Here is a 224,818-nt window from a genome sequence, read left to right as displayed (position 1 = left end):
CGGTGCCGGGCATCTGCCGCGTCGGCTTGGGCTTCTTGTCGAGGAACATCTGCGTGGCCGAGAAGCCGACGAAGAGCGCGAAGAAGATCGCCAGCGCCGTGCCCTTGAGCAGGGCGAAGACGCCGAGGCTGCCGATCAGGCTGCCGATGACGATGCCGGGCGACAGCCGCTTGACGATGTCCCAGCGAACGGCGCCGCGCTTGTGGTGCGCGCGCACGCTGGAGATCGACGTGAAGATGATGGTGGCCATCGAGGTCGCGATCGCCATCTTCACGGCCAGGTCGGCCGGCACGCCGCGGTGGCCCATGATGATGGTGATGAACGGCACCATCAGCATGCCGCCGCCGATGCCCAGCAGGCCGGCCAGGAAGCCGGTGCCGATGCCCAGTGCGGCGAGTTCGAGGATGAGCATCGGTTCGAGCGACATGCGAGAGACAACTTCCGTCAGAAAAAACGACGGCCCCGATGAGGGGCCGTCGCGGGCTGAAAAGGTGTCTGCAGTGGGGTGTGCCGGACCCGCATCCTGAACCAGGGTTCAGGTGGGCGAGGGCAGCAAGACTTCGGGTTCATCTGACGCGAGATGATCACGCCCGTCTAGCGATGTACCAAGCCCGGCTCCGGAGAGCATTGGAACAAGGAAATATTAAGCCCGACACGCACTGCAGACCCGCTCGATTTTACGCATGCATCGCGTTGGACGTGTAGGCCAACGGGCCACGCGATTTGCGGAATTCGCGTTGACAAGAACGCGTCGGCGCGTCAGAGAAGCAGGCCGTCGCCCGCGAGCGCCTGGTCCAGGCGCTGGATCAGCTGGGCCGCGCGCGCATCGTCGGGTGTCGTGCCGTTCGGCGCCGTGGCCACCGGCTCGGCCGGCGCAGCCGGGGAGGGCGCGGCGGCGGGCTGCTGGCCCAGGTCGAAGGCGAGGTTGAGTGCGGCCAGCACCGCGATGCGGTCGCGCGCCTTCACCTTGTTGGCGTCGCGGATCTTGCACATGGCCACGTCGACGCGTTCGACCGCCTCGCGCAACTGCGCTTCGCCGCCTTCGGGGCAGCCGAGCAGATAGCTCTGGCCCATGATCTGGACTTCGATCTGTTTCATGAGGCGCTGGAATCCTGGGACGGTTCAATCGGCAGCCGCTCGAGCACGGCGTCGATGCGGGTGCGGGCCGCCGCGAGGCGCGACTTCAGCGCGTCGCGTTCGCGCGTGAGCGCTTCGACCTGTTCCAGCAACAGCGCGTTGGTGCGCCGGATTTCTTCATGGCGCACGAGCAAGCGTTCGACACGCTCGGCGATCTGATCGAGGGGGCTCGGTGCGGGCATGGCTGGAGATTGTAGAGGGCCGCCTGCCGATTGCCATCGCGCTTCATCCCGCCACCCAGGCGCCGCGCCGCAATCCATCGTTCTCGCGCCGGTCGATGCGCAGCATGTCTTCCATGGGGTCATGCTTGGCGCGGTGTGGGGCAAGGGTGAAACCGATGACGGTACAGCTCGCATCGGAGCGGGCCGAGGTTCGCCCGCCATGCATGCGGGCGACCGCGGCGACGATGGCCAGACCCAGGCCGCAATGCATGCCGTCACTGGATCGGGCAATGTCGGCGCGGTAGAACCGATCAAACAACCGGGGTACGTCTGCGGGCGCGATCGGCGCCCCTTCGTTGCGCACACCGAGTTGCGGTATGCCCGCCTCGGTATCGAGCACGACCGTCACCGCCGTCCCGGGCGTCGCGTGGCGTGTGGCGTTGTCCAGCAGGTTGGACAGCGCGCGCAGGAACAGGGGTTCGTCCACCGCCAGCACCAGGTCGCCCTGCACCGAGAGTGCCACGCCGCGTTCGCTGGCGGCGGGTTCGTGGTAGTCCATCATGTCCTGCATCAGGGCGCGCAGGCTGCCCACCGGGCCAAGGCGTGCGGTATCGCCGCCGTCGGCGCGCGCCAGAAAAAGCATGTCGTTGACCAGCGCACCGATGCGCCGGAGCGCTTCGAGGTTCGACACCAGCGTGGCGGCGAGCTCGTCCATGCCTCGCGGCCGGGAGAGGGCGAGCTCCGTTTTGCCGATCAGGGTCGTCAAGGGCGTTCGCAGTTCGTGCGCCACATCGGCATTGAAGGCTTCCAGTTGGTCGCGGCTCGCGCGCAGCCGCGTCATCAGCTGGTTGAAATGCACGACCAGGGGCGCGAGTTCTCGGCTGCTGCGGGGTGCCAATGCCAGATGGCCGGGCGTGGCGCTCCTGCTCATGGCTTCCGTCTCGGCAGCGAATCGGCCCAACGGCCGGAGGCCCTGTCGAACGACCAGAAAGGACAGCAGGCCGGCCACGAGGGTGCCGATGAGCGTCGCCAGGGCCAGCACGTTCTGCAGTGTCTGGGCCAGCTGGACGTCCGATGCCACGTCGATGGTGAAACTGCCTTGCAGCACCGGCGCTGCTTCACCCGACGCAGCGTGCAGGGTGAAGTGGCGGGTGCGCTGGTGGCGGGAGAGTTGATGCGGCTCGGTGAACGGGTCGGCATAGAACAGGCGACCATCGGCATCGAAGATCTCCAGCCGTGTGCCTGGCCGCCTGGCGGCGTTGTTCTGCAGGAGTGCCGCGAAGCGGTGGTCGTCCGCGCGCAGCAGGATCTGGGACGTTTCGGTGAGCTTGTTTACCTTCAGCGTGAGCAGGCGTTCCTGCGCCTTCACCTGCAGCGCGGCCACCGCCAGATAGACGCAGATCGCCATGAGGCCCAGCAATGCCGCCGCCAGCCATGCCAGCCGCAGCGACAGGCTCAAGACGATGGACGACGACTCAACTGCGGTCTTCGAGCGCATAGCCAACGCCTCTGACGGTGTGGACGAGCTTCAAGGAGAAGTCGTCGTCCATCTTCGCACGAAGGCGACGCACCGTGACTTCCACCATGTTCGACTCGGTGTCGAAGTGGACATTCCAGACCCGCTCGGCCAAGGTCGTGCGCGTGACGACCTGGCCCTTGCGTCGGATCAGCAGCGACAGCAGCTGGAATTCCTTGGGGCTCAATTCGATGCGCCGGCCCTCGCGGCGCACCGTGTGCGCGGCAAAGTCCACCTCCAGGTCGGCCACGCTGAGCAGCGTTTGTTCGGTGAAGGCGGAATTGCCGCGCCGGATCAGCGCCACCACGCGTGCCTGCAGCTCCGAAAACGCGAAGGGCTTGACCAGGTAGTCGTCGGCGCCCGCACTCAGCCCCTTGACGCGGTCGTCCACGCGGTCGCGGGCCGTGAGCATCAGCACCGGCGTGTGGCCGTGCTCGCGAATACCCTTGAGCACCTCGAAGCCATCCATGCCGGGCAGCATGAGGTCGAGCAGCACCACGGCATAACTGCCCGCCATCGCGATGGCGCGGCCTTCCGGGCCGGTCCTGGCCACATCGACGGCATAGCCGCTTTCGGTCAGGCCCTGGTGCAGATAGTCGGCCACGCCGGGGTCGTCTTCAATGACTAGCAGTCTGTGCATGGTCCGTTTTCGTCGTGGTGTCCATTGTCCGATGCGGCCGGATGCCCTGGATTACGAATCTGTAATCAGCCCGCGATGCATTGGTTATCTGCGTCTGAAAGATGAAGACCGGTTCGAGCCGACGCGCGTGTCAACGCCAACGCGCGGCGGCCCCTCTTTCTTTCCAGCACCAGGAGCATCCACCATGCAAGATCCATTTCATCGTGCCCTTCATGCCCGATCCGGCAGGCGGGGCTTCCTGCGCCAGGGTGCGGGCATCGGTGCTGCGGCCGCAGCCCTGTCCTGGGACCTGGTCCACGCCCAGACGGCGGCAGGCGCCACGACGGCGCCACGCTTCGCCACCGCCGCACCCGGCATCCTCACCAAGCGCGTCGAGCGCACGGGGGACGTGCTGCCGGCGTTGGGGCTGGGCACTTTCCTGACTTTCGACCTCCTTCCCGGCGCGCCGCGCAGCCACCTGGCGGAGGTCGCAAAGCGCTACTGGGACGCCGGCGTCCGCGTCCTCGACACGTCGCCGCTGTACGGCAGCGCCGAGGTGACCATCGGCGATCTCGCAAGCAGCACGGGCCACAACGAACAGCTCTTCATCGCCAACAAGCTGTGGGTGACGGGCGAGTTCCTGGCGGACGAGGGCCATGCGCTCAAAAGCCTGCGCGAATCGCAGTTGCGGCTGTGGCGAAGCCGGTTCGACGTGATGCAGTGTCACAGCCTCGTCAATGTCGATGTCGCGGTTCCGCTCATGGAGATCTGGAAGAAGGAAGGCTTCACCCGGCTGGTGGGCGTGACGCACCACGAGAACGACTACCACGACGTGTTGACGAAGTGGGTACAACGCGGCGCGGTCGATGTCGTGCAGGTCAACTATTCGATTGCCAACCGCCAGGCCGAGCGCACGGTGTTCGCTGCGGCCCAGCAGCGCGGCGTGTCGGTGCTGGTGAACATGTCGATGGAGAAGGGGCGGCTGCACAAGGCGATCGGCCAGGCGCCCTTGCCGGATTTCGCGCGTGAGCTGGGGATCGAGAGCTGGGCGCAATACTTCCTGAAGTTCGTCATGTCGCATCCGGCCGTCACCTGCTGCCTGAGTTCCACGGCGAATCCGGCCCATGCGCAGGACAACCTCGGCGCGCTGCGTGGCCCGCTGCCGGATGCGGCGATGCGCGAGCGCATGGCGCGCCACGTCGAAGCGTTGCCGGGCTTCAGCCAGGTCGCGTCGCTCCCCTGGTACCCCGACAAGCAGCAGCAATACCAGGGCCTGATCCGGCGCGCGCAGGCGGCGCAACGGGCACGCACCTGAACGCGGGCCGGTCGGCCTCACCCCCCTGTTTCATCAAAGGAAAAAACCATGCAACGCAGAGATTTTCTGGTCGCCGGCGGCAGTGCCGCGGCCTCCCTGGCCGCGGTCCGTCTGGCCCAGGCCCAGCCCGGCCCGACGGCCGTGCCCGCAGCCCTGACCGCGCGCGGCAGCGTCATGCCCACGCGCGGCAACATCGTCCGCGGCACCCTGCCGCGCAACGACGGCGCGGGCGGCCTGCGCTATCGCACGCCTTTTCGCTTCGGCATGGGCGGCACGCAGATGGGCAACATCTTCGAGGGCATCAGCGACGCGCAGGCGCAGTCCGTGCTGCAGGCGGCGTGGGATTCCGGGGTGCGCTACTTCGACACTTCCCCGTTCTATGGCTACGGCCTGAGCGAGTACCGGCTCGGCCAGTTCCTGCGCGGCAAACCTGTCGACAGCTACGTGGTCTCCACCAAGGTCGGCCGCGTGCTCAAGGCATCGCGTGCAACGCTGCCCAATGCGGCCCTGTGGGCCTCGCCGGCGCCGTTCTCGTACACCTACGACTTCAGCGCCGCGGGTGCGCGCCGCTCGGTGGAGGACAGCCTGCAGCGCCTGGGCCTCCCGAAGATCGACGTCGTGTTCATCCACGACCTTTCGCCGGACAACGCTGAACTCGACCGCCCCTGGCAGGCGTACTTCGAGATCGCCGCCAAAGGCGCGATGGCCGAACTGGCCCGCATGCGCGAAGAGGGCCTGATCCGCGCCTGGGGCTTCGGCATCAACACGCCCAATGCGGCCGTCCTGGCCGCCGAGTCCGATGTACCGACGCCGGACATCGTGCTGCTGGCCTGCCAGTATTCGATCCTCGACCACCAGGACACGCTGGACCGCACCTTCCCCGCCTTGCAGAGGAAGGGCATTTCGGTCGTGGTGGGCACGCCGCTGAACGATGGCTTCCTGGGCGGACGCAGCCGCTATCACTTCAGCGACCAGATCCCGGCCGGTGCGGTGGAGAAGCGGGCGCGCATCATGGCCGTGGCCGATCGTTTCGGCATCGACGTGCGCACCGCAGCGCTCCAGTTCGCGGCGGCGCCGTCCATCGTCTCGGCCGTGATCCCGGGCGCACGCGCACCCGGCCAGGTGCGCGCCAATGCCGACTCGATGAAGGTCGGGATCGCCCCGGACTTCTGGACCGCGCTCCAGCGTGAGGGACTCATTGCGCGGAACGCGCCACTGCCGGTCTGATCGGTGCGACGGCGGCTAGACTCCCGCGATCGCCCTTGCAATCCATGCGGCGCTCACCCGCCGGCGCCGCTCAGCCCGCGAGGTCATACACAGGAGTTGCCAAGAGCCATGGATATCCGTCAGCTGCGCTATTTCGTGAAGGTGGTGGAGCTCCGGAACATCACCGCCGCGGCCGAGGCTCTTTTCATCGCGCAGCCCTCGTTGAGTCAACACATGACCAACCTGGAGGCAGAGCTGGAAACGCATCTGCTCGACCGCACGCCCCAGGGGACGCGCGCGACGGCGGTCGGGGAACTGCTGTATCGCCATGCCAAGACGATTCTTCGCCAGGTCGACGAGGCGCATCTCGCGGTGCGCAAGGGCAGCGACGCCCCGTCGGGACGCGTTGCCGTCGGCTTCCCAACGAGCACCTCGCGCGTCGTGGCCGTGCCGCTTCTGGAGCGGCTGCGGCAGCACTATCCGCTGATCGAGCTGGAAATGGTCGAAGCGTCGAGTGGCGATCTGGTGGGCCAGGTCCAGGCCGACCGCCTGGCGCTGGCGATCACCATGGATGCCCGGGCGGATGCGAGGCTGCGTATCGAGCCCATCTTGATGGAGGAGCTCTACGCCGTCGTCGCGGCGGCAGATCCGCTGCCGGCCGTCATATCGCTTGGCGAATTCGCCGCGCTGCCCCTTCTGCTTCCCACCCATCCGAACTCCGTGCGGGTGGCGACCGAACGGCTGTTGAACGAACACCAGCTGCGCTTCAAGCTGGTCGCCGAGACGAGCGCCGTCGAAATCCTCATCCTTTCGGTGGAGCGGGGCGTCGGCGCAACGGTCTTGCCATTTTCGGCGTTCGCGTTGGCGCAGAAGCATGGACGGGTGCGGGGCGTTCGGTTGGCCGACCGCCCCTTGGTGCGGGAACTGTCGCTCAGCGTTTCCGTGTCGGCCTCTCGCAGCCCCGCCGTGCAGTGCGTCCGCGAGGTCCTGCTGCGGGTCATCGAGGAAGAGGTCGCGCAGAAGCGCTGGCAGGGCGTCAACCTTTTCAGCGACGCGAGCCCCGTTCCAGAAAGGCCGGCACGCAAAGCTGCGCGCAGGTCTGCACCCATGTGAGGTCGGCCCCCGCGTAGTGGCCTTCGGCGTGCATGAGGTTGACGGTCCCAAGCACGCGGCGGCCCCAGTGGACCGGCATGTTGATGATGCTTTCCCATCCATTGGCCAGAAGCTTCTGGTGGTCCGGGAAGTTGTCGATGATGTCCTGGCGCGAATGCCCCACGAACGGCCGGCCCGATGCAAGCACCTTCTGCATTCGAGGCGCGTCGGTCAAGGTCTTGCGCCCGCCCACCGGGTTGGCGCCGGGGTGGCTGCTGTAGACGCGCACGGACTCGCTGCGTTCGGGGACGAACATCAGCACGGTCAGCAGGCGATGTCCCGGGCTCGCCGCGAGACTGGCATCGACAGCGGCGAACACTGCGGCGGCGGGATCTTCCTGCCGATGGCCCTCGAGGATGGCCTGTAGCGCGTTCTCGGTGGGCGTGCGGTCCGTCATGGTCAGTCGACCTTCACGCCGGAGCGTTCGACCACGACCTTCCATCGCGCGATGTCCTTTCGGATGACGGCCCTGAACTCGTCCGGGGTGTTGCCGATGACGTTGCCGCCTTGAGAGAGCAGCAACGTTGCCATCTTGTCCGAGTGGATGACCGCCCGGAAGTCGGCGCCCAGCCGTTCCAGCACGGGGGCCGCCGTCCCGGCGGGCGCGAACAGCCCGAACCACCCCAGCGCTTCGAACCCCGGATAGCCTTGCTCGGCCACCGTCGGGACATCCGGCAGCAGGGGCGAGCGCTTCAGGCTGGTGATGCCGAAGGCCTTCAGGCGGCCGGCCTTGATCTGCGGCAAGGAGGTCAGGACCACGTCCAGCATCAGGTCGACGTGCCCCGCCGCGACGTCGTTGAGCGCGGGCCCGGACCCCTTGTAGGGGATGTGCGTGATGAAAACGTTCGCAGCGGACTTGAAGGCTTCCGTGGCCAGGTGGTTCGAGCTTCCCGATCCGCTGGAACCATAGGTCACTTTGCCGGGCTGTGCCTTGGCGATGGCGACGACGTCGGCCAGCGTTTTCGCGGACCCCAGCCAGTCGTCCTTCGGGCTGGTGACGATCAGATTGGGAATCTCCGTGATCTGCGTGATGGGCACGAAATCCTTGAGCGGGTCGTAGGGCAGCTTCGGGTAGACGCTGACCGCGGTGGCATGCGAACTGTTCGTGCCCAGCAGCAGCGTGTAGCCGTCCGCCGGTGCCTTCGCGACATACGCCGCGCCGATCGTGCTGCCGGCGCCAGGTCGGTTGTCGACAACGAAGGGCTGCCCGGTACGGGTGGTCATCTCCTGCGCGATCTGTCGGGCCACCAGGTCGGTCGAGCCACCCGCAGCGAAGGGAACGACCAGCTTCACGGGGCGCGACGGATAGGCGTCTTCTGCAAAGCTTGCGCTGGTGAACGAGAGCGCGGCCAGAACCGTGCAGAGCAACGCTGGTTTTTTCATGATCGTCATCACTCGACCACGATGCCGTTCTTGCGGATGAACGTACCCCAGTAGGCGAGATCCGTCGCCGCGCGTTGGCGCATTTCTGCATCGCCGCCGCTCATGGGGGGCAGGGAAAGCTCCGCCAGTTTGGCTTTGACCGCGGGTTCCGCCATGACCGTTGCGATCGCCTTGTTCAGGGTCGCGACGATCTGACGGTCGAGCCCCGCCGGCGCGACGATGGAGTACCAGCCCGGCATCGGTGGTACGTCCAGGCCCGCCTCCCGCACGGTCGGCAGGGTCGGCCACTGAGGAACGCGGGTGTCGCCCAACACGGCGACCGCATTCACCTTGCCGGCCTGCACTTGCGGCAGCGCCGTGCCGACCACGCTCACCATGGCATCGACCTCGCCCGACAGCACCGCGGTCAAGGCGGCGCCCGACCCCTTGTACGGCACATGCAGCAGCTTGACGCCGGCATTCGACGCGATCAGCTCCATCGCGATGTGCGTCGAATTGCCGATGCCGGCGCTGCCGAAGGTCAGTTCTCCGTTCTTGGCTTTGGCCGCCTCCAGGAACTGCTTGAAGGTCTTGATGCCGCTCTTGAGGCTGGTGACCAGGACGAAGGGCGTGTTCGCGATGGGCGCGATGTATGTGAAGTCCTTGGCTGGGTCGTACGGCAGGCTCTTGTAGAGGGCCGGATTGAACGCCATTTGCGACACGCCGGTGAGCACCAGCATGTAGCCATCGGCGGGTGCTTTCGCCAAGGTGCCCAGCGCCACCAGGCCGTTGGCGGCCGGGTTGTTCTCGACCACCACGGCCTGTCCGAGGACGGGCGCCAACCGGTCGCTCAGCAGGCGAGCGATGACATCCGAGCCCGAGCCGGGGCCCTGTGGCGCCACCAGGCGGATCGCGCGATGGGGCCAGGCGCCGGGCTGGGCATGGGCCACGCCGGGGAGCGCCACCGATGCACCCATGGCCGCCAGGGTGGGAATGAAGGAGCGACGAGAGAGCTTGTTCATGAAGGGATCCACGAGGGTTGGAAGGATGGCGCTGTGCGCAGGTCAGTTGGACAGGGTGCGCAGAGGCAATTCGAAGCAGGTGGCGTCCGGGCCGCGCAGCACCTCCAGCCGTGGAGGGCGACCGTGGGGGACCTGGGGCCCATGGCCTTCGTCGCTGCCGGAGATGGAGATGCGGATGCGGCTGCCTGCCGCGAACGTCCAGGAGACCGGCATCAGCGCGAAGGTGAGCCGGGCCGGCTCGCCAGGCACGAGGGGCTTGGCGGACGCGCGGTCGAAGGTGTTGACCGGCCATGTCGCCACGTAGTCCGGCGAGTCGGAGAACCCTTCGCGATGCAGCGCGCGCAGGACGCCTTCGGTGACATAGCGGCAGCTGCCGTCGGCGAGCACTTCGCTGACGTACACATACACCGCGGCGTCGGGCTGGCTGGCCGTGAGGACGATGCTGGCGGTGACGTGGCCGGTCAACTCGGTGCTCGCAGTCAGGGGCGCCGTCGTGTAGTTCAGGAACTGGCCTTGCCGTTCGGACCAGTCGGGGTAGTAGTTCTCGATGGCCACGGCCCCGAGGCGCTCCAGCCGGGTCTGGTCGCCCGAGGAGGCCGAGAAGTCGACCTGGTACGTGTCACGGCCCTGGTCCGTCGAGGGGCGTCGGCTCAGGGTGTTGTCCGCGCCGGGGTAGAAGCAGGTCTTCCGCGCCGCCGGCGGCCAGGTGTCCGTGGCCTGCCACTTCTCGTCGTGGATGGTGAAGTAATGAACCTTCGCTTCCTCGTCCAGCCCGGTGGGCATTCCGCGCAGGTGATGGTCGAAGAAGCGCAGCAGCTCGGCCAGCATCGGAAAGTCCGAACCCACGTGATCCCGCCAGGGAGACATGTTCGTCCGCGCCCCATGGTCCCACGGGCCGAGCAGGAGCCGGTGCTGGTGATCCGGCAGGGTGAGAAAGCGCGTGATGGCGGAGTTGCTGTAGCCCATGCCGTCGTACCAACCGGAGATGGAGTAGATGGCGACGTCGGCCGGGATCTCGCGGCCGTAGAAGCCCGGGCTGCAGACGTCCAGCGTCAGCGACGGGTCGTACGAGACCGCGTCATGCTGATAGGGCAGCTCGCGGGCCATGTCGTTGAGCCGGCAGTTGTTCCTGTGCGCCTTCAGCGCCGCCGCGAGAAGCTGGCCGTCGGTGTCTTCATCGACCGGCTTCGGCCCCGCGTACAACGGGTTGCCGTAGTAGGCGAACTTCGACAGTGCAGCCCGGTCGTCGTGGTCCATGGCCACCATGAGCTCGTCGTAGCGGCCGGTCCAGATGGTCGAGAGCACGCCCCCGACGTACATCTGGTCGGTGTAGATGTCGGTGACGGCGAACAGCGGTGCGATGGCCTTGACCGCAGGGTGCCCGGTGCTCGCCAGAAAGACCGCCGCAGCGCCCAGGTAGGAGATGCCGGTGGAGCCGATGACGCCGTTGCTCCATGGCTGGTTGACGATCCACTCGGCCGTCTCGCCGTAGTCCCGCCGTTCCGTCGGCGAACGCAGTGCATCGCGAATGCCGAAGCTCGCGCCGGTGCCCCGAACATCGACCACGACGACGGCGTAGCCCTGCGGCACGAAGGCGTCCCGATAGCGGCCGCAGTTCGGACTGCATTCGAGGGTGGCGTCCTGGGTCACGAAGCGGCGGTAGTAGGGCGTGAAGACCACGATCGTCGGCCAGGGGCCCTCGGCGACCTGGCCCGACGCGTCATGGGGCAGATACACGTCCACGGCCAGCTTGCAGCCATCGCTCATGGGCACGTATTGGGAGACAGGCTTCTTGGAGACCAGGTACCGGTTCGGATGGGCGGCCAGGTAGCGGCTGGCGGGCGTCTTCCACGCGTCTGAGGTGTCGTAGTCCGACATGAGGTCCTTTGAGAATCGACGACCGAACGTCGTCGTTGCGTCATTCTCGAAAGGACCCGCCTTGAACAGAAATGCGAAATGTCGATTCGGACATAGGCCTGACCTATGGCACGGCGGCCCTTAGAATCCGCGGCGTTGGTGCTCGCCCCGCGGTTCACGCGGTGCAGTTCAACGGGAAGCAGGAACCAGAGCCCTTCGGGCCGCGGTCAGCCTGCGCTGCCCCCGCAACGGTCAAACAGACGGAACCCTCACCGCTTCCGCTTTCATCATCAGCCACTGGGCGCCCTGAAACAGGTGCCTGGGAAGGCGATGAAGGTCGCTCTGTCAGCCCGGATACCGGCCAACGAGGAGACCGTGCGTGCGCCCCTGGCGGGCATGCGGTCGTGACGCCCACACGTCCGGCGGGGAAGCCGGACAGGGTTTTGTTTTCGAGTTCGTTCCCATGATTCATCGCTTTTCTTCCGCGGGCGCCTTCCTGCCTGTGCGTTCGCGCGCGCGCTTCGGCCTCGCCACGCTGCCCTGGGCCGTTGCCGCGGCCTTTCCGATCGCCACGCTGGCGCAAACATCGCCCACTGCGCCCGCCTTGCGCGAGACCGTGGTCACCGCCACGCGCGTCGAGCAGCCGCTGTCGGACCTGGTGGCCGACGTGTCCATCGTCGACCGCGACACGATTGAGCGCAGCGGCGCCACGGGCGTGGCCGATGTGCTCGCGCGCCTGCCGGGCATCGAGATCGGCCGCAGCGGCGGCATCGGCAATGCGACCAGCGTGTTCATCCGCGGCGCCGAGTCGCGCTTCACCGCGGTCTACATCGACGGCGTGCGCATCGATTCGCAATCGACCGGCGGCGCCGCCTGGGAAGGCATCCCGCTCGGGCAGATCGATCGCATCGAAGTGCTGCGCGGCCCGGCCGCGGCGGTGTACGGCTCGGACGCCATCGGCGGTGTGATCCAGCTCTTCACCAAGCGCGGCGAAGGCCCCGCGAGGCCTTTCGTCGGCGTGGGCATCGGCAGCCACAACCTGCGCAAGACCGAGGCCGGCCTGAGCGGCTCGGCCGGCGAGGGCGGTGCCTTCGACTACTCGCTGGGCGTGTCCCACGAGGAGAGCGACGGCTTCAACATCCAGCCGCTCGACAAGCGCAACCCGGTGCGCACCGCGCAGTACAGCGCCGACGGCTGGACCAGCCCCGACCGTGACGGCTACCGCAACACGGCGGCCAATGCGCGACTGGGTTTCCAGATCAACCCGGCGCACCGGCTCGAAGGCACCTTCCTCTACAGCGACACCGAGGCGCAGTACGACGCGTCGCGCACGGGTGCACGGCCGCCCGCCGTGTTCGCCGACGACACCGGCACCAACACCCTGCGCACCGCCGGCCTGGCCTGGGCGGCCAAGTGGAACGAGATCTACAGCACCCGCCTGCAGCTGACCGACGGCAAGACCACTTACCAGACCGATCCCTCGTTCTACCGGACTGAGACCGAGACCCGCGGCTATCTGTTCCAGAACGATTTCAAGTTCGGGGCGCACCGCCTGTCGGCCACGCTGGAGCGCCGGGAAGACGATTTGAAGAATGCGCCGTCTGTGCTCGCGCGCGACCGTTCGCAGAGCGCGCTGTCGCTCGGCTACGGCTTCGTGCAGGGCCCCCATTCGCTGCAGCTGCAGGCGCGGCACGACGACGACAGCGAATTCGGCGGCAAAACCACCGGCAGCGCCGCCTACGGCTTCGCGATCACGCCGCAGTGGCGCGCGACGGCTTCGGCCGGTACCGCCTTCCGCGCGCCGACGCTGTACCAGCGCTTCAGTCAATACGGTGTCGCGAGCCTGAAGCCTGAAGAAGGCCGCAACGTCGAACTGGGCCTGCGCTGGAGCGAAGGTGCGAGCAACGCGGGCGTGGTCGTGTACCGCAACCGCGTGAGCAACCTGATCTCCTTTGATGGCAGTTCGTTCGCGTGCTCCGCCGCCGTGGGGTCAACCTTCGGTGGGTGCTACGCCAACACGGCGCGTGCCGAGTACCAGGGCCTCACGTTGAGTGCGGGTCACCGCATCGGCGACGTGACGCTGCGCGCCTCCGCCGACTTCCAAGACCCGCGCGACCTCACGACCGACAAGCAGTTGGCACGCCGCGCACGCCGACATGGCGTGTTGGGCGCCGACTGGGCGGTGGCCGGCTGGACGCTGGGCGCCGAGGTGCAGACTTCGAGCATGCGCTACGACGATGCTGCCAACACCCGCCGGCTCGGCGGCTACACGCTGCTCAATCTGGTGGCGAGCACCAAGCTCACGCCGTCGCTGACGCTGATCGCGCGGCTGGACAACGCGGGCGACAAGGACTACGCGCTGGCCCGCATCTACGCCACCGGCGGTCGCACCGCCTACCTCGGGCTGAAGTGGTCGCCGCTGTAAGGTCACGCGCGAGCTGCGCGGCCATCCTCGTGGCAGCCCCGGCCTCCGGCCAGGGCAAGACCACGGTGGCGGCTGCGCTCGCTCGCCTGCACGCGCGGCAGGGCCGGCGCGTGCGCGCCTTCAAGTGCGGGCCGGACTTCCTCGACCCGCACTGGCTGGCGCTCGCCACCGGCGCGCCGGTGCATTCGATGGACCTTTGGATGACGGGTGAGGCCGACTGCCGCGCGCGGCTGCACCAAGCCGCGGCGACCTGCGACCTGGTGATCGTCGAAGGCGTGATGGGCCTCTTCGACGGCACGCCGAGCGCGGCCGATCTGGCCGAGCGCTTCGGTCTCGCGGTCGTCGCCGTGATCGATGCGCGGGCCATGGCCGGCACCTTCGGGGCGCTGGCCTTCGGCCTGCAGAACTTCCGCCCGGGCCTGCCCTGGGCCGGCGTGCTGGCCAACCGCGTGGCCGGCGAACGCCATGCCGGCATGCTCAAAGACGCGCTGCGCGACCCGGCGCAATGGCTCGGCGGCCTGCCCAAGGGCGAAGCCTTCAGCCTGCCCGAACGCCACCTGGGCCTGGTCGGTGCCGGCGAGATCGGCGATGCGATGGCGCGCCTCGACGCCGCCGCCGCCGCCCTGGCCGAGACGCCGCTGGGCCAGCGGGCGCTCGACGCGCTGCCGCAGCTGTGCTTCGACGATGCGTCGTCGCCGGCCGACGCACCGACGCCACCGTGGCTCGCCGGCCGCACCGTCGCCGTCGCCCGCGATGCCGCTTTCTCCTTCATCTACCCGGCCAATCTCGACCAGCTGGCCGCGCTGGGGGCGCGCGTCGCGTTCTTCTCGCCGTTGGCCGGCGACGCGCTGCCAGCCTGCGACGCGGTATGGCTGCCGGGTGGCTATCCCGAACTGCATGCCGAGGCGCTGTCGCGCTGCACCGTCTTGCGCGACGCGCTGGCCGTACACGCCGCTGCAGGGCGCGCGATCTGGGCCGAATGCGGCGGCATGATGTCGCTGTTCGACACGCTGGTCACCGCCGATGGCACGGCGCATCGGATGTGGGGCCTGCTGCCGGGCCGCGTGACGATGCAAAAGCGCCTGTCCGGCCTGGGGCCGCAGCAGCTGGACATCGGTGCGCTGTCCTTGCGCGGTCACACCTTCCACTACTCGTCCTGCGAGACGCCACACCCCGTCGCGCTGCGCACCGCCAAGCCCGGTGCCGTGCAGGCGGTGGGCATCGGCGAGGCGGTCTATGAGCAGTGCGCCTTGCGCGCGAGCTACTTCCACGCGTGGTTCCCGTCGAACCCCGAGGCCGCGGCGCGGCTCTTTCTTCCTGAACCCTTGAAGGGGGCGCATGCGCTTTGAACGCGAATTGATCCTTGGCGGCCAGAAGAGCGGCAAGTCGCGCCGTGCCGAGATGGCCGCCGCCGCCTGGCTCGCGGCCGACGCCGCACGCGACGCCGTCCTGATCGCCACCGCGCAGCCGCACGATGCCGAGATGCACGAGCGCATCGCGCGCCACCGGGTGGACCGCGCGGCGCGCGTGCCCGGCCTGCGCACGGTGGAAGAGCCGCTGGCGTTGCCGGGCACGATCGCGGCGCTGTCCGCACCCGGCACGCTGGTGGTGGTCGATTGCCTCACGCTGTGGCTCACGAACCTGACGATGCCGCTGCACGGCGCGCCCGCCGATGCCGACGATGCCGCGGCGTCGCTGGTTGCCGCGCTGCACGATGCGCGCGGCCCGGTCGTGCTGGTCGGCAACGAGATCGGCCTGGGCGTGATTCCGCTGGGCCGCGAGGTGCGTGCCTTCGTCGATGCGCTGGGCCAGCTCAACCAGGCCGTGGCCGCGGCCTGCGACCGCGTCACGCTGATGGCGGCCGGCCTGCCGCTGACCTTGAAGGAACCTGCATGACGTCGTTCTTGCGCGCCTTGCTTGCCTGCGGCGCCTGGATGGCCTTCTGCGCCGCAGCCCACGCGGTCCAGGTGACCGACGAGCGCGGTGTCGTGGTCGACCTGCCGCAGCCGCCGCAGCGCATCGTCACATTGCTGCCCTCGTTGACCGAAGGCGTCTGCGAGATGGGCGCCTGCGCACAACTGGTCGGCGTGGACCGCTACTCCAATTCGCCCGCGCCGGTGCGTGCGCTGCCGCAGGTCGGCGGCGGGCTCGACCCGAACGTCGAGGCCATCGTCGCGCTCCGGCCCGACGTGGTGCTGCTCGCGAAATCGTCGCGCGTCACGCAGCGGCTCGAAGCCCTCGGCCTGAAGGTGCTGGTGCTCGAGCCCAAGAATCATGCCGACGTCCAGCGCGTGCTTGCCAAGCTCGACGAGGTGCTGGGCACGCAAGAGGCGCCGCGCGTCTGGCGCGTGATTGACGCCAGCGTGTCGGCCGCGGCGCAGTCGGTGCCGCCGTCGGCGCGAACGATGCGCGTCTACTTCGAGGTGAACAATGGGCCCTATGCCGCAGGCGAGAGTTCCTTCATCGGCGAGACGATGACCCGCCTGGGCGTGCGCAACATCGTGCCGGCGTCGCTCGGGCCGTTCCCCAAGATCAACCCCGAATACGTGGTGCGCGCGAATCCCGACGTGATCATGGTGGGCGAGCGCAGCGCCACCGGGCTGGAGCAGCGGCCGGGCTGGGCGGGCATCCGCGCAGTGCGCGAGGGGCGCGTCTGCCGTTTCACGGCGGCCGAGTCCGACGTGCTGGTGCGGCCCGGCCCGCGCATGGGCGAAGCCGCACGGTTGATGGCGAAGTGCCTCGCCGACAAAGCATCATGAAGCAACAAAGACGTCGCGCGCCGCTGCTGGCCCTCGCCTTGCTGCTGCTGTCGGGCGGCGCCTTGCTGTTCGGCCTGGGCATCGGTAGCACCGGTTTCCAGAGCGTGCTGGCGGCGCGGCACGACCCCATCGCGCTGCAGATCGTCTGGGACATCCGGCTGCCGCGTACCCTCGGCGCCTGGCTGGCCGGCGGGCTGCTCGGGCTGGCGGGTGCGGTGGCGCAGGGGTTGTTCCGAAACCCGCTGGCCGACCCGTACCTGCTGGGCAGCGCCTCGGGCGCGGCGCTCGGCGTCGCCGTGGCGCTGCTGCTCTTCGGCGCCTCGCCGAGCACCACGCAGTGGGTGGTGCGGCTGGGCCTGACCGGTGCCGCTTTCGTGGGTGCCGTGGTCGCGGTGCTGCTCACGCTGGCGCTCGCGCGCGGCGTGCAGCAGACGCTGCGCCTGCTGTTGGCCGGCGTGATCGTCGGCGTGGTGCTGGGCGCGGTGAAGGACCTCATCACAATCCAGTCGGCCGACATCCTGGTCGCGCTCACCGGCTTCATGTTGGGCAGCACCGGCCTGGTCGGCTGGAGCGCCTGCGCACTGATGGCCATCTTCGGCGCCGGCTGCCTGCTGCTGGGCTGGGCGCTGGCGCCGGTGCTCGACGGCCTGGCGCTGGGCGAGTCGACCGCGGCCAGCCTCGGCCTCCCGCTGGGCGCGATGCGCGCGGCCTTGGTCGCGGTGCTGGCACTGGCCACCGGCGCAGCCGTGGCGCAGACCGGCCTCATCGCCTTCGTCGGCCTGGCCGCGCCGCACCTGGTGCGCTCGGTCGTCAAGACCACGCATGCCTGGCTGCTGGTGCTGTCGACGCTGATGGGCGGGCTGCTGCTGATGACCGCCGACCTCGGTGCGCGCTGGCTGATCGCACCGCAGGAGCTCCCGGTCGGCGTGCTGACCGCGGTGCTCGGCGGCAGCTACTTGCTGTGGCTGATGCACCGCCGCAGCCTGCGAGGTGGCCGATGACGACCCGCACTACGCCCGCCCTGCAGGCCGAAGGCGTGCGCGCCACGCTCGGCCAGACGGTGGTGCTGCACGGCATCGACCTGGCGCTGCCCGCGGGCCGCTGGAGCGCGATCGTCGGCCCGAACGGCGCCGGCAAGTCGACGCTGCTGCGCGTGATGGCCGGCCTGTTGCCGCACGAGGGTGCGGTGCGGCTCTTCGGCCAATCGCTGCAGCGCCTGCCCGGCCGCGCCCGTGCGCAGCGGCTGGCCTGGCTGGGGCAGGGCGGGGCGGGCGAGGGCAGCGCCGACGACCTGCTGGTCTACGACGTCGCGATGCTCGGCCGGCTGCCGCACCAGCGCTGGCTGGCGGCGCCGAGCCCGGCCGACCATGCCGCGGTCGAGCGCGCACTGCGCAGCACGCAGGCCTGGGACTGGCGCGAACGGCCGCTCGGCCAGCTCTCGGGCGGCGAGCGCCAGCGCGTGTTGCTGGCGCGCGCGCTGGCGGTCGAGGCCGAGGTGCTGCTGATGGACGAGCCCCTGGCCAACCTCGATCCGCCGCACCAGGCCGACTGGATGCACACGGTGCGGGCTTTGGTGGCCGACGGCCGCACGGTGGTCAGCGTGCTGCATGAACTCTCGATGGCGCTGGCCGCCGACACCGTGGCGGTGATGGCCGAAGGCCGCTTGCTGCACCACGGCGAGGCCGCCGATGCATCGACCCACCGGGCGCTGGAGCACGTCTTCGACGACCGCGTCGCGATCCACCGCGTTGCCGACCAATGGATCGCGCTGCCCCGCTAGACAACCAAGGAAACGCCATGCAGATCGAAACCCCACCCAGCGCCAAGCCCTACGAGAAGCCCGAAGGCGAACGCCGCGGCATCGTCATCGTCAACACCGGCGACGGCAAGGGCAAGAGCACCGCAGCCTTCGGCCTCGCGCTGCGCGCCCATGGCCGCGGCAAGGCCGTGAAAATCTGGCAATTCATGAAGGTGCCGACCGCGCGTTTCGGCGAGCACCGCATGTTCGAGCAGATTGGTATTCCCATCGAAGGCTTGGGCGATGGCTTCAGCTGGAAGAGCCAGGACCTCGAACATTCGGGCCAGCTGGCGCGCGACGGCTGGCTGCGCGCCAAGGCGTCGATCCTGTCGGGCGAGTACTTCCTCGTGGTGCTCGACGAGATCACCTACCCGCTCATCTACGGCTGGCTGCCGCTGGACGACGTTCTGGCCACGCTGCGCGAGCGGCCCACCCATGTGCACGTCGCGCTCACCGGCCGCCGCTGCCCGCCCGAGATCATCGAGCTGGCCGACACGGTGACCGAGATGACGATGGTCAAGCATGCGTTCAAGGCCGGCATCCCGGCGCAGCGCGGCATCGAGGACTGACGACGATGCGCGCGCAGGACTTCTCTGCGGCCGAGACACAGGCCGTGTACCGCGCCATCCACGAGCGCCGCGACATGCGGCACTTCGCGGGCGGCGCGGTGGCGCCCGACCTGCTGCGCCGGCTGCTGGACGCTGCGCACCACGCGCCGAGCGTCGGCTTCATGCAGCCATGGCGCTTCATCCGCATCCGCGATGCGGCGCTGCGCCAGCGGCTGCACGCCACGGTCGAGCAGGAGCGGGTGCGGACCGCGCGTGCTCTCGGCGAGCGCGAAGACGAATTCATGCGCCTGAAGGTCGAAGGCCTGATCGACGCGGCCGAACTCATCGCCGTGGCGCTGGCCGACGGGCGCGAGCCCCATGTGTTCGGCCGCCGCACGCTGCCGCAGATGGACCTGGCCTCGGCCGCCTGCGCCATCCAGAACCTGTGGCTCGCCGCGCGCGCCGAGGGGTTGGGCATGGGCTGGGTGTCGCTGTTCGATCCGGCCGAGGTGGCCGCGTTGCTCGGCCTGCCGGCGGGCGCCGAGCCGATCGCCTTGCTGTGCCTCGGGCCGGTTCACGAGTTCTACGAAGAACCGATGCTCCAGCAGGAACGCTGGGCGCGGCGCGAACCCCTGTCGTCAATGGTGTTCGACGACCGGTGGGGCGCGGCGTCGGCCCTGTTCGATGCGACGCAGGACAGGGAGATCGGTTGATGGCTTTCGACACCGTGCTCTTCGAACTCGCCCGGCTGTTCCTGTGGCCGGTCACGCTGGGCGTGCTGCTGTCCTTCGTCTACGCGGTCTGGAGCCTGGGCGCCTTCGGCCTCGAAGCGTTGCAACGCCGCCGCGATCCGGCGCGCGTGCTGGTGCTGCAGCGCGTGGCCGGGCAGGGGCAGGAGCAGATGGAGCTGGCCGTGCTCAAGTCGCTCGAAGGCGTGCGCCTGTGCAGCCGCGTCGCACCGATGCTCGGGCTGATCGCGACCATGATCCCGATGGGGCCGGCGCTGGTCGCGGTGGCCTCCGGCCGGTCACAGGGCGTGGCGCAGAGCCTGGCGCCGGCTTTCGCGGCGGTGATCGTCGCGCTGGCCTCGGCCTCGATCACCTTCGTGGTCTACACGGTGCGGCGACGCTGGCTGATGCGCGAGCTGGTGACGGTGCTCGACGCGCGGGACGCACGATGACGCGGCGCCGGTTCAGCATCCTGAACAGCCTCGACGCCGAGGACGACGACCCGGTGCTGTCGACCATCAACCTGATCGACGTGTTCATGGTGGTCATCGGCATGCTGATGATCGCGGTCATCGACAACCCGGTGAACCCGTTCGCACAGGACACGCTGACGATCATCCGCAACGAAGGTCGGCCCGACATGGAAATCATCACCAAGGACGGTCAGAAACTCACGCGCTTCAAGGCCAGCGGCGCGACGGGGCAGGGCAACGGCGAGAAGGCGGGCACCGCCTGGCGGCTGAAGGATGGGACCATGGTCTATGTGCCGGCCGATGCGACGCCCGAGCCCGTGGCGGCGGCCCCAGGCGGCCGGTGACGCGCATGGGGCGTGTCGGTCTCGGCTCGCTGGGCCTCTGGCTGTGTCTGGCGCTGTGGGGGCTCGGCCTGCCCCCCGCGTTCGCCCAGACGGCGGCTGCGTCGTCTCGCATCGTGCTGCTCAGCACGCGGCTGGTGCCGCCCACGCGATTGGCGCACCAGCAGGCCGCGGCGAGCGACGCGGGGCTGCCGCTGCAGGTGGTGTCCGCCACCGACGCCACGCCCGAAGCGCTGGAAAAAGCACTCGACGGCTCCCGCCTGCTGGTCATCGACGCACCGCACCTGAGCCTGACGCAAGCCGCGGCGGAACGCTTCGGCGAGGTGATCGCGCGCAGCACGACGCCTTACGTGGTGGTCGGCGAATTCGGCCTGGTCGCCAAGGGCCAGTTGTCGGCCGCGCCGCCCATCGCTGCTGAGCGTGGCATCGACGCGGCCTGGGCACAACGCTTGCGCGAGTACTGGCGCTTCTCCGGTGATGAGAATCTGCGCGCCGCGATGACGGCGCTGGGCCGCATCGGCGACATGGCGGGGCTGCCCGCGCCGGTCGTGCTGCCGCTGGCCGGCTTCTACCACCCGGACTGGCCGCGCGTTCAAGCCGACATCGCATCGCTCGACCGCCTGCCCGGCGCGCCGGATGCAGCCACCGCCGCCATCGCCGTCAACGTCGCGACGCTGACCAGCGACGACACCGGCTGGCTCGACCGCATGATCCGCAGCCTGGAACAACGCGGCCTGCGTGCCTATGCCTTCTACGGTCCGCGCCAGCAGAAGGACCTGTTCTTCCGCATGACGCATGCGACCGGCGCCGACGGCAGCGCGCGCCGCAAGGTCGACGTGATCGTCAATGCCGCGCTGGTGTTCAACCCGAACGACCGCAAGGCCGAGCTGGAACGCATCGGCGTGCCGGTGCTGCAGACCCTGCCCGCCGGTGCGATGGATGCCGACCAGTGGGCGCGCAGCACCGAGGGGCTGGCGACCACCGACATCGCCTACTACTACAGCCCGAGCGAGCTGGCCGGCATGACCGACGCGATGCTGGTCAGCGCGCGCGATGCAGCCACGGGTTCGCTGCAACCCTTGCCCGCGCAGATCGACGCCGTGGCCGACAAGGCCGCCGCGCTGGTGCGCCTGCAGCGCACGCCGCCGGCCGAGCGACGCGTCGCGATGCTGGTCTACAACTACCCGCCCGGCGAGGCGAACTTCGGTGCGTCCTTCCTCAACGTGCCGCGCAGCGTGGACGGCATGTTGAATGCGATGCAGCGCGCCGGCTACCGCACCGATGCGCCCGGTAGCGAGGCGTTGATCGCCAAGGTACAGGCCACCATGCAGGCCTATTACCCCGTGCCCGGCAGCGACGCGTTGCAGCCCTTGCTTGCGCAAGATCTGGCCGATGCGTTGCCGCTGGCGCGCTACCTCGACTGGTTCCGCGCACTGCCGGCCGCCACGCAGCAGCGCATCGAGGCGTACTGGGGACCGCCTGAAAGCTCGACGATGCTCCGGCCGGTGAATGGCGAGGCGGCCTTCGTGGTCCCGCGCGTGCGCTTCGGCCAGGTCGTGGTGCTGCGCCAGCCCCCGCGCTTCGAGCCCGGCACCGCCGTGCGCGACAAGGCGGGGCAGGTGTACCACCGCTCGGCCGTGCCGCTGAGCCATGGCTACCTCGCGACCTACCTCTGGCTGCGCACGCAGTTCGGCGCCAGCGCCGTGGTGCATGTCGGCACGCACGGCACCGTCGAATGGTCGGCCGGCAAGGAGCGCGGCCTGTCGGTGCAGGACGACCCGATGCTCGCGCTGGGCGACCTGCCCAACGTGTACCCGTATGTGATGGACAACCTCGGCGAAGCGACCACCGCCAAGCGCCGCGGCCGCGCGACGATGGTGAGCCACTCGACGCCGATGTTCTCGCCGGCCGGCTTCCGCCCCGGCGTGCAGGCGATGCACGAGCGCATGCACGACTGGGAAACGCTGTCGCCCGGCCCAGTGAAGACCGCGATGGAAGCCGGGCTCGCCAAGGAATTCATCGCACAGCATTACGACCGCGACCTGCAATGGACGCCGGCCCGCATCCGCGCCGACTTCGCCGACTTCATCGCCGTGCTGCACCCCTACCTCGACGAACTGGCGCAGACAGCGCAGCCGCTCGGCCTCGCGACCTTCGGCGAGGTGCCGGACGCCACGCGCCGCCGCCTGACGGTGCTGCAGATCCTGCGCAAGCCGCTGGCCGGCGCATTGCGGCTGGACGTCGACGAGGCCTTCCTGCTCGAGCCGAAGAACCTCGCTGCGTCGCCGCTGGCCCAGTGGCTGGAGCGCGCTTTGCGGCACGAAGAAGCGGCCGGCTCGGACGCCTTGCGCGCGCTCGCCGAACGCGCGCGTCAGCTCGACGCCGTGCTCGCGCACAACGAGGAAATCGACGGCCTGCTCACCGCGCTCGACGGCCGCTACCTGAAGGCGAGCTATGGCGGCGACCCGGTGCGCAACCCCGACAGCCTGCCCACCGGCCGCAACCTCTACGGCTTCGACCCCAGCCGCGTGCCGACGCGTGCGGCCTGGGATGTCGGCACGGCCGCGCTGGATGCGTGGATCGCCGAGCATGCGAAGACGCACGGGGGCAGGGCGCCCGAGAAAATCGCCTTCACCCTGTGGGCCGGCGAAACGCTCCGCCACCAGGGCGTGATGGAGAGCCAGGCCTTCTACGCGATGGGCGTGCAGCCGCGCTGGGACGACGCGGGCCGCATGACCGGCATCGAGGTCATCCCCGACGCGCTGCTGCGCCGGCCGCGCATCGACGTGCTGGTGAGCGTCACCGGTTCGTACCGCGACCAGTTCCCGGTGGTGATGCGCTGGCTCGACGAGGCGGTGCGCCAGGTCGCGGCCTTGCCGGCCAAGGACAACTTCGTGGCGCGCCACAGCGAAGCGCTTGCGCGGCGCATGGCGGCCGGCGGCACCGCACCCGCCGACGCGCAGCGCTGGTCGACCGCCCGCGTGTTCTCGAACGAATCCGGCAGTTACGGCGCCGGCCTGGAGGAGGCGGCGCTGGCCAGCGAGCTCTGGCGCACGCAGCGTCGTGGCGGCGGCGACGCGCAGATGGCGCAGCTCTTCACGGACCGCATGGGCCACGCCTATGGTGACGGCCTCGACGACGCCGCCCCGCCGGGCGTTTTTGCCGGCAACCTCGCGCAGGTCGACGCGGCGCTGATGTCGCGCACGTCGAACCTCTACGGCGTGCTGACCAACGACGACCCGTTCCAGTACCTCGGCGGCATTGCACTGGCGGTGCGCCAGCTCACCGGCAAGGACCCGGCACTCTACGTGCAGAACCTGCGCGAAGGCACGGCGGTGCGCACCGACACCGCCGCTGGCGCCATCGCCCGCGAGATGCAGACGCGCTACCTGCACCCGCAGTGGATAGCGGCGCAGAAGGCCGAGGGCTACAGCGGCGCCCTGCAGGTGCTCAAGACCGCGCAGTTCCTCTGGGGCTGGCAGGTGACCGCACCCGCCGCGGTGCGGCAGGACCAGTGGCAGTCGCTGCACGACGTCTACGTGCGCGACCGCTACCAGCTCGGCACGCGCGCATGGCTGGAAGGGGCCAACCGCGCCGCCTTCGCGCAGACGCTCGAGCGCCTGCTCGACGCGGTGCGGCTGGACTACTGGCGGCCCGATGCGGCGACGCGGCGCGAGCTGGCGCAAGCCTATGCCGAAGCCGTGGCGGCGATCGGACTGCGGGAGCGTCATGCCGAGGTGGCGCGTTTCGCGCAGGCGGAACTGCAGCCTGCGCTGCGCGAGGCGGTCGCGGCGCCACGGCCGATCGAGGTGGCGACGGTGCGCGATGCGCCTGTCCCGGTCGAGGTCGCGCCTTCTCCTTCCTCCAGCGACGCCGAATCGGCATCTGATCGCGTCCAGGGCCTCAAGCTCGAACCCGTGCCCGAGCCAACACGTGCCGCGCCGCCGGTCGTACAAGGCCTGTGGGCCGCTTTCGGTGTGGCGGTGCTGATGGCGCTGGGCGCATGGAGCCAATGGCGGCGGGGCCGCCGCGCGGTGCCGGCATGACGATGACCGCCGCCACCTTCGACGCGCTGCGCACGGCCGGCACGATGAGCGCCGCGCTCTGGATCGCGCTCCTGATCGATCACCTCCTCGGCGAGCCACCGGCGCGTTGGCATCCCGTGGTGTGGATCGGCCACTACCTGGGGTGGATCGGCCGGCGCATCGCGCCGCTCGGCCTGTCGACGGCGCGCGCAGTGCCTTTCGTTGCCGGGGCGCTCGCCTGGTGCATCGGCGCGGCCACCGTGGCCGGCGTGGCCTTCGCCGTGCAGCGCGCCTTGTGGATGCTGCCGTTCTGGGCCACGGCGATCGGGCTCGGGCTCGCCCTCAAGCCACTGCTCGCGTGGCGCATGCTGCGCACCGAGGTGCTCGCGGTGGAAGCCGCGTTGGACGTGTCGCTCGATGCGGGCCGCACGCAACTGGCCCGATTGGTGAGCCGCGACGTCGGGCAGCTCAGCGAGGCTGAGGTCCGCGAAAGCGCCATCGAATCGCTGGCCGAGAACCTCAACGATTCGGTGGTCGCGCCGATCTTCTGGGTCCTGCTGCTCGGCCTGCCGGGCGCGGCGGTCTATCGCTTCGCGAACACGGCCGATGCGATGTGGGGCTACCTCGGCCTGCGCCATGGCCGCGACTGGACCTGGGCCGGGAAGTGGACGGCGCGGGCGGACGACGTGCTGTCGTGGGCACCGGCGCGCATCACGGCGCTGCTGCTGCATGGACTGGTGCGGAGACCCGGCTGGCGCGTGCTGCCGCGCGAGGCCCGGCGCACGCCGTCCCCGAACAGCGGCTGGCCGATGGCCGCGATGGCGCTGCGGCTGGGTGTGCGGCTGGGCAAGCCGAGTGTCTACGTGCTGAATGCCCAGGGTCGGCGGCCACGCTCCGGCGACCTGCTGCAGGCGGCGCGTTTCGGTGGCCATGCGGTGCGTGCGGCGGTGGCCCTGGCGACGTTGGCCTTCTTCCTGGGCGCCTGGGCCGCGTGCGGCTGACGGGTCGCCCTGCGCACTGCGTATCCTCCGTTCGCCATGTCTTCTCCTTTTCCCTCGTCGACGAGCGCGGTTGTCGTGCACGGCGGCCCCGACGCGCTGGGCGTGCCGGCGCACGATTTCTCGACCAACGGCAATGCCTGCGGCCCGTGCCCGGTCACGCTCGCGGCGCTTCACGCCGTCGACGCGGCGCACTATCCCGACCCGCACTACACCGCGCTTCGCGAAACGCTGGCGCGCTTCCATGGCGTCGATGTGCAGCGCATCGTGGTCGCAGCCAGCGCCAGCGAATTCATCTTCCGCCTCACCGCGGCGGTCGCGTCGCGTGGCGGGCGTCATGTCGCACTGCCGCCGCACAGCTATGGCGACTACCGGCGCGCGGCGCGGGCCTGGGGGCTGACGGCGGTGACCTGGGCCGACGGCGAACGTGCGGGCGGCCCTGCGCGGTCGCTGCACTGGGCTTGCGATCCTTCGAGTCCGCTGGGCCAGGCAGAGCCAGGGCTCGGCGCGCGCATCGACCGGTTGCCGGACGGCGCGACCTGCGTGCTCGACCTGGCCTACGAGCCGCTGCGCCTGGACGGTGCCCTGGCGCTGACGGCGGCGCAGCGCGATCGGGTCTGGCAACTCGTCACGCCCAACAAGGCACTGGGCCTCACCGGCATCCGCGCGGCCTATGCCATCGCGCCACGCGCAGACCGCGACATGCCCGAGGCCGTCGCCCGCCTTGCGCCCTCGTGGCCCGTTGGCAGCCATGGCGTCGCGCTGCTCGGCGCCTGGACGTCGCCCCAAGCGCAGGCGCATCTGCAGCGCACGCGCGCGACGCTGGCCGAGTGGAAGCGACAGCAGATCGCGATGTGTGCATCGCTGGGCTGGGAATGCCTGCCGAGCGTGGCCAACTTCTTCTGCGTGCGGCCCGATGCAGAGAATCTTCCGGCCCTGGCGGCCGGCCTGCGCGGCCGTGGCATCAAGGTGCGCGAGGCTGCATCCTTCGGCCTGCCGGAGGCGCTGCGGCTGGCCGTGCTGCCGCCGGCATCGCAGGCGGCCCTGCACGCCGCGGTGCAGTCGCTGGGCGCCCGCTGAGCGTCAGTCCTCCGACTTCTCCTCGCCGGGCTGCTCCTCGAGCTTCTTGTTGCGCACCTGCTTCATCATGGCCTCGCCCTCGACGTCCGTGCCGTCGGTGGGCACGGCTTCTTCCTGGGTGATCTCGGGCTCGTCCTGGGGGGCGGTCGGGGTGGGCTTGGGGGGCGTGGTCATGCGCGTCTCCGTTGGTGATGCACGACCATCGCCCGCCGCTGCGCCCCGGTGGGGCAGGGCAACCCGCCCTTGCGTGTCGGCGAATGCCGACAGACCCGCCGACTGGCGTCGGCATGCCCTCAGCGCGCCAAGGTGTTGCCCTTCAATTCGAGTTGCGTGATCAGGCGCTGCAGCTTGCCTTCGACGTTGCCCGGCAGCGTCAGGAAACGGAAGCCCAGCAGATGGCGCTGTCCGCCGTTGGGCAGGACGGTGGGGCGGCGCGAGACCAGTTCCAGGTCGATCGAGAGCCGGCCGAAGGTGCCGAGCGAGAGTTCGCAGTTCCGCAGGGAGGCGCCGGTCGACCAATCGGCCACGCGCTTGTCCGTGGTGCGGATGGCGACACCGCCGAGCGACAGGTCGTGCACTTCGAAGCTGAACGCCCCGCCGCTGGGCAAGGACCCTGTGCAGGTGTAGGCGTTCTGCACCGGCGTGCCGACGCGGAAATGCTCCCGGCGCTGCAGGTAGTACAGCACCTCGGGAAAGTCGAGCTCGAAGGCGGGCAGCCCTTCGAAGCGGGTTTCGCGTGGTGCGGCGGTGGCGAATTCGACCCGCACACCTTCCGGCTGTGCGCTGAACTGGCAACGTTGCGCGGCCAGCAGGCCCTCGTTCTGCCGGGTCGACGCGCCCCAGTCGACAGTGAAGGTGCGCGCGCGTGTGTCCACATCGAGCAGCTGCGTCACCAGCTGTCCGCTCGCGAACTGGATGGTGAGGAAATCGCCGCCATTGACGAGGTTGCGCAGCCGCGCACCGACCACGATCGGATCGCGGTGGCCGAATTCGTCGTCGCTCTCGCCGGGTGAGGTGTGCGTCTGGCTGGGCGCGTCGGCCAGGTCGCTTGACTTGTTTTCCATGATTTGCGGGGAGATAGACCCACTCCACTATCAATAGCGGCATCTTCCGCCCGAAGTTGAGGGTGCAGCGCTGAAATATTTGCTGCAGGGCCGTGCGCCTCAGCTTTTTTGCAGATGTGGATGCTTGGTGAAGAGCTCCGCCGCCCAGTCGACGAAGGCCCGCACCTTGGCGCTCAGGTGCCGGTTGGGCGGGTACACCACATAGATCGGCAGCGGCTCGCGGGTCCAGTCCGGCATGATCTGAACCAGCTCACCGCGGTCCAGGTAGGGCTGGGCGATGAACGTCACCATCTGCGAGGCCCCCAGCCCGGCCAGCACCGCCGTGGTGTGCGAGTTGCTCTCGTTGACCGCCAGGCGGTAGGGCGCATCGGGCTCGATGTGCTCGCCGTCCTTGTTGAATTCCAGCGGGTACATGCGCCGCGTGTTGCCCGAGAAGTGGTTCACCACGCGGTGGCTCTTCTCCAGGTCGTGCGGATGCTTGGGCACGCCGTGGCGGCGCAGGTAGCCGGGCGACGCGACGTTGACGAAGGGCAGGTGGCCGATGCGGCGGGCCACCAGCGACTGGTCGCTGATCTCGCCGACCCGGATCACGCAGTCGACGTTGTCGGCGATCAGGTCGACGATGCGGTCGGACACGCCCATGTCGAGCTGGATGTCGGGAAAGCGCTCGTAGAAGCTCTCGATGGCCGGGATCAGCAGCAGGTTGGCCATCGACGAGCCGACGTCGATGCGCAATCGCCCGGACGGGTTGGCCTGGGCGTTGGTCATGCTGGCGTCCAGGTCGTCCAGCTCGGTGAGCAGGCGCGAGGCGCGTTCGTAGTAGGCCGCGCCGTCGGGTGTCACGGTCACGCGGCGGGTGGTGCGGTTGAGCAGCTTCACGCGCACGCGCGCCTCCAGTGCCTGGATCTGCTTGGTGACCGTGCCCTTGGGCAGGGCCAGCGAGTCGGCCGCGCGCGTGAAGCTGCCGGTTTCCACCACACGGGCGAAGACCCTCATTGCCTGGATCTGATCCATCCGGTTGTTCCTGCTCTTTTGTCGGCTTGTGGCCGCTGGCTGCCGCAGCTCCCTGCTGCGTGGGCGGATTCTCACATGCACGCGCGGCGTCGATTGTTCGTCGTGGAGAAACGGTGAGATGGCAAAGTACCTCTTTCGGCGCTTGCTGGCGCCCGTACATTTCATCCATCGTTCATCCACCGACCGCCCACAGGTTCATCATGTCCACCCGTCCCGTGCCTCCCGCCATCGAGCCGTCCCGCGCTGCCGCGTTGCCGGCCGGGGCCGAGAACGACATCACGATCCTGCTGCCCAAGCGGGAGCCGGTGGCCGCCCGCACCTACGGCGTGCGCACGGGCCGGGGCGTGCCGACCGATCGGCCGCTGGTGCTGCACTTCCACGGCGGCAACTTCTCCAATGGCGACCTCGACGACGGCCGTGCCGTGGCGCGCATGCTGGTGGAGGCGGGCGCCACGGTGGTGTCGATGGCCTATCCGCTGGCGCCGCTGCACCCGTTTCCGGACGCGATCGAGGTCGGCTACGAGGCGCTCGAGTGGCTCTACAAGCAACGGACCAAGCTGGGCGGCAAGGGCGCACGCATCTACCTGGCGGGCGAAGAGGCCGGTGGCAACCTGGCCGCATCGCTGGCCTTGATTGCCCGCGACCGCGCCCATCCGCCGCTGGCCGGCCAGGTCCTGCTGTCGCCGATGCTCGACCCGTGCGCCGGTACCGCGTCCCTGCGCCGGGCGACCGGCGACGCCACCGACTGCAAGTACAGCGAAGGCTGGCAGAAGTACCTGCGTTGCCCGCGTGACGCGGAGCACCCGTACGCGGTGCCGGGCTCGTCCCGCCGGTTGGCCGATCTGGCGCCGACGCTGGTCTTGACCGGGCAGAACGATCCCATGCGCGACGAGGCCGTGCGTTACGCCCAACGGCTCGAGGAAGCCGGCATTCCGGTGCGCAGCGAAGTGCTCGACGCCGCCCGGGGCTGGCCCGAAGCCCTGGCCGATCCGGCCACCTGCATCGACTGTCCGTGCGCACCCGTGGTGACGCAGCGTTTCCGCGAGTTCTTCGAGAGCACGCGTACGCCACCGCCTCACTAGGCGGCCGGCCGGCGGCCTCGGAGACAGGGACGCCGGCATCTTCTCTTCCTGAATTTCGGCAACCGGACGCCCGGGGCCGGCCCTTTTTGTCGCTCGGCATCGCGTGCCGGAGGGACGTTTGCTTTCGAAAAACCAACTTGAGGACGGAAACCATCATGAACAAGCAGCCTGCCAACCCGCTCGTCGCCACCGCCCGCCGCGGTCTGTGGCCCACCGTGACCGCGCTCACGGCCGTTGCCGCCATCGTGTCGGCGATCTTCGGCCTGCGCCCGCTCGAGGCCGAGGCCAACACGCCCGCGGCCGCCGCACCGCGCGCCACCCCGGTGTCGGTCGCCACCGTCGCGCAGACCGAGATCACCGCCTGGGACGAGTTCTCGGGCCGGCTCGAAGCGGTCGAGCGCGTCGACGTCCGCTCCCGGGTCGCCGGCGCGGTGCAGTCGGTGCATTTCCGCGAAGGCTCGCTGGTGAAGAAAGGCGACCTGCTGATCACCATCGACCCGGCGCCGTACGCGGCCGAGGTCGACCGCGCCGAAGCGCAGGTGGCGTCGGCCCAGGCCCGCGCCGCATTCAGTCGCAGCGAGCAGGAACGCGCCAAGCGCCTGTGGGACGAGCGCGCCATCGCCCAGCGTGAACTCGACGAACGCAGCAACGCCGGCCGCGAGGCCGAAGCCAGCCTGCGCGCCGCCCAGGCGTCGCTGCAGAGCGCACGCCTGAACCTGGGCTACACGCAGGTGAAGGCGCCGGTGGCGGGCCGCATCGGCCGGATCGAGGTCACGGTCGGCAACCTGGTGGCCGCCGGCCCCGGCGCGCCGGTGCTGACCACGCTGGTGTCGGTCAGCCCGATCTACGCGAGCTTCGATGCCGACGAGCAGATCGTGGGCAAGGCGCTCAAGGACATGGCGGGCAACGGCGCGAGCACGCGCACGCCGCTCGAACAGATCCCGGTGCAGATGGGCACGGCCGCCACCGAGGGCACGCCCTTCGCGGGCAAGCTGCAGCTGATCGACAACCAGGTCGATGCCCGCAGCGGCACGGTGCGCGTGCGCGCCGCCTTCGACAACAAGGACGGCTCGCTCATTCCCGGCCAGTTCGCCCGCATCCGCATGGGCCAGGCCCACACCAGCCGCGTGGTGCTGGTGAACGAACGCGCCGTCGGCACCGACCAGAACAAGAAGTTCGTGATGGTCGTGAACGGCGAGAACAAGACCGAGTACCGCGAAGTGACGCTGGGTGCGCCGGCCAACGGCCTGCGCGTGGTCACCCAGGGCCTGAAGCCGGGCGAACGCGTGGTCGTCAACGGCCTGCAGCACGTGCGCCCCGGCGCGCTGGTCGAGCCGACGGTGGTGCCGATGGACACAGCGCAGGCCAAGGCCCAGGCCGCTGCCACCAAGGTCGCCGCGACCAACTGAGCCCAGGCCTCGATGCCGCTCTGAAAGAACACCATGAATCTCTCCAAATTCTTCATCGACAGGCCGATCTTTGCCGGCGTGCTGTCGGTGCTGATCCTCATCGCCGGCCTGATCGCCATGCGGGCGCTGCCGATCTCCGAATACCCCGAAGTCGCACCGCCCTCGGTGGTGGTGCGTGCCCAGTACCCGGGCGCCAACCCGAAAGTGATCGCCGAGACGGTGGCGACGCCGATCGAGGAGCAGATCAACGGGGTCGAAGGCATGCTCTACATGGGCAGCCAGGCGACCACCGACGGCGTGATGACGCTGACCGTGACCTTCAAGCTGGGCACCGACCCGGACAAGGCGCAGCAGCTGGTGCAGAACCGCGTCTCGCAGGCCGAGCCGCGCCTGCCTGAGGAAGTGCGCCGCCTGGGCATCACGACCATCAAGAGCGCGCCCGACCTGACGATGGTCGTGCACATGGTCTCGCCCAACAACCGCTACGACATCAACTACCTGCGCAACTACGCGGTGCTGAACGTCAAGGACCGGCTCGCGCGCATCCAGGGCGTGGGCCAGGTGCAGATCTTCGGCGGCGGCGACTACGCGATGCGCGTCTGGCTCGACCCGCAGAAGGTGGCGCAGCGCGGCCTGTCGGCCAGCGACGTGGTGGCCGCCATCCGCGGCCAGAACATCCAGGCGGCGGCCGGCGTGGTCGGCGCATCGCCAGGCCTGCCCGGCGTGGACATGCAGCTGTCGATCAATGCGCAGGGTCGCCTGCAGAGCGAGGAAGAGTTCGGCGACATCATCGTCAAGACCAGCACCGACGGCGCCGTGACCCGCCTGCGCGACATCGGCCGCCTCGAGATGGGCGCCGCCGACTACTCGCTGCGCTCGCTGCTGAACAACGACCCGGCCGTCGGCATGGGCGTGTTCCAGTCGCCCGGCTCCAACGCGCTCGACATTTCGAGCAACGTGCGCGCCACGATGGAAGAACTGTCGAAGAACATGCCCGAGGGCGTGGAATACCGCATCGCCTACGACCCGACGCAGTTCGTGCGCGCCTCCATCGAATCGGTGGTGCACACGCTGCTCGAAGCCATCCTGCTGGTGGTGCTGGTGGTGATCCTGTTCCTGCAGACCTGGCGCGCGTCCATCATCCCGCTGCTGGCCGTGCCGGTGTCGGTCATCGGGACCTTCGCGGTGCTGCACATCCTGGGCTTCTCGATCAACGCACTGAGCCTGTTCGGGCTGGTGCTGGCGATCGGCATCGTGGTGGACGACGCCATCGTGGTGGTGGAGAACGTCGAGCGCAACATCGAGGCGGGCCTGAGTCCGCGCGACGCCACCTACCGCGCCATGCGCGAGGTGTCGGGGCCCATCATCGCCATCGCGCTGGTGCTGGTGGCCGTGTTCGTGCCGCTGGCCTTCATCAGCGGACTGACCGGTCAGTTCTACCGCCAGTTCGCGGTGACCATCGCGATCTCGACGGTGATCTCGGCGATCAACTCGCTCACGCTGTCGCCCGCGCTCGCCGCCTTGCTGTTGCGTGGCCACGACCAACCCAAGGATGCGCTGACGCGCTTCATGGACCGCTACCTCGGCTGGCTGTTCCGCGGCTTCAATAAGCTGTTCCACCGCGGCTCCGAAGCCTACAGCGGCGGCGTCAAGGGCGTGATCGGACGCAAGACGCTGATGATGGTGATCTACCTCGCGCTGATCGGCGTGACCTTCGGCCTGTTCAAGGCGGTGCCGAGCGGCTTCGTGCCGGCCCAGGACAAGCAGTACCTGATCGGCTTCGCACAGCTGCCCGACGGCGCCACGCTCGACCGCACGGAAGACGTGATCCATCGCATGGGCGAGATCATGAAGAAGAACCCGAACATCGAGGACGCCATCGCCTTCCCGGGCCTGTCGATCAACGGCTTCACCAACAGCTCGAACTCGGGCATCGTGTTCGCCACGCTCAAGCCCTTCGACGAGCGCAAGCGCAAGGACCAGAGCGGCGGCGCGGTCGCGGGCCAGCTCAACGGCGCCTTCGCCAGCATCCAGGACGCCTTCATCGTGATGTTCCCGCCGCCGCCGGTGGCGGGGCTGGGCACCACGGGCGGCTTCAAGCTGCAGGTGGAAGACCGCGCCTCGCTGGGCTACGACCAGATGGACGCGGCGGTGAAGGCCTTCATCGGCAAGGCACGGCAGGCGCCTGAACTGGCCGGCATGTTCACGAGCTGGCAGGTCAACGTGCCGCAGCTGTACGCCGACATCGACCGCACCAAGGCGCGCCAGCTCGGCGTGCCGGTGACGGACATCTTCGACACGATGCAGATCTACCTGGGCAGCCTGTACGCGAACGACTTCAACAAGTTCGGCCGCACGTACTCGGTGCGGGTCCAGGCCGACGCGCCGTACCGCGCCCGTGCCGAAGACGTGGGCCTGCTGAAGGTGCGCTCGACCACCGGCGAGATGGTGCCGCTGTCGGCGCTGATGAAGGTCAATTCGAGCTTCGGCCCGGAACGCGCGATGCGCTACAACGGCTACCTCACGGCCGACATCAACGGCGGCCCGGCACCCGGCTATTCGTCGGGCCAGGCGCAGGACGCGATCAAGCGCATTGCCGCCGAGACGCTGCCGCAGGGCATCAGCTTCGAGTGGACCGAACTGACCTACCAGGAGATCCTGGCCGGCAATTCCGCCTTCCTCGTCTTCCCGCTGGCGCTGCTGCTGGTGTTCCTGGTGCTCGCCGCGCAGTACGAGAGTCTGACGCTGCCGATCGCGATCATCCTGATCGTGCCGATGGGCCTGCTCGCCGCCATGACCGGTGTCTGGATCTCGGGGGGTGACAACAACGTCTTCACGCAGATCGGGCTGATCGTGCTGGTGGGGCTGAGTGCGAAGAACGCGATCCTGATCGTGGAGTTCGCCCGGGAGCTCGAATTCGCCGGGCGAACGCCGATCCAGGCCGCCATCGAGGCCAGCCGCCTGCGGCTGCGCCCGATCCTGATGACCTCGCTGGCCTTCGTGATGGGTGTGTTGCCCCTGGTGCTCTCGACCGGTGCCGGTTCCGAGATGCGCAAGGCGATGGGCGTGGCGGTGTTCGCCGGGATGATCGGGGTGACGGCCTTCGGCCTGTTCCTGACGCCGGTGTTCTACGTGCTGCTGCGCCGCCTGACGGGCAACCGGCCGCTCAAGCAGCACGGCGACGTGCCGCACGACGTCGAGGCCTTCGCGCCGGCGGGCGACCTGTCCGTGGCGCACGGGGCCGGCGGTGGTGCGCCGTTGCACCCGCACCCGGCAGCCCCGCGCCATCCGAACGAATAAGAAGGCGCATGCCGCCGAACGAGGAGTCTTCAACATGACCAACTTTTCAACTTTGGGGGGCCGGCCGCAGCGCCTGCTGCCCCTGATCGCCGCGCTGGTGCTGGCCGGTTGCGCCTCCGTGGCGGAACTGCCGGCCACGCCGGCGGCCCCCGCGCAGTTCAAGGAAGCTGCTGTGGCGCCCGCCGGGGCGACTGCGCCGGTGCGGACAGCGGGCGACTGGTGGCGCGCCTTCAACGACCCGGTCCTCGATGACCTGGTGACGCGCGCTGCCGCCAACAACACCAGCATCCAGCAGGCCGCGGCGCGGCTGGCGGAAGCCCGCGCGCTGGCGCGCAGCGTCGACTCGGACCGCTCGGTGCAGGTCGGCCTGAACGGCGGCGCCAGCCGTGCACAGGGGCTGGACCGCAACCAGAGCAACCGTCCGTCGACCCTGCTGAATGCCGGGGCTGGCGTGTCGTATGAGCTCGACCTGTTCGGCCGCCTGTCGGGCGCCAGCAATGCGGCCACGCTCGATGCGCAGGGCAGTGCGGCCCTGCTGCAGAGTGCTCAGCTGCTGGTGCAGGCCGAGGTGGCGCAGAACTACCTTACGCTGCGCGCGCTGGACGACGAGCGGGCGTTGATGCGCGACACGGTCGAGGCGTACCGCGACACGCTGCGCCTGACGGAGCGGCGCGAGCGGGCGGGTGATCTGGCCGAACTCGACGTGGTGCGGGTCCAGACCGAGGTCGCATCGACCGAATCCGACGCCCTGGCGCTGGATCGCCAACGCGCGCTGGTCGAGCATGCCCTGGCCGTGCTGACCGGCGAGGCGGCCTCGCAGTTCAGCCTGCCGAGCGGCGAGTGGCGTACCGCGTTGCCGCAGATTCCGGCCGGACTTCCCTCGACGGTGCTGCAACGCCGGCCCGACGTCGCCGCGGCGCAGAAGACGGTGATGGCCGCGCAGGCCCGCGTCGGCGTCGCGCAGACGGCCTGGTTCCCCAGCATCTCGCTGACCGGCGGCGGCGGCTACGCGTCACCGGAACTGGGCGATCTGTTCAAGTGGTCGGCCCGCTCCTGGGGCATCGGCGCGCTGCTGTCGCTGCCGATCCTCGATGGCGGCCGGCGCGAGGCGGGGGTTCAAAGTGCGTCCGCGCAGCTCGATGGCGCGCTGGCGAGCTACCGCTCGCAGGTGCTGGTGGCCTTCCGCGAGGTCGAAGACCAGCTCGCATCGCTGCGGCTGCTCGACGAGCAGTCGGTGGTGCAGGCGCGCGCCGTGAGTTCGTCGGCGCGGGCGACCTCGCTGTCGGACACGCGCTACCGCAACGGCTACATCAGCCAGCTCGATCTGCTGGATGCCCGCCGCAGCGAGCTGCGCAACCGCCGCCAGGCGCTGCAGGTGCGCTCGGCGCAGTACCAGGCCACGGTGGGCCTGATCCGCGCCTTGGGCGGTGGCTGGGGTGAGGTTCAGGCGACGGCGGGGGCGGAGCCGGCCGCGGCCACCCGCGTCAGCTCGGCGATGCCGACCGCCAAGGCGCTGGAGTAGCTGGGCTGCGCCGCCGCCGCGGTGCAGGCGGGGCGGTAGTACAGGGCATCGGAACCGGCGACCGGTTCGGTGGCGGCCATCATCATCCAGATGTACTGGCCGTCGGCACGTTGCTGGACAGTGAGAGCGAGGTCGTGGGTGGCTTGCATGTAGTCTATTGTATTAATTTTCATGGGGCACACGGCCTGCCTCCTGATGTCGACGACTGGGGCACACCACCGTGGCATGCTTCGGCGCACGGCCCGTCCTTCTCACTCCCTCCGGAACGACCATGTCATTTGGAGAATCGGCATCGATCTACAACGCAACACGACTGTCCTATGCCGATGAAGTCGTCGACCGCGTCGCCGAGGTTCTCGGCGCGACGCGCGGTCGTTCGATCCTCGACATCGGCTGTGGAACCGGCATCGCGACGCGGCAACTGGCTGCGCGCGGCTTCCGGACGGTCGGCACCGACGTGGACGCGGACATGATCGAGGAGGCCCGCGCCGTGGGTGAGGCAGGCCGCTATCAGGTCGCAGACGCCAGCCGTCTCGATTTCGCGGATGCGGAATTCGACGGGGCCACAGCGTTCGGCGCATTCCATTGGTTCTCCGACGAAGCGTCCGTTCGGAGCATCCAGCGCGTGCTGCGTCGCGGGGCGGCCTTTGTTGTCGTCAACAAGAACGACGTCGGGGATTTTCGCGAATCCATCGTCGAGATCGTCAGCGGCCATGTCGCACTCGGCAACGCCCGCCCGAAGCTCGACTACCAACCTGCGAAGACGCTCGGTGCGTTCGGTTTCGAGGCGGTCGAAGAGGCTGCCATCCCGGTGATTGAGCATCTTCCGCCAACGCAGGCCCTTGCACACGTCCGGTCCATGCGCTTGTGGGAAGAAGTACCGCCGTCGCTCCACGACACGGTCGAAGCGGAGTTGCGTTCCTACCTCGCCAGCCAACTCGACGCGTGCGGAAACTTTCAACGCCGGCTTTCTGTCGCTGTGGTGTGGGGACGCAAGCCGTAGGGCGTGCATGCGCCAACCACGTTGCAGACCCTCCGCAAGACGTCGATGCGGTACGACTGCATTGGCAGCTTCGAAGGGATGCAGAAAGCTACGCGTCCCGCGCCGCGCTGACCAATCCCAGTCCGGGCCGCGTAGCCGGGTGACGTGTCGCCTCCCGCCAGCACCAGCGGGAAACGTGACAGGTCGTGAAGGGTGAAGTCTGCGGAATCCACGGTCATGGTTTTCTCCTGTGGCAATGTGGGTTGGATCGGGGGGGACTTCAAGCCGGCGGCCCCAGGCGCAACGAGACCAGCCCGCACAGCAGCGACAGACCGGCGGCCGCGAAGAACGCCGCATGGCTGCCGGCCAGCAAGGCACCTTGTGCGTCGATGCCTGCGGGCTGCGCGTGCGCGACGGCAGCTGCCAGGGTCGCCAGCGTGGCCATCCCCAGCGCGCCGCCCAGTTGGCGTGCGGTGTTGGCCAACCCGGAAGCCAAGCCGGCGTCCTGCACCGGCACGCCCGAGGTCACCACATGCGTGGCCGCCAGGATGAGCATGCCCAGGCCGGAGCCGACCAGCAGCGTCGGCCCGAGCACGTCTTGCACGAACGCCGCCCGGGCAGGCAAGAGGCCCAGCCAAGCCAGCCCCGCAGCCGCCAGCAGGGCGCCCCACAGCGGCAGGTGCCGGGCCGTGCCCGCGCCCATGGCTTTGGTGAACAGCAACCGCACCGCTGCCAGCATCAGGCCCATCGGCAGCATCGCCAGCCCCGTCTCGCGTGCGCCGTAGCCCGCCACTTGCTGCAGGCTCGTGGAGATCAAGTAGATCGACGCGGCCAGCAATGCACCCAGTCCCAGCATCAGCAGGTTGCCCGCGGCCAGCCCCGGCAATTGGAAGATCGACAGGCGCACCAGCGGGCTGGCGCTGCGCCGCTCGATGGCGATGAACAGCAAGAACAGGCCCAACGCAAGCGCCAGAGCGCCCAGCACGACTGGCGAGTTCCAGCCCAGCGCGGTCGATTGCGTGATCCCATACACAAGCAGGGCGCTGCCCAGCATGGACGCCACCGCGCCCGGAGCGTCGAGCCTGGGTCGTGCCGTTTGCGCCGGTGGCGCCAGCAGGCTGGAGGCGATGCCCGCCATCAGCAGCAGTCCAACCGGCACATTGACGAACATCACCCAGCGCCAGCCCGCGCCTTCGGTCAGCAGGCCGCCGATGACCACGCCCAGCGCAAAGCCGGCCGAGTTCAGCGCGGCCCACAGCGACAGCGCGCTGGCGCGTGCCTGCTTGTCGTGGTGCGTTGCGGCCATCACCAGCGTCATGGACGACGTCGCCAGCACGGCGGCACCGATCCCCTGCACGGCGCGGGCCGCCAGCAGCAGCGTGGCGCCGGAGGCCAGGCCGCCGGCCAGGCTGGCGAGCGTGAAAAGGAACAGGCCGGCCAGCAGCACCGGGCGCCGCCCGTAGAGGTCGCCCGCGCGCGCTGCCAGCAGCATGCAGCCGCCGAAGCTCAGCAGGTATGCATCGATCACCCACTGCTGGGCCTCATGGGAGAGTTGCAGGTCGCGCTGCATCGCGGGCAGGGCGACGTTCACGATGGAGCCGTCCATCACCACCATGAAGGAGGCGAGGCAGGCCATCGCGATGACGAGCCACAGGGGCAGATCGGGGCGCAGCAGGGGCGCGGGGGCGGGCAGTGCGGCGGTGCGCATAGGGAGGACTCCGGTCGTTCGTGATGGCCCAGTGTCCGGTCGACGGGGTAAACCTGATAACGTTGTCTGGACGTAAAACAATGGAATCCGGCCATGCCCGAATCTCTCGCGCTTCCCGCGGCTCAAGGGCCGGCCGTTTCGCCGAACACGGCGCTGTTCGAGCTCAGCGAACGTGCCGACGGCCCGCCGCTGATCGCCGTCTGGGGCAGCGAGAAGACGGACAGCGAATTCCAGCTCGGCACGCGCGAGACCGGCTGGCACCAGCACCTGCGCGGACAGATCTTCTGCATCGAGAACGGACTGGTCCATGTGCGCACCCGGCAGGGTTCGTGGCTGCTACCGCCGCACCGCGCCGGCTGGGTGCCCCCGGGCATGCCGCACATGGCCAGCATCAGCGGCGTGATGAGCGGCTGGAACGTGCTGGTGACGCCCGAGGCTGCGCGGGCCTTGCCCGCGGACCCTTGCGTCGTGGGCGTGAGCGAGTTGCTGCGCGCGCTGGTGCGCCGCGCGGTGGGCTGGAGCGGGCAGGACCAGCTCACCGCTGCGCAGCGCCGGGTGACGGCGGTGCTGCTGGACGAACTGCGGCTTGCCCCGCGTGAGCCCCTGCATCTGCCCATGCCCACCGACCGGAGGCTGCTGCGCATCGCCCAGGCCGTGCTGCAGGCGCCGGGCGATGCACGCACGCTCGATGCATGGGCCGTGTGGGCGGGGCTGTCGCCGCGCAGCCTGACACGGCTGTGTCAGGCCGAACTGGGCATGGGCTTTGCCCAGTGGCGCCAGCAGGCGGGGCTGGTTCACGCGCTCGAAGGCCTGGCCCGGGGCGAGTCTGTCGCCGCCGTGTCCGATGCGCTGGGCTATGCCACGCCGAGCAACTTCATCGCGATGTTCCGACGGGCCTTCGGGGAGTCCCCGGCGCGGTACTTCGCGAAGCGCAACGGTCCGTGGTAAGGACGACTCGGGCCTCCCGCCCTCAATCGGCCTTCAGGTCGGCATCACCGCGTTCATCACCAGCACCATCCCCAGGCCCACCAGGGCGACGATCGACTGCACCACCGTGATGGTCCGCGTCGCTTCGCCCATGGACATGCTGAACGACTCCTTCACCAGCCAGAAGCCCGCGTGGTTGGCGTAGTTGAAGAACAGCGAGCCGCTGCCGATCGACAGCGCCAGCAGCGGCAGGTTGAGCGCCGGGTCGGCGCCGGCCAGCGGCGCCAGCAGGCCGGCGGCGCCCACGATGCCGACCGTGGCCGAGCCGGTGGACACCGACAGCAGCATCGCGATGAGCCAGCCGAGGACGAGTGGCGGGAAGGCGAACTGCTGCGTGAGATGCACGATCGCGTCGCCGACCTTCGCGCTGGTGAGGATCTGCTGGAAGGCGCCGCCGCCCGCGATGATCAGCATGATCCCGGCGATGGGCTTGAGGCTGGCGCCCATGGCATCGCGCAAGTGCTCGGTGTTGCCGCCGCGCGCGTACACCAGCGCCACGGCGGCGAAGAGCACGCCGAGCAGCATCGCGATGATCGGGTTGCCGACGAACGCCGCGGCACCCGCCAAGGCCGAGCCCTTGGCCAGGAAGGTTTCGCTCAGCGCGTGTACCAGCATCAGCAGCGCGGGCAGCAAGGCCGCGAAGGTGCCCAGGGCGACGCCGGGCGGGTTGGCGGCGCTGGCCGCATGCTTTTGCGTGAGCGTGAACTGGTCCAGCAAGGCCTGGTCGGGGCGGGTCGTCATGCGCGGCGCGATGAAGGCACCGTACAGCGGCCCGGCCAGCACCATGGCCGGCAGCGCCGCGATGAAGCCGTAGAGCATCGTCGGGCCGACGCTGGTCTTGAGCGCGGCGATGGCAGTCAAGGGGCCCGGGTGCGGCGGCACCATGCCGTGCATCGCGGCCAGCGCGGCAATGACCGGCACACCGACGTAGACATAGGCCGAGCCCTTGAAGCGCTCGCGGCCCTCGAGCTTGCGTGCCACGCTGAAGACCAGCGGCAGCATCACCACCAGGCCCACCTCGAAGAACATCGGAATGCCGACGATGAACGCGACCAGGGTCATGGCCCACGGAATCATGCGGTCCGACGCGTGGCGCAGCAGGGCGTTGGCGATCTGCTCGGTGATGCCCGCGTCGGCGAGGATCTTTCCCAGCATCGCGCCCAGCGCGATCACCACGCCGACCGCACCGAGCGTTTTGCCGGCGCCGTTGGTGATGTTCTTGGCGATCTCGCCGAGCTCCATGCCGGTGGCCAACCCGACGCCGACGCACACGATCAGCAGGGCGACCAGCGGGTGCATGCGCACGCGCGAGACGATGAGGGCGACCAGCAGCAGGACGCTGGCCAGGGCGGTGAGCAGGAGATGGATGTCGGTGGAAGTCATAGGATGGTTTGAAGGGGTGGTCCGCCATCGGATGCCGCCCGTCGTTGTCGATCGATTCTATGAATCCGGCATGTCGCCGCCGCCGACGACAATCGCCGCATGACAGCGAAATGCGTGATGGTCCTGGGAACGACGAGCGGCGCCGGCAAGAGCTGGCTGGCCACCGCGCTGTGCCGCCACTACGCCCGACAAGGCTTGCGCGTGGCGCCGTTCAAGGCGCAGAACATGAGCAACAACGCACGGGTGGTGGAGGGCGGCGAGATCGGCAGCGCCCAGTACTTCCAGGCGCTGGCCGCCCGTGCCGTGCCCGAGGTGCGCATGAACCCGCTGCTGCTCAAGCCCGAGCGCGACACGCACAGCCAGGTCGTGCTGCTGGGGCAGGTGAGCGCCGAACTCACGGGGTTGCCGTGGCGCGGCCGCAGCGAACGCGTGTGGCCGCAGATCGCCGCGTCGCTCGACGCCTTGCGCGCCGAGAACGACGTGGTCGTGATCGAAGGCGCCGGCTCGCCGGCCGAGATCAACCTGATGGCCAGCGACATCGTCAACCTGCGCGTCGCGCGCCACGCCGATGCGCGCTGCCTGCTGGTGACCGACATCGACCGCGGCGGGGCCTTCGCCCATCTTTACGGCACCTGGGCGCTGATGCCCGAGGCCGACCGCGCGCTGCTGCGCGGCTTCGTGCTCAACAAGTTCCGCGGCGACGCGGCGCTGCTCGCGCCCGCGCCGCAGATGCTGCAGGACATGACCGGCGTGCCCACGGTCGCGACGCTGCCCATGTGGTGGGAGCACGGCCTGGCGGAGGAAGACGGTGTCTTCGACGACCGCAGCACCGCGACGGGTGAGGTGACCTGCACCATCGCCGTGATCGCCTATCCGCGCATCAGCAACCTCGACGAATTCCAGCCGCTGAAGAACATGCCCGGCGTGCGCCTGCGCTGGGTGCGCAGCCCGGCCGAGTTGTCCGATGCCGACTGGGTCGTGCTACCGGGCTCCAAACACACCAGCGGCGACCTGGCCTGGCTGCGTGCGCAGGGGCTGGACCGCGCGGTGGCCACGCATGCCGCGCGCGGCGGGCGGGTGCTGGGCGTGTGCGGCGGGCTGCAGATGCTGGGCGAGGCGCTGATCGACCCGCACGGCATCGACGGCAACGCGCCGGGCCTGGGGCTGCTGCCACTGGTCACGCTGTTCGCGCCCGACAAGACGGTGCGCCAGCGCGCGGCCAGCTTCGCAACGCTCGCGGGCGCATGGGCCGCGCTGTCGAACGTCGGCGTGCATGGCTACGAGATCCACCATGGCCAGACCGCCGAACACAGCGCGATGGCCGCGGCCGGCGACCGCGTGCATGCCGCCATGCCCGACGGCCTGGCCTGGCAGAACGCGACGGGCAACGTGCTGGGCGTGTACCTGCACGGCCTGTTCGAAGACCCGGCCGTGCTGCACGCGCTGTTCGGCGCTACCGCGCCGACGCTCGACGCGGTGTTCGACGGCCTCGCCGATTTCATCGACGCGCATTTCGCGCCCGGTGTGTTGTCTTCCCTGATCAATTGAGCCCATGGCCACTTTCACGCTTCCTCCCGTCGCCGACCTGCATGACGCTGCCCTGGCCGGCCGCCTGCAGCACGCGATCGACAACAAGACCAAGCCGCTCGGCGCGCTGGGCCGGCTCGAGGCGCTTGCATTGCGGATCGGCGCCATCCTCGGCAGCGAGACGCCGGTGCTGCGGCAGCCCCAGATGCTGGTCTGTGCGGCCGACCACGGCCTGGCGGCGCGCGGCGTCTCGGCCTATCCGAGCGACGTGACCTGGCAGATGGTCGAGAACTTCCTGGCCGGCGGTGCCGCCGTGAGCGTGCTGGCGCGCCAGCACGGGCTGGCGCTGACGGTGGTCGACTGCGGTGTGCGCCGCGACTTCGCGCCGCGCGACGGGCTGCTGGTGCGCAAGATCGCCGTCGGCACGGCCGATGCCTCCCTCGGTCCGGCCATGAGTGCCGCGCAATGCGCCGAGGCCATCGCCAACGGCATGGCGATCGTGCGCGACCTGCCCGGCAACGCGCTGCTGCTCGGCGAGATGGGCATCGGCAACAGCTCGGTCGCCGCGATGCTGCTGGCGCGCCTGGTGGGCCACGACATCGAGGCCTGCACCGGCGCGGGCACCGGGCTCGATGCCGAGGGCCGGGCCCGCAAGGCGCGCGTGCTGCGCGACGTGCTGGCGCTGCACGCCGGCGCCACGTCGCCACTCGACGCCCTCGCAGCCTTCGGTGGTTTCGAGGTCGCGACGCTGGTGGGCGCCGCGCTGCAGGCGGCCGAGGAGCGCCGCGTGATCGTGGTCGATGGGTTCATCGCCAGCGCTGCAGTGCTGGTGGCGCAGGCGCTGCGGCCGCAGGTTGTTCAGCGCTGCATTGCTGCGCATGTGTCGGCCGAACCGGGCCATGCGTTGCTGCTGGCGCACCTGGGACTCGACCCGCTGCTGCACCTGGACCTGCGGCTGGGCGAAGGCTCCGGCGCCGCGCTGGCGTGGCCGCTGCTCGAGTCGGCGTGTGTCGTGCTGCGCGACATGGCCAGCTTCGAAGCCGCTGGCGTGTCGAGACAATGAACGGCGTTCGGCATTTCCTGCTGGCGCTGCAGTTCTTCACCCGCATCCCCGTCACCGGCCGGCTCGCACAGTGGGTCGGCTACAGCCCGGCGATGTTGCGTGCGAGCGCCGCGCACTTCCCGGCGGTCGGCTGGGTCGTCGGCGCCATCGGTGCACTGGCACTGGCAGGTGCGCTCTCGCTGTGGCCACCGTTGGTCGCCGCCGTGCTCTGTACCGTGGTGACCGTGCTTGTCACCGGCGCCTTCCATGAAGACGGCCTGGCCGACGTGGCCGACGGCCTGGGCGGTGCATCGACCCGCGAGCGCGCCCTGGAGATCATGAAGGACTCGCGCATCGGCGCCTTCGGCGCCATCGCCGTGGTGCTGGCGCTGGGGCTCAAGGTCGCGTTGTTGGCGGCGCTGGCCGGGCAGGGCGCCTTCGTCGCCTGCGCGGCGCTGCTGGCGGCGCATGTGCTGTCCCGGCTCGCACCGCTGGCCGTGATGCGCGCGTCGCCCTATGTCGGCGGCGAGGGCGGCAAGTCCAAGCCGATGGCCGATGCGGTGAGCGGTACCGCCGTCGTCGTGGCCGTGCTGTGGTCGCTACCGGCCGCGGCGCTCCTGGTGGTCGCGGGCGGCATCGTGAACGGCGCGGCGGCCGTGGTCGCGGGCGCGCTGGTCGCGCTCTTCATGGTGCGCCTGCTGCGCCGCCGGCTCGGTGGCTTCACCGGCGACGGGCTCGGCGCCACGCAGCAGTTGAGCGAGTTGGCGATCTACCTCGCGCTGGCGGCCCGGTTGTGAGCACGCTCTGGCTGCTGCGGCATGCGCCGGTCGATGCGCCTGCGGGTCTTTGCTACGGCCGCACCGATCTAAGCTGCGTGGCCGAGGCCACACAAGCCGTGGCTGCGACCATCGCGCCGCTGCTGCCGGTGGACATCGTCTTGTACAGCTCGCCGTTGCAGCGTTGTGCGACGCTGGCCCGCGCCATTGCCGACCAGCGACCGACACTGTCGCAAGCCACGATCGACCCACGCCTAGCCGAGATGGACTTCGGCGCCTGGGAAGGCCAGCCCTGGGACCGCATCGCCCGCGCCGACTTCGACGCCTGGATGAGCGACTTTGCCGAGGCGCGCGCCGGCACGCACGGCGAAAGCACGCGCCTCTTCATGGGGCGGGTCGGCGAGGCCTGGGACGCCTGGCGCGCGTCGCGCCGCGATGCGCTGTGGGTCACCCACGCGGGGGTGATGCGCGCGGTGACGCTGTTGCAGCAGGGCGTGCGCTGCCCCGCGGATGCCGGTGCATGGCCGCGCCGGCCGATCGGCTTCGGCGAGTGGGTGACGGTCGAGGTCTGAGCGATCAGCTTTTTGGCGCCGGCGTCTTCGGCCTGTAGTCGCAGTACGGCGCCACTGCGCATTCCCAGCACTTCGGCTTGCGCGCCACGCAGATGTAGCGGCCGTGCAGGATGAGCCAGTGGTGGGCGTGCAGCCGGTATTCGGGCGGCACGCGCTTCTCGAGCTTCAGCTCCACGTCGAGCGGCGTCTTGCCCGGCGCCAGCCCGGTGCGATTGCCGACGCGGAAGATGTGCGTGTCGACCGCCATGGTCGGTTCGCCGAAGGCGACGTTGAGCACCACGTTGGCCGTCTTGCGGCCCACGCCCGGCAGCGCCTCCAGCTCGGCCCGCGTGCGCGGCACCTCGCCGCCGTGCAGTTCGACGAGCATGCGGCAGGCCTCGATCAGGTGCTTGGCCTTGCTGCGGTAGAGGCCGATGGTCTTGATGTAGCCCTCGAGCCCTTCCACCCCCAGGTCGAGGATGGCCTGCGGCGTGTTGGCGACCGGGTAGAGCTTGCGCGTTGCCTTGTTGACGCCGACATCGGTGGCCTGCGCCGACAGCAGCACCGCGGCCAGCAGCTCGAAGGGCGTGGTGTATTCGAGTTCGGTCTCGGGCGTGGGGTTGGCCGCCTGCAGCGTGGCGAAGAAGGCGGCGATGTTCTCTTTTTTCATGGGGTCGTTCGCTGGGTCATTCGCCGGTGAATGCGAGGCGCTTGGCCGTGTGTGACATGCCTTCGAAGATGGCGCCGGCCAGCGCCGGTGGGAAGTCGGCCGGCAGTTGTGCCTGCACGCTGCGCAGCACCTCGGGCACTTGCCCGGCGAGCTCTTCGCACAGTGCGCGCGCATCGCCCAGGCCCGCCAGCTTCGCCACGCCGTCCCAGTGCCGCGCCTGGATATCGGCCAGGCCCCAGTGCGCGCTCTTGCTGCGCAATGCCATCGCGAGCCTGGCTTTCTGCGGCGCGATGAGCGCGGCGCCGTGGCCGATCACGGGCCAGGCCGACAGCACGTCGTAGAAGGGGGTGAGCCGGTAGCCGCCGCCGCGCTCCAGGAAGATCGAGAAGTTCTTGGCGTGGCCGTCGGTCGCGGCGAGCAGCCAGAACACCATCTGCGCCTTGACGAAAGCGAGCTTGTCGGCCGCCGCGTGGCTGCTCGCATCGAGCACGCGCAGGATCTCGCGCATGCCCGGGCCGCCATCGGTCTCGTACTTCTGTGAACCCGCCACCCCGAGCGCCTGGCAGAAATCTTCCTGCGGCAGGCGGGCGATCCATTCGGTGTCGGTGCCCGCGTTCTGCAGCGCGCGATCGAAGCGCTCGACCACCAGCACCTTGCGTTCGCCGAAAGTGGTGATGTCGCAGCGCGCGGTCGGCAGGCCGAAGGCCGACAAGATACGCGAGCACAGCCATTCGTTCTCGACCGACGAATGCATGTCGGCCTGCATGTTGCCGACCAGGCCGAGCGGCAATTTGAAGATGTGGGTGGTGGGCGTGGCGCCCTGCGGGCGGAACCATCGGGCATCGCGTTGCAGCAGCGCGGTCTTTTCCTGCGCGCCGGCGATCGAGATGCGGAAGTCTCCGTCGTCTCGCTGGCCGAGCACACGGCCGGTCGAGAGCGACGCGTTGATCGCGCGCTCCACGCCTGCGTCGTCCAGCGCCTCCGCCTCGATGCGGTCGAAGCCGGTCGGCAGCATGCCTGGCTGCAGCAGTTGCACGGCACCGACGCATTCGCGGCCGATAGCGCCGAGCAGGTCGAAGGCGTCGGCGCTCTGCGTCGCGAACTTGCCCTGCAGGCGCTTGCGGATCGGATCGCTGTCGGGCAGCAGATTGTCGAAATAGTTCTGCACCACCGCGCCGCGCAAGGGCGCATTGCCGGGCGTGATCGGCAGCGACAGCGAGAGCCGGCGCACGGCCGGCGAGGCGGTCCATTCATCGCTGTACTGGAAGCGGTGCTCGCCCTCGCGAACGCTCCATTCCCCCACCGTCTGGCCATTGATCCAGACCACCAGCGGATGTGGGTGCCGCGGGCCGCGACCGCGTTTGGAGCGGCTCACCATGATGTGGTGTCCTTGGCGGCGGTCGGCGCGTCGCCGGAGGGCAGGGCTTCGAGCACGAGACGATAGCCCATGAGAGCGACCAGACGCGAAATCTGGTCGAAGCTGGTGACACCAGGCGCCGCCTCGATGCGCGCGACGCGCTTTTGGTTCACGCCCAGCTGTTCACCGAGTTCGGCCTGCGTCATCTGGCGAGATCGCCGCAGCGCTTTCAGTACAGCGCTGAGCTGCTGGCTCGTTTCAAGCGGGTATCGCATGCGATTTACTACCTTGGAGTGGTTGTGAGAATTTACTATCGAAAAATAGTAAAGTCAATCGACTATCCGGAAGTAGTAAACCTGCCAGCGCGCGCTCGCACTTCGCTGGACAATGGCAGCCTAGAAAGAGAAAGACCTCCATGCAATTCGCTTCCCGCCTCGACAACGTCGAAACCTCCGCCATCCGCGAACTCTTCAAACTGCTTGGCACGCCCGGCATCATCAGCTTTGCCGGGGGCTTCCCGGACAGCGCGATGTTCGACGTCGAGGGCCTGAAGGAAGCCAGCGCCAAGGCACTGAACGAGGAGCCCGGCGGCGCCTTGCAGTACGGCGCGACCGAAGGCTACGAGCCGCTGCGCACGCAACTGTCGGCCTTCATGAAGACCAAGGGCGTGGACGTCGCGCCGAATGGGCTGATCGTCACCACCGGCAGCCAGCAGGCGCTCGACCTGCTCGGCAAGACCATGATCTCGCCCGGCGACAAGGTCATCGTCGAAGGCCCGACCTTCCTCGCGACCATCCAGTGCTTCCGCCTGTACGGTGCCGAACTCATCAGCGCGCCGGTCGACGCCGACGGCGTGAAGACCGACGAACTGGAAAAGCTCATCGCCGAGCACCAGCCCAAGTTCGTCTACCTCATCCCCACCTTCGGCAACCCGAGCGGCGCGATGCTCAGCCTCGAGCGCCGCAAGAAGGTGCTGGCGATGGCGGTGAAGTACCAGACGCTGATCGTGGAAGACGACCCCTACGGCGACCTGTACTTTGGCGAGGCGCCCCCGCCATCGATCCTGTCGCTGAGCCAGGCCGTGCCCGGCAGCCGCGAGCTCATCGCGCACTGCGGCAGCCTGAGCAAGGTGCTTAGCCCCGGCCTGCGCATCGGCTGGATGATCGCGCCGGCCGAGCTGCTGGCCAAGGCGACGATGTGCAAGCAGTTCAGCGACGCCCACACCAGCACCTTCGCGCAGGCGACCGCGGCGCAGTACCTCAAGAGTGGCCGCATGCCCGCGACGCTGGCCAACGTGCGCAAGGTCTACGGCGAACGCGCGAAGGCGATGGGCGCGGCCCTGAAGCGCGAACTGGGCGATGCCATCGAGTTCACGCAGCCCAACGGCGGCCTGTTCTTCTGGGCGCGCCTCACCGGTGCGAACGGCAAGATCGCCGATGCCAACGTGCTGGCCAAGAAGGCGATCGAGCAGCTCGTGGCCTTCGTGCCGGGTGCGCCGTTCTTCGCCAGCAACCCGGATGTCTCGACGCTGCGCCTGAGCTTCGCGACGGCGAACGTCGAGAAGATCGAGGAGGGCATCGCCCGCCTCGGCAAGGCGCTCTGACGTTCAGGGCGAGCGGTGCAGCCGGGGCGCGGACAACAGCGCCAGGTTCTCCGCGATCGCCGCATCGACCTGGCGGTACTTCCCGCTGAGGCGCGACAGGGTCATGATGGTCTGAAGGGCCTTCAGGTCCTTCACGCTTGGCGCCACCTTGATCTGCGCGATGGCGGCTGCCGTGTTGCCGCCATTCACCAGCGCCATTACCTTGCCTGCCCAGTCGTTCGCTCGCGCCATTGTGTTCACCCGTTGTCCGTCGAAGCGTCGACTGTACACACGCAGTTAGGATCACCCATGAGAAAAACATTTCAGCTGCGGCCCGAGGGCAAGCACCCGGACCGCCACCTCGAAGCGGTCAAGCACGAGATCCGCAAGTACATCCAGCGCGAGAAGCGCCGCGACCTGCCCAAGGACATGGACTACTGGGCCTTCGACTGCCGCTTCGGCGCAGACGCGGATTCGGCCCAGGCCATTCATGTCGCGGAGATCACCGCGTCGATCGACGCGGTGGTGAAGGCGGAGGGCACCCAGTTCTACATCGAGATCCTCGCCAGGGCCGCCAAACGCGGGCCGCGCGGGGAGCGCAAGGTGGTCGACCCGTCCTCCGACGGCCCGGCCGACGGCGAAGCGGACGCCGAGGACTGACCCGCCTCGATCAGCGAAGCGCCTGCGTCAACTGCAGGCCGTAGCGCGCCTCTGCCGTCGCGAGCGAGGCGGCGATCGACGGGTGCAGCCGTACGCCGTCCTTCTCCTGCGCCGTGCGGCGCTTCAACCCGCCTTCACCGGGCAACCGCACGGGCTTGCCGGCATCGACGGGCTGGTTGTCGCGGCAGCGTTCAGCCACGTGGTCCATCTGGCGCATGAAGGCGTCCTTGCCGCCGAAGGCCTGCAGGTCGTGCAGCGTGATGTGCACCGTCGCGCCCCAGCCCTCTGGCGGATCGGCCCGGCCGTGTCCGGCCAGCCCGGCGGTCAAGGTCTCGACCAGCAGCGCCATCCCGTAGCCCTTGTGGCCGTGGCTCAGTCCGCCGACGGGCAGCAGCGTGCCGGGTGGCTGGTCGAACAGGGTTTGCGGGTCGTTCGTCGGCCGGCCTTGCGCATCGATCAACCAGTCCTGCGCGAAGCGCTCGCCGGCCGCGCGCTTGCGGTTGCTCATGCCGTTGGTGGTGATCGAGGCCGAGATGTCGACCATCACGCCGCCGCCGGTCAGAGGAAAACCCATCGCCAGCGGGTTGGGCGTGAAGACCGCCTGCGTGCCGCCGAAGGGCGCGACGCTCGCGGTGTTGGGGTCGGAGCAGGCCAGCAGCATCAGCAGGTCTTCGTCGAGCGCGCGCAGCATGTACGCGGCCAGGCAGGCGATGTGGTGGCTGCGCCGGATGACCAGCGAGGCGGTGCCGAGTTCGCGCGCACGCGGAATCATCAGATCGAGGCCCTGGTGCACCAGCCAGGGCCCCGGCAGGCGACGGCCGTCCCACAGCACGGCGGCGGGCCGGTCGGACAGCACCTCGGGTGCCCCCTCGCGCGCCATCCCGCCCGACTCGAGCTCCTTCACATAGCCCGCGAGCAGGGCCAGGCCGTGGGTGTCGTGGCCGAGCAGGTCGCCGTCGACCAGCGTGTCGGCCACGCAGGCGGCCATCGGCGCGGCGAGGCCGGCGCGCTGCAGCAGATCGGCGGCGAAGCGACGCAGCGCGTCGGCGTCGTAGAGGGAAGCGGAGTCGTCGGAAGCGGTCATGCGGGGACGGGATCGGTGATCGGGCGCAGCTTGCGGCGGCGCCAGGCCAGCCAGCCCGAGCCGCCCCACAGCAGCAGGGTGAAGATGGCCAGGCCGGCGGCGATCGGCCGCTCGACGAAGGCGAGCCAGCTGCCGTCGGACTTGATCATCGAGGTGATGAAATTCTCCTCGAGCATCTTGCCCAGCAGCATGCCGAGGATGGCCGGCGCGACCGGGAACCCGTTCTCTTCGAGCACCCAGGCGGCCACGCCGAAGCCCAGCAGGATCCACAGGTCGAACAAAGCGTTGTTGATGGCGAAGGCGCCCACCAGGCAGAACACCAGGATGATCGGCATCAGCACGTTGCGCGGCATGCGCAGGATGCGCGCCGACGCCTTGATGCAGGCCCAGCCCAGCGGCAGCATCAGCAGGTTGGCCAGGATGAACACGATGAACACCGCGTAGACGTTCTGCGGGTTGTTCATGAAGATCATCGGGCCGGGGTTCATGTTCTTCATGTAGAGCACGCCGATCACGATGGCGGTGATCGAGTCGCCCGGAATGCCGAACACCAGCGCCGGCACCCAGGCACCGGCCAGCGCGCTGTTGTTGGCGGCGCCGGCCTCCACCAGGCCTTCGGGGTGGCCGGTGCCGAATTTCTCGGGCTCCTTCGACAGCTTCTTGCTCATCGCGAAGGACATCCAGGCCGCGATGTCGGCGCCCGCGCCGGGCAGGATGCCGACCGCCGTGCCCAGCACGCTGCCGCGCAACGTCTGCTTCGGGTACTTGCGCATCAGCCCGCCCATGCCCTTGAACACCGAGCCGATCTGCGCCTTGAACTCGGCCACCTTCGACGTGTCGAGCGTGAAGCGGATCAGTTCGGAGATGGCGAACATGCCGATCATCGCGGGGATGAGGCTCAGGCCGCTCAGCAGGTCGGGGCTGTTGAAGGTGAAGCGCGGATGGCCCGCCGGGTTCTCCAGCCCGACGCTGCCGAGCAGCAGGCCCAGGCACAGCGTGATCAGCCCCTTGAGCGGCGTGTCGCTGGTGATGAACACCGCGCAACTCAGGCCCAGCAGCACGAGCCAGAAGTACTCGAAGGAGCTGAACTTGATCGCGACCTCGGCCAGGGCCGGCGCGGCGACGATCAGGACCACCGTGCCGAACAGCCCACCGATGCACGAGAACACCAGGCCGATGCCCAGCGCGGTCTCGCCCTGGCCCTTGCGCGTCATCGCGTACGACTCGTCGGTGTAGGCGGCCGAGGCCGGGGTGCCCGGAATGCGCAGCAGCGCGCCCGGGATGTCGCCCGCGAAGATCGCCATGGCCGTGGCCGTGACGATCGCCGCGACGGCGGGCACGGGCGGCAGGAAGAAGGTGATCGGCACCAGCAGCGCGGTCGCCATGGTGGCCGTGAGGCCGGGCACGGCGCCCACGAACATGCCGAAGATGCCCGAGAGCAGCATGACGACGAGCACGGTCGGCGTGGCGACCATCTGCAGGGCGAGGAGGACGGCGTCCATCAGGAATCTTTCACCAGGCGAAGCGTTGCAGCAGGCCCCAGGGCAGCGGCACCTTCAGGAGCTTGTAGAAACAGGTGTGGATCACCAGCGTGGCGGCGATGGCCACGGCCACGGCGAGCAGCGGCCGCACCCCGCAGGCCCACTGCAGTGCCACCAGCACCACCAGGCTGCACACGATGAAGCCCAGCGTCTCGGACAGCAGGATGTAGAACACCATGCTGCCGACGGTGATGGCGAAGGCCGCCAGGTGTCGCGGCGAGCGCAGGCCCTCGCTCAGAACGAGCCAGGGCTGCTTCGTGCGCAGCCCCTGCCAGGCCAGCACGGCCGATGCCGCGCCGAGGCCGATGGCGATCAGCCCCGGGAACAACGCCGGCCCGTACTGCTGGCCGGCCGCGGGTGGAAAACCCTGGATGTGCCAGAGCACGGCCAGGGACAGCAGCAGCAGAACGCCGCCGATCAGGCTGTCGTGGATGCGCATCGGGGCGACGCGCTCACTTGGCGATGCCGACGGCCTTCATGGCCGCGGCGGACGCGGCGTCCTTCTCGGCCATGAACTTGCCGAAGTCGCCGCGGTCGGCGTAGAGTGCACCGAAGCCGCGCTGCGCGAGAAAGTCCTGGTAGCCCTTGCCGTCGTAGATCTTCTTGAGGGCCGCCGCCAGCTTGTCGGTCATGTCCTTGGGCAGGCCCTTGGGCGCGGCGATGCCGCGCCAGGCGCCGATGTTCCACAGCGAGCCGTCCGCCGCCTTGTAGAGCGGGACCTTCGGGAAGATGCCGTCAGGCTTGGAGCCCATCAGCACCAGCGCGTTGACCTTGCCGGCCTCGATCAGCGCGCGCGCCTCGGGCAGCGAGCACGACACCACGTCGACCCCGCCCGCCAGCAGGTCCTGCAGCCCGGGCGCGGCGCCCTGGCTCGGGACCCACGCGATCGCGTTGCCCGGCAGCTTGTTGTCGACCAGCCATTGCGCCAAGCCCAGGTGCCAGATGCCGCCCTGGCCGGTACCGCTGGCCTTGAGCTTGCCGGGGTTCGCCTTGGCGGCCGCGAGCAGGTCCTGCGCCGACTTGATGGGCGAATCGGCCCGCACCATCACGGCGTTGGCATCGAAGTTCATCAAGGCCAGCGGCGTGTAGTCCTCGCCGAAGAGCTTGGTTAGGCCCGCGTGCCGCATCATGCCGATCTCCACCGTCAGGATGCCGATGGTGTAGCCGTCGGGCGGGGCCGAAGCGATGGCCTGGTGGCCGACCACGCCGCTGCCGCCGGTTCGGTTCACCACGTTGATCGGCTGCTTGAGTTCCTGCTCGAGTTCGGCCGCGATGATGCGCGCCACCGCGTCGGTGCCCCCGCCCGCGCCCCAGGGCACGATCAGCGTGATGGGGCGCTCGGGGTAGGCCGCGAAGGCCAGGCCGGGGAGGGTGGCTGCGACCGCGGCCGCAGCCAGGACGCTCAGGGATTGACGGCGCTTCATGGTGTCTCCTGCTCGGTGGATCGAAATGTCCTGCCGCATTCTTCGATGCGGCAAGGCATTCCAACATCCGGGAGAGCTGACCGGCACCTGAACAACCCTAGGTGCGGTGCGCGCCGTTTTCCCTTAGGAGGAAACCGGTTTCGTCGCGGCGCTCAGCGAAGCACCTCGAGCAGGCGGTCGAGGCCGCCGTCGTTGATCGCCACCATGGCCTGTTCGCGCACCGTGGGCTTGGCGTGAAATGCGACGGACAGGCCGACCTCGCCCATCATCGGCAGATCGTTGGCGCCGTCGCCGACGGCGATGCATTCCTGCGGCGACACGCCCAGCAGCGAGGCCACCTCCAGCAGCGTGCGGCGCTTCTCGGCGCCGTCGCAGATGTCGCCCCAGCTCTGCTGCACCACGCGGCCGGTGAGTTGGCCATCGGCCTCGTCGAGCAGGTTCGAGCGCGCGAAGTCGATGCCCAGCCGGTCCTTCACACGGTTCGCGAAGAAGGTGAAGCCACCGGACACCAGCAGCACCTTGAGGCCGGCCGCCTTGCACGTCGCGACCAGTTCGCTCGCGCCCGGGTTGAGCTGCAGCCGCTCGTCGTAGACCTGCTGCAGCGCCGACACCGGCACGCCCTGAAGCAGCGCCACGCGGCGGCGCAGGCTTTCCTTGAAGTCCTTGATCTCGCCGCGCATCGTCGCTTCGGTGATGGCCGCGACCTCGGCCTTCTTGCCGACGGCGTCGGCGATCTCGTCGATGCACTCGATGTTGATCAGCGTCGAATCCATGTCGAAGGCGATCAGCTTGAAGTCGGCGAGCGCGAGCGGCGGCGTGAAGCGCTGCACCACGAGGCCGGGCGCGAATTCGGTGGAGCTCATACGGGGGCGGGTTCCTGGTGGGTCTTGGGTTGGCCGAGGCTGCGCAGCACGTCGCGCACCATCTGGGCGCGGTCCTTCGGCTCTTTCAGTTCGCGCTCGATGCGCAGCTTCTCGTTGCCGGCCAGCTTGATGTGCTTGTTCTTCTGGATCAGCTGGATGATCGCCATCGAATCGACCGGCGGATCCTTCTTGAAGGTGATGTTGATCACGCCCGGCGCCGCATCGACCTTCACCACGCCGTAGGGCCGGGCCAGCACGCGCAGGCGGTGCACGTCGATCAGCGTCTGCGCCTGGGGCGGCAGCTTGCCGAAGCGGTCGACGATCTCTTCGAGCAGCGTGTCGATCTGGTCCGGCGTCTTGGCCGTCGCGAGCTTCTTGTAGAACGACAGGCGCAGGTGCACGTCGCCACAGTAGTCGTCGGGCAGCAGGGCGGGCGCGTGCAGGTTGATCTCGGTCGTGACCGACAGCGGCGCCAGCAGGTCGGGCTCGTGGCCGGCCTTGAGCGCGCGCACGGCCTCGCCCAGCATCTCGTTGTAGAGCTGGAAGCCGATCTCCATCATGTTGCCGCTCTGGTTCTCGCCGAGCACCTCGCCGGTGCCGCGGATCTCCAGGTCATGCATCGCGAGGTAGAAGCCGGAGCCCAGTTCCTCCATCTGCTGGATCGCCTCCAGCCGCTGCGAGGCATGCTTGGTCAGGCCCTCGATGTCCGGCACCATGAGGTAGGCATAGGCCTGGTGGTGCGAGCGCCCGACGCGGCCGCGCAGCTGGTGCAGCTGCGCCAGGCCGAACTTGTCGGCGCGGCTCATCACGATGGTGTTGGCGGTCGGCACGTCGATGCCGGTCTCGATGATGGTCGAGCACAGGAGGATGTTGTAGCGCTGCGCCACGAAGTCGCGCATCACGCGCTCCAGCTCGCGTTCCGGCATCTGGCCGTGGGCTACGGCGATGCGCGCCTCGGGCAGGATCTCTTCCAGCTTCTGGCGCCGGTTCTCGATGGTCTCGACCTCGTTGTGCAGGAAGTAGACCTGCCCGCCGCGCTTCAATTCGCGCAGCACGGCTTCGCGGATCACGCCGTTGCCCTCGGTGCGCACGAAGGTCTTGATGGCGAGGCGCCGCTGCGGCGCGGTGGCGATCACGCTCAGGTCGCGCAGGCCTTCGAGCGCCATGCCCAGCGTGCGCGGAATCGGCGTGGCTGTCAGCGTGAGCACGTCGACCTCGGCGCGCATCGCCTTCATCGCCTCCTTGTGGCGCACGCCGAAGCGGTGTTCCTCGTCGATGATGAGCAGGCCGAGGTTCTTGAACTTCACCGATTCGGAGAGCAGCTTGTGCGTGCCGACGACGATGTCGACGCTGCCGTCGGCCAGGCCCTTGGCCGCGGCGGTGATCTCCTTCGCGGAGCGGAAGCGGCTCATCTCCGCCACCTTCACCGGCCACTTGCTGAAGCGGTCGACCAGCGTCTGGTAGTGCTGCTCGGCCAGCAGCGTGGTCGGCGCCAGGAAGGCGACCTGCTTGCCGCCGGTGATGGCGATGAAGGCGGCGCGCAGCGCGACCTCGGTCTTGCCGAAGCCGACGTCGCCGCAGACCAGGCGGTCCATCGGCTGCGGCGAGATCATGTCCTGGATTACCGCGTGGATGGCGGCCTTCTGGTCGGCCGTTTCCTGGAAGCCGAAGTCGTTGGCGAACACCTCGTAGTCGGCCGCCGAATAGCGGAAGGCGTGGCCCTCGCGCGCGGCGCGGCGGGCGTAGATGTTGAGCAGCTCGGCGGCGGAATCGCGGATCTGTTCGGCGGCCTTGCGCTTGGCCTTGTCCCACTGGCCGGAGCCCAGCTTGTGCAGCGGCGCCTCGTCGGCGCTCACGCCGGTGTAGCGGCTGATCATGTGCAGCTGGCTCACCGGCACGTAGAGCGTCGCCTTGTCGGCGTATTCCAGGTGCAGCATCTCCTGCAGCAGCGGGTTGCCGTCGGCGTCCTTGCCCTGGCCGAGGTCCATGTTGATCAGCCCGCGGTAGCGGCCGATGCCGTGCGCCGTGTGCACCACCGGGTCGCCGACGTTGAGCTCGGACAGGTCCTTGATCAGCGCCTCGACGTCGCTGACCTGTTCCTGGCGCTTGTTGCGGCGGCGCGTGGTCGGCGCGGCCGCGAACAGCTCGGTCTCGGTGACGAAGTCGATGTTGCGTTCGCGCCAGGCGAAGCCCGAGGCCAGCGCCGCGGTCGCGATGCCGATCTTCTCGGCGTCGTCGGCCTCGAACTCCGCCAGCGATTCGAAGGCGGGCGGGCTGATGCCGCTGGCACGCAGGAAGTCGAGCAGGCTCTCGCGCCGGCCGTCGCTCTCGGCGATCAGCAGCAGGCGGCTGGGCGTCGCGCGGATGTAGTCCTTGAGCCTGGTGAGCGGGTCTTCGGCGCCCCGCACGACGGCGAAGGGCGGCAGCGTGTCGAACTCGGCATACGGCGCCTCGGTGGCCGCGCCGCGGATCGCGAGCTGCGCGTAGGGCTTGGCGCGGGTGTAGAACTGCTCGCCGTTGAGGAACAGCGATTCGGGTGGCAACGCCGGCCGCTCTGGATCGCCGCGCACCAGGCGGTAGCGCTCGGCGGCGTCCTGCCAGAAATGCTGGAAGGCGGGTTCGAGGTCGCCGTGCAGCACCACGGTCGCGTCGGCGCCCAGGTAGTCGAACACCGTCGCCGTCTCTTCGAAGAACAGCGGCAGGTAGTACTCGATGCCGGCGGTGGCCACGCCGTTGCCCATGTCCTTGTAGATGCGGCTCTTGGTCGGGTCGCCTTCGAGCAGCTCGCGCCAGCGGCTGCGAAAGCGCGCGCGGGCGTCGTCGTCCATCGGGAACTCGCGCCCGGGCAGCAGGCGTACCTCGGGCACGGGGTACAGGCTGCGCTGCGTGTCGGGGTCGAAGGTGCGGATGGTGTCGATCTCGTCGTCGAACAGGTCGACGCGGAAGGGCACCAGCGAGCCCATCGGGAACAGGTCGATCAGCCCGCCGCGCACCGCGTATTCGCCCGGACTCACCACCTGCGTCACATGGCTGTAGCCGGCCAGCGTGAGCTGCGCCTTGAGTTTCGACTCCTCCAGCTTCTGCTTGGTCTTGAAGTGGAAGGTGTAGCCCGCCAGGAAGGCCGGCGGCGCCACGCGATAGAGCGCGGTGGTGGCCGGCACCAGCACCACGTCGGCTTCCTTCTGGCTGATGCGCCAGAGCGTCGCGAGCCGTTCGCTGATCAGGTCCTGGTGCGGTGAGAAGCTGTCGTAGGGCAGCGTCTCCCAGTCGGGGAACAGGGCGCAGCGCAACTCGGGTGCGAAGAAGGCGATCTCGTCGATGAGCCGCTGCGCGTCATTGGCGTCGGCCGTGAAGATGGCGGTAGCGCGGCCGGCCTTCTTCTCGCGTTCGGCCAGCTGGGCGAGCAGCAGCGCGTCGGCCGACAGGGGAGGGCGCGGCAGCGTGAATCGCTTGCCGGCAGTGAGAGCGGGGAGATCCATGAAGTGCTTCGAGAAATGCAGAACACCCCGCGTCGGGTGACGAGGGGTGTTGAGAGACGCCGCAATTCTAGAATGGCAGCCCCTTTCCTGCCTGCCGCGCGCCGCGCGACCTTTCGATGCACGCCTCCCGCTTCTTCGTCCTCATCCCCAGCGCCGGCTCGGGCAGCCGCGCCGGGGGCGACGCGCCCAAGCAGTACCGGCGCATCGCTGGCCAGCCGATGGTCGCGCACACGCTGGAGGCGTTCCGGGCGCTGCCGGGTCGCTTCGCCACCGTGGCCCTGGTGGTGGCGCCGGACGACCGGGCCGTCGAGGCCGCGCTGCCGCGCTTTCCTGGCGCAGGCGAGGCGCTGTTGCGGGTCGGCGGCGCCAGCCGGGCCGCCTCGGTACGCAACGGGCTGGTCGCGCTGCGCGACGCTGGCGCCTCGCCGCACGACTGGGTGCTGGTGCACGACGCTGCGCGCTGTCTGATCACGCCGACGCAGATCGAGTCGCTGCTGGCCGCGTGCGAGCACGACGCCGTCGGTGGCCTGCTGGCGCACCGGCTGGCCGACACGCTGAAGTCGGCATCGCCGGACGGCCGCGTGGCCGTCACCCTGGCACGCGCCGACAAGTGGCTGGCGCAGACGCCGCAGATGTTCCGCATCGGCATCCTGCTCGACGCGCTGGAGAAAATGGGTGATGCCGTCACCGACGAGGCCAGCGCCATCGAATCGCGCGGCCTGGCGCCGCTGCTGGTCGAGGGCAGCGCCCAGAACTTCAAAGTCACCTACGCCGAGGACTTCGCACTGGCCGAGGCCGTGCTGCTCGCGCGTCGCAACCAGGGCACTGCATGACCTCTTTCGATATCCGCGTGGGCGAGGGCTGGGACATCCACCAGCTGGTCGCCGGGCGCAAGCTCGTCCTTGGCGGCATCGAGGTGCCGCACAGCACCGGCCTGCTGGGCCATTCCGATGCCGACGTGCTGCTGCATGCGATCACGGATGCGCTGCTGGGCGCGGCGGGGCTGGGCGACATCGGGCGGCATTTCCCGGACACCGATGCGCAGTTCCGCGGGGCCGACTCCGCCGTGCTGCTGGCCGAGGCGGCGCGGCGCGTGCGCGCGGCCGGCTGGCAGATCGGCAATGTGGACAGCACCGTGATCGCGCAGGCGCCGAAGCTGGCGCCGCACATCCCGGCCATGGTCGCGCGCATCGCCCAGACGCTGGACGTCGCGCTCGACCGGGTCAACGTGAAGGCCAAGACCGCCGAGAAGCTGGGCCCGGTGGGCGAGGGCCGTGCGATGGAAGCGCGCGCCGCGGTGCTGCTGCACCGCTGAAATGAAGCCCACCCCCGATGCGTCTGCGGCGCCTCCCCCTCAAGGGCGCGATACCAGAGGCCCGGCGAAGCCGGTTCCTCGGCATCCCTGGCCTTGGCCGCGCCGGTCGTTCAGCCCTTTTTGCCGGGTGCCGCAGCGGGCTTGGGCGGCATCGCGCGCGGCATCCGGATGTGCGCCGCGAAGCCGCGCCCCGGTGTGCTGGTGAGCGCGAAGGTGCCGCCCATGCGTTCGATGTTTTTCGCCACGATCGACAGGCCGAGCCCGGCGCCTGCCGCGGAGGTGCGTGCCGCATCACCCCGGAAGAACGGCTTGGTCAGCTGCGACAGCGTGGCCGCCGCGACGCCCGCGCCGTGGTCGCGCACCTTGATGAGCACCGCCTCGTCGTGCGCCTGGGCCTGGATCGTCACATCGGCCACGCCGGTCGCGGGGGTCTTGCCGTAGCGACGGGCGTTCTCGACCAGGTTCGAGATCACGCGCTGCAGCTCGACCTCGTCAGCCATCACGCGCAGGTCGTAGGGCACGTCGACCTTGATCTTCATGTCGTCGTACTCCTGCACGGCATAGGTGCAGGCATCGACCACGTCGCGCAGGAGCACGGGCTTGAAGTCCACATGGTCGGGACGTGCGTAGTCGAGGAACTTGTCGATGATCGCGTCGAGTTGCGCGATATCGGCCGCCATGTGGTTGCGGGCGTCTTCGTCGGCCACGCTCATCTCGGTCTCGAGGCGCAGGCGCGCGAGCGGCGTGCGCAGGTCGTGCGAGATGCCGGCCAGCATGATGGCGCGGTCCTGCTCGATCTTCGCCAGCTGGTCGGCCATGCGGTTGAAGCCGATGTTGACCGCGCGGATCTCGTTGGTGCGGGCCCGTTCGTCGAGCCGGTGCGCCTCGTATTCGCCTTCGCGCACCTGCCGGGTGGCGCGCGAGAGCTGCTTGAGCGGCCGGTTGATGAAGCGCGTGATGAGCGCGGCGCCGGCCAGCGACAGCACCATCGCCGTGATCAGCCACACCAGCCAGGTACGCCCCCCCACGCGGCTGAAACGGGTCGGGTCGAGCAGCAGCCAGTAGGTGTCGCTCTCGATCGTGAAGCCGATCCACAGACCGGGCTCGTCGTTGACCCGGCTGGCCACGGTCGTGCCCTCGCCCAGCTGGTCGATGAGCTCCTCGGTCACGCGCTGGTCGAGCGCGCCGCTGGTGTAGGGCGCGAAGCGGTCGTTCGGCTCGCGCGGCAGGATGCGCACGCCCTCCTGGTCGGCCAGGGTCTTGATCAGCGAGACGCGGGTGATCGCGTCGGAGTAGACGAGCGCGGCGCGCGTCAGGTTCACCAGCGAGGCGATCTGGTGCGCCGTCTGGATGGCGCGCGGCTCGTACTCCAGCGCGCGGAAGGTCTGCAGCCAGGCGACCGTGCAGCCGAAGAGCAGCAGCGCCAGCAGGAAGAAGGTGCGCCAGAAAAGGCTGAAGCCGAGCTTCAGCCCGACGCGCCGCTTGGTCTGAGGCGTGCCCTCGAGGGGGCTCGGCATCGTGACCTGCGGGCCATCGTCGGAAAAGGGGGCCGGCTGGGTCGTCCGGGGGCCGGCGGCCTCCGCATGCATGCGGAGCGCTTCAGGCCGTGCCGTCCGGCACGAACACGTAGCCCACGCCCCAGACCGTCTGGATGTAGCGCGGCGCGGCCGCATCGGACTCCACCAGCTTGCGCAGGCGCGAGATCTGCACGTCCAGGCTGCGGTCGAAGGGCTCGAATTCGCGGCCGCGGGCCAGCTGCGCGAGCTTTTCGCGCGACAGCGGCTGGCGCGGGTGGCGCACCAGGGCCTTGAGCATGGCGAACTCACCAGTGGTCAGCGAGAGCTCCTCGCCGTCCTTCTTGAGGGTGCGCGAGCCCAGGTCGAAGGTGAAGGGGCCGAAGCTCACCGTCTCGTTGTCGGTCGACGGCGCCCCGGGTGCCTCGAGCGGCGGACGGCGACGCAGCACCGCGTGGACGCGAGCCAGCAGTTCGCGCGGGTTGAAGGGCTTGCCCAGGTAGTCGTCGGCGCCGACTTCGAGGCCGACGATGCGGTCGACGTCCTCGCCCTTGGCGGTGAGCATGATGATCGGGGTGCGGTCATTGGCAGCGCGCAGGCGCCGGCAGACCGACAGGCCGTCTTCGCCGGGCATCATGAGGTCGAGCACGATCAGGTCGACCGTGTCGCGCAGCAGGATGCGGTTGAGCGCCTTGCCGTCCTCGGCCACGATGACCTCGAAACCTTCCTGGGTCAGGTAGCGGCGGAGCAGGTCGCGGATGCGCGCGTCGTCGTCGACGATGACGACCTTGTCAGTACGTGCGGGAGTCTGATTCATTTCTGCAACGGATATTTGTAACAGGCGCGATTCTGAAGGCGTTGCGTCGCCATTCTTTGGCTTTGCGTGTTTGTCTGACACTAAGTTACACAACTTGCCTGCGTTGGCGGAGCGTTGATTCCGGCTTCAAACGTTGATGGCACAGTGAGGCTGTCACCGCTCCTGGTCCTCCATGAAATCGCCCATTCCCGTCCGTTCGCTGCCCGTTGCGCTGGTGTTTTCCGCCTGTTCGGTGTCGTGGGCTGCGACGGGCTTGGTGCAGGTTGGCGGCGCGACGCGCCACGAAGTGCGCCAGGCGGTGCAGGCGCACCGTGCCGCGCAGCGCGAAGAGGTGCAGCGCGAGGAGGCGTCCGCCGGGCGTCGGCTCACCCCGGCCGAGTTGGCCGAACTGCGCAGCCAGGTCCGGCAGCAGTGGTCGCCGCGCTACGATGCACCGCATGTCAACACGCCATCCCCGGCGGCGGAGGCTTCGCCGCCCGCGGAACCCCAGCCGCCGACACCGATGCGCGCGTTGACGTTGCCGCGCAGTCAGCGGCAGTGACGCCACCCGCCGGCCTGTTCTGGGCCGGCTTTTCACCATCGAAGGGAATGTCTTGAGAACAATGATGAAGTCGATCGCCGCGTGCGCGGCCCTGGTCTGTGCCGGTGTGGCCCTGGCCGACACGCCGCCACCGCAGAACGTGCTGCAGCTGTCGGCCAGCGGCACGGTCGAGGTCCAGCAGGATCTGTTGAGCATGACGCTCAGCACCACCCGCGACGCCCCCGAGGCCGCCACCGTCCAGAGCCAGCTCAAGGCCGCGCTGGACGCCGCATTGGCCGAGGCACGCAAGAGTGCACAGCCGGGGCAGCTCGACGTGCGCACCGGCAACTTCACGCTGTCGCCGCGCTACACCCGCGAAGGCAAGATCAATGGCTGGCAGGGCTCGACCGAGCTCGTGCTGGAAGGGCGCGACTTCCCGCGCATCACGCAGACCGCCAACCGCATCACGACGTTGACGGTCGGCGGCGTCGGCTTCGGGCTGAGCCGCGAGCAGCGCGCACAGGTCGAGACCGAGGCGCAGTCGATCGCCATCGAGAACTTCAAGCAGAAGGCCGGCGAGCTGGCCAAGGGCTTCGGCTTCGCCGGCTACACCCTGCGGGAGGTGTCGGTGAACGCGAACGAGGGCGGCCCGATCCGCCCGCGGATGATGGCGGCGCAGGCCAAGTCCTTCTCCGCCGACGCGCCGGTGCCGGTCGAGGCGGGCAAGACGAGCGTCGTCGTGAACGTGTCGGGCGCGGTGCAGCTCAAGTAGGCTGCGGCGTCGGTTGCGCTCATTGCGCGGTCCAGCCGCCGTCGACCTGCCACGCCACGCCGCGGACCTGATCCGCGGCGGGCGAGCACAGAAAAACAGCCAGCCCGCCCAATTGGTCGACCGTCGTGAACTGCAGCGACGGTTGCTTCTCGCCCAGCAGGTCGGTCTGTGCCTGGGCCAGCGAAATGCCTTCGCGAGCGGCACGGTCATCGATCTGCTTTTGCACCAGCGGTGTCAGGACCCATCCCGGGCAGATGGCGTTGCAGGTGACCCCGGTGGTCGCGAGTTCGAGCGCTGCCGACTTCGTGAAGCCGACGATGCCGTGCTTGGCCGCCACGTAGGCCGACTTCTGCGCCGACGCGACCAGGCCGTGCGCCGACGCGATGTTCACGATGCGGCCCCAGTTCGCCGCGCGCATCGCCGGGATCGCGAGCCGCGTCGTGTGGAAGGCGCTGGTGAGGTTGATGGCGATGATGGCGTCCCAGCGCTCGACTGGAAAATCCTCGACCTTGGCCACATGCTGAATGCCGGCGTTGTTCACCAGGACATCGACGCGCCCGAAACGCGACGCCGCGAACTTCATCATGTCCTCGATCTGCGTTGGCTGGCTCATGTCGGCACCGTGGTACGCCACCTCCACGCCAAGTGCAGCGATCTCCTGTTGCGGCGCCTCGGCGTCGCCGAAGCCGTTGAGCACGACGTTGGCGCCTTGCTGGGCCAGCGCCCTGGCGATGGCCAGGCCGATGCCACTGGTGGACCCCGTCACGAGGGCGGTCTTGCCTTTGAGCATGATGTCAATCTCCGGATGAATTAGGATGCAGCGAGACCATTATCCGCAGCCATCAGTCCCTGTTTCTGTCCCGTTCATGACCGAGCCCACTCTCTTCTTCGTCGATTGCGCGGATGCGCAAGGAGGGCATCGAATGGGCTGCTGGCAGTGGGGCAATGCGCACAGCGCGAACCTCGTGCTGTGCGTGCACGGGCTCACGCGGCAGGGCCGCGATTTCGATGTGCTCGCGCAGGCGATCGTCGCGCGTGCGGGCGGGGACGTGCGCGTCGTCTGCCCCGATGTCGTCGGCCGTGGCGAGAGCGACTGGCTGGTCGACCCGCAGGGTTACCAGGTGCCGCTCTACGCCGCCGACATGCTGGCCCTGCTCGCGCAGCTGCAGGCCGATCGCGCCATCGCGCAGTTCGACTATGTCGGTACCAGCATGGGCGGGCTCATCGGGCTGGTGCTCGCGGGCAACGCGACGCTCGCCTTGCCGGCACCGATCCGTCGCCTGGTGATCAACGACGTCGGTCCGACGATCGATGCGGCCGCCTTGCAGCGCATCGGCCTGTACCTCGGCAATGTCGGGCGCTTCGCCACGCTGCAGGAGGCCGCCGACGCCATGTGGACGATCTCGCAGAGCTTCGGTCCGCACACGCCGGACGAATGGCTGGCGCTGTCGCGCGCCATGGTCGTTCCGGCGAGCCGGCGGACGGCCGACGGCGCGGCCAAGCGAGCGGGCGATGCCACCGACGCGCCGTTCGTCCTTCATTACGACCCTGCGATCGCCGTACCCTTCCAAGCCATCACGCCGGAGGCCGCAGCGCAGGGCGAAGCGGCGCTGTGGTCGCTCTACGATGCGATCCAGGCCGAGACGCTGCTGACGCGCGGCGCGCAATCCGATCTGCTGTCGCACGACACCGCACTGGCCATGACGCAGCGCGGCCCGAAGGCCCGGCTGGTCGAGTTCGCCGGCGTCGGCCATGCGCCCACCTTCGTGAAGCCCGACCAGGTCGCGGCCGTCACCTCTTTTCTGTTCGACTGAGTGAAACGCGATTCCTCCAATCTCCCGGCACGCATCGCGGCCGATGCCGTGGTCGACTACCCCCTGTCGGCCGCGACGGCGGAGCGCAGCCCGATCATGGAGAACATGCTGGCGCGCGCGCGGGCCTTCGCCGAGCCGCTGATCGCGGACGAAACGCTCGACACCGGCGAGAACACCCTGGCGCATGCCGATGCCGTGGCCGCCATCGTGGCCCACATGGGCGGCTCCGAAGCCATGCAGGCGGCCAGCTACCTGGTCTATTCCTGCCAGCACCTGAACCGTCCGCAGGAAGTCATCGCCAAGGTCTTCGGCGACAACTTCGCGGCGTTGGCGGTGGAGACCACCAAGCTCGTGCAGGTGCAGGCGCAGGCGCGTGGCGCCGCGTTGGGCGCCCATGGCGCCGACGGCAGCGGCGCGCAGACCGAGAACGTGCGCAAGATGCTGCTCGCGTTCTCGCGCGACCTGCGCGTGGTGATGCTCCGGCTGGCCTCACGGCTGCAGACCTTGCGCCATGCGGCCGCCATCAAGAAGCCGGTGCCCGAGAGCGTCGCGCGCGAATCGCTGCAGGTCTTCGCGCCCCTAGCCAACCGGCTGGGCATCTGGCAGGTCAAGTGGGAGATCGAGGACCTGTCCTTTCGCTTCCTCGAGCCCGAGACGTACAAGCTCATCGCCCAGCTGCTCGACGAGAAGCGCGTGGAGCGCGAAGGCTACATCGAGCAGTTGCGCACGCAGCTCGAAGAAGAGCTGAAAGGGCAGGGCATCGCGGCCACCGTGCAGGGCCGGCCGAAGAACATCTACAGCATCGTGAAGAAGATGCGGGGCAAGTCGCTCGACTTCGCGCAGGTCTTCGACATCCTGGCGCTGCGCGTCGTCGTGCCGGACGTGAAGGACTGCTACGCCGCGCTGGCCTGGGTGCATTCGCACTTCGAGCCGATCGACGAGGAGTTCGACGACTACATCGCGCGGCCTAAGCCCAACGGCTACCAGTCGCTGCACACGGTGGTGCGCAAGGTGGTGGATGGCAAGGCCGGCAAGCCCATCGAGATCCAGATCCGTACGGAGGAGATGCACGACCACGCCGAGCATGGCGTGGCCGCGCACTGGGCCTACAAGGAGGCCGGGCCGAAGGGCTATGCCGGCGTGTGGTCCAGCGGCGAGTACGACGCGAAGATCGCGGTGCTGCGCCAGCTGCTCGCCTGGGAACGCGACCTGTCGGATGGCCAGCAGGGCCAGGGCCTGTTCGACGACCGCATCTATGTGCTGACGCCGGACGCTGCGATCGTCGAGTTGCCGCAGGGCGCGACCGCGGTCGACTTCGCCTACACCGTGCACACCAGCCTGGGCCATCGCTGCCGGGGCGCGCGCATCGACGGCACCATGGTGCCGCTGAACACGCCGCTGCAGAACGGCCAGACGGTCGAGATCATCGCGGCGAAGGAGGGCGGGCCGTCGCGCGACTGGCTCAACGCCGAACTGGGCTACCTCGCCAGCCATCGCGCGCGTGCCAAGGTGCGCGCGTGGTTCAACGCGCAGATCACGCACGAGACCATCGCCAAGGGGCGCGAGGCCGTCGAGAAGCTGCTGCAGCGCGAAGGCAAGACCTCGACGCGGCTGGAGGATCTCGCATCGCAGCTCGGTTTCAAATCGGCCGACCATCTGTTCGAAGTCGTTGGCAAGGACGAGTTCTCGCTGCGCAACATCGAGACCTTGCTACGCCCACCCGAGCCTGCGCCAGGACCCGACGACGGCGTGCTGTTGAAGAAGTCGCGCGCCAGCGACAAGGCCGGCAAGGGCGGCGTGCTGGTTGTGGGCGTGTCGTCGTTGATGACGCAGTTGGCCAAGTGCTGCCGACCGGCGCCACCGGACGCCATCGGCGGCTTCGTCACGCGCGGCCACGGCGTGAGCGTGCACCGCAGCGATTGCAGCAACTTCCGCACGATGGCCGGGCACAACCCCGAGCGCGTGATCGACGTCGAGTGGGGCCGGCCGAAAGTGGAGGAAGGCTCGCTCTACGCGGTCGACGTGGCTGTGGAAGCGGCTGACCGGCAGGGCCTGCTGCGCGATATCTCGGACGTGTTCGCGCGCGAGAAGATGAACGTCATCGGCGTGCAGACGCAGTCGATCAAGGGCACGGCGTGGATGACATTCACCGTCGAGATCCCCAACACCGCGCGGCTCTCGCAGGTGTTGAAGGTGGTGTCTGCGGTGCCTGGTGTGAGATCTTCACGTCGCCGTTGAAAAAGCGCGTTTTTGGGTGCTATACTCGTAGGCTTCTCGGACACATCCTTAGGCGCGTAGCTCAGCTGGTTAGAGCACCACCTTGACATGGTGGGGGTCGTTGGTTCGAGTCCAATCGCGCCTACCAATTTTCGATCCATGACCCGGCCAACCACCGGGCTCACATCGAACCGAGACCTCGGGTTTTGCTTGAGGTCTATCCCCTTCGAATGAATGGCATGAACCGTACCGAATGTGGTACCTTGAACGCCATTCCCGACCTCCACGTGTTCCGATGAGTTCCGCCCCCGTGACCGATCCCGCGCAAGAAGAACTGCGTGTGGCTGCTTTGTTGCGGCATGCGCCGCTCGAGTTCGCACGGGTCGTCTACGGACTCAACGATCAGGCCAATGGCCGCGCCGCGACGATGGCGGCCGAGGATGTCGCACGCACCGTGCGCCAGGGCACGCCGGTGACGCGCGAACGCGCGGAGCAGCGGGCGCGAGCCTACCTGCCCAGCGCCGGGCACGAGCACTGCCCGCGGTGCTGGGTCTTCAACGGCATCAAGAGCCCGCTGCACTACCGCGAACAAAGCGAGGAACGCCCCGAGTCCGCGCTCTGCAAGGTGTGCGGCGCGGAGTACGTCACCGCACTTTGAGGCAGGCACGCCGGTCAGGGTTAACCTTGGCGCGGTGCAGCAAAAGCGCTCCCTAGAATCGTTCGCGCGCCATCGGCGTGAACACGTGAAGGAGTCCTCAGTGCAGAGCAAGAAGTCCGGTACCAAGCCGGTGCAGCGCGTGATCAAGAAGTACCCGAACCGACGGCTCTACGACACGGACACTTCCACCTACATCACGCTCGCCGAGGTCAAGAAACTCGTGATGCAGAGTGCGCCCTTCGTGGTGCGCGACGCCAAGACCGGCGACGACCTGACCCGCAGCATCCTGCTGCAGATCATTCTGGAAGAAGAGGCGGGCGGCGCCCCGATGTTCACCGAGCCGGTGCTCGCCAGCATCATTCGCTTCTATGGCCAGGCCATGCAGGGCTACATGGGGCCGTACCTGGAAAAGAACATCCAGGCGATGACCGAGGTGCAGGCCCAGTTGGCCGAGAAGGCCGAGGAGCTGACGCCCGAGATGTGGGCGCGCTTCATGACCGTCCAATCGCCGATGCTGCACGGGCTGATGGGCAACTACGTCGAGCAGTCCAAGAGCATGTTCGTGCAGATGCAGGAGCAGATGCAGAAGAACACCGAGCAGGTCTTGGGCGCTTTTGGCATCAAGCGCCCCTGAAAAGCCGAAATGCAACGCTGCTTGGCCCCGTGGGAGGCCTCGCAGCCGATGGACATTGGTTTAACTGGGACAATAGGGCAATGAGCGAAGTTGCCTCCCCCGAACGAACCGTCACACCGGCCGCCCCCAAAGTCGGCTTCGTGAGCCTGGGCTGCCCCAAGGCACTGACGGATTCCGAATTGATCCTCACGCAGCTGAGCGCCGAGGGCTACCAGACATCCAAGACTTTCGAAGGCGCCGACCTCGTCATCGTCAACACCTGCGGCTTCATCGATGATGCGGTCAGGGAAAGCCTCGACACCATCGGCGAAGCGCTGGCCGGCAACGGCCGGGTGATCGTCACGGGCTGCCTGGGCGCCAAGACCGGTGATGACGGCGGGAACATGGTTCGCCAGATGCACCCCAGCGTGCTCGCCGTGACCGGGCCGCATGCCACGCAGGAGGTGATGGACGCGGTCCATGCGAACCTGCCCAAGCCGCACGACCCGTTCATCGATCTCGTGCCGAACGCTTTCGGTGTGGCCGGGATCAAGCTGACGCCGCGGCACTATGCCTATCTGAAGATCAGTGAGGGCTGCAACCACCGTTGCACCTTCTGCATCATTCCGTCGATGCGCGGTGACTTGGTGTCGCGGCCGGTTGGCGATGTGCTGAGCGAAGCGAAAGCCTTGTTCGAGGGTGGCGTGCGTGAGCTGCTGGTGATCAGCCAGGACACCTCGGCCTATGGCGTCGACGTCAAGTACCGCACCGGCTTCTGGAACGGCAAGCCCGTGAAAACGCGCATGCTGGAGCTGGTGCGCACGCTGGGCGAGATTGCCGAGCCTTACGGTGCGTGGGTCCGCCTTCACTACGTGTATCCGTACCCGAGCGTCGACGAGGTGATCCCGTTGATGGCGAGCGGCCAGGTGCTGCCCTACCTCGATGTCCCGCTGCAGCACAGCCATCCGGATGTGCTGCGCCGCATGAAGCGACCGGCGAGTGGCGAGAAGAACCTGGAGCGCATCGCGCGCTGGCGCGAGATGAGCCCGGAACTGGTCATCCGCAGCACCTTCATCGCCGGCTTCCCTGGCGAGACCGAGGCGGAATTCGAGCATCTGCTGGACTTCATCCGCGAGGCGGAAATCGACCGCGCCGGATGCTTCGCCTACAGCCCGGTGGAGGGCGCTGCGGCGAACGCGATCCCGGGCATGCTGCCGCTGGAAGTGCGCGAGGCGCGTCGGGCCCGCTTCATGGAGGTGGCCGAGGCGGTATCGACGGCCAAGCTGCGTCGGCGCATCGGCGCGACGATGCAGGTGCTGGTCGACTCGGCGCCGGGCATGGGCCGCAAGGGAGGCGTGGGCCGGACTTACGCCGACGCACCCGAGATCGACGGCACGGTGCGGCTGCTGCCCCCGGAGAAGATCAGCAAGACGTTGAAGGTCGGGGAGTTCACGCGCGCCCGTATCGTCGGCGTCGAGGGGCACGACCTGGTGGCGTTGCCCATCTGATGTCGACGTCGGTGGAGAGGCCCAAGAAAAAAGCCACCGGAGACCGGTGGCTTGATTCGGCTGACCTGGCGGTGGTCAGCGTTGACTTGGTGCCCAGAAGAGGACTCGAACCTCCACGATGTTACTCGCTAGTACCTGAAACTAGTGCGTCTACCAATTCCGCCATCTGGGCTTCATACCTGCCGAAGCAGCTATGGTTCGCTTTTCAGCGAAGCCTCGAATTATATGCTGCGTTTTTGATCGGACCGATCGCGGCGCACCATTTTTTCTGCGGAAATGGCGGCAGTCACGCACCTGTGGTCGGCGAGTCGTGGCCGCAACCCGCGCGAGCCATGCGCTTGACGCAGCGAGCGGGCATGAAAAAAGCCACCGGAGACCGGTGGCTTGAATCGAATGACCTGGTAAGGGTCTGTTTAAACTTGGTGCCCAGAAGAGGACTCGAACCTCCACGATGTTACTCGCTAGTACCTGAAACTAGTGCGTCTACCAATTCCGCCATCTGGGCTTCACGACTGCAAGAAGCAGTCATGTTTTGAATTTCAGGAAAGAAGGAGATCATATCAAAAATAACGGCACTTCCAGCAGCCTGCTGGATGAACTCGAAGGCACTGTTCAAGGGCATCGCGACGGGCACGGCTTCGTGCAACGCGACGACGGCGAAGCAGACATTTATTTGCCCCCCAACGAGATGCGCGCGGTGCTGCACAAGGACCGCGTCAAAGCACGCGTGGTCCGACAGGACCGGCGCGGCCGCCCCGAAGGACGCGTGGTCGAGATCATCGAGCGCTCCGAGCAGCCGATCATCGGCCGGTTGCTGCACGAAGGCGGCGTCTGGCTCGTCGCCCCCGAGGACAAGCGCTACGGTCAGGATGTCCTGATCCCCAAGGGCGCCACCGGCACGGCCAAGGTCGGGCAGGTGGTGGTGGTGCAACTGACCGAACCACCGGCACTCTTCGGGCAGCCCGTGGGCCGCGTGAAGGAAGTGCTGGGCGAGATCGACGACCCCGGCATGGAGATCGAGATCGCGGTGCGCAAGTACGGCGTGCCGCACGAGTTCTCCGAAGCGGGGCTCGCCGAGGCGAAGGCGCTGCCCGACAAGGTGCGGCCGGCCGACAAGAAGGGCCGTGTCGACCTGACCGACGTGCCGCTCGTCACCATCGACGGCGAAGACGCACGCGACTTCGACGATGCGGTCTACTGCGAACCGGCCAAGGTTGGTCGTGGCAAAGGCTGGCGGCTGCTGGTCGCCATCGCCGACGTCAGTGCCTATGTGCAGACCGGCTCGCCGATCGACATCGATGCCTACGATCGCGCGACCAGCGTGTACTTCCCGCGCCGGGTCATTCCGATGCTGCCCGAGAAGCTGTCGAACGGCCTTTGCTCGCTGAACCCCGAGGTCGAGCGGCTGTGCATGGTGTGCGACATGCTGGTCGCAGCCGACGGCGAGGTCTACGCCTACCAGTTCTATCCGGCGGTGATGTTCAGCCACGCCCGCTTCACCTACACCGAGGTGGCGGCGATCCTCGGCAACACGCGCGGCCCCGAGGCGGCCAAGCGCAAGGAGCGCGTGAAGGACCTGCTGAACCTGTCCGATGTCTACAAGGCCCTGCTCAAGCAGCGCGCCAAGCGTGGCGCGGTCGACTTCGAAACCACCGAGACGCAGATCATCTGCGACGACGCGGGCCGCATCGAGAAGATCGTGCCGCGCACCCGCAACGAGGCCCACAAGATCATCGAAGAAGCGATGCTCGCTGCCAACGTGTGCAGCGCGGACTTCATCGACGGCAGCAAGCACCCGGGCCTGTTCCGGGTGCACGAAGGCCCGACCACCGAGAAGAAGGAAGTCCTGCGCGGCTACCTCAAGGCGATGGGCGTGGGCCTGTCGATCACCGACGACCCGAAGCCGGGCGAGTTCCAGGCGATTGCCGAAGCGACCAAGGAGCGCCCCGACGCCCAGCAGATCCACACGATGCTGCTGCGTTCGATGAGCCAGGCGATCTACACGCCGATCAACAGCGGCCACTTCGGCTTGGCCTATGAGGCCTACACGCACTTCACCAGCCCGATCCGGCGCTACCCGGATTTGCTGGTGCACCGTGTGATCAAGGCGATCCTCAGCAAGCAGAAATACACGCTGCCGATGCTGCCGACGCCGGGCGAGGCGCATGCCAAGCTGGCCAAGCGGCTGGCCTCGCGCGTGAAGGTGCCGACGAACAAGCCGCAGAAGGCGGTCGTCGCCCCGACCAAGGAGGTACAGGCCTGGGAAGCAGCCGGCCTGCATTGCAGCGCCAACGAGCGCCGCGCCGACGAGGCCAGCCGCGACGTCGAGGCATGGCTCAAGTGCAAGTACATGCGCGAGCACCTGGGCGAGGAATACGGCGGGGTGGTGAGTTCGGCCACGACCTTCGGCATCTTCGTGACACTCGACGCGATGTACGTCGAAGGTCTGGTGCACATCACCGAGCTTGGCGGCGAGTACTTCAAGTTCGACGAAATGCGCCAGGAGCTGCGCGGCGAGCGCACGGGCATCCGCTACGCCATCGGCACGCGGGTGCGGGTGCAGGTCAGCCGCGTCGACCTGGATGGCCGCAAGATCGACTTCCGCCTGGTGCGCGAAGGCGAGGAGCTGACCGCGCGGGCCATGAAGGACAAGGGTGTCGGCGCCGGTGTGCCGGTCAAGGCCTCGGCCAAGCGCAGCGCCCGCGGCGGCGGCAAGAGCGCCGAGGCCGTGTCCCTGCCGGTCGAGCGGGCCGAAGGTGCGCAGTCGGCCATGCAGGCCTTCAAATCGGCCGTCAAGAAGGCCGCCAACAAGATGAAGGGGCGCAAGCCCCGCCGTGGATGAACGAAGGAGACAGAAAGACATGACACAGAACACCTCACCTCGAACCGCGATCGTCACCGGTGCCGGCACCGGCATCGGCCGTGCCGCTGCGCTGGCGCTGCTGGCCGACGGCTGGAACGTCACCCTGGCGGGCCGCCGGGTCGAGCCGCTCGAACAGGTCGCCGAAGAATCAGGCGCCGCCGCGCGCGCTCTCGCCGTGCCGACGGACGTCGCCAATGCCGCCTCGGTCGAGGCCTTGTTCGCGGCCACGGTGGCGCGCTTCGGCCGGGTCGACCTGCTGTTCAACAACGCCGGCGTGGGCAATCCACCGGGCCCGTTCGAGGACTGGACGCCGGCCCAATGGCAGGGCGTGGTCGACATCAACCTGACCGGCATGTTCTTTTGCATCCAGCAGGCGTTCCGCGTGATGAAGGCGCAGACGCCGCGCGGTGGCCGCATCATCAACAACGGGTCCATCTCGGCGACCACGCCGCGGCCGAATTCGATCGCCTACACGGCCACCAAGCACGCGGTGAAGGGGCTGACCAAGACCGCATCGCTCGACGGCCGCAAGTACGACATCGCGGTCGGCCAGGTGGATGTGGGCAATGCCATGACCGAACTGGCCGCACGCATGGCCAAGGGCGTGCCGCAAGCCAATGGCGAACTGGCGATCGAGCCGCTGATCGACGTGAAGATCGTCGGCCAGTCGGTGCTCTACATGGCCAACCTGCCGCTGGAAGCCAATGTGCTGTTCCATACGATCATGGCGACGAAGATGCCCTTCGTCGGGCGCGGCTGAGGCCCTGAGGCTTCAGCGCACCGGCGTGCCGCGGGCCAGCGCCCCGGCCGTCAGGGCCTGGTCCGCCGGCCATCGGTCGGCGCGATCGCCATGCCGCCACACGGCTGCGCGCGCGGCGGCATGTGCGGTCGACCCAGCCGCCAGCCCCGCGCCCACCATGCCGGCCAGTACGTCGCCGGTGCCGGCCGTCGCCAAGCGGGCGTTGCTGCCGAAGTTGATGCGCGGCGTCTCGCCCGGCGATGCAATGACGGTGCCCGATCCCTTGAGCACCACCGTGCACGCGAAGCGGTCGGCCAGCGCTGCCGCGGCCTGCAGCCGATCGGCCTGAACCTGCGTGGTGTCGACGCCGAGCAGCCGCGCCGCTTCGAGTGGATGCGGCGTGAGGACGGTGCGTCGCCCGCGCGCCGCGCGCTGGCGGAGCAAGGTCTGCAGCGACGCGTCGCGTGCGATGGCGTTGAGGGCGTCCGCGTCGAGCACCAGCGCGCCCGCCGTCGACAGCACGCGCGGCAGCACCGCCCGTACGGCGTCATCGCCACCGCAACCGCAGACGACGCTCAGCTGCGCCATCTCCAGCGCGTCCGGACGGCGGAACATCAGTTCGGGATGCCGCATGTCGAGCATCACGGCCGTTTCGTCCAACGGGGCCACGTAGACGCGGCCGGCGCCCGCATGCAGCGCGGCCGACGCGGCGAGCAGGGCCGCCCCCGCCATGCCCGGCGCGCCGCCGACAACCGCCACGTCGCCGTAACTGCCTTTGTGGCTGGCGTGCGCCCGAGAACGATCTTCGGGGCGCTCGTTCAGGCGTGCTGCCGGTGCTTCATCGCCGGCGGTGCAGCCCAGATCGTCGAACCACACCTCGCCCGCGGCATCCCGACCCTGCGCCGTGAACAGGCCCGGCTTGCGGGTCAGCAGCGTGAGACAGAAACGCCGGTCCGTCGGTGCGGCGAGGGAAGGGCCACCCCATGTGCCCGTGTCCGCATTCAGGCCCGATGGCAGGTCCACGCTCAGCAGCGGTGCCGCGCTCGTGTGCATGCGTGCGAGCCACTCGGCCATTGCGCCCCCTGGCGGGCGTCGGGCGCCGATGCCGAGCAGCGCGTCGATGGCCAGGTCGCAGACCGTGGGTGGAGAATCGGCGAAGGTGACGCCTTCGGCGCGGGCGCGCTCGAAGGAGGCGCGTGCGTCGGCGGGCAGCCGTTCCGTGTCGCCCGCGTGGGTCACGACAGGGTGGAAGCCATGGCGCTGCAGCTGGGCCGCCGCCTCGAAGCCATCGCCACCGTTGTTGCCGGGGCCGCAGGCAATCCAGACCGTCCGTGCATCGGTCGCCAGCGCCATGGCGAGCCTGGCGACGGCGCGTCCGGCCCGCTGCATCAGCGTGTGGGGCGGCAGCGCGGCGGCGGCGACGTGTTCGATGCGGCGCGTCGCGGCGATGTCGAAAAGCGGCGCGTCGGTCTCGGCGGTGATGCGTTGCATGCCGCCGATTGTGCGACGGCAACGTCGCTCAGAGCAGCCGCTCGATGCCCAGCCCTTCCAGGTCGATCCCGGCGTCCTGGCCGACGACGAGGTCGGCCAGCACGCGGGCGCTGCCGCAGGAGAGCGCCCAGCCGCTCGAGCCATGCCCCAGGTTGAGCCAGACGCCCGGCACGCCACTCGGCCCGATCACCGGCGGACCGTCGGGGAGCATTGGCCGTGCGCCCTTCCATTGCTGAACACCGGTCTGCAGCGTGGCCGCACCCGGAAACCAGTCGTGCAGCACCTTGTAGAGCGTCTGCAGCGCCGCCGGATTCATCGTGTCGAGCGCGCCGCCGATCTCTGCGCTGCCGGCCACGCGCACGCGCAGGCCCATGCGGGAGATGGCGACCTTGTAGCGCTCGTCCATCACGGCGCTGCGCGGTGCGTTGAGCGGTTCGCGGATGTGGGCCGTCACCGAGTGGCCGTACACCGGCGCCAGCGGCATGCGGATGCCCAGGGGCCGCAGCAGTGCCGCCGATGCGACGCCGGCGCAGACCACGATGGCGTCGTAGGTGACCGCATCGGAGCCGGCGGCCAGCGCGAGCGAGCGCGGTGCCGCGCGGCTCAGCGGCGCGATGTCGCAGTTGAAGTGAAACTGCGCGCCGAGCGCCTCGGCTTCGCGCTTGAGCAGCAGGGCGAACTGGCGGCAGTTCGCCACCTCGTCCTCGGGCAGATGGATGGCGCCGGCCAGTTCGGTGTCGGTGCTGAGGGCCGGTTCGATCCGGCGAGCCTCGTCGGCATCGATCTCGCGGAACACGCTGCCGGCGGTGCGCAGCACCTCCAGGCCCGGTTGCACCAGTTTGCGTTCGCGCTTGGAGCGCAGCAGCACGAGGTAGCCATCACTGCGCTCGTAGCTCAACTCGCGCGCTTCGCTGATCTCGTGGAGCCGGGTGCGGCTGTAGAAGGCCAGGCGCTGCATGCGCGCACGGTTGGCCAGGTAGGTCTCGAGCCTGCAGGCCCGTTGCCAGTGCGCCATCCAGCGCAGGTCGCGCACCGCGAGCGGCCAGCGCACCTTGATCGCGCCATGGGTGGAGAGCAGCGAACGCAGCACCTTCAGTCGCATGCCCGGCGCGGCCCAGGGGGTGACATAGCCCGGCGCGACCACCCCGGCATTGGCAAAACTGGATTCCTCGGCCGCGGCACCGCGGCGCTCGAAGACGGTGACCTCATGGCCGTCGCTGGCCAGCTCCCAGGCGGTGGTGACGCCGATGATGCCGGCGCCCACGATCGCGATTTTCATTGAATCTTCGGTGAAGGAATGGCGCCGACCGCAGGGCGCGGCCGCAGCGCAGGGCGCTATTGTTGCAGCGCGCGCTCTGCTTGGGCGGCAATGGCGAGCACGGCGTCGTCGTGCAGCGACGCATGCCAGAGCATCAGCCCGACCGGCGCATCGCCCGGCGCCTGGCAGGGAATCGACACCGCGCAGCCGTCGAGCATGTTGATGACCGATGGATTGCGCAGCAGCAGGCCGTTGACACGGAAGAACTCGGCATCGCGTTCCGCGCCGGGCGCCACGCTGGCGATCGCCGGCGCGGTGATCGGCACGGTGGGCGACAGCACGGCATCGAAGCCCTGCAGCGCGGCTTCCATGCGGGCGATCCAGGCGTGGCGTGCTCGGGCCAGATCGAGGTACTCGTAGGCCTTCATCGTCGCGCCCTTGAGGATGCGCTGCGCCACGCGCGGGTCGTAGCCGGCACCGCTGCGTTCCAGCAGCAGCCGATGCCAGGCATAGGCTTCGGGGGCGGAAAAGCCGCCGGTGGCATTGAGGGCCGGCAGGTCGGCCAGGGGCGACAGCGTGATCTCCTTGATCTGCGCACCGGCCGCCCGCAAGGTGGCGAGCGCCGCATCGAAGGCGCGGGCCACGGCCGGCTCGACCTCGTCGAGAAAGATGTTCTGGACGACCGCAAGACGCCGGGCGGACAGGGGCTTGTCGGCCGGGGTGACGCGGCGCCCGGCCAGTACTTCGTGCGCGGTGACCGCATCGCGCACCGAGCGCGTCATGGCGCAGACGGTGTCGAGCGTGGTCGACAGCGGGATCGCGCCGTCCGTCGGTACGAGGCGGGCGGTGCTCTTGAAGCCGACGATGCCGTTGAGCGCCGCCGGAATGCGGATGGACCCGCCGGTGTCCGAGCCCAGCCCGATGAACGCGGCGCCGGTGGCGACCGACACGGCGGCCCCGGAGGACGAGCCGCCGGGAATGCGCGGCGTGACCGGGTCGGCCGCGTTGGCCGGCGTGCCATGGTGGGGGTTCACGCCGACCCCGGAAAACGCGAACTCGGTCATGTTCGTGCGGCCGATGAGGGCGCCGCCGGCGGCGCGCAGGCGCGCCACGGCGGGTGCATCTGCCGTGGCCGCGGGCGCGTGGGCCAGGACGACCGAGCCCGCCGGCGTCGGCTGGTTCGCCACGTCGAACAGATCCTTGATCGAGAAGGCGAGACCGGCGAGGGGCCGCGCGCGATCGGCCGCGGCGGCCTCCCGGCGCGCCTCGTCGAACAGGGTCCGCGTGAAGGTGTGCCGATTGGCCGGCGATTGCGCGGCAGCGATGGCATGCTCGATTTCGGTGCGCGCATCGGAGGTTCCCGCCTCGATGGCCAGGCGGGTGGCGTGCAGATCAGGGTGCATGGAAGAGGTGGATGGGGGGAGGGGAAGGGCGTGCTACACTCTGTGGGTTTCGCCAAGCGGGATTTCCCAGTTCCACCACGGCGCGAACACATCCGCAAACCAGCCCACTCAAGGTGTCGCATCCTCCCAAAACAGAGGCCGCGAAACGGGCTGGATTTTAGACCCAACCTTTGGAGTTATTCCTATGTCGACCACCATGCGCGAAATGCTGGAAGCCGGTGTCCATTTCGGTCACCAAACCCGCTTCTGGAACCCCAAGATGGCCCCGTTCATCTTCGGCCATCGCAACAAGATTCACATCATCAACCTGGAAAAGTCGCTTCCGATGTTCCAGGATGCGATGAAGTACGCCAAGCAACTCACCGCCAACCGCGGCACGATCCTGATGGTCGGCACCAAGCGCCAGGCCCGTGAAATCGTCGCGGCCGAAGCTCGCCGCGCCGGCGTGCCTTTCGTCGACACCCGCTGGCTCGGCGGCATGCTGACCAACTTCAAGACCGTCAAGACCTCGATCAAGCGTCTGAAGGAAATGAAGGCTCAGCAGGAAGCCGGCCTCGATGCCCTGAGCAAGAAGGAACAACTGACCTTCTCGCGCGAAATCGAAAAGCTCGAGAAGGACATCGGCGGCATCCAGGACATGACCGCGTTGCCCGACGCCATCTTCGTGATCGACGTGGGCTTCCACAAGATCGCCGTGGCCGAAGCCAAGAAGCTGGGCATCCCGCTGATCGGCGTGGTGGACTCCAACCACTCGCCCGAAGGCATCGACTACGTGATTCCCGGCAACGACGACTCGTCCAAGGCCGTCACGCTGTACGCCCGCGGCATCGCCGACGCGATCATCGAAGGCCGCAACAATGCGGGCAACGACGTGGTCAAGGCCGTGCAGGAAGCCGGCAGCGACGAATTCGTGGAAGTCGAAGAGGGCGCTTCCGCCTGATCGCGTCCACGCGAGCCTTGAAGAAGGGGCTTTGTGGCCCCTTTTTTTGATCTGATTTTTTGAATACGGAGAACGAACAATGGCTGCAATCACCGCAAGCATGGTGGGCGAACTGCGCGCGAAGACCGACGCGCCCATGATGGAATGCAAGAAGGCCCTCACCGAGGCCGACGGCAACATGGAAAAGGCCGAAGAGCTGCTGCGCATCAAGCTCGGCAACAAGGCCGGCAAGGCTTCGGGCCGCATCACGGCCGAAGGCGTGGTCACGGCCTTCGTCGACGGCGATGCCGGCGGCATGATCGAGATCAACTGCGAAACCGACTTCGTCACCAAGAACGACAGCTTCCTCGCGCTGGCCAACGCCGCCGCGATGCTGGTGGCCAAGAACAACCCGGCCGATCTGGCCGCCCTGGGCGCGCTCCCCTACGAGCAGGACGGCTTCGGCCCGACGCTCGAGGACGTGCGCAAGGGCCTGATCGGCAAGATCGGCGAGAACATGAGCTTTCGCCGCTTCAAGCGTTTCGGCGGCAACGGCAAGCTGGCGTCGTACCTGCACGGCACGCGCATCGGTGTGATGGTCGAATTCGACGGTGACGACGCCGCCGCCAAGGACGTGGCGATGCACATCGCCGCCATGAAGCCGGTGGCCATTTCGAGCAGCGACGTGCCTGCCGACCTGATCGAAAAAGAACGCGCAGTCGCCGCCGGCAAGGCCGAGGAAGACCGCAAGACCGCCGAAGCCGAAGGCAAGAAGCCGCAGCCGGCCGACATCGTTGCCAAGCGTATCGAAGGCGGCGTGCAGAAGTACCTCAAGGAGGTTTCGCTGCACAACCAGCCGTTCGTCAAGAACGACAAGCAGACGGTCGAGCAGATGCTCAAGGCCGTCAACACCTCGATCAAGGGCTTCACGCTCTACGTCGTGGGTGAAGGCATCGAGAAGAAGGTCGACGACTTCGCGGCCGAAGTGGCCGCCCAGGTCGCCGCCGCCAAGGCGGCCGCCTGAGTCTGCCTGCCTCCACGACGGCGCGCCCGCCGCGCCGTCGTTTACCGACCGCCACGTCTTACACTCGCCCCGCTCACCACTTCAAGGAATTGCCCATGCCCGATGCCCGCCCAGCCCACAAGCGAATCTTGTTGAAGCTGTCGGGTGAGGCGCTGATGGGCGACGACGCCTTCGGCATCAACCGCGCGACCATCGTCCGGATGGTGGAAGAGGTGGCCGAGGTCGTGAACCTCGGCGTGGAGGTGGCGGTGGTCATCGGCGGCGGCAACATCTTCCGCGGCGTGGCTGGCGGCTCGGTCGGCATGGACCGCGCGACCGCCGACTACATGGGCATGCTTGCCACCGTGATGAATGCGCTCGCACTGGCCGACGCCATGGACAAGCAAGGCCTGATCGCCCGCGTGATGTCCGCGATCGCCATCGAACAGGTGGTCGAGCCCTACGTCCGCCCCAAGGCCTTGCAGTACCTCGAGGAGGGCAAGGTCGTGATCTTCGCCGCCGGCACGGGCAACCCTTTCTTCACCACCGACACCGCCGCCGCATTGCGCGGCGCCGAGATCGGCGCCGAGCTGGTGCTCAAGGCGACCAAGGTCGACGGCGTCTACACCGCCGACCCGAAGAAGGACCCGACCGCGACCCGCTATGCGTCGTTGAGCTTCGACGAAGCCATCGCGCAAAATCTCGGCATCATGGACGCCACCGCGTTCGCGCTGTGCCGTGACCAGAAGCTGCCGATCAAGGTGTTCTCGATCTTCAAGCATGGCGCCCTCAAGCGCGTCGTGATGGGCGAGGACGAAGGCACCTTGGTTCACGCTTGAGGAGACCTTGACATGACCATTGCAGACATTCGCAGTGCGACCGACACCAAGATGAACCAGTCGATCGCCGCCTTCCAGAACAACCTCACCAAGATCCGGACCGGCCGCGCCAACCCGGCGCTGCTCGATTCGATCCACGTCGACTACTACGGCTCGTCGGTGCCGCTGAGCCAGGTGGCGAACGTGTCGGTGCTCGATTCACGCACCATCAGCGTCCAGCCCTGGGAAAAGGGCATGGGCGCCAAGATCGAGAAGGCCATCCGCGAGAGCGACCTGGGCCTGAACCCCGCATCGATGGGCGAACTCATCCGTGTGCCGCTGCCCGCCATGAGCGAAGAGCGCCGCAAGGAAATGACCAAGCTGGTCCGCAACGAGGGCGAGAGCGCCAAGATCGCCACGCGCAACCTGCGCCGCGATGCGAACGAGGCGGTCAAGAAGCTCGTCAAGGACAAGCTGGCGTCGGAAGACGACCAGAAGCGCGCCGAAGCCGAGATCCAGAAGGTCACCGACCGGCACATCGCCGAGATCGACCGTCTGATCGCCGCCAAGGAAGCCGAGATCATGGCGGTCTGATGAGCGCAGCGCCCGCGGTGCCTCACCACATTGCCATCGTCATGGATGGCAACGGTCGCTGGGCGACGCGGCGCTTCCTGCCGCGCGTCGCGGGGCACAAGCAGGGCGTGGAGTCGCTCCGGCGTTGCGTCAAGGCCTGTGCCGACCGGGGCGTCGGCGTGCTCACGGTCTTCGCTTTCTCTTCCGAGAACTGGAACCGTCCCGTCGAAGAGGTCTCGGGCCTCATGGAATTGATGGTCGGTGCGCTGGCGCGCGAGGTGCCGAAACTCAAGGAAGACGGTGTCCAGCTGCACTTCGTGGGCGAACGCGGCGGCCTGTCCGACAAGATGGTGGGCGGCTTGCTGCAGGCCGAAGCAGCCACGGCACAGAACCATCGGCTGGTGCTCAATGTGTGCTTCAACTATGGTGGCCGATGGGATATCGCCCGTGCGGCCGCCGAACTCGCGCGGCGCGGTGAGCCGCTGACCGAGGCCAGCCTCGACCGTGCCATGGCGCTGGCCCATGTGCCCGACCCGGACCTGTTCATCCGCACGGGTGGCGAGCAGCGGCTGTCGAACTTTCTCCTGTGGCAGAGCGCCTACGCGGAACTCTTCTTCAGCGACAAGCTGTGGCCCGAGTTCGACGAGAAGGCGCTCGACGAAGCGATCGCTGCCTTTCAGAACCGCGAGCGGCGCTTCGGCAAGACCTCGGCGCAGCTGAATGCGTCGCCGACCGACCGGCAGATCGCCTGATGCTCAAGCAACGAATCATCACCGCGGTCGTGCTGCTGGCGATCCTGCTGCCGGCGCTCTTCTATCCATCCGCCACGCCCTTCGCCTGCGTCATGCTGGTGATGATCGGTACGGCAGCCTGGGAATGGGGCCGGCTCAACGGCTACGGTCCGCGCATGTCCGTGTTCCTCGGCATCGAGATGGTGGTGCTGTGCCTGCTGTCCTGGTGGCTCGGGCTGCTGGAGCAGCGGCTGATGGGCGTCTGGCTGGCCGCGAGCGCCGCCTGGGTGCTGGGCGGTGCGCTGCTGTTGCGTGGCGCTGTGCCTGGCTGGCCGCGGATCCCGCGCGCCGTGCGCCTGGTCGGCGGCTTGCTGGCGCTGTGGGTGGCCTGGATGGCGGCCGTGCAGGCCCGCATCTGGGGCATCAACTTCCTGCTGTCGCTGCTGGTCTTGGTGTGGGTGGCAGACGTCTTCGCGTATTTCGCCGGCCGCCGTTTCGGCCTCAAGTTCACCCGCAACAAGCTCGCCCCGTCGATCAGCCCCGGCAAGAGCTGGGAAGGCGTGTGGGGCGGCATGGTGGGCGTGCTGGTGCTGGCGCTGGCCTGGGTGTGGGCCGACGCGTCGGCGCAGGCGACGGTGGCCAGCCTGTACACGCGGCTGGCCGCGCGTGGCTGGTGGCTGTTGCTGATCGGCGTGCTGTTCCTGGCCGCGATGAGCGTCGTCGGCGACCTGGTCGAGTCGCTCGTGAAGCGCAGTGCCGGCGCCAAGGACAGCAGCAACCTGTTGCCCGGCCATGGTGGCGTGCTGGACAGGGTGGACGCGCTGCTGTCCACGCTCCCGATCGCCATGATGCTGGCGTCGCTGTGAACCCGGTGGCACGACAACGCATCACGGTGCTCGGCTCGACCGGCTCGGTCGGCGTCAGCACGCTGGACGTCATCGCCCGGCACCCGGAGCGCTTCGAGGTCTTCGCCCTCTCGGCCGCCACGAAGGTCGACGAGATGCTGGCGCAGTGCGTCCGCTTCATGCCCCGCTTTGCCGTGATGGCCAGTGCGCCGCACGCCGAACGGCTGGCGACGCTGCTGCGCGACAACGGCGTGTCGACGCGCGTGCTGCAAGGCGAGGGCGCGCTGGAAACCATCGCCGCCCACGAGGACGTCGACAGCGTCATGGCGGCGATCGTCGGCGCGGCCGGCCTCGGGCCTTGCCTGGCGGCGGCACGTGCCGGCAAGCGGCTGCTGCTGGCGAACAAGGAAGCACTCGTGGTGGGCGGCGAGCTCTTCATGGACACCGTGCGGGCGGGCGGCGCGACCCTGCTGCCCATCGACAGCGAGCATTCCGCCATCTTCCAGTCCTTGCCCGAAGACCCGGGCACCTGGGCCGAGCGCATCGACAAGATCATCCTCACCGCCTCGGGCGGCCCGTTCCGCACGCGACAGGCCGACACGCTGGCGAGCGTCACGCCGGAGCAGGCCTGTGCGCACCCCAACTGGGTGATGGGGCGCAAGATCTCCGTCGACTCGGCGACCATGATGAACAAGGCGCTCGAGGTGATCGAGGCGCGCCATCTCTTCGGCGTGATGCCCGAGCAGATCGAGGTGGTCATCCATCCGCAAAGCGTGGTGCATTCGATGGTGCAGTTCAGCGACGCGTCGGTCATCGCGCAACTCGGCACGCCCGACATGCGCGTACCGATCGCGGTCGGACTGGCCTGGCCCCACCGCATCGAGAGCGGCGCCGCGCGCTTGGACTTCCGTACCATGGGCGCACTGACCTTCGACCCGCCCGACGACGCGCTCTTCCCCGGATTGGCTCTGGCCTGGCACGCGCTGCGAGCAGCGGCGGGCACGACCGCGGTGCTCAACGCGGCCAACGAGGTCGCCGTCCAGGCTTTTCTCGACCGGCGGCTGCGTTTCGACCGCATTCACGCGGTGAACATGGAAACTTTGGAAGCGATCGCCCCCTCGAAGCCTGCATCGCTGGCCGACCTGCTGGCGCTCGATGCCATGGCGCGTTCCGCAGCCAACGCAGCGGCGATGCGGTTTGCGGCCTGACCGGGCCGCCGGTCCGTTCTTCTTCACGCTCACACCAGGGAGTTCCCGATGCTCACGGTTCTTGCCTTCATCGTCGCGTTGGGCGTGCTGATCGCTGTGCACGAATACGGCCACTACCGCGTCGCGGTGGCTTGCGGCGTCAAGGTGCTGCGTTTTTCGGTCGGGTTCGGCCACACGCTGTTCCGCTGGAAACCGAAGCGCCAACGACCGGGCCAGGACACGGAGTTCGTCATCGGCGCCTTCCCCCTGGGTGGCTACGTTCGCATGCTCGACGAGCGCGAAGCGCCGGTGGCGCCGGAAGAGCGCCATCTCGCCTTCAACACCCAGCCGCTGCGCTCGCGTGCGGCCATTGTGGCGGCCGGGCCGCTGGCCAATCTGCTGCTCGCGGTGGCGCTCTATGCCGTGGTCAACTGGATCGGCGTGCAGGAGCCGGCGGCGGTGCTGGGGCGACCGGTCGCGGCATCGCTGGCCGAGCAGGCCGGCCTGCGGGGCGGCGAGCAGATCACCCGTGCGGGTTTCGACGGCGAGCTCGCGCCGGTGGCGTCGTTCGAGGATCTGCGCTGGCGCATGACCCGCGGTGCCTTGGACGGCCGCGACCTCACGATGGAAGTGGCGGGAGAGGGCGGCCGTCCGGCGCGCACGCTCGTGCTGCCGCTCGGCCGTCTCGACGCGAAGGATGCCGACGCCCAGCTGTTCCGCAAGATCGGCGTGATCTCTCCGCTGACGCGGCCGGAACTGGGCGAGCTGGTCGCCGGTGGGCCGGCGGAGCGTGCCGGGCTGCGCCAGGGCGACCTGGTGCGTGCCGTGGGGCCCACGGCGGTGGTCGACGGCCAGCAGCTGCGCGAACTCATCCGGGCGTCGGTCGACGGTACGCGGCCGCGCACGCAGTCCTGGCAGATCGTTCGTGCGGGGCGCGAGATGGCCATCGACGTGACGCCTGAGGTCCGCGAAGACAACGGTGCGATGGTCGGGCGCATCGCCGCCTACGTGGGGGCACCGCCCGCCATGCTGACGGTGCGGCAGGGCCCGGTCGAAGGCCTGTGGCGCGGCGTCGTGCGCACCTGGGAGGTCTCGGCGCTCACGGTGCGCATGATGGCCAAGATGGTGATCGGCGAAGCGTCGCTCAAGAACCTCAGCGGCCCCCTCACGATCGCCGACTATGCCGGCAAATCCGCCAGCCTCGGATTCACCCAATACCTGGTGTTCCTGGCGCTCATCAGCGTGAGCCTCGGCGTGCTGAACCTCATGCCGCTGCCGGTCCTCGATGGGGGACACCTGATGTATTATCTTTGGGAAGGCCTGACCGGCAGAAGCGTGTCCGATGCGTGGATGGAACGGCTTCAGCGGGGAGGGGTGGCGTTGTTGCTTGTGATGATGTCCATCGCGCTCTTCAACGACGTCAACCGGCTCTTCGGGCTCTTTGGTTAACTCTCGCCGGCCCTTCGTGCGCCGGAGCAACTCACTCATGAACACTTCAAACAGTCGCTTCCGTCTGCGCAGCGTGGCCGCGCTCATCGCCAGCACGCTCGCTGCCACGGCAGCCTGGGCCATCGAACCCTTCACCGTTCGCGACATCCGGGTCGAAGGCCTGCAGCGCGTCGAACCGGGGACGATCTTCGCCTCGCTGCCGCTGCGCGTGGGCGACACCTACAACGACGAACGCGGCTCGGCGGCGATCCGTGCGTTGTTCGAGCTGGGGTTGTTCAAGGACGTGCGCCTGGACGTCAATGGCGGCGTGCTGGTGGTGATTGTCGAAGAGCGGCCCACGGTGGCCGATGTCGACTTCGTCGGCACCAAGGAATTCGACAAGGCGGCGCTCCTGAAGGCGCTGCGCGAAGTGGGCCTGGCCGATGGCCGCCCCTACGACAAGGCGTTGACCGACCGGGCCGAACAGGAGCTCAAGCGCCAGTACGTGAGCCGCAGTCTCTACAACGCCGAAGTCGTGACGACGGTCACGCCGATCGAGCGCAACCGGGTGAACCTGACCTTCACCGTGACCGAAGGCGAGTCCGCACGCATCCGCGAGGTGCGTGTGGTGGGCAACAAAGCCTTCAGCGAGTCCACGCTGCTCGGTCTGTTCGACCAGGACAGCGGCGGCTGGATGAGCTGGTACACCAAGTCGAACCAGTACTCGCGTGCCAAGCTCAACGCCGACCTCGAGACGCTGCGGTCGTACTACCTGACGCGCGGCTACCTCGAGTTCCGCATCGATTCGACCCAGGTCGCGATCTCGCCGGACCGGCAGGACCTGACCGTGACCGTCAACATCACCGAAGGCGAGAAATTCGTGGTGTCGGGCGTGAAGCTGCAGGGCAACTACCTGGGCCGCGAGGAGGAATTCAAGTCGCTGGTGACGATCAAGCCGGGTGAGCCCTACAACGGCGAACAGCTGACCGAAACGACCAAGGCGTTCACCGACTACTTCGGCACCTTCGGCTATGCCTTCGCGCGCGTCGAGTCGCAGCCCGAGATCGATCGGGTCAACAACCGCGTGCAGCTCGTGCTTCAAGCCGAGCCGGCGCGCCGCGTCTACGTGCGCCGTGTCAGCGTCGGCGGCAACAACAAGACGCGCGACGAAGTCATCCGCCGCGAGTTCCGCCAGTACGAGGCGTCCTGGTACGACGGCGACAAGATCAAACTGTCGCGCGACCGCGTCGACCGCCTGGGCTTCTTCACCGATGTCAACGTCGAGACCCAGGAAGTGGCGGGCTCGCCCGACCAGGTCGACCTGACCGTCACCGTGGCCGAGAAGCCCACGGGTTCGCTGCAGTTGGGCGCCGGCTTCTCCAGTGCGGAGAAGGTGTCGCTGACCTTCGGCATCTCGCAGGAGAACGTGTTCGGCTCGGGCAACTTCCTGGGTGTGCAGGTCAACACCAGCAAGTACTACCGAACGATCTCGCTGACCGCGACCGACCCGTACTTCACGTCGGACGGCATCTCCCGCACCTTCAGCCTCTTTCATCAGACCACACGCCCTTATTACGATCGTGACGGGGACTACAAGCTGGTGAGCGAAGGCGGCAGCATCAAGTTCGGCGTGCCGTTCAGCGAAGTCGACACCGTGTTCTTCGGCGTGGGCCTCGAACGCTTCACGTTCCAGCCTGGATCGACGTTCGCGGGCGCGACGCCGCAGGCCTACCGCGACTACTTCAATTGCAGTTTCGACGCCACCAGCAACACCATCACGGGGTGTTCAGACGACAGCAAGTGGGGCATTCCGGTCACGATCGGTTGGGCGCGGGATGATCGCGACAGCGCGCTCGTTCCCACGAAGGGTCGGCTGCAGCGCGCCAACGTGGAGTGGGGCGCGGGTGGTGACCTGAAGTACCTCAAGAGCAGCTACCAGCTTCAGCAGTACTTCCCGCTCAGCAAGCAATACACGCTGGCCCTCAACGGCGAAGTCGGCTACGCCAAGGCGCTTGGTGGCAGCACTTATCCGATCTTCAAGAATTTCTATGCGGGCGGCCTGGGATCGATCCGTGGCTTCGAGCAGAATTCGCTCGGGCCCCGCGATGCGGTGACGGAAGCGGCGCTGGGTGGCACCAAGAAGGCGATCTTCAACGCCGAACTGAGCACGCCATTCCCGGGCGCCGGCAACGACCGCACGCTGCGCCTCTATGGGTTCTTCGACGTTGGCAACGTGTTCAGCGATCGCAGCACGCAAACCGATGCGCAATGGGCTGCCCAGAAGAAGATCCGCGCGTCCGTCGGCCTCGGCATCAGCTGGATTTCGCCGCTTGGACCGCTGCGCGTCGCCTATGCCAAGCCGGTGCGTTCCCAGAAGGAAGAGGACGCGGCGGCCGGCATCTACAAGGATAGAATGCAGAGCTTCCAATTCCAGATCGGTACCTCTTTCTGATGAACCATTCGTACCGCGCCGTCGGCGCGCTGCTGCTCTCCCTGGTCGCCTCGTTTGCTGTCCAGGCTCAGGAAAGCTTCCGCATCGGCTTCGTCAACCCGGATCGCGTCCTGCGCGAAGCGCAGCCGGCCAAGGCTGCGCAGGCCAAGCTGGAATCGGAATTCCTTAAGCGCGAACGCGACCTGACGGCCCAGGGCGATGCGCTCAAGGCGGCGTCCGAGAAGTTCGAGCGCGAAGCGCCGACGCTGCCCGAGAGCCAACGCACCCAGCGCCAACGTGCCCTGGTCGACCAGGACCGCGAATTCCAGCGCAAGCGTCGCGAGTTCCAGGAAGACCTCAACGCCCGCAAGAACGAAGAGCTCCAGCAGGTCTACGACCGCGCCAACCGCGTGGTCAAGCAGGTGGCCGAAGCCGAGAAGTACGACGCGATCCTGCAGGAAGCGATCTACATCAATCCGAAGCACGACATCACCGAGAAGGTGATCAAGGCGTTGAACGCTTCTTCTGCTGCGCCCGCCGCCACCAACGGCGGCAAGTAGCCGCATTCGCGTGGCGTTGCGGCTCGGAGCCATCGTCGATGCCCTCGGGGGCGAGCTCACCGGCGACCGTGAGACCTGTATCGAACGGTTGGCCCCCCTGCAGACCGCCACGGACGATGCGCTCAGCTTCCTGAGCCATCCCAAGTACCGCAAGGAGCTGGCGGCTTCCCATGCCGCCTGCGTGATCGTGTCGCCCGCCATGCGCGAGATCGCAGCCGCACGTGGCGCCTTCATCGTCACGCCCGATCCCTATCTCTATTTTGCGCATCTGACGCAGCTCTGGAAGAAGGCCCATGCGCGGCCGGACCCGGTGCAGGTGCACCCCAGCGCGGTGATCCATCCCGAAGCCGTGGTGCACCCGAGTGCGTCGATCGGCGCGCTGTGCGTGATCGAGCGGGGCGCTCGCATCGGCGCCGACACCGTGCTGAAGTCGCGTGTGACGGTCAGCGAAGACTGCCGGATCGGTGCGCGCTGCCTGTTGCACCCGGGCGTGGTGATCGGTGCCGATGGCTTCGGCCTGGCGCCGCACGACGGCGCGTGGGTCAAGATCGAGCAGCTCGGAGCGGTGCGCATCGGCGACGACGTCGAGATCGGCGCCAACACCTGCATCGACCGCGGTGCGCTGGAGGACACGGTCATCGAGGACGGCGTGAAGCTCGACAACCTGATCCAGATCGGCCACAACGTGCGCATCGGCCAGCACACGGCCATGGCCGGATGCGTCGGCGTGGCGGGGAGCGCCGTGATCGGCGCGCATTGCACCGTGGGCGGCGGGGCGATCGTGCTCGGTCACCTGACGCTGGCCGACGGCGTGCACATCTCCGCGGCCACGGTGGTCACGCGCTCGATCCTCAAGCCCGGGCAGTACACGGGTGTGTTTCCCATCGACGACAATGCCGCCTGGGAAAAAAATGCCGCCACGCTGAAGCAACTGCACGGTCTGCGCGATCGGTTGAAGGCGCTGGAAAAAAAAGACGATGCAGGATAGAAAAATTATGACGACGACGCTCGATATCCACCAGATTCTCAAACTGCTCCCACACCGCTACCCCTTTCTCCTGGTGGACCGCGTGCTCGACATGGAAAAGGGCAAGCGCATCACGGCGCTGAAGAACGTGACGATGAACGAGCCCTTCTTCAACGGGCACTTCCCGCATCGTCCCGTGATGCCGGGCGTGCTCATGCTCGAAGCCATGGCCCAGGCGGCGGCGCTGCTGTCCTTCAAGTCGCTCGACATCGTGCCCGACGACAACACGGTCTACTACTTCGCGGCCATCGACGGTGCCCGCTTCAAGCGTCCGGTCGAGCCCGGCGATCAGCTTACCTTGGAGGTCGAGATCGAACGCATGAAGGCCGGCATCTCGAAGTTCAAGGGCCGCGCGCTGGTCGGCAGCGAGCTCGCCTGCGAGGCGACGCTCATGTGCGCTATGCGCCAGATCAACTGAGGTGCCGCAGGGGATGGCGCAGGTTCACCCGACGGCGATCGTCGACCCGAAAGCCGAGCTCGACGTATCGGTCGTGGTCGGGCCGTACGCGGTCATCGGTGCGTCCGTCCGGATCGGCGCCGGCACCACCATCGGCGCGCACTGCGTCGTGGAGGGCCGCACGACCCTGGGCCGTGACAACCGGGTCTTCCAGTTCGCGTCGCTGGGTGCCGCGCCGCAGGACAAGAAATATGCGGGCGAGCCGACCGAACTGGTGATCGGCGACCGCAACACGATCCGCGAGTTCTGCACCTTCAACCTCGGCACGATCCAGGATGGCGGCGTGACCCGCATCGGCGACGACAACTGGATCATGGCCTACGTGCACATCGCGCACGACTGCCAGGTCGGCAACCAGGTCACGATGGCCAACAACGCCACCCTGGCCGGGCATGTGGAGGTGGGTGACTGGGTCACGGTCGGCGGCCTCACGGGCGTGCTGCAGCGCATGCGCATCGGCGCCCACGCGATGATCGGTTTCGCCAGCCACGTGGGCAAGGACGTCCCGCCCTTCATGGTGGTCGATGGCAACCCCTTGGCCGTGCGAGGCGTGAACTTGGTGGGGCTGCGCCGTCGCGACTTCTCGGCCGGCCGCATCGCCGCCATCCGCGAGATGCACAAGCTGATCTATCGGCAGGGCAAGACGCTGGAAGAGGCGCGCGCCGCCATCGCCGCCCTGGCGGCCCAGGCGCCGGAGGCGGCTGCGGATGCGACGCTGATGGACACCTTCCTCGCCACCTCCGCCAGCGGCATCGCGCGCTGAGCGAGCACGGCATGGTCGACGCAGCAACGCGGCAGTTCGCGATGGTCGCCGGCGAGCCTTCGGGCGATCTGCTGGCGGGCCTCCTGCTCGACGGATTGCGTGCCCGCTGGCCCGCCATGCGGGCGGCCGGCATCGGCGGCCCGCAGATGCTGGCGCGGGGTTTCGAGAGCTGGTGGCCGCAGGAGAAACTGGCGGTGCGCGGCTACATCGAGGTGCTGCGCCATTACGCCGAAATCGCGGGCATCCGGCGCCAGCTCAAGTCACGGCTGCTGCGCGACTGGGCCGATCTGTTCATCGGCATCGATGCCCCCGATTTCAACCTCGACCTGGAGGCCGGGCTGCGCGGCCGCGGCATGAAGACGGTGCATTTCATCTGCCCGTCGATCTGGGCCTGGCGCGCCGACCGCATCGAGAAGATCCGGGCCGCCGCCGACCACGTGCTGTGCATCTTCCCGTTCGAGCCCGCACTGCTGGCGGAGCAGGGCGTGTCGGCCAGCTACGTGGGCCATCCGCTGGCCAACGTGATCCCGATGCAGCCGGACCGCCTGGCCGCGCGTGCGGCGCTCGATCTCGACCCGGCGGCGCGCGTCGTGGCACTGCTGCCCGGCAGCCGGCGCTCGGAAGTGCGCTACCTCGCGTCGCGCTTCTTCCAGGCGGCGGCGCTGATGCATCGGCTGCAGCCGGACATCCGTTTCATCGCGCCGATCATCCCGGGCCTGCGTGCCGAGATCGAGGAAGCGTTGAAAGCCAGTGGCATGGCGGGCAAGGTCCGGCTGCTCGAGGGCCAGTCGCACGCCGCGCTGGCGGCCTGCGATGCGACGCTGATCGCCAGCGGCACGGCCACGCTCGAGGCGGCGCTCTTCAAGCGGCCGATGGTCATCGCCTACAACATGAACCGGGTGTCGTGGCACCTCATGCATCGGCAGCAACTGCAGCCGTGGGTAGGCCTGCCGAACATCCTGTGCAACGACTTCGTCGTGCCCGAATTGCTTCAGGAGGCGGCCACGCCGCAGGCCCTGGCCGCCGCCACCTTGCAATGGCTGGCGGAGCCGGCCAAAGTGGAGGCCCTGCAACACCGATTCACCGCGCTGCATGCCGAGTTGCTGCGCGACACCCCGACCCTCTGCGCCGATGCGATCGAGCAAGTTCTTGAAGGCTGAACAAGCCGCGCTGCTGTGGGACGCGCCCGGGCTGCTGGCCGGCGTGGACGAGGCGGGCCGCGGCCCGCTCGCCGGCCCGGTCGTGGCAGCCGCGGTCATCCTGGACGACCGCCGGCCGATCCGTGGGCTGGCCGATTCCAAGACGCTGACGGCGCGCCAGCGCGAGCGCCTCCATGACCAGATCCTGGCCCGGGCGCTGTGCTGTTCGGTGGCGCATGCCACGGTGGAAGAGATCGACACGCACAACATCCTGCAGGCCACCATGATCGCGATGCGGCGCGCCGTCGAGGGCCTACGGCTGAAGCCGGCCAAGGTGCTGGTCGACGGCAACCGGCTGCCGACGCTCGACGTGCTGGCCGAGGCCATCGTCAAGGGCGACGCGCGGGTCAAGGCCATTTCGGCGGCATCGATCCTGGCCAAGGTGCACCGCGACCGGCTGTGCGAGGAACTGCACCTGGAATTTCCGCACTACGGATTCGCCGGCCACAAAGGCTATGGCACGCCGGAGCATCTCGAAGCGCTGAAGCGCCATGGCGCCTGCGTCCATCACCGGCGTTCCTTCTCGCCGGTCGCGGCAGCGCTCGCACGTGCCGCGGCTATCGCATCGGCGCCGGCACCGATGGATGTGCCGGTGAGCACGGTTCTGTACGGCGACGGTGTGCAACTGGCGGTCGACGTCCGGACCGGCTCATGAGTCAGACCGAAACGAGCCACATCAGCTCGCGCGACAACCCGTTGCTCAAGGACCTGCGCAAGCTGGCGCAGGATCCCGGGGCCTACCGCAAGCTGGGCCGCGTCTGGCTCGAGGGCGATCACCTCTGCCGTGCGGCGCTGGTGCGCGGGGTGCGCCCCGCGCTGGCGGTCTTCGCCGAATCGTTCTGGCCGCAGGCGCAGCTCGAGTGGGCCGATGCCGCCGACAAGACCGTCGTCGTGGCCGATGCGCTGCTGGCGGCTGCGAGCGGCCTGGAATCACCGGCCCCGATGGGCTTCGTGCTGCACCTGCCGATGCGTCCCGACCTGCAGCCCGATGCACCGACGGTCGTGCTCGACCGCCTGCAGGACGCCGGCAACGTCGGCTCCGTGCTGCGCAGCGCGTCGGCCTTCGGCTTCACCCAGGTGGTGGCGCTCAAGGGCACCGCCGCGCTGTGGGCGCCCAAGGTGCTGCGCGCCGGCATGGGTGCGCACTTCGGCCTGCGGCTGATCGAAGGCGTGGACATCGACGTGCTCGACGGGCTGCAAGTGCCGCTGGTCGCCACCAGCTCGCACCAGGGCGAGTGGCTGCACAAGGCGGCGCTGCCACACCCCTGCGCCTGGCTGATGGGGCATGAAGGGCAGGGCGTCTCGACCGCGCTGGAGGCGCGTGCGACGCACCACATCCGCATCGCACAGCCGGGTGGCGAGGAGTCGCTCAACGTGGCCGCGGCGGCGGCGATATGCCTTCACGCCAGTGCCGCGGCCACCGAAAGGTGAAGGCGCGCCGGCTATAATCGGGGGCTTTCCCGCTCACACCCCGCCCACAGCGCACGCAAGCCTCACTTTCGACGAAAGCCGCAACCTTCCCGTCCCACGATGGGGTGACTTGGGTTCGCTTTGGGCGTCATCCATCCGGAGAACCCAGTGCTTTTGTCTCTTCAGGGAGCCTTCCCTCCCGCCATCCTGGCGCTCGCAGACGGCACGGTCTTTCTCGGCAACTCGATCGGAGCCACCGGCTCCACCGCCGGCGAAGTAGTGTTCAACACCGCCATGACCGGCTACCAGGAAATCCTCACCGACCCGAGCTACTGCCAGCAGATCGTGACCCTCACGTATCCGCACATCGGCAACTACGGCGTCAACGAGGAGGACATCGAGGCCGACAAGATCCATGCTGCCGGTCTGATCATCAAGGATCTGCCGCTCCTGGCGTCGAATTTCCGCCATACCGCCACGCTCAGCGAGTACCTGGCGCGTGGCAACACGGTCGCCATCGCCAACATCGACACCCGCAAGCTGACCCGCCACCTGCGCACGAACGGCGCGCAGAACGGTTGCATCCTGGGGCTGGCCGCGGGTGAGGCGGTGTCTCAGGCGCTGATCGACAAGGCGATCGCCGCCGCCAAGGCCGCGCCGAACATGGCCGGGCTGGACCTCGCCAAGGTGGTGTCGGTGCAGCAGACCTACGAATGGAACCAGACCGAGTGGAAGCTGGGTTCGGGCTACGGCGTGCAGATCACGCCGAAGTTCCATGTGGTCGCCTTCGACTACGGCGTCAAGAAGAACATTTTGCGCATGATCGCCCAGCGCGGCGCGCGCATCACGGTGGTGCCGGCGCAGACGCCCGCTGCCGACGTGCTCAAGCTCAAGCCCGACGGCATCTTCCTGGCCAACGGCCCGGGCGACCCGGAGCCGTGCGACTACGCGATCGCCGCCACGCGCGAGCTGATCGAGACCGGCATCCCGACCTTCGGCATCTGCCTGGGCCACCAGATCATGGCGCTCGCCTCGGGTGCGAAGACCTTCAAGATGAAGTTCGGCCACCACGGCGCGAACCATCCGGTGAAGGACCTGGACAACGGCCGTGTGAGCATCACCAGCCAGAACCACGGTTTTGCGGTCGACGAGAAGTCGCTGCCCGCCACGCTGCGCCCCACGCACATCAGCCTGTTCGACAACACGCTGCAGGGCCTGGCCCGCACCGACAAGCCGGCCTTCTGCTTCCAGGGCCACCCGGAAGCCTCGCCCGGCCCGCACGACATCGGCTACCTGTTCGATCGCTTCACGGCATTGATGGAAAAGCACAAAGCAGGAAACAAGAATGCCTAAGCGCACAGATCTCAAGAGCATCCTCATCATCGGCGCCGGCCCGATCATCATCGGCCAGGCCTGCGAGTTCGACTACTCGGGCGTCCAGGCCTGCAAGGCGCTGCGCGAGGAGGGCTACAAGGTCATCCTGATCAACAGCAACCCCGCGACGATCATGACCGACCCGGCCACGGCCGACGTGACCTACATCGAGCCGATCACCTGGCAGACGGTCGAGAAGATCATCGCCAAGGAGCGTCCCGACGCGATCCTGCCGACCATGGGCGGCCAGACCGCGCTGAACTGCGCGCTCGACCTGTGGCGCCACGGCGTGCTCGACAAGTACAAGGTCGAGCTGATCGGCGCCAAGCCCGAGGCCATCGACAAGGCCGAGGACCGCCTGAAGTTCAAGGACGCGATGACCAAGATCGGCCTGGGCTCGGCGCGCTCGGGCATCGCCCATTCGATGGACGAGGCCTGGGCGGTGCAGAAGACCGTCGGCTTCCCGACCGTGATCCGCCCGAGCTTCACGCTCGGCGGCACCGGCGGCGGCATCGCCTACAACCCGGAGGAGTTCGAGACCATCTGCAAGCGCGGCCTCGAAGCCTCGCCGACCAATGAGCTGCTGATCGAAGAGTCGCTGCTCGGCTGGAAGGAATACGAGATGGAAGTGGTCCGCGACACGGCGGACAACTGCATCATCGTCTGCTCGATCGAGAACCTCGACCCGATGGGCGTGCACACTGGCGACTCGATCACGGTCGCGCCGGCCCAGACGCTTTCCGACAAGGAATACCAGATCCTGCGCAATGCCTCGCTGGCCGTGCTGCGCGAGATCGGCGTCGATACCGGCGGCTCGAACGTCCAGTTCTCGATCAACCCGAAGGACGGCCGCATGGTCGTCATCGAGATGAACCCGCGCGTATCGCGCTCGTCGGCGCTGGCCTCGAAGGCCACCGGGTTCCCGATCGCCAAGGTCGCGGCCAAGCTGGCCGTGGGCTACACGCTCGACGAACTGCGCAACGACATCACGGGCGGCGCCACGCCGGCGTCGTTCGAGCCGTCGATCGACTACGTGGTCACCAAGATCCCGCGTTTCGCCTTCGAAAAATTCCCGCAGGCCGATTCGCGCCTGACGACGCAGATGAAGTCGGTGGGCGAGGTGATGGCCATGGGCCGCACCTTCCAGGAATCGTTCCAGAAGGCCCTGCGCGGCCTCGAGGTCGGCGTCGACGGCCTGAACGAGAAGACGCAAGACCGCGAGGTGCTCGAGAAGGAACTGGGCGAACCCGGCCCCGAGCGCATTTGGTACGTGGGCGATGCCTTCGCCATGGGCCTCTCCGTCGACGAAGTCTTCGCGCTGACCAAGATCGACCCGTGGTTCCTGGTGCAAATTGAGGAGATCGTGAAGATCGAGCTCGAGCTGGAAACCAAGTCGCTCGACGAGATCGACAAGGACACGCTGCTCGCGCTCAAGAAGAAGGGCTTCTCCGACCGCCGTCTGGCGCGTCAGCTCAAGACCACCGACACCGCCATCCGCGAGAAGCGGCGCGCCCTGGGCGTGCGCCCGGTCTACAAGCGCGTGGACACCTGTGCGGCCGAGTTCGCGACCAACACCGCCTACATGTACTCGACCTACGAGGACGAGTGCGAGGCCGACCCGACGGACAGGAAGAAGATCATGGTGCTCGGCGGCGGCCCCAACCGCATCGGCCAGGGCATCGAGTTCGACTACTGCTGCGTGCACGCCGCACTCGCCATGCGCGAAGACGGCTACGAGACCATCATGGTCAACTGCAATCCGGAGACCGTGTCGACCGACTACGACACCAGCGACCGCCTGTACTTCGAGCCGCTGACGCTCGAGGACGTGCTCGAGATCGTCGACAAGGAAAAGCCGCTCGGCGTGATCGTGCAGTACGGCGGCCAGACGCCGCTCAAGCTCGCGCTCGACCTCGAAGCCAACGGCGTGCCGATCATCGGCACTTCGCCGGACATGATCGACGCCGCGGAAGACCGCGAACGTTTCCAGCAACTGCTGCACAAGCTCGGCCTGCGCCAGCCGCCGAACGCGACGGCGCGCGCCGAGCCCGAAGCGCTCGAGAAGGCCGCCGCGCTGGGCTATCCGCTGGTCGTGCGCCCGAGCTACGTGCTCGGTGGCCGCGCCATGGAAATCGTGCACGAGCAGCGTGACCTGGAACGCTACATGCGCGAAGCGGTCAAGGTGAGCAACGATTCGCCGGTGCTGCTCGACCGCTTCCTCAACGACGCGGTCGAGTGCGACGTCGACTGCATCCGCGATGCCGAAGGCGGCACGCTGATCGGTGGCGTGATGGAACACATCGAACAGGCCGGCGTGCACTCGGGCGATTCGGCCTGCTCGCTGCCGCCCTACAGCCTCAGCGCAGAAACGATCGCCGAACTCAAGCGCCAGAGCGCGGCGATGGCCGAAGCGCTGAACGTGGTCGGCCTGATGAACGTGCAGTTCGCGATCCAGCAGAAGGATGGCCAGGACGTCATCTACGTGCTCGAAGTGAACCCGCGAGCCTCCCGCACCGTGCCCTACGTGAGCAAGGCCACCGGCATCCAGTTGGCCAAGGTGGCGGCGCGTTGCATGGCCGGCCAGTCGCTCCAATCGCAGGGCATCACGAAGGAAGTGACGCCGCCGTACTTCAGCGTGAAGGAGGCCGTGTTTCCCTTCGTCAAGTTCCCGGGCGTGGACACCATCCTCGGCCCCGAGATGAAGTCGACCGGCGAGGTGATGGGCGTGGGCAAGACCTTCGGCGAAGCCTTCGTGAAGTCGCAACTGGGTGCCGGAACCATCCTGCCGAAGTCGGGCAAGGTCTTCATCTCGGTGAAGAACAACGACAAGGCGCGTGCGGTGGAAGTCGCGCGTGGCCTGGCCAATCTGGGCTTCGAGCTGATCGCGACCAAGGGCACCGCCGCTGCCATCGCCGCCGCGGGCATTGCCTGCGACACGGTGAACAAGGTGACCGAAGGCCGGCCGCACATCGTGGACATGATCAAGAACAACGAGATCGCCATGGTCATCAACACTGTGGAAGAGCGCCGCAACGCGATCACCGATTCGCGGCTGATCCGCACGTCGTCGCTGGCCGCGCGCGTGACCACCATCACCACCATCTTCGGGGCGGAGGCGGCCGTCGAAGGCATGCGCCACATGGACGAGCTCAGCGTGATCTCGGTGCAGGAGATGCACGCGCAACTGGCGCAGGCCTGAGGTCGGCGGTGGAAACGCAGCTCGTCGAACTCGACCTGGCCGACTGGGTTGCGGCCACGCCGAACGACGACTGGATCGCCGCCCTCGAAGCCGGCAAGGTGCTGTATTTCCCGAAGCTCGGCTTCGAGCTGCGGCCGGAAGAGCGCGGCCTGCTGACGCCGAGCCTGCTGGCACCGAAGGTGCGCAACATCAGCCTCGATGCGTCGGGCACGCTCAAGGGCGTGGCCGGCGACGAGGCGGTGCAGCGCGCCACGGCGGCGATGGTCGGGCGCTTTCGCGCGCAGGCCACGCAGCTCATCCACGGCCTGCTCCCGCACTACACGCCGGCCTTGCGCCTGGCGCCGACGAGCTATCGGCCGGCGCAGGTGGAGACGCGGGTGCAATCCTGGCGCGCCGACGACAAGCGCATGCATGTCGACGCCTTTCCGTCGCGGCCCAACTACGGCGAGCGCATCCTGCGGGTGTTCACCAACGCCAACCCCGACGGCGTGCCGCGCGTCTGGCGCGTGGGCGAGCCCTTCGAGACGGTCGCCAAGCGCTTCCTGCCGCGCGCCAAACCGTATTCGCGCTGGCAGGCGAAGGCCCTGCGCGCGCTGCGCGTGACCAAGTCGCTGCGCAGCGAGTACGACCACCTGATGCTGCAGCTGCACGACGCCATGAAGTCGGACCTCGACTACCAGCAGAACGGCCCGCAGCAGACGGTTCCGTTCCCGGCCGGCTCGGTCTGGGTGTGCTTTTCCGACCAGACCTCGCATGCCGTGATGTCGGGCCAGTACATGCTGGAACAGACGCTGCACCTGCCGGCGGCCAGGCAATACAATCCTGACTCGAGCCCGCTCGCCATCCTGAGCCGGCTGACCGGACGTACACTCGTCTGATCCTTCTCTCCCCCATGCACCGCCGAACGGCAGCGTTCGGCGGTTTCGTTTTCTGGAGCAACAGAACATGAACACCATTCCCGTGACCAAGCGCGGCGCCGAAAAGCTGCGCGAAGAACTGCACCGCCTCAAGACGGTCGATCGCCCCTGGGTGATCAATGCGATCTCCGAGGCGCGCGCCCAGGGCGACCTGAGCGAGAACGCCGAGTACGAGGTCGCCAAGGACCGCCAGGGCTTCATCGAAGGCCGCATCCAGGAAATCGAAGGCAAGCTGTCGGCCGCGCAGATCATCGACCCGACTGCGCTCGACGCTGGCGGCAAGGTGGTGTTCGGTGCGACCGTCGAGCTTGAAGAGGAAAGCAGCGGCGAAGCCGTGACCTACCAGATCGTCGGCGAGGACGAGGCCGACCTGAAGCAGGGCCTCATCAACATCTCCAGCCCGATCGCGCGTGCGCTCATCGGCAAGGAAGAGGGCGACACCGCTGCGGTGCAGGCGCCGGGTGGCGTGAAGAACTACGAGATCGTCGCGGTCAAGTACCTGTGAGCCTGCGATGAAGGACCGCGTCGCGCTCTTGCTCGCCGCCTTCTGGTGGGGCAGCCTGAGCACCATCGGTTTTCTGGTGGTGCCGATGCTGTTCGCCCGCCTCGGCAACCCGGCGGTCGCCGGCAATTTCGCCGGCCAGTTGTTCGAAGCGCAGAGCTGGATCGCGATCGCCTGCGGGCTGATCCTCCTGATCCATTTCCGACAGAAGGCCGATGCCGGCTTCGATGCAGCGACTCGCATGGCCATCGGCCTGGTCCTGGCGGCGCTGCTGCTTGCGCTCCTTCAGCAGTACGTCGCGGCGCCGCGCATCCTGGCGCGCGACAACCTCAAGTTCTGGCATGCCGCCGGCAGCGGCATGTACCTGGCGCAGTGGGCCTGCGCGGGCGCGCTGCTGTGGCGCATGGGGCGCCGCACCGGCGCCTGATCAGGCCGTCCAGTACTTCGCGATCCAGCGCGCGGGGCGGATGAACCGGAAGGCCCGGTTGCGTCGCCCGGCCAGGGCATCGGGCGGGTTGCATTCGCCGTGGAACACCATCACGCGCGCGCCCTCCGGCACGAAAGGCTCCTGCCAGTAGTTGGTCGGCCAGGTCGGGATGCCGTGGTACTTGAAGCTCGGGCACCAGGCGTCGGGCCAGTACTGCAGCTTGCCTTGGGCGTGCAGGAAGTCCGACAGGTAGGCCTGTTCGTTGCGGAACTCCGCCTGCACCTTGTCCATGTGGGCGCGGAAGTACGCCAGCACGTCGGCATGCGCGCCCAGCTCGAAGCGATAGACCGACGAGTTGCCGGTGATGCGCTCCGTGCGCCACGGCCGGGCGTAGTCGTGGATGATCAGGAAGTCGCCCGGCTGCTCGAAGAACACATCGAGGCCGCCGACCACGACCACGTCGAGGTCGAGGAAGAGGGCGGTGCCGCGCAGCCCGTGCAGGTCACGTTCGAAGGTGGTCAGCTTCTTCCACGCGCGGTCCGGCTGCCCCGCGGGCACGTCCAGGTCGAGCGGCGGGATGGGCAGGCACTGCACCTCGCTGCGAATGCCCTTCGCATCGTCGGTCAGGCAGACGAAGTTGAAGTCGCCGGTCAGATGCCGACGCACCATCGCATAGAGACGATTGACGTAGTCGGGGCCGTACTTCGTGCCCCACTTCATGCAGAGGATGTGGCGCTGCCGCCCTGCGGCCTGGCGGGTCGGCATCAGTCCGCCTGGTTGCGCTTCTTGGCCGACAGGGGGCGCTTCGGCTTGGCGCGCTTGATGGTGCCGCCGGGCGTGAGGCGCTGGTTGCCCAGCACGCGCAGCGTCTTGATTTCGGGGCGCTGACCGAAGCGCTTGCTGTACTTGACGATCTTCACGTCGCGTGGACCGGGCATGCGGTCTTCGTCGACGTCCTTGACCTTCTCGGGCTTGGGGCGCCAGAGCACCAGCAGCTTGCCGATGTGCTGGATCGGCGCGGCGCCGAGCTCGTCGGCCAGCGTCGTCAGCATGGCCTCGCGGGCCACGCGGTCATCCGAGAAGACCCGGATCTTGATCAGGCCGTGCGCCTTGAGTGCGGCGTCGGCCTCTTTCTTGACAGCCGGGGTGAGCCCGTCGCCACCGACCATGACGATCGGATCGAGGTGATGGGCTTCGGCGCGGTGCACCTTGCGCTGCGCAGGGGTAAGTTGAATGGCTGTCATAGCCGTATTATCGCGAACCCCCGCCCAGCGAACCGAGTACGACCCCGCCGATGAGCACCAAAACAACCGGCAAGAAGGTCAACAAGGCCTGGCTGCACGACCATATCAACGATCCCTGGGTCAAACTGGCGACCCGGGAGGGCTACCGGGCGCGCGCTGCGTACAAGCTCAAGGAGATCGACGAGACGCTCGGTCTGATCAAGCCGGGGCACGTGGTGGTCGACCTTGGGTCCACCCCCGGCGCCTGGAGCCAGTACGCCCGGCGGCGCCTGTCCCCCGGTGGCGCCGCGGCCGGAACGCTGCACGGCACCATCATCGCGCTCGACCTTCTGCCCATGGAGCCGATCGAAGGCGTCACCTTCCTGCAAGGGGATTTCCGGGAGGACGAGGTGCTCGCTCGCCTGGAAGAAGTCCTGGCCGGTCGCAAGGTCGATGTGGTCGTGTCGGACATGGCGCCGAATCTCTCGGGCATCGCCTCCGCCGATGCGGCGCGGATCAGCCATCTGGTCGAATTGGCCATCGACTTTGCGCGCCAGCATCTCAAGCCCGAGGGCGCGCTCGTCGCGAAGGTGTTCCATGGCGCCGGCTATGCCGAACTGACCCAGCTGTTCAAGGAGAACTTCCGGGTGGCGAAGCCCTTCAAACCGAAGGCATCGCGCGATAAATCGTCCGAAACCTTCCTGGTGGGCGTCGGCCTGCGAGGCGCTGACACCCATTGATACCGGTTGTCTCTGCCGCTGTGCGCAGGAAACCCTCGCCCATGCTGTGGCTGCTTGAGGGAAATCACGCGGTTTCGCAGCTTGAAAAGCCTAAAATGGGCATCAATTGCGTGACCTGGGCGAATTTTCATTTCGCTGTCACGCGCTTTTGACTGGAGCTTCGTTTGAACAATCAGTGGTTTTCCAAGGTTGCCGTCTGGCTTGTCATCGCGATGGTGTTGTTCACTGTGTTCAAGCAGTTCGACACCCGCGGTGTCGCTGGCGCCGGCAACATCGGCTACTCCGACTTCCTCGAGGAAGTTCGTGGTAACCGCATCAAGAGCGCCACGATCCAGGAAGGCCAGGGCGGCAGCGAGATCGTCGCGATCACCAATGACGATCGCCGCATCCGCACCACCGCCACCTACCTCGACCGCGGGTTGGTCGGTGACCTGATCGCCAACAACGTCAAGTTCGACGTCAAGCCGCGCGAAGAGGGCTCGCTCCTCATGACCTTGCTGGTCAGCTGGGGGCCGATGCTGCTGCTGATCGGCGTGTGGGTCTACTTCATGCGACAGATGCAAGGCGGCGGCAAGGGCGGGGCGTTCAGCTTCGGCAAGAGCAAGGCGCGCATGCTCGACGAGAACACCAACACCGTCACCTTCGCCGATGTCGCCGGTTGCGACGAGGCCAAGGAAGAAGTCAAGGAGGTCGTCGACTTCCTGAAGGACCCGGCCCGCTTCCAGAAGCTGGGTGGCCGCATCCCCCGCGGGCTGCTGTTGGTCGGGCCGCCCGGCACCGGTAAGACGCTGCTGGCCAAGTCGATCGCTGGCGAGGCCAAGGTGCCGTTCTTCTCGATTTCCGGTTCGGATTTCGTCGAGATGTTCGTCGGCGTGGGCGCGGCCCGCGTGCGCGACATGTTCGAGAACGCCAAGAAGAACGCGCCCTGCATCATCTTCATCGACGAAATCGATGCGGTCGGTCGCCAGCGTGGCGCCGGTCTCGGCGGCGGCAACGACGAGCGCGAGCAGACGCTCAACCAGATGCTGGTCGAGATGGACGGCTTCGAGACCAACCTCGGCGTGATCGTCGTGGCCGCGACGAACCGTCCGGACATCCTCGACGCCGCCTTGCTGCGCCCCGGCCGTTTCGACCGCCAGGTGTATGTGACGCTGCCGGACATCCGCGGCCGCGAACAGATCCTGGCCGTGCACATGCGCAAGGTGCCGCTGGGCCAGGACGTGAACCCCAGCGTGATCGCGCGTGGCACGCCGGGCATGTCGGGTGCCGACCTGGCCAATCTCTGCAACGAAGCCGCGCTGATGGCCGCTCGCCGCAATGCGCGTGTGGTCGAGATGCAGGACTTCGAGAAGGCCAAGGACAAGATCTTCATGGGCCCCGAGCGCAAGAGCATGGTCATGCCCGAGGAAGAGCGCCGCAACACGGCCTACCATGAGTCCGGCCACGCCCTCATCGGCAAGCTGCTGCCCAAGTGCGATCCGGTGCACAAGGTCACCATCATCCCGCGCGGCCGTGCGCTGGGCGTGACCATGAGCCTGCCGGCGCAGGACCGCTACAGCTACGACCGCGAGTACATGCTCAATCAGATCAGCATGCTGTTCGGTGGCCGCATCGCCGAAGAAGTGTTCATGCACCAGATGACCACCGGCGCGAGCAACGACTTCGAACGCGCGACCTCCATCGCTCGCGACATGGTCACCCGCTACGGCATGACCGACGCGCTGGGCCCGATGGTCTATGCCGAGAACGAAGGCGAAGTGTTCCTCGGCCGCTCGGTCACCAAGACGACGAACATGAGCGAACAGACCATGGAAAAGGTCGACAGCGAAGTGCGCCGCATCATCGACGAGCAGTACAACCTGGCCCGGCGTCTCATCGAAGAGAACAGCGACAAGATGCACGCCATGGCCAAGGCCCTGCTCGAATGGGAGACCATCGATTCGGACCAGCTCGACGACATCATGGCCGGTCGCGAACCGCGTCCGCCGAAGGACTGGACGCCGCGCATTCCGCCGTCGAACAGTGGCGGCAGCGGCGGCACGCCGGCGGTCAACCCTGACCCGGCGCCCACCGCCGCCTGAGCACCGATGCAAGGGTGCAGATCAACGGGGCCTTGGGCCCCGTTTTTTCTTGGAGCGGCGCGATGACGAGCACCTGGCGCACCAGCCGGTTCCTGATCGATCTGGCACGGCCCCAGGTGATGGGCATCGTCAACGTGACGCCCGACTCCTTCTCGGACGGCGGTGCCCATGCCTCGACGAGGGCAGCGCTGCAGCATTGCGAAGAACTGCTGCGGCAAGGCGCGGACATCCTCGACATCGGCGGCGAATCCACGCGGCCCGGCAGCCCTGCCGTCTCGCTGGACGACGAGCTTGCGCGTGTGATGCCCGTGGTACGCGAGGCCGTGCGGCTGGGCGTGCCGCTGTCGATCGACACCTACAAGCCCGAGGTAATGCGCGCCGTGCTGGACCTCGGCGCCGACATCGTCAACGACATCTGGGCACTGCGCCAACCGGGCGCGCTGGCGGCCGTGGCGCAGCACCCGTCCTGCGGCGTTTGCCTGATGCACATGCACCGCGACCCGCAGACGATGCAGGCGGCGCCCATGGCGGGCGACGTGGTGCCCGTGGTTGCCAAATTCCTGATGGAACGAGCCAACGCGCTGCGCGAACTGCAGGTTGAGTCCTCACGCATCGTGCTCGATCCCGGCATCGGCTTCGGCAAAACGGTGGCGCAGAATTTCGCCTTGCTGGCGCGGCAGCGCGAGCTGCTCGCTGCGGGCTATCCGGTGCTGGCCGGGTGGTCCCGCAAGTCGTCGCTCGGTGCGGCCACCGGCATCGAGGTGGCCGGTGCGCGGATGGTGCCGAGCGTGGCGGCGGCGCTGCTGGCCGTGGAGCGCGGGGCGGCCGTCGTGCGCGTGCATGATGTGCGCGACACCGTCGCGGCGCTGGCTGTCTGGCGGACGATGCGCGCCTCGGAACAACAAGACTCCCTGCAAGAAAAAACAACGACATGACACGACAGTATTTCGGCACCGACGGCATCCGTGGCACGGTCGGCCAGCCGCCCATCACACCGGACTTCGTGCTGCGCCTGGCGCATGCCGTGGGGCGCGTACTCAAGAAGACCGAGAAACGACCGACCGTGCTGATCGGCAAGGACACGCGCATCTCGGGCTACATGCTGGAGTCGGCGCTCGAGTCGGGCTTCAATTCCGCAGGCGTCGACGTCGTGCTGCTCGGCCCGCTGCCGACACCGGGTGTGGCCTACCTCACGCGCGCGCAACGGGCCAGCCTCGGCGTCGTCATCAGCGCCAGCCACAACGCCTTTCCCGACAACGGCATCAAGTTCTTCAGCGCCCAGGGCACCAAGCTCAGCGACGAGTGGGAACTCGCGGTCGAGGCGGCGCTGGAAGAGGCGCCCGTGTGGGCCGATTCCGCGCAGCTGGGCAAGGCGCGCCGGCTGAGCGACGCGGCCGGCCGCTACATCGAATTCTGCAAGAGCACCTTCGCCCACGACCTGAGCCTGCGCGGGCTCAAGCTGGTGGTCGACGCGGCGCACGGCGCGGCCTACCAGGTGGCGCCCAACGTGTTCCACGAACTGGGCGCCGAGGTGAGCAGCATCGGCTGCGCACCGGACGGGCTCAACATCAACCAGGACGTCGGGGCGACGCATCCGCAGGCGCTGATCGAGGCGGTGAAGGCCAAGGGCGCCGACTACGGCATCGCGCTCGACGGCGACGCCGACCGTCTTCAACTGGTCGATGCCGACGGCCGGCTCTTCAACGGCGACGAACTGCTCTACCTGATGGTGCGGGAGCGCGTCGCGCGCGGCGAGAAGCCGCAGGGCGTGGTCGGCACCCTGATGACCAACAAGGCGGTCGAGGTGGCGCTGCGCCGGCAGGGCATCGAGTTCGTCCGCGCCAAGGTCGGTGACCGCTACGTGCTCGAGGAACTCGAGAAGCGGGGCTGGCTGCTGGGCGGCGAAGGCTCCGGCCACCTGCTGGCGCTCGACCGCCACACCACCGGCGACGGTATCGTGAGCGCCCTGCAGGTGCTGCAGGCGTGCCAGCGCAGTGACAAGACGGTCGGCGAATTGCTGGCCGACGTCACCCTTTTTCCGCAAACCTTGATCAATGTGCGGCTGCGCGAAGGCCAGGACTGGCAATCCAACGCTGCGCTGAAGGCCGAGACCCAGCGCGCCGAAGCCGAACTCGGCGACGCCGGTCGCGTGCTCATTCGCGCGAGCGGTACCGAACCGCTGGTGCGCGTGATGGTCGAGGCGCGCGATGCGGCGCAGGCCGAAGCGTGCGCGCGTCGTCTGGCCGCGACCTTGCAGTGATGACCTCGTCGCCGTCGGTGCGTGCGGTGCATGCCAGCAAGCTGCACAGCTTTTCCAAGTTCACCGAACCGGCGATCCGGCTGGTCGCCGGACTCGGCGTGGAAGGCGATGCGCATGCCGGCACCACGGTGAAGCACCGATCCCGCGTCGCCCGGAACCCCCAGGCGCCCAACCTGCGTCAGGTGCACCTGCTCCACGCCGAGCTCTTCGATGAGCTGATGGCCGCCGGTTTCGCGGTCTGGCCCGGCGAACTGGGCGAGAACATCACGACGCACGGCGTCGACCTGCTCGGACTGCCCACCGGCACGCGGCTGCACCTGGGCGACGAGGCCATCGTCGAGCTGACCGGCCTGCGCAACCCCTGCAGCCAGATCGACCGTTTCCAGGCCGGCTTGATGGCCGCGACGCTGGCGCACGATGCCGACGGGCGCCTGGTGCGCAAGGTCGGTGTCATGGCGATCGTGCTGCAGGGCGGTACGGTACAAGCAGGTGACGCGATCCGCATCGACCTTCCGGCCGGCAAGGCCAGACCGCTGGAGCCCGTGTGATCGATATCGTGATGGCCGACTACGGCAACCCGGCGCATGCACGTGCCCTGGTCGACCTGCTCGACGCGTACGCCCGCGACCCGGCCGGCGGCGGCACACCGTTGACGGACGCGGTGCTGGCCGGATTGCCGACCGCACTCGCGGCCCGTCCGCAAGCGTTCAGCGTGATCGCGTTCGACGGCCCGCAGCCGGTCGGGCTGGTGAACTGCATCGAAGGCTTTTCCACCTTCGCCTGCCGGCCGCTGGTCAATGTGCACGACGTGGTCGTCCTGCAGAGCCACCGTGGCCAGCGCATCACGCAACGGATGCTGGCGCGCGTCGAAGAGGAGGCGGTGGCGCGCGGCGCCTGCAAGCTCACGCTCGAGGTGCTGCAGGGTAACGCCCCGGCGCTGCGCGCCTACGAGCGCGAAGGCTTTGCCGGCTACCAGCTCGACCCGGCCTTCGGCGCGGCGATGTTCCTGCAGAAGAAGCTGTAGCGCGCGCTCTCAAGCCACTGTGGCTCTGCCGCTTTGCTTGAGCCCCCACGGGGGCGGGCTGGGCGCAGCCCGGCCCTGGGGGCGCTCAGAAGCGCGTGACGGGCGGATCGATGTCCTTCTTGTCGACCGCGTAGCGGCCGAGTTCCCACTTGGCGATCGCATTGCGGTGCACTTCGTCCGGGCCGTCCGCGAAGCGCAGCGTGCGCGCATGCGCATACGCGAAGGCCAGCGGGAAGTCGTCGCACATGCCGCCGCCGCCGTGCACCTGCATGGCCCAGTCGATCACCTGGCAGGCCATGCTGGGCGCGACCACCTTGATCATCGCGATCTCGTTCTTGGCAACCTTGTTGCCGGCCACGTCCATCAGCCAGGCGGCCTTGAGCGTGAGCAGGCGCGCCATGTCGATCTTGCAGCGCGCCTCGGCGATGCGTTCCTGGGTCACCGTCTGCGAGGCCACGGTCTTGCCGAAGGCGACGCGCGAGGAGGCGCGCCGGCACATCAGTTCGAGTGCGCGTTCGGCCAGGCCAATCAGGCGCATGCAATGGTGGATGCGTCCCGGGCCGAGGCGGCCCTGGGCGATCTCGAAGCCGCGGCCTTCGCCCAGCAGGATGTTGTCGACCGGGACCCGCACGTTCTCGAAGAACATCTCGACGTGGCCGTGCGGCGCGTCGTCGTAACCCATCACGTTGAGCGGCCGCACGATGCGAATGCCCTTGGCGTTGGCCGGCACGATCACCATGCTCTGCTGCGAGTGGCGTGGTGCATCGGGGTTGCTCTTGCCCATGGTGATGAAGACCGCGCAGCGCGGGTCGGCCGCGCCGGAGATCCACCACTTGCGGCCGTTGATCACGTAGTCGTCGCCCTGGCGTTCGATGCGCGTCTCGATGTTGGTCGCATCGCTCGAGGCCACGTCCGGCTCGGTCATGGCGAAGGCTGAGCGGATCTCGCCTTCGAGCAGCGGCTTGAGCCAGCGCGCCTTGATCTTGTCGGAACCGTAGCGGGCGATCGTCTCCATGTTGCCGGTGTCGGGCGCCGAGCAGTTGAAGACCTCGCTGGCCCACGGCACACGGCCCATGATCTCGGCGAGCGGCGCGTATTCCTGGTTGGTGAGGCCTGCGCCCTTGTAGCCCGAGTGTTCGGCGCTGTCGACCGGTAGGAACAGGTTCCAGAGGCCGTCCGCCTTGGCCTTCGCCTTGAGCTTCTCGATGGTCTGCAGCGGCGTCCAGCGCTTGCCGGCGACGGTGTTGGCCGCGAGCTCGGTGGTGCAGGCCGCTTCGTTCGGGTAGATGTGGTCGTCCATGAAGGCGCTGACGCGCGCCTGCAATGCCTTGGTCTTGGCCGAATATTCGAAATCCATGGTGTCTCCTTGGGTGAGGGGTCGATCGTGTGGCGCTGCGGGGCGCGGTGTGCTGGCTCAAGCCTTCTGTGCGAAGGCCCAGGCCATCTCCGCCATCGGCCGTGCGCCGCGGCCCGATGCCACCGCCTGTTCGCTCGACGCGGTGCCGGCCTCAACCCGTTTCGCGATGCCCTGCAGGATGGCGGCGATGCGGAACAGGTTGTAGGCGAGGTAGAAATTCCAGTCGGGCGCCAGCGCCTCAGGCGTGGTGATGCCGGTGCGTTCGCAGTACCGGCGGATGTACGCGGCCTCGGTGGGGATGCCGAGGCTCGCCACGTCGACGCCGCCCAGCCCGCGGAAGGCCCCCGGCGGGATGTGCCAGGCCATGCAGTGGTAGCTGAAGTCGGCCAGCGGATGGCCGAGCGTCGACAGCTCCCAGTCGAGCACGGCGATGGCGCGCGGCTCGGTGGGGTGGAACATCACGTTGTCCAGCCGGTAGTCGCCATGCACGACCGAGGTCATCGACGCGTCGCGGGCGGTCGCCGGGATGTGGGCCGGCAGCCAGTCCATCAGGCGGTCCATCTCGGGGATGGGCTGCGTGACCGACGCCACGTACTGTTTGCTCCAGCGGCCGATCTGGCGCTCGAAGTAGTTGCCGGGCTTGCCGTAGTCGGTCAGTCCGCGCTCGGCGAACTTCACCGTGTGCAGGGCGGCGATCACGCGGTTGAGCTCGTCGTAGATCGCACCGCGCTCGGCCCTGTCCATGCCGGGCAGGGACTGGTCCCACAGCACCCGGCCGCTTTTGAACTCCATGACATAGAAGGCGCGCCCGATGACGGATTCGTCTTCGCAGAGGCACAGCATGCGCGGCACCGGCACGTCGGTGCCGTCGAGCCCGCGCATCACCTTGAATTCACGCTCGATCGCGTGGGCCGAGGGCAGCAGCTTGGCCACCGGACCCGGCTTGGCGCGCATCACGTAGCTCTGACCGGGCGTGATGAGCTTGTAGGTCGGGTTGGACTGCCCGCCCTTGAACATCTCGACCGTGAGCGGACCCTGGAAGCCGTCGAGGTGGGCGTCGAGCCACCTCGTCAGCGCGTCGACATCGACGCTGTGTTGCGGCGCGACAGCGCGCGTTCCGATGAAGCTGCTGAAGTCCTGGGTCATGGGCGGCAACGACGGGTTAGAGGTCGGCCTCCGCGATGCGCATGAGGGCGGCACGGTCGAGCACCACCAGGCCACCCGGTTCGATACGCAGCACGTTCTCGCGCTCCATCGCCTTGAGTTCCTGGTTGACCCGCTGCCGCGACGCACCGAGCAGCTGCGCGAGTTCTTCCTGCGCCAGATGCAGGCCGATGCGCAGCTGGCTGCCGTCGGCCAGGCTGGGCACACCGTAGCTGCGCACCAGGTGCGTCAGCTGTTTGGCGAGCCGGGCCCGCAAGGGGAGGGTGTTGAGGTCTTCCACCAGCCCGAACAGCTGGCGGATGCGGCGTGCCTGCAGGCGCATCAGCGCTTCGTACAGCTCCACGTGCGTGGCGAGAATCTTCTGGAAATCCGCACGGGCCACGTTGAGCGTGGTGGTGTCGCCGTGGGCATAGGCATCGTGCGTACGACGGTCCCCGTCGAACATCGCCACATCGCCGAACCAGATGCCGGGCTCGACGTAGGTCAGCGTGACCTGCTTGCCCGACACCGTCGTCGAGCTCACGCGCACCGCGCCCTTGGCGCACGCGATCCATCCTTCGGGCGGATCGCCGCGGGCGGCCAGGAGGTCGCCGTCCTTGTGACGTCTGACAAATGCGCATCGGAGGATGTCGTGCCGCAGCGAGGGTGAGAGGGATGAGAACCAGCGACCGCTGTTGATCGCTTCGCGTTCGTCGATGGTAAGAATGGGCTCGTCCATGGGGCTGTCCTGTCGGCGACTGGGGGGCTGCAGAGGTGTCTCGGGAGCGACGCGCGGCGTCACTCGTAGCGCGGCGTTTCTTTCGCGAGGAAGGCCGCGATGCCGATGCCCGCGTTGGCGTGATGCAGGTTGCGCACGAAGTGGTCGCGTTCCTGCGTGAGCTGCGCGGGCAGCGTGGCACCGCGTGCCTCGTTGAGCAGCTCCTTGATGCTTGCGAGCGCGTTGGGCGCTTTCGCGTCGAGCCGTGCAGCCAGCTGCAGCGCGGTGGTCAGCGCCTGGCCACTGTCGGCCAGTTCGTTGACCAGGCCGAGCGCGTGCAGGCGCGCCGCGGCGATGCGCTCGCCGCCCATCAGCCATTCGCTCGCCAGTTGCCGCGGCAGCGCCTGGGCCAGGTGCCAGCTCATGCCGCCATCGGGCGACAACGCGACGTTGCTATACGACGCCGCGAAGACCGCGTCGCGCGCCGCCACCACCAGGTCGCAGGCCAGCGCCAGCGAGAAACCCGCGCCGGCAGCCGCGCCTTCGACGGCCGCGATCACCGGCTTCGGAAAGGTGCGGATCGAGTCGATCCAGTTGTGCAGGCCCTCGATCGATTCGGCCTGCACCGACGGCGACTGCTGGCGGTTGGCCTGCAGCCGCTGCAGCGAGCCGCCGGCGCAGAACCAGGCGCCTTCGCCCACGATCACGACGCTGCGGATCTCGCTGCTGTTTTCCGCCCCGTTCAGCGCCTCGATGCCGGCCGCGTAGATCGCGGGGTCGAGCGCATTGCGCAGGGACGGGTTGGCGATGGTGAGCACCATCGTGCGGCCTTCGGTCGTGCTTCGGAGTTCGGCGGTCATGGTCGTCTCGTTCTCATTCTTCTTCGTGCATCAGGCTCAGGCCCAGGGCGCCGCGGCGGCGCAGCCACGGGCTCGGGCGGTAGCGCGGGTCGCCGTACACCGTCTGCAGGTTGAACAGCACCTCGAGCATGTTGGTCGGCCCGTACAGGTCTCCCATCGCGAGCGGCCCCTGAGGGTAGCCCAGGCCGAGGCGCACCGCGGTCTCGAGGTCGGCCGGCGAACACACGCGCTGCTGGCACATGTCGGCCGCGATGTTGACGATGGTGCCGATGACGCGCTGCGTGACGAAGCCGCCGCTGTCGCGGATCACGCTCACCGCCTTGCCGTCGCGGGCGAAGAGCGCGTGCGCCATGTCGCGCATGTCGCGCCGTGTGGCGGGATTGGTGGCGAGTACGCGGCGCTTGGTGGCAGCGTCGTCGACCATCAGGTCGATACCGACCGTGCGCGTGGCGTCGAGGCGCTCGACAGCGGCCACGGTGGTCACGTCGAAGCCCAGCGGGGCGACCACGATCAGCGCGGCCGAGGAGGGCGCCGCGCCGGTCTCGAGCCGGCCGCCGAGCGAGTGGATCAGCTTGAGCAGTTCGGCCCGCCGTGCGGCGCGCGGCGACACCCACACCGCGATGGGGTCGTCGACGACCGGGGCGGCGGGTTCGGCCTCGACCTGCGCGACGCCGTCGACATAGCGGTAGAAGCCTTCGCCGGTCTTGCGGCCCAGCGCGCCGGCCACGAGCCGCTGCGCCGTGATCACGCTCGGCCGGTAGCGCGGCTCTTCGTAGTACTGGCGGTAGATCGACTCCATCACCGGGTGCGACACGTCGAGCGCGGTGAGGTCCATCAGCTCGAAGGGGCCGAGGCGAAAGCCCGCCTGGTCCTTCAGGATGCGGTCGATCGTCGCGAAGTCCGCCACGCCTTCGCCGACGATGCGCAGCGCCTCGGTGCCGAAGCCGCGGCCCGCGTGGTTGACGATGAAGCCGGGCGTGTCCTGCGCCTGCACCGCGCTGTGGCCCATCTGGCGTGCATAGCCAGCCAGCCGCTCGCACACCGCCGGGGCGGTCTTGAAGCCGGCGACGACCTCGACCACCTTCATGAGCGGCACGGGATTGAAGAAGTGGAAGCCCGCCAGGCGTTCCGGGTGCGCCATGCCGGCCGCGATCGCCGTGACGGACAGCGACGAGGTGTTGGTTGCAAGCGTCGCGGCGGTGCCGACGAGGCCCTCCAGGTCGCGGAAGAGCGTACGCTTGACCTGCATGTCTTCCACCACGGCTTCGACCACCAGATCGCAATCCGCCAGATCGGCCAGCGCGCCGACGGCCACCAGTCTTTCGGACCACGCCTGCAGCTGCGCCGCATCGAACTTGCCCTTCTCGTGCAGCTTCTGCCACTGCGCGACGACCGCCTCACGCCCCCGGACGGCGGCGCCGTCGAAGCTGTCGAACAGCCGCACGTCGCTGCCTGCCTGCACGGCGATCTGGGCGATGCCGCGGCCCATGGCCCCTGCACCGACCACCGCCACCTTGGAAAAATTCACAGTCATTTGTTAAATGCTCAGGTATGTAAAAAGCTAAAAGACAATCGTGTCAGAATGTGTTTACTTTAGGTTGCCTTTCGGGTCCATCTTGCAACTCCTCCGTCGCGCAGTGCCCCTGTTTTTACTCGGGTTCGCCGTTCCCTCTCTCGCACTGACGCTCGGACAGCCGCAAGGTGCGGTCTGGATCGGGCGGCCGCTCGACCTCGTCGTGCCACTGACGCTGGCCGAAGGCGAGGGCGGCGATTCGCTGTGCGCCGAGGCCGAGATGGTCCAGGGCGGCGTGCGGGCGGACGATCGACGCGTGACTGTATCGCTCGAACCGGGAGGCCGACCTGGCCAGACCCGCATCCACATCCGGTCGACCACGCCGATCGAGGAGCCGGTCGTGCAGGTCACCGTGCGGGCGGGCTGCCAGGCGAGTTCGAGCCGCCAGTTCGTGCTGCTGGCCGACATGCCGGTCGAGCTCACCGCAGCGCCCGTGCTGCCCGGCGCGTCGGGTGCATCGTCATCGGGGACCACCGATGCATCGGTCACGCGGAGCAACCGACGCCCGCAGCGCGCCACCGGCGATGGCAGTGGATCCGCGGCCTCTGCGGCATCCCCGACCTCGCCCCCGCAGCGCGCGGCCATCCCCCGGCCCCGTCCGGCCGCTTCGGCGGAGCGTGGCGAAGCGCGCGCGCCAGCGGCCCGTGCCACCCCACCGGCGCGCCGCAGCGCCCCAACCACGCCGGCACGGGCACCGGTGCCGGCGCCCCCCCCGGCCGCCACTGCGGCGGCACCGACCGTGCCACCGGCGGGTTCGCCGTCGGCGAGTGGCGGCGCCCGTCTGCAACTCGATCTGCTCGACCCGTCGGCCGCGCGCAATCCCGCACTGGCGGCATCGGCTGCTGCCTCGGCGGGAGCCCCCGATCCGGCCGTGTCCGCCGCACTCGCCGCCGCCAGCGCGGCCGCCAATGCCGAAGAGCTCCAACGTGCCAACGAACGCATGAAGGCGCTGGAGGCCACGCTGGCGGCCCTGCGTGAGCAGAGCGCCCAGAACCAGCGCCTGCTGCTGGAAATGCGCACCGAGCTGGCCGAGGCGCGCGACAGCCGCTATCGCAACCCGCTGGTGTATGCCCTCTGCCTGCTGCTGCTCCTGGCATTGATCGGTCTCTTCATGCTCTGGCGTGTCGCACGTCGCACGACCGGTCCCGCCTGGTGGGGCGACACGACCGGCAAGGACGACGGGCCGTCCCTGCCGCCCGTGAGCGCCGCGCTGTCCACGGGCCTGGCGGGTGCATCGGTCGCCGAGCGCTCGGCAGCACCGAAGACCGGACCGTTCGGCACCCCGCTCGTCGCAGCCGACACCGAGGACGAGTCGCCGGACACGCTGCCGCCACTGCCGGAAGACGAGAGCGCCCCCGCGCGCTACGTGAACACCGAGGAACTGTTCGACGTGCAGCAGCAGTCGGACTTCTTCCTCTCGCTCGGCCAGCATGAGCAGGCGATCGCGGTGCTCAGCGAGCACATCGCCGACAACCCGGAAACCAGCGCACTGGCCTACCTCGACCTGCTGCGCATCTACCACGCGCTCGACCGGCGCGACGACTACGCGCGGGTCGGCCAGGAATTCGAACGGGCGTTCAATGCCTCGGTGCCGGACTTCGAGCATTTCTCCGAAGTCGGTCACGGCCTCGAGCACTACCGCTCGACCCTGGCGCGTATCGAAGCCCAGTGGCCACGGCAGGGCACACTGGCCCTCATCGAGGAACTGGTGTTCCGCAAGCCCGGCACGCGCGGCGACGAAAGCTTCGACCTCGCCGCGTACCGCGAGCTGCTGTTGCTGTACTCGGTCGCCAAGGAAGTGATCGACCCCGACAGCGCACCGCCGACGCCGGTCACGCCGTTGTCCTTTCTCGACACGCACGAAGCGAAGCTCGAGCCGACCCGGCCGGCCGACCTGGACCGCGCGACCGCGCAGCTCGGCTTGACCGGCAGTGATCACAACGCGCCCAACGCGCCGCTGCCGTCGCTGTATGGCGCCATCGACGAGACGCTGTCGCACGACACGGTCATCGCCGCGCACCCTGGCGCGGCCAGCGCACGCCCGGCGGCCTCGACGTCGACCTCATCGCACGAGGAAGAACCGCAGACGCGCCCGATGTCGGTGAACGAGCGGCAGGAGCACCCCGATCAGAGCGCCGCCATGGCCTTCGACAACACCTCGCTCGAGACGCTCGAAACCCTGCCGGCGGAACTCGAGCTGGAGAAGCGCCCGTCCTCGCCGCCGACCACCGACGACATGCCGCTGCCCGAATTGCGGCTCGATCTGGAGCTGTTCGATCCGGCCATCGAGGCCGAGATCGCGCCCCGGCCGCGCCGTCGGCGTTAAAGCCGCAGCGACGCCCTCAGCGTCGAACCTGCAGGGCGCCGGGGTTCACGATGTTGGTGGGATTGCCCTTGATGAAGCTCACCACGTTGTCGAAGGCCTGGCCGAAGTACATCTCGTAGCTGTCCTGCTCGACATAGCCGATGTGCGGCGTGCAGATGCAGTTCTCCAGACGCAGCAGCGCGTGACCCTGCAAGGGCGGTTCGCTTTCGAACACGTCGATCGCCGCGATCCCGGGCCGGCCACGGTTGAGGGCGGCCAGAAGGGCGTCGGGCTCGACCAGCTCGGCACGCGAGGTGTTCACGAACAGGGCGGTCGGCTTCATTCGCGACAGGTCTTCCAGCGTGACGATGCCGCGCGTGTCGTCGTTCATGCGCAGATGCACCGTGAGGACGTCGGCGGCGGCGAAGAAGGCCTCGCGGCTCGGCGCGACCTGGAAGCCGTCGGACCGGGCGAGGTCACGGCTCTGTTCGCGGCCCCAGATCACCACCTGCATGCCGAAGGCCTGGCCGTAGCGCGCCACCAGCTGCCCGATGCGGCCGTAACCCCAGATGCACAGCGTCTTGCCCTTGAGCACCGAGCCCAGTCCGAAGTTCGGCGGCATCGAGGCCGACTTGAGGCCGGACTGCTGCCACGCGCCGTGCTTGAGGTTGCTGATGTACTGCGGAAGCCGCCGCATCGCCGCCATGATCAGCGCCCACGTCAGCTCGGCCGGCGCAAGCGGCGAGCCGCTGCCCTCGGCCACCGCGATGCCCTGTTCGGTGCAGGCGGTGACGTCGATGTGCTTGCCGACCCGGCCGGTCTGGGAAATGAGCTTGAGCTTGGGCAGCTTCTCGATCAGCTGGCGGGAAATCTGGCTGCGCTCGCGGATCAGGACGATCACGTCGGCGTCTTTCAAGCGCACCGACAGTTGGCCGATGCCCTTGACCGTGTTGGTATAGACCTTCGCCGCGTAGGCATCGAGTTTGGCGGCGCATTGCAACTTGCGCACCGCGTCCTGGTAGTCGTCGAGGATCACAATGTTCATGGCGTGCCATTGTGCCTCGCGCCGTGCGAAAGCCCGCAGCGGCGCGCCGTGGTGCGCGCCACATGCCAGAGATCAAGGCCTCTGCAGGGCGCGCTTGCAGGTGCGCGCCCGAATGCGGGTCAGTGCAGCGGACGCGCGCCGCGCACGGTGTCGGCCGCCTCGAGTGCCGCGAGGCGGTCGAGTTCGGCACACACGTCCGCCATCCGGCCGGAGATCACGACACGGCCGGCGCGCCGGTCCGGCTGTTGCGCGTCGACCGTGCGGACCACGCGCAGCGGACGCGCCGCCACCGGTGGATGCGCGTGCCCCGGGGTGGTGGTGCCAGCGCGCTGCGCGCAGGCTGGTCGTACGGCCACATAGCGCAGGTCGGCGTGGGCGTCGAAACTGACGTCGCGGCGCACGCGGCGCTCCGGCATCCAGCGGTGGGCGAGCGACTGCAGCGGGGTGAGCAGATCGACGAAAGTGAGCAGAACGATTCCCATGCGAACTCCAAGGTCAGAGGTTGAACACAGGCAGGATTGCTTGATGGGACTGCGCCAGGGTGATGGCCTGATTGCCATACGCCCGCCACCTGTCGCAGCCCTTGCGATGCGTTACATCAACATGGTGTTGCGGATCAGCCCGACGGCCAGGCCTTCGATCTCGAAGGGCTCGCCGGGCTGGACCACGATGGTCGGGTAGTCGGGGTTCTCGGCATGCAGCTCGATCACCTGCTTGTTGCGTTTGAGGCGCTTGACGGTCACTTCGTCGCCCAGGCGCGCGACCACGATCTGGCCGTTGCGCGCTTCCTTGGTCGACTGAACGGCCAGCAGGTCGCCGTCCATGATGCCGGCATCGCGCATCGACATGCCGCGCACCTTGAGCAGGTAGTCCGGCTGATGCTGGAACAAGGTGTTCTCGACGTAGTAGGTCTGGTCCACATGCTCCTGCGCGAGGATCGGCGAACCCGCCGCCACGCGGCCCACCAGCGGCAACGCCAGCTGGGCCATGCCCGGCAGCGAGAGCGAGAACTGGTTGTCGCGCGACTCGTTGAGCGAACGCAGCGCGTCGCCCTTGAGCCGAATGCCGCGGGAGGTGCCGCTGAGCAGTTCGATCGCGCCCTTGCGTGCCAGCGCCTGCAGGTGTTCTTCCGCCGCATTGGCCGATTTGAAGCCCAGTTCGGCCGCGATTTCGGCACGCGTCGGCGGCGCACCGGTCTGCGCGATGGTGCTGCGGATCAAGTCCAGAATCTGCTGCTGACGGGCGGTAAGCTTGACGGCGAACTGCATGTGAACTCCTTGGTGCTGGTTGCATATCCAGTACCTGTATTTTTAAACAGTTTCCTGGACTTTGCAAGACATGGTGAACAAAAGCAACCCGGGCGCGCTCGGCGTGCTGGTCCTGGGCACGGGCGGCACGATCGCCGGACGGGCGGCGTCCGCCGCCGACAACGTCGGCTACACGGCAGGCGAGGTCGGTGTCGATGTCCTGCTGCAGGGGCTCGATCCGCCGCCGGGCCTGCCGGTGTGGGCCGAGCAGGTCGCGCAGCTGGACAGCAAGGACATGGACTTCGAGGTCTGGCAGGCGCTCGCAGCCCGCTGCGCCGAGGCGCTGGCGCGCGACGATGTGGGTGGCCTCGTCATCACGCACGGCACCGACACGCTGGAGGAAACCGCGTTCTTCCTGCAGTCCGTGCTGAGCCCCGTCAAGCCGGTGGTGCTCACCTGCGCGATGCGGCCGGCGAGTGCACTGGTGCCCGATGGCCCGCAGAACCTGCGCGACGCGATCAGCCTCGCGGCCTGGCCGGGCGCGACGGGCGTGACAGTGGTCTGCGCCGGCGCGGTCCATCGGTCGCTCGACGTGCAGAAGGTGCACACCTACCGCTTGGACGCCTTCGATTCGGGCGACGCCGGGCCGCTGGGCTATATGGAGGAGGGCGCCCTCCGTGCGCTCCGTGCGTGGCCCGAGCCGCAGGGCGCTTCGGCGGCACGCCTCGACGCCGTCATCGCGACCGAACCGTTTGCGTGGCCACGGGTCGAGATCCTGACCAGCCACGCAGGCGCGCAGGGGCTGCTCATCGATGCGCTCGTGCAGGCACGGCGGTCCGGCGGTGCCCACGCGGTCGACGGCCTCGTGCTGGCGGCGACGGGCAATGGCACGCTGCACCACACGATCGAGACCGCGGCCCTGCGCGCACAGGCGGCGGGCATCGCGGTGTTGCGCGCCACGCGTTGCGCACAGGGACGCATCGTGGGCACCTCCGGCGCGGCGATTCGCGACGCCGGTGCGCTCACGCCGGTGAAGGCGCGCGTCGCGCTGATCCTGGAGTTGCTGGTGGCACGCGCGCACTGACGACTGCGTGCTGAGCGGGAAGCGCTGCCGCGACCGATCCCCACGGAGGTTTTTGTTTGGCCAAGCTGGACCCTCTGAATACCTCACGCTACTGGCACGTTCCCGACCTGCCGGGCATGGACATGCTGCACGCGGACTTCACGACGCACGACTATGCGCCGCACGTGCACCATTCCTTCGTGATCGCGCTGACCGAAGCCGGAGGCTCGGAATTCAAGAGCCGCGGCCGAACGGGCATGGCCCATCCACAAGCGCTCCTCGTGTTCAACCCGGCCGAACCCCATTCGGGTCGCATGGGCGGCAGCGCCCGTTGGCGGTACCGGTCCTTCTATCTGGCCGAGCCGGGCATCCGGCACCTGATGACCACCCTGGGGATCGATCACACCCGGTACTTCGGGTCGAACACTGTTTGCGATGAAGCGCTCATCGCCAGCTTTCTGGAACTCCATCGCGCCCTCGATGGAAACAGCGCACCGTGCGACCCCCTGCGGCAGCAGGAGCTGTTCGTTCACAGCTTCGGAACGCTCTTCCAGAACCACGCACAGCCCGGGCAGCGCGTGCTGCCGGCACCTGCGGAGGCTCGCGTCCTAGCGCCGGTGCTGGAACTGCTGCGCGACGCCTTCACGGAACGGTTGACCCTCGAACAGATGGCGGCGATCGCCGACCTGACGCCGTTCCAGCTGATCGGGGCGTTCAACCGGACGATCGGACTGACGCCCCATACGTACCTGACGCAACTGCGCCTCAGGGCGGCGATCGTTCACCTCGCGGCGGGTCGGCCGCTGATCGAAGCGGCGATCGCGAGCGGTTTCTACGACCAGAGCGCCCTCACCAGGCATTTCAAACGCACCTTCGGCATGACGCCTCTTCAGTACGTCCGCGCCCGGATGCGCTGAGAGGCCTTGTCCCAAGCCGTTTCCCAGGCCTTTGCCTCAGGGCCGTGCGCCGAGAGCGTCCTGCTTCTTCGCGCCTGCCGGGCCCGCGATGACGCCGAATCTCGCTGGGACGTCCGTGGGCGCCGCAAATTTTTGCCAATACGGGCGCCCCCGCGCTGCCTACAGTGCAGCGAAATGGCTTCGACCCATGCACAGCAATTGACGGGGTTTTTCCCGCTGATTTTGATTCGCAGAAATAAACCAGCCGACACGGCCGATGAAGACTCGGTCGTGCCGGGATAGACATGACCACATCCCTTGCCCTGCCTGCTGCCTCCAAAAGCAACCTGCTTTCCTTCATGGCGCTGCTGCTTGGCGCGGCGGCATTGGCGTTGGGCGGCGTCTTTCTTCGACACAGCGAATTGCCCCCGACCGCCAGTGCGGTCTACCGGGTGGCGCTGGCGATTCCCATCTTCTTCCTGCTCGACGCGTTGGCCGCAAGAGCCGAAACCGCACACGCGACCGGCGCTGCATCCGAACAGAGGCCGGCCGTTCCGATCAAGCTCATCCTTGTCGGATTCATCTTCTCGGGAAATCTGGCGCTCTATCACTGGTCCATGACGCTGACCACGCTGGCCAATTCGAATCTCCTTGCCAACCTTGCCCCGATCTTCGTGGTGCTCGGGTCCAAGCTGTTTCTGGGGAAAAAATTCAGTGCCGCATTCCTGTGGGGCATGCTGTTCGCACTGGGCGGTGCGTTCGTTCTGATCGGCCATCGGCTGGACTTCGGATCGAACTACATGGCAGGCAATCTGTTGGGGCTGCTGACGGCGGTCTTCTACGGCGCCTACCTGCTGGCGGTCAGCCTGGTGCGCTCGAACCATCGAACGATGACCGTCATGGCATGGAGCAGCATCGGAACCCTGATCGTTCTTTTGCCCGTCACGCTTTGGCGCGGCGAATCGCTGGTTCCGCACACGCTTCACGGCATGCTGATGCTGGTGGGGCTGGCGGTCATCTCCCATGTCGGTGGCCAGGGCCTCATCGCCTATGCGCTGGCCAAGCTCCCTGCCGCGCTGTCTTCCATCACGCTCCTGGTGCAGCCCGTGATTGCCACCGTGCTCGGCGCCTCTCTGTTTCACGAATATCTGAGCGTTCCCGAATTCGTGGGGGGCGCCATCATCCTGATCGGCATCGTGACGGCACGCCGATTCTCCTAGACCTCCCGTCGCCGAGGAATGCATGTCTCCTTACCTTTGCCATACCCAACCCGATTGCTTCAGCTTCGAGGCCAACGTCATCGCGCGGCGTCCGAACGCTGTGCTGCTCGATCGGTCCTTTTTCTACCCAGGCGGTGGCGGGCAGTTGGCGGATCGCGGCACGCTGCAATGGAAGGGCGGCGAGATGAAGATCAGCCGGATCGAGATGGAGGGCGGCCATGCGTGGCACTGCTTCGACGAGACCGACGTCGCCACGATGTCCGCCGAAAAGGTCGTCGCCCAGGTGGATCGGGAATTCCGTTTCATGATGAGCCAGTTGCACACCGGCCTGCACATTCTCAACGCGCTTGTCTACCAACGCTTCGAAGGCGCACTGGTGACCGGCGTGCAAATGGCCGCCGACGGCACGGCCCGTATCGATTTCGATCTGCCCGAGGCCGACAACAACGACCTGCGCAAGCTCGAGCCCGAACTCAACACGCTGATCTCGGACGGTCTGCAGGTGAATGCGGTGTATCTCGATGCGGCCGAACTCGCGCGCGAGCCGGGGGTGGTGCGAAGCCGGTCCGTCGCACCGCCGAGCCAGGACGACGGCACCACGCGCATCATCGACATCGTGGGCCTGGACCGGCAGGCCTGCGGCGGAACCCATCTTTCGAAGACCTCGCAGTCGGCACCGCTGCGCATCCTGAAGATCGAGAACAAGGGGCAACACAACCGGAGGATCCGGATCGGGCTGGTCCGATAGGCCGTGCATGACCACCCTCGAGATCTTGCGGACCCTGGTGGCCTTCGACACCACATCGCATCGATCGAACCTCAAACTGATCCACTGGATCGCGGACTACCTGGCAGCGCACCGGGTCAAGGTGCACCTCGTGCACAGCGCGGACGGCCACAAGGCGAATCTGCTGGCCAGCATCGGGCCCGACACGGCGGGCGGCATGGTGCTCTCGGGCCACAGCGATGTCGTGCCCGTGGCCGATCAGCACTGGCGCTCCGACCCCTTCACCCTGGTCGAACGCAACGGCCGATTCCATGGCCGCGGCACGGCGGACATGAAGGGCTTCATTGCGGCCTGCCTGTCGGCCGTTCCTGCGTGGCAGCGGCATTCACTGGGTCGTCCGATTCACCTGGCGTTCTCCTACGACGAAGAGATCGGGTGCCTCGGCGTTCCGCAGCTCGTGCATCGGTTGACGACGCAGGTGGCCGCGCCGGCCGTGGCCATCGTCGGCGAACCGACGCAGATGCGGATCGGCGTCAGGCACCGCGGCTTCTTCGGGCATCGGGCGCTCTTTCGCGGACTGCCCGCGCATTCGAGCGACCCCTCGCTCGGGGCCAGCGCGATCGAGCCCGCCGCCCACCTGGTCACCCGTCTGGCCGGGTTGCGACGCCGCTTTGCCAAGGAGGGCGGCGAGGCCACGCTCAACATCGGCCGGATCGATGGCGGCACCGCCATCAACATCGTGCCGGGCTGTTGCGAGGTCCTGTGGGAGTTCCGCCCGCAGGACGACGCGACGGCGGAACGCGTGCGCGAGGCGGTCCGGGACGCCCTGACGGACCTTCCCGTCGGCGTCACCGTCCAGGCCGTGCAGATCGCCGGCGTGCCGGCGCTGTCGATGCGCGACAACGACGCGGCCGTCGCGGTCGCGCGCGAACTCGGCGCGCTCTGGCCGGCGGCGGAGCTGCCGTTCGGCACCGAAGCGGGCTTCTTCCAGCAGGTCGGCATTTCCACGGTGGTGTGCGGCCCCGGCTCGATCGCGCAGGCACACCAGCCGGACGAATGGATCTACGCCACCCAGTTGCAGGCGGCGGATCGCTTCATGCAGTCGGTCGGTGCCTGGGCACGATCGCCTCTGGCTTGTTAACGGACTCGGGCGTACCACGGCTGAACCGTCGTACCGCGCATGGCGCCCCTACAGCAAGGGGCCCAGCTGCGGAAGGCGTCGGCTGGCCCACAGGTTCACCAGCGCGTCGAGCTCGCTCGCGTAAATGCCCGTCGAGCGTTCGGTGCGGCCGTCTGCATCGGGGATGCGACTGTCCAGGCACGCATGCCACAGTGACTTGCGCAGTTGCCGGTACTGGCCGAGGCATTCGTAGCCGAACGGCGCCGCGTCCGAGAGCGCGCACCGGCGGATCAGCAGGCCGCAGGTGTGCGCATAGGGGAGCCCTTTGGTCGACACCAGGAGGAAGGCGCCATCGTCCTGGATCACACGCTCGCGCGGTATCTCGGACGTGAGCTCGGGGATGGAGGATGGCTTCTGCTTGGACATGTCTCCAGGTATATCGGCAGCGCCGCGAGAGGCTGAAGGACGCGGTGCTGCAGGCGCATCGTCGACGGGAGAACCAATGCCTGACAACGGAAGTCACGCTATCGACACATCACGGCATTCGAGTGTTGGATATGCGACGTACTGCGCAGGCGCCTGCCATGGCGCGGCCTACCATCGAGTCACCGATCGCGACGATGCAACACGACCCCCTCATTTCCAACTTCCCGCTGCTCGACGAGGCCGACGTCTGTCTGGTCACGGCGCATGCGTCGTTCCGCGCCGAAGAGGTGTCGGTGCACCGGGCGATCGGCGAACTGCTGCATGTGGTGAGGGAACTGCTCGAACTCGATGTCGTGTTCGTCGGGGAGATCGTCAAAGGGCGTCGGGTCTTCAGGTATATCGACACGGTGTTGGCGCCGTCCCCGATCGATGTCGGGGGCTCTCATCCGCTGCCCGACACCATCTGCCAACGCATCCTGGACTGCCGTCTGCCCGCGCTCATTCCCAGTGTGCAGGCGATCGCGCACGCGCAGGGCTTGTCGGTGGAGTACACCGCACTCGGGGCGCATATCGGCGTGCCGGTGCGCCTGCCCAACGGGCGGCTATACGGGATGTTGTGCGGCTTCAACATCGGCGGCGGCTGCACCTTCACCGCGCGCGACGTGAAGCGGCTCGAGATCGCGGCAAGCAGTGCGGCCTATCTGATTGCCCGGGCGGAGGGCCACGAGCGCTATCAATCCGACCCGGCCCTGGTTTAGGCCGCTGCCCGGCCAGAGGTCCCTTGCAGTTGCTCGGCAAGCGCCCGCACGCTCAGCGGCGCCGAACCCTCGGCCTTGTTGCTGATCGTGACGTACACGTTCTGCGCGGCGTCCGCGGTGCCGGCGATCACCCGGGCCAGGGCCGTGCGGATGTCGAGGTCGGGATGGACCATCTTGTCGAACGGTGCGTACAGCGCTTCGGCGTCCTCGTAGCCGTAGGCGCCGTGGCGGCGGTTCACGTTCCAACGGCAGACCAGCGGCCCCGGCCAGAGCGCGCGCAGCATCGGCAGCTGCTCGGCGATGGGCGGGAGCTTGGGGTGCAGCCCCAGGCAGTAGGTGGCGCCGGCGTCGCGCAGCAGCTGGGCGAACGCCGGGGTGAGCAGTTCGGGGTCGCGCACTTCCACCGCGATCACGCCGTCCGGCGCATCGGGGCGCAGCGAGGGCAGGGCGCGCAACATCGCTGCGATGCGATCGAACACCTCGTCCCGGCGGGCGAGCAGCGGCAGCGGCAGCGGACTGAGCTGGAACACCAGTGCGCCGGTCTTTTCACCCAGGCCTTCGAGCGCCGGCCGGACGAACTCGTGCACCGCGAGCGCCGGATCCAGGAAGGCCGGGTTCGGTTGGCGGCCGCGGCCTTCCTCGCCGCGCACCAGTGCATCGGTCACCAGGCTCGGCGCCTTGACCACGAAACGGAAATCGGGCGGCACCATGGCCGCCAGCCGCGCGTACTGGATCGCGCTGAGCGGGCGATAGAAGGCACGGTCGACGCAGACGGTGCGCAGCAGCGGGTGACGGGCATAGGCCGTGAGCCCTTCCCTGGCCAGCCGTGATTCGGCATAGGCGCCGTCCCAGACGATGCCGGCCCAGCCGGGATACGACCAGGTCGAGGTGCCCAGCCGTACGTGGTGCGACAAGGCGTCTGCCGTGGCCTGCAGCGCGGGGGCGACCGGCTGGGCGGCAATGGCGCCCGCGCGCGCGGCTCGCGGCGCCGGTGTAGCGGCCGGTGAGGGCGACGGCGCCCCGGCCTCATCGGGAAGATCGGGAAAGAGCGAATCCTGCATGGTCGAAACGATGAATGCCGCATTCTCGCTGCGGGCCTCCGTGCGCTCGCGGACAATCGGCGGACCTCACGGGAACACGCCATGTACATGCCGCCACAGTTCAATGCCAAGGACCGCGCCCACGCGCTTGCGCTCCTGCGCGAACATCCTTTTGCCAGCCTGATTTCGAACGACGACGAGGGCCTGCCTTTCGTCTCGCACCTGCCGGTGGTCGTGGACGACCCGGACGCCGACGAACTCGTGCTGCTCGCGCATTGCGCCAAGCCCAATCCGCACTGGCGCTACCTGCAGGCCCGGCCGCGGGCCGTGCTCACCGTGATGGGTCCGCACGCCTACCTGTCGCCGACGGTCTATCCGGACCTGGCGCGGGTGCCCACCTGGAACTACCTGGCGGTGCACTGCACGGTCGAGGCCACGCTGGTCGAGACGCCTGACGAGAAGGACAAGCTCCTCAAGCGGCTGATCGCCGACCACGAGCCGGCCTACGCGCAGCAGTGGCGAGACCTGGGCGACGACTTCCAGCGGAAGATGCTGGCCGGGATGGTCGGCTTCACGTTGCGCGTCACGGCGCTGCAGTGCAAGCTGAAGCTCAACCAGCATCGCCCGGAAGCGCACGCGGCCATGCATGCGCAGTACCGCGAGGGTTCGCCCGACGAACGGGCACTGGCTGCGTGGATGGAGCGGCTGGGCATGGCAACGAGCGCGGTGGAGGGCCACTGACATGCGCGTGCTGGGTCTGGTCGGACTGGTGATCGCGCTGCTCGTCGTCGGCCTGCTGGTCAAGAAGCAGACGAGCAGTCTCGCCGCGCCGGCATCCGTCGACGCACCATCGACCCCGGCGCAGGGCCGGCAACTGCAGCAGGACATCCAGAAGTCGCTCGATGCCGCCATGCAGCCCCGGGCGATGCCGGACGACAAGCCATGAGTCCGCCCGCGGCACCGGTCGCGCCGGACGACGCGCACTGGATGGGCCTGGCCCTCGCCGAGGCGCGCGCCGCGGGCGCGGCCGGCGAGGTGCCGGTGGGCGCCGTGCTGGTTCGCCACGGCCAACGGGTCGCGGTCGGCCGCAACGCGCCCGTGGTTTCGCACGACCCGAGCGCCCACGCCGAGATCCGCGCCCTGCGCGACGGTGCAGCGGCGCTCGGCAACTACCGCCTGGACGGCTGCGAGCTGTTCGTGACGCTCGAGCCCTGCGCGATGTGCGCCGGCGCCATCCTGCATGCGCGGCTGGCCCGCGTGGTGTATGGCGCGGCCGACCCGAAGACCGGGGCGGCGGGCTCGGTCGTCGACCTCTTCGCGCAGCCGCAGCTCAACCACCACACGGCCGTGCAGCGCGGTGTGCTGGCCGACGAATGCGGCCAGTTGCTACAGACCTTTTTCCAGGATCGTCGCGCCGCGGCGCGCGAGTCGGCGCAGCCGCTGCGCGACGATGCACTGCGCACGCCCGAGGCGCGCTTCGCCCGGTTGGTCGAGCCGGAGCGCTTTGCGGCGCGCTATGTCAGCGACCTGCCGTCGCTCGGCGGCTGGCGCATGCACTACCTCGACGAGGGGCCGCCGGATGCCACGGCGACCGTGCTGTGCCTGCACGGGCCGGGGCAGTGGAGCCATGGGTTCCGACACCTGGTCGCGCAGCCCGGCGTGCGCTGGCTCGCACCGGATCTGATCGGCTTCGGCCGCAGCGACAAACCAAAGCGCGATGCCGTGCACCGGTGGGCGTGGCATCGCGACGTGCTGCTCGACTGGCTCGATCGCCGGCCGGGGCCACCGCTGCTGCTGGCGCCCCTGGCCGGCGCCGAGCCGCTCGCGGCGCTGCTCGAGGCCGCGGCGCCGACGCGCTTCGTCGGCACGCGCCCGGTGCCCGACGCCTTCGATGGCGCGATGGACGATGCGTGGCGCGCACCGTTTCCCGATCGCGGTTACGAGGCGGCGCTGCGCGCCCTGGGCACCGCGGCGGCGCACTCGTCCGGGCCCGACACCGCGCAGGCCGCCGAATGGCGCTTCAGGGCAATGGGATACTTCCCGGCGTGAGCAAACATATCTACATCTATTCCCCGTCCAGCGCCGTGCGGGACAAGGCCGCCTTCCGGCGCGGCGTGAAGCGGCTTCAGGCGCTGGGCCACACCGTCGAAGTCGACGAGGCGGCGCTGTCGAGCCATCAGCGATTTGCCGGTGATGACGAGACGCGCCTCGCAGCCATCGGCCGCGCGGCCGCCAGCGGTGCACAGATCGCCCTGATCTCGCGCGGCGGCTATGGCCTCACGCGCATCCTCGACGCGATTCCGTACAAGGCCGTGGCCAAGGCCGTGTCGCGCGGCACGGAATTCGTGGGCCTCAGCGACTTCACGGCCTTCCAGAACGCACTGCTCGCCAAGACCGGCGCGGTGAGCTGGGCCGGCCCGTCGGTCGGCGAGGATTTCGGTGCCGTGGATGGCCCGGACGACATCATGGAAGCCTGCTTCGACGACCTGATCTGCGGCCAGGGCGAGGGCACCGGATGGCGCCTGCCCGCGCGTGACGGCGAGGCGCCGACGCTGCGCCATGTGCACGACGCCGTGCTGTGGGGCGGCAACCTGTCGGTGCTGGTGAGCCTGCTGGGCACGCCCTATTTCCCGGGCGTCGACAAAGGGGTGCTTTTCCTGGAGGACGTGCACGAGCATCCCTACCGCCTCGAGCGCATGCTCGATCAGCTTCGGCATGCGGGCGTGCTGGCGCGTCAGCGCGCGGTGGTGCTGGGTCAGTTCACGTCATTCAAGAAGGTGCCGCACGACAAAGGCTTCAGCCTCCGCACGGTGGTCGATCGGCTGCGCAGTCAGCTGAAAGTGCCCGTGCTGACCGGGCTTCCCTTCGGCCATGTGCCGACCAAGGTGCTGCTGCCGGTGGGTGCGAAGGTGGAAATGGCGCTCGACGGGCGTGACGTCTTCATGGTGTGGGGACACCGGGACGCGCACCACGGCCATCACCACCACTAGCGCGTTCGAATAAGAAAGCCGGGCAGGGTGCCCGCGCGGGAAGGGTGGCGCCTCAGGCCGTGAAACGGTGGACGCGCGGGCCCATCGTTTGCGGCAATCCGCCCTTGAACAGGCTGTTGATGCGGCGCATCTGGCGGCGGGCCGACGGCTCGCCGTCGATCTCGGCGAGGCTCGTCAGCACGTCCTGGCGCAGGTACCAGAGCGCTTCGAGGTCGTCGGCGAAACGCACGCGTTGTGCCACGCGGTGCACGGTGTTTCCCGGACGGGCCTCCAGCAAGGACAGCATCGACGTACGGATCTGGACCAGCTGACGGTCGGTCGACCGGCGAAAGCTGAGACCTGGAAACGACAGTAGACGAAGAAGACTGCTGGGAGACATGGAGCAGAGGCAGGATGCCTGGAGCCATCGATGCCTACTACGTTATAGGGAGGCCATGCCCCCCACAAGCAAAGAAACAATTAAACATGTTTTAAAACAACATACTTCACGCTTTTGCTCAAGTCGGTTCTCGAAATGAATACCTCTGGCTTATCGTTGCGTGGCGATCTTTTGGGAGCACACCAGCAAGCTTGTGCGGACACCGTTGACGGTTTGTCAAATCGGCGCGCCAGTGCGGCGGCTCCAGGAGAAAGTTCCAGCGCACCACGATGGAAAGCAATTGCTTTGCCATAATCAATCAGCGATTGCTACGAAAAACTGCACAACATGGGCGCCAATTCAACGGTCGTTTTCGCGGACTTGACGGGAAGCACTCGGGTTTTCGAGGCCATGGGCAATGCGCGCGCGACGGACACCGTCACGCGCCTGACCCAGTGGATCGGCGGCGTGTGCGAGGCGCACGGTGGCCGGGTCGTCAAGATGCTGGGCGACGGCGTCCTGGCGATTTTTCCGGCGGGTGACATCGCCACGGCCGCCGTTCTCGAATTGCAGCGCAACCACCAGAAGCGCCTCCAGGCCTGGCCCGCGGCCTTGCGCATGGATCTTCAGATCGGCGTGGCCAGCGGCGACGTGCTGGAAGTGGACGGTGATTGCTACGGCGACGCCGTCAACCTCGCGTCGCGTCTGAGCGACCTGGCCGGCCCCGGGCAGATCTGGGTCACCGAATCGGTGGTCGAGCAATTGAAGGAAGGCGAGGTGCGGCACCGCAACCTCGGTCCGATCACGATTCGCGGCAAGAACGAGACCCCCATCGTGCACCGTATCGACTGGCAGGAGGAGATGTCGGAATTCCTCACGATGCCGGCCACCCTGGCTCAGACGAACCGGGCCGTGGATTCGTCGTTCGGACAGATCGAATTGTCCTGGCTCGACGTGCGCGCGCTGTTCAGTGCCGCAGACCTGCCGATTCATCTGGGCCGCGTGGACGAAGCGCAGTTCGTGGTGAACGATCCCCGCGTCTCCCGCCTGCACGCCCGCATCGAGGCGCGGCAGGGCAGTTGCGTGCTGGTCGACGTCAGCACCTACGGGACCTGGGTCCGCTTCCACGGCAGCGCCGGTGTCAGCGGCGAAATCGCGTTGCGACGTGACGAGTGCGTGCTGCACGGCAGCGGCGAAATCGGCCTGGGGGCACCGCTGAGCGACTTCAGCGCGCCGACCATCACCTTCAACACGACCGGTGGCGAACTGGTGCTGGGACGGCGCGACGCGCGCTGACGATCGGACCGACGGGCATCGTTTCCTATGCCGACCGGCCGCGCCATTCAGGGGCCGGCACGCCGCGTGTCTTCCAGCCAGTCGGTGAAGAACTGCGCCTCGGGCCTGGCGTCCAGCGCGAGCCCGTAGTAGTAGCGTTCCAGCGGCATCCGCAGGTGCGGCAGCGGCGACAGCAGGCGACCCTGGGCCAGATCCTGTGCGACCAGGGAGGTCGGCCCCATCGCCACCCCCAGGCCGTCGAGCGCGGCCTGCAGCACGAGGTGCAGATGATCGAACTGCAGCCGCCCGGCAGGCTTGAGGCGCACGAGGCCGGCCGCGCGCTGCCAGTCGTCCCAGTCGCTCTTGCGGGTGCGGGCCGACAGCAGCACGTGCGCCGCCAGCGCAGTCGGCGCGTCCACACCCTGCGTGTTGAACAGAGCGGGTGCGCCGACCACCTGCACCTCGTCGTCCAGGAAGGGCTTGACCTGGATCGAGGGCGGCCAGCCCTGGAGCCCGCGCCGGATGGCCACGTCGAACCCGTCGACCGCTTTGGACGGCACGGCGGTGCTGGTCACGACCTGCGGTTCGATGCCCGGGTACTGGGCAACGAAGGCCGGAAGGCGCGGAATCAGCCAGCGCACCGCGAACGAGGGCCGCACATTGATGCGCACCGCGCGTGCCGGCGCGCGCGCCCTGAGCGCGGTCGCCGCGGCGCCGATCTGCGCCAGCGCCGCCGCCGCGTCGGCGAAGAAGGCCTGGCCGTCCGCCGTGAGCACGACCTGCCGCGTGAGCCGTTCGAACAGCGGCACGCCCAGGTGGGTTTCCAGCGCCTTGACCTGCCGGCTCACCGCGCCGTGCGTCACGTGCAGTTCCACCGCCGCCCGCGTGAAGCTCTGGTGGCGCGCCGCGACCACGAAGGCGCGCACGGCGTGGAGCGGGGGGAGGGGTGGCGGCATGTGTGAGATTTTTGCACGCATACCCGCCCGTCGATGTCGTTTGTCGACGGGCGCCGGTGCGGCGCACCATGCGTGCCATGTCATCGTCCCGGCCTCCTGCCTCTCCCGCATCCATCACGGCCGCCGATCGCGATTCAAGGCACGCCGCCATCGCCCTGGGCGCCACGCTCCCCGGCGACACGGTGCTCTATCTCCTGCTGCCGATGTACGGCGCGGCTTTCGGCGTCACGCTGGCGGAAGTCGGACTGCTGCTCGCGGCCAATCGGCTGGTGCGCATCGCCGGCTATGGCTGGGTGGCGCGTTTCTATGCCCGTCACGGCGACCGGCCGACCTGCACCCTGGCCGTGGTCGCCGCCGCCTTCTGCGCACTCGGCTACGCCACGCTCTCGGGCTTCTGGGCCTTGTTGCCCCTGCGGCTCGTGTGGGGCCTGTGCTTCGCGGCGCTCAACCTGGCCACGCAGGCACTCGCGACGGCCGAGCCGGTGGGGGCCGCGCTGCGTTCGGGCCGCTCGCGCGCCTTCATCGCCCTCGGGCCCGTGCTCGCCTTGCCTGCCGGGGCGGTGCTCGCCCAAGCCGCGGGGCCGCGGCCGATCTTTGTCCTGCTGGCCCTCGTCGCGCTGGGCGGCCTGTTCGCCACGCGCCGGCTGCCCAGCGTGCCGCACCCGACGCTCGGGCCGTCGCGCCCGCGTCCGCGTCGCCCCAACGCGCTGGACACATGGTCCTTTCTCGAGGGCTTCACGCTCGACGGCCTGTTCATCATCGGTCTGTCCTTCCTCGGCAAGGACCTGCTGCCCGGCAGCGCGGTCGTCGCGGCCGGCGTGCTGCTCGCAATGCGCTATGGCGCAGAGATCGTGCTGAGCCCGGTGGGCGGCCGCATGGCGCAGCGTTGGGGCGCGGAGCGGCTGCTCGTCGTGCTGTCGTTGATCACCGCGGTCGCGCTGCTGGGTTTCGGTACCGGGTGGCTCTGGAGCTGCGCTGCAGCGATCGTCGTGCTGCGCGCCCTGCAACTGCCGCTGCTCGCCCCCATCGTGGCGCATCGCCATCCGGGCTCCGGCCGCGTGCAGGCGCTGGCCGCACGCTCGGTGTGGCGCGACATCGGCGCCGGCACCGGCCCACTGGTGGCCGGGCTGGTGCTGCCGGTGGTGTCGTCGCTGTGGGTGTACGGCGCGGCCGCGTTGCTGTTGGCGCTGGCGGCGCTGGCCTGCGGGCGCGGGGCGCCATCCGCGGCGTCCGCGCGATGACGCCGCTGGCCGCCGCCTACTTGCCGAAGTAGTCCGGCAGCCGGTAGCCGGCCCACACCGGGTTGGCCTTGAAGAAGGCCTGGAACTCGGCCGACTGGTACGCCCGCACGATGTCCTTGGCGAAGGGCGCGTTCTCGTTGCCGCGCTTGACGGCGACCACGTTGACGTAGGGCTGCGTCATGTCTTCCAGCTTGAGCGCATCGGTCAGCTTGAGGCCCGAGGCCACCGCGAAGTTGCCCTGCACCGCGACCACGTCGGCGTCGGCCAGCGAGCGCGGTGCCTGTGCGGCCTCGATCGGGACCAGCTTCAGGCGCTTCGGGTTGGCGGTCACGTCGCGCTCCGACACGCTCAACGGATTCACGTTCGGCTTGAGCTGCAGCCAGCCGAGGGCCGCCAGGAGGTTGAGCGCGCGCGTCGCGTTCACCGGGTCCGACGGCAGCGTGACGGTGGCGCCGTCGGGCACGGCGGCGAGCGACTTGTAGCGCTGCGAATAGAGGCCCATCGGCGGCGTCGGCACGTTCACGATCGGCACCAGGTTGAAGCCCTGTCGTTGGTTGGTCGCTTCCAGGTAGAGCGTGTGCTGAAAGATGTTGGCGTCGATCTGGCCGCGCTCGACCGCATCGTTGGGCTGCACGCCCTGGCTGAACTCGACGTACTTGACCGTGTAGCCCTGCTGCTTGAGCAGCGGCTCGATGCCCTTCGCAAACGCATCGCGGTAGGGCCCGGGCATGAAGCCGACGCTGAGGTCTGCCGCCTGCGCCGCGCCGGCGACCAGCCACGAGACGAGGGCGAGTGCCAGGCGCGAAGGCCGGCGGCTGGAAGGAGGGCGGGACGAAAGGAAGCGCAAGGAGAACTCCGACAGATGGGGCGCCTGAGAGCGTTTGAGGAACGAGCGAGGGATGCCGGGGTGAGCCGGCCGGGAGCGCACTCTAAGCGCAGGGCGGCGCACGGCCAACGAAGCTTTGCGTGCTTGCTTATGCGCTGGCGCGTGCGTATGGCGTCCGCATATCGATTCTCGTTTTTGTTGCTTGGGCGGCACACGCGCAGCCCCTAACCTTCGGCGCTTTCATTCGATCGCTGTCCCGGTGGGCTCAGCATGTCCACGGAGATTTCGACCGCCATGGTGTCCTCATTGAATCGGCGTCTGTTGCTGCAGGGCAGCCTCGCTGCTGCCACCTTGCCCATGCTCGGCACGGGCCACGCGCAGCAGCCGCAGTCGGCGTCGCCACAACGCGGCGGCGCCTTGGTGATCTCGCTGGCGCCGGAGCCGCAGATCATCACCGCCGCCTTCCTCACGACCATGCAGGTCACGATGATCGCGGGCAAGATCAGCGAGGGCCTGGTGTGGTTCGACGACAAGCTGCAGCCGCAACCCGAGCTGGCCGAGTCGTGGGCCTTCGCGCCGGACGGCCTGTCGCTCACGCTGCGCCTGCGCCGCGGCGTGAAGTGGCACGACGGGCACGACTTCACCTCGGCCGACGTGGCCTTCTCGCTGCTCAACGTGTGGCAGAAGATTCACCCCGGCGGCCGGTTGGCCTACGCGTCGGTGCAGGCGGTCGATACGCCCGACGCGCACACCGCCATCCTGCGGCTGTCGCGGCCGACGCCCTACCTGCTGAGCTTCCTGAACGTGTACGGCGCGCAGGTCGTGCCCAAGCACCTCTACGAAGGCACCGACCTCCTCAAGAACCCCGCGAACACGGCGCCCATCGGCACCGGCCCGTTCCGCTTCAAGGAATGGGTGCGCGGCAGTCACATCGCACTGGAGCGCAACCCGAACTACTGGCGCCCCGGGCTGCCGTACCTCGACGGCGTGGTGTTCAAGTTCATCCCCGATGCCGCCGCGCGCTCGGTCGCGCTGGCCAGCGGCGAGGTGCAGGTGGCGCTGGCCTCGAACATCCCGGTGTCGAACCTCAAGCAGTTCTCGGACAAGAAGAAGTTCGCCATCAACACGACCGACGGCAGCTACCTCGCATCGATCCAGCTGGCCACGGTCAACGTGCGCAAGCCCGCGCTGGCCGACAAGCGGGTGCGGCAGGCGCTCATGTATGCGCTGGACCGCGAGGCGTTGCTGCGCGTGGTGTTCGGTGGCTACGGCAAGGTCGCGAGCAGTTCGATCCCGTCGACGGTGCCGGCCTTCCACAGCGCCAAGGGCCGCCAGTACAGGCACGACCCGAAGCAGGCCGAGGCGCTGCTCGACGCCGCCGGCCTCCCGCGCAAGGCGGACGGCAAGCGGCTGAAGCTGACGCTCGACTACGGCAGCGGCTCGCTCGAAGCCACGCGGACTGCCGAGTTCATGAAGCAGTACTACGGCCGGGTGGGTGTCGACCTCGAACTGCGCGCGTCCGACGCCGGCGTCTACATACGCCGCGTGTTCGGCGATGCCGACTACGACTTGTTCCTCACCAGCCTGCACAACCTGCCGGACCCCAGCCTGGGCGTGCAGCGCTGGTACTGGAGCAAGAACATCGCCAAGGGCGTGCCGTGGACCAACGGCGCCGGCTACGTCAACCCCGAACTCGACCGGGTGATGGAAGCGGCTGCCGTCGAGCTCGACCCGGCCAAACGCCGCAGCCTCGTCGACGAATGGCAGGCCATCGTGCAGGAAGAGGTACCGATCCTCGACCTGATCGAGCTCGACTGGACCACCGTCTCCAGCAGCCGCTACCGCAAGGTGCGGGCACAGGGCGACGGACTCTATGCCTCGCTGGCCGACGCCTATCTCCTGTCGGCCGACTGAGCGCCACGCACCTTCCTCTTTCTCTCTGCGAACAATTTCCGATGCATTCGAACCGACGACACTTCATCCATTCCACGGCCACGCTGGGCGCCATCGCGCTGGCCGACAGCCTGTTCGCCCTTTCGGCCTTCGCGCAGACCACCGGCACGAAGCCGGTGCGCGGCGGCATCCTCAACGTCGCGGTCTCGCCCGAGCCGACGCTGCTGACCTCGGCCTTCATCACCACGATGAACATCGGCCAGGTGTCGAGCAAGGTGCTCGAAGGGCTGGTGAGCTACGACCTGAAGTTGCAGCCGGTGCCCGAGCTCGCGACCTCGTGGGAGGTCGCGCCCGACGGGCTGACCGTGACCTTCCATCTGCGCAAGGGCGTGAAGTGGCACGATGGCAAGGACTTCTCCGCGGCCGACGTGAAGTACACGCTGCTGGAGGTGTGGAAACCGCTGCATCCCTTCGGCCGCGCCGCCTTCGCCAACGTGACCGCCGTCGACACGCCCGACCCGCACACGGTGATCGTGCGCCTGTCGTCGCCCGCGCCGTACCTGCTCAACTACATCAACACCTACGGTGCGCAGGTGCTGCCGAAGCACCTCTACGAAGGCACCGACGTGCTGAAGAACCCGGCGAACAACGCGCCGGTGGGCACCGGCCCCTTCGTCTTCAAGGAATGGGTCAAGGGCAGCCACGTGCGGCTGGAGCGCAACCCGAACTACTGGGGCCGTGGGCCGGGCGGCGAGCAGCAGCCCTACCTCGACGGCGTGGTGTTCAAGTTCATTCCCGACGCGGCCGCGCGCACTGTGGCGCTGGAGGCCGGCGAGCTCGACGTGGCGCTCGGCTCGAGCATCCCGTTGTCGAACCTCAACAAGTTCAGCGACAAGGCGAAGTACACGATCAACCTGGACGACGGCCGCTACCTCGCGACCATCTTCCTCACCCAGTTCAACGTGCGCCGGCCGGCCCTGTCGGACAAGCGCGTGCGCCAGGCCTTCGCGCATGCCGTCGACCGCAATGCGCTGCTCAAGGTGGTGTTCCTCGGCTACGGCAAGCCGGCGACCGGCCCGGTGCCGTCGTCGGTCGTCAACTACTACTCGCCCGAAACGCGCCAGTACCCCTACGACCTCAAGAAGGCGGCGGCGCTGCTGGACGAGGCGGGATTGAAGCCGGGCAAGGATGGCAAGCGGCTGAAGATCACGCTGGACTTCGACGCCGGCGGCGGCGTCACGGCGACGCGCCCGGCGGAATTCATCAAGCAGTCGCTGGCGCGCGTGGGCGTCGACGTGGAACTGCGCGGGGGCGACACTGCCACCTACCTGCGCCGCATCTTCAACGACCAGGACTACGACCTGATGATCTCCAGCCTGCACCGCCTGCCCGACCCGACGCTGGGCGTACAGCGGCTGTTCTGGACCCAAAACATCGTCAAGGGCGCGCCGTGGACCAACGGCTCGGGCTATTCCAACCCCGCGCTCGACCGCATCATGGAAGCCGCCGGCGGCGAGGCCGACGTGGCCAAGCGCAAGGCGCTCATCAAGGAATGGCAGCAGATCGTGCAGGAAGACCTGCCGGTGCTCGACCTGGTTGAGCAGACTTGGGTCACGGTGTCGACCGCGCGCCTGCACAAGCAGGTGCTGCAGGGCGACGGCCTCTTCGCGTCGTACGGCGACGCCTGGCTCGACGCGAAGAAATGAGCCGGCGCACGGCGTCCCCGCTCTGGGGCTTCCTCAAGAAGCGGCTGCTGCAGGTGCTGCCGGTGGTGTTCGGCATCGCGCTGCTCAACTTCCTGATCCTGCAGGTCGCGCCGGGCGACGTGGTCGACGTGATGGCCGGGGAGGCCGGCGCCGCCACGCCCGAGTACATGGCGCAGCTGCGCGCGAGCTTCGGGCTCGATCAGCCGCTGTACCTGCAGTTGGGCCACTACCTCTGGAACATCGCCACGCTCGACCTCGGCTTCTCGTTCCGCCAGAACATGCCGGTGTTTGACCTGGTGGTCGACCGGCTGCCGGCCACGCTGCTGCTGATGGTCGCGGCCATCGTCATCGCGCTGGTGCTCGGCGTCACGCTGGGCGTGCTGTCGGCCTTGAAGGTGCACACCTGGGTCGACAACCTCGCCTCGCTCTTCGTGCTGGCCGCGTATGCGATGCCGACTTTCTGGCTCGGGCTGATGGCGATCGTGCTGTTCTCGGCGCGGCTGGGCTGGCTGCCTTCTGGCGGCATGGTGGACATCAGCGCGAACCACACCGGCTTCGCCTGGGTGGTCGACGTCGCACGCCATGCGGTGCTGCCGGCGGTGACGCTCGCGACCTTCTACCTGGCGGTCTACGCCAAGCTGGTGCGCAGCGCGATGCTGGAGTTGTACGGCGCCGACTTCATCCGAACCGCCCGCGCCAAGGGCGCTGGCGAGACGCGCATCACGCTCGTGCACACGCTGCGCAACGCCTTGCTGCCGCTGGTGACCATGCTGGGCTTCCAGATCGCGTCGCTGCTGAGCGGCGCGGTGCTGGTCGAGTCGGTCTTCAGCTGGCCGGGGCTCGGCCGCCTGGCCTTCGAGGCGATCCTGGCGCGCGACTTCAACCTGCTGCTGGGGATCCTGCTGCTGAGTTCGATCCTCGTGACGCTCATCAACATCCTCGTGGACGTGCTCTACGCCTGGCTCGACCCGCGCGTGCAGCTCGCATCCGCCGGAGCACACGCATGAAGCCGGTCCTGGTGAATGGCACGCACGGCGCCGTGACGCCCGTCCGCTACGACGGCGGTCGCCTCGCGCGCGCGGCAGGCTTCGCCCGCGAGGTCGCACGCAACCGTCCGGCGCTGGTCGGGCTGGTGCTCATGCTGCTCGTGGTCGCGACCGCGACGGTCGGCCGCTGGTTCTTTCCCGGCGACCCGTGGGACATGGCCGGTGCGCCGATGCTGTGGCCCGGCGAGGACGCCGAGCATCCGCTGGGCACCGACTTCATGGGCCGCGACCTGGCGACCGGGCTGGTGTCGGGCGCCGGCGTCTCGCTGCTGATCGGGCTGGTCGGCACCTTCATCTCGGCCTTCGTCGGCATCACCATCGGCGCGCTGGCCGGCTACTACCGGGGCCGGGTCGACGCGGTGCTGCTGCGCGTGATCGAGGTGTTCCAGACCGTGCCGAGCTTCGTGCTGGCCGTTGTGCTGGTCGCGCTCTTCAAGCCGTCGGTGGCGACCGTGGTGTTCGCCATCGGCATCGTGTCGTGGCCGCCCACCGCGCGGCTGGTGCGCTCGCAGTTCCTGCAGCTGCGCGAGCGCGAGTTCGTGTTGGCCGGGCGCACCGCGGGCATGAGCCATGCGCGGCTGATCCTCACGCAGATCCTGCCGAACGCACTGCCGCCGGTGATCGTGGTGTCGACCCTGGCCGTGGCGCATGCGATCCAGACCGAAGCGGCACTGGCCTTCCTCGGCCTGGGCGACCCCAACGTGATGAGCTGGGGCACCATCATCGGCAGCGGCCGCGAGCAGGTCACCGATGCCTGGTACATCTGCGGCCTGCCGGGCCTGGCGATCGTCGTCACGGTGCTGGCCTTCAATCTGCTGGGCGAAGGGCTGAACGACGCCATGAACCCGCACCTGCGGCGGAGGTAGGCGCATGGCCCTGCTCGACATCCATGACCTGCAGACCTGGTTCGACACCCGCGCCGGCGTGGTGAAGGCGGTGGACGGCGTCTCGCTGAGCGTCGACCGCGGCGAGACCGTCGCGCTGGTCGGCGAAAGCGGCAGCGGCAAGTCCGTCACCGCCTATTCGATCCTGCGGCTGATCCCGCGCACGCAAGGTCGCATCGCGGGCGGGCGCATCGTCTTCGACGGCACCGACCTCGTGACGCTGCCCGAAGCCGGCATCCGCGCGCTGCGCGGCAACCGCATCTCGATGATCTTCCAGGAGCCGCTGTCGGCGCTCAACCCGGTGCTGAGCATCGGCAGCCAGATCGTCGAGGCGATCCGGCTGCACCGTCCGGTCGACCGCGCGACGGCTTGGGACCAGGCCGTGCACCTGCTCGACCGCGTCGGCATCCCGATGGCGCGGCGCCGTGCCGACGACTTTCCGCACCAGCTCTCGGGCGGCATGCGGCAGCGCGTGGTCATCGCGATCGCGCTGGCCTGCGAGCCCGAGCTGCTGATCGCCGACGAACCGACCACCGCGCTCGATGTCACGACCCAGGCCCAGATCCTCGAGCTGTTGCAGGAGCTGCAGGCCGAGCGCGGCATGGGCCTGTTGCTGATCACGCACGACCTGGGCGTGGTGGCCGAAGTGGCCGACCGCGCCGCGGTCATGTACGCCGGGCGGGTGGTGGAGCAGGGCAGCGTCGCCCAGTTGTTCGATGCGCCGGCGCATCCGTACACCGCGGGCCTGCTCGCGTCGATGGCGCTGGGCGAGCTGGTGCCGGGCAGCCGGTTGCCCGAGATCGCGGGCACCGTGCCGTCGCTGCTCGACATGCCGCCCGGCTGTGCCTTCGCACCGCGCTGCCCGCAGGCGCGCGGAACCTGCCTCGATGCGCGACCCGCGCTCGATGCGGTGGGGCAGGGCGGGGTGCACCGCGCCGCGTGCTTCCTGCCGCTCGCGAACGTCGGCGCGTCGATCGCCGAGCCGCACGAGCTTTTGCGGGAGGTCGCATGAGCACGCCGCTGCTGAGCCTCAAGAAGGCCGTCAAGCACTACCCGACCCAGGCCGGCACGGTGCATGCGCTCGACGGCGTGGACCTCGAGGTCGGCCGTGGCGAGACGCTGGGCCTGGTCGGCGAGAGCGGTTGCGGCAAGTCGACCGTGGCGCGCGTCGCGCTGCGCCTGACACCGCTGACCGCGGGCCGGATCGACTTCGACGGCGAGGATGTGACGAAGCGTGAAGGCAAGGCCTTGCAGTCGGTGCGCAGCCGGCTGCAGATGGTCTTCCAGGACCCGTATGCCTCGCTCAACCCGCGCGTCAACGTCGGGCGTGCGCTGGAGGAGCCGCTGGTCGTGCAGCAGCGCGGCACGGCGGTCGAGCGGCGCGAGCACGTCGCCTGGGCCCTGGCGCGGGTCGGCCTGCGGCCCGAGATGGCCACGCGCTACCCGCACGAGTTCTCGGGCGGGCAGCGACAACGCATCGGCATCGCGCGCGCCCTCATGCTGCGGCCGGCGCTGATCGTCTGCGACGAGGCGGTGTCCGCGCTCGACGTGTCGGTGCGCGCGCAGGTGCTGAACCTGCTGCTCGGGCTGCGCGAGGAGTTCGGCGTGTCGTACCTCTTCATCTCGCACGACCTGTCGGTGGTGCGGCACATATCCGACCGCATCGCCGTGATGTACGCCGGCCTGGTGGTCGAGCAGGGGCCGAGCGACGCGGTGTGGCGCGCACCGCTGCACCCCTACACGCGTGCGTTGATGTCCGCCATTCCACGCACGCAGCCCGGTGCGGCGCACCGCGCGCGCACGGTGCTCCAGGGCGACCTGCCCGATCCGTTGCAGCCACCCGTGGGCTGCCGCTTCCACCCACGCTGCCCGCAGGCCGTGGACCGGTGCCGGCAGGAGGCGCCGGCGCTGCGCCCCGTCGCCGCCCAGTGGGTGGCCTGCCACTTCGCCTGAGCGCTGCGAACCCTGCGAGCCCGCCAGCAAACCGAAAGCCACACCATGACCCTCCCGCTCGATCACATCGTCATCGCCGTGCACGACCTCGACCTGGCCATCGCCGACTACGGCGCGCTCGGCTTCCACGTGCTGCGCGGCGGCGACCATCCCGGCCGCACGACCCACAACGCGCTCATCGTCTTTGCCGATGGCAGCTACTTCGAGCTGATCGCCTGGAAGGCGCCGGCGCCCGAGGAGCACTGGTGGCAACTGCTGCAGCGCCACGGCGAGGGCATCGTCGACTTCGCCCTGTTGCCGCGCAGCACCGCCACCACGGTGGCCGCCGCGGGCGAACGCGGCCTGATGCTCGACGGGCCGCTCGATGGCGGGCGCCTGCGGCCCGACGGCCAGCGGCTGCAGTGGCAAACCGCCCGGCCGCCATCGCCTGATCTACCCTTTCTCTGCGGGGACATCACGCCACGCGCCCTGCGGGTGCCGGAGGGGAACGTGCGCGTGCATCCCAACGGTGCCCTGGGCGTGGCCAGCCTCGCCATCGCGGTGCACGATCTCGACACGACGGTCGAGCGCTACCGCGCGCTGCTCGGCGAGGGCGTGGAGGACGGTGCGGTCCATGTCGGCCCGTCCGTGGCGCTGCCGGGGAGCGGCCTGCGCCAGGCGGTCATCGCCATCGGAAGCAGTGCGCTGGTGCTGTCGGCGCCGCGCGATCCCATCGGCGGGCCGTCGAGCCCGCTGGCGCAGCGGCTGGCGGCGCGCGGCGAAGGGCCCTACGCCCTGGTGCTGTACACCGAGGATCCTGCACAGACCGGCGGCGCACTCGCGCCGTCGCGCGCCCACGGTGCGTTGATCGAATTCGAACTGGTGGACGCGCTGCCGCAGGCGCCAACCGGCGCGCCGCAGGCAGGCCAAGGCTCGGTCGACAGTTCAGTGGGCGGCTGAGAACGTATGAATGAACCTGCTGCGCACGCCGATCTCGCATCTGCGGTCCTCACCGCACGCCAGTGCGGTTCCGGTCCTCGATGCAAGCTCGACGCGCTCGCGACGGTTCCTTCACACGTTCTGAACGAACGGAGATTCGGAGCCGGCCTGGCCTCGCGCCTGCTTCAGGCCGACGGCGGAAAGAACCGGTTGGCCGGGCGTGGCAGGCCGAGGTTTTCGCGCAAGGTCGTGCCCTCGTAGTCGCGCCGGAAGATGCCGCGGCGCTGCAGTTCCGGCACGACCTTCTCGACGAAGGCATCGAGCCCGCCCGGCAGCCACGGGAACATGATGTTGAAACCGTCCGAGCCTTCGGTCTCGAGCCATTCCTGCATCTCGTCGGCGATGGTCTGGGCGGTACCGACGAAAGCGAGTCCGCCATAGCCGCCCAGGCGCTGCGCGAGCTGACGCACGGTGAAGCCTTCGCGCTCGGCCAGGGCGATCACGCGCTGCTGGCTGCTCTTGCTGGCGTTGGTCTCCGGCACCGGCGGCAGGGGCGCATCGGGATCGAACGTCGAGGCATCGACGCCGAGCGAGATCGACAGCGAGGCGATGGCGCTTTCGTAATGCACCAAGCTGTCGAGCCGGGCACGGATGGCGCGCGCCTCCTCGACCGTGTCCCCCACCACGACGAAGGCGGCCGGCAGGATCTTCAGGTGGTCGCGTTCGCGGCCCAGCGCCGCGAGCCGGCCCTTCACGTCGGCATAGAAGCTGCGCCCTTCGGCCAGCGTGCCGTGCGCGGCGAAGATCACCTCGGCCGTCTCGGCCGCCAGCTGCCGGCCCGGCTCCGAGGCGCCGGCCTGCACGATCACCGGCCAGCCTTGCACCGGGCGGGCGATGTGCAGCGGGCCCTTGACCGAGAGGTACTTCCCCTTGTGGTCGAGCGTGTGCAGGCGCGCCGGGTCGAAGAAGCGGCCGCTCTCGGCGTCGCGGATGAAGGCATCGTCGGCCCAGCTGTCCCACAGGCCGGTCACGACGTCGTAGAACTCGCGCGCCCGGGCGTAGCGCTCGTCGTGGTCCATGTGGTCGTCGCGCCCGAAGTTCTTTGCCGCGTCGGGGTTGCTCGTCGTGACGATGTTCCACCCGGCGCGGCCCTCGCTCAGGTGGTCGAGCGAGGCGAATCGGCGCGCGATGTGGAAGGGCTCGTCGAAAGTGGTCGATGCCGTGGCGACCAGCCCCAGGTGCGTGGTGTGCTGAGACAGCGCCGACAGCAGCGTGAAGGGCTCGAAGGAACTGACGGTGTGGCTGCGCTGCAGGGCAGCCATCGGCATGTTGAGCACGGCCAGGTGGTCGGCCATGAAGAAGGCGTCGAAGCGGGCGCGTTCCAGGGTCTGCGCGAAGCGCTTGAGGTGCGCGAAGTTGAAGTTGGCGTCGGCGAAGGCACCGGGGTAGCGCCAGGCGCCCGTGTGGATGCTGACCGGGCGCATGAAGGCGCCGAGTTTGAGTTGGCTGGAGGATGTCATGGGGACGGACGGGTGAGCGAGCTGCCGACCATACGCCCGACGCGGGCGGGTCGGCAACGACGGATTTCCTCGTTCTTTATGGCGTGCGAGGTCTAAGTGCCGGGCCTGCGGACCGACGCATGCCCCTTGCACAGATGTGCCGGTTGTTTGGATTCCACTTTTTATTCGTTGGGACGCCGGGCGCTTGCCCCTAGATTGGTGTCTATGGCCATCCAGAAGGCCGCCCACGCATCCAGGAGTCTGTTCCCCATGTCCATCGAAGTCGAAGAGATCGCCTTGCCCGAAGCCCTCGAACGCGCCCATGCGGACGCCGTGGCGCAGAACCTGTCCTATGCCGGCGGCGTCAGCCCGCCCGAGGCGTGGCAGCTGGTGCAGCAGGGCGCTGCCGTGCTGGTCGACGTGCGCTCGGCCGAAGAGCGGAAGTTCGTTGGCCACGTGCCCGACAGCCTGCATGTGCCATGGGCCACGGGTACGGCGCTCACGCGCAACCCGCGTTTCGTCCGCGAACTCGAGGCCAAGGTGGCGAAGGCGGGTGGCAAGGAGGCCGTCGTGCTGCTGCTGTGCCGCAGCGGCAAGCGCTCCGCCCTCGCGGCCGAAGCGGCGGCCAAGGCCGGATTCACGCGCGTGTTCAACGTACGCGAGGGCTTCGAGGGCGAGATCGATGCACACCAGCACCGTGGCGTCGCGGACGGCTGGCGCTTTCATGGCCTGCCGTGGGTGCAGGACTGATCGCGCAGCAAAAGGCGCCAACACAAGAACAAGGCGGACCGATGGCCAGATTCGACATCGCGGAGATCACGGGTGCGCTGCACACCGCCCGCAACGAGTGGCGTGATGCACAGGGACGCTCGCGCGAACCGCGCGGGCGCGAGTTTCCGTCCCGTGATGCGATGGCGCAGCTCGTCGTCGCGCTGCAGGGCGTGCTGTTCCCGATGCGGCTCGGGCCCCTCGAGCTGCGCCAGGAAAGCGAGGACGTCTACGTCGCCTACACGCTCGATGCCGCGCTGCATGCGCTGCATGGGCAGGCGCTGCTGGAGCTGAACTACTACGCGCGGCGCGATCCGCGGCCGGAAGTGGATGTCGACGCGCTCGCCCTCGCGGCGGTGCGGGCCTTCGGTGCCGCCTTGCCCGACGTGCGTCGCCTGCTCGACAGCGACGTGCTGGCCGCCTACCAGGGCGACCCGGCGGCGCACAGCGTGGATGAGGTGCTGCTGTGCTACCCCGGTGTGCTGGCGATGATCCACCACCGCCTCGCCCACACGCTCTACACGCTGGACCTGCCCCTGCTGGCGCGCATCGTCGCCGAGCTGGCGCACGGGCAGACCGGCATCGACATCCACCCGGGCGCGCAGATCGGGCCGGGCTTCTTCATCGACCACGGCACGGGCGTGGTGATCGGCGAAACGGCCGTCATCGGGCGCCGGGTGCGCATCTACCAGGCGGTCACGCTCGGTGCCAAGCGCTTTCCGCTGGACACCGAAGGCCACTTGCAGAAGGGCCTGCCGCGCCATCCGCTGGTGGAAGACGACGTGGTCATCTATGCCGGCGCGACCATCCTCGGGCGCGTGACGATCGGGCAGGGCGCGACCATCGGCGGCAACGTGTGGATCACCGACCACGTGCCGGCGGGCGCCAGCGTGACCCAGGCCAGCCTGCAGAACGCCAGGCCGATTGCATGAGTGCCGTGCGGAGCGAGACGGCGCCGCCCGTCGAAGACCTGATCCAGATTTTCGGCATCGCCGTGCGTCAGCTGCGCGAAGTGCGTGGCTGGTCGCAGGAGCAGCTGGCCGAGCGCTCGAACCTCAACCGCTCCTATGTCGGCGAGGTGGAGCGCGGCCGCGTCATCGCGTCGATCCTGACGGCACAGAAGCTCGCACGCGCGCTGGACATCGACATCGCGTCGCTGCTCACCCGGTGCGATCAGATCGAGCGGCAGCGCACGGTGCGCCGCATCAACTTGGCGGCTATAGCCTGTTGAGCGAACCGCCACGGCGCGCCGACACTGCCCGTCGATCTCTCTTCCTTCATCGATCAACGGAGTCTTCATGACAGCAACAGTGGGCGGAACGACCGCTCTGGGCGACAACGCCGCACGCCAGCTCGCCAATGCCACCAAGAGCGTCCCCCAGCTCGAAACGATCAGCCCGCGCTGGCTCACGCACCTGCTGCAATGGGTTCCAGTCGAAGCCGGCATCTACCGGCTGAACAAGGTCAAGAACCCCGAATCGATCCAGGTGGTGTGTACCGCCAAGGAAAGCGAAAACCAGCTGCCGCGCACCTGGGTCGACTACGAAGAGCATCCGCGCGAATACAACCTGAACGCCGTGAGCACCGTGCTCGACGTGCACACCCGGATCTCCGACCTCTACAGCAGCCCGCACGACCAGATCAAGGAACAGCTGCGCCTGACGATCGAGACGATCAAGGAGAACCAGGAAAGCGAGCTCATCAACAACCCGGATTACGGACTGCTGTCGCAGGTGACGGAAGAGCAGCGCATCTTCCCGCTGACCGGCGCGCCCACGCCCGACGACCTGGACGAGCTGCTGACCAAGGTATGGAAGGAGCCCGCCTTCTTCCTGACCCACCCGCTGGCCATCGCCGCCTTCGGCCGCGAAGCCACTCGCCGCGGCACGCCGCCGCCGACCGTGAGCCTGTTCGGCTCGCAGTTCATCACTTGGCGCGGCGTCCCGCTGATCCCGTCGAACAAGGTGCCGGTGGCCGACGGCAAGAGCAAGATCCTGCTGCTGCGCGTGGGCGACAAGCGCCAGGGCGTGGTCGGCCTGTTCCAGCCGGGCCTCACCGGCGAACAGAGCCCGGGGCTGTCGGTGCGCTTCATGGGTATCAACAACCATGCGATCGCGTCGTACCTGATCTCCCTGTACTGCTCGGTCGCGGTGCTGACCACCGATGCGCTGGCCGTGCTGGACGACGTGGAGATCAACCGCTACCACGACTACTCCGCGCTGGACACCTACAAGTAAAGCGCTGTGGTGAGCTCACTCCTTCCATCCCAGGGCGAGGCGCCGTTCGACCCGGCTCTGCTGGCGCAGATGGCGTCGCAGCTGTTCGCCGCGCTGCCGGGCCAGGCCGTGCCCGGCGTACAGGCGCCATCGCAGCTCGCGCCGCCCGGCTCGCCGCTGGTGAGCCCGGCCGGCTTCGGCCCCAGCGTGCCCGGCACGCCGATCCCGCAGGGCACGGTGCCCGGTGCCAACCTGCTGCCGGCCTCGCCGACGCAACTGCCCTCGCTGGCCCACCGTGCGCCCGCCTTGCTGCCGCACGCGCAGGGCGGCAACGGCGTGCCCGAGACGGTATTGACCGCCTTGCCGGCCTACGAGCCGCGACTGGCCGGTGGCGCGATCGGCGTGCCGGAAGCACAGGCGGCGGTGCCGTCGCATCCGGTGGCCAGCGCGTCGCCGTTCTACTTCGTCGGCGAGCGCTACGGCCAGCCGTCGCCTGGCGGTGCCGGCACGGATGCCGCCCCGCGCGTGCAGGGCGGTGGCGTCCACGATGGGTTCACCGACCTGCCGTACGCACAACCGGCCGGTCGCGACGTGCAGTCGCTGCTGCAGGCACCGTCGTTGGCGCCCGCGCGACCGCCCGAGCCCTCGGCCGCGCCGCAGTACTACTTCGTCGATGCGGTGCGCCTGCCGAGCGGCTACGTCACGCCGGCCAAGCCGTCGCCTCACGGCGATGTACCGAAAGCCACCGAAGGCCAGCGCCAGCCCTTCGACGTGCACGCTGTGCGTCGCGATTTCCCGATCCTGCAGGAGCGGGTCAACGGCAAGCAGCTGGTGTGGTTCGACAACGCGGCCACCACGCACAAGCCGCAATCGGTGATCGACCGCGTCGCATACTTCTACGAACACGAGAACTCCAACATCCACCGCGCCGCGCATGCGCTGGCGGCGCGGGCCACCGATGCGTACGAAGGCGCACGCGAACGCGTCCGCAAATTCATCAACGCGCCCGAGGTCGAGGAAGTTATCTTCGTGCGTGGCACCACCGAAGCCATCAACCTGGTAGCCAAGAGCTGGGGCGGGCAGCACGTGGGGGAGGGCGACGAGATCATCGTCAGCCACCTCGAGCACCACGCCAACATCGTGCCGTGGCAGCAGCTCGCCGCCGCCAAGGGCGCGAAGCTGCGCGTGATCCCGGTGGACGACTCGGGCCAGGTGCTGCTGGACGAATACCGCAAGCTCTTGAACGACCGCACGAAGATCGTCGCGGTCACGCAGGTGTCGAACGCGCTGGGCACCGTGGTGCCGGTCAAGGAGATCGTCGAACTGGCGCACCGCGCCGGCGCGAAGGCGCTGGTCGACGGCGCGCAGTCGGTCTCGCACATGCGTGTCGACGTGCAGGACATCGGCGCGGACTTCTTCGTGTTCTCCGGCCACAAGGTCTTCGGGCCGACCGGCATCGGCGTGGTCTGGGGCAAGCGCGCGGTGCTCGAGGACATGCCGCCGTGGCAAGGCGGCGGCAACATGATCGCCGACGTGACCTTCGAGAAGACCGTGTTCCAGCCGATCCCGAACAAGTTCGAGGCCGGCACCGGCAACATCGCCGACGCCGTGGGCCTGGGCGCTGCGATCGACTACGTGAACAAGGTCGGCATCGAGAACATCGCGCGCTACGAGCATGAACTGCTGGTCTACGGCATGGCGCAACTGCGCACGGTGCCGGGCGTGCGGTTGATCGGCACGGCCGACGAGAAGGCCAGCGTGATGTCTTTCGTGCTGGCCGGCTACAGCACCGAAGAGGTGGGCCAGGCGCTCAACGACGAGGGCATCGCGGTGCGCACGGGGCACCACTGTGCGCAGCCGATTCTGCGCCGCTTCGGCGTCGAGACGACGGTGCGTCCCTCACTGGCCTTCTACAACACCTTCGACGAGATCGATCGATTGGTGGCGGTGGTGCGCCGGCTCGCGGGGCAGCGGCACGCAGGCTGAGCGTCGTGGTGGCCGGATGGCCGGCCGCACACGGTGCACGGGGTGCTTGTGGGGAGTCCCCGTTGCTGGGCCTTCCCCACGAAGACAACCCTGTGGCATTCTCGTGGGCGACGGCGTTCCGCTGGAACCAGACGGTCTGCCACTGAAAAACCTCATCGAAACCCAAACACGCCATGTCCCTCGTTGCATTCTCTATCGCTGCGTTCGTTCTCGCGATCACGCCCGGCCCGGGCATCGCCTATGTGGTCGCTCGAACGGTCTCCAGCGGCCGGCCCGAGGGACTGGCGTCGTGTTTGGGCACGGGCATTGGCGGCATGGCCCACGTGATGGCTGCGGCGCTCGGCCTGTCCGTGCTGGTCGCGCAGTCAGCGATGGCTTTCAACGTCATTAAGTACATCGGCGCGGCCTACCTGATCTTCCTCGGCATTCGCATCCTGATGCGCAGCAAGGCCGCAGCGCCCGTCGAGGTCAGCGCTGCCAAGGGCGTGCACCGGGCGCTGCTGGAAGGCATCGTCGTCGAGATCTTGAACGTGAAGACGGCGTTGTTCTTTCTTGCGTTCCTCCCGCAGTTCGCCTCGCCGGCAGAACCACTGATTCCGCAGCTGGTGATGCTCGGCAGCGTCTGTGTGGCCCTGAACACCGCGGTGGACGTCGTCGCCGTGTTGGCCGCTCACAGGCTACTCAAGTCGGGTGTTGCGAGAGATGCACGGGCCCGATGGCTGACGCGTTTCTCCGGCGGAACCATGGTCGGGCTCGGCGTATTTCTGGGCCTTGCCCGCCGCGATTCGTGAGGCGGCTTTTGGCGACGGATCGAACCGGTCGTTCGGCAGGTCTGGCACTATCTGGCTCAACGCCACCCTCGGGTCGCTTGCTGCCTGTGATCCAGGCGACGCGAGCGCCTGTTTTCCCTCACTTGAAAGAGTTCACCATGACAAAAGCCTACTGGGTCAGTGCTTACCGAGCCGTCAAGGACGCAGACAAACTGGCCGCCTATGCGAAGTTGGCCGGCCCCGCCATCACGGCTGGAGGTGGGCGCTTTCTGGCGCGGGGACTGCCGGTCGAGGTGTACGAGTTCGGCCTGTCCGAGCGCACCGTACTGATCGAATTCGACAGTGTCGAGCACGCGAAATCCGTTCATGACAGCGCAGCTTATCAAGCCGCACTTGCTGCGTTGGGCGACGGTGCTGAACGGGATCTGCGGATCGTTGAAGGGGTCTGAACCGCGCCGAGTAAGGCGCGCGCCAAGGGCACCACTCGGTTGAGCTGACCGCGACGCCACTCGGATACTTGGCTCGTGCTTGCAAATCACTTTTTTCGGTCTGGCGCCGTGCGTCTTCGCCAGGCCGCGACCGGCAGATGCAGACGTTCCACGCGGTCGCGTCGTGATGCTTGAAGCCTATTTTTCCCTGCAGCTGAGATTCGCGGAGCGCTATGCGGCTGCCGCAGGTCTGCCTTTCAGCGTGTCGATCGCGCACTGCACGAACTTGCGGCGTCGTCTCAATCTCTGGGGACCTGCAGGCGCAAGTCGCTGGAACGACTTGCTTGCTCGGATCGGCGACTCGGTCGATGGCAGGTCCGATGCGCTTTCCCTGTGCATGGCGTGGTACGAGGATCGGCCGCGCCTCGCCACAGAGCGGTCATTCGGGTGCTTTTCCTTCGATCCGCCCGACACCAGCGGCGTGCTCCGCATTCACTTCGTCCCTCCGGAGAACACGAGCACAAGCCCTCTGGCCTCCGCCAACATCGGTGCCAGAGTGCAAGAGCTGTGCGCACTGTTCTCGCATGTCCGTCGCACCGAGCGCAACGTGCTATCGGTTCGTGGTGTCTCCTGGCTCTACCACCGCGACGCGTACAGGAGGCTTTTCCCGCCCTCCTATGCGATGTCGATTCGACCCGTAGCGGCCTCTCTGCACCTGAACGGCAGCTCCACCTGGGGACAGGTTTTGAACTGGCGTCAGGAAGTAAAGCCAGACATGCGTGACGCGCTCCTGGCCCGCCTGGACACGATGAAAGCGGAAGCACCTTGGGAAACTTTTCCGCTCCAGGCGCTGACTGCCACAAGTGATGTCGCCAAGTTCTATGAGCGCTTCACCTGAGTTGACCCAGCATGATGGCAATGGGCGGCTGACGCCGTTGCACGTGGGCAGATCCGACCATAGGCGGCCCCTCGCCAGCACCGGCCGCTTGTCAACTGATACGCACAGAACATCGTCCAACGAATGCGCCATGAGAATCGCGAACATCACCCTGCCATTGGGAATCCTTTTGGTAAGCGCAGTCGCTGAGACGGCTATTGGCTACGGTCATAGCGTAGATGCCCGTGGGTGGTGGCCCCTTGGCCTCTCTGTCGCTCTGCTCCTGTATGCGGGCTATAGCGTTGTGTTTGGCCTCATCGCCGGCGACCGCATTCTGCCTATGACGTACATCGTGGGAGTGAATGGAGTGCTTGCCGCAGCCCGCGTTCTGGCCAGCTACCTCTTCTTCACCGTTCCCATGGATTGGGGTGTAGTCAACGCGGGTATGACCCAGCTCAGCTTCTTCCAGACGCTTGTCCGCAGCGCGTGGACGTTTTACTTGTTGCCTATTCCTTTCCTGGTTGCACACTTTGTCGCGCTCCGGGGAGGCTGGCCTAACGTCAACCAGCAGCCCCGGAATTCCCCCAGGTGACTGACGTCGGCCAGAACCGGACCTTCCTATCATCTGCACAATTGCGTGAATTTCAGGAGAACACGCATGCAGGTTCGCTGTATTGCCGCTTCCGATGTCGACGCAGTCCATCGCCTGCTTGTGACCGGCGGGTGGGCCCATCGAGTCGGTGACGTACAGGACCTCGGCCGACTGATTTCGGCGTCGCAGCGCGTGATGGTTGCGGTGGCAGACGACGAAATCATTGGCTTCGCGCGGGCGATTACCGACGGAATTTCCAACGGGTACGTGTCCATGGTCATCGTCGCCGAGCAGCATCGACGACGGGGCATTGGACAGGCACTTGTTGAACGCCTTATGGGGTCTGAACCGAACATCACCTGGGTGCTCCGGGCCGGAAGAACAGGCGCTGCAGAATTCTTCGCGAAGCTGGGCTTCAGCGCCTCATCGACTGCTATGGAGCGCTCGCGCCGTTGACCGCGCGGTGCGGAGGTATCGACCTTGGCAGACAGAATGCGGCCAGAGGCGGTCATGCGCCGTACTTCGCAAGCGCTTGTTCAAACCACCTGTTTCATCCATGACCTAGGATGTATCGATAGAGGCCGTGGTCGGATAGACCTTGACGGCGCGGAACCAAACGGCTGAATGGCTGCTTCCGCGCACCGCCAACTTCGGCTTCGGCTTCGGCTTCGGCTTCGAACCATCTCGCAGGCCGTCGCCCTGGGCCAGGCCATCGCGTGGAGGGCCAGTCGATGTTCGCCACCTGGGCCAAGTCGCTCGGATGGCTCTTCGGCTTTGAACTGGGCTGGACCGGGCAGGAAACGACCGAAAGCATGCGGCAGGCCCTGGCCAAGAGCGCCGGCCAGTTCGTGTTCTTCTTCGGCTGGATCGCCGGCCTGGTGCTGACGAGGCCGCGCGAGCAGCAGGGCGCCGTCCGCGAATCCCGCCCCTCTCAGGGCTGACGCAGACGTTGCAGCAGGTCGGCGCTCGGGAAACCATCCGCGGGCAGCCCGGCACTGCGTTGGTAGGCGCGCACGGCCGCACGGGTTGCGGGGCCCGCAACGCCGTCGGGATTGCCGCTCGCAAAGCCGCGTTGGGTGAGCGCCTGTTGCAGTTCCATCGTCTCGCTACGGCTGAGCGCGGCGAGTTCGCGCGGCCAGGGGGCCCGGACCGGTGGGCCACCCGCCAGCTGCTGGGCCAGCAGCCCGACAGCCAGTGCATAGCTGGTCGAGTTGTTGTAGCGCAGGATCGCGCGGAAGTTCGCGCCCACGAGAAAGGCCGGCCCGCGCGCGCCGGCGGGCAGCAGGATCGATGCCTCGGACATCGCCGGCAGCGGCGCACCGTCGATCGCCGCCACGCCCTCGTCGGACCATTGCGTGGCCGACTGCCGGACCGCGTCGTCGGCGCGGCCGTGGTCGAAGCCCGTCGGCAGGCGCACCTCGACACCCCAGGGCTGCTCGGCCAGCCAGCCCGATCTCGCCAGATAGTTCGCCGTCGATGCGACGACGTCCGGGAGGCTGCCCCAGATGTCTCGACGTCCGTCGCCGTCGGCGTCCACCGCGTAAGCCAGAAAGCTCGACGGCAGAAACTGGGTCTGTCCCATGGCGCCCGCCCAGGAGCCGATCATTCGCTCCGGCGTGATGTCGCCGCGGTCGATGATCTTCAATGCCGAGAGCAGTTCGCCTCTCGCCCAGGCCGCACGCCGCCCCTCGAAGCCCAGCGTGGCCAGGGCATCGATGGTCGACATGTCGCCGACGTTGCTGCCGTAGTTGCTTTCCATGCCCCAGATGGCGACCACCACCTCGGGCGGCACCCGCTGCGCCTGGAACACGGCCGCGGCCTCGCTGCGCACGCGCTGGAGCATGTCGCGGCCCGTGGTCACGCGCTGGGGCGTCACGGTGCGGTCGAGGTAGTCCCAGACGGTGCGCGTGAATTCGGGTTGAACGCGATCGAGCTCGATCACGCGGGGCAGGAACCGTGCGTGGTCCAGGGCCTGGCCGAGCGTCGCGTCGCTGATGCCGGACGCGCGGGCGCTCGCACGGAATTCGCCCAGCCATGCGACGAAGGCCTGCTGATGCGCAACATCCGCTGAGGGGGCTGGATCCGCGCGGTTCGGTGGGGCGGGCGTGTCGGCTGCGATCCGGTCAGGTGATGCGGGAGAGAGCGGTGGTGAGGCGCAGCCCGCCATCAGTGAAACGGTGGCGAGCGTGAAGACGGATGCACGGACGACCGACGACAAGGAGGAAGAGGTACGCATCGTCGTCATTCTCGCCGCGTGCTGGCCGCCTCCGAGCGCGGGTCCGACGGTTCGCACGCGCGGCAGCCCCGTGCATCATGGTTCCGCCTTGATGCCGCTCACCTTGACGATCTGCGCATAGCGCTCGTACTCGGCCGCCACCTGCACGGAAAACTCGCGCTGCGTATCGCCCGTGCTCTCGATGCCCTGCGCGGCGAGATCGGCGCGCACGGCCGGGTTGCGCACGATCGGCGTCACCGCCGCGCCGATCGCGTCGACCACCGCCTGCGGTGTCCGCGCCGGTGCGAAGAGGCCGAACCAGGTGCCCGACCTGAACCCGGCGTAGCTGTCGGCCACGGTGGGCACCTCGGGCAGCAGCGGATGCCGCGTGTCACCGCCGACCGCCAGCGCGACCAATCGGCCGCTGCGGATGTGCGGCAGCGCGGGGCCGACGGCGATGAACATCAGGTCGACCTGGCCCGCGATCACGTCCTGCATGCCCAGCGGACCGCCGCGGTAGGGGATGTGGGTGACATGGATCCCCGCCCGCTGCTTGAGCAGCTCCATGCCGAACTGCTGCGGGCTGCCGTTGCCGGCCGATGCGTAGTTGTACTGTCCAGGCTTGAGCTTCGCGGCGCTGATGAAGTCGCGCAGCGTCCTGAATCCGGTCCGCGGGTTCGCTACCAGGACGAAATCGATCTTTCCGAGCGACACGACCGGGACCAGGTCGGCACGCGCGTCGTAGGGCAGGCTGGACAGGAGGTTGGGCAGGATCGTGACCGGCCCGTCGGCCCCCACCAACAGGCTGTAGCCGTCCGGGGGCGCCTTGGCCAGCGCCTCCGCCGCCACGATGCCGCCGGCGCCCGCACGGTTGTCGACCACCACCGGCTGCTTCCAGACCTCGGCCAGGCGCGGCCCGAGATAGCGCGCCAGCACATCGGGCGAGCTGCCGGCGGTGTTGGCCACGGTGATGTGGATGGGGCGGGCGGGCCAATTCGAGCCCGGCGTCTGTGCCGATGCCGCATGCAGCACACCCCCGCACAGAAGGGCGAAGGTCAGTCGAAGGACGGTGGATCGTTGCATGGGCGCCGTCCGTCGATCAGTGCACCGCCGGCGCCCCGGTGCCGCGCTGGGGCGCCGCGCGGACCGCGCCGGGCGCAGGATCGACGTCGAGCGCGGCATCCACCACGCTGCGGGTGAGCGTCGGCGCAAAGGCTTCGATGAAGGCATAGACGTAGCCGCGCAGGTAGCTGCCGCGACGCACCGCCAGCTTGGTCGTGTTGATGCCGAACAGCGGGCCCGCGTCCACCGCGCGCAGCTGCGTGTCGCGCTCGGTCTCGTAGGCCACGCCCGCGACGATGCCCACCCCCATGCCCAGCTGCACGTAGGTCTTGATGACGTCGGCGTCCATGGCCGTCAGCACGATCTGGGGTGCGATGCCCGAATCGTCGAAGGCGGCGTCGATGCGCGTGCGGCCGGTGAAGCCGGTGTCGTAGGTGATGAGCGGGTACTGCGCCAGCGTCTCCAGGGTCAGTGGCGCGTCGAGCAGCGGATGGCCGGGGGGCACGATCACCGAATGGGTCCAGCGGTAGCAGGGCAGGGCGACGAGTTGCGGGTAGTCGCCCAGCGCCTCGGTGGCGATGCCGACCTCGGCTTCGCCGTCGAGCAGCATCTGCGCGATCTGTTTGGGCGAGCCTTGGTGCAGATGCAGCTTGACGCCCGGGAACAGGGCGCGGAATTCCTGCACCGCCAGCGGCATGGCATAGCGCGCCTGCGAGTGCGTCGCGGCCACCGAGAGTTGCCCGTCCTGCTGGCCCGCGAACTCCTGGCCGGCCTGGCGCAGGTTGTGGCTTTCCAGAAGGACGCGTTCGATGATCGGCAGCAGGTGGCTGCCCGGCGAGGTGAGGCCGGTCAGGCGCTTGCCGGCCCGCGCGAAAAGCGAAACACCGAGTTCCTCTTCCAGCTCGCGGATCTGTCGGCTGACGCCCGGCTGGGACGTATGAAGCGCGTGCGCGGCTTCGGTGAGGTTGAAGCCGCAGCGGACCGCCTCGCGCACCGAGCGCAGTTGTTGGAAGTTCATGTTGTTCTGGGGCGTGGTAGCAAGGCCGGCCATTCTCTGGCGCAGTCCGTATGACGCGAACAACCGATTTCTTCCTTCTTAATGAAGCAATCGTCTATGGATGGCAGCGGCCCACCGCATCCGGTCAGAAGGCCGGGACCAATGCGCCGTTGAACTTCGTCTCGATGAACTGCTTGACCTCGGCCGACTGGTAGGCCGCCACCAGCTTCCTGGCCCACGGTTGGTCCTTGTCGACGCGGCGCACCGCGATCAGGTTGGCGTACGGGCCCTTGGGCGATTCCTTGAGGATCGCGTCCTTGTTGAACGACAGGCCCGATTTCTCGGCGTAGTCGTTGTTGATGGAGGCGATGGTCAGGTCGTCCAGCGAGCGCGGCAGTTGCGCGGCGTCGAGCGCCACCAGCTTGATCTTCTTCGGATTGCTCACCACGTCGAGCGGCGTCGCGGTGTTGTTCTTGACCGCTTCGGGCTTGAGCGTGAGCAGACCGGCCGACTGCAACAGCAGCAGCGAGCGGTTGCCGTTCGACGGGTCGTTCTGGATGCCGACGGCGGCGCCTTCGGGCAGGGCGTCGATGCTCTTGAGCTTGCGCGAATAGAAGCCCAGCGGCGCGGTGATGGTCAGGCCGACCGGCACGATGTCGAAGCCGCGCGACTTGATCTGGTTGTCGAGGAAGGGCTGATGCTGGAAGGCGTTGGCGTCCAGGTCGCCGGCGGCCAGCGCCGCGTTGGGCAGCTGGTAGTCGTTGAAGACGACCACGTCGATGGTAAGTCCGTCGCGGGCCGCCACCTTCTTGACCACCTCGAAGATCTGTTCGGCATTGCCGACCGAGATGCCGACCTTGATGCGCGCCTTCTCCTGTGCATGGACCGGGGCTGTGAAGGCGAATGCCGTGGCGACGATGGCCGACAAGGCAAACGCAGAGAAGAGGGCGCGGCGGCGCGGAAGGGAGGCGAGGGACATGGAATACCTGAGAAGCAAAAAGGAGCGCGACTGTGCCATTGCCCCTGCGGGCTGCCAACGACGCAATCCTCATGTCGATATGTGGCGCACGCGGGCAGCGGCTATGCGCAATGCTGATAAGCACATCGGCAATCCGTCGTTCCTTTCTTCTCCAGCGACTCGCAAAATTCCGCCGAACTGACAAAGGAAAGCATGACCTCCAATCGACAGGGTTCCCCGGCTGAACGGGCGCAGCAGGTGATCGGCCTGACCGCGAGCACCTGGCAGGTGTCGCCATACAAGGCGCGTGCGCAGGCCCGCCGTGCGCCGCATGGCTACGTGCCGCTGCGCGCGCAGCGCCGGTTGCAGGCGGCCGCGGCACGCAGCCTGCCAGGGGCCTACGCGCTGGCGCATTCCTGGTAGCGCGGCATACACCGCGCGCAAGTGCCTACGCGGCCGGTGCCGGGCGCTGCCGCGCGAAGGCGCCGAGGTCGTAGCGCGTGCCGCGGCCCAGCACCCGCTCGGCGATGGCCTCGCCCAGGCCGGCCGAGTGCTTGAAGCCGTGGCCCGAGCAGGCCGAGGCGATCAGCACGTTGGGGGCGCCGTCGAGCGCGTCGACGACGAAGTTGCGATCGGGCGTCACGGTGTACATGCAGGCGCGCGCCTTCACCGCATGGCCGCCGATCTGCGGGAAGCGGCCTTCGACGCGGCTGCGGTACATCGCCTCGATCTCCGCCGTGCTCACCGCGCGTTCCAGGGTCTCGGGCGTGGTCGTCTGCGCGTACTGCTCGGTCGCGACCTTGAGCACGGGCCGTGCGGCGTCCGCCCCCGGAAAGCCGTACATGTAGTCTTCCTGCGCGTCGCCGAACATCCAGATGAAGATGGGAAAGCGCCCCGGGGCGAAGTCGGCCGCGGCGGCGCCGGTGTCGAACCAGTACATCACCTGGCGGTACACGCCAAAGTCGGCCTGCCAGTCGGCCCGTGCCTGCCGGCCCAGGAATGCAGGCAGCCACGGTCCTGCAGCCACCACCACCTGGTCGGCGGTGAAGCGGCCGGCCTCGGTCTGCACCGCCACCGTGTCGCCGTTGCCCAGCGGTTCGACCGCGAGCACGCGTTCGCCGTTGCGCACCACGGCACCGGACGCCACCGCGGCCTCGAGCTGGGCGGCGATCGCTTCCTCCGGCCGCACGAAGCCGGCCTCGGGTTCGAAGTAGCCGAGCTCGTCGCCCTGCAGCGCGAACTGCGGGAAGCGCGCGCGGATGGCGGGGGCGTCGAGCAACGCGTGCGCGATGCCGAAGCGCTCGGCGCATTCGATGGTGCGGCGCAGGAAGTCGGGCTTGCCGTGGTGCGCGGCGATGCGGTCGCGCGGCGCGAGGATGAGGCCACCCGTCTGGCTGAACAGCTGGCGGCCGGTGCGGGCTTCCAGCTCGCGCCAGATGCGGTGCGAGCGCTGTACCAGCGGCACGAAGGCGTCGCCTTCGCCCACCGCCAGCCGCGTGATGCGCGACTCGCCGTGCGACGAGCCCAGGTCGTGCGGCGGCGTGTGCTGGTCGATGCCGAGCACCCGCGCACCGCGCTGCGCCAGTTGGTAGAGCGTCGCGGCACCGAGCGCGCCGAGGCCGACGACGATCGCGTCGTAGTGAGAGTCTGTATGGGTCACAAGGGGTAGTTTGCGCGATCAGACAATCGGCAGCGCGAGGAACGCGTCCTTCACCTCGATGGGTTTCGGGATCAGTTTGAGCTGCGCGAAGACATCGGCCAGGCCTTGCTGTTCCTTCGCGATCTCCGGCGTCAGTGCCACCACGCCGTACTGGCGGCGCTCGGTGGCCAGTGCCAGCACCTGGGGGTCGACCTTGAGCTGCGGTGCGAGCGTGTCCACCACTTCTTTGGGGTGGCCCTGCGCCCACTGGTTGGCCTTACGCAGCTCGGCGAAGACGGTGCGCAGCGTGTCCTGGTTGGCCTTCGCATAGCCCGGCTGCGCAAAGTGGTAGGTGCGGTTGCCGCTGAGCCCGGTGCCGTCGAACAACAGGCGTGAATCGGTCGCGACCTGCGCACCGGCCAGGAACGGGTCCCACAGGCCGATGGCGGCCACGCTGCCCGACTGGTAGGCCGCGACGGTGTCGGACGCGGTCACGATGTAGACCGGCTCGATGTCTTCGTAGCGCAGGCCGGCCGCCTGCAGCGCCTTGATCAGCACGTACTGCGTGTTGTAGCCGCGGCCGGTCACCACCTTCTTGCCCTGGAGGTCGCGCACCGTGCGGATCGGTGAATCCTTCGGCACCAGGAAGCCGACCCCGCCCGGGTACGGGCTTTCCGCGGCCAGGTAGACCAGGCCCTTGCCACTGGCCTGCTGGAAGATGCCGATGCCGTCCGACGCATGGCCGAAGTCGATGGCGTTGGCCGCCAGGGCTTCGGACAGCTGGCTGCCGCCGAGGAACTCCTTCCACTCGACCGTCACGCCGGCCGGTGCCAGCGCTTTCTCGAGCTGGCCCGTGCCCTTGAGGATGTTGAGGGTGTTGAACTTCTGGTAGCCGATGCGAATGACCTTCGGTGCGGCCTGCGCGAACAGCGGGCCGGCGATGAAGGCAGCGGTGGCCGCAGTGCCGGCCTGGAGCAGGGCACGACGGCGCTGCGAGGGAATCGAATGCATGGAGAGCGTCCTCGGGATTGAAAGGCGCCCAGAGGCTAGGGCGCGGCGCGCACCTGCACCACAACGCCTTTCGCATGTGCTCATGCGAAAACAAGCGCTTGCGGTCGGCACGCCCGCACAGACGTTTTGCGCATAAGCAAGCAACGAATCCGTCGTTCCTTGTTGGGTGCGTCTTCCCTAGAGTCGCTGCACTGTCGCGCCGCGTGTGCGCGGCGTCTCCTTTTCATTCCCATGACCGAAGCCACCCTTTCCCGCAACGCCGAGCCGAGCGCATGGCGCGATGCACCGAGCCAGGCCTTCGAAGTTCGACCTTTCGATGCACCCGTGGGTGCGGAAGTCGTCGGACTCGACATCTCCAAGCCCATCAACGACGCCGACTTCGCGCGCCTGCACCGTGCGCACCTCGACCACCACGTCGTGGTGTTCCGCGACCAGCGCGTGTCGCCCGACGACCACGTGGCCTTCAGCCGCCGCTTCGGTCCGCTGCAGATCCATGTGCTGCACCAGTTCCAGCTCAAGGGCCATCCGGAGGTGCTGATCGTCTCGAACATCAAGGAGAACGGCGAGCCCATCGGCCTGGGCGATGCCGGCGTGTACTGGCACTCGGACCTCTCGTACAAGGCGGTCCCCAGCCTCGGCTCGCTGCTGCATGCGCAGGAGCTGCCGAGCGAAGGTGGCGACACGCTGTTCGCCGACCAGCATCTGGCCTGGGAAACGCTGTCGCCCGAACTGCAGCAGCGCCTCCTGCCGCTCAAGGCCGAGCACAGCTATCTGGCGAAGTACGAAGAGTTGCGCGCCAAGAACCCGTGGCGGCCCAAGCTCTCGCAGGCGCAGGTCGACCAGGTCGCGCCTGCGGTGCAGCCGGTGGTGCGCACGCACCCCGAGACCGGCCGCAAGGCGCTTTTCGTCAGCGAGCATTTCACCACCCGCATCGTCGGCCTGCCGCAGGCCGAGGGCGACGCGCTGCTGGCCGAACTGTTCGCGCACAGCGTCAAGCCCGAGTTCGTCTATCGCCACCAGTGGAAGCCGCACGACCTGGTGTTCTGGGACAACCGCTCGCTCATGCACCTGGCGGCCGGCACGCCCGACCACCTTCGCCGAAAACTGTTCCGAACCACCATCGAAGGCGACAAGCCTTTCTGACATGAAGCACATCCTCCGCAAAACGGCCGCGACCCTCGCCGGCCTCGGCCTCGCCATTTCCAGCCTCGCGGCGCATGCAGAAGGACAGATCCGCATCGCCGAGCAGTTCGGCATCGTCTACCTGCTGCTCAACGTCGCGCAGGACCAGAAGCTCATCGAGAAGCACGCCAAGGCGGCGGGCGTCGACGCCAAGGTCGAATGGGTCAAGCTCTCCGGTGGCTCGGCGGTCAACGACGCGCTGCTGTCCGGCAACATCGAGATCGCCGGTGCCGGCGTCGGCCCGCTGCTCACGCTGTGGGACCGCACCAAGGGCCGCCAGAACGTGAAGGGCGTGGCCTCGCTCGGCAACTTCCCGTACTACCTGGTCAGCAACAACCCGGCCGTGAAGACCATCGCCGACTTCACCGAGAAGGACCGCATCGCGGTGCCGGCCGTCGGCGTGTCGGTGCAGTCGCGCGTGCTGCAGCTGGCCTCGGCCAAGCTGTGGGGCGACAAGGAATTCGCCAAGCTCGACAAGATCAGCGTGGCGGTGCCGCACCCCGATGCGGCCGCGGCCATCATCAAGGGCGGCACCGAAATCACCGGCCACTTCGGCAACCCGCCGTTCCAGGAGCAGGAACTGGCCGGCAACCCGCAGGCGCACATCGTGCTGAACTCTTACCAGGTGCTGGGCGGTCCGGCGTCGGCCACCGTGCTCTATGCCACCGAGAAATTCCGTGCCGAGAACCCGAAGACCTACCAGGCCTTCGTCGAGGCGCTGAACGAAGCGGCGCAGTTCGTCACGGCCCACCCCGAGAAGGCGGCCGACATCTACATCAAGGTGAGCAACGCGAAGATCGACCGCGAGCTGCTGCTGAAGATCATCAAGAACCCCGAAGTGCAGTTCAAGACCACGCCGCAGAACACCTACCCGCTGGCCGAGTTCATGCACCGCGTGGGCGCGATCAAGAACAAGCCGGCATCGGTGAAGGACTACTTCTTCGACGACGCGCAGAACGCGCAAGGCAACTGACATGGCGGTCCGTTTTCTGAAGGGCGCCGTGGCGGCCCTCGTCGCCGCCGTGGCGCTGCAAGGCATCGCGCATGCCGAAGGCAAGATCAGCATCGCGCAGCAGTTCGGCATCGGCTATCTGCTGCTCGACGTGGTGCGCGACCAGCAGCTCATCGAGAAGCACGGCAAGCAGCAGGGCGTCGATGTGCAGGTCGAATGGGCCAGCATCTCGGGTGCCACCGCGATGAACGAGGCGCTGCTGGCCGGTGCGCTCGACGTGGTGTCGGCCGGCGTGCCGCCGATGCTCACGATGTGGGACCGCACCAAGGGCAAGCAGAACGTGAAGGCGGTGGCTGCGCTCGGCTCGCTGCCCAACTACCTCATCAGCAACAGCCCACGCGTGAAGACGCTCAGGGACCTGGGCGAGAAGGACCGCATCGCGGTGCCGGCGGCGGGCGTGGGCTTCCAGTCGCGCACGCTGCAGATCGAGACCGCGAAGCTCTTCGGCAAGGACGACTTCAAGCGCTTCGACACGATCTCGGTCAGCCTGCCGCACCCGGAAGCCACCGCCGCGCTGATCGCGGGCGGCTCCGAGATCAACACGCACTTCTCGAGCGCCCCCTTTTATTACCAGGCGCTGGACGCGAACAAGGCGATCCACAAGGTCATCAGCAGCTACGACATCCTCGGCGGGCCGGCGACCTTCAACGTGCTCTACACGACGCAGAAGTTCCACGACGAGAACCCGAAGACCTACAAGGCCTTCTATGCGGCGCTGGTCGAGGCGGCGCAGATCGTGAAGGCGGACAAGGCCAAGGCGGCCGACATCTTCATCCGCGTGCAAAAGTCCAAGCTCTCGCCCGAGCTGGTGCGCCGCATCATCGAGGATCCGGAGAACGACTTCACGGTGTCGCCGCACCGCAGCTACGTGTACGCCGACGAGCTGCACAAGCTGGGCGTGCTGAAGAACAAGGCGGTGTCGTGGAAGGACTACTTCTTCGACGAGGCCTACGCCCAGCCGGGGTCGTGATGTCGAACCTCGGCTCTCACGCACTGCGCGCGGCCCCGCCCGTTGCTTCGCAGCCGGCACCCGTTCCACGACCGAGCCGGCCGCTCGGCCGGCCGGGCCAGGTGTCGGCGGCGTATTCACCTGACGCGCCTGATTCGGCGCTGCTCCAGGTCGACGGCGTGAGCCTGGAGTACCGCACGCCCGAGCGCGTGGTGCGCGCCACGCACCGCGTGAGCTTCGACGTGCACGCGGCCGATCGCTTCGTGCTGCTCGGCCCCTCGGGCTGCGGCAAGTCGACGCTGCTCAAGGCGGTGGGCGGTTTCATCGCGCCGGTGGAAGGCGAGATCCGGCTCGACGGGCACCGCGTGCGCGCACCGGGCCCGGACCGCATCGTCGTGTTCCAGGAATTCGACCAGCTGCCGCCGTGGAAGACGGTCAAGCAGAACGTGATGTTCCCGCTGCTCGCCTCGAAGACGCTGGGCCGCAGAGAGGCCGAGGAGCGCGCATTGCACTACCTGGCCAAGGTCGGCCTGGACAAGTTCGCCGACGTGCACCCGCACCAGCTCTCCGGCGGCATGAAACAGCGCGTGGCCATCGCCCGTGCGCTGGCCATGCAGCCGCGCGTGCTGCTGATGGACGAGCCCTTCGCCGCGCTCGATGCGCTCACGCGCCGCAAGATGCAGGAAGAGCTGCTCGAACTGTGGGACGAGGTGCGCTTCACGCTGCTCTTCGTCACGCACTCCATCGAAGAGGCGTTGGTGGTGGGCAACCGCATCGCGTTGCTGTCGCCGCACCCGGGGCGTATGCGCGCCGAGATCAACAGCCATGACTTCGGCCTGGGCAGCCTGGGCGGCGCCGAGTTCCAGGCGACGGCCACGCGCATCCACGACATGCTGTTCGAGGAAGAAGTCGAGGAGGGCGCTTCGCCATGAGTTCATCGCTGACCCCGCCGATCCGGCCCGAATACGAGAACCGGCTCGAGCCCTTCACCGAGCTGCCCGTCGAACGTGTGCTGCCGTTCGGGACGCGCCTGTGGTCGCAGGGCTGGCTGCGCAAGGGCGTGATCCTCGCCGTGCTGGCGGTTCTGTGGGAACTGGCCGCGCGCTGGCAGGACAACGACCTGCTGCTGCCGACCTTCACCGCCACCGCGCGCGCGCTGTTCGACGGGCTGGCCAGCGGCGAGCTGGTCGAGAAGGTGCGCATCTCGCTGGCCGTGCTGTTGCAGGGCTACTTCGCAGGCGTGCTGCTGGCGTTCGGCCTCACCACGCTGGCGGTGTCGACGCAGATCGGGCGCGACCTGCTGGACACGCTGACCTCGATGTTCAACCCGCTGCCGGCCATTGCGCTGCTGCCGCTGGCCTTGCTGTGGTTCGGCCTCGGGCGCGGCAGCCTGGTCTTCGTGCTGATCCATTCGGTGCTGTGGCCGCTGGCGCTCAACACCTACGCGGGCTTTCAGGGCGTGCCCGAGACGCTGCGCATGGCGGGCCGCAACTACGGCCTGCGCGGCTTGCGCTACGTGCTGCAGATCCTCGTGCCCGCGGCGCTGCCGGCCATCCTGTCGGGGCTGAAGATCGGCTGGGCCTTTGCCTGGCGCACGCTGATCGCGGCCGAGCTGGTGTTCGGCGCCTCGTCGGGCAAGGGCGGCCTGGGCTGGTACATCTTCCAGAACCGCAACGAGCTCTACACCGACCGCGTGTTCGCCGGGCTCGCGCTCGTGGTGCTGATCGGCCTGGCGGTCGAGAGCTTCGGTTTCGCGACGCTGGAACGGCTCACGATCCGCAGGTGGGGCCAGCAGCGCTAGCCCCGGAGCGGCCAGGCGCCGCTCTCTCCGCTCAGTTCGACGCCGGCGCGCGCGTGCCCACGCCCCAGTAGAAGGTCGGCCGCGTGCCGTTCAGCGCGTTGTCGCCGATCACCCGCGCCTTGTAGATCACCGGGTTGTGGGAGGCCAGCGTGCGCGCGTTGCGCCAGTGGCGATCGAGCCGGCGGCTCTCCTGCAGCGCGGTGGCGCCACCGACGTCGAACAGGCGCGTGGCCGCGCCGAGCACGGCATCGGTGACGACGATCTGAGCCTTGCCGGCGCGCAGCTCCACGTCGATGAGCAGTTCTTCGGACAGGGGCTCGCCCTGCAGGCGCAGCCGGTCGATCTCGCCGAGCCCGCGGGCCACCTCGCGCGCCGCGAGCGCGGCGACGAAGGCCGTGCTCGACAGCTGGCCGATCACCTGCTGCACCAGCGGGTCCTCGCGCGGCACCGCGCCGCTGCCGTGGCTGAACACGCGCTTGCGCGGCTGCACGAAGGCCACCGCATCGCGTTCGATGGCCCGCGCGATGCCGGCCAGCGTGGCGATGTGGAAGAGCTGGAACACCGCAGTCATCGGTGTCGCGCCGGTGCGCGAGAAATCGATGATGTGCGCGGCCTCGACCGGCACGCGGTCGAAGCGCGTGGTGCCCGAGGCGGTCAGCCGCTGGCCGAAACCGTTCCAGTCGTCGATGCGCGTGACGCCCGGCGCGTCGGTGCGCACCAGGGCCAGCGTGCGCCACTGCGCGGGGTCGGTGTCGTCGCGCTGCACCGTGACGCCGACCCAGTCGGCGTAGAGCGTGCCGGTGCTGTAGAACTTCTCGCCGCTCAGCAGCCAGGCGCCGTTCTCGCGGAACACGCGGGTCTGCAACTGGCCGAGCGCGCCTTCGCCGGCCTCGGTGGTGGCGTTGCCGAAGATCGCACCGTCGGCCACGCGGCGCAGCCACGGGGCGCGCTGGTTGGCCGTGAACTCCACCAGCACGCGCTCGACGAAGCCGAAGTGCGCGCGCAGGGCCTGCGGCAGGTTCGAGTCGGCCTCGGCCAATTCGATGATCAGCTCATACAGCTGCTCGGGCGTCGCGCCCAGCCCGCCGTGTTCGCGCGGCACGCGCAGCGCGCCGAAACCGGCTTCGCGCAGCCAGCCGATGGCGTCGTGGGCGAGGGCGCGCGCGTGCTCACGCTGGGCTGCACCTTCGGCGATGCGGGCAAAGACGGGGCGAAAGCGCGTGGCGAGTTCCGCGTCGGTGGGTGGTGTGTAGGCCATGGAAGGGTGAAGCATCAGATGGCAACGAGGCGGCGCGCTGCGCCGGCGTGGGGAAGGGCAGTTTCGGTGAGGACGGGGCGATGGCCCGGGTAGCCCGGCAAGGCGATGCCCAGGTGCTCGCGCAGCGTGCGACCGCTGTACTCGGTGCGAAACAGGCCGCGCTTCTGCAGGATCGGCACCACGCCGTCGACGAAGTCCTGCAGGCCATCCGGCAGCTGGTCGGGCATGAGGTTGAAGCCGTCGGCCGCGCCGGCGCGGAACCAGTGTTCGATGTCGTCCGCGATCTGCTCAGGCGTGCCGACGATCACGCGGTGGCCGCCACCGCCGGCCAGCTCGCGCACCAACTGGCGCACGGTCAGGCCTCCGCGGCGCGCCGCGGCGATCGTGGCGTTGAAGAAGGTGTGGTTGCCGTTGCCGCCCGCGGGCAGCGCGAGGTCGTCCGGCAGCGTCTTGTCGAGCGACAGGCGATCGGGCGTGACGCCCAGGATGCCCGCCAGCCGCCCGACGCTGTAGTCCCAGGGGATCAGGTCGACCAGCGCATCGCGGCGCGCACGCGCCTGCGCCTCGGTGGCGCCGATGATGGTCGTGAGCCCGGCGAGCACCTTCACGGCGTCGGGGCCGCGGCCCAGTTCGGCGGCGCGCTGCTTCAGGCCACGCGCGTACTCCAGCGATTCCTCGAAGGACTGCGAGGCGGAAAACACCGCCTCGGCATGGCGCGCTGCCAGCTCGCGCCCGTCGGCCGAACCGCCGGCCTGCACCAGCACCGGATGGCCCTGCGGTGTGCGCGGCAGCGTGCCGGGGCCCTGCACCGCGAAGTGTTCGCCACGGTGCGCGATGGGCTGCACCTTGGTCGGGTCGATGAATCGGCCGTCGGCCTTGTCGCCGACAAAGGCGTCGTCGGCCCAACTGGCCCACAGCGCCTTCACGACGTCGGTGAACTCGCTGGCGCGGCCGTAGCGCTGGGCGTGGTCGGGCGCGGCGTCGCGGCCGAAGTTGCGTGCGGACGGCACGTCTGCCGTGGTCACGACGTTCCAGCCGGCGCGGCCGCCGCTCACATGGTCGAGCGTGGCGAAGCGGCGTGCGATGTTGAAAGGCTCGTTGTAGCTGGTCGAGGCCGTGCCGATCAGGCCGATGTGCGTGGTCGCCGCGGCGATGCTGGCCAGCAGCACCGTCGGCTCGAGCGCGGTGATGGGACGGAAGTGGATCTGGTCGACGATGGCCGCGTTGTCGGCCAGGAAGACCGCGTCGAGCTTGCCGGCTTCGGCGATCTGCGCCACGCGCACATAGTGCGCGACATCGACGAACGCGTGCGGGTCGCTCTCGGGCAACCGCCAGGCCGACGGCACGAAACCGGAATGGAGGATGTTGACGTTGAGGTGGAGTTGGCGGCGCGGTGGGTTGTCGGGAAGGCGGCTCATCGGGTGTCGAGATGTTTTCTGTCCGGGTCTAAGCGGATCGGGCCCTGCGCTGCATGCGAGGGTGAACGCACAGGCTAAACGCACACCACTGCAGAGCGCAAAGAACAAAACCAGATCAACGTATGCGAATTTCGTGCTTCGTATTGGATGTGATCGGCTGAACACTGGCACCTCTCGCTCAGATGGTGAGTGTCTCCTCGTCGTGTCGAAGCGACGTTCGGCGGGCCCTTCAGGGTCCGCCTCTTTTATTCAGCGGCTTGGCGGCTTCGGACATAGGAAAAGCCTCGTGCCGCTGCTGATGCTGCGTGAAAGCTTTCCGAACTGGATCTCCGCCAATGACCACCTTCTCCCGCCGGCACTTTGCCGGTGCAACGCTTGCTGGCGCGGCCGCCGTGACCGGGCTGGTTCCCGCACGCGCGTGGGCGGAGGCCTTCCCGGCCCGACAGCTGCACTACGTCTCGCCTTACCCGCCCGGTGGCACCAACGATCTGGTGGCGCGCATCGTGAGCCGCAAGCTGGCCGCGAACTTCTCGCAGCCAGTGGTCGTCGACAACCGCAGCGGTGCGGGGGGCACCATCGGCACGCAGTTCGTGGTGCAGGCGGCCGCCGACGGCTACACGGTGCTCAATGCATCGAGCGGTAACCTCAGTTCGGCGCCGCAGGTGCTCGGCGCGCCCTACGACCCGCTGGCCGACCTGGTACCTGTGGGCTTTCTCGGCCACACCCGCTTCGTGTTCGCCGTGCATCCCTCGGTGCCTGCGACCACGCTGGCCGAGTTGATCGCGTACGCGAAGAAGAACCCGCGCAAGATCAACTACGGCACCGCAGGCAACGGCACCGGTGGCCACATCGCGGGCGAGTACCTGCGGCTTCGCACCGGCATCGACATCGTGCATGTGCCGTACCGCGGCTCGGCGCCTGCGTTGAACGACGCGGTCGCGGGCCATGTGCAACTGGTGCTCGACCCGCTGGCCGCGCAGCATGTGCGCGCCGGCAAGCTGCGCGCGCTGGCCTACTCGGGCGCCACCGTGTCGCCCGACCTGCCGGGCGTCCCGTCCATCGAGGCCGCTGGCGTGCCTGGCTGGGAGGCGACCAACTTCTTCCTGGCGGCGGTGCCCGCCAAGACGTCGGCGGGCGTGGTCGAGCAACTGCACCGGCAGTTCGTCGAGCTCGCGCGCGACGCGGACACGGTGGCCGAACTCAAGGCGCTGGGCGTGGAGATCCAGCCGCTGTCCCTGCCGCAGATCGCCGCCCTGCTCAAGGCCGAGATCGATGTCAACAACCGCGTGATCCGGGCCGCCGGCATCACGGCCTGAGCACGCTTCGCCGCAAAAAGGAAATCCATGACCATCGAGCTCTACGGCACCCTGTACCCACGCCTGTTCTCGGAGACCATTCCGGCCGAGGGCCCGGCCTTCGACATCCCGCATATCGAAGGCACGGCCCGCGCCCATGAAGCGGCGGGCTTCGACGGCGTGCTGCTGCCGCACAACGCGGGCTGGGCCGACAATTTCCTGACGGCGGCGCGCGCTGCCGGCGCCACGCAGCGGCTGATCTTCCTGCTGGCGCACCGGCCGGGCTTCGTGTCGCCCACGCTGGCGGCGCGCAAGCTTGCCACGCTCGACCACTTCACGGGCGGGCGGCTGCGCGTGCACATCATCACCGGCGGGCGCGATGCCGAGCAGCAGCGTGACGGCGACTACCTCACGCACGACGCGCGCTATGCACGCACCGACGAGTACCTCGAGATCCTGCGCCGCATCTGGACCAGCGACACGCCTATCGACCACGCGGGCGCGCACTACCGCTTCGCCGCCGCCTTCTCCGAACTCAAGCCCCTGCAGAAGCCGCACATTCCCGTGTCCTTCGGCGGCGCCTCGGACCCGGCCATCGAAGTGGCCGCGAAACACGCCGACCTGTATGCGCTGTGGGGCGAGACGCTGGACGGCACGCGTGAGCTGGTGTCGCGCGTGCGCACGGCGGCGGCGCGCCACGGGCGGACGCCGCGCTTCAGCATCTCGATTCGCGCCATCGTGGCCGATACCGAGGAAGCCGCCTGGAAGAAGGCCCGCGAGATCGCCGAGACCACGCGCGAGGTGGGCCTGTGGAGCGGCAAGTCGAAGGTGTTCGGTGGCGTGAGCCTTCCCGCGGAGGCCGCGGAGAACGAAGGCTCGCGCCGCCTGCTTGCGCTGGTCAAGCAGGGCGAGGTGCTCGACCAGCGCCTCTTCATGGGCGTGGCCGCGGCCACCAACGCGCCCGGCAACACTACGGCCATCGTCGGCACGCCCGAACAGGTGGCCGAGGCCTTGCTCGCCTACTACGACGTGGGCGTGAGCAACTTCCTGTTCCGCGGCTTCGACCCGCGTACCGACGCGCAGGACTATGGCCGGGCACTGGTGCCGCTGCTGCGCGAAGGCGCGGCACGCCGCGACGGTGCGCTGCGCAAGCTGGCCTGAGCGCCAGCGGCCGATCCCTGTCGTCTCTCTTCCTCGAGCCATCCCATGACTTCCCCGTCCCCTTCGACCCCTGACCATTTCGCGCACGAAGCGCTGCGCCTGCTGGGGCCCGCACCCGCCAACTGGGTGCCTGCGCACGAAGGCGTCGACCACAACGTGCTCGTCGTCGGTGCCGGCCAGACCGGCAGCGCCTTCGCCTTCGCGCTGCAGCGCGCGGGCATCGGCGGTGTCGCCGTGATCGACGCGGCCGGGGGCGCTTCGCAGGCGGGCGTATGGCGCACGCGTGCCCGCATGCACAAGCTGCGCACGCTCAAGCACCTGGTCGGCCCCGAAGGTCCGGTGTCGGCGCTGGGCTTCCAGGCCTGGTACGAATCGCGCCACGGACAGGCGGCCTATGCGGCCATCGACCGCATCGCGCGCACCGACTGGGCCGAGTACCTCGACTGGTTCCGCGGCATCACCGGCACCGCGGTGCGCTACGGCACGCGGCTCGTGCGCTTCGCGCCAGTCACCGGTGGTGCGGTGCCGCACTTCCGGCTGCATCTGGACGTGGACGGCGTCGAGCGCGTGGAGACGGCGCGCAAGCTGATCTTCGCCAATGGCGTGGCCGGCAGCGGCGCGCCTTTCGTTCCCGAACCGCTGTCGGCGGCCCTGAGCCAGGGCCTGGCGGCCCATACCGGCCATGCGATCGACTTCACGGCGCTGGCGGGCAAGACCGTGGCCGTCGTCGGCGGCGCGGCATCGGCCTTCGACGCCGCTGCGGTGGCGCTCGAGAGCGGGGCCGCCGCCGTGCACCTGTTCGTACGCCGCGACAAGATACCCGCCACGCCGGTGGCGCGCGTGCGCGGCTACCCCGGCTTCTACGACAACTACCTGTCGCTGCCCGATGCCACGCGCTGGCACCATGCGGCGCGCTACCGCCGCCTGGGCACCACCCCGCCGCCGGACTCGGTGCAGCGCGTGCTGCGCTTTCCCAACTTCCACCTGCACCTGGGCGCGCCGTGGCAAGGCGCGCAGGTGCAGGCCGGGCAGGTGGTGGCCTCGGTGCATGACCAGCGCTTCCACTTCGACTTCGTGATCGCCGGCACCGGCTACACACACGAGCTGTCGCAACGGCCCGAACTGGCCGGCATCGCCGACCTGGTGCTGCGCTGGCGCGACCGCTTCCAGCCGCCTGCGGACGAACGCGACGATGAACTGGGCGCGGCGCCTTATCTCGGCGCCGGCCTTGAATACATCGAGAAGATCCCGGGCACCGCGCCCTGGCTGCGCGACATCCACACCTACAACCCCGGTGGCTTCGCCAGCACCGGCCTGCCGCTGGGCGACGTGCCGAGCATCCGTGGGTATGTGCCCGCGGTGGTGCGGCGCATCAGCGAAGACCTGCTGCTGGCCGACCTCGCGCTGCACGAGGCACGCACGCGCGCCGACGTGCCGGCGGATTTCGGCGAGGAACTCTATGCCGGTGCCGTCTGGCGGCCGGGCACGCAGCGGCTCGCAGCCTGAGCCGGCCGCTGCAGGGCGGGCATCAGCGCAGGGCGATGCCCGCCGTCTGGATGGCCTTGGCGTAGCGCAGGCGCTCGCCGGCCAGCGTGCGGGCCAGGTCCGCGGGCGTGCCGCCGGTCACCTTGAAGCCCATGTCCTCGAGCTTGGCGCGGGTCTCGGGCGTGGAGATCACGGCCTGGATGTCGCGGTTGATCTTTGCCACCACCGCGGCGGGTGTGCCGGCGGGCGCGAAGTAGCCTTGCCAGCTTTCCACCGAGAAGCCGGGCAGGCCGGCCTCGGCCATGGTCGGCACGTTGGGCAGCGCGCTTGATCGGTAGGCGGTGGTCACGGCCAGCGCACGCAGCTTGCCGGCGCGCACATGGTCGGTCACGGCCGCGAGCGTGATCAGCGTGGCGTCCACATGGCCGGCCAGCACGTCCACCGTGGCCGGACCACCGCCGGAGTAGGGGATGTAGTTGACCTGCGCCCCGGTGTCCTGCGCGATCATCTCGTGCGCGACATGGGCGATGCCGCCGTTGCCGGGCAGGCCCAGGCTGATCGACTGTGGCTGCGCCTTGGCACGTGCCAGGTAGCTGCGGAAATCGGCGATGCCGGTCTTGGGATTGACCACCAGGATCTGCGGGTTCACCACCGCCTGGATGACCGGCGTGAAGGCCTTCTGGCCGTCGTAGGGCAGGCGGTCGAAAAGAATGCCGTTGAGCGTCAGGCCTTCGCCCTGCTGCAGCAGCGTGTAGCCATCGGCGGGCGCCTTGGCCACCCGGGCCGCGCCGATGGTGCCGCTGGCGCCGGCCAGGTTCTCGACCACCACCGACTGGCCCCAGCGTTCGGTCAGGCCCTGCGCGATCAGCCGGGTGAGCTTGTCGGCGCTGCCGCCTGTCGCCACGGGCACCACGATGTGCACCGGCTTCGACGGAAAGCCGGCCGCGTCGTCGTCGGCGTGCGCCAGAGGCAGGAGGGCACCGAAACCGGTGAAAGCGAGGGTCAGCGCGCCCAACATGGCGCGGCGCGGGGCAAGGAGGGGGAAGTGTGTCGTCATGTGGACGCCAATCTAGGAGCGGTACCGCCGGCCTCCAACGAAGCAATTCGGATATGCGTCAACGAAAAACTTCGTTGGGTGCGCGCGCCCCCCGGCTTAGCCTGACCATCGAATCGCCTTCCTGCCCCCAGAAAGTTCCTCCCCATGAGCCTCACCGACCTCCCCGTGGACACCGCGGGCAACGACATTGCCAGCGCCCGTGCGCGCGCCATCGACGCCTTCCTGGCGCAGGCGCGCGGTCTGCTCGCTGGCGCTGCGGACAAGCGCGCCCTGCAGACCGTGGCCGACGCGCTGATCGCACTCGGCCAGCAAAGGGCGCTGTTCCCGGCCGCCCATTTCCCCGTCGATGCGACCCGCCCCGCACAGGTCTACCGTCTGGCGGAGGACGCCGACGGCGGCTTGGCGCTGTACCTGTCGGCCGGCCTCGCGGGCAAGGCCCAGCCGCCGCACGACCACACGACCTGGGCGGTGATCGCCGGGGTGGAAGGCAACGAGCGCAACGTGCTCTACCGCCGCGAAAAGACCGCCGACGCGTCGCGCGACGCGCTGGTGCCCACCGGCACCGTCGACGTGGCCTCGGGCAGCGCCGTGGTGCTGCTGCCGGACGACGTGCACACCATCGAACTCATCGGCGGCCAGGACGGCCGCCATCTGCACTTCTACGGCCGCGCGCTCGAACGCCTCGACAAGCGCGTGGTCTTCGAAGGCACAGCGGGTGGCAGTTTCCGCCACTTCGCGCCACCGAAGACCATTCGCCACCCGGCCATCACGCCACAGGCGCTGAAGGCGGCGCTGGCCGACGGCGAGGAGATCGCGCTGCTCGACGTGCGCGAGACCGGCGTCTTCGTGCGCCGCCACATCCTACTGGCCGCCTCGGCGCCGCTGTGGCGGCTGGAGGTGCAGATCGACCGCCTGGTGCCGCGCCGCAGCACCCGCATCGTGCTGGCCGACGCCGACGAATCGCTGGCCCATGAAGCCGCCGCCAAGCTGGTGCGCCTGGGCTGGCGCAACGTGTCGGTGCTGGCGGGCGGTACCGAAGGCTGGGCCGCCGCGGGCTACGAACTCTTCAGCGGCAGCAACGTGCCGAGCAAGGCCTTCGGCGAGGTCATCGAGCACGAGAAGCACACGCCGTGGATCTCGGTCGACGAGCTGCACGAACGCGTGGAGCGCGGCGACGACATCGTGGTGGTCGACAGCCGCACGCCGGAGGAATTCGCCGACTTCAGCCTGCCGTTCGCCCACAGCCTGCCGGGCGCCGAACTGGTCTACCGCATCCAGGAACTCGCGCCGCGGCCCGAGACGCTCGTGGTGGTGAACTGTGCCGGTCGCACGCGCAGCATCGTGGGCGCCCAGACGCTCATCGACGCGGGCATTCCGAACCCGGTGGTGTCGTTGAAGGACGGCACCATGGCTTGGCTGCTGGCGGGGCGCGAGCTGGCCCATGGCCGCGCCGCGCCGCTGCCCGAGCCGGGCGAGGCGACGCGCAAGAGCGCGCGCGCACGGGCCGAGGACGTGGCCGCACGCGCCGGCGTGCGCCGCATCGACGCGGCCACGCTCGCGCGCTTCGAGGCCGAGTCCGACGAGCGCTCGCTCTACCGCTTCGACGTGCGCACCCGCCAGGAATATGAGGCCGGCCACCTGGAAGGCTGGCGCTGGGCGCCCGGCGGCCAGCTGGTGCAGGCCACCGACGAATACGTGGGCACGCGGCGTGCGCGCATCGTGCTGGCCGACTGGGACGGCGTGCGTGCGCTGACCACCGGTGCATGGCTCGCGCAACTGGGCGGGCACGAGGTGTTCGTGCTGTCGCCGCCCGCCTTGCCGTTGCTGGTGCTCGGGCCCGAACCCGTGCGCGTGCTGTCGCTGCGTGCCTTCACCCCGGACATCGCGCTGCGCGAGGCGGCCGCGGCGCTGGAAGCCGGCACGGCGGTGGTGTTCGACGTGGAGCGCCGCGCGGCTTTCGAGCGACGGCATGTCGCAGGCGCACGCTTCGCGGTGCCCGACCGGCTCCAGGAATTCACGGCCGACCTGCCTGCGTCGCAGCTCATCGTGCTCACCTCGTCCGACGGCGTGCTCGCGCGCACGGCGGCGGCCGAGCTCGCAGCCCGTACTGGCCGCACGGTGCGCGCCCTCGCGGGCGGCACCCAGGCCTGGATCGCCGCCCGGCTGCCCACCGCGACCGGTGCGGAGGGCGTGCTGACCGGCGACGACGACCACTGGTACAGCCCCTACGCGCATGCCGACGTGGCCCAGCGCGACGCCGGCTTCCAGCAGTACCTCGACTGGGAGATCGGCCTGGTGGCGCAGTTGGCGCGCGAAGGCGACGTGGGCATCCGCCTGGTCGCGCCGCGCGAGACGGCGGCGTCGTGAACCTGCGCAGCGCAAGCCGCACGCTGGTGCGCACCGCGTGGCAGGCAGTGCCGACCGTCATCGGCGTGATCCTGCTCAATTTCCTGCTGATGCAGTGGATCCCGGGCGACGCCGCCGACGTGGTCGCGGCCGAATCGGGCTCGGCCACCGCGGAAAGCATGGCGCAGTTGCGCACGCACTTCGGGCTCGACCTGCCGGTGCTGCATCAACTGGGCGCCTACCTGAACAACCTGGCGCATTTGAGCCTCGGGGTCTCGCCGCGCTACAACATGCCGGTGACTGCCCTGATCGGCGCGCGGCTGGGCAACACGCTGCTGCTGATGCTCACGGCGCTGGCCTTCGCGCTGGCCATCGGCATCGCGGCGGGCACCTTCATGGCCACGCGCGTCGGCCGTTGGCAGGACCGCACGCTCTCGGTGGCGGCGCTGCTCTTGTATTCCACGCCGGGCTTCTGGCTGGGCTTGATGGCGATCGTGCTGTTCTCGGTACACCTGGGCTGGCTGCCCACCGGCGGGAGTGAAAGCATCGGCGCGGGTTACACGGGCTGGACGCATGCCATCGACGTGGCGCGGCACCTGGTGCTGCCGGCGATGGCCATGGCGGGCTTCTACATCGCCATCTTCTCGCGCCTCACGCGGGCCGCGATGCTCGAGGTGGCGCGACAGGATTTCGTGCGCACGGCCGAAGCCAAGGGTCTGCACCCGTGGCGCATCAACCTGCGCCACATCCTGCGCAATGCGCTGATCCCGGTGACGACCGTGGCGGGCATGCACTTCGGCACGCTGCTGGGCGGCGCGGTGGTGGTCGAGACGGTGTTCAGCTGGCCCGGTCTCGGCCGGCTGGCCTTCGACTCGGTGGCCGGGCGCGACTACACGGTGCTGCTGGGCGTGCTGCTGATGTCGTCGCTGCTGGTCATCGTGGCCAACATGCTGGTAGACCTGCTGCATGCGTGGCTCGATCCGCGGATCCAGGTGCGCTGAGCGCGCCTTCGCTTCCCTCTTTCCGAAATTCCGGGCTTTCAAAGCTTTCGATGTCCACACCTTTCACACTCGATGCCGCGCTCGCGAACCCGCCGGCACATCCACCGACGCCGCCTGCGGCGCGTCGCCCCGAACCACCGGCCGGACCTCTTGCACCGGCTGTCCCTGCCGCGAAGGCCGCGGTGGACGCCAAGCCCGTCTCCAGCCGACATGCCGCGCTGCGCGCCTTTCTGCGCAACCCGGCCGCCGTGGCCGGCGTCGTGCTGCTCGTTTTCATGCTCGTGCTGGCGTTGCTGGCGCCGTGGCTTTATCCCGGTGACCCGCTCGACATGGTGGCGCCGCCGCTGCTGTGGCCGGGCCAGGATGCTGCCTATCCGCTGGGCAGCGATTCGCTGGGCCGCGACGTGATTGCCGGTATCGCGCACGGCGCGCGCATCTCGCTCTCCGTGGGCGTGGTGGCGGCCGTGCTGAGCCTGGTGATCGGTGTGCTCGTGGGCGCCACCGCCGGCTACTTCGGCGGCCGCATCGACGATGTGCTGGTGCGCATCACCGAGTTGTTCCAGACCATGCCGTCGTTCCTGTTCGTGATCGTGGTGGTGGCCATCGGCCAACCCTCGGTGCCGGTGATCGTGTTCGCCATTGGTCTGGCGTCGTGGCCGGTGATCGCGCGGCTGGTGCGCGCCGAGTTCAGGGCGCTGCGCGAAACCGAGTTCGTGCTGGCGGCCCGAAGCCAGGGCTTTAGCCATGCACGCATCATCTTCCAGGAGATGCTGCCCAACGCCTTGCCGCCGGTCATCGTGACTACCTCGGTGCTGGTGGCGAGCGCCATCCTCATCGAGTCGGCGCTGTCCTTCCTCGGCATGGGCGACCCGAATGCGGTGTCGTGGGGCAGCATGATCGGGCAGGGGCGCGAGCTGCTGCGCACGGCGTGGTACCTCACGGCGTTGCCTGGTGCGGCGATCGTGTTCACAGTGCTGGCGCTCAATCTCGTGGGCGATGGACTGAACGATGCGTTCAACCCGCGGCTCAGGGGGCGTTGAGATGACGATCGAACGAGTCGAACCCGCAGCACCGCTGCTCGAGGTGCGCGGCCTTGATGTCTTCTTCCATGGATCGAGCGGCCCGATTCAGGCCGTGCGCGGTCTCGACCTGACGCTGCAGCGCGGCGAGACGCTTGCGCTGGTGGGCGAGTCGGGCTGCGGCAAGTCGACCACCGCACTCGCGTTGCTCCGGCTGCTTGCACCCGGTGCCGTGTTGCGCGGCAATATCCACTTCGACGGACACGACATCCTCGCGCTGTCGCCTGCCGAGCTACGCGACGTGCGCGGCCGTGAGATCGCGATGATCTTCCAGGAGCCGATGACCTCGCTGAACCCGGTGCACACCATCGGCGCGCAGATCGAGGAGATCCTGCGCCGGCACGAAAAGCTGTCGGCCCTCGCCGCCCGCAAGCGCGCCATCGAACTGCTCGACCTCGTGCGCATCCCCGAGCCGCACCAGCGCATCGACGACCATCCGCACAACCTCTCGGGCGGCCAGCGCCAACGGGTGATGATCGCCATGGCCGTGGCGTGCAAGCCTCGCCTGCTGGTGGCCGACGAGCCGACCACCGCGCTCGATGTGACCATCCAGGCGCAGATTCTCGAACTACTCGACGGCCTGCGCCGCGAGTTGGACATGGCGCTGTTGCTCATCACGCACGACCTGGGCCTCGTGTCCCAATGGGCCGACCGTGTGGCCGTGATGTATGGCGGCGAGAAGGTCGAGGAGGCGCCGACGTCGAAGCTCTTCGCCGCACCGTCGCATGCCTATACCCGGGGCCTGCTGGGCGCGTCGCTGCACGCCGGCAGCGCGCTGCACTACGCCGACGCGCGCCTGCCGGAGATCCAGACGCGCCTCGACCCGGTGACCGGTGTGCGCGACTTTGCCCTGCATGTGCCTGCGCCCAGTTCGACCGTGCGTGCCTTGCCCGTGCGCGCCGCTGCTGGCGAGCCGTTGCTGTCGGTGCAGGACCTGCGCACCGACTACCCGAAACGCGGTGGTGGCGTACTGCACGCGGTGGACGGTGTGTCCTTCGACATCCGTGCGGGCGAGACGGTGGGGCTGGTGGGCGAGTCGGGCTGCGGCAAGTCGACGCTGTCGCGCACGCTGCTGCGCCTGGTGAATCCGGCGTCGGGCCGCATCGTGTTCGACGGCACCGACATCGCGCCGCTGTCCGAGAAGGCGCTCAAGCCGTGGCGGCGCCGCGTGCAGATGGTGTTCCAGGACCCGTACGCGTCGCTGAACCCGCGGCGCAGCGTGTTCGACATCCTCGAGTCGGTGCTCAAGGTGCACGGTGTGGCCGACCGCGTGGAGCGGCGCAACCGCATCGCGGCCATGCTCGAGCGCGTGGGCCTGCCGGCCGATGCGGGGCGACGCTTCCCCAACGAGTTCTCGGGCGGGCAGCGCCAGCGCATCGGCATTGCACGCGCACTGGTGCTGCGGCCTTCGCTGATCGTGCTCGACGAGCCGGTGTCGGCGCTCGACGTGTCGGTGCAGGCGCAGATCCTGAACCTGCTGGTGGAGCTGAAGGAGGACTTCGGCCTGTCGTACCTCTTCATCTCGCACGACCTCTCGGTGGTGCGCTACATCGCCGACCGGGTGATGGTGATGAACAAGGGACAGATCGTCGAGACCGGCAGCCATCGCGACATCTGGGAGCGGCCGCAGCACCCGTACACGCGCAGCCTCATTGCAGCGGTGCCCGGGGCGGAGCAGCGCAAGGCCGCCTGAGCACATGCCCCGAAAGATCGACTTGGTGAGCACCGCCACGGCGTTGCCGCAAGCCTGGCGGTCGACCATCGTGGGAAGTGCCGCCGGCGCCAACGTCAAGGTGCTGCGCATGGACGGCGCCGCCTATCCATCCGAGTGCCACGACTTCGACGAGGCGTTGCTCGTTCTCGACGGGCAGATGCATCTCGAGATCCACGGCCGCATCGTCGAGGTGTACGCCGGGGAGGTCTTTATCGTGCCCTCAGGCATACCGCATGCAGTGGCGCCGGGCAGCAAAGGGACGCTGGTCATCATCGACAGGTAGTCGCGAGGATCTCTCGCTCAGAGTCCTCCACGCTGCCCGGCGGGCCACGTCGCGCAAGGGGGCCGGGTGACCTACCGACCGGCCAGTACCGCTTCGGCCGTCTGGACGAATCCAGCACCGCCGGGACCTGCAGCGATCCAGTTGGGCCACGTGGGAATCTCGCTCAGGTACTCCCGTACGGTGCTCATGCCCACGGTATGGCGGAAGAAGCCGAACATCGGCGCGTCATTGGTCGAATCGCCGGCGTAGAGCACGGCATCGCGCTGCGCATCGATGTCCACACCGTAGATCTCCGCCATCACACGCCGCGTCATCGCCAGCTTGTCATAGCCGCCCAACCAGCCGAGCACCCACAGGTTGTTGATGGTGGCATCAGCTCCTTCTGCGCGCAGTGCATCGACCATGCGCTGTGCGGTCACCTTGCGCTGGGGGTGCGCGAAAGCCAGGCTGGTCTGGCGGAACGGTTGATCGTCGGCATGAACGGCTTCGTGCACCCGTTCGCGGACGCCAAGGCTGATGGCCTCCAGCCGGGAACGGATGGCCGTCATTTGTTCAGGCTCGTGCCAGAACGTGCGCATCACGCCATGCCCGTCCGGCGTACGCCGAAAGAACAAGCCCCCGTTTTCGCCGATCACGCCGTCCACAGGCCACATTCGCGCCATCTGGTCGCACCAGCCGGCGGGCGCGGCGGTGACGGGAATGACGGTGATGCCGCTGGCCTGCAATCGCTCAAGTGCAGCGTAGGCTGCAGCGGACAGCCTGCCTTGGTGGGTCAGCGTCTCGTCCATGTCCGTCAGGACGAAGCGCACCGAGCGAAACGTCTCCGGCCGTGCCGCAGACAGTGCTTGCATCTGTTTCTCCGTGGGTTCGCGTTCATCGTCGCCGCGTCTGCGGCAGCGCCCGTTAAAACGACCCGGTCGTCGGTGGGCCTTCGCCCTTGAGATGCCAGGCCCCCGAAGCCGCCGCCTTCCACTGCCGCGGGTTGTGGTTGGCCACCGTGCGCGCATTGCGCCAGTGGCGGTCGATGTTGTGGCGGCGGTCGGTGGCCGAGGCGCCGCCGACGTCGAAGGCCAGCTCGCTGGCGCGCAGCGCTGCTTCCACGGCGAAGTACTGTGCCTGCGCCACCGCCACCGAGGCTTCGGTTAGCGCGGCGTTGCTCAGGTCATCCGCCCAGGCAGCGTCGATCGCGGCGGCGGCGCGCAGCACGGTGGCTTCGGCGGCGTAGGCCTGCGAGGCGATCTGGCCCACGGTTTCCTGCACGTACGGGTCGTCGACCGACCGGCTGGCGCTGCTGTGCCGGATCGGCCGTGCATGCTGCTGCGCAAACTGCACGGCGTCGTGCAGCGCGTTGCGCGCGATGCCGGCTTCCACCGCCGCCAGGAACAGCTGGAACAGGGGATAGACAGGGTTGCGCCGGTCGCGCGGGATGTAGTTCGGCCGGATCTCGTCGGCCTCGACGACCGTGTCGTGAAAGTGCGTGGTGCCGCTGGCCGTCAGGCGCTGGCCGATGGTGTCGAAGTCGTCGATCAGTTCCACGCCCGCGCGCTCGCGCGGCACGGTGAAGGCGGTCTCCTTGCCCTCGTCGTCGAGCGCGATGGAACTGATCCAGTCGGCGTACAGGGCGCCGGTGCTGTAGTACTTGGTGCCGGTCACGCGGAACTGCGCACCGTCGCGGCGGATGCGGGCGCTGAGGGCGCCGTGGGCGCCACCGCGTTCGAGACCGCCGTTGCCGAAGATGTCGCCAGCCAGCAGGCGCGTGAAGCCGCGCCGGCGCTCCGCCTCGCTGCCGGAGAACAGCAGGCTTTCGACGGTGCCGAAGTTGGGCCGCAGCGCCTGCGCGATGTTGGAGTCGACGGCCGACAGGTCGATCACGAAGCGAATGACGTCGTGCACCGACCCGCCCGGCCCACCGTAGGCCTTGGGGATGCGGAAGGTCAGCAGGCCGGCTTCGGCGATGCGTCGCACCAGCGCATAGGGCAGCTCGCGCGCCTGTTCGCGCGCGGCCGCGCCGGCGCCGACCTCGGGTAGCAGCACGGCTGCGCGGGCGAACAGTTCAGCCGCATCGGCGGCAGCCGACACGGCGTTGCGGCGCGGTGCAGGGTGTGGATTCGAAGGGACGGGGGAGGGGGCTGCGGTCGTGGCGGCGGCGCTGGGCGCGGCGCTACGGCTCACGCGCTCGGCTTCGGTGTGAAGAGACATGGGGTTCCTGGAGGCAAGCCCGAAATCTTAGGCCGCCGGCGTTGCGCCGCTTAGCAGGAATCAGGATAAGCAAATGCGTGAATCGTCGGCGCGCCGGGTCTCATGGCCGTGACGCTTCGTACGCGGGGTCGGTGTCGTACCCTGGCGGCGCGACGAAGCCGCCGTACAGCGCTTCGAGCAGGCCTGCGAAGGCGATGGTCGTCCGGTCTTCGAGATAGGGCCCGACCGCCTGCGCGCTCACCGGCAGGCCTTCTGCGTCGAGCCCGACCGGAAAGCTCGTGGCCGGCAGACCAGGCAGCACCGGCAGGCCGGCCCAATGGAACAGATCAAGAAAGCGCACCTCGCGCGTGCCGTCCTCGAACGCGACCGGGTAGGTGCGCGCGTCCTTGGGCTCGCTGTGGTTGTGGGCAAAAGCCGGCAACGGCGCGACCGGCGTCACGACCACGTCGAAGGCGTCGAAGAAGCGTTCCCACTGGTGGCGTAGCGCCACGCGGCGCTCGTTGTCCTTGAGCCATTCGCTGTGCCGCAGCGTGGGCGCGCGCAGCAAGGCGGCGTCGGCACTGTCGTCGTCGGGCGCCAGCGCTTCCAGCCGCTTCTGCGCCGCTTCGCTCAGTGCCGGCGGCGCCGCCAGCGACGAGCCCAGCAGGCTGCGGTACACGCGGTGCTGCAGCACCAGGTCGGGCAGCAGGCCCACCGGCACGTCGGCTGTACGGCTCACCTGCACGCCCTGGGTGCGCAGGCGCTCCACCACGCGCTCGACCACCAGCGCCTCGTGCAGGCTGCGCGGGTTGCCGGGCCACTGGTCGATCACCAGCACCCGGAAGTCCTTGAGCTGCGTGTGGCGTGCCGGCGGCAGGCTCGCCTTCCAGGCCTTCGCCGCCAGCGGCTCGAGGTTGAGCAGCAGGTCCAGTGCGAGTTCCAGGTCGGCCGCAGTGCGCGCCAGCGGGCCGGCGACGGTCAGGTCGCGGTCGGCCCGGCGGCCCGACGGCACACCGGTGCCACCCAGCGCGACCAGCCCCGCGGTCGGCTTGTGGCCATACACGCCGGTGAAGTGCGCCGGAATGCGGATCGAGCCGCCGATGTCGGTGCCCAGCTCCAGCGCCACATAACCCGCCGCCAGCGCCGCGGTCGAGCCACCCGAGGAGCCGCCCGGCGTGCGCGTGGTGTCCCATGGGTTGTTGCTCACGCCGTAGATCGCGTTGTAGCTCTGCAGGTCGGCCAGGGCGAGCGGCACGTTGCTCTTGCCGACGATCACCGCGCCGGCTTTGCGCAGCGCAGCCACGGCCAGGGCGTCCTGCGCCGCCACGTTGTCCGCATAGTCCGGGTTGCCGCTGCTGGTGACGAAGCCGGCCACGTCGAAGGATTCCTTCACGGTGATCGGCACACCCAGCAGTGGCCGGCGTTCGCCGCGCGCGAGTGCGGCATCGGCTTCGCGGGCCGCCGCACGGGCGGCCTCGTCGTTGCGCACCACCACGGCGTTGATGGCGCGGTCGAAGCGGTCGATGCGCGCCAGCACGTGCTCGAGCAGCTCGACTGCCGTCACGCGGCCGGCGGCCAGCGCCTCGGCCTGTGCGCGTGCGCTCGCGAAGGTCAGCGAATCCAACAGGGTGGGTTGCAGGGCGTGCGTTGTCATGGCGGTCACTTCTTCGGTTCGACCCATGCGTCGGCCAGGTCGCCGGCCGCCAGGTCGATGCTGTTGTAGAAATCGTGCACGCGCTTGTTGAGCACGTGGATGGAGGGCACGGTGACCAGCGGCAGCACCGGAAGCTCGCGCCCGACGATCTGCTGGATCTGCTTGAACTGCACGGCGCGCCGGCCGGCATCGACCTCCACGGCCGCCTGGCGGAACAGCGCGTCGACCTGCGGGTTGTCGTAACGCGCGCCGTTGATCCAGATCAGCGGGTTGCGCACGCCGTCGCCCCAGTAGAAGCGCTGCACGCCCACCGTCGGATCGAACAGGCGGCCCAGGCCGTTGATGTTGATGTCGAAGTCGCGCGTGGTGTAGACGCGCTTTAAGAAGGTGGGCAGGTCGCCGTCCACCACCTCGACCTTGATGCCCACGCGCGCCAGGGCCGAGCGCAGGTAGTCGGTGGTGCGCTTGAACTCCGCGCCGGGGATGTAGCTCAGCCGCAGCGAAAAGCGCTGGCCGTTGGCCTGCCGGGGCTGGCCCGCTTCGTCGAGCAGGCGGTTGGCCGCCGCCACGTCGAAGGGGTAGTGGAAGGTGCTGTCGTCGTAGTAGTCGGCGAGCACGCGCGGCACGGGCGAATTCACCACCTCCGTGCGCTTGTAGTAGATGGTGTTGCGGATGAAGTTTCGGTCGATGGCCTGCGCGATGGCGTGGCGTACCTGGGGCTTCGCCAGCACCGGGTTCTCGACGTTGAACTCCAGGAAGGACGCGTTGTTCAGGAAGCCGTCGTAGCTGTCGTCCACCTTGAGCTTCGGGTTCGCGGCCAGACGCTCCAGGTCGGCCAGCGCGACCCCCTGGGCCACGTCGACTTCGCCAGTCTCCACCGCGGTGGAGAGGGCGGCCGGATCGCGAATGAACTTCACGATCACGCGGTCCAGGTGCGGAAAGCCCTTGCGCCAGTAGTTCGGGTTCTTGCGCAGCACCAGGTGGCTGCCACGCACCCATTCCTCGAACACGAAGGGGCCGGTGCCCACGGGCGCCGTGATGTTGGGGCTGCCGAGCGGCTCGCCGTCGGCGTAGCGGTGCGCCGGCACGATCGGCAGCTCGGCCGACGACAGTGCCTTCAGCAGGAAGGGCGCGGGCTTGCTCAGCACGATCACGGCGGTGAGCGGGTCGGGTGCGTCCACACGCTCCACATTGGCCAGCGTGATGCGCCCACGCGGGCCCTGCTTCTTCTGCGTCAGCACCGCGTAGCGCACGTCTTCGGCGGTGAAGTCGCGCCCGTCGTGGAATTTCACGCCGGGGCGCAGCTTGAAGCTGTACTTCAGGCCATCCGCGCTCACCTCCCACGCGGTCGCCAGCAGCGGCTGCGGGTTGAACTTCGCGTCGTAGCGCAGCAGGCCTTCGGTGACCTTGGCGCTCACGTTGCGGTTGTCGGTCTTGGTGTCGAGGAAGGAGACCAGCGACGTGGGTTCCTGCACCACCGCATAGGTCAGCGTGCCGCCGTCCAGCGGCGCGGGCGCCTTCGTCTGCGCCATGGCCGTGAAGGGCAGGGCGGCCAGCGCCAGGTGGAGCAGCCGGTGGTCGAACTTGAATTTCTCGAGCAGGGAAGAAAGCATGGCGTGTGTGCGGTGTGTGGAAGGGCAAGTGGTGGTGTTGGAAGCGCGTGCTCGTGCGCACTCAGGCAGCGGCAGGCTGTGCCTCGCGCTCCACGTGCGCCGCACGCGCGGGATGCACCGGCCGCCGCAGCCCCAGGTGATCGCGCAGCGTGCGACCTTCGTACTCGGTGCGGAACAGGCCGCGCCGTCGCAGTTCCGGCAGCACGAGCGCGATGAAGTCGTCCAGGCCGCCCGGGAACCACGGGGCCATGATGTTGAAGCCGTCGGCGCCGCCTTCCTCGAACCATTGCTGCAACTGGTCGGCAATGCTGGCGGGCGTGCCCACCACCTGCTGGTGGCCGCGCGCGCCGGCGATGCGCAGGTAGAGCTCGCGGATGCTGAGGTTCTCGCGGCGTGCCAGGTCGAGCAGCAGGCGTTGGCGGCTCTTGGGCCCGTTCGTCTCCGGCAGGACGGGCAGCGGCCCGTCGACCGGCAGGCCGGAGAGGTCGAAGCCCCCGATCACGTTCGACAACAGCGAGATGCCGACCACCGGATGCACCAGTGCCTGCAGCTGCTCGAACTTCTCCTCGGCTTCCGCCTGCGTGCGGCCGACCACCGGGAAGATGCCGGGCATGATCTTCACGTCGTCGGGGTGGCGGCCATGGCGCGGCAGCCGTTCCTTGATGTCGGCATAGAAGGACTTCGCCTCGTCGAAGGTCTGGTGTGCGACGAAGATGACCTCGGCCGTACGTGCGGCGAGGTCGCGGCCGGCTTCGGAAGCGCCGGCCTGCACCACCACCGGCCGTCCCTGCGGCGACCGGGCGACGTTCAGCGGACCGCGCACCGAGAAGTGTTTGCCCTTGTGGCCGAGCACGTGCAGCTTGTGCTCGTCGAAATAGCGCCCGCTCTCCTTGTCGCGCACGAAGCTGTCGTCCTCCCAGCTGTCCCACAGGCCGGTGACCACGTCGTGGAATTCCGCGGCACGCTCGTAGCGCAGCGCGTGCTCGAAATGCGTGTCGCGGTTGAAGTTCTGCGCCTCGCCGGTCCCGCTGGAGGTCACCAGGTTCCAGCCCGAGCGCCCGCCGCTGATCTGGTCGAGCGAGGCGAATTTGCGCGCCACGTTGAAAGGCTCGTTGAAGCTCGTCGACACCGTGGCGATGAGTCCGATGCGCTCGGTGAGCGCCGCGATGGCGGCGAGCAAGGTGAGCGGCTCGAAATGGTCGCTGCGTGCGGTGCGCGAAAGAGACGCCAAGTCGCTGTTGCGTACGCCGACGGAATCGGCCAGGAAGATGGCGTCGAACTTGGCCGCCTCCGCCTTCTGCGCGAGCGCGACGTAGTGGCGGAAGTTGACCCCGGCGTCGGCCTGGGCCCCCGGGTGGCGCCAGGCCGCGATGTGATGGCCGGTCTGCATGAGGAAGGCGCCGAGCTTGAACTGCCGGGGGGATGAAGCCATGGGTCGAATGCCTCGAGAAAAAGGGGGAGAAGGGAAGAAGGCAGGAGAACGGATCGCGGCGATCACCACGCCAGCTGCAGCCGCCACGGCGGGGCGGCGTCGGCCGCGCCGGCCGGCTGCACGGCGAGCGGCACGCGATCGTGGTCGACGTCGAGGAAGTCGCTCAACACGTCGTCGCGCAGGGCGATGAAGGCCGGATCGCTGCGGTTGCGCGGATGGGGAAGGTCGACGTCGACGATGCGCCGGATGCGCCCCGGCGATGGCTGCATCACCACCACGCGGTCGCCGAGGAACACCGCCTCTTCCACGTCGTGGGTGACCAGCAGCATCGTGATCCGTTCCTTCTGCCAGATGCGCTGCAGCTCGTTCTGCAGGCGCGAGCGGGTGAGCGCGTCGAGTGCGCCGAAGGGTTCGTCGAGCAGCAGCACGCGCGGGCGGTTGACCAACCCGCGTGCAATGGCCACGCGCTGCGCCATGCCGCCTGAAATCTCGTGCGGCCACGAGCGCTCGAAGCCACTCAGACCCACCAGCGCCACGTGCTCGGCCACCAGCTCGGCCTTCTCCTTGGCGGTGAAGGGCGCATTGCGCAGGCCGACGGCGATGTTCTGCGCGACCGTGAGCCAGGGAAAGAGCCGGTGGTCCTGGAAGACGATGCCTCGCTCGCGCCCGGTGCCGGCGATGGGCTGGCCGCCGAGCAGGATCTGGCCCTCGTACTGGCTGTCGAGCCCGAGGATGAGGCGCAACAGCGTCGACTTGCCGCAGCCGCTGGCGCCCACGATGCTCACGAAGCGGCCCGCGGGCACGTTGAGGTCGATGCCTTCGAGCACCTGGAGCTCGCCGCTTCTGGCTTGCGCGTGGGTGTAGCGCTTGCCGAGGCCGCGGATGTCGAGTTCGTGGGAGGCAGAGGATGTCGAAAGGGTGCTCATCGGGGGTCTCAGGTTGTGCGTCCGGTCCAGCGCGCCAGCCGGCGCTCCAGCGCGCGGGCCGAGGCATTCATCAGCCAGCCGACCGTGCCGATCACGACCATGCCGAACATGACCAGGTCCATCTGGAAATGCTCGCTGCCTTCGATCAGCGTGTTGCCGATGCCCTTGCCGGCCACCAGCAGGTACTCGGCGCCGATGGTCGCGAGCCAGGAATAGATGAGCGCGAGGTACACGCCCGTGAAGATCGAGGGCAGGGCCGCCGGTAGCACCACCTGCGTGACCGTCTGCCAGCGCGTGAAGCCAAACACCCGCGCCACCTCCAGCAGGCCGGGCGGCACGGTGCGGATGCCGTCGCAGGTGTTCACCACCACCGGCACCAGGGCGGCCAGCGAGAGGAACACCACCTTGGCGACGTCGCCCAGGCCGAACCAGACCGAGATGAGCGGAATCCACGCGAACAGCGAGATCTGCTTGAAGGTGTTGAAGCTCGGGCCGACGATACGGTTGAACAGCGGCGACAGGCCGAGCAGCGCGCCGAGCAGCAGGCCTGCCACGGTGCCGATCGTGAAGCCGGTCGCCTCGCGCGCGAGGCTGGCGCTCAGGGCGCGCCAGAGCCGGCCGGTCACGACCTGCTCGACGGCGGTGTCGAACACCTTGGCCGGTGACACCAGCAGGGCCGAGTTGACGATGTCCAGCGACGACAGCAGCCACCACAGCGCCACCGCCGCCACCGGGAGCACGAAGCCGCGCCAGCGGCCGCGCTGCTCGGGCCGCAGCGGTTGCACCACCGCCAGTTCGGCTGCGTCTCGCGCGGCGCCGGTCATGGCGCAGCCCCGCCGGGTCGGCGCCGATGCACCGTGGTCTCGAGCCGGTCGAGCAGCCGGTCGATGGCATAGCCGATGGCGCCCACCACAATGACGGCCGCCATCACCAGGTCGAGCTGGAACAGCTGCCGGCCGTACACGATGAGGTAGCCCAGGCCTTCGCTGGAGGCTACCAGCTCCACCACCACCAGCGACAGCCAGGCCTTGGTGAACCCCAGGCGGATGCCGGTGAAGAGCGTGGGCACGGCATGCGGCAGCACGATCTCCAGCACCTGCTGGCGCCGGCTGTAGCCGTACACCTGCCCGACCTCGCGCAGCGCCACGGGCGTCTGCCGGAAGCCCTGCAGCGTGTTGAGCGCCACCGGGACCAGCGCCGCCTTGGCGATGAGGATGTACTTCAGCGGCTCGCCGATACCCACGATCAGCAGCACGAAGGGCAGCCACGCCAGCACCGGGATCTGCACCAGCGCATTGAAGGTCGGCAGCACGTAAGCCTCGAAGCGGCGCGACAGGCCCATGGCCGAACCCAGCGCCAGTCCGAGCGAGGTGCCGACGGCGAAGCCCACGCCCACGCGCATGAAACTCGTGCTCACGTGCCGCCACAGGTCGCCGTCGAGCGCCAGGTCGCGCAAGGTTTCCCAGACGAAGAGCGGCGGCGGCAGCACCTGCGGCGAGATCCAGCCCTGCGCGGCGCCGGCGACCCACAGCGCCACCAGCGCGACGGGCAGCAGCCAGGGGAGGGCAGTGTCGGCCGCTCTCGCGGCGAGGCGCCGCCAGACCCGCGATGCGCGCGCAGGTTCGCGCTGGCCGTCGCCCTGCAGTACTGCGGACAGCTCGGCTTCCGCGCTCATCGCGAGGCGATCGACGAGCCCGTCTTCTTGGGCTGGCCCTTTGCATCGAAGGCCGTCCAATAGTCCTCCAGGCCCTGCTTCTTCAGCGACGCCTTCAGGTAGCGCGTGTCGAACCAGTCGTCGATCGACACCTCGCGGCGGATCAGCTTGAGCTTGAGCGCGTCGGCCACGACGGCCTTGTAGCGCGCGACGATGAAGTCGTCGACCAGCGGCGAGTTGCGCACCGCGAGCTGCTGCTGGTCGAACTCCGCCGCCCAGGACGCGACCGGCGTGCCGCTGCGTGCCCAGATGCGAAAGAGCTCGTCGCGGTTCTTCTCGTCCGACGACCAGCGCGCGGCGCGCACGAACACGTCGACCACGCGCTGCACCTCGGCCGGGTTGGCCTGCTCGAAGTCGCTGCGCACCAGCAGCGATGCCTGGCGCGTGAAGGCCGGATCCTGTCCCTGGGTCGAGTACACCACCTTGGCCAGGCCCTGGTCACGCACCTTGAACCATTCGTAGCCGCCGAAGGCCGCATCCACGCCGTTGGAAACGAGTGCCGCCTGTGCGCTGCCGACGTCGAGATTCACCCCCTTGACGTCGCGCTCGGCCAGCCCGTTGGCGGCCAGCACGTTGATGGCAACGAGGTGCCCGTTGGTGCCGCGGAAGATCGAGACGTTGCGGTCCCTCAGGTCCTTGATCGACCGGATGTCGGACGGGGTTGGCGTCACCAGATAGAGGTTGTTGCGCGCGCCGCTGACCAGCAGCAGCTTGGTCTTCAGCCCGTTGGAGCGGCCGACGATCTGCGGCAGGTCGCCCTGGTAGGCGAAGTCGATCTGCTTGTTCGACAGCGCCTCGTTCACCGCCGGGCCGGCCCCCTTGAAGAAGAGCCATTCGACCTTCACGCCCGAGGCCTTGAATTCCTCTTCGAGCCAGTTGTTGACGCGCGCCACGCCGCCGGGCGAGCCGCCCCAGGTGACCGGGTCGCCGCCGCCCGCGGTGGCGACCCCGATGCGGATGGTGTCGGGTGCCGCATGCGCCGAGGTGGCGATGGCGATGGCCAGCGCCGCGCTCCAGCGCAGCCACCGTGGGATGCCGTTCATGCCGTACCCTTCAGGCCGAGCTTACGGCCGACCTCGGTGCCTTCGAAGAAGCGCGGATTCGCCTCGGTGTAGAAGCGGTGCGGGTTGTCGAAGACGAAGGCCTTGAAGTCGGCAGCGGAGATCACGCCCTGCTGCACCAGGTCCCAGGTCTCGGCCAGCGGCTCGGTGAACTCGGGCACGTCCCAGTGGCCCACGTCGGACGACCAGATCGCGTTGATCTTCGTGCCCAGCGGATTCACCTTGTCGTTGAAGGCAGCGGCCACCGTGCGGTCATCGGCCTCCGAGCCGAAGTAGAAGTTGTTCACCCAGCGGTCGCGGATGTCCTCCACCTTCTCGATGCCGGCCAGCGCGAAGTCGTCGATCTCCGACTCGTTCGGTTCGCGGCTGTGGGGCAACGCGGAAATGCCCAGGCTGTCGCGCAGCAGCGTGGCCTTGTCCAGCGTGCGGCCCTTGACGAAGTCGCCGCCGTATTGCTTGAACAGCGAGGCGAGCAGTTCGACGTCGGCCTCGGCCGGATCGTAGTTGCGCACGGCATGCCTGTTGCGCTTCTCCCAGCGGTCCACGAGATGGGTGTAGACGTGCGAGCCCCAGTCGGCACCACCTTCGAGCAGGCCCACGCGCAGACCCGGAAAGCGCCGCGTGACGCCGCCGAAGAACAGCGCCTTGGCGAAGGCCTGCGAGCCGTCGGCGAAGTGGCCGATGTGGTTGTTCATGTAGTTGCTGATCGACTGGCGCCCCGTCCACCCCTGGCTGCCGTAATGCGTGGTGACCGGCACGCCGAGCTCGACCACCTTGGCCCAGAACGGGTCGTAGTCGTGCTCGCTGTCGATGCCGTAGAAATCGATGTAGCCGACCTGCTTGGCGATCTCGGGGTGTTCCTTCGCCGGGTACTTCTCGGCGATGGCGCGGATCGGCCGGCGCACGCCGCCGGCGATGTTGATCACCTTCAGGCCGAGCGTCTTGACCGCGAACTCGAGCTCCTCGATGCCTTCCTGCGGCGTGTGCAGCGGGATGCCCGCGACCGGCGTCAGGCGGTCGGCATACGGCCGGTACTGGTCGGCATGGAAGTGGTTGATCGCGCGGTGCAGCGGCTGGCGGTATTCGCTGCCGGCAGCGGCTGGCGACAGCACATCGTTGGGGAACAGGATCGAGTAGTCCGAGCCCTGTTCGCCCAGGCGCTCGTGCAGCAAGGCGGGCAGCGTGTAGGTGGCCAGGTCGTAGGTGTTGCGCGTCACGCGGGCCCACCAGGGCGCGCGCAGCGTGCGGTGGAACTGGCGCTCCTCGGCGCTCTGCTGGTACCAGTCCTTGCCGCCGCCGTTGCGCGTGACGAAGCGCCCGCCCAGCGCCTTGCGAAGCGCATCGACCAGCTTGACGCCGCCGTACTGCGCCACGTAGTCCTCCAGCACCGGGGCGAAGTCGTTGACGTGGACATCCGTGTCGATCACGGGATGGTCGAGGCCGGCCTTGACGGCGGCGGAGCGCGAAGCGTGCACGGGTTTCAAACGATCGTTCATCTGTGGATTCCTCGGTGGAGACAGGAGCCGTTCAGGCTACGCGCGGGCCGTGCACTCGCCAAAGAAGGCTTTTGGGATTGCTTAGCCGGTGCGTGCATAAGGCACGGCCACGCGGAGAGGGCACGCCACGCATGCAGGAAAAACAGATATCGAAGCGCGCATCCATTGTTTGGCCTGCCGGAGCGCGCGGCTAACCTGCGACGCCGCTGCATGTGAAGCGGTCCCTCCGGCCTTCAGAGAAAAGACATGACGACACCTTGGACTTCCACGCGGCCGATGCCGCAGCGCGCGGCATCGGCCGTGGTCGCCGCCGCCGCCGCTTCTTTTGCCTTCGCGGCGCTGACCGCCACGGCCCAGCCGCGGCCGGGCGGCACGCTGACCTGGCTGATCAACCCCGTGCCCTCGTCGATCGTGCCGCTCACGACCACGGCCGGTGGCAACGCCGAGATCGGCCCGAAGATCGTCGAGGGGCTGCTGACCTACGACTACGAGCTCAAGCCCAAGCCGCTGCTCGCCACGACTTGGTCGCAGAGCGCGGATGGGCTGCAATACACCTTCACGCTGCGCAAAGGCGTGAAGTGGCACGACGGACGGGATTTCAGCTCCGCCGATGTCGCGTTCTCGATCCTCACGCTCAAGCAGGTGCATCCGCGCGGGCGCGGCACCTTCGCCAACGTGGTGGAGGTGAAGACGCCCGACCCGCACACCGCCGTCATCGTGCTGAGCAAGCCGTCACCGTTCCTGCTGACGGCGCTGGCCTCCACCGAGTCGCCGATCGTGCCGAAGCACCTCTACGAAGGCACCGACATCGCGTCCAGCAAATACAACAGCGCACCGGTGGGCACCGGGCCCTTCGTCTTCAAGGAGTGGGTGCAGGGCAGCCACATCATCCTGGAGCGCAACCCGAACTACTGGGACAAGCCCAAGCCCTACCTCGAGCGCGTGGTGGTGCGCTTCGTGCTCGACGCCGCGGCGCGTGCGGCGGCGCTGGAGTCGGGCGCGGCCGACCTGGCCAACGGCACCGGTGGCATACCGCTGTCGGACGTGGAGCGGTTCAGGAAGCTCCCCGGCATCGAGATCGACGCGCGCATCTCGCCTTACCTGGGCAGCCACCAGCAGATCTACTTCAACCTCGACACGCCGGTGCTGCAAAAACTCGAGGTGCGACGGGCGATCGCGCAGGCCATCGACGTCAATGCGTTCGCCAAGACGGTGTGGTACGGCTACGGCACGCCCTCGGCTTCGCCGATCGGCAAGGGCATCGCGCGCTACCACGACGCGAGCATCCAGCCCTATCCGTACAACCCGAAGGCGGCCGAAGCGGCGCTCGATGCAGCCGGCCTCCAGCGCGGCGCAGGTGGCACGCGCCTGAAGCTGCGGCTGCTCTACAACCCCTTCCAGGATCGGCGCGCGGCGGACTTCGTGCGCCAGTCACTGGGGCGCATCGGCATCGACGCGGCGCTCGAGAGCTACGACTTCGCGACCTACGTTACCAAGGCCTACACCGAACGGGCCTTCGACATCACGCTGGAAAGCCTCACGAACCTGTTCGATCCCACGGTGGGCGTGCAGCGCGTGTTCTGGTCGAAGAACTTCAAGATCGGCCTGCCGTTCTCCAACGCGCCGCACTACGTGAATCCGGAAGTGGATCGCCTGCTGGAGGCCGCGGCGGTCGAGGTGGACGAGGCCAGGCGCCGGCAGCTCTTCGTCGACTTCCAGCAGATCGTGCACCGCGACATCCCGTCGATCGAGCTGGGCGCCAATCCGCAGATCACGGTGGCGGCGAAGAAGGTGCGCGACTACGCGCCGACCGGCGAGAACATCCGCGGGAGCTTCGCGGACCTGTACTTCCAGCCGCGCACCGAACCATGACCTCGCCCCGGGCCGCCGGCCCGGGTCCAGCGTTTCAGGCTATTTCTTGGCCCCGTCCACCCATACGTCCGCCAGGTTCGATTCCACCCCGTCGGCCGTCAGCGAATGGTCGTGCACGCGCTGGTTCGCGATGGTGATGAACACCGGCTGGTAGAGGTTCAGGTCGGGCACGTCGCGTGCCACGGTGTCCTGGAAGTCCTTGAAGAGCTTCAGGCGCTTGGCGCGGTCGTTTTCCACGGCCGCGTCTTCCAGCAGCTTGTCCACCACCGGGTTCTGGTAATGGGTGCCGTTGGAGAAGGGTACGCCCTTGATGAAGTTCTTCGACCAGTACAGGCGCTGCACGCCCACGGTCGGGTCGAACAGGTTGCTCGCACCGTTGGTGGTGAAGGCGAAGTCGCGGTCGGTGTAGATGCGCTTGATGAAGGCGCTCGGGTCCTGCGCACGCACGGTCACCGCGATGCCGATGCGCGCCAGCGTCGAGCGCAGGTAGTCGGCCAGGCGCGCGCCGTCGGCGCCGATCGGGTTGAAGTCCAGCGGCACGCTGAAGCGCACGCCACCGGCCTTCTTCGGATAGCCGGCCTCGTCGAGCAGCGCATTGGCTTTCTTCAGGTCGACGGCGTAGGGCGAGGGCGCCGGGTCGTGGAAGGCCTTCAGGCCGGGCGCGATCGGCGAGTAGCTGACCTGGCCGTAGCCATAGTTCACCACCTTCACGATCACGTTGCGGTCCACCGTGTGGGCCACGGCCTGGCGCACCTTCTCGTTCTTGAAGTACGCGTTGTCGAGGTTGAATTCCAGCCGCGTCACGTTCGACGAGTAGCTGTTGCCCTTGGTCTCGAAGCGCAGTGCGGGCACCTTCTTCAGGCGCTCCAGGTCGGCCAGCGGCACGGGCGTGCGGTAGCCCAGGTCGACGGTGCCGGTCTCGAAGGCCACGGCGGCGGCGGCAGGGTCGGTCACGAAACGCACGATCAGCTGGTCGACGAAGGGCTTGGGCTTGTCCCAGTAGTCGGTGTTGCGCTCGTACACGATGTGGCTGCCGCGCACCCATTCCTTGAACTTGAACGGGCCGGTGCCGACGGGCGCGTTGTTGTTCGGGTTGCTGGCCGGGTCGGTGCCTTCGTAGATATGCCTGGGCACGATGGGCGTCTCGGTCGCGACCAGCGCGCGGATCAGGTACGGCGCGGGCTTGGACAGCCGCAGGACGGCGGTGTACTTGTCGGGCGTGTCGATGGCGGTGAGGTTGGCGAAGGTGTTGCGGCCACGCGGGTGGATCTTCTTGAGCAGCTCGATGGAATAGGCCACGTCGGCCGAGGTGAAGTCGCGGCCGTCGTGCCACTTCACGCCCTGGCGCAGCGTGAAGGTGTAGGTCAGCCCGTCCGGACTGATGGTCCACTGGGTGGCCAGCTGCGGCTGCGGGTTGACGTCGTAGTCGTACTTGAGCAGGCCTTCGGTGACCTTGGCGCTCACGCTCAGGATGGGCGTGGCCACGTTGCCGATGGTGACGAGCGCGGTCGGTTCGCTGGTCGTCAGCAGCGTGAGCGTGCCGCTGTGGTTGGGCGGTGCGGCGTGGGCGGCGAGGCCCACGGCAAGCAGCGCAGCGAGGAGGGCGCTGCGAAGCGGAAAGGAGGGGGTCGAGAAAAACATGGTGTGGAAAACGGGGTCGGAAAAAAAAGAATTCAGGCAATGACAGGCTCGACGCCGGCATGCACGGTAGAAGCCGAAGAAGCCTCCGGCGACACCAGCCCTTCGCGCAGGTCGCGCGCCACCAGCGCCGGGTCGCGCTTGGACGGGTCACCCAGGCCGCCGCCGCCGGGCGTCTCGACGACCAGCCGGTCGCCGGCCGGCACGATCTGCCGGCCCTTGGCGCGCAGCGTGGCACCCGAGGCCAGCCGCAGCGCACCCGGCGCGCCATGGCCGCCGCCGAGCGCGCCGCGCGCGGGGTTGGCCACGCGGTCGAAGGCCGCCGCGATCAGGAAGGCGGCGTCCGGTTGCGCATGCCGCACCTCGATCACCTGGCCCAGGCCGCCGCGCACGGCGCCGGTGCCACCGGAGTCGGCGCGGAATTCCTTGCGCTCGAAGACGACCGGAGCCTGGGTCTCCAGGATCTCGAGCGACACGTTGCGCACGCCGCTCGGGAAGGCTGTCACCGACAGCCCGTCCTTGCCGGGCCGCGCGCCGGTGCCGCCGGTGGAGAAGCTGATGACGTTGAAGCGTGGGCCACGGCGCACCGCCTCGGCGTCGGCCGGGCTCGTGCCCGCCAGCACCTCGCCGCCGACCAGCTGCAGATTCCACAGCGACGAAGCGCCCTCGGCGGGCACGCGGCCGGGCCGGGCCTGGCGCAGCGCGCCGAACACCGCGTCGGGCAGCAGCTGGCCGACCACGTGGCGCGCCGTCACCGCCGCCGGATGCAGCGCGTTCAGGATGCAACCCGCGGGCGCCTCCACGCGGATGGGTGCGAGCGAGCCGGCGTTGTTCGGCACGTCGGGCCCCACCAGGCAGCGGATGCCGAAGGAGGTGTAGGCATCGGTGTAGGCCTTGGGCACGTTGATGCCGCGCGCCACGCTGCCGGAGGTGCCGGCGTAGTCGACCGCGATGCTGTCGTCGGCGATGGTCACCGACACCTGCAGCGTGATGGGCGCGTCGTAGCCGTCGGCCACCAGCGTGTGGTGCCAGGTGCCGCGCGGCCAGTCGCGCAGCGCCTCGCGCATGGCCTGGGCCGAGCGCGCGATGACGAAGTCGCCCAGCGCCTCGAGGTCGTCGAAGCCGAACTCGCGCAGCAGCGTGCGCAGGCGCCGGCCGCCCACCTCGTTGCATGCCACCAGCGCGTACAGGTCGCCCTCGACCTGCTCGGGGTCGCGCACGTTGGCGCGGATGATCGCCCGCACGGCCGGGTCCACCGTGCCTTTGCGCACGAAGCGCAGGATCGGCAAAAACAGGCCCTCGTGGTAGATCTCCAGCCCGTCGGGGCTGGAGCCGATGCCGCCGATGTCCACCACGTGCAGCGTGGAGGCGAACAGCGCCACCGCGCGGCGCGCATCGCCTTCGCCATGGAAGACCGGCGTGACCATCGTCATGTCGAACAGGTGGCCGGTGCCCTTCCACGGGTCGTTGGTGAGGAACACGTCGCCGTCGTCCATCGTGTCGATGGGAAAGCGCTGCAGGAAGTGCTTGACCGATTCGGCCATCGAATTGACGTGGCCCGGCGTGCCGGTCACGGCCTGCGCGATCATCCGTCCATCGGGCAGGAACACGCCCGCCGACAGGTCGCCGGCCTCGCGCGTGGAGGTGCCGAAGGCGGTGTGGATCAGCACCTGCGCCTGTTCCTCGACCACGGAGAGCAGCCGATTCCAGGCGAGCTGGTGGCGGATGAGCTGGCGACTGGCCAGCGCCTTGGGGGTGGGGGGCGTGCTCATGCAACGGTTCCTGCGAAATCTTTGGAGGGTGTCGGGGCCGTCTTCGTGACCAGCCCGGCCTTCAGGTCGCGCGCCACCCGTGCGGGGTCGCGCTCTGCCGGGTCGCCCAGGCCCGCGCCGCCGGGCGTCTCGACCACGAGCACTTCGCCGGCCGGAATGACCTGCCGGCCCTTGCCGCGCAGCACGGTGCCCGCATGCTTGAGCCGCGCGGCGCCGGGTGCGCCGTCGCCGCCACCGAGCGCGCCGCGCGCGGGAAAGCGGATGCGGTCCCAGGTGGCCGAAAGCACCATCGGGTCGCCATCGGCGTTCTCGATCTCGATGACCTGGCCGAGGCCGCCGCGCGACGCGCCGACCCCGCCCGAATCCGCCCGGTACTCCTTGCGGCGGAACAGCAGCGGTGCCTGGGTCTCGAGGATTTCGAGCGATACGTTGCGCACACCACTCGGGTACGCCGTGGCCGACAGCCCGTCCTTGCCCGGCCGCGCGCCGGTGCCGCCGGTGGAAAAGCTCACGATGTTGAAACGCCGCGCGCGCCGCAGCGCGTCGTTCGGCCCACCCTCGATCGGCTGGCCGCCGAACAGGCGGATGTTCCACAGCGACGACGCGCCTTCGGCCGGCACGCGCTCGGGCCGCGCCTGCCGCAGCGCGCCGAACACCAGGTCGGGCAGCATCTGCCCGATGGCCGCGCGCGCCGCCACCGCGGCCGGCGGCAGCGCGTTGACGATGGAGCCTTCGGGCGCCACCACGCGAATGGGGGCGAGTGAGCCCGCGTTGTTGGGCACGTCCGCGCCCACCAGGCAGCGGATGCCGAAGGAGGTGTAGGCGTCGGTGTAAGCCTTGGGCACGTTGATGCCGCGCGCGATGCTGGCCGAGGTGCCCGCGAAGTCGACCAGGATGCCGTCGTCCGACACGGTGACGGCCGCATGCAGTTCCAGCGGCATGTCGTAGCCGTCCACCGTCATGTGGTTGCGCCAGGTGCCTTTGGGCCACTCGCGCAACGCCTCGCGCATGGCCAGCCGCGAGCGTTCGATGATGTAGTCGCCCTGCGCCTGCAGGTCGGCCAGCTTGAACTCGCGCAGGAGGCGCTGCAGCCGCACGGCGCCCACCGCATTGCAGGCCACCAGCGCATGGAAGTCGCCCTCGACCTGGCCGGGCTCGCGCACGTTGGCGCGCACGATGTCGAGCACGGCTTCTTCGATCACGCCCTGGCTCACGAAGCGCAGCGGCGGCAGGAACAACCCTTCGTGAAAGATTTCCAGCGCATCGGGCCCGGCGTTGACGCCGCCGATGTCGACCACGTGCACGGTCGACGCGAAGAGCGCCACGGCCTTCTTCGCGGCGCCCTCGCCGTGGAACACCGGCGTGACCATGACCACGTCGAACAGGTGGCCCGTGCCTTTCCAGGGGTCGTTGGTGACGAACACGTCGCCGTCGCGCATGGTGTCCACCGGAAAGGCCCGCAGGAAATGCAGCACCGAATCGGCCATCGAGTTGACGTGGCCCGGTGTGCCGGTCACGGCCTGCGCGACCATGCGCCCGTCGGGCAGGAACACGCCGGCCGACAGGTCGCCGGCCTCGCGTGTCGGTGTGCCGAAGGCGGTGCGGATGAGCGCCTGCGCCTGTTCCTCGACCACGGCGAGCAGGCGGCTCCAGACCAGTTGCTGGCGCAGGGCCTGGCGGCCAGCGGAGGCCGTCATGCGGCCTCCGCTTCGACCAGCTCGGCGCGGTCTTGCGGGCCCACGGTGGTGTCGTTGAGCACCAGTGCACCAAGCCGCGTTGCGCGCGCTTCGAAGCCCGCGATCACGTGCGTGGTCGTTTCGTCTTCGACGACCAGCGCCGGGCCTTCGATCCACCGGCCGGCACCGAGCGCGGTGCGTTCGTAGACCGGCACCTCGGTCCACCGGCCGGCGTCCGCGTCGTACAGCCGGCGAGTGCCCGACGGCTCGGCGCGGCCGGTGTCGGCCACCACCTCGTCGGGCTCGGGCGCCGCGCGGCCACCGGCTTCGACCGCGACCGACCAGCTCACCGCTTCGGCCGCGATGTGCGGCAGGCTGCGGCCGTACAGCGCGGCATAGCGATCCTCGAAGCGCTGGTGCAGCGCCTGGCTCGCGGCCGCGTCGAACGGGCCTTCGGGCAGCTCGACCGGAATCTCGTGGCCCTGGCCCGCGTAGCGCATGAAGGCCTGGCGATGGCGCACCAGCGCGGCGCCGGGCGCGGCACGCAGCACCACGTCGTCGGCGGTGGCCGTCAGCTCGCCGAGCAGCTTGTCGACGGCCGCATTGTCGATGCGGTCGAGCCGCTGCGCGAGGCTGCGCACCGTCTGGTAGGCCACCGGCGCCCACAGGAAACCGAGCGCCGAACCGACGCCGGCCGAGTTGGGAATCACCAGCCTCGCCACACCCAGCTTGCGCGCGAGCAGCGCGGCATGCAGCGGCGCCGCACCGCCGAAGGCGATGAGCGTGCTTTCTTCCGCCACCTTGCCGAGCTCGGAGGCATGCACGCGCGCGGCGTTGGCCATGTTCTCGGTGACGATTTCGACCACGGCCTGCGCGGCGGATTCGACGTCGAGACCGGTCTGTGCCGCAAGACCCTGCAGCAGCGCGTCGCGTGCACGCTGCGGGTCGAGCCGCACCTTGCCGACGGCGAAGCGCGCCGGGTCGATGGTGCCGAGCGCGGCGTGCGCGTCGGTCACGGTGGGCAGTTCGCCGCCCAGGCCGTAGGCGGCCGGGCCGGGCGAGGAGCCCGCGCTGTCGGGGCCCACCTGCACCACGCCCAGGTGGTTCACGCGGGCGATCGAACCACCGCCTGCGCCGATCTCCACCATCTCGATGACCGGGATGCGGATCGGCAGGCCCGAGCCCTTCAGGTGCCGGTGCACCCGGCCGAACTCGAAGCTGCGGCTGATCTGCGGCTGGTAGTCGTCGATGAAGCAGATCTTGGCCGTGGTGCCGCCCATGTCGAACGAGAGCGCGCGCGTGGCGCCGATCTGCTCGGCCACCTGGCGCGCCAGCACGGCGCCGCCGGCCGGGCCCGATTCGACCAGTCGCACCGGCTCGTCGATGCCGGCCTGCAGCGTGGTGATGGCACCGCCCGAAGTCATGAGGAAGGGCTCGGCGCGCAGGCCGCGTGCCGTGGCGCCTTCCTGCAGGCGGCGCAGGTAGCCGGCCACCTGCGGCTGCACATAGGCGTTGGCGCTGATGGTCGACAGGCGTTCGTACTCGCGGATCTCGGGGCACACGTCGGAGGCCAGCGACACCCACAGGCCGGGCGCGTGTTCACGCAGCAGCTCGCGCACGCGGCGCTCGTGCGCGGGGTTGGCATAGCCGTGCAGGAAGCACACGGCCACGCTCTCGATGCAGTCGGCCAGCAATTGCTTCGCGAGCACGAACACCTGCGCTTCGTCCAGCGGCGTGATCACGCGGCCGGCCGCGTCCACGCGCTCGACCACGCCGTGGCGCCAGTGGCGCGGCACCAGCGGCGCGGGCTTGTCGAGGAACACGTCGTACTGCGCGAAGCGGTCTTCCAGGCCGATCTCCACCAGGTCGCGAAAGCCGTGCGTGGTGAGCAGCGCGGTGGGTGCCCCCTTGCGCTCGATCAGCGCGTTGGTGGCCAGCGTGGTGCCGAGGATCAGCAGGTCGACATCGGCCCAGCTGGCGCCGGCCTGCTGCAGCACTTCTTCGACGCCGCCGAGCACGGCCTGCTCGGGCGCGGTGGGCGTGGTGAGAACCTTGAGCGTGTGTTTCTCGGCGCCGCGCAGCAGCACCACGTCGGTGAAGGTGCCGCCGACGTCGACGGCGACGCGCACGCGCGGGTCGGAGGATGGATGGGAGTTCGAGGACATGGGGTGAGGTGTTCTTGGGGAAAGGAGTCAGCGCTGCGCCGTGGCAGCGGCGGCGGCAAAGGCCTGCGACAGGTCGGCGATCAGGTCCGCCGGGTCTTCGAGCCCGATGTGCAGGCGCACCACCGGCGCGTCGCCGGTCCACTGCCGGTGCTCGCGCAACCGCTCGGGCTGGGCGACCAGCGCCAGGCTTTCGTAGCCGCCCCAGGACGCGCCGATGCCGAAGAGCGCGAGCGCATCGACGAAGGCGTCGGCCGCGGCCGGTGTGGCATGGCGGAACGCGAAGGACACGAGGCCGCTGGCGCCGCTGAAGTCGCGCTTCCACAGCGCATGGCCCGGGTCGGAGGGCCGCGCGGGATAGAACACGCGTGCCACCTGCGGCTGCTGCTGCAGGAATCCGGCCACCTCGGTCGCGTGGCGCTGGTGCTGCGCGAGCCGCACGGGCAGCGTGCGCAGGCCGCGCAGCGCGAGGTAGGCATCGTCGGCACCGATGGTCAGGCCCAATGCCTCGTAGGCGGTGGAGAGCTTCGCGGCCAACACCGGGCTGTCGACCACCACGATGCCCTGCATCAGGTCGGAATGCCCCGCGATGTACTTGGTGGCCGCCTGGATCGAGATGTTCGCGCCCAGGGCCAACGGTTGGTAGAACCAGCCGCCGCTCCAGGTGTTGTCGGTGGCGACCGTCACGCCGCGGTCGCGCGCGACGGCGGTGAGCGCGGGCAGGTCGAGCACTTCGAAGAGCAGCGAGCTCGGCGATTCGAGGTACAGCAAACGCGTGTTCGGACGAATCAGGTTCGCCAGGTCGTCGTGCGCGGGCGAGAAGTACTCGACCGTGATGCCCAGGCGCTGCAGCAGCGTGCTGTCGACGCGGCGCAGCGGCGCGTACACGCCGTCGGCCACCAGCGCATGGTCGCCGGGCGACAGCAGCGCGAGCAGCACCAGCGTGATGGCCGAGAGGCCCGAGGGCGTGAGGAAGGCGCGGTGCCCGCCTTCGAGGCCCGTCACCGCGTCTTCGAGCGCGCGGTGCGTGTCCAGGCCATGGCGGCCGTAGGAGGCCACGCGCTCGCCGGCCGTGCGGCGGTGGTGGTAGTCGGCGTGCGCGGCGGTGTTCTCGAAGCGCACGGTGCTGGTCCGCACCACGGGCACGTTGACCGGTCCGCTGCCGTCGCGCAGTGCGGGTGCGCCGGCGTGCAGCAGGCGGGTGCCGGCGCCCAGCTTCTTGGCGCGCTTGTCCTCGCTCATGCCGCCACCTGGCTCGGCTTCATTTGCGTGGCGTTGTAGTTGACGACCGCGCCGGTCGCCAGGTTCACGCCGATGCGCTGCGACAGCGTCTCCAGCGGCCGGCCGTACAGGTGGAAGTGCAGCGTCGGCTGCTCGCCGATCACGTGGATGCTGTGCAGGTCGTCGGCCAGGAAGCCGATCGACGTGCCCGGCTGCACCGTCACTTCGCGGTCGAGTTCGAGCCGGGCCACGGCGGGGTCGCTGCCGTCGTCGGTGCGGCGGTAGACGCGGTTCTCTTCCTGGCCCTCGACCGCGACGATGGTGGCCCAGGTCGTGTGGTTGTGCGGAATCGAGGTCTTGCCGGGGTTGATGGAGTTGAGGTAGAGCGCCACGCCGTCGTCGCCGTCCCCGGGGTTGAGCCGGTAGCGCGTGGAGGCGCCCACGCCTTCGGTGATGGCCGGCGGTGGAAAGTCGGCGCGGGTGAACAGCGCGGTGTGCGAAGCCAGCTGTTCGAGCCGCGCGGTGATGCGCGCGAGCACGGCGCGGTCGAAGGGCTGCGTGGCGGCGATGGCGCGCACGTCGTTCAGGGCCTGGTCAACGGCGGCGCGGCGTTGGGCGGCGACGTCTGCGGAAGAAGAACTGGAGAGGGTGGGGGTTGCTGTTGTCATGGTTCTTGGGGGAAGCAAAGTGGGTTCAGAGTGCGAAGCGCAGCCGCTCGAAGGCCAGCGTCTCGGGGAAGGGGGCCGGCAGGGCGGCCGGCGCCGACGAGGCACGCGGGCCTTCGCCCAGCGCGCGGTGCAGGAAGGCGCGGGTGCGCTCGCTCTCGGGCGCACCGAAGATGCGCGCGGCCGGCCCGTGCTCGACGATCACACCGGCCTCGGTGAAATACACCTGGTCGCTGATCTCCTCGGCGAAGCGCATCTCGTGCGTCACCAGCACGCAGGTCAGGCCGTCGCGCACCAGGTCGCGGATGACGGTGAGCACCTCACCCACGGTCTCGGGGTCGAGCGCGGAGGTCACTTCGTCGAACAGCATCAGCTCGGGCCGCATGGCCAGCGCGCGCGCGATGGCCACGCGCTGCTGCTGCCCGCCCGACAGTTCGCCGGGGTAGGCCGCCTCCTTGTGCGACAGGCGCACCTTGTCGAGCAGGGCGCGCGCGTCGCGCTCGGCCGTGGCGCGATCGCGTCCGGCCACGCGGGTCGGCGCGATCACCAGGTTCTCAAGCACCGTGAGGTGCGGGAACAGGTTGTACTGCTGGAACACGAAGCCCACGCGCTTGCGCAGGGCGATCAGCTCGGCCTCGGTGCGCAGCGCGTCCACGCGCGTCTCGCCCACGCGGATCTCGCCGTGCTGCGGGCGCAGCAGCCCGGTGATGCAACGCAGGATGGTCGACTTGCCCGAGCCCGAGGGCCCGATGATCGACACCGCCTGCCCGCGTTGCACCTCAAAGTCGATGCCCTTGAGCACTGGGTTGGCACCGAAGGACAGGTGCACGTCATGCAAGGCGACCAGCGGTGCCTCGGCCGCGGTGGCCGGTGCAGCGGCGAGGAAGGAGTCAGTGGCGTTCATGGCGGCGTTCCAGCGCGCGTGTGGCGCGGGCGATCGGGTAGCAGTAGGCGAAGAACAGGCCCAGCAGCGTGCAATAGACGAGGATGGTGAAGTCGGTGCGCGCCACGGTGTTGCTGGCGATCTGCGCCGTGTCCACCACGTCGTGCACGCCCACCAGCGATGCCAGCGAGGTGCTCATGGTGATGCTGGCGTAGAGGTTCATCCAGGGCGGCAGCATGCGTCGCACGCATTGCGGCAGCACGATCAGGCGGAAGATCTCGCTGCGGCGGAAGGCCAGCGACTGCGCGGCTTCCCATTGCGCGCTCGGGATCGACTGGATCGCGCCACGGAAGATTTCCGCCACGATGGCGCTGGCCGGCAGCGCCAGCCCCAGCACCACCTTGATCCAGTCGGGGAAGGGGACGACCCAGGTCGAGACTTGCAACTCGAACGGGAACACGTAGGTGGTGAAGTAGATGAGCACCAGCACCGGCGCGTTGCGAAAGACCTGCACGTACCAGCGCACCCCCACGCGCAGCGCGCGCGAGGGCGACAGGGACAGCGCGCCGATCGCCAGCCCGGCGAGCGTGCCCAGCGCCATCGCCAGCACGCTGATCTCGATGTTGACCAGCAGCCCGCGCAGCAGCACCGGCAGCCAGCGCCAGAGGTGCGTGACGACAGCCGGCGTGCTGCCGGTGGCGCTCCAGAACGTGAGCACCGCAGCCGCGCCGAGAGCGGCCAGCGTCCAGGGATTGCGCCAGGGGCCGGCATCGGCCGCGGCCGGTCGGCCCGTGGGGTTCAGGGCGTGTTCATTGGCCATAGCCGGGCATCCTCCAGCGTCGTTCGAGCCAGCGGCCCGCCAGGCTCACCAGCCAGGTCAGCAGGCCGAAGTACAGCAGGATCAGCAGCAGCAGTTCGAGCACGTTGTCGCGCTGCGTCCAGATCATGATCGACTCGTAGGTCACGTCACCCACCGCGATGGCGGAGGCCACCGCCGTCATCTTCACCAGGTCCACCAGGTTGTTGACCAGCGAGGGCAGCGCGAATCGCACCGCCAGCGGCAGCTCCACGCGGGCGAGCAGTTGCCGCTGCGAAAAGCCCAGCGAGCGTGCGGCCTCGAGCGTCACGCGCGGCACCGCCTCGATGCCGGCTCGCAGCGCCTCGGCATGGAACACGCCCTTGTGCAGCGACACCACGATCACCACCCAGACGAAAGGACCGAGCGGGTTGGTGCCGCCCAGCGGCTTCAATTGCTGGGTGATGAGCATGTTGAGCACGAGGAAGGCGCAGTACAGCTGCACCAGCGTCGGTGTGTTGCGCGTGACCTCCACGAAGGCACGCGCCGGCCGGACCAGCCAGCGGCGGCCCGAGGTCAGCGCCGCGGCGATCGCCACGCCCGAGAGCAGGCTGCCGGGAATGGTCAGCAGGCACAGCTGCAGCGTCACGCCCAGGCCGCGCACGAAGGCCTGGCGCTCGCCCGGGTCGAGCGCGAAGGCATAGTTCAGGCCCAGCGGCTTGAGCGCCGCCACCAGGGCCGGGAGCAGGCCGTCGGTCATGGGACTCACGGGGCCGCCGCGATGGCGGCTGCAGGCACAGGCGCAGCGCGCCGCAGCGCGCCGACCGCTCGTGCGATGCGCTGCACGGCCTCGGCCAGCACCGCATCGCTGGCGGCGATGGAGACGCGGAAGTAAGGCGAGAGGCCGTAGGCGGCGCCGTCCACCACGGCCACCCCCTCGGCCTCGAGCAGCCAGTCCACCACGTCGGCGTCGGAGGCGATCGGCCGCCCGTCGGGCCGCCACCGGCCGATGAGCGCGCCGCAATGCACGTAGGCGAAGAAGGCGCCCTGCGGCGCCAGCAGCGACAGGCCGGGCACGGCCTGCAGCGCTTTAGTCACAAAGCCCGCGCGCCGTGCGTAGGCCGCGCGCGAGGCGCTCACGAAGCCCTGGTCATCGGCATCCAGCGCCCAGGCGGTGGCGGCCTGCCCGATGGCGTTCGGTCCGCTCGATGCCTGCGACTGGATCACCTCCATCGCGCGGACCAGCGCCTCTGGCCCCGCGCCCCAGCCGATGCGCCAGCCGGTCATCGCATAGGTCTTGGAGGCACCATTGACCAGCAGCGTACGCTCGCGGAGGTCGGGCGCGACGTGCAGCAGGTGTGCCGGGCGTTCCGGCGTGAACCAGATGTGCTCGTAGATCTCGTCCCACAGCACCAGCACGCGCGGATGGCGCCGCAGCACCTGGGCCAGCGCGGCCAGTTCGTCGGCGCTGTAGACGGCGCCGCTGGGGTTGCCCGGCGAGTTCAGGATCAACCAGCGGGTGCGCGGCGTGAGCGCGGTCTCCAGCGCCTGCGGCGTCAGCTTGAAGGCGCTGGCCTCGTCGGCCGGCACCATCACCGCCGTGCCCTCGTTGACCGCCACGATGTCGGGGAAGGACGGCCAATACGGTGCGGGCAGCACCACCTCGTCACCCGCGTCCAGCGTGGCGGCCAATGCGTTGAAGATCACCTGCTTCGCGCCATTGGAGACGATCAGTTGCGACGGCGGGTAGTCGAGCGCGTTCTCGCGCCGGTACTTGGCGCTGATGGCCCGGCGCAGCGTGGCCGTGCCGGCCGTCGGCGTGTACTTGGTCTCGCCGCGCGCCAGGGCGGCGATGGCGGCGTTCTTGATCGGCTGCGGTGTGTCGAAGTCGGGCTCGCCGGCGGTCAGCACCAGCACGTCGCGCCCCTGCGCGATCAGGGCCGAAGCGCGCGCACTGGCGGCCGCATTGGGCGAGAGCTTCACGCGCTGCACGCGTCGGGAGAGGGGGAAGGAAGGGGTCGTCATGGGGCGGGATTCGGTGGTTCGAAGGCGCTGTCGATGGGCTGCAGCGTGTAGGGCACGCCGGCGGATCCGGCCACCTCACGCAGTTGCCGCTGCAGCGCCGCGGGCAGCGGGATGCCCAGGCGGCTGCGTTCGGCGTGGTGGGTGGCCTCCGGGTCGCCGGGCACCAGGACCGGATGGCCCGGGTCGACCGCCGGCGTCGCGTGCAGCAGGTCGATCACACCGTCGAGCGCCTGCGCAAAGGCGCCGGGTTCGCCGAAGAAGCCCGGGTCGATCGCGAGGAAGCTGTGGCCGACGTTGGCCGGGTCGCCCGGGCCGTGGTTGCGGTTGTGCAGCGGGGCGAAGGCGCCGCCGTTGAGGGTGCCCCCCAGTACCTGGGCCAGCAGCGACAGGCCGTATCCCTTGTGGCTGCCGCCGTCGGCGCTGCCACCCAGCGGGGTGAGGCCGCCATCGGCTTGCTCGAAGACCTGTTGCCGCGCCGCCTGCGGCTCGGTGACCGGTGCGCCCTGGCCGTCGACCACCCAGCCTTCGGGCACCGGCTGGTCGCGCAAGGCCTTCACCTTGACGCGGTTGGCTGCGGCGGTGGTGGTCGCCATGTCGAGGACGAAGGCGGTGTTGCGCGAGCCCGCGGGCAGCGGCGCGGCAAAGGCGATCGGGTTGGTGCCGAGCACCGGCGCCGTGGCACGGGTGGGCACCAGCAGGATGCCCTGCGCCGAGCTCGTGACCAGGCCGATCAGCCCCTGGTCGGACGCGATGCGCGCATACACGCCGGCAGCGCCGAAGTGGTGCGAGTTGCGTACGCCGACCAGCGCAACACCGAGGACGCGTGCCTTCTCGACCGCCAGCCGCATCGCTTGCGCCGACGCCACGTGGCCCAGGCTGGCGCCTGCATCGATGAGCGCGGTGGCCGGCCCTTCGCGCAGCAGGACGGGTGACGCATCCAGGCGCAGCCGGCCGTTGCGCTGCAGCACCGCGTACTGCGGCAGCATCGACACGCCATGCGAGTCCACGCCCAGCAGGTCGGTCTCGACCATGAGTGCCGCAGCGGTCTGCGCATGCGGGGGCGGCATGCCCCAGGCCTGCAGGATGGCGATGGCCTGCGCGCGCAGGCCATCGGCGCTGAAGCGGTCCTCCTCAGTCACGCGGGCGGCTCACGGCGCACGGACTTCGAGCGGTGCGCGGTCGTACTGGCCCTGCCGCGCCTTCTGGTTGGCGGCGACGAAATAGGCGTCCGGCACGCCGTATTTCTTCGAGAGCGTGACCAGCAGGCCGCTGCGGTGCCAGTCCCGGATCGCCTGGTCGACATAGGCCTGGGTGTCGGCCTCGTTGCGCCGGGTCCAGACCACGGTGGGCGAGGGGATCAGCTGGTCCTGCGTCGCGAGCTCGAAGTCGGTCCATTCGGCCGCGCTCGCGCCGGTCAGCGTCTGCAGCATCGCCGGCTGGATGTGCACCGAGGCGGCGCAGGTGCCGCCCTTGAGCGCCAGCAGCGATTCGGGAATGCCCTTGAGGCCCTTGACCACCGCGCCGTAGGTGTCCTGCAGCGGCTTGGCGAAGTTGCTGCCCTGCGAGACGCAGGCCACCTTGCCGCGCAGGTCTTCCCACTTGCGGATGCCGCTGCCCTTGCGCACGATGGCCGCGCCGCCGACCAGGTTGTAGGGCGTGGGGGCGAAGCTCAGGATCTCGCTGCGTTCCTGCGTCCACTGGATGTTGGCGATCAGCAGGTCGACCTTGCCGGCCTGCAGGAACTGCACGCGCGTCGAGGCATGCACCGGAACCACCTCGAGTTCGACGCCCAGCCGCTTGGCGATATCGCGCGCCAGGTCGGTCTGGAAGCCGCCCACCTTGCCGGTGGCGGTGTCGAGCAGGCCGAAGGGCGGCTCCGGCGCGTCGACGCCGACGGACAACCTGCCGCGTTGCTTGATCTTGTCGAGCGTGGCGTCGGCATGGGCGGCGCCCGCGAGGCCGGCGGCCAGCAGGGCCAGCGCGCACAGGGCGCGTGGGAAGCGAGTGGATTTCATGGAAAGCATTCCTCCTCCCGCGCGGTCGCGGGTTTGGCCAGAAACGGCAACGTGGAAAAAAGGGGCCGTCCGCGATGGCGCGGCCGGCAGCGCTTAGGGTGCTGCCTTGAAGCGAGCCTGCAGCTTTGGCAACAGCGACTGCGGCGGTTCGATGTGGTTGCGCTTCTCGGTCTCGATCAACCAGCCGCTGCGGTGCCACTGCTGGACCACCTTGTCGACGGCAGCGATGGTGTCGGCTTCGCCCTTGCGGGCCCAGACGACCGAGGGCGCGGGCAATAACTCTTCGGTGATCGGCGCCGCGTAGGCGGCCCATTCGGCGTTGCCGCGCAACAGAGGCTGGATGAGGGTGGCGTCATGCACGGCTGCCACGCAGTTGCCGCCGCGCAGCGCGAGCAGCGACTCGGACGAGGTCTTGAAACCGCGCACCTGCGCGCCGTACTGCTCCTGCAGCGGTTTCACGTAGCTGCTGCCTTGCGAGGCACAGACCACCTTGCCGCGCAGGTCTTCCCATTTGGCGATGCCGCTCGTCTTGAGCACGGCGGCCGTGCCGCCGACACGGTAGAAGGGCGTGGGCGCGTGGCCCAGGATCTCGCCGCGGTCGGCGTTGTATTCCATCGAGGCGATGAGCAGGTCGACCTTGCCCGACTGCAGGAACTGCACCCGGTTCGAGGGCTGCACCTGCACCAGCTCGACCTCCGCACCGAGCTGCCTGGCCAGGTCGCGCGCCAGGTCGGGGTTCCAGCCGACCAGCTGCTGGGTGGCGGGGTCGATCGAGCCGAAGGGGCCGCCACTGACCATCACGCCGATGGCGACCTTGCCGCGCTGCTTGATGCGATCGAGTGTGGCGTCCGCATGCGCCGCGCCCAGGCACAGCAAGGTGGCGAGAGCGACGGTAGCGCGCGGGGAAAGAAAAATCGAGGAGAAGAGGCGCGAACGGGAAGTCATCGAAGGTGAATGGCGAAGCAGGGCAGTCGGCAATCTTCCGAGGCCACGACTGCCCAAGCAACGAACGCCTTCAACTATCGATATGCGTTTTTCCGTACGGGCTGTGGTGCGCACCCGCGGAAACGCGGAAACTGGCCAGTTCCTCGGGCGCGCACTGGGCGATGAGGCCCAGTTCCCAGTCGAGGTAGCGGCGCGCGGCCTCGAGGTTGCCGTCGTGGCGGTCGTGCACGAAGAGCAGGAAGTCGATGGCCTCGGCATCGGGCGGCGACGTCGGCGTGGCCTGTTGAGCCCAACCTGCGGACGCGACCACTTCCGCGCGGGCCCATGAAAGCTGCTGCCAGCCGCCCTCGCGCAGATCCAGCGCGGCCAGGCGTGCGACGGTTTCGTCGGGCGCGATCAGCAGCACGGGGCGCTGCAGGTCGCCGCCGGTCGCGGCCCAGGCATCGGCGACCACGCGCGGTCGGATCGACCAGACGGCGCCGCGCGCATGGCCCGCCCGGTAGGCCGGGGAGGGCCGCAGGTCTAGCACCGCGGGGGGCGCGTCGGTGTCGTCGTGCCACGCGGACAGCGCCTCGGCGTCCACCGCCGCCACTGCCGGCGGCAGCGGCACCGGCGCACGCGCGGGCACGCGCAGGTCGGCGGCCAGGCCGTCTTCGACCAGCGCCGCATCCAGGCCGAGCCGGCGCAGCCACAGGGCCACCACCGGCGCGCGCACGCCGTCGTCGTCCAGCACCAGGATGCGTGCATGCCGCACCCCGACTTGCAGGTCGGTGGCCTGCAGCAGCTGGCCGCCCGGCGCGTGGCGCGCGCCCTGCAGGCCGCCGGCCGCGAATTCTCCCGCGGTGCGCACATCGAACACGAAGGTGGTGCGGGTGCCGTCGTCGAGCCAGGCCTGCGCCTCGGCAGCGGTGAGCACCGGCACGCCGGCGTGCCGGGCCGCGGCGGTGGCGTCGTCGCGGGCGGCCTGGCGTTGCACCGCCTCGGGCGCCGGTGGCACCGTTCGCGTACTGCCGCGTTCCAGTTCGAGGCCCGCGAGCGCCCAGCCCTGCGTGCCGTTCTCCAGCGCGAGCACCGGGTTCGGCACACCCAGATCCCGCAGGATCTGGGCGCCGACGATGCTGCGCGTGCGGCCCGCGCAGTGCACCACGATCGGCGTGGCCGGGTCCGACACCAGCGTGCGCCATCGCAGGGCCAACTCGCCGTTGGGCACGGGAATGGCGCCGGGCAGCGTCATCTTGCGGTGCTCTTCGAGCGTGCGGCCGTCCACCAGTACCAGCGGCTCGCCTGCGCGCTGGCGCTCGGCCAGTTCGCGGGCACTGATGTGCGGCACGCCGAAGGCATGTTCGGCGATCTCGCCAAAGGTTTTCGACGGCAGGTTCACGCCCTTGAACAACGTGTGGCCGGCGCGCTCCCAGGCAGGAGCACCGCCCGCGAGCACCCATACATCGTCGTACCCCAACGCCTCGAGCCGGCTGGCAGCGCGGTGCGCCAGCGCGGAGTTCGCGTCGCCGTCATCGAAGAGCACGGTGCGCGTGGCGCGGCGCGGCACGAGGCGGGCCACCTCCGGTTCGAGGCGGCTGTAGCCGGCATGCACCGAGAAGAACGGATGGCCTTCGCCGTATTGCCCGTGTTCGCGGATATCGAGCAAAGCCAGCTCGCGGCCGTCCTGCAGCCACTGGTGCAGCGTGCCGGCCGAGATGGCGGGCGCGCGCGTGGCGGGAGCAGTCGAGATGGTTTCGGAGATTTCGGAATGGGCGGTCATCGGTGCGGCAGGAGACAAGTGGGCGGCACCATAGCAACTTCGCAGACGCGTTGCTACGAAGACTTCCGCATAAGCAAGTGCGGCAGCGCCTGGCTTGGCCTACCGCTTCAGCGCGCGCCGCGTGACGGCGCCGCGGCCGACAGGGGCTTCACGAAGCGCAGCGTCATGCGGTCCGATTCACCGATCGCCAGGTACTTCGCGCGGTCGACGGCGCCGCCCCGCAGCGTCGGTGGCAGCGCCCACACGCCCTGCGCATGGTCGTGCGTGTCGCGTGGGTTGGCGTTGACCTCGCTCGCGGCCTGGAACACGAAGCCGGCCGCGCGGGCGCGCTCGATGACGAAGTCCTGCGGCACGTAGCCGCTCTCGATGACGCGTGCAAGCGAGGTGCCGGGGAGGGCGCGGTGTTCTTCCACGCCGAGCACGCCCCCGGGCTTGAGCACGTCGAAGAAGGCACGCAGCGTCTCGTCGAAGTGGCCGTCGGCGATCCAGTTGTGGATGTTGCGGAAGGTGAGCACGGCGTCGGCCCCGCCGGGCGGGTGGATGTCGGTGAAGCGCGTCACCGGCAGCGTGCCGAGCACCACGCGCCGGTAGGTCGCGGGGTCGGCCGCGAGCTTGTCGCGGAAGGCCGCGCGGGCGCGGCGCTGCTCGCTCGTTCCATCGGCCGGGTAGTGCGCGGCGTAGAGGCGGCCGCGTGGGTTCAGGAAGGCCGCGAGGATTTCGGTGTACCAGCCGCCGCCGGGCGCGATCTCGATCACCTGCCAATCGGAGCGCAAGCCGAAGAACTCCAGCGTCTCGAAGGGATGGCGTGCGCCGTCCCGTGCCCGGTTGGCCGCGCTGCGCTGCGGCCCATCGACCGCGGCGCGCAGGACCGCCATGGATACAGCGGCCGATCGGTCCGTGGCTGCCGCGGCACCCGTCAATGGCAGCAGGGCCAGCGTCGCGAGCATCCGTCGGCGAACGCTGGACGTACCGACGGACACATCGGCGTGATCAAGAAGGGCAGGGGGACGGAAGTTCATGAGATCCACGAGCTGTGCATGACAGGGCGGTGCGCACGTCGCGCACCCGGCGAGATGGCGGGAGGATGGCACAACGCGGCCTGCCGTGCAGCGTGCAAGGGCTCGCGCCGACCAACGCGGACCGAATCTCGAAAGTTGGAATCCGTCTTTGGCGGCGCGTCGACCTGTCTCCAGAATGCGGGGCATGACGGTCCGGGTCCCACAGGCATGCAGGGTTTCTCCCGCGGCGCAGGCGCGCCACGTGATCGCCGTGACCATCGCTGCGTGGCACATCGCGCTGCGTTCTTCCATTGATCGAACCCCACTGCTGCCACCGTGAGTCACTCCTCTTCACCTTCGCGCGCACCCGTGGCGTGGATCGCCGGTGTCGGCGCGGTCGCCGGCCTTGGCGCCGCACTGGCACGGCGCTTCGCCGAGGGCGGCTACACCGTGGCCCTGACCGGCCGTACGCCGCAGCAACTCGACGCCGTGAGTGTGGCCATCGAGGCAGCCGGCGGCCGGGCACATGCCTTCGCCGGCGACGTGGCAAGCGAGGCCGAGGTCCAGGGCATCGGCCAGCGCGTGCGCGCGCTGGGGCCGCTGTCGGTGGCGGTGTTCAACGCGTCGAGTGCGGTGCGCGCTCCCACGCTGGAGATCACGGCTGAGCAATTCACGCAGGCCTGGCGCACGACCACGCTGGGCGGGTTCCTGTTTGCCCGCGACGCTTTGCAGGCGCTGCTGGCCAATGGCACCGGTGCACAGTCCCCGCAGGGGCGCGGCAGCCTGCTGTTCACCGGCGCCACCGCGGCGCTGCGCGGTAAGCCACCGTTCGCCGCCTTCGCGGCGGCCAAGGCCGGGCTGCGGTCGCTCAGCCAGAGCCTGGCCCGCGAGTTCGGGCCGCAGGGCGTGCACGTGGCCCATGTCGTGATCGACGGCGGGATCGATGGTGAGCGCCTGCGTGCCGGCGCGCCCCAGCGTGTCGAACAGGCCGGTGCGGACGGGCTGCTCCAGCTCGAAGCCATCGCCGAAACCTACTGGCAGCTGCATGCACAGCACCGCAGCGCATGGACACAGGAAATCGATCTGCGTCCCTTCAAGGAACCGTTTTGAGGACTTCCCCATGAGCGCCGTCTTGAACTGCTGGCCCGGTGCCGTGACCTTGCCGAGCGTGCAGGCCGAACTCAACTACCTTCGGCCAGGAGAACCGGGAGAAGGCCGGCCTGTGAGCTACACCTTCGAGCCGCCGCCCGGCGTGCCGTGGACCACCGGAGAGATGGCGCCTTCGCGCGTGTCGATCCACGACGGCCGACCGCTCGCCGCCCTGGGCGAGTTCTCGCTCGATCGCAGCGGCTTCGCCTACCGGCGACACCGCAGTGCGGTCACCGATTTCTCCGACGACGCTGCGATCCGCGCCACGTACTACGCCGAGTCTGAAGCGCTGCTGCGCGAGGCGACCGGCGCCGAGAAGGTCGTGGTGTTCGACCACACGCTGCGCGACAGCGCGCTGGGCTCACGCGCTACGTCGGCGCTGCGCGAGCCGGTGCGCCGCGTGCACAACGACCAGACCTTCGTCTCGGGCCCACGGCGTGTGCGCGATCACCTGCCGCCGGAGGAGGCCGCGGAGCGGCTCGCGCACCGCTTCGCCATCATCAACCTGTGGCGGCCACTGGCCACCGTCGAGCAATGGCCACTGGCGCTGTGCGACGCGCGCACCATCGCACCGGGCGATCTGGTGCCGAGCGATCTGGTCTACCGCGACAAGGTGGGCGAGACCTACGGCTTTCTGCACAACCCCGGCCACCGCTGGTACTGGTTCCCGCGCCTGCGGCCCGACGAGGTGCTGTTCCTGAAGATCTACGACTCGCGCGAGGACGGCACCGCGCGCCTGACCGCGCACACCGCCTTCGAGCAGCCGGGCCAGTCGCCCGACGCGGCACCCCGCCGCAGCATCGAACTGCGCGCGCTGGTGTTCTGGCCGGCAGACAGCCGCCACTGAATGTTGTCGCCCAACTCGAGGGATCCAAGCTGGGTGGGGTCCCTATGGATGTTATTTAACATAATATACATTGTATCTAGCTGACGGTGGCAGCGACCGGATGCTATCGCACGGGCGTCCTTGTTACGATTGGTAAAAAGAATCGACAGGGAGAGCCCCGATAGCACCCATGCATCGGGTGCAGCGCTATGGCTCAGGGAAAAGCGAGGACTCCGCGCACGGACGACCTCGGGCTTATCTTTTTTCACATCAGGACCACGCGACACGGCCCCACGCGCCGCAGCTGGCAGCGCCGGGCGCGCCTCGCGCTTGATTACCTGTATCCAGACCTGACGCCCGCCGAGCGGCATGAGGTGGCATGCGTCTGGAGCCAGCCCGACTGCCACCGCATCGCCTCCAAGGCGTTGCGGAAGGTTCGGCCGAGCGGAATATCCGAGTCGTTCGCAGACGGCCAATGCATCCCGGCGCGCAGGTTCACACGCGCCGGCTTTGATGCAGCCGGGAACCCGACGCGCAAGAAAAAGCCGGGCATTGCCCGGCCTACCGCATCGGCGAACGATGCGCACTATCAGGATCAGGCCGTCAGTACCACGACCCGAAGCCCTTGCACGCCCCAGCATCCCGCGCGCCGCGACACTCGCGCTTCAGACGCCTCTCGCGCTGGTCCCGTGTCTCGCCGCCCGGCAGCCGCGCCATTTCGCGCGTGGAAACCTTCGGGCAATGAAGCCCGCCGCGCGGTCCAACAGTACACCCGGATACGTCGCGCTTCGCCGCCGCAGCCGCGCCCGGCGATGCCGCGAGTACTACCGCGAGCGCAGCCGCTGGCGCCAAAGCCCGCACGAGTTGCGAAACGAACGCTGCACCCGCAGCGAATGAAAACACCACTTTCGATGACATATCTTCTATCCCCCTGAAATCCGCCACGACATCAATGGCGTAGCGGATTCTGCCCCGAAAGTTGGCGTGAATGCGATGCCATATTGAGCGCGGGCGCTTCCCGCATCCCGCCCGCGAAGGCCGCTAGGACACAATTGTAGAAATTTGCCTCACATGAGTATCAAGCGTCGAATCAAATGCCTCAAAACCCCGGCATATCGCCGAAAACCCCCTGCAAATTGAAATTCCAACTGTTTCTGGTTACTTTGTCAGTCGGAGACTTTTCCGTTTTTTCCCCAATTTCAGGCATGGCGCCACGAAAACGACGATGTTATCCATGATGACCGCGACCAAAAACAATCTTCCATGCAAGCGTTATCCATGAGCGGCGTTTTCAAAATGAGTCTCTTCATCGTTGTTATCCATTATGAGTCTCTGAAAAACATCGATTTTTCAAGATGTTATCCATGATGGGATCGCGCCGATTTATCGCGGAATCCAGACTTGCTGGTGCTTTCTCGCGTATTTCTTCTGATACCACGCATTCAGTACTTTCCGCTGCTCGACCTTTTCAGTGATGCCCGCACGCCGCCACGTTGCTGCGCGACGAGCCGCCTTCGTGAGCCCCGCCGTCAATAGACGCTCGGCCGTGCCGTTCGCCACCGCCTCCTTGACGCCAGCCTCCACGGCAGCCTTTAGCCCTTCAGCGTTCAGCACAGATTGAATTGGCACGCCGAGAACTGCGGTCAGCCGTTGAGACAGAAGACCGTCGATAGCATCGGCCACACCGTCTCCGGTGAGGTTGTCAATGTCCAAGCCCGACTGTTCCGCGACCAGCTCTTTCACCGCGTCGGGCGTCAGTTCGCGCTCATCCGGGAAATTCAACCCTGCTTTCCGCAGCGCCGCGCGGATGTTCGGCCCGTAGCGCTCAAGCGCCCTTCTCTGCAATTCATCCTTCGCCGCGTTCACGGAATCTTCCCACGAGGCTCCATCGGTGTAGTTGTCAATCACCAGATCGATGATGTCCTGCGCCATGCCCGCGTTATCGCGAGCCGTGGCGATGCCAAGCGTCTTCAGACGCGACGCGCGCTCCTGCGCCTTCTGTTTGAGAGTCAACCCCATCTCTTCCTCCTACTGTTCGACCGTCGCGCCAAAGGGCACCCAAACACGTTTGTGCGTTCGCCTGTATTCGGCCTGTCGCTTGCGGTTGTCCACTGACGCCGCATCCATCTTGAGCGGCGGACGGCCCGGCCTTGGCGGTGCTGGCAATCCCTGCGCATGCGCCTCCGCATACTCCTTGCGCACCGCCTTGATGATGTTGACCAGCATCACCAGCTCTTTCGCGTCGTTCACGAGATCACCGCCGCCCTCGCCCACCTGTTCCGCCACCTTGTCAGCCACATAGTCGCGGAGCGCTTCCTTCAGGCCGTCCACCGTCAGCGTCTTGGCATTGATGCCGAACTCACGCGCCGCCGTGGCGAGCGCCAGCTGCTCGAAGTCTCGACGCACTGCCGCCTTGTCGAAAACGTTGGTCAGTTTGATGCCGACCGTCGCCAGCGGCCCTGCGTTCAATGCCTTCGTGAATGACTCGCGCGTGATCGATTCTTCATCGGCGAGATTGGGCAAACCCAGCTGCTCGAACGCGAGGGAGAGCGCCCATTTTTCGATCTTGTGTTTGTTCCGGTTCAACTGCCGTTCCAGCTGCATTTTCAGCAGCCCGCCGACAATTGGAATATCGATTAGCGACGCCTTTTGCTTTGCCATTTTTACCCCCAAAAAAAGAGCGCCAAGGCGCTCCAAAAAAACTAACTCTGTTTGCTCTTGCGTCGGCCACCACGCCTTAGAAATCTCTGCCCGCGATGGCCTCGCTTTTTCCCACGCCGATCAACCCCGCAATCGCAAGTCCGGCCTGTAGGATGTGCTCGCCAATGGCAGCATCCTTGAACAGCCATGCGCCAATCGCTCCCGCGATGATCGACAGCCCCTGATACGTCGATGGCTCGCGCGCGCGATCCACCCACCATGCGCCCTTACTCATGACGGCCCCCTGCTGAGTTCTGAATTTGGAAATGCACGCGCTCGCGAAGGGCGCCGCGCCAGCGGCCAGCCCACTCCAGCCCGACCGCCTCCCCGCACTCCCCCATCCGCCGCAAGGCGTCTTCGTCGGCCCACAGCGGTGCGCCGCTTCTCGTCGGCACCGCATCGAAGGCCCAGGCTTTGCCCGTGGCATCGGGGTTGTGAAGGGAGCGGCCCGGCCGCGCGTTGGTAACGATGACGCCGGGCACCGTCCGACCTTGCGCGAACAATGCGGCCTGCTCGGCTTCGCTTCGCAACGTGCAATAGATCAGCACGTCGAGCCCGGCCGCTTTGCAGCGAGCCACAAAGGCCAGTGCCGCAAGCCGCACCGGCTCTGCAAGATCGGAGAGCGCCCGGCTAGCCATCTCAGGCCGCCAGGATCGCGTTGATGCGCAGGATTTCGGCCGCCAGCCACGCGCCCAGCTCTTCGACGGAAGCCTTCTGTGCCGTCTTCTCGTCCTTCAACGACTGCGGCACAGTCGGGTCGGCCTCCATCAGCGTGAGTTCGGTTCGCAGCTTGTTGGCTCGCTCGCCCGCCGCCTCCTGCCGCTTTGCGTAGGCCAGGACGATGCCCTGGTTTTTCTTGACGATGTCGCCCGTGAACGGCTTCGGCGCCACCAGGGCAAGACCGCGCATCGTGAACGGCGTTTCGTCGGCCAGCATGCCCAGCGCGCCAGCTTGCTTCAGGAAGTCATCCGCATCGCGGAAGGTCTTCACCTTGCCCGCGTCGTCGGCGACACGATAGCCATCGGGGCCGATGAACACCGTCGCCTTGAAGGCAATATCGGCGCCCGACTTGACGGCCTCCAAGACGAATTGCGAGACGCCCGAATTCAGGGCCAGAACCGCCAGGGCGGCGAGTTGTTTGCGCAGCATTTTCAATCTCCCTTTGAGAAGTGGTTGTGCGATAGCAATGCGCTATCGCTGGCCCGCACTGTGCCGCGTGCGTTTTTCAAAGCAAGAACTTTTTGGAGGGATTTGAGGGATTTGGCCCGGCCGACGCGCTGCTATGGCGGGTCGCGCTCGCTCAGATCGGGGCCGAGGTTCAGTGCGAGCCTCGATTCGGCGACTGCGCGCAGCGTTGGCGCAATGTCGCGCCGGTTGTGCCGGCCTGTCACCGTACAGTTATTGAAACGAGTCCAAGGCGCCGCTACGCGTCGCGATGCGAACCCCTCCCCGCCCCACTCGACGCGCCGCGTCGGCGTGACGGCGAGCGCATCGCGCGCCTTGTCCACGACACCGCAGGCCCAGCGCTCGCGCGCGACCTCATACCGCCCCGCCCGCTCGCGCTCGACCGCATGCACGCACAGCCGGTAGCCAGAACGAGGCAGGCCCGCGCCGCCTTGCGCGCGCATGTAGCGGTGCCAGTCGGCTTGCCGCTCGCCTTTGCGGTGTGCCGCGATCCACGCCGACACGAGCGCATGCGAGCCGCCCGCCGCCGCTTGCTCAGTGACGCGGCGCAACTCACGCCAGACAGTGACGGGCGGCTGACCGATCGCCTGAAACTGGCGAATCCGCCACGTTGCCGCCCACGCCTCGACGCGCTGCGACGGCTTCACCTCCATGTCTCCCAACAAGTCGGGGCCGACCTCCAGCCCCGGCGCCGTGTCGTCGGTGTGCGTGGTGATCTGGTGGTCATCGATGTTCTTCGCGATGTACTTCGCCACGTAGCCGGCAGCCTGCCCCGGAATCATCGATTTGATGTTCACTCGATAGCGATCCGCGCCCGCCTCCGCACCGTCATCCTGCAACCAGTATTTCCGCATCGTCGCCTTCACGTAGGCAACGTCGCCCGGCCTGCACCATAGGAGCATGTGCCAATGTGGGCATCCGTCGTGGTGAGGCTCGGCTACGCGGAAGCCAACAACAGCGACGCCATCCCGATTCCACTTCGCGCGCAGCCGAGCCCACTGTTTCGAGAGCCACGCCTGCGCGTCGGCCGGCGATTCGCCCCGGTGCTTCGGATTGACGCCGCCGCCCTTGCGGTGCGCGTGAAACCGGCTCGGGCAGGTGTTCGTGGTGAACAGGCCGGCCATGTTTTCGGCGTCCGCCCACTCTTCACACCCACGAATGCGAGTCATCAATTCCCCTCGACGGATTGTCTTATTCGAGGTGGATTTTTGCGAAACGGACCAGAGAGACGCCCTTTGCCCGGTCGCCGACTCGATAACCGCCTCTTTCATCATCGCTTCGGAGGCGCGGACCTGTTGAATCCGCCGCCGAACGGCCTGATCCGAGCAGTACCAAGAGCCGGCGCCCGCGCCGACCTTTCCGACCTCGATTGCGCCCCGTTCGTACTGCTGCGCGACCCATCGGCGAAGCTGTGCGCGCCACCACTTCGGGCACACCACGCGACGCGCCAGCCGGGCCACGCCTTCGGCCCATTTCCCCATCGCTGCGCGCTTGCGCTGCGCCGGAATGCGCCCGCCCTGCCGCTCAATGAACGCCGACAGGCGCAACCACACGCGCCATTGCTCGCACACCGTTTCCGCACGATTTAAGAAGGCTTCAAAGGCCGATGCGCGCGCCATCGCTGCGACGGCGCCGGCCCGGCCGCGAATCTCATCCTCTGACAGATCGGCGCCGCGCGCGCCGCCGTACTCCGCGAGCCAGTGCGCGTATTCGGCGCACTCGGCCGCACCCTCTGCCGCACCGCCGATCTTTCGGCCGGCCGCATCGCGTGGCGCACGTGAGGCCCGAGCGCGCGCGATGATGTTGAGTTGCCAATCCTTCGGCAGTTGCTCGGCCACGGCGGCGCGCAGGACGCGCCGCCGTGCACTGTCAGACCATCGCCACGGGATGATGACGGAGCCGAATGTGTCGACCCCGCCCAAGCCCATCAACGCCACGAACAGCCCTCAAGCCGCCGCATGGTCGCGCGCGCTTCAATGCCGACGCATGAGCGCAGGCCATCGGGCAGCGACGCCCACGGCACCGACATGTATCGCTCCCAGTCGTCGGGCGCGCATTGCGCGAGCAGGAAGCAGCGCAGCGCGTCATCCAGCCGCGCCCACCAGTCGGCGGTCCCGCCCCGCAGGTTGCGCCCCTGTGCCTTCGCCTGCACGCGCACGACCTCGATGAACTCATTCGCCCACGCTATCGCCTGCGCCTTCGCGCTCGGCAACACGTCGCCGCTCACGCCTGCGGCCTCGCCCTGATGTACTCAAGCGCACCGCATGGATTGATCGACACATAGAGCTTCGCGAGCTTCCACGCTGTAGCGGTCGGAACGATCTGCACCACCGCTCCAAGGAAGGAGACGGCCACGCCCTGCGCGCCGACCTCAACACGGCATGCGTAGGAACCTCCCGGCACCGGCTTCACCACCGCGTCGACGTATTTACCAGCCACGCCGTACCCGCTCACCATGACTTGCACTCGACCGCCACCGTCGACCACCACCGCCACCGTCCAACGGGCCGAGCCGATGGACATTGCGAGCGCGCCCAGCGGCAGATCACTGACGAGCCGCCACGACCATTCAGCAATCATCGGCGCATCAATGACGCCATCGGGCGTAGCGGCCTCCCAGCGGATTTCGGCCCCTCCCGAAGCAGCCAACCGCCCGCCGAGCGCCGAGAAGACATAGCCATAGTCCACCCAGCGGCCACCGCCTATTTCTGGCGTCATGCCATTGATCGGGCCATCGACGCGGAACGAATCTAGAAAGACTTCGTCGCCGGTCGATGCAGGCTCAACCGGTTCCGGCTCGGGCGGGTCGACTACGCCACCGCTCCCGGGGTCGCCCTTGTCCCCCTTGTCGCCCTTTGGCCCCCGCTCGCCCGGCTGCCCGGGGTTGCCCTGCACGCCCTGCGGCCCCGGCTCCCCTTGCGGGCCCCGCGCGCCCGTAAGACCTTGCACGCCGCGCGGACCCTGCGCGCCATCCTGCCCTGCCGGCCCCGGAACGCCCTGCGGCCCACCAGCCGGCCCCGGCATGCCAGCGAGCACGATTCGCGAAGGCCACAGCGCGCCCGCGTCGTCGTACTCATTCTGTGGCACCCCCTCCACATCCGACACGGCGAAATAGCCGGCCGTCGATAGGTTCGGGGTCGCATACGGCTGCAGCTGCCCGACGACGGAAGAGAACTCGACGCCCTCGCGCTGGCCCAGCAGATACTGGGCACGCATCGAGGCCGTGACGAGATCGCGGACGATCCGCACAATCTTTTCGCGGCCAGCGTTGTAGAACGCCTCCAGCGCCGCCGTGTCGGCCATGACGTAGCTCTGCGCGCCGGGCAGCACCTCGAACATGGACACGGTGCGCCATTGCAGCCCGGACCCCGGCCGAGTAATCGGGTCCGCCACCTGAACACGCAGGAACGTCGCCGCGCCGGGGTCATATGGCAGCAGCGCATGATCGGCTTCGATCACACCCGCAACGATGAGCGCTTCCCACAGCGCCCGCCACTGGTCGCCCAGGTCCTGATCGCGGAACACTAGCGAAATCCCAGGCGGGCATGGCAGCGGTTCGAGCGAGAAGCGCCGCTGACCGTCCTGCTCGTAGCTGTAGAGAGAAACGACGCGAGCCGCGCAGCGGCCCACGTCCTGCAATCGGCGGTTGTCGCTTCGGTAGTCACCACGCGAGCGAGTGATTGCGGTTGGCTCTGGCGCCGGGGCCGGTGCTTCGTTCGCCATGCTCACCCCGCCACCGCTTCGACGGCCACACGCTCAGCACTTTCGGCCTGCAAACCGAGCGCATCGGCGAATACGGCCGCAGCATGCGGCGCGAGCGTGACGCTCGCCTGCACCGCTCGATCAGCGGACAGAATTTGAATGAGGACGTGACCGGGCGACGTTGGCGACGGACGCGATTCGATCCGCTTTCCAGCCAGGGCGATAACTGTTGACTTCGACATGACAGCACTCCATAGATTTAGGAATGCCGCCACCGTCAGCCCATGTCATCGGTCTGCGCGTTGTCTGCAAAGTTTGCTCGATAACGCGCAAACCAAAAGGTCCGAAGGCCAGTCTACAGAGGGAGAAACGAGGCAGTTATATCAACTGCTTTCGTTATCTATACATTGTATCAATCGCATCGCAACGATCTGGGCGTTACTGGTCGCTGGCGTTCACACAAGTGAGTTTGATGCTGCTCTGCAAGTGAATTTGACGCTACCCCCGAAATCGCACTGTGCAAGGTTGAAGCTAGATTAGCTCCGATACCCGCCAAGTGCTACGGGCACTAACTTGTCGTGGTCTTTCCGCTGACTGAAGTCACTCCCAAAATTCCTGGGTCGGAGTCGGCCGACACAAAACAGGTGCAGCAAAGCAGTTTCTTGCGATGCAATCCGGGTGCGCCCGTCTGATCGCAGGTTTGCGCCTCACACATTTGAGCACGCGCGCCTGCTAGTCTGAGCTGAGCAGGTCTGAGATCCCATTGAGGTCCGCAGTCAGGCGCTCGTACACCGTATCGACAGCAAGTCCCCAACCGTTCATATGACCAGCCGGGTCAATGCCGAAAACAGCACACTGCTTGGCAAACTTGTCGTCAAAGTCGGTGTCAGTCCTATGAGACTCGAGTGACCGTAGCTGGCCCAGGGCGAAGACGCTGGTCATCCGCTGAAGCAGCACCCTTGAGTCCCATGCAGAAGCGACAACGCTACTCTCTTCCGGCCAATGGTAGCCACCCTCACGGGTCAACGTCGCCACCTGGCACAGAGCTCCGAGCAGCTTCAAGGAACCCAACTCATTGGTCTTGTCTCGTGGTAGTCCGAGGGCGTTCAACATGTTGCGCAGCGGCGCTGGCTTCAGGGCTTCCATGAGCTTTTGCAGCAGCACGCAGCGCCGCAGAAAGTCGGCCTGGCTCGATTCGAGAAGGGCCACGTTGCCATGCACCGCCAAGTCCGGCACACCCCACCAACCACGGTACTCAATGTCCGATGAGCTGTAGACGCCAATTTCCTCCTGTGTGAATGCGAGCCCAAGCCTATCGCTAAGCCAAAACAGAACTTTGGTGAGCCGCAAGAAGCTCTCCACGAAGGAACGTGCGCGGTTGCTGATGTTCGTATCGCCATAGCGCGCCTTGTCAGCCTCAGCAACTGAAGGATCAACCGCATGTGAATGCCATTCAGCGACGACACCAGGTGGACAGCCTTCGTACAGTTTTTTGAGCTCTACACGAATGAAGTTGCGCCCAATGCGGTTCGTGTAGCCAACAGACCATTGCCCGCTGTATGCCACGCCACCAGACTCTGGGTAGATCGTGAATGCGGAGTTGCTTTGGTACTTCAGCAGAACCTTGTCGGCCACATATCCATAGAGCCATTCTCTTGCTGCGCGCTCATAGGTCATCTGGCCCTCATGACCTGGCCACGCGAGTTCCGGCTTAGCTTCTTCGCTGACCTGCCGACGCCCTTTCGCGAGAACCATGGCTCTTCCCCATGCCTGGCAATAAACTGATCGGCCAGGCGGCAGCTGAAGGTTCAACAGTCGACCTGGAAGCTGGAAATCTTCTGCGCGAGAACCATGAAGAGCAGAAAGGATTGAAGCGTCATGTTCGGGCCGGCGTTCCTCGTAGTAGAACGCGACTGCGGAGCAGCCCTTGAGACTGCAGTAGTCGGAAAAGTACTCTCGGCGGATCTCAACGAACGCCCTCCCCTTTGGGGCATCCATTGAAGTATTAACAACGCTTCGACAGCGCACAACGTCATAGACAGGTCGATAACGGTCATCCCAACTGACTGTGCCGTCCGCCAAGTACCGAGGTACGAGACCGTACACCATGAGAAGGTCGTTGCTCGGAAGAATAACCTCATGGTTGTCAGCGGACCAGGAATTAATGAGGGGCTCGTACCGCTCACCATGCTCAAGACCGTCAATCCAAAAGCCTGATTTGTGTACTCGCTCGCCGTCGACCACAGGCCGAGGTCCATGAGATTCCACTTTCCATCCGGTCCCTTCCGATACGACTACGAGTTCTGCCGCACGAACGGGAGGAACAAGCGCTACAGAAACAACGCGAGTCCCGACCACGTCCCCCAGCGGCATGGTGCTGTATTCGCCAATCACGACATAGTCGCTACCACCCACGTCATACGGTCGACCCCAATGCACTAGCGCCTCAGGCCAAAAGGTGTCTGCTACATGGCTCCTTCCTCGGAATTGAGGGATTGCCCCATCGGTCTTGCTGTCGTTCATATCAGTTATCGGGTTTGTCAAAACCTTAGCTCCGGTGGATATGGCGTGCCGTCCACGAACCAAAGATGCTTATCGCCGCTGTCAAAAACAGCCGAATTAAATATGAAGCACTGGCACTCATCGTTGGCTTTATCGATGAGCTTGGCAAAGAGCTCAAGGTTCGCGCGCTGCTGCTGATTTAGCCCAGCCTTTATGATGTCAAGCTCTTCGATGGAGTGCTGCTCGATGAAGGTAAAGTGCTTGCCGAGGAAGCCGCACACCAAGTCGGAAACTACAATGCCAGGCTCCGTTTTTGAGTCGGTAAATCGGTAGGAAACATCGCTCTCGCCAATCACAACTCTTCTTCCGTCGAGCTGCTCTTCTATTGAGGGCTCCTCATCGAAGACATGTTCGGCGTTCACGAAGGTCGCCATGCGGTTGAGAAACAGCGGGGCAAAACTTCCAATTAGAGTCTCAGGGTCTTCCTCGGCTAGGAGCTTCAGTGAGGTAGCTGGATCGTTCGCAGCCTCGGAGAGCATTTTGAAGAACATGAAGCTGTCTTCGTTTCGAAAGTCGCCCTCCTCCTTTGAACGATTTCGCTCCCGATTGAGCTTGAAGATTATCGAGTAGAGGTGCATCCACACAGCACCTAAAAAATCGCTGGTGAGTGTGGGGTCAACGTTGGGGTAATCGAACTTTCGAAGAAGTCGAAAGTAGCCCAGCGGGTCCATGCGAACTATGGCGTGCAGCTCGCTCTTCATGCCTAAGTGGTTGTAGCGAATATTAGCGAACCGCTCATGCGTGAGGAGGCAGTCCACTAGGTCAAGAATCGACCAATTCAGAACACTGAAATTGCTGTAGTGAACGTAGAGGGGCCTGTCCAGCAACCACCGCAGCAGGACACCCAAGCGAGGCGACTTCAGCACTCTTTCGTACGTGCCCCAAGCCACGTGCTTAAACTTCATCTCATCGACGTTCGCCGGCACGTGAAGTGCAGTCCTCAGCTCGTCCAGGCCTTCGAACTTTGCTCCTGGCTCCAGTGCAATGCCGCCCAACACGAAGCACTTAAACCCCTCGTCGCTTAAGCCGGTTTCTGTGAAACGAAGCTTGCGTATGTTGTTCGTCTCGTCGTAGAACAACGTGTAGCTCTTCTGAGAGTTTGGGTGGAACACAAGCTCAGGACTACGAAACGGCTCAAGGTCCAGAACCCCTAAAACGAAGCTGTCAGCAGATTTTCCTTCTTCGCTTTCTGGGGTCACGAGGCTGTCGCTCCCAGGCTGGGCCCCGACATAAGATCTGAGAGGGTTACTTCCTCGCCTGTAGCGAGAGGCCGGATGCCGCGCTTCATATGACGGCCGAGCAGCTCTTCGATTTGTAAAAGTCGCATGAGGGGGCACTGAAGCTCAGAGGATTGCTTGCCGGCGAATGTACGCAGCTCATGAAGGGCCGAGGCGAACTTCTCATTGATGACGACTTCAAGCCTCACACCCATGGTGTCATTGAGCTGGCGCTGAACCTCTTCCAGGTGCCCGAGCTGGTTGTACTCAGCCTTCCCTTGGCTATCTTTCACGACAGGGCTCCACAGCATGAAGTGGTGCTCGTAGTCAGCCAGGTACTGCCGTGCATAGTCGATATCTCGAACGAACTTTTCGACGAGTTTCTTCACGTTGTTAGGGCGCTTGTCTCGAACGTACTGGAGGCCAGTCGTCAGGTGGACGGCCACCTCGCACACATAGACCTTGCGCTCTTTGAGATTGATGGCCACAACGTCAATCTCACCCTGGACACCCACGGTGTAGAGGTTGGTCTGTATGAAGTCGCATTTGCGGATGTAGCGCAGATAGGACGAGACGAGCTGCTCCCCTACGTTCATGCCACACCACCAAGAAGCTGACGCCACCAGGTTCGCCAAAAGGAAGCGAGCGCCCTTGCCTCAAGGTTCGGCACCAGGGTCTCAGCTTCTGTGTATGCAGCCCGCAGCCTTTCCAAGCACATATCACAGCGGTTCACGAACTCCTCATTCCCCATGGACGCGCCTTCAGTGCTCAGGAGCTCCATCGCCAGGCGGAAGGCCCGTAGGTTGCTGTAGACAAGAACAGTCGACCCGGCGAGTTCGCTCCCGAGCAGACCCAGCTTTGACACCACCTCATCGAGGTACATGTCCCGTGGGCGCTCAATCTTCCGCAGGGGGATGCCCGCACGGTTGCCAGCCTCAGTCGCCGTCTTCCAGCTTGTCAGCGCGTTGACGAGTATTTCGTACGCCCCACGGTATGAGTCGAGCTCACCAGCTAGCCCTGCGGCAACAGCTGACCCTTCTCGAAACCTCTTGAAGTCCTCGGCAACGAACTGGGTGGCATACGCCAGCCCCAACGCCCCGAACACGGCCACTGTCGCCGAACCAGCGCTGTCTGCCATTTACTCCCCCCTCTGCAATTGGTTTGAGCCAGCAATGGCTAAATTGTTTTCCGTCTAGCTCTGCCAATTAGCGCGCGACACGCGGGCGGATCTCGGCACGGATGTCGTCAATTTGAGCGCCTGCGACCTGCAGCTGTTGCCTCATTTCATTAAAAATAGGCAACCCAAGATCGTCGCTGATCGTCATTAATACTGTGAACGGAACCCCCTCCTCCGGGAAAGCATATTCGCTGCGCGAAAGCGAGTCGACAACAAGACGCCACTGAGAGGAATTGCCTGCTTCATCCAGAGTGACCATTGAGCGTTTAACTGGCCACCACTTTGCACCGTGTTGAACGCGCTCTTTCTCAAGCCCAGAGGGGGTCTCCTGTTTCAAGCGACCCTTAAATGTCGCTTCTCCAGTTTCTTGGTCGATCACCTCTTGACGCAAATAGACGTCTAGATTCACGCGCACAAATTCCCCCGCGTGGTCCCTATCTATGGGTGGCCGATGTACAAGGGTCACCTTTACCGAACCGGAACAGGCGCCCTTCTCCGTTACCAACGACTTAGGCCAAGCAAAAGCAAAGCGCAGCTCTTGCCCCTTTGAAAGGACACCACTGAAAACTAGAGTAATCTCACTGTCTTCATTTTGCAGGGTGTGATCTGCCAGTCTGGGGATCCCGGCGCCAACAAAGTCCCTGATCACCTGCTTCAACTTCTTATGAGTTAGGGCCGCCGGAAGATCTGCGTGGTGGATGGCGAGTGCGATTAGCGCTTCCCTCGAAAGCTTTCCAACCACCTCATGATTAATTGCAGCGAGGGTCTTTGCGGCGAGCGGCGCCGCAAAACTTGTACCGCATGCGTGCAACAAATTGCCATCAGCAGAAATGGAACAGAGGCCACTCATAGAGTCAAGCTTGCCGCCAACGTGACAGATGTCGGGCTTCGCTCCGAGCGAGGGTCCTGGTCCCCTTCGAGAGTAACGTGCTGGAAGGCAAACTCCCTGTTCATCAGGTGGATTAACGGCCCCCACCACTAAGGAACGAATGCTGTCTGCAGGTTGAAAAATCCGATCTTTGCCTGCGTGCCGGTAATTGACCAACATCTCCATTGCATCGGTGGGCTTTGAAGGCCACTCCTCGCGAGCCTGAGCGGCGTCAAGATTGCCGGCCGGTAGCACAAACAGTATGTCGTGCCGATCGGCGATTTCGTCGAGCAAGTTTGCAAAAATGCTATAGCTCGTATCCGCAACCGGCGTCGTAACTGCGAGACTCATATTAAATACCCGCGCACCAGCCATTTTTGCGGCGGGTATTTCGGCGTCGAGCTGTTCCAGAAAGTCCACAAACCCGCGAGGATAAAATTGGCCGTAACTTCCTTCCGAGGTCGGGTGTAATCCAAGATCAAAAAATCGGCATTTCTGTTCTTGGAATAGCGGATGTGAGTTCAGAGCATCGGCTCCGCAAATCAATCCGGCAATGAACGTACCATGACCCACGTCTTGATCTGTCCCGAAGACCATTCCCGTATCGCCAGCTGACCAAGCAGCTAAGGCAGGATGAGTCGTGACACCAGAATCAATCACGCCAACCACCGGATAAGTGCTCAGTACATTCGCCGGAACTGGCAGATTCGCGGGTCCAATTTCGTCGGACTCAAGTTTTGCGGCCTGCAAAACGGGCGGAAGAAGGATCGAGCGAACAATGGGCTGTTCATCTAAGAACCCAATGAGCTTCTCGTGAATCCTTCTTGCTTCATCCAAGTTGCCCAGCGCCTGGGGATTGATCGTGATAACAAAAAGAGAGGCTGTAACCCAACGCTCTTCAAGTTGGGTGACTTTTATCGGCAAACCCAATTCAATTAATTCAGTTCTGAATGCGGCCAATGCCTTCGCGCCGCGCAGGCGGAAACCTGCGCTTTGGCGCTCATTTACTGAACGGTCGGATATGAACGTCTCGATGTAATATGACCCTCCAGTTCGGCGATCCGATAGCCATTCTACGGCTTGCTCGAGGGAAAAATTTCGTCTATCTGCTGATGAATAAACCCGTACTGATTCAATGGCTCCTACCTCGCTTCGCTCGCGAGACGGTTTGGCAACCCTCTTGCCGTCTTTGTTTA

210 protein-coding genes, 3 tRNA genes and 1 riboswitch (2 of these 214 cut by a window edge) are annotated in these 224,818 nt (G+C 68.0%); of the genes, 116 read left to right on the top strand and 97 right to left on the bottom strand.

Features of this window, described 5'->3' with window-relative positions; translation table 11 throughout:
* The 5 genes from QTH86_RS05405 to QTH86_RS05385 all read right to left on the bottom strand — a co-directional run.
* A protein-coding gene (locus tag QTH86_RS05405) for a sulfite exporter TauE/SafE family protein (RefSeq protein ID WP_286645689.1) crosses the window boundary here: on the bottom strand, positions 1-427 show its 5' portion. The gene continues 389 nt to the left of window position 1, outside the view; 427 of the gene's 816 nt are visible here — the first part of the coding sequence; its start codon is at positions 425-427; the stop codon falls past the left edge of the window.
* Between the two features lie 332 nt (positions 428-759).
* A complete protein-coding gene (locus QTH86_RS05400; protein WP_286645690.1) occupies positions 760-1,098 on the bottom strand; it encodes a cell division protein ZapA in 339 nt (112 codons plus the stop codon).
* Complete coding sequence (locus tag QTH86_RS05395; RefSeq protein WP_286645691.1) at positions 1,095-1,319, bottom strand: DUF904 domain-containing protein; 225 nt, start codon at positions 1,317-1,319, stop codon at positions 1,095-1,097. The genes QTH86_RS05400 and QTH86_RS05395 overlap by 4 nt, the downstream gene beginning before the upstream one ends.
* Positions 1,320-1,362: 43 nt before the next feature.
* Positions 1,363-2,796: a heavy metal sensor histidine kinase gene (locus QTH86_RS05390; RefSeq protein WP_286645692.1), complete on the bottom strand. Its 1,434-nt coding sequence runs from the start codon at positions 2,794-2,796 to the stop codon at positions 1,363-1,365.
* Positions 2,774-3,454, bottom strand: coding sequence for a heavy metal response regulator transcription factor (locus tag QTH86_RS05385; RefSeq protein WP_286645693.1), 681 nt, complete (start codon positions 3,452-3,454; stop codon positions 2,774-2,776). The genes QTH86_RS05390 and QTH86_RS05385 overlap by 23 nt, the downstream gene beginning before the upstream one ends.
* A gap of 184 nt (positions 3,455-3,638) precedes the next feature.
* Here QTH86_RS05385 and QTH86_RS05380 point away from each other — a divergent pair, with 184 nt between their 5' ends.
* The 3 genes from QTH86_RS05380 to QTH86_RS05370 all read left to right on the top strand — a co-directional run bounded on the left by QTH86_RS05380 (position 3,639) and on the right by QTH86_RS05370 (position 7,067).
* Complete coding sequence (locus tag QTH86_RS05380) at positions 3,639-4,748, top strand: aldo/keto reductase (protein ID WP_286645694.1); 1,110 nt, start codon at positions 3,639-3,641, stop codon at positions 4,746-4,748.
* A gap of 48 nt (positions 4,749-4,796) precedes the next feature.
* The gene (locus tag QTH86_RS05375; protein WP_286645695.1) at positions 4,797-5,975 is read left to right on the top strand and encodes an aldo/keto reductase; all 1,179 of its coding nucleotides are present in this window, start codon (positions 4,797-4,799) and stop codon (positions 5,973-5,975) included.
* Between the two features lie 108 nt (positions 5,976-6,083).
* The gene (locus tag QTH86_RS05370) at positions 6,084-7,067 is read left to right on the top strand and encodes a LysR substrate-binding domain-containing protein (protein WP_286645696.1); all 984 of its coding nucleotides are present in this window, start codon (positions 6,084-6,086) and stop codon (positions 7,065-7,067) included.
* Here the strand turns inward: QTH86_RS05370 and QTH86_RS05365 are convergent.
* From QTH86_RS05365 to QTH86_RS05350, 4 genes are read right to left on the bottom strand one after another with little or no spacing between them, the layout of a single operon-like run.
* The gene (locus QTH86_RS05365; RefSeq protein WP_286645697.1) at positions 7,000-7,503 is read right to left on the bottom strand and encodes a GAF domain-containing protein; all 504 of its coding nucleotides are present in this window, start codon (positions 7,501-7,503) and stop codon (positions 7,000-7,002) included. The two genes, QTH86_RS05370 and QTH86_RS05365, sit on opposite strands and share 68 nt — an antisense overlap.
* Before the next feature lie 2 nt (positions 7,504-7,505).
* Entirely contained in the window at positions 7,506-8,498 is a 993-nt protein-coding gene (locus tag QTH86_RS05360) for a Bug family tripartite tricarboxylate transporter substrate binding protein (protein ID WP_286645698.1), read from the bottom strand.
* On the bottom strand, positions 8,498-9,490 hold the full coding sequence (locus QTH86_RS05355) for a Bug family tripartite tricarboxylate transporter substrate binding protein (RefSeq protein ID WP_286645699.1): 993 nt from the start codon (positions 9,488-9,490) through the stop codon (positions 8,498-8,500). The genes QTH86_RS05360 and QTH86_RS05355 overlap by 1 nt, the downstream gene beginning before the upstream one ends.
* A 42-nt stretch (positions 9,491-9,532) precedes the next feature.
* Complete coding sequence (locus QTH86_RS05350; protein WP_286645700.1) at positions 9,533-11,368, bottom strand: CocE/NonD family hydrolase; 1,836 nt, start codon at positions 11,366-11,368, stop codon at positions 9,533-9,535.
* 119 nt (positions 11,369-11,487) lie between these two features.
* Positions 11,488-11,727: riboswitch (cobalamin riboswitch) on the top strand.
* An 83-nt stretch (positions 11,728-11,810) separates the two neighbouring features.
* On the opposite strand from QTH86_RS05350, the gene QTH86_RS05345 reads away from it, so the two are divergent.
* The 13 genes from QTH86_RS05345 to QTH86_RS05285 are packed head-to-tail and all read left to right on the top strand — an operon-like array spanning position 11,811 to position 26,522.
* Entirely contained in the window at positions 11,811-13,772 is a 1,962-nt protein-coding gene (locus tag QTH86_RS05345; protein WP_286645701.1) for a TonB-dependent receptor domain-containing protein, read from the top strand.
* A 23-nt stretch (positions 13,773-13,795) separates the two neighbouring features.
* Complete coding sequence (locus QTH86_RS05340; protein ID WP_286646760.1) at positions 13,796-15,121, top strand: cobyrinic acid a,c-diamide synthase CobB; 1,326 nt, start codon at positions 13,796-13,798, stop codon at positions 15,119-15,121.
* Positions 15,111-15,668, top strand: coding sequence for a bifunctional adenosylcobinamide kinase/adenosylcobinamide-phosphate guanylyltransferase (locus QTH86_RS05335; RefSeq protein ID WP_286645702.1), 558 nt, complete (start codon positions 15,111-15,113; stop codon positions 15,666-15,668). Before QTH86_RS05340 ends, QTH86_RS05335 begins: the two co-directional genes overlap by 11 nt.
* Positions 15,665-16,531: an ABC transporter substrate-binding protein gene (locus tag QTH86_RS05330; RefSeq protein ID WP_286645703.1), complete on the top strand. Its 867-nt coding sequence runs from the start codon at positions 15,665-15,667 to the stop codon at positions 16,529-16,531. Before QTH86_RS05335 ends, QTH86_RS05330 begins: the two co-directional genes overlap by 4 nt.
* Positions 16,528-17,532 (top strand): FecCD family ABC transporter permease, encoded by a 1,005-nt coding sequence (locus tag QTH86_RS05325; RefSeq protein WP_286645704.1) that lies wholly within the window; start codon positions 16,528-16,530, stop codon positions 17,530-17,532. Before QTH86_RS05330 ends, QTH86_RS05325 begins: the two co-directional genes overlap by 4 nt.
* Positions 17,529-18,311 (top strand): ABC transporter ATP-binding protein, encoded by a 783-nt coding sequence (locus tag QTH86_RS05320; RefSeq protein WP_286645705.1) that lies wholly within the window; start codon positions 17,529-17,531, stop codon positions 18,309-18,311. Before QTH86_RS05325 ends, QTH86_RS05320 begins: the two co-directional genes overlap by 4 nt.
* A gap of 17 nt (positions 18,312-18,328) precedes the next feature.
* Positions 18,329-18,898, top strand: coding sequence for a cob(I)yrinic acid a,c-diamide adenosyltransferase (gene cobO, locus QTH86_RS05315; RefSeq protein ID WP_286645706.1), 570 nt, complete (start codon positions 18,329-18,331; stop codon positions 18,896-18,898).
* Positions 18,899-18,903: 5 nt separating this feature from the next.
* On the top strand, positions 18,904-19,590 hold the full coding sequence (gene bluB, locus QTH86_RS05310; protein ID WP_286645707.1) for a 5,6-dimethylbenzimidazole synthase: 687 nt from the start codon (positions 18,904-18,906) through the stop codon (positions 19,588-19,590).
* The gene (locus tag QTH86_RS05305; protein ID WP_286645708.1) at positions 19,590-20,057 is read left to right on the top strand and encodes a MotA/TolQ/ExbB proton channel family protein; all 468 of its coding nucleotides are present in this window, start codon (positions 19,590-19,592) and stop codon (positions 20,055-20,057) included. The genes bluB and QTH86_RS05305 overlap by 1 nt, the downstream gene beginning before the upstream one ends.
* A complete protein-coding gene (locus QTH86_RS05300; RefSeq protein WP_286645709.1) occupies positions 20,054-20,422 on the top strand; it encodes a DUF2149 domain-containing protein in 369 nt (122 codons plus the stop codon). The genes QTH86_RS05305 and QTH86_RS05300 overlap by 4 nt, the downstream gene beginning before the upstream one ends.
* A 5-nt stretch (positions 20,423-20,427) precedes the next feature.
* Positions 20,428-24,465, top strand: coding sequence for a cobaltochelatase subunit CobN (gene cobN / locus QTH86_RS05295; RefSeq protein WP_286645710.1), 4,038 nt, complete (start codon positions 20,428-20,430; stop codon positions 24,463-24,465).
* A complete protein-coding gene (gene cbiB / locus QTH86_RS05290; protein WP_286645711.1) occupies positions 24,462-25,445 on the top strand; it encodes an adenosylcobinamide-phosphate synthase CbiB in 984 nt (327 codons plus the stop codon). Before cobN ends, cbiB begins: the two co-directional genes overlap by 4 nt.
* A gap of 36 nt (positions 25,446-25,481) precedes the next feature.
* Complete coding sequence (locus QTH86_RS05285; RefSeq protein ID WP_286645712.1) at positions 25,482-26,522, top strand: aminotransferase class I/II-fold pyridoxal phosphate-dependent enzyme; 1,041 nt, start codon at positions 25,482-25,484, stop codon at positions 26,520-26,522.
* Positions 26,523-26,525: 3 nt separating this feature from the next.
* Here the strand turns inward: QTH86_RS05285 and QTH86_RS05280 are convergent, their stop codons facing one another.
* The 3 genes from QTH86_RS05280 to QTH86_RS05270 all read right to left on the bottom strand — a co-directional run bounded on the left by QTH86_RS05280 (position 26,526) and on the right by QTH86_RS05270 (position 28,600).
* Positions 26,526-26,696 carry a hypothetical protein gene (locus QTH86_RS05280; RefSeq protein WP_286645713.1) on the bottom strand — a complete coding sequence of 57 codons (171 nt, stop codon included), beginning with the start codon at positions 26,694-26,696 and terminating at the stop codon, positions 26,526-26,528.
* A gap of 119 nt (positions 26,697-26,815) precedes the next feature.
* Positions 26,816-27,586 carry a flagellar brake protein gene (locus QTH86_RS05275; RefSeq protein ID WP_286645714.1) on the bottom strand — a complete coding sequence of 257 codons (771 nt, stop codon included), beginning with the start codon at positions 27,584-27,586 and terminating at the stop codon, positions 26,816-26,818.
* 99 nt (positions 27,587-27,685) lie between these two features.
* Positions 27,686-28,600, bottom strand: coding sequence for a LysR family transcriptional regulator (locus tag QTH86_RS05270; protein ID WP_286645715.1), 915 nt, complete (start codon positions 28,598-28,600; stop codon positions 27,686-27,688).
* A gap of 200 nt (positions 28,601-28,800) precedes the next feature.
* Between QTH86_RS05270 and QTH86_RS05265 the strand changes: the two genes are divergently transcribed.
* The 4 genes from QTH86_RS05265 (at position 28,801) to QTH86_RS05250 (ending at position 35,913) form a co-directional block, all read left to right on the top strand.
* On the top strand, positions 28,801-29,682 hold the full coding sequence (locus QTH86_RS05265) for an alpha/beta hydrolase (protein WP_286645716.1): 882 nt from the start codon (positions 28,801-28,803) through the stop codon (positions 29,680-29,682).
* 155 nt (positions 29,683-29,837) lie between these two features.
* The gene (locus QTH86_RS05260) at positions 29,838-31,091 is read left to right on the top strand and encodes an efflux RND transporter periplasmic adaptor subunit (protein ID WP_286645717.1); all 1,254 of its coding nucleotides are present in this window, start codon (positions 29,838-29,840) and stop codon (positions 31,089-31,091) included.
* A gap of 33 nt (positions 31,092-31,124) precedes the next feature.
* Positions 31,125-34,391 (top strand): efflux RND transporter permease subunit, encoded by a 3,267-nt coding sequence (locus QTH86_RS05255; protein ID WP_286645718.1) that lies wholly within the window; start codon positions 31,125-31,127, stop codon positions 34,389-34,391.
* Between the two features lie 34 nt (positions 34,392-34,425).
* Positions 34,426-35,913 (top strand): efflux transporter outer membrane subunit, encoded by a 1,488-nt coding sequence (locus QTH86_RS05250; protein WP_286645719.1) that lies wholly within the window; start codon positions 34,426-34,428, stop codon positions 35,911-35,913.
* Here the strand turns inward: QTH86_RS05250 and QTH86_RS05245 are convergent.
* The gene (locus QTH86_RS05245) at positions 35,835-36,062 is read right to left on the bottom strand and encodes a hypothetical protein (protein ID WP_286645720.1); all 228 of its coding nucleotides are present in this window, start codon (positions 36,060-36,062) and stop codon (positions 35,835-35,837) included. The genes QTH86_RS05250 and QTH86_RS05245 overlap by 79 nt on opposite strands.
* 122 nt (positions 36,063-36,184) lie before the next feature.
* On the opposite strand from QTH86_RS05245, the gene QTH86_RS05240 reads away from it, so the two are divergent.
* On the top strand, positions 36,185-36,916 hold the full coding sequence (locus QTH86_RS05240; protein ID WP_286645721.1) for a class I SAM-dependent methyltransferase: 732 nt from the start codon (positions 36,185-36,187) through the stop codon (positions 36,914-36,916).
* A 259-nt stretch (positions 36,917-37,175) separates the two neighbouring features.
* Here the strand turns inward: QTH86_RS05240 and QTH86_RS05235 are convergent, their stop codons facing one another.
* Positions 37,176-38,603, bottom strand: coding sequence for an MFS transporter (locus QTH86_RS05235; RefSeq protein WP_286645722.1), 1,428 nt, complete (start codon positions 38,601-38,603; stop codon positions 37,176-37,178).
* Positions 38,604-38,696: 93 nt separating this feature from the next.
* Between QTH86_RS05235 and QTH86_RS05230 the strand changes: the two genes are divergently transcribed.
* On the top strand, positions 38,697-39,551 hold the full coding sequence (locus tag QTH86_RS05230; RefSeq protein ID WP_286645723.1) for an AraC family transcriptional regulator: 855 nt from the start codon (positions 38,697-38,699) through the stop codon (positions 39,549-39,551).
* 33 nt (positions 39,552-39,584) lie between these two features.
* Here QTH86_RS05230 and QTH86_RS05225 read toward each other — a convergent pair whose 3' ends face one another.
* Positions 39,585-40,973, bottom strand: a complete 1,389-nt coding sequence (locus QTH86_RS05225; protein WP_286645724.1) for a GntT/GntP/DsdX family permease — start codon at positions 40,971-40,973, stop codon at positions 39,585-39,587.
* Positions 40,974-41,072: 99 nt separating this feature from the next.
* Here QTH86_RS05225 and QTH86_RS05220 point away from each other — a divergent pair, with 99 nt between their 5' ends.
* From QTH86_RS05220 to QTH86_RS05205, 4 genes are read left to right on the top strand one after another with little or no spacing between them, the layout of a single operon-like run.
* Entirely contained in the window at positions 41,073-42,521 is a 1,449-nt protein-coding gene (locus QTH86_RS05220) for a cobyric acid synthase (RefSeq protein WP_286645725.1), read from the top strand.
* A 4-nt stretch (positions 42,522-42,525) separates the two neighbouring features.
* Positions 42,526-43,563 (top strand): nicotinate-nucleotide--dimethylbenzimidazole phosphoribosyltransferase, encoded by a 1,038-nt coding sequence (cobT, locus tag QTH86_RS05215; RefSeq protein WP_286645726.1) that lies wholly within the window; start codon positions 42,526-42,528, stop codon positions 43,561-43,563.
* Positions 43,560-44,339 (top strand): adenosylcobinamide-GDP ribazoletransferase, encoded by a 780-nt coding sequence (cobS, locus tag QTH86_RS05210; RefSeq protein WP_286645727.1) that lies wholly within the window; start codon positions 43,560-43,562, stop codon positions 44,337-44,339. Before cobT ends, cobS begins: the two co-directional genes overlap by 4 nt.
* Complete coding sequence (locus QTH86_RS05205; RefSeq protein ID WP_286645728.1) at positions 44,336-44,890, top strand: histidine phosphatase family protein; 555 nt, start codon at positions 44,336-44,338, stop codon at positions 44,888-44,890. Before cobS ends, QTH86_RS05205 begins: the two co-directional genes overlap by 4 nt.
* A gap of 4 nt (positions 44,891-44,894) precedes the next feature.
* On the opposite strand, the gene nth is transcribed toward QTH86_RS05205, so the two are convergent.
* Genes nth through QTH86_RS05190 form a run of 3 tightly spaced genes read right to left on the bottom strand, consistent with a single transcriptional unit; the run spans position 44,895 to position 47,171 of the window.
* On the bottom strand, positions 44,895-45,539 hold the full coding sequence (nth, locus tag QTH86_RS05200) for an endonuclease III (protein WP_286645729.1): 645 nt from the start codon (positions 45,537-45,539) through the stop codon (positions 44,895-44,897).
* Between the two features lie 16 nt (positions 45,540-45,555).
* Positions 45,556-46,917, bottom strand: coding sequence for a type II toxin-antitoxin system HipA family toxin (locus QTH86_RS05195; RefSeq protein WP_286645730.1), 1,362 nt, complete (start codon positions 46,915-46,917; stop codon positions 45,556-45,558).
* Entirely contained in the window at positions 46,911-47,171 is a 261-nt protein-coding gene (locus QTH86_RS05190) for a helix-turn-helix domain-containing protein (RefSeq protein WP_286645731.1), read from the bottom strand. Before QTH86_RS05190 ends, QTH86_RS05195 begins: the two co-directional genes overlap by 7 nt.
* A gap of 140 nt (positions 47,172-47,311) precedes the next feature.
* On the opposite strand from QTH86_RS05190, the gene QTH86_RS05185 reads away from it, so the two are divergent.
* The gene (locus tag QTH86_RS05185; RefSeq protein WP_286645732.1) at positions 47,312-48,499 is read left to right on the top strand and encodes an aminotransferase-like domain-containing protein; all 1,188 of its coding nucleotides are present in this window, start codon (positions 47,312-47,314) and stop codon (positions 48,497-48,499) included.
* 3 nt (positions 48,500-48,502) lie between these two features.
* Here the strand turns inward: QTH86_RS05185 and QTH86_RS05180 are convergent, their stop codons facing one another.
* On the bottom strand, positions 48,503-48,730 hold the full coding sequence (locus tag QTH86_RS05180; protein WP_286645733.1) for a hypothetical protein: 228 nt from the start codon (positions 48,728-48,730) through the stop codon (positions 48,503-48,505).
* Positions 48,731-48,787: 57 nt separating this feature from the next.
* Here QTH86_RS05180 and QTH86_RS05175 point away from each other — a divergent pair, with 57 nt between their 5' ends.
* A complete protein-coding gene (locus QTH86_RS05175) occupies positions 48,788-49,138 on the top strand; it encodes a DUF6172 family protein (protein WP_286645734.1) in 351 nt (116 codons plus the stop codon).
* A 10-nt stretch (positions 49,139-49,148) separates the two neighbouring features.
* On the opposite strand, the gene QTH86_RS05170 is transcribed toward QTH86_RS05175, so the two are convergent.
* The 6 genes from QTH86_RS05170 to mfd form a co-directional block, all read right to left on the bottom strand.
* Entirely contained in the window at positions 49,149-50,222 is a 1,074-nt protein-coding gene (locus QTH86_RS05170) for an Ldh family oxidoreductase (protein WP_286645735.1), read from the bottom strand.
* Positions 50,219-51,724 (bottom strand): tripartite tricarboxylate transporter permease, encoded by a 1,506-nt coding sequence (locus QTH86_RS05165; RefSeq protein WP_286645736.1) that lies wholly within the window; start codon positions 51,722-51,724, stop codon positions 50,219-50,221. The genes QTH86_RS05170 and QTH86_RS05165 overlap by 4 nt, the downstream gene beginning before the upstream one ends.
* A gap of 10 nt (positions 51,725-51,734) precedes the next feature.
* The gene (locus tag QTH86_RS05160; protein WP_286645737.1) at positions 51,735-52,202 is read right to left on the bottom strand and encodes a tripartite tricarboxylate transporter TctB family protein; all 468 of its coding nucleotides are present in this window, start codon (positions 52,200-52,202) and stop codon (positions 51,735-51,737) included.
* A 13-nt stretch (positions 52,203-52,215) separates the two neighbouring features.
* Positions 52,216-53,187, bottom strand: coding sequence for a tripartite tricarboxylate transporter substrate binding protein (locus QTH86_RS05155; RefSeq protein WP_286645738.1), 972 nt, complete (start codon positions 53,185-53,187; stop codon positions 52,216-52,218).
* Positions 53,188-53,339: 152 nt separating this feature from the next.
* Entirely contained in the window at positions 53,340-54,050 is a 711-nt protein-coding gene (gene serB / locus QTH86_RS05150; protein WP_286645739.1) for a phosphoserine phosphatase SerB, read from the bottom strand.
* Positions 54,047-57,529, bottom strand: a complete 3,483-nt coding sequence (gene mfd, locus QTH86_RS05145) for a transcription-repair coupling factor (RefSeq protein WP_286645740.1) — start codon at positions 57,527-57,529, stop codon at positions 54,047-54,049. Before mfd ends, serB begins: the two co-directional genes overlap by 4 nt.
* Positions 57,530-57,645: 116 nt before the next feature.
* Here mfd and ispD point away from each other — a divergent pair, with 116 nt between their 5' ends.
* Positions 57,646-58,362 carry a 2-C-methyl-D-erythritol 4-phosphate cytidylyltransferase gene (gene ispD, locus QTH86_RS05140; protein ID WP_286645741.1) on the top strand — a complete coding sequence of 239 codons (717 nt, stop codon included), beginning with the start codon at positions 57,646-57,648 and terminating at the stop codon, positions 58,360-58,362.
* Positions 58,359-58,844: a 2-C-methyl-D-erythritol 2,4-cyclodiphosphate synthase gene (ispF, locus tag QTH86_RS05135; RefSeq protein WP_286645742.1), complete on the top strand. Its 486-nt coding sequence runs from the start codon at positions 58,359-58,361 to the stop codon at positions 58,842-58,844. Before ispD ends, ispF begins: the two co-directional genes overlap by 4 nt.
* A gap of 110 nt (positions 58,845-58,954) precedes the next feature.
* Here ispF and QTH86_RS05130 read toward each other — a convergent pair whose 3' ends face one another.
* Both QTH86_RS05130 and ompR read right to left on the bottom strand, forming a co-directional pair.
* The gene (locus QTH86_RS05130; RefSeq protein WP_286645743.1) at positions 58,955-60,361 is read right to left on the bottom strand and encodes a sensor histidine kinase family protein; all 1,407 of its coding nucleotides are present in this window, start codon (positions 60,359-60,361) and stop codon (positions 58,955-58,957) included.
* An 82-nt stretch (positions 60,362-60,443) separates the two neighbouring features.
* Positions 60,444-61,175: an osmolarity response regulator transcription factor OmpR gene (gene ompR, locus QTH86_RS05125; protein ID WP_262075457.1), complete on the bottom strand. Its 732-nt coding sequence runs from the start codon at positions 61,173-61,175 to the stop codon at positions 60,444-60,446.
* A 172-nt stretch (positions 61,176-61,347) separates the two neighbouring features.
* Between ompR and QTH86_RS05120 the strand changes: the two genes are divergently transcribed.
* The gene (locus QTH86_RS05120) at positions 61,348-61,716 is read left to right on the top strand and encodes a hypothetical protein (protein WP_286645744.1); all 369 of its coding nucleotides are present in this window, start codon (positions 61,348-61,350) and stop codon (positions 61,714-61,716) included.
* A 64-nt stretch (positions 61,717-61,780) separates the two neighbouring features.
* On the top strand, positions 61,781-62,467 hold the full coding sequence (locus tag QTH86_RS05115) for an SIMPL domain-containing protein (RefSeq protein WP_286645745.1): 687 nt from the start codon (positions 61,781-61,783) through the stop codon (positions 62,465-62,467).
* A gap of 19 nt (positions 62,468-62,486) precedes the next feature.
* Here the strand turns inward: QTH86_RS05115 and QTH86_RS05110 are convergent, their stop codons facing one another.
* Positions 62,487-63,257, bottom strand: coding sequence for a 3-hydroxybutyrate dehydrogenase (locus tag QTH86_RS05110; protein ID WP_286645746.1), 771 nt, complete (start codon positions 63,255-63,257; stop codon positions 62,487-62,489).
* Positions 63,258-63,333: 76 nt separating this feature from the next.
* Between QTH86_RS05110 and QTH86_RS05105 the strand changes: the two genes are divergently transcribed.
* The 6 genes from QTH86_RS05105 to rimO all read left to right on the top strand — a co-directional run bounded on the left by QTH86_RS05105 (position 63,334) and on the right by rimO (position 69,277).
* Positions 63,334-64,281 carry an alpha/beta fold hydrolase gene (locus QTH86_RS05105; protein ID WP_286645747.1) on the top strand — a complete coding sequence of 316 codons (948 nt, stop codon included), beginning with the start codon at positions 63,334-63,336 and terminating at the stop codon, positions 64,279-64,281.
* A gap of 96 nt (positions 64,282-64,377) precedes the next feature.
* Complete coding sequence (locus QTH86_RS05100; protein ID WP_286646761.1) at positions 64,378-66,519, top strand: RelA/SpoT family protein; 2,142 nt, start codon at positions 64,378-64,380, stop codon at positions 66,517-66,519.
* 50 nt (positions 66,520-66,569) lie between these two features.
* Positions 66,570-66,646 (top strand) — tRNA-Val (locus QTH86_RS05095).
* A 147-nt stretch (positions 66,647-66,793) separates the two neighbouring features.
* Positions 66,794-67,156, top strand: a complete 363-nt coding sequence (locus tag QTH86_RS05090) for a hypothetical protein (protein ID WP_286645748.1) — start codon at positions 66,794-66,796, stop codon at positions 67,154-67,156.
* An 85-nt stretch (positions 67,157-67,241) separates the two neighbouring features.
* Positions 67,242-67,790 (top strand): polyhydroxyalkanoate synthesis repressor PhaR, encoded by a 549-nt coding sequence (gene phaR, locus QTH86_RS05085; protein ID WP_286645749.1) that lies wholly within the window; start codon positions 67,242-67,244, stop codon positions 67,788-67,790.
* Between the two features lie 80 nt (positions 67,791-67,870).
* Positions 67,871-69,277, top strand: a complete 1,407-nt coding sequence (gene rimO / locus QTH86_RS05080; RefSeq protein ID WP_286645750.1) for a 30S ribosomal protein S12 methylthiotransferase RimO — start codon at positions 67,871-67,873, stop codon at positions 69,275-69,277.
* Between the two features lie 87 nt (positions 69,278-69,364).
* Here rimO and QTH86_RS05075 read toward each other — a convergent pair.
* Both QTH86_RS05075 and QTH86_RS05070 read right to left on the bottom strand, forming a co-directional pair.
* Positions 69,365-69,449, bottom strand: a tRNA-Leu gene (locus tag QTH86_RS05075).
* 248 nt (positions 69,450-69,697) lie between these two features.
* A tRNA-Leu gene (locus QTH86_RS05070) sits at positions 69,698-69,782 on the bottom strand.
* A gap of 81 nt (positions 69,783-69,863) precedes the next feature.
* On the opposite strand from QTH86_RS05070, the gene rnr reads away from it, so the two are divergent.
* Positions 69,864-72,119: a ribonuclease R gene (rnr, locus tag QTH86_RS05065; RefSeq protein ID WP_286646762.1), complete on the top strand. Its 2,256-nt coding sequence runs from the start codon at positions 69,864-69,866 to the stop codon at positions 72,117-72,119.
* A gap of 19 nt (positions 72,120-72,138) precedes the next feature.
* On the top strand, positions 72,139-72,900 hold the full coding sequence (locus QTH86_RS05060) for an SDR family oxidoreductase (RefSeq protein WP_286645751.1): 762 nt from the start codon (positions 72,139-72,141) through the stop codon (positions 72,898-72,900).
* A 12-nt stretch (positions 72,901-72,912) separates the two neighbouring features.
* Here QTH86_RS05060 and QTH86_RS05055 read toward each other — a convergent pair whose 3' ends face one another.
* From QTH86_RS05055 to QTH86_RS05045, 3 genes are read right to left on the bottom strand one after another with little or no spacing between them, the layout of a single operon-like run.
* Complete coding sequence (locus tag QTH86_RS05055; protein WP_286645752.1) at positions 72,913-74,370, bottom strand: NAD(P)H-hydrate dehydratase; 1,458 nt, start codon at positions 74,368-74,370, stop codon at positions 72,913-72,915.
* A 28-nt stretch (positions 74,371-74,398) separates the two neighbouring features.
* A complete protein-coding gene (locus QTH86_RS05050; RefSeq protein WP_286645753.1) occupies positions 74,399-75,649 on the bottom strand; it encodes a D-amino acid dehydrogenase in 1,251 nt (416 codons plus the stop codon).
* A gap of 56 nt (positions 75,650-75,705) precedes the next feature.
* Entirely contained in the window at positions 75,706-77,031 is a 1,326-nt protein-coding gene (locus QTH86_RS05045) for an amidase (RefSeq protein ID WP_286645754.1), read from the bottom strand.
* Between the two features lie 184 nt (positions 77,032-77,215).
* On the opposite strand from QTH86_RS05045, the gene rpsB reads away from it, so the two are divergent.
* The 21 genes from rpsB (at position 77,216) to QTH86_RS04940 (ending at position 98,801) form a co-directional block, all read left to right on the top strand.
* Positions 77,216-77,971 (top strand): 30S ribosomal protein S2, encoded by a 756-nt coding sequence (rpsB, locus tag QTH86_RS05040; RefSeq protein ID WP_286645755.1) that lies wholly within the window; start codon positions 77,216-77,218, stop codon positions 77,969-77,971.
* 79 nt (positions 77,972-78,050) lie between these two features.
* On the top strand, positions 78,051-78,974 hold the full coding sequence (gene tsf, locus QTH86_RS05035) for a translation elongation factor Ts (RefSeq protein WP_286645756.1): 924 nt from the start codon (positions 78,051-78,053) through the stop codon (positions 78,972-78,974).
* A 95-nt stretch (positions 78,975-79,069) separates the two neighbouring features.
* A complete protein-coding gene (pyrH, locus tag QTH86_RS05030) occupies positions 79,070-79,792 on the top strand; it encodes a UMP kinase (protein ID WP_286645757.1) in 723 nt (240 codons plus the stop codon).
* A 12-nt stretch (positions 79,793-79,804) separates the two neighbouring features.
* Entirely contained in the window at positions 79,805-80,365 is a 561-nt protein-coding gene (gene frr / locus QTH86_RS05025) for a ribosome recycling factor (RefSeq protein ID WP_286645758.1), read from the top strand.
* Positions 80,365-81,096: a polyprenyl diphosphate synthase gene (gene uppS / locus QTH86_RS05020; RefSeq protein ID WP_286645759.1), complete on the top strand. Its 732-nt coding sequence runs from the start codon at positions 80,365-80,367 to the stop codon at positions 81,094-81,096. The genes frr and uppS overlap by 1 nt, the downstream gene beginning before the upstream one ends.
* Entirely contained in the window at positions 81,096-81,941 is an 846-nt protein-coding gene (locus tag QTH86_RS05015; protein ID WP_286645760.1) for a phosphatidate cytidylyltransferase, read from the top strand. The genes uppS and QTH86_RS05015 overlap by 1 nt, the downstream gene beginning before the upstream one ends.
* 5 nt (positions 81,942-81,946) lie before the next feature.
* On the top strand, positions 81,947-83,128 hold the full coding sequence (gene ispC, locus QTH86_RS05010) for a 1-deoxy-D-xylulose-5-phosphate reductoisomerase (protein WP_286645761.1): 1,182 nt from the start codon (positions 81,947-81,949) through the stop codon (positions 83,126-83,128).
* A gap of 48 nt (positions 83,129-83,176) precedes the next feature.
* Entirely contained in the window at positions 83,177-84,556 is a 1,380-nt protein-coding gene (gene rseP / locus QTH86_RS05005; RefSeq protein ID WP_286645762.1) for an RIP metalloprotease RseP, read from the top strand.
* A 37-nt stretch (positions 84,557-84,593) separates the two neighbouring features.
* The gene (bamA, locus tag QTH86_RS05000) at positions 84,594-86,987 is read left to right on the top strand and encodes an outer membrane protein assembly factor BamA (RefSeq protein WP_286645763.1); all 2,394 of its coding nucleotides are present in this window, start codon (positions 84,594-84,596) and stop codon (positions 86,985-86,987) included.
* Positions 86,987-87,526 carry an OmpH/Skp family outer membrane protein gene (locus tag QTH86_RS04995; protein WP_286645764.1) on the top strand — a complete coding sequence of 180 codons (540 nt, stop codon included), beginning with the start codon at positions 86,987-86,989 and terminating at the stop codon, positions 87,524-87,526. The genes bamA and QTH86_RS04995 overlap by 1 nt, the downstream gene beginning before the upstream one ends.
* A 10-nt stretch (positions 87,527-87,536) precedes the next feature.
* Positions 87,537-88,514 carry a UDP-3-O-(3-hydroxymyristoyl)glucosamine N-acyltransferase gene (gene lpxD, locus QTH86_RS04990; RefSeq protein WP_286645765.1) on the top strand — a complete coding sequence of 326 codons (978 nt, stop codon included), beginning with the start codon at positions 87,537-87,539 and terminating at the stop codon, positions 88,512-88,514.
* A 7-nt stretch (positions 88,515-88,521) separates the two neighbouring features.
* On the top strand, positions 88,522-88,971 hold the full coding sequence (fabZ, locus tag QTH86_RS04985) for a 3-hydroxyacyl-ACP dehydratase FabZ (RefSeq protein WP_286645766.1): 450 nt from the start codon (positions 88,522-88,524) through the stop codon (positions 88,969-88,971).
* A 13-nt stretch (positions 88,972-88,984) separates the two neighbouring features.
* The gene (gene lpxA / locus QTH86_RS04980; RefSeq protein ID WP_286645767.1) at positions 88,985-89,773 is read left to right on the top strand and encodes an acyl-ACP--UDP-N-acetylglucosamine O-acyltransferase; all 789 of its coding nucleotides are present in this window, start codon (positions 88,985-88,987) and stop codon (positions 89,771-89,773) included.
* 11 nt (positions 89,774-89,784) lie between these two features.
* Positions 89,785-90,933 carry a lipid-A-disaccharide synthase gene (gene lpxB / locus QTH86_RS04975; RefSeq protein WP_286645768.1) on the top strand — a complete coding sequence of 383 codons (1,149 nt, stop codon included), beginning with the start codon at positions 89,785-89,787 and terminating at the stop codon, positions 90,931-90,933.
* Positions 90,905-91,627: a ribonuclease HII gene (rnhB, locus tag QTH86_RS04970; RefSeq protein ID WP_286645769.1), complete on the top strand. Its 723-nt coding sequence runs from the start codon at positions 90,905-90,907 to the stop codon at positions 91,625-91,627. Before lpxB ends, rnhB begins: the two co-directional genes overlap by 29 nt.
* Entirely contained in the window at positions 91,624-92,403 is a 780-nt protein-coding gene (locus tag QTH86_RS04965) for a TrmH family RNA methyltransferase (RefSeq protein WP_286645770.1), read from the top strand. The genes rnhB and QTH86_RS04965 overlap by 4 nt, the downstream gene beginning before the upstream one ends.
* 147 nt (positions 92,404-92,550) lie before the next feature.
* Positions 92,551-93,735, top strand: coding sequence for a glutamine-hydrolyzing carbamoyl-phosphate synthase small subunit (gene carA / locus QTH86_RS04960; protein ID WP_286645771.1), 1,185 nt, complete (start codon positions 92,551-92,553; stop codon positions 93,733-93,735).
* Positions 93,728-96,955: a carbamoyl-phosphate synthase large subunit gene (carB, locus tag QTH86_RS04955; protein ID WP_286645772.1), complete on the top strand. Its 3,228-nt coding sequence runs from the start codon at positions 93,728-93,730 to the stop codon at positions 96,953-96,955. Before carA ends, carB begins: the two co-directional genes overlap by 8 nt.
* Before the next feature lie 8 nt (positions 96,956-96,963).
* Positions 96,964-97,833 (top strand): Kdo hydroxylase KdoO, encoded by an 870-nt coding sequence (kdoO, locus tag QTH86_RS04950; RefSeq protein ID WP_286645773.1) that lies wholly within the window; start codon positions 96,964-96,966, stop codon positions 97,831-97,833.
* Positions 97,834-97,900: 67 nt separating this feature from the next.
* A complete protein-coding gene (greA, locus tag QTH86_RS04945; RefSeq protein ID WP_286645774.1) occupies positions 97,901-98,377 on the top strand; it encodes a transcription elongation factor GreA in 477 nt (158 codons plus the stop codon).
* Between the two features lie 7 nt (positions 98,378-98,384).
* Complete coding sequence (locus QTH86_RS04940) at positions 98,385-98,801, top strand: DUF4149 domain-containing protein (protein ID WP_286645775.1); 417 nt, start codon at positions 98,385-98,387, stop codon at positions 98,799-98,801.
* On the opposite strand, the gene QTH86_RS04935 is transcribed toward QTH86_RS04940, so the two are convergent.
* Both QTH86_RS04935 and QTH86_RS04930 read right to left on the bottom strand, forming a co-directional pair.
* The gene (locus QTH86_RS04935) at positions 98,802-99,566 is read right to left on the bottom strand and encodes a glycosyltransferase (RefSeq protein WP_286645776.1); all 765 of its coding nucleotides are present in this window, start codon (positions 99,564-99,566) and stop codon (positions 98,802-98,804) included.
* Positions 99,566-100,045 carry a YhbY family RNA-binding protein gene (locus tag QTH86_RS04930; protein ID WP_286645777.1) on the bottom strand — a complete coding sequence of 160 codons (480 nt, stop codon included), beginning with the start codon at positions 100,043-100,045 and terminating at the stop codon, positions 99,566-99,568. The genes QTH86_RS04935 and QTH86_RS04930 overlap by 1 nt, the downstream gene beginning before the upstream one ends.
* Before the next feature lie 50 nt (positions 100,046-100,095).
* Here QTH86_RS04930 and QTH86_RS04925 point away from each other — a divergent pair, with 50 nt between their 5' ends.
* The 6 genes from QTH86_RS04925 to QTH86_RS04900 all read left to right on the top strand — a co-directional run bounded on the left by QTH86_RS04925 (position 100,096) and on the right by QTH86_RS04900 (position 106,129).
* Positions 100,096-100,764 carry an RlmE family RNA methyltransferase gene (locus QTH86_RS04925; protein ID WP_286645778.1) on the top strand — a complete coding sequence of 223 codons (669 nt, stop codon included), beginning with the start codon at positions 100,096-100,098 and terminating at the stop codon, positions 100,762-100,764.
* Positions 100,765-100,928: 164 nt separating this feature from the next.
* Positions 100,929-102,845, top strand: coding sequence for an ATP-dependent zinc metalloprotease FtsH (gene ftsH, locus QTH86_RS04920; protein WP_286645779.1), 1,917 nt, complete (start codon positions 100,929-100,931; stop codon positions 102,843-102,845).
* A gap of 62 nt (positions 102,846-102,907) precedes the next feature.
* The gene (folP, locus tag QTH86_RS04915) at positions 102,908-103,780 is read left to right on the top strand and encodes a dihydropteroate synthase (RefSeq protein ID WP_286645780.1); all 873 of its coding nucleotides are present in this window, start codon (positions 102,908-102,910) and stop codon (positions 103,778-103,780) included.
* Complete coding sequence (gene glmM / locus QTH86_RS04910; RefSeq protein WP_286645781.1) at positions 103,777-105,105, top strand: phosphoglucosamine mutase; 1,329 nt, start codon at positions 103,777-103,779, stop codon at positions 105,103-105,105. Before folP ends, glmM begins: the two co-directional genes overlap by 4 nt.
* Complete coding sequence (locus tag QTH86_RS04905) at positions 105,105-105,653, top strand: MOSC domain-containing protein (RefSeq protein ID WP_286645782.1); 549 nt, start codon at positions 105,105-105,107, stop codon at positions 105,651-105,653. The genes glmM and QTH86_RS04905 overlap by 1 nt, the downstream gene beginning before the upstream one ends.
* A gap of 11 nt (positions 105,654-105,664) precedes the next feature.
* Positions 105,665-106,129 carry a GNAT family N-acetyltransferase gene (locus tag QTH86_RS04900; RefSeq protein ID WP_286646763.1) on the top strand — a complete coding sequence of 155 codons (465 nt, stop codon included), beginning with the start codon at positions 105,665-105,667 and terminating at the stop codon, positions 106,127-106,129.
* Between the two features lie 85 nt (positions 106,130-106,214).
* On the opposite strand, the gene QTH86_RS04895 is transcribed toward QTH86_RS04900, so the two are convergent.
* From QTH86_RS04895 to QTH86_RS04875, 5 genes are read right to left on the bottom strand one after another with little or no spacing between them, the layout of a single operon-like run.
* Positions 106,215-107,486 carry an acyl-CoA dehydrogenase family protein gene (locus QTH86_RS04895; protein WP_286645783.1) on the bottom strand — a complete coding sequence of 424 codons (1,272 nt, stop codon included), beginning with the start codon at positions 107,484-107,486 and terminating at the stop codon, positions 106,215-106,217.
* A 57-nt stretch (positions 107,487-107,543) separates the two neighbouring features.
* Positions 107,544-108,632, bottom strand: coding sequence for a phosphotransferase (locus QTH86_RS04890; protein WP_286645784.1), 1,089 nt, complete (start codon positions 108,630-108,632; stop codon positions 107,544-107,546).
* A 16-nt stretch (positions 108,633-108,648) separates the two neighbouring features.
* Entirely contained in the window at positions 108,649-109,368 is a 720-nt protein-coding gene (locus QTH86_RS04885) for a Crp/Fnr family transcriptional regulator (protein ID WP_286645785.1), read from the bottom strand.
* A gap of 59 nt (positions 109,369-109,427) precedes the next feature.
* Complete coding sequence (locus QTH86_RS04880; protein ID WP_286645786.1) at positions 109,428-110,207, bottom strand: oxepin-CoA hydrolase, alternative type; 780 nt, start codon at positions 110,205-110,207, stop codon at positions 109,428-109,430.
* Between the two features lie 13 nt (positions 110,208-110,220).
* Positions 110,221-111,741 carry a 3-hydroxyacyl-CoA dehydrogenase gene (locus tag QTH86_RS04875; protein ID WP_286645787.1) on the bottom strand — a complete coding sequence of 507 codons (1,521 nt, stop codon included), beginning with the start codon at positions 111,739-111,741 and terminating at the stop codon, positions 110,221-110,223.
* A 103-nt stretch (positions 111,742-111,844) separates the two neighbouring features.
* Between QTH86_RS04875 and QTH86_RS04870 the strand changes: the two genes are divergently transcribed.
* Complete coding sequence (locus tag QTH86_RS04870) at positions 111,845-114,106, top strand: type IV pilus assembly protein FimV (RefSeq protein ID WP_286645788.1); 2,262 nt, start codon at positions 111,845-111,847, stop codon at positions 114,104-114,106.
* Between the two features lie 16 nt (positions 114,107-114,122).
* On the opposite strand, the gene QTH86_RS04865 is transcribed toward QTH86_RS04870, so the two are convergent.
* The 3 genes from QTH86_RS04865 to lexA all read right to left on the bottom strand — a co-directional run bounded on the left by QTH86_RS04865 (position 114,123) and on the right by lexA (position 116,398).
* Positions 114,123-115,130, bottom strand: a complete 1,008-nt coding sequence (locus tag QTH86_RS04865; protein WP_286645789.1) for a D-2-hydroxyacid dehydrogenase family protein — start codon at positions 115,128-115,130, stop codon at positions 114,123-114,125.
* Between the two features lie 119 nt (positions 115,131-115,249).
* Positions 115,250-115,612 (bottom strand): hypothetical protein, encoded by a 363-nt coding sequence (locus QTH86_RS04860; protein ID WP_286645790.1) that lies wholly within the window; start codon positions 115,610-115,612, stop codon positions 115,250-115,252.
* 111 nt (positions 115,613-115,723) lie between these two features.
* Complete coding sequence (gene lexA, locus QTH86_RS04855; RefSeq protein WP_262075409.1) at positions 115,724-116,398, bottom strand: transcriptional repressor LexA; 675 nt, start codon at positions 116,396-116,398, stop codon at positions 115,724-115,726.
* 70 nt (positions 116,399-116,468) lie between these two features.
* On the opposite strand from lexA, the gene QTH86_RS04850 reads away from it, so the two are divergent.
* The 5 genes from QTH86_RS04850 to argE all read left to right on the top strand — a co-directional run bounded on the left by QTH86_RS04850 (position 116,469) and on the right by argE (position 121,424).
* Positions 116,469-117,461 carry an asparaginase gene (locus QTH86_RS04850; RefSeq protein WP_286645791.1) on the top strand — a complete coding sequence of 331 codons (993 nt, stop codon included), beginning with the start codon at positions 116,469-116,471 and terminating at the stop codon, positions 117,459-117,461.
* A 56-nt stretch (positions 117,462-117,517) separates the two neighbouring features.
* Complete coding sequence (locus tag QTH86_RS04845) at positions 117,518-118,357, top strand: AraC family transcriptional regulator (RefSeq protein ID WP_286645792.1); 840 nt, start codon at positions 117,518-117,520, stop codon at positions 118,355-118,357.
* A 284-nt stretch (positions 118,358-118,641) separates the two neighbouring features.
* Positions 118,642-119,556 carry a DMT family transporter gene (locus QTH86_RS04840; RefSeq protein WP_286645793.1) on the top strand — a complete coding sequence of 305 codons (915 nt, stop codon included), beginning with the start codon at positions 118,642-118,644 and terminating at the stop codon, positions 119,554-119,556.
* A 22-nt stretch (positions 119,557-119,578) separates the two neighbouring features.
* Positions 119,579-120,304 (top strand): alanyl-tRNA editing protein, encoded by a 726-nt coding sequence (locus QTH86_RS04835; protein ID WP_286645794.1) that lies wholly within the window; start codon positions 119,579-119,581, stop codon positions 120,302-120,304.
* 7 nt (positions 120,305-120,311) lie between these two features.
* Complete coding sequence (gene argE / locus QTH86_RS04830) at positions 120,312-121,424, top strand: acetylornithine deacetylase (RefSeq protein WP_286645795.1); 1,113 nt, start codon at positions 120,312-120,314, stop codon at positions 121,422-121,424.
* Between the two features lie 48 nt (positions 121,425-121,472).
* Here argE and QTH86_RS04825 read toward each other — a convergent pair whose 3' ends face one another.
* Entirely contained in the window at positions 121,473-121,829 is a 357-nt protein-coding gene (locus QTH86_RS04825; RefSeq protein WP_286645796.1) for a hypothetical protein, read from the bottom strand.
* Positions 121,830-121,987: 158 nt separating this feature from the next.
* On the opposite strand from QTH86_RS04825, the gene QTH86_RS04820 reads away from it, so the two are divergent.
* Complete coding sequence (locus tag QTH86_RS04820; protein WP_286645797.1) at positions 121,988-122,587, top strand: GAF domain-containing protein; 600 nt, start codon at positions 121,988-121,990, stop codon at positions 122,585-122,587.
* Here QTH86_RS04820 and QTH86_RS04815 read toward each other — a convergent pair.
* A complete protein-coding gene (locus tag QTH86_RS04815) occupies positions 122,584-123,648 on the bottom strand; it encodes a DUF72 domain-containing protein (RefSeq protein ID WP_286645798.1) in 1,065 nt (354 codons plus the stop codon). The two genes, QTH86_RS04820 and QTH86_RS04815, sit on opposite strands and share 4 nt — an antisense overlap.
* An 81-nt stretch (positions 123,649-123,729) precedes the next feature.
* On the opposite strand from QTH86_RS04815, the gene QTH86_RS04810 reads away from it, so the two are divergent.
* Genes QTH86_RS04810 through QTH86_RS04795 form a run of 4 tightly spaced genes read left to right on the top strand, consistent with a single transcriptional unit; the run spans position 123,730 to position 126,617 of the window.
* Positions 123,730-124,368: an FMN-binding negative transcriptional regulator gene (locus QTH86_RS04810; protein ID WP_286645799.1), complete on the top strand. Its 639-nt coding sequence runs from the start codon at positions 123,730-123,732 to the stop codon at positions 124,366-124,368.
* Position 124,369: 1 nt separating this feature from the next.
* Positions 124,370-124,573, top strand: a complete 204-nt coding sequence (locus tag QTH86_RS04805; RefSeq protein WP_286645800.1) for a hypothetical protein — start codon at positions 124,370-124,372, stop codon at positions 124,571-124,573.
* Positions 124,570-125,676, top strand: a complete 1,107-nt coding sequence (tadA, locus tag QTH86_RS04800; protein ID WP_286645801.1) for a tRNA adenosine(34) deaminase TadA — start codon at positions 124,570-124,572, stop codon at positions 125,674-125,676. The genes QTH86_RS04805 and tadA overlap by 4 nt, the downstream gene beginning before the upstream one ends.
* A complete protein-coding gene (locus QTH86_RS04795) occupies positions 125,673-126,617 on the top strand; it encodes an LD-carboxypeptidase (RefSeq protein WP_286645802.1) in 945 nt (314 codons plus the stop codon). The genes tadA and QTH86_RS04795 overlap by 4 nt, the downstream gene beginning before the upstream one ends.
* 52 nt (positions 126,618-126,669) lie before the next feature.
* Here QTH86_RS04795 and QTH86_RS04790 read toward each other — a convergent pair whose 3' ends face one another.
* Positions 126,670-126,867 carry a hypothetical protein gene (locus QTH86_RS04790; RefSeq protein ID WP_286649379.1) on the bottom strand — a complete coding sequence of 66 codons (198 nt, stop codon included), beginning with the start codon at positions 126,865-126,867 and terminating at the stop codon, positions 126,670-126,672.
* A 456-nt stretch (positions 126,868-127,323) separates the two neighbouring features.
* On the opposite strand from QTH86_RS04790, the gene QTH86_RS04785 reads away from it, so the two are divergent.
* Positions 127,324-128,271, top strand: a complete 948-nt coding sequence (locus tag QTH86_RS04785) for an adenylate/guanylate cyclase domain-containing protein (protein ID WP_286645804.1) — start codon at positions 127,324-127,326, stop codon at positions 128,269-128,271.
* A gap of 47 nt (positions 128,272-128,318) precedes the next feature.
* Here QTH86_RS04785 and QTH86_RS04780 read toward each other — a convergent pair whose 3' ends face one another.
* Positions 128,319-129,206, bottom strand: coding sequence for a LysR substrate-binding domain-containing protein (locus tag QTH86_RS04780; RefSeq protein WP_286645805.1), 888 nt, complete (start codon positions 129,204-129,206; stop codon positions 128,319-128,321).
* Between the two features lie 68 nt (positions 129,207-129,274).
* Here QTH86_RS04780 and QTH86_RS04775 point away from each other — a divergent pair, with 68 nt between their 5' ends.
* Entirely contained in the window at positions 129,275-130,447 is a 1,173-nt protein-coding gene (locus QTH86_RS04775) for an MFS transporter (protein WP_286645806.1), read from the top strand.
* Between the two features lie 16 nt (positions 130,448-130,463).
* On the opposite strand, the gene QTH86_RS04770 is transcribed toward QTH86_RS04775, so the two are convergent.
* Positions 130,464-131,294: a MetQ/NlpA family ABC transporter substrate-binding protein gene (locus QTH86_RS04770; protein ID WP_286645807.1), complete on the bottom strand. Its 831-nt coding sequence runs from the start codon at positions 131,292-131,294 to the stop codon at positions 130,464-130,466.
* A 249-nt stretch (positions 131,295-131,543) separates the two neighbouring features.
* Between QTH86_RS04770 and QTH86_RS04765 the strand changes: the two genes are divergently transcribed.
* The 7 genes from QTH86_RS04765 to QTH86_RS04735 are packed head-to-tail and all read left to right on the top strand — an operon-like array spanning position 131,544 to position 139,694.
* The gene (locus QTH86_RS04765) at positions 131,544-133,187 is read left to right on the top strand and encodes an ABC transporter substrate-binding protein (protein WP_286645808.1); all 1,644 of its coding nucleotides are present in this window, start codon (positions 131,544-131,546) and stop codon (positions 133,185-133,187) included.
* Positions 133,188-133,228: 41 nt separating this feature from the next.
* A complete protein-coding gene (locus QTH86_RS04760; RefSeq protein ID WP_286645809.1) occupies positions 133,229-134,872 on the top strand; it encodes an ABC transporter substrate-binding protein in 1,644 nt (547 codons plus the stop codon).
* Entirely contained in the window at positions 134,869-135,879 is a 1,011-nt protein-coding gene (locus QTH86_RS04755; protein WP_286645810.1) for an ABC transporter permease, read from the top strand. Before QTH86_RS04760 ends, QTH86_RS04755 begins: the two co-directional genes overlap by 4 nt.
* A complete protein-coding gene (locus tag QTH86_RS04750; protein ID WP_286645811.1) occupies positions 135,876-136,784 on the top strand; it encodes an ABC transporter permease in 909 nt (302 codons plus the stop codon). The genes QTH86_RS04755 and QTH86_RS04750 overlap by 4 nt, the downstream gene beginning before the upstream one ends.
* 4 nt (positions 136,785-136,788) lie before the next feature.
* Positions 136,789-137,814: an ABC transporter ATP-binding protein gene (locus QTH86_RS04745; protein ID WP_286645812.1), complete on the top strand. Its 1,026-nt coding sequence runs from the start codon at positions 136,789-136,791 to the stop codon at positions 137,812-137,814.
* Positions 137,811-138,755: an ABC transporter ATP-binding protein gene (locus QTH86_RS04740; RefSeq protein ID WP_286645813.1), complete on the top strand. Its 945-nt coding sequence runs from the start codon at positions 137,811-137,813 to the stop codon at positions 138,753-138,755. The genes QTH86_RS04745 and QTH86_RS04740 overlap by 4 nt, the downstream gene beginning before the upstream one ends.
* A gap of 45 nt (positions 138,756-138,800) precedes the next feature.
* Positions 138,801-139,694, top strand: a complete 894-nt coding sequence (locus QTH86_RS04735; RefSeq protein WP_286645814.1) for a VOC family protein — start codon at positions 138,801-138,803, stop codon at positions 139,692-139,694.
* Between the two features lie 164 nt (positions 139,695-139,858).
* Here QTH86_RS04735 and QTH86_RS04730 read toward each other — a convergent pair whose 3' ends face one another.
* Positions 139,859-141,193, bottom strand: coding sequence for an LLM class flavin-dependent oxidoreductase (locus tag QTH86_RS04730; RefSeq protein ID WP_286645815.1), 1,335 nt, complete (start codon positions 141,191-141,193; stop codon positions 139,859-139,861).
* 249 nt (positions 141,194-141,442) lie between these two features.
* Here QTH86_RS04730 and QTH86_RS04725 point away from each other — a divergent pair, with 249 nt between their 5' ends.
* From QTH86_RS04725 to QTH86_RS04675, 11 genes are all read left to right on the top strand, one after another.
* A complete protein-coding gene (locus QTH86_RS04725; protein WP_286645816.1) occupies positions 141,443-141,922 on the top strand; it encodes a rhodanese-like domain-containing protein in 480 nt (159 codons plus the stop codon).
* Positions 141,923-141,963: 41 nt separating this feature from the next.
* Positions 141,964-142,872, top strand: coding sequence for a serine O-acetyltransferase EpsC (gene epsC, locus QTH86_RS04720; RefSeq protein ID WP_286645817.1), 909 nt, complete (start codon positions 141,964-141,966; stop codon positions 142,870-142,872).
* A complete protein-coding gene (locus QTH86_RS04715; protein WP_286645818.1) occupies positions 142,869-143,171 on the top strand; it encodes a helix-turn-helix domain-containing protein in 303 nt (100 codons plus the stop codon). The genes epsC and QTH86_RS04715 overlap by 4 nt, the downstream gene beginning before the upstream one ends.
* 67 nt (positions 143,172-143,238) lie before the next feature.
* Positions 143,239-144,177 (top strand): family 2A encapsulin nanocompartment shell protein, encoded by a 939-nt coding sequence (locus tag QTH86_RS04710; RefSeq protein ID WP_286645819.1) that lies wholly within the window; start codon positions 143,239-143,241, stop codon positions 144,175-144,177.
* Between the two features lie 69 nt (positions 144,178-144,246).
* Entirely contained in the window at positions 144,247-146,142 is a 1,896-nt protein-coding gene (locus tag QTH86_RS04705) for a family 2A encapsulin nanocompartment cargo protein cysteine desulfurase (protein WP_444813789.1), read from the top strand.
* Between the two features lie 173 nt (positions 146,143-146,315).
* Entirely contained in the window at positions 146,316-146,933 is a 618-nt protein-coding gene (locus QTH86_RS04700) for a LysE family translocator (protein WP_286645821.1), read from the top strand.
* A gap of 137 nt (positions 146,934-147,070) precedes the next feature.
* Entirely contained in the window at positions 147,071-147,361 is a 291-nt protein-coding gene (locus QTH86_RS04695) for a DUF1330 domain-containing protein (RefSeq protein ID WP_286645822.1), read from the top strand.
* Positions 147,362-147,527: 166 nt separating this feature from the next.
* Entirely contained in the window at positions 147,528-148,238 is a 711-nt protein-coding gene (locus QTH86_RS04690) for a hypothetical protein (RefSeq protein ID WP_286645823.1), read from the top strand.
* 130 nt (positions 148,239-148,368) lie between these two features.
* Positions 148,369-148,809 carry a hypothetical protein gene (locus tag QTH86_RS04685; RefSeq protein WP_286645824.1) on the top strand — a complete coding sequence of 147 codons (441 nt, stop codon included), beginning with the start codon at positions 148,369-148,371 and terminating at the stop codon, positions 148,807-148,809.
* 66 nt (positions 148,810-148,875) lie between these two features.
* Positions 148,876-149,265 (top strand): GNAT family N-acetyltransferase, encoded by a 390-nt coding sequence (locus tag QTH86_RS04680; RefSeq protein ID WP_286645825.1) that lies wholly within the window; start codon positions 148,876-148,878, stop codon positions 149,263-149,265.
* Positions 149,266-149,540: 275 nt separating this feature from the next.
* Positions 149,541-149,750, top strand: coding sequence for a hypothetical protein (locus QTH86_RS04675; protein WP_286645826.1), 210 nt, complete (start codon positions 149,541-149,543; stop codon positions 149,748-149,750).
* On the opposite strand, the gene QTH86_RS04670 is transcribed toward QTH86_RS04675, so the two are convergent.
* From QTH86_RS04670 to QTH86_RS04655, 4 genes are all read right to left on the bottom strand, one after another.
* Positions 149,741-151,045 (bottom strand): lytic murein transglycosylase, encoded by a 1,305-nt coding sequence (locus tag QTH86_RS04670; RefSeq protein ID WP_286645827.1) that lies wholly within the window; start codon positions 151,043-151,045, stop codon positions 149,741-149,743. The two genes, QTH86_RS04675 and QTH86_RS04670, sit on opposite strands and share 10 nt — an antisense overlap.
* Positions 151,046-151,120: 75 nt before the next feature.
* On the bottom strand, positions 151,121-152,107 hold the full coding sequence (locus QTH86_RS04665; RefSeq protein ID WP_286645828.1) for a Bug family tripartite tricarboxylate transporter substrate binding protein: 987 nt from the start codon (positions 152,105-152,107) through the stop codon (positions 151,121-151,123).
* 16 nt (positions 152,108-152,123) lie between these two features.
* Positions 152,124-153,104 (bottom strand): CysB family HTH-type transcriptional regulator, encoded by a 981-nt coding sequence (locus QTH86_RS04660; RefSeq protein ID WP_286645829.1) that lies wholly within the window; start codon positions 153,102-153,104, stop codon positions 152,124-152,126.
* A 124-nt stretch (positions 153,105-153,228) separates the two neighbouring features.
* Entirely contained in the window at positions 153,229-154,062 is an 834-nt protein-coding gene (locus tag QTH86_RS04655; RefSeq protein WP_286645830.1) for a MetQ/NlpA family ABC transporter substrate-binding protein, read from the bottom strand.
* On the opposite strand from QTH86_RS04655, the gene QTH86_RS04650 reads away from it, so the two are divergent.
* The gene (locus QTH86_RS04650) at positions 154,061-154,243 is read left to right on the top strand and encodes a hypothetical protein (RefSeq protein ID WP_286645831.1); all 183 of its coding nucleotides are present in this window, start codon (positions 154,061-154,063) and stop codon (positions 154,241-154,243) included. The two genes, QTH86_RS04655 and QTH86_RS04650, sit on opposite strands and share 2 nt — an antisense overlap.
* 11 nt (positions 154,244-154,254) lie before the next feature.
* Positions 154,255-154,464, top strand: a complete 210-nt coding sequence (locus QTH86_RS04645; RefSeq protein WP_286645832.1) for a hypothetical protein — start codon at positions 154,255-154,257, stop codon at positions 154,462-154,464.
* A 25-nt stretch (positions 154,465-154,489) separates the two neighbouring features.
* Here the strand turns inward: QTH86_RS04645 and solA are convergent, their stop codons facing one another.
* Complete coding sequence (gene solA / locus QTH86_RS04640) at positions 154,490-155,701, bottom strand: N-methyl-L-tryptophan oxidase (RefSeq protein WP_286645833.1); 1,212 nt, start codon at positions 155,699-155,701, stop codon at positions 154,490-154,492.
* Positions 155,702-155,719: 18 nt separating this feature from the next.
* Positions 155,720-156,691 carry an aliphatic sulfonate ABC transporter substrate-binding protein gene (locus tag QTH86_RS04635; RefSeq protein ID WP_286645834.1) on the bottom strand — a complete coding sequence of 324 codons (972 nt, stop codon included), beginning with the start codon at positions 156,689-156,691 and terminating at the stop codon, positions 155,720-155,722.
* 231 nt (positions 156,692-156,922) lie between these two features.
* Between QTH86_RS04635 and QTH86_RS04630 the strand changes: the two genes are divergently transcribed.
* From QTH86_RS04630 to QTH86_RS04610, 5 genes are read left to right on the top strand one after another with little or no spacing between them, the layout of a single operon-like run.
* Entirely contained in the window at positions 156,923-157,834 is a 912-nt protein-coding gene (locus tag QTH86_RS04630) for a TauD/TfdA dioxygenase family protein (protein WP_286645835.1), read from the top strand.
* 1 nt (position 157,835) lies between these two features.
* Positions 157,836-158,846 (top strand): ABC transporter substrate-binding protein, encoded by a 1,011-nt coding sequence (locus QTH86_RS04625; protein ID WP_286645836.1) that lies wholly within the window; start codon positions 157,836-157,838, stop codon positions 158,844-158,846.
* 1 nt (position 158,847) lies between these two features.
* Positions 158,848-159,855, top strand: coding sequence for an ABC transporter substrate-binding protein (locus QTH86_RS04620; protein ID WP_286645837.1), 1,008 nt, complete (start codon positions 158,848-158,850; stop codon positions 159,853-159,855).
* Positions 159,855-160,766, top strand: a complete 912-nt coding sequence (locus tag QTH86_RS04615; RefSeq protein ID WP_286645838.1) for an ABC transporter ATP-binding protein — start codon at positions 159,855-159,857, stop codon at positions 160,764-160,766. The genes QTH86_RS04620 and QTH86_RS04615 overlap by 1 nt, the downstream gene beginning before the upstream one ends.
* On the top strand, positions 160,763-161,635 hold the full coding sequence (locus QTH86_RS04610) for an ABC transporter permease (protein ID WP_286645839.1): 873 nt from the start codon (positions 160,763-160,765) through the stop codon (positions 161,633-161,635). Before QTH86_RS04615 ends, QTH86_RS04610 begins: the two co-directional genes overlap by 4 nt.
* A gap of 31 nt (positions 161,636-161,666) precedes the next feature.
* Here the strand turns inward: QTH86_RS04610 and QTH86_RS04605 are convergent, their stop codons facing one another.
* Together QTH86_RS04605 and QTH86_RS04600 are read right to left on the bottom strand one after the other, a co-directional pair.
* The gene (locus QTH86_RS04605; protein WP_286645840.1) at positions 161,667-162,893 is read right to left on the bottom strand and encodes an acyl-CoA dehydrogenase family protein; all 1,227 of its coding nucleotides are present in this window, start codon (positions 162,891-162,893) and stop codon (positions 161,667-161,669) included.
* Between the two features lie 14 nt (positions 162,894-162,907).
* Positions 162,908-164,311 carry an LLM class flavin-dependent oxidoreductase gene (locus QTH86_RS04600; RefSeq protein WP_286645841.1) on the bottom strand — a complete coding sequence of 468 codons (1,404 nt, stop codon included), beginning with the start codon at positions 164,309-164,311 and terminating at the stop codon, positions 162,908-162,910.
* A gap of 335 nt (positions 164,312-164,646) precedes the next feature.
* Between QTH86_RS04600 and QTH86_RS04595 the strand changes: the two genes are divergently transcribed.
* The 3 genes from QTH86_RS04595 to QTH86_RS04585 are packed head-to-tail and all read left to right on the top strand — an operon-like array spanning position 164,647 to position 168,273.
* Positions 164,647-165,627, top strand: coding sequence for a Bug family tripartite tricarboxylate transporter substrate binding protein (locus QTH86_RS04595; protein WP_286645842.1), 981 nt, complete (start codon positions 164,647-164,649; stop codon positions 165,625-165,627).
* Between the two features lie 27 nt (positions 165,628-165,654).
* The gene (locus tag QTH86_RS04590) at positions 165,655-166,767 is read left to right on the top strand and encodes an LLM class flavin-dependent oxidoreductase (protein WP_286645843.1); all 1,113 of its coding nucleotides are present in this window, start codon (positions 165,655-165,657) and stop codon (positions 166,765-166,767) included.
* Positions 166,768-166,812: 45 nt separating this feature from the next.
* Entirely contained in the window at positions 166,813-168,273 is a 1,461-nt protein-coding gene (locus QTH86_RS04585; protein ID WP_286645844.1) for a SidA/IucD/PvdA family monooxygenase, read from the top strand.
* Positions 168,274-168,295: 22 nt separating this feature from the next.
* On the opposite strand, the gene QTH86_RS04580 is transcribed toward QTH86_RS04585, so the two are convergent.
* Entirely contained in the window at positions 168,296-169,270 is a 975-nt protein-coding gene (locus QTH86_RS04580) for a tripartite tricarboxylate transporter substrate binding protein (protein ID WP_286646764.1), read from the bottom strand.
* Between the two features lie 183 nt (positions 169,271-169,453).
* On the opposite strand from QTH86_RS04580, the gene QTH86_RS04575 reads away from it, so the two are divergent.
* From QTH86_RS04575 to QTH86_RS04555, 5 genes are read left to right on the top strand one after another with little or no spacing between them, the layout of a single operon-like run.
* Positions 169,454-171,676 carry a rhodanese-like domain-containing protein gene (locus tag QTH86_RS04575; RefSeq protein WP_286645845.1) on the top strand — a complete coding sequence of 741 codons (2,223 nt, stop codon included), beginning with the start codon at positions 169,454-169,456 and terminating at the stop codon, positions 171,674-171,676.
* Positions 171,673-172,656: an ABC transporter permease gene (locus QTH86_RS04570; protein WP_286645846.1), complete on the top strand. Its 984-nt coding sequence runs from the start codon at positions 171,673-171,675 to the stop codon at positions 172,654-172,656. Before QTH86_RS04575 ends, QTH86_RS04570 begins: the two co-directional genes overlap by 4 nt.
* 50 nt (positions 172,657-172,706) lie before the next feature.
* Positions 172,707-173,696 carry an ABC transporter permease gene (locus QTH86_RS04565; RefSeq protein WP_286645847.1) on the top strand — a complete coding sequence of 330 codons (990 nt, stop codon included), beginning with the start codon at positions 172,707-172,709 and terminating at the stop codon, positions 173,694-173,696.
* Between the two features lies 1 nt (position 173,697).
* Positions 173,698-175,428 (top strand): ABC transporter ATP-binding protein, encoded by a 1,731-nt coding sequence (locus QTH86_RS04560; protein WP_286645848.1) that lies wholly within the window; start codon positions 173,698-173,700, stop codon positions 175,426-175,428.
* 25 nt (positions 175,429-175,453) lie between these two features.
* Positions 175,454-175,732, top strand: a complete 279-nt coding sequence (locus QTH86_RS04555) for a cupin domain-containing protein (protein ID WP_444813577.1) — start codon at positions 175,454-175,456, stop codon at positions 175,730-175,732.
* A gap of 71 nt (positions 175,733-175,803) precedes the next feature.
* On the opposite strand, the gene QTH86_RS04550 is transcribed toward QTH86_RS04555, so the two are convergent.
* The 10 genes from QTH86_RS04550 to QTH86_RS04505 form a co-directional block, all read right to left on the bottom strand.
* Entirely contained in the window at positions 175,804-176,583 is a 780-nt protein-coding gene (locus QTH86_RS04550; RefSeq protein ID WP_286645850.1) for an HAD-IIB family hydrolase, read from the bottom strand.
* A gap of 52 nt (positions 176,584-176,635) precedes the next feature.
* Positions 176,636-177,931, bottom strand: coding sequence for an acyl-CoA dehydrogenase family protein (locus tag QTH86_RS04545; RefSeq protein WP_286645851.1), 1,296 nt, complete (start codon positions 177,929-177,931; stop codon positions 176,636-176,638).
* Positions 177,932-178,031: 100 nt separating this feature from the next.
* Positions 178,032-179,564, bottom strand: a complete 1,533-nt coding sequence (locus tag QTH86_RS04540; RefSeq protein WP_286645852.1) for an amidase — start codon at positions 179,562-179,564, stop codon at positions 178,032-178,034.
* Positions 179,565-179,569: 5 nt separating this feature from the next.
* Positions 179,570-181,177, bottom strand: a complete 1,608-nt coding sequence (locus QTH86_RS04535; protein ID WP_286645853.1) for an ABC transporter substrate-binding protein — start codon at positions 181,175-181,177, stop codon at positions 179,570-179,572.
* Positions 181,178-181,238: 61 nt separating this feature from the next.
* The gene (locus QTH86_RS04530) at positions 181,239-182,609 is read right to left on the bottom strand and encodes an LLM class flavin-dependent oxidoreductase (RefSeq protein WP_286645854.1); all 1,371 of its coding nucleotides are present in this window, start codon (positions 182,607-182,609) and stop codon (positions 181,239-181,241) included.
* A 62-nt stretch (positions 182,610-182,671) separates the two neighbouring features.
* Positions 182,672-183,535 carry an ABC transporter ATP-binding protein gene (locus tag QTH86_RS04525; protein ID WP_286645855.1) on the bottom strand — a complete coding sequence of 288 codons (864 nt, stop codon included), beginning with the start codon at positions 183,533-183,535 and terminating at the stop codon, positions 182,672-182,674.
* 8 nt (positions 183,536-183,543) lie between these two features.
* Positions 183,544-184,359: an ABC transporter permease gene (locus QTH86_RS04520; RefSeq protein WP_286645856.1), complete on the bottom strand. Its 816-nt coding sequence runs from the start codon at positions 184,357-184,359 to the stop codon at positions 183,544-183,546.
* Positions 184,356-185,210 (bottom strand): ABC transporter permease, encoded by an 855-nt coding sequence (locus QTH86_RS04515; protein ID WP_286645857.1) that lies wholly within the window; start codon positions 185,208-185,210, stop codon positions 184,356-184,358. Before QTH86_RS04515 ends, QTH86_RS04520 begins: the two co-directional genes overlap by 4 nt.
* The gene (locus QTH86_RS04510; protein ID WP_286645858.1) at positions 185,207-186,292 is read right to left on the bottom strand and encodes an ABC transporter substrate-binding protein; all 1,086 of its coding nucleotides are present in this window, start codon (positions 186,290-186,292) and stop codon (positions 185,207-185,209) included. Before QTH86_RS04510 ends, QTH86_RS04515 begins: the two co-directional genes overlap by 4 nt.
* A complete protein-coding gene (locus tag QTH86_RS04505) occupies positions 186,289-187,806 on the bottom strand; it encodes an amidohydrolase family protein (RefSeq protein ID WP_286645859.1) in 1,518 nt (505 codons plus the stop codon). Before QTH86_RS04505 ends, QTH86_RS04510 begins: the two co-directional genes overlap by 4 nt.
* A 246-nt stretch (positions 187,807-188,052) precedes the next feature.
* Between QTH86_RS04505 and QTH86_RS04500 the strand changes: the two genes are divergently transcribed.
* The gene (locus QTH86_RS04500) at positions 188,053-189,678 is read left to right on the top strand and encodes an ABC transporter substrate-binding protein (protein WP_286645860.1); all 1,626 of its coding nucleotides are present in this window, start codon (positions 188,053-188,055) and stop codon (positions 189,676-189,678) included.
* A 39-nt stretch (positions 189,679-189,717) separates the two neighbouring features.
* Here the strand turns inward: QTH86_RS04500 and QTH86_RS04495 are convergent, their stop codons facing one another.
* The 15 genes from QTH86_RS04495 to QTH86_RS04425 all read right to left on the bottom strand — a co-directional run bounded on the left by QTH86_RS04495 (position 189,718) and on the right by QTH86_RS04425 (position 208,257).
* Entirely contained in the window at positions 189,718-191,319 is a 1,602-nt protein-coding gene (locus QTH86_RS04495; RefSeq protein WP_286645861.1) for an ABC transporter substrate-binding protein, read from the bottom strand.
* A gap of 32 nt (positions 191,320-191,351) precedes the next feature.
* Entirely contained in the window at positions 191,352-193,088 is a 1,737-nt protein-coding gene (locus QTH86_RS04490; protein WP_286645862.1) for a hydantoinase B/oxoprolinase family protein, read from the bottom strand.
* Entirely contained in the window at positions 193,085-194,785 is a 1,701-nt protein-coding gene (locus QTH86_RS04485; protein WP_286645863.1) for a hydantoinase B/oxoprolinase family protein, read from the bottom strand. The genes QTH86_RS04490 and QTH86_RS04485 overlap by 4 nt, the downstream gene beginning before the upstream one ends.
* Positions 194,782-196,929 carry a hydantoinase/oxoprolinase family protein gene (locus tag QTH86_RS04480; RefSeq protein WP_286645864.1) on the bottom strand — a complete coding sequence of 716 codons (2,148 nt, stop codon included), beginning with the start codon at positions 196,927-196,929 and terminating at the stop codon, positions 194,782-194,784. The genes QTH86_RS04485 and QTH86_RS04480 overlap by 4 nt, the downstream gene beginning before the upstream one ends.
* A gap of 27 nt (positions 196,930-196,956) precedes the next feature.
* A complete protein-coding gene (metC, locus tag QTH86_RS04475) occupies positions 196,957-198,168 on the bottom strand; it encodes a cystathionine beta-lyase (RefSeq protein WP_286645865.1) in 1,212 nt (403 codons plus the stop codon).
* On the bottom strand, positions 198,165-198,815 hold the full coding sequence (locus QTH86_RS04470) for a cysteine dioxygenase family protein (RefSeq protein WP_286645866.1): 651 nt from the start codon (positions 198,813-198,815) through the stop codon (positions 198,165-198,167). The genes metC and QTH86_RS04470 overlap by 4 nt, the downstream gene beginning before the upstream one ends.
* 25 nt (positions 198,816-198,840) lie before the next feature.
* A complete protein-coding gene (locus QTH86_RS04465; RefSeq protein ID WP_286645867.1) occupies positions 198,841-199,716 on the bottom strand; it encodes an amino acid ABC transporter ATP-binding protein in 876 nt (291 codons plus the stop codon).
* Positions 199,703-200,515 (bottom strand): amino acid ABC transporter permease, encoded by an 813-nt coding sequence (locus QTH86_RS04460; RefSeq protein ID WP_286645868.1) that lies wholly within the window; start codon positions 200,513-200,515, stop codon positions 199,703-199,705. The genes QTH86_RS04465 and QTH86_RS04460 overlap by 14 nt, the downstream gene beginning before the upstream one ends.
* Positions 200,505-201,251: an amino acid ABC transporter permease gene (locus tag QTH86_RS04455; protein ID WP_286646765.1), complete on the bottom strand. Its 747-nt coding sequence runs from the start codon at positions 201,249-201,251 to the stop codon at positions 200,505-200,507. Before QTH86_RS04455 ends, QTH86_RS04460 begins: the two co-directional genes overlap by 11 nt.
* A gap of 5 nt (positions 201,252-201,256) precedes the next feature.
* Entirely contained in the window at positions 201,257-202,516 is a 1,260-nt protein-coding gene (locus QTH86_RS04450) for an aminotransferase class I/II-fold pyridoxal phosphate-dependent enzyme (RefSeq protein WP_286645869.1), read from the bottom strand.
* Complete coding sequence (locus QTH86_RS04445; RefSeq protein WP_286645870.1) at positions 202,513-203,655, bottom strand: Ldh family oxidoreductase; 1,143 nt, start codon at positions 203,653-203,655, stop codon at positions 202,513-202,515. The genes QTH86_RS04450 and QTH86_RS04445 overlap by 4 nt, the downstream gene beginning before the upstream one ends.
* Positions 203,656-203,664: 9 nt before the next feature.
* Positions 203,665-204,531: a transporter substrate-binding domain-containing protein gene (locus tag QTH86_RS04440; protein ID WP_286645871.1), complete on the bottom strand. Its 867-nt coding sequence runs from the start codon at positions 204,529-204,531 to the stop codon at positions 203,665-203,667.
* Positions 204,532-204,624: 93 nt separating this feature from the next.
* On the bottom strand, positions 204,625-205,476 hold the full coding sequence (locus tag QTH86_RS04435; protein ID WP_286645872.1) for a transporter substrate-binding domain-containing protein: 852 nt from the start codon (positions 205,474-205,476) through the stop codon (positions 204,625-204,627).
* A gap of 70 nt (positions 205,477-205,546) precedes the next feature.
* On the bottom strand, positions 205,547-207,238 hold the full coding sequence (locus QTH86_RS04430) for a rhodanese-like domain-containing protein (protein WP_286645873.1): 1,692 nt from the start codon (positions 207,236-207,238) through the stop codon (positions 205,547-205,549).
* Between the two features lie 107 nt (positions 207,239-207,345).
* Positions 207,346-208,257, bottom strand: coding sequence for a class I SAM-dependent methyltransferase (locus QTH86_RS04425; protein ID WP_353505991.1), 912 nt, complete (start codon positions 208,255-208,257; stop codon positions 207,346-207,348).
* A 315-nt stretch (positions 208,258-208,572) separates the two neighbouring features.
* Between QTH86_RS04425 and QTH86_RS04420 the strand changes: the two genes are divergently transcribed.
* Positions 208,573-209,346: an SDR family NAD(P)-dependent oxidoreductase gene (locus QTH86_RS04420; protein WP_286645874.1), complete on the top strand. Its 774-nt coding sequence runs from the start codon at positions 208,573-208,575 to the stop codon at positions 209,344-209,346.
* 10 nt (positions 209,347-209,356) lie between these two features.
* Positions 209,357-210,232, top strand: coding sequence for a CmcJ/NvfI family oxidoreductase (locus QTH86_RS04415; RefSeq protein WP_286645875.1), 876 nt, complete (start codon positions 209,357-209,359; stop codon positions 210,230-210,232).
* A 1,362-nt stretch (positions 210,233-211,594) separates the two neighbouring features.
* Here QTH86_RS04415 and QTH86_RS04410 read toward each other — a convergent pair.
* The 14 genes from QTH86_RS04410 to QTH86_RS04345 form a co-directional block, all read right to left on the bottom strand.
* Complete coding sequence (locus tag QTH86_RS04410) at positions 211,595-212,224, bottom strand: hypothetical protein (RefSeq protein ID WP_286645876.1); 630 nt, start codon at positions 212,222-212,224, stop codon at positions 211,595-211,597.
* A gap of 15 nt (positions 212,225-212,239) precedes the next feature.
* Positions 212,240-212,872, bottom strand: coding sequence for a hypothetical protein (locus QTH86_RS04405; protein WP_286645877.1), 633 nt, complete (start codon positions 212,870-212,872; stop codon positions 212,240-212,242).
* 76 nt (positions 212,873-212,948) lie between these two features.
* Positions 212,949-213,146: a hypothetical protein gene (locus QTH86_RS04400; protein ID WP_286645878.1), complete on the bottom strand. Its 198-nt coding sequence runs from the start codon at positions 213,144-213,146 to the stop codon at positions 212,949-212,951.
* Positions 213,139-213,549 carry a M15 family metallopeptidase gene (locus QTH86_RS04395; RefSeq protein WP_286645879.1) on the bottom strand — a complete coding sequence of 137 codons (411 nt, stop codon included), beginning with the start codon at positions 213,547-213,549 and terminating at the stop codon, positions 213,139-213,141. Before QTH86_RS04395 ends, QTH86_RS04400 begins: the two co-directional genes overlap by 8 nt.
* 1 nt (position 213,550) lies before the next feature.
* Complete coding sequence (locus QTH86_RS04390) at positions 213,551-214,060, bottom strand: hypothetical protein (RefSeq protein WP_286645880.1); 510 nt, start codon at positions 214,058-214,060, stop codon at positions 213,551-213,553.
* Positions 214,061-214,191: 131 nt separating this feature from the next.
* The gene (locus QTH86_RS04385) at positions 214,192-216,024 is read right to left on the bottom strand and encodes a replication endonuclease (RefSeq protein ID WP_286649421.1); all 1,833 of its coding nucleotides are present in this window, start codon (positions 216,022-216,024) and stop codon (positions 214,192-214,194) included.
* Complete coding sequence (locus tag QTH86_RS04380) at positions 216,024-216,323, bottom strand: hypothetical protein (RefSeq protein ID WP_286645882.1); 300 nt, start codon at positions 216,321-216,323, stop codon at positions 216,024-216,026. The genes QTH86_RS04385 and QTH86_RS04380 overlap by 1 nt, the downstream gene beginning before the upstream one ends.
* On the bottom strand, positions 216,320-217,819 hold the full coding sequence (locus QTH86_RS04375; RefSeq protein WP_286645883.1) for a hypothetical protein: 1,500 nt from the start codon (positions 217,817-217,819) through the stop codon (positions 216,320-216,322). Before QTH86_RS04375 ends, QTH86_RS04380 begins: the two co-directional genes overlap by 4 nt.
* A gap of 2 nt (positions 217,820-217,821) precedes the next feature.
* Positions 217,822-218,040, bottom strand: coding sequence for a hypothetical protein (locus tag QTH86_RS04370; RefSeq protein ID WP_286645884.1), 219 nt, complete (start codon positions 218,038-218,040; stop codon positions 217,822-217,824).
* A gap of 490 nt (positions 218,041-218,530) precedes the next feature.
* On the bottom strand, positions 218,531-220,321 hold the full coding sequence (locus QTH86_RS04365) for a hypothetical protein (protein ID WP_286645885.1): 1,791 nt from the start codon (positions 220,319-220,321) through the stop codon (positions 218,531-218,533).
* Positions 220,322-220,338: 17 nt separating this feature from the next.
* Positions 220,339-221,559 (bottom strand): DUF3800 domain-containing protein, encoded by a 1,221-nt coding sequence (locus QTH86_RS04360; RefSeq protein ID WP_286645886.1) that lies wholly within the window; start codon positions 221,557-221,559, stop codon positions 220,339-220,341.
* The gene (locus tag QTH86_RS04355; RefSeq protein ID WP_286645887.1) at positions 221,556-222,173 is read right to left on the bottom strand and encodes a hypothetical protein; all 618 of its coding nucleotides are present in this window, start codon (positions 222,171-222,173) and stop codon (positions 221,556-221,558) included. The genes QTH86_RS04360 and QTH86_RS04355 overlap by 4 nt, the downstream gene beginning before the upstream one ends.
* Positions 222,170-222,715, bottom strand: a complete 546-nt coding sequence (locus QTH86_RS04350; RefSeq protein WP_286645888.1) for a hypothetical protein — start codon at positions 222,713-222,715, stop codon at positions 222,170-222,172. Before QTH86_RS04350 ends, QTH86_RS04355 begins: the two co-directional genes overlap by 4 nt.
* Positions 222,716-222,782: 67 nt before the next feature.
* Positions 222,783-224,818: the 3' portion of a S8 family peptidase gene (locus QTH86_RS04345; RefSeq protein WP_286645889.1), read on the bottom strand. The gene runs 382 nt beyond the window's last position; 2,036 of the gene's 2,418 nt are visible here — the last part of the coding sequence; its start codon lies beyond the right edge, outside the window; it ends in the stop codon at positions 222,783-222,785.

The organism is Variovorax sp. J2L1-78, from assembly GCF_030317205.1.
Lineage (GTDB): Bacteria > Pseudomonadota > Gammaproteobacteria > Burkholderiales > Burkholderiaceae_C > Variovorax > Variovorax arabinosiphilus.
Note: the sequence above shows the minus strand (reverse complement) of the source record. Positions and strands in the feature narration are given on the sequence as shown.

Bases quoted from the DNA above. Each gene is read 5' to 3' on its own strand.
- QTH86_RS05285 (WP_286645712.1), top strand. From the start codon at position 25,482: ATGTCTTCTCCTTTTCCCTCGTCGACGAGCGCGGTTGTCGTGCACGGC.
- QTH86_RS05280 (WP_286645713.1), bottom strand. From the start codon at position 26,696: ATGACCACGCCCCCCAAGCCCACCCCGACCGCCCCCCAGGACGAGCCC.
- QTH86_RS04890 (WP_286645784.1), bottom strand. From the start codon at position 108,632: ATGACCCAGGACTTCAGCAGCTTCATCGGAACGCGCGCTGTCGCGCCG.
- QTH86_RS04675 (WP_286645826.1), top strand. From the start codon at position 149,541: ATGTTCGCCACCTGGGCCAAGTCGCTCGGATGGCTCTTCGGCTTTGAA.
- QTH86_RS04995 (WP_286645764.1), top strand. From the start codon at position 86,987: ATGAACCATTCGTACCGCGCCGTCGGCGCGCTGCTGCTCTCCCTGGTC.
- QTH86_RS04650 (WP_286645831.1), top strand. From the start codon at position 154,061: ATGGAATACCTGAGAAGCAAAAAGGAGCGCGACTGTGCCATTGCCCCT.
- QTH86_RS04695 (WP_286645822.1), top strand. From the start codon at position 147,071: ATGACAAAAGCCTACTGGGTCAGTGCTTACCGAGCCGTCAAGGACGCA.
- QTH86_RS05355 (WP_286645699.1), bottom strand. From the start codon at position 9,490: ATGAACAAGCTCTCTCGTCGCTCCTTCATTCCCACCCTGGCGGCCATG.
- QTH86_RS04780 (WP_286645805.1), bottom strand. From the start codon at position 129,206: ATGCCGCCACCCCTCCCCCCGCTCCACGCCGTGCGCGCCTTCGTGGTC.
- QTH86_RS04460 (WP_286645868.1), bottom strand. From the start codon at position 200,515: ATGGCCAATGAACACGCCCTGAACCCCACGGGCCGACCGGCCGCGGCC.
- QTH86_RS04400 (WP_286645878.1), bottom strand. From the start codon at position 213,146: ATGAGTAAGGGCGCATGGTGGGTGGATCGCGCGCGCGAGCCATCGACG.
- QTH86_RS04750 (WP_286645811.1), top strand. From the start codon at position 135,876: ATGAAGCCGGTCCTGGTGAATGGCACGCACGGCGCCGTGACGCCCGTC.
- QTH86_RS05235 (WP_286645722.1), bottom strand. From the start codon at position 38,603: ATGCGCACCGCCGCACTGCCCGCCCCCGCGCCCCTGCTGCGCCCCGAT.
- QTH86_RS05265 (WP_286645716.1), top strand. From the start codon at position 28,801: ATGTCCACCCGTCCCGTGCCTCCCGCCATCGAGCCGTCCCGCGCTGCC.
- QTH86_RS05275 (WP_286645714.1), bottom strand. From the start codon at position 27,586: ATGGAAAACAAGTCAAGCGACCTGGCCGACGCGCCCAGCCAGACGCAC.
- QTH86_RS04760 (WP_286645809.1), top strand. From the start codon at position 133,229: ATGCATTCGAACCGACGACACTTCATCCATTCCACGGCCACGCTGGGC.
- QTH86_RS04725 (WP_286645816.1), top strand. From the start codon at position 141,443: ATGTCCATCGAAGTCGAAGAGATCGCCTTGCCCGAAGCCCTCGAACGC.
- QTH86_RS04785 (WP_286645804.1), top strand. From the start codon at position 127,324: ATGGGCGCCAATTCAACGGTCGTTTTCGCGGACTTGACGGGAAGCACT.
- QTH86_RS05360 (WP_286645698.1), bottom strand. From the start codon at position 8,498: ATGACGATCATGAAAAAACCAGCGTTGCTCTGCACGGTTCTGGCCGCG.
- QTH86_RS04585 (WP_286645844.1), top strand. From the start codon at position 166,813: ATGACTTCCCCGTCCCCTTCGACCCCTGACCATTTCGCGCACGAAGCG.
- QTH86_RS04510 (WP_286645858.1), bottom strand. From the start codon at position 186,292: ATGAACGGCATCCCACGGTGGCTGCGCTGGAGCGCGGCGCTGGCCATC.
- QTH86_RS04660 (WP_286645829.1), bottom strand. From the start codon at position 153,104: ATGAACTTCCAACAACTGCGCTCGGTGCGCGAGGCGGTCCGCTGCGGC.
- rpsB (WP_286645755.1), top strand. From the start codon at position 77,216: ATGTCGACCACCATGCGCGAAATGCTGGAAGCCGGTGTCCATTTCGGT.
- glmM (WP_286645781.1), top strand. From the start codon at position 103,777: ATGACACGACAGTATTTCGGCACCGACGGCATCCGTGGCACGGTCGGC.
- QTH86_RS04395 (WP_286645879.1), bottom strand. From the start codon at position 213,549: ATGGCTAGCCGGGCGCTCTCCGATCTTGCAGAGCCGGTGCGGCTTGCG.
- QTH86_RS04455 (WP_286646765.1), bottom strand. From the start codon at position 201,251: ATGACCGACGGCCTGCTCCCGGCCCTGGTGGCGGCGCTCAAGCCGCTG.
- QTH86_RS05110 (WP_286645746.1), bottom strand. From the start codon at position 63,257: ATGCTCAAAGGCAAGACCGCCCTCGTGACGGGGTCCACCAGTGGCATC.
- QTH86_RS04700 (WP_286645821.1), top strand. From the start codon at position 146,316: ATGTCCCTCGTTGCATTCTCTATCGCTGCGTTCGTTCTCGCGATCACG.
- QTH86_RS04670 (WP_286645827.1), bottom strand. From the start codon at position 151,045: ATGCGTACCTCTTCCTCCTTGTCGTCGGTCGTCCGTGCATCCGTCTTC.
- QTH86_RS04350 (WP_286645888.1), bottom strand. From the start codon at position 222,715: ATGGCAGACAGCGCTGGTTCGGCGACAGTGGCCGTGTTCGGGGCGTTG.
- QTH86_RS05270 (WP_286645715.1), bottom strand. From the start codon at position 28,600: ATGGATCAGATCCAGGCAATGAGGGTCTTCGCCCGTGTGGTGGAAACC.
- QTH86_RS04865 (WP_286645789.1), bottom strand. From the start codon at position 115,130: ATGAACATTGTGATCCTCGACGACTACCAGGACGCGGTGCGCAAGTTG.
- QTH86_RS05395 (WP_286645691.1), bottom strand. From the start codon at position 1,319: ATGCCCGCACCGAGCCCCCTCGATCAGATCGCCGAGCGTGTCGAACGC.
- QTH86_RS04625 (WP_286645836.1), top strand. From the start codon at position 157,836: ATGAAGCACATCCTCCGCAAAACGGCCGCGACCCTCGCCGGCCTCGGC.
- QTH86_RS05350 (WP_286645700.1), bottom strand. From the start codon at position 11,368: ATGTCGGACTACGACACCTCAGACGCGTGGAAGACGCCCGCCAGCCGC.
- QTH86_RS04755 (WP_286645810.1), top strand. From the start codon at position 134,869: ATGAGCCGGCGCACGGCGTCCCCGCTCTGGGGCTTCCTCAAGAAGCGG.
- QTH86_RS04365 (WP_286645885.1), bottom strand. From the start codon at position 220,321: ATGAACGACAGCAAGACCGATGGGGCAATCCCTCAATTCCGAGGAAGG.
- QTH86_RS04580 (WP_286646764.1), bottom strand. From the start codon at position 169,270: ATGTTGGGCGCGCTGACCCTCGCTTTCACCGGTTTCGGTGCCCTCCTG.
- QTH86_RS04500 (WP_286645860.1), top strand. From the start codon at position 188,053: ATGACGACACCTTGGACTTCCACGCGGCCGATGCCGCAGCGCGCGGCA.
- QTH86_RS04505 (WP_286645859.1), bottom strand. From the start codon at position 187,806: ATGAACGATCGTTTGAAACCCGTGCACGCTTCGCGCTCCGCCGCCGTC.
- QTH86_RS04705 (WP_444813789.1), top strand. From the start codon at position 144,247: ATGGCGTCGCAGCTGTTCGCCGCGCTGCCGGGCCAGGCCGTGCCCGGC.
- QTH86_RS05375 (WP_286645695.1), top strand. From the start codon at position 4,797: ATGCAACGCAGAGATTTTCTGGTCGCCGGCGGCAGTGCCGCGGCCTCC.
- epsC (WP_286645817.1), top strand. From the start codon at position 141,964: ATGGCCAGATTCGACATCGCGGAGATCACGGGTGCGCTGCACACCGCC.
- ispF (WP_286645742.1), top strand. From the start codon at position 58,359: ATGACCTCTTTCGATATCCGCGTGGGCGAGGGCTGGGACATCCACCAG.
- cobN (WP_286645710.1), top strand. From the start codon at position 20,428: ATGGGGCGTGTCGGTCTCGGCTCGCTGGGCCTCTGGCTGTGTCTGGCG.
- QTH86_RS04885 (WP_286645785.1), bottom strand. From the start codon at position 109,368: ATGGACGAGCCCATTCTTACCATCGACGAACGCGAAGCGATCAACAGC.
- QTH86_RS04540 (WP_286645852.1), bottom strand. From the start codon at position 179,564: ATGACAACGCACGCCCTGCAACCCACCCTGTTGGATTCGCTGACCTTC.
- QTH86_RS05220 (WP_286645725.1), top strand. From the start codon at position 41,073: ATGACAGCGAAATGCGTGATGGTCCTGGGAACGACGAGCGGCGCCGGC.
- QTH86_RS04575 (WP_286645845.1), top strand. From the start codon at position 169,454: ATGAGCCTCACCGACCTCCCCGTGGACACCGCGGGCAACGACATTGCC.
- QTH86_RS04850 (WP_286645791.1), top strand. From the start codon at position 116,469: ATGGTGAACAAAAGCAACCCGGGCGCGCTCGGCGTGCTGGTCCTGGGC.
- QTH86_RS04385 (WP_286649421.1), bottom strand. From the start codon at position 216,024: ATGGGCTTGGGCGGGGTCGACACATTCGGCTCCGTCATCATCCCGTGG.
- pyrH (WP_286645757.1), top strand. From the start codon at position 79,070: ATGCCCGATGCCCGCCCAGCCCACAAGCGAATCTTGTTGAAGCTGTCG.
- QTH86_RS04875 (WP_286645787.1), bottom strand. From the start codon at position 111,741: ATGACTGTGAATTTTTCCAAGGTGGCGGTGGTCGGTGCAGGGGCCATG.
- QTH86_RS04905 (WP_286645782.1), top strand. From the start codon at position 105,105: ATGACCTCGTCGCCGTCGGTGCGTGCGGTGCATGCCAGCAAGCTGCAC.
- QTH86_RS04530 (WP_286645854.1), bottom strand. From the start codon at position 182,609: ATGGCTTCATCCCCCCGGCAGTTCAAGCTCGGCGCCTTCCTCATGCAG.
- QTH86_RS04375 (WP_286645883.1), bottom strand. From the start codon at position 217,819: ATGGCGAACGAAGCACCGGCCCCGGCGCCAGAGCCAACCGCAATCACT.
- QTH86_RS04860 (WP_286645790.1), bottom strand. From the start codon at position 115,612: ATGGGAATCGTTCTGCTCACTTTCGTCGATCTGCTCACCCCGCTGCAG.
- QTH86_RS04550 (WP_286645850.1), bottom strand. From the start codon at position 176,583: ATGCAAGCACTGTCTGCGGCACGGCCGGAGACGTTTCGCTCGGTGCGC.
- QTH86_RS05045 (WP_286645754.1), bottom strand. From the start codon at position 77,031: ATGCACCCTGATCTGCACGCCACCCGCCTGGCCATCGAGGCGGGAACC.
- QTH86_RS04405 (WP_286645877.1), bottom strand. From the start codon at position 212,872: ATGGCAAAGCAAAAGGCGTCGCTAATCGATATTCCAATTGTCGGCGGG.
- QTH86_RS04545 (WP_286645851.1), bottom strand. From the start codon at position 177,931: ATGTCTCTTCACACCGAAGCCGAGCGCGTGAGCCGTAGCGCCGCGCCC.
- ispD (WP_286645741.1), top strand. From the start codon at position 57,646: ATGCACGCCTCCCGCTTCTTCGTCCTCATCCCCAGCGCCGGCTCGGGC.
- QTH86_RS05155 (WP_286645738.1), bottom strand. From the start codon at position 53,187: ATGAAGCGCCGTCAATCCCTGAGCGTCCTGGCTGCGGCCGCGGTCGCA.
- cobO (WP_286645706.1), top strand. From the start codon at position 18,329: ATGCAGATCGAAACCCCACCCAGCGCCAAGCCCTACGAGAAGCCCGAA.
- QTH86_RS04730 (WP_286645815.1), bottom strand. From the start codon at position 141,193: ATGACATCCTCCAGCCAACTCAAACTCGGCGCCTTCATGCGCCCGGTC.
- cobT (WP_286645726.1), top strand. From the start codon at position 42,526: ATGGCCACTTTCACGCTTCCTCCCGTCGCCGACCTGCATGACGCTGCC.
- QTH86_RS05105 (WP_286645747.1), top strand. From the start codon at position 63,334: ATGACCGAGCCCACTCTCTTCTTCGTCGATTGCGCGGATGCGCAAGGA.
- QTH86_RS04840 (WP_286645793.1), top strand. From the start codon at position 118,642: ATGACCACATCCCTTGCCCTGCCTGCTGCCTCCAAAAGCAACCTGCTT.
- QTH86_RS05320 (WP_286645705.1), top strand. From the start codon at position 17,529: ATGACGACCCGCACTACGCCCGCCCTGCAGGCCGAAGGCGTGCGCGCC.
- QTH86_RS04465 (WP_286645867.1), bottom strand. From the start codon at position 199,716: ATGAACGCCACTGACTCCTTCCTCGCCGCTGCACCGGCCACCGCGGCC.
- QTH86_RS04820 (WP_286645797.1), top strand. From the start codon at position 121,988: ATGGCGCGGCCTACCATCGAGTCACCGATCGCGACGATGCAACACGAC.
- greA (WP_286645774.1), top strand. From the start codon at position 97,901: ATGAACACCATTCCCGTGACCAAGCGCGGCGCCGAAAAGCTGCGCGAA.
- cobS (WP_286645727.1), top strand. From the start codon at position 43,560: ATGAACGGCGTTCGGCATTTCCTGCTGGCGCTGCAGTTCTTCACCCGC.
- QTH86_RS05230 (WP_286645723.1), top strand. From the start codon at position 38,697: ATGCCCGAATCTCTCGCGCTTCCCGCGGCTCAAGGGCCGGCCGTTTCG.
- QTH86_RS05390 (WP_286645692.1), bottom strand. From the start codon at position 2,796: ATGCGCTCGAAGACCGCAGTTGAGTCGTCGTCCATCGTCTTGAGCCTG.
- QTH86_RS04815 (WP_286645798.1), bottom strand. From the start codon at position 123,648: ATGCAGGATTCGCTCTTTCCCGATCTTCCCGATGAGGCCGGGGCGCCG.
- QTH86_RS05130 (WP_286645743.1), bottom strand. From the start codon at position 60,361: ATGCCGAGCCCCCTCGAGGGCACGCCTCAGACCAAGCGGCGCGTCGGG.
- QTH86_RS04940 (WP_286645775.1), top strand. From the start codon at position 98,385: ATGAAGGACCGCGTCGCGCTCTTGCTCGCCGCCTTCTGGTGGGGCAGC.
- fabZ (WP_286645766.1), top strand. From the start codon at position 88,522: ATGACGACGACGCTCGATATCCACCAGATTCTCAAACTGCTCCCACAC.
- QTH86_RS05190 (WP_286645731.1), bottom strand. From the start codon at position 47,171: ATGCGATACCCGCTTGAAACGAGCCAGCAGCTCAGCGCTGTACTGAAA.
- QTH86_RS05380 (WP_286645694.1), top strand. From the start codon at position 3,639: ATGCAAGATCCATTTCATCGTGCCCTTCATGCCCGATCCGGCAGGCGG.
- QTH86_RS05160 (WP_286645737.1), bottom strand. From the start codon at position 52,202: ATGCGCATCCACGACAGCCTGATCGGCGGCGTTCTGCTGCTGCTGTCC.
- QTH86_RS04480 (WP_286645864.1), bottom strand. From the start codon at position 196,929: ATGTCCTCGAACTCCCATCCATCCTCCGACCCGCGCGTGCGCGTCGCC.
- QTH86_RS04635 (WP_286645834.1), bottom strand. From the start codon at position 156,691: ATGCATTCGATTCCCTCGCAGCGCCGTCGTGCCCTGCTCCAGGCCGGC.
- QTH86_RS04615 (WP_286645838.1), top strand. From the start codon at position 159,855: ATGTCGAACCTCGGCTCTCACGCACTGCGCGCGGCCCCGCCCGTTGCT.
- QTH86_RS05345 (WP_286645701.1), top strand. From the start codon at position 11,811: ATGATTCATCGCTTTTCTTCCGCGGGCGCCTTCCTGCCTGTGCGTTCG.
- QTH86_RS04610 (WP_286645839.1), top strand. From the start codon at position 160,763: ATGAGTTCATCGCTGACCCCGCCGATCCGGCCCGAATACGAGAACCGG.
- QTH86_RS05300 (WP_286645709.1), top strand. From the start codon at position 20,054: ATGACGCGGCGCCGGTTCAGCATCCTGAACAGCCTCGACGCCGAGGAC.
- QTH86_RS05225 (WP_286645724.1), bottom strand. From the start codon at position 40,973: ATGACTTCCACCGACATCCATCTCCTGCTCACCGCCCTGGCCAGCGTC.
- argE (WP_286645795.1), top strand. From the start codon at position 120,312: ATGACCACCCTCGAGATCTTGCGGACCCTGGTGGCCTTCGACACCACA.
- QTH86_RS05400 (WP_286645690.1), bottom strand. From the start codon at position 1,098: ATGAAACAGATCGAAGTCCAGATCATGGGCCAGAGCTATCTGCTCGGC.
- bluB (WP_286645707.1), top strand. From the start codon at position 18,904: ATGCGCGCGCAGGACTTCTCTGCGGCCGAGACACAGGCCGTGTACCGC.
- QTH86_RS05330 (WP_286645703.1), top strand. From the start codon at position 15,665: ATGACGTCGTTCTTGCGCGCCTTGCTTGCCTGCGGCGCCTGGATGGCC.
- QTH86_RS04520 (WP_286645856.1), bottom strand. From the start codon at position 184,359: ATGACCGGCGCCGCGCGAGACGCAGCCGAACTGGCGGTGGTGCAACCG.
- QTH86_RS05050 (WP_286645753.1), bottom strand. From the start codon at position 75,649: ATGAAAATCGCGATCGTGGGCGCCGGCATCATCGGCGTCACCACCGCC.
- metC (WP_286645865.1), bottom strand. From the start codon at position 198,168: ATGAGCGAGGACAAGCGCGCCAAGAAGCTGGGCGCCGGCACCCGCCTG.
- QTH86_RS04710 (WP_286645819.1), top strand. From the start codon at position 143,239: ATGACAGCAACAGTGGGCGGAACGACCGCTCTGGGCGACAACGCCGCA.
- rimO (WP_286645750.1), top strand. From the start codon at position 67,871: ATGAGCGAAGTTGCCTCCCCCGAACGAACCGTCACACCGGCCGCCCCC.
- QTH86_RS05250 (WP_286645719.1), top strand. From the start codon at position 34,426: ATGACCAACTTTTCAACTTTGGGGGGCCGGCCGCAGCGCCTGCTGCCC.
- QTH86_RS04835 (WP_286645794.1), top strand. From the start codon at position 119,579: ATGTCTCCTTACCTTTGCCATACCCAACCCGATTGCTTCAGCTTCGAG.
- QTH86_RS05325 (WP_286645704.1), top strand. From the start codon at position 16,528: ATGAAGCAACAAAGACGTCGCGCGCCGCTGCTGGCCCTCGCCTTGCTG.
- QTH86_RS04645 (WP_286645832.1), top strand. From the start codon at position 154,255: ATGACCTCCAATCGACAGGGTTCCCCGGCTGAACGGGCGCAGCAGGTG.
- QTH86_RS04440 (WP_286645871.1), bottom strand. From the start codon at position 204,531: ATGAAATCCACTCGCTTCCCACGCGCCCTGTGCGCGCTGGCCCTGCTG.
- QTH86_RS05180 (WP_286645733.1), bottom strand. From the start codon at position 48,730: ATGGCGCGAGCGAACGACTGGGCAGGCAAGGTAATGGCGCTGGTGAAT.
- nth (WP_286645729.1), bottom strand. From the start codon at position 45,539: ATGAAAAAAGAGAACATCGCCGCCTTCTTCGCCACGCTGCAGGCGGCC.
- QTH86_RS05335 (WP_286645702.1), top strand. From the start codon at position 15,111: ATGCGCTTTGAACGCGAATTGATCCTTGGCGGCCAGAAGAGCGGCAAG.
- cbiB (WP_286645711.1), top strand. From the start codon at position 24,462: ATGACGATGACCGCCGCCACCTTCGACGCGCTGCGCACGGCCGGCACG.
- ompR (WP_262075457.1), bottom strand. From the start codon at position 61,175: ATGAATCAGACTCCCGCACGTACTGACAAGGTCGTCATCGTCGACGAC.
- QTH86_RS04805 (WP_286645800.1), top strand. From the start codon at position 124,370: ATGCGCGTGCTGGGTCTGGTCGGACTGGTGATCGCGCTGCTCGTCGTC.
- rnhB (WP_286645769.1), top strand. From the start codon at position 90,905: ATGCGATCGAGCAAGTTCTTGAAGGCTGAACAAGCCGCGCTGCTGTGG.
- QTH86_RS05255 (WP_286645718.1), top strand. From the start codon at position 31,125: ATGAATCTCTCCAAATTCTTCATCGACAGGCCGATCTTTGCCGGCGTG.
- QTH86_RS04415 (WP_286645875.1), top strand. From the start codon at position 209,357: ATGAGCGCCGTCTTGAACTGCTGGCCCGGTGCCGTGACCTTGCCGAGC.
- folP (WP_286645780.1), top strand. From the start codon at position 102,908: ATGACGAGCACCTGGCGCACCAGCCGGTTCCTGATCGATCTGGCACGG.
- QTH86_RS05060 (WP_286645751.1), top strand. From the start codon at position 72,139: ATGACACAGAACACCTCACCTCGAACCGCGATCGTCACCGGTGCCGGC.
- bamA (WP_286645763.1), top strand. From the start codon at position 84,594: ATGAACACTTCAAACAGTCGCTTCCGTCTGCGCAGCGTGGCCGCGCTC.
- QTH86_RS04525 (WP_286645855.1), bottom strand. From the start codon at position 183,535: ATGAGCACCCTTTCGACATCCTCTGCCTCCCACGAACTCGACATCCGC.
- QTH86_RS05240 (WP_286645721.1), top strand. From the start codon at position 36,185: ATGTCATTTGGAGAATCGGCATCGATCTACAACGCAACACGACTGTCC.
- QTH86_RS04900 (WP_286646763.1), top strand. From the start codon at position 105,665: ATGGCCGACTACGGCAACCCGGCGCATGCACGTGCCCTGGTCGACCTG.
- QTH86_RS05120 (WP_286645744.1), top strand. From the start codon at position 61,348: ATGAAATCGCCCATTCCCGTCCGTTCGCTGCCCGTTGCGCTGGTGTTT.
- QTH86_RS04485 (WP_286645863.1), bottom strand. From the start codon at position 194,785: ATGACGGCCTCCGCTGGCCGCCAGGCCCTGCGCCAGCAACTGGTCTGG.
- QTH86_RS04370 (WP_286645884.1), bottom strand. From the start codon at position 218,040: ATGTCGAAGTCAACAGTTATCGCCCTGGCTGGAAAGCGGATCGAATCG.
- QTH86_RS05370 (WP_286645696.1), top strand. From the start codon at position 6,084: ATGGATATCCGTCAGCTGCGCTATTTCGTGAAGGTGGTGGAGCTCCGG.
- uppS (WP_286645759.1), top strand. From the start codon at position 80,365: ATGAGCGCAGCGCCCGCGGTGCCTCACCACATTGCCATCGTCATGGAT.
- QTH86_RS05015 (WP_286645760.1), top strand. From the start codon at position 81,096: ATGCTCAAGCAACGAATCATCACCGCGGTCGTGCTGCTGGCGATCCTG.
- QTH86_RS05100 (WP_286646761.1), top strand. From the start codon at position 64,378: ATGGAGAACATGCTGGCGCGCGCGCGGGCCTTCGCCGAGCCGCTGATC.
- QTH86_RS05115 (WP_286645745.1), top strand. From the start codon at position 61,781: ATGAAGTCGATCGCCGCGTGCGCGGCCCTGGTCTGTGCCGGTGTGGCC.
- QTH86_RS04495 (WP_286645861.1), bottom strand. From the start codon at position 191,319: ATGTTTTTCTCGACCCCCTCCTTTCCGCTTCGCAGCGCCCTCCTCGCT.
- QTH86_RS05055 (WP_286645752.1), bottom strand. From the start codon at position 74,370: ATGCAACGCATCACCGCCGAGACCGACGCGCCGCTTTTCGACATCGCC.
- QTH86_RS04880 (WP_286645786.1), bottom strand. From the start codon at position 110,207: ATGACCGCCGAACTCCGAAGCACGACCGAAGGCCGCACGATGGTGCTC.
- QTH86_RS04595 (WP_286645842.1), top strand. From the start codon at position 164,647: ATGACCACCTTCTCCCGCCGGCACTTTGCCGGTGCAACGCTTGCTGGC.
- QTH86_RS04740 (WP_286645813.1), top strand. From the start codon at position 137,811: ATGAGCACGCCGCTGCTGAGCCTCAAGAAGGCCGTCAAGCACTACCCG.
- QTH86_RS04535 (WP_286645853.1), bottom strand. From the start codon at position 181,177: ATGCTTTCTTCCCTGCTCGAGAAATTCAAGTTCGACCACCGGCTGCTC.
- QTH86_RS04430 (WP_286645873.1), bottom strand. From the start codon at position 207,238: ATGACCGCCCATTCCGAAATCTCCGAAACCATCTCGACTGCTCCCGCC.
- tadA (WP_286645801.1), top strand. From the start codon at position 124,570: ATGAGTCCGCCCGCGGCACCGGTCGCGCCGGACGACGCGCACTGGATG.
- QTH86_RS05170 (WP_286645735.1), bottom strand. From the start codon at position 50,222: ATGACCGCTTCCGACGACTCCGCTTCCCTCTACGACGCCGACGCGCTG.
- QTH86_RS04810 (WP_286645799.1), top strand. From the start codon at position 123,730: ATGTACATGCCGCCACAGTTCAATGCCAAGGACCGCGCCCACGCGCTT.
- QTH86_RS04935 (WP_286645776.1), bottom strand. From the start codon at position 99,566: ATGCCGACCCGCCAGGCCGCAGGGCGGCAGCGCCACATCCTCTGCATG.
- rseP (WP_286645762.1), top strand. From the start codon at position 83,177: ATGCTCACGGTTCTTGCCTTCATCGTCGCGTTGGGCGTGCTGATCGCT.
- QTH86_RS05365 (WP_286645697.1), bottom strand. From the start codon at position 7,503: ATGACGGACCGCACGCCCACCGAGAACGCGCTACAGGCCATCCTCGAG.
- QTH86_RS04930 (WP_286645777.1), bottom strand. From the start codon at position 100,045: ATGACAGCCATTCAACTTACCCCTGCGCAGCGCAAGGTGCACCGCGCC.
- QTH86_RS05185 (WP_286645732.1), top strand. From the start codon at position 47,312: ATGCAATTCGCTTCCCGCCTCGACAACGTCGAAACCTCCGCCATCCGC.
- serB (WP_286645739.1), bottom strand. From the start codon at position 54,050: ATGAGCTCCACCGAATTCGCGCCCGGCCTCGTGGTGCAGCGCTTCACG.
- lpxA (WP_286645767.1), top strand. From the start codon at position 88,985: ATGGCGCAGGTTCACCCGACGGCGATCGTCGACCCGAAAGCCGAGCTC.
- QTH86_RS04620 (WP_286645837.1), top strand. From the start codon at position 158,848: ATGGCGGTCCGTTTTCTGAAGGGCGCCGTGGCGGCCCTCGTCGCCGCC.
- QTH86_RS04355 (WP_286645887.1), bottom strand. From the start codon at position 222,173: ATGAACGTAGGGGAGCAGCTCGTCTCGTCCTATCTGCGCTACATCCGC.
- QTH86_RS04685 (WP_286645824.1), top strand. From the start codon at position 148,369: ATGAGAATCGCGAACATCACCCTGCCATTGGGAATCCTTTTGGTAAGC.
- QTH86_RS04515 (WP_286645857.1), bottom strand. From the start codon at position 185,210: ATGAGCGCGGAAGCCGAGCTGTCCGCAGTACTGCAGGGCGACGGCCAG.
- QTH86_RS05260 (WP_286645717.1), top strand. From the start codon at position 29,838: ATGAACAAGCAGCCTGCCAACCCGCTCGTCGCCACCGCCCGCCGCGGT.
- QTH86_RS04745 (WP_286645812.1), top strand. From the start codon at position 136,789: ATGGCCCTGCTCGACATCCATGACCTGCAGACCTGGTTCGACACCCGC.
- QTH86_RS05175 (WP_286645734.1), top strand. From the start codon at position 48,788: ATGAGAAAAACATTTCAGCTGCGGCCCGAGGGCAAGCACCCGGACCGC.
- QTH86_RS04775 (WP_286645806.1), top strand. From the start codon at position 129,275: ATGCGTGCCATGTCATCGTCCCGGCCTCCTGCCTCTCCCGCATCCATC.
- lpxB (WP_286645768.1), top strand. From the start codon at position 89,785: ATGGTCGACGCAGCAACGCGGCAGTTCGCGATGGTCGCCGGCGAGCCT.
- QTH86_RS04565 (WP_286645847.1), top strand. From the start codon at position 172,707: ATGTCCACACCTTTCACACTCGATGCCGCGCTCGCGAACCCGCCGGCA.
- carB (WP_286645772.1), top strand. From the start codon at position 93,728: ATGCCTAAGCGCACAGATCTCAAGAGCATCCTCATCATCGGCGCCGGC.
- QTH86_RS04560 (WP_286645848.1), top strand. From the start codon at position 173,698: ATGACGATCGAACGAGTCGAACCCGCAGCACCGCTGCTCGAGGTGCGC.
- tsf (WP_286645756.1), top strand. From the start codon at position 78,051: ATGGCTGCAATCACCGCAAGCATGGTGGGCGAACTGCGCGCGAAGACC.
- QTH86_RS04825 (WP_286645796.1), bottom strand. From the start codon at position 121,829: ATGTCCAAGCAGAAGCCATCCTCCATCCCCGAGCTCACGTCCGAGATA.
- QTH86_RS04490 (WP_286645862.1), bottom strand. From the start codon at position 193,088: ATGAGCACGCCCCCCACCCCCAAGGCGCTGGCCAGTCGCCAGCTCATC.
- QTH86_RS04680 (WP_286645825.1), top strand. From the start codon at position 148,876: ATGCAGGTTCGCTGTATTGCCGCTTCCGATGTCGACGCAGTCCATCGC.
- QTH86_RS04895 (WP_286645783.1), bottom strand. From the start codon at position 107,486: ATGGATTTCGAATATTCGGCCAAGACCAAGGCATTGCAGGCGCGCGTC.
- QTH86_RS04590 (WP_286645843.1), top strand. From the start codon at position 165,655: ATGACCATCGAGCTCTACGGCACCCTGTACCCACGCCTGTTCTCGGAG.
- QTH86_RS04450 (WP_286645869.1), bottom strand. From the start codon at position 202,516: ATGACGACCCCTTCCTTCCCCCTCTCCCGACGCGTGCAGCGCGTGAAG.
- QTH86_RS05305 (WP_286645708.1), top strand. From the start codon at position 19,590: ATGGCTTTCGACACCGTGCTCTTCGAACTCGCCCGGCTGTTCCTGTGG.
- QTH86_RS04655 (WP_286645830.1), bottom strand. From the start codon at position 154,062: ATGTCCCTCGCCTCCCTTCCGCGCCGCCGCGCCCTCTTCTCTGCGTTT.
- QTH86_RS04435 (WP_286645872.1), bottom strand. From the start codon at position 205,476: ATGACTTCCCGTTCGCGCCTCTTCTCCTCGATTTTTCTTTCCCCGCGC.
- frr (WP_286645758.1), top strand. From the start codon at position 79,805: ATGACCATTGCAGACATTCGCAGTGCGACCGACACCAAGATGAACCAG.
- QTH86_RS05165 (WP_286645736.1), bottom strand. From the start codon at position 51,724: ATGGACGCCGTCCTCCTCGCCCTGCAGATGGTCGCCACGCCGACCGTG.
- QTH86_RS04965 (WP_286645770.1), top strand. From the start codon at position 91,624: ATGAGTCAGACCGAAACGAGCCACATCAGCTCGCGCGACAACCCGTTG.
- QTH86_RS05385 (WP_286645693.1), bottom strand. From the start codon at position 3,454: ATGCACAGACTGCTAGTCATTGAAGACGACCCCGGCGTGGCCGACTAT.
- mfd (WP_286645740.1), bottom strand. From the start codon at position 57,529: ATGGATCTCCCCGCTCTCACTGCCGGCAAGCGATTCACGCTGCCGCGC.
- QTH86_RS04600 (WP_286645841.1), bottom strand. From the start codon at position 164,311: ATGAGCCGCCTTCCCGACAACCCACCGCGCCGCCAACTCCACCTCAAC.
- QTH86_RS04665 (WP_286645828.1), bottom strand. From the start codon at position 152,107: ATGCAACGATCCACCGTCCTTCGACTGACCTTCGCCCTTCTGTGCGGG.
- QTH86_RS04690 (WP_286645823.1), top strand. From the start codon at position 147,528: ATGCTTGAAGCCTATTTTTCCCTGCAGCTGAGATTCGCGGAGCGCTAT.
- QTH86_RS04470 (WP_286645866.1), bottom strand. From the start codon at position 198,815: ATGACAACAGCAACCCCCACCCTCTCCAGTTCTTCTTCCGCAGACGTC.
- QTH86_RS05090 (WP_286645748.1), top strand. From the start codon at position 66,794: ATGAGTTCCGCCCCCGTGACCGATCCCGCGCAAGAAGAACTGCGTGTG.
- QTH86_RS04390 (WP_286645880.1), bottom strand. From the start codon at position 214,060: ATGCTGCGCAAACAACTCGCCGCCCTGGCGGTTCTGGCCCTGAATTCG.
- lexA (WP_262075409.1), bottom strand. From the start codon at position 116,398: ATGCAGTTCGCCGTCAAGCTTACCGCCCGTCAGCAGCAGATTCTGGAC.
- QTH86_RS04735 (WP_286645814.1), top strand. From the start codon at position 138,801: ATGACCCTCCCGCTCGATCACATCGTCATCGCCGTGCACGACCTCGAC.
- QTH86_RS04425 (WP_353505991.1), bottom strand. From the start codon at position 208,257: ATGAACTTCCGTCCCCCTGCCCTTCTTGATCACGCCGATGTGTCCGTC.
- QTH86_RS04605 (WP_286645840.1), bottom strand. From the start codon at position 162,893: ATGGCCTACACACCACCCACCGACGCGGAACTCGCCACGCGCTTTCGC.
- QTH86_RS04925 (WP_286645778.1), top strand. From the start codon at position 100,096: ATGAGCACCAAAACAACCGGCAAGAAGGTCAACAAGGCCTGGCTGCAC.
- QTH86_RS05195 (WP_286645730.1), bottom strand. From the start codon at position 46,917: ATGGTGAGCCGCTCCAAACGCGGTCGCGGCCCGCGGCACCCACATCCG.
- QTH86_RS04715 (WP_286645818.1), top strand. From the start codon at position 142,869: ATGAGTGCCGTGCGGAGCGAGACGGCGCCGCCCGTCGAAGACCTGATC.
- QTH86_RS05245 (WP_286645720.1), bottom strand. From the start codon at position 36,062: ATGCAAGCCACCCACGACCTCGCTCTCACTGTCCAGCAACGTGCCGAC.
- QTH86_RS04630 (WP_286645835.1), top strand. From the start codon at position 156,923: ATGACCGAAGCCACCCTTTCCCGCAACGCCGAGCCGAGCGCATGGCGC.
- QTH86_RS04765 (WP_286645808.1), top strand. From the start codon at position 131,544: ATGTCCACGGAGATTTCGACCGCCATGGTGTCCTCATTGAATCGGCGT.